We start from the raw sequence: 221268 nt of genomic DNA, 5'->3' as shown, positions 1-221268 counted from the left end.
GTTGAGCCGTGTGTCGATGCGCGCGGCGCCCAGGTCGCTGCGCTCGGCCTGCAGCGCGGCCGCGAGTTGCTGCGCGCGCAACAGGCCCGACACCCACACCGGCGTGCCCGGCGGCAGCAGGGGCGAGACCGCCATGGCCGCTTCGCGCGTGAGCGCGGCATGGGCCGGCACATCGCTCGACCCGTAGCACAGGCCCGGGCCCAGCATCACCGGGGCGTGCCGCAGCAGCCAGAGCTTCATGCGAGCACCGGCAGCGCCAAGGCCAGCCCCAGGTAGAACAGCAGCTCGCACACCTGCTGCGTGGCGCCCAGGCCGTCGCCGGTGAAACCCTGCAAACGGCGCTGCAGCAGACGCCACATCCAGGCCAGGCCGACCAAGGCCCCCAGCACGGCAGGCCCCCAGGGCGCGCCCGGCAGCAGCCACCCCGCCAGCGCCATCGCCAGCGCCCACCAGAGCAGGCCGGCGAACAGGCCGGCGTTGGACAGGCTCTCGGCCAGCGGCTTGCTCTTGGACTGCGGCGTGTCCCCCACGTGCGGCAGCGTGCGGATGACCAGCAGGGGCAAGGTGCGCGAGGTCACGTGCGCGGCGAACAGCGCCACCACCGCCAGCCAGCCACTGCCCTGCGCCAGCAGCGCGAGCAGCGCCACCTTGGTGAGCAGCACCAGCACCAGCGCGATGGCGCCATAGCTGCCGATGCGCGAGTCTTTCATGATCTCCAGCGCGCGTTCGCGCTGCGCGCTGCCGCCCAGGCCGTCGGCCAGGTCCGCCAGGCCGTCCTCGTGGAAGGCGCCGGTGAGCATCACGCTGAACACGGTGCTCAGCACCACCGCCACCCACAGCGCGGCGGGCACCGGCGGCAGCAGCGCGAGCAGGCCCCAGAGCACCCCCGCCGTGAGCCCGCCCACCACCCAGCCCACGCCGGGGAAATGCGCCGCGCTGGCGCGCAACATGGCCGGGCTGAAGCCCACCCAGGCGGCCAGCCGCCCCGTGACCGGGATGCGGGTGAAGAACTGCAAGGCGAGCAGGAAGTGGCGCGCGAAAGCGGTCATGTCAATGGCGCGCGGGCGTGGTTTCGTCCTGCCGCGAAACGCCGGCCGATTCGAAGCTGGCCATCTCGCGCAGCAGCGCGCAGGCGCTCACGAGCAGCGGCCAAGCCAGCGCGGCGCCCGAGCCTTCACCCAGGCGCAGGCCCAGGTCGAGCAGCGGCACGGCCTTGAGGTGCGCGAGCATCAGCGCGTGGCCGCGCTCGCCCGAGCAGTGCGCGAACACGCAGCGCTGCAGCACGTTCGGCTGCAGGTGCGCGGCCACCAGCACGGCGGCGGTGGCGATGAAACCGTCGACCAGGATCACGCGCCGTTCTTCGGCCGCCTGCAGCACCGCACCGGTGAGCGTGGCGATCTCGAAACCGCCGAAGGCGGCCAGCGCGTCCAGCGGCGCGGTGGCCTCGGCATGGCGCGCCAGCACCTCGCGCAGGATGCCGATCTTGCGCTGCACCGCTGCCGCGTCCAGGCCGGTGCCCGCGCCGGTGACGTCGGCCACGTCCAGCCCGGCCAGGCGCGCGAGCAGCATCGACGCCGCCGAGGTGTTGCCGATGCCCATTTCGCCCAGCAGCAGCGCGTTGCCCGGCAGGCCGCGCAGCACCTCGCGCCCGTTGTCGATGGCTTGCGCGCATTGGGCCGCGCTCATGGCCGGGCCTTCGAGTGCGTCGGCCGTGCCGGGCGCGACCTTGCGGATGAACAGGCCTTCGCGCGCCGCGAAGTCGTGCCGCACGCCGCAGTCCACCACGTTCAGGCCGATGCCATGCTGGCGCGCGAGCACGCTCACCGCCGCACCACCAGCCAAGAAGTTCTCCACCATCTGCCAGGTCACGTCGCTCGGAAAAGCCGAGACGCCGCGCGCGGCCAGACCGTGGTCGGCCGCGCACACCAGCATCTGCGGCGCGCGCAGCTCGGGCCGCTCGGTGCCCAGGATCAGGCCGATGCGCTGCGCCAGGGCTTCGAGGCGGCCCAGCGAGCCCATGGGCTTGGTCTTGTTGTCCAGCGCGCGCTGCAGCGCTTGAGCAAGGTCGGGTTGGGTGATGTCGGTGAGGGGGTTCATGTCAGTTCCCGATGAGTTGGTCGAGCACGCGAGGCTCGATGTGGGTGGCAAGGAAATCGGCCAGGCCGTCGAACACGGTCTCCAGCGTGGGCGCGGTGGCGCCAAACAGCGCATGCAGCACGCGCGGGTCTTCGAACAGGCCGTGCAGGTAGACGCCGAGCACATTGCCCTGCGCGTTCTGCCAGCCCAGGCCGTCGGGCAGCGCCTCGCGCGCCAGGTCGCCGGCGGCGGCCATGGCCGCGTGCGGCAGCGTCTGGCCGTGGTGGATCTCGTAACCCGCCGCGTCCACGCCCGAGAGCGCGGCCCACGCGCCGGTGAGGCGGCCGAAGCGGGTCCGGGTGTGGCGCACGGTCTTCTGCGGCTCGAACTGCGTCACCAGCGGCAGCTGGCCCAGGCCGGGTGCGTTGCCGTCGATGCCGTGCGTGTCGATCAGCGCCTCGCCCAGCATCTGCAAACCGCCGCACACGCCCAGCACCGCCCCGCCCTGCGCGGCATGCGCGGCAATGGCGCGGTCCAGCCCCTGCGACCGCAGCCACGCGAGATCGGATGCGGTGGCCTTGCTGCCCGGCAGCACGATCCAGTCGGCCCCGGCGCAATCGGCCGGCGCGCGCGCCCACACCAGGCGCACGCCGGGCACGTTCTTGAGCGGCTGGAATTCGTCGAGGTTGCTGATGCGCGGGTAGGCGATCACCGCCACGGTCCGGCTCACGGCGCCCGAGGCGCGCGTGCGGTCGTCGAACACACCGTCTTCCTCCGGCAGGCCGTGCTGCCACCACATGGGCAGCACCGCCACCGTGGGCACGCCGGTGAGCTCCTGCAGCTGTTGCGGCGCGGGAGCGAGCAGGCTGGCGTCGCCGCGGAACTTGTTGAGCACGAAGCCGTGGATGAGAGCGCGCTCCTCGGGCGGCAGCAAGGCCCAGGTGCCGTAGAGGTGGGCGAAGGCGCCGCCCCGGTCGATGTCGGTCACGAGCAGGCAGCGCGCCCGCGCGTGCAGGGCCACGCGCATGTTCACGATGTCGCTGGCGTGCAGGTTGATCTCGGCCGGCGAGCCCGCGCCTTCGATCACCACCACGTCGTTCTCCTCGCGCAGCTCATCGAGCGCGGCGGCGATCTGCGGCCACACGTGCAGGCTGCGCCCGCGCCAGGGCATGCCGGACAGGGCTTCGTTCACCTGCCCCATCAGCACCACCTGGCTGCGCGTGTCGGCCTCGGGCTTGAGCAGCAGCGGGTTCATGCGCACCTCGGGCTCGGCGCGCGCGGCGAGCGACTGGAAGTACTGCGCTGAACCGATCTCCCCGCCTTCAACCACCCGGGCGTTGTTGCTCATGTTCTGCGCCTTGAACGGAGCGACCTTGAGCCCCATACGCGCGTAGTGCCGGCACAGCGCCGTGGTGAGCCAGCTCTTGCCCGCGCCGCTGGTCGTGCCCAGCACCATCACGCAACGCGCCGTCATGCCACGCGCTCCTCTTGCGCCGCCAGGGCCGCGCGCAAGGCCGCCTGCGCCTCGGGTGGCTGGGCACTCAGGCGCCATTGGCCCGGCAGGCCGAACGAGCTGGCGTCGCGCAGCTTGATGCCTTGCGAGCGCAGGGCCGGTGCGTCCAGTGCCTGCGGTGGCGTGGCACAGAAATACGGTGCGTCGCTGGCTTGCACGGCCCACCCCAGGCCGGCCAGCAAGGCCCGCAGGTCGCCCGTCCAACGGGCCAGCGTGGGCCGGGTCTGCGCCACCCAGGCCTGCGCGTCGGGTGATGTCCAGGCCTCGAGCAGGGCCACGGCGTGCGCGCCGAGCGGCCACGAAGGCGCGAGCCGATCGAGCGCGCGCGCCCTGCTTTCCCCGCCCACCGGGGCGATGGCGTAGCTGCCGCGCACGCCCGTGAGGCCCAGCGCCTTGTTGGGGGTCCAGAGTTGCCAGACCCGGTCCAGGACCTCCGGGTCGAGGCTGCCCTGCCCGCTCAGGCGCAGGGGTTCGTAGGCGCGGTCCAGCACGACCGTGGCAGCGCCCGATGCGGCGACGGCGCGCGCCCGGGGCTCGGCCTGGCCCAGCGGGCTGGCCGGCTCGCACAGCCAGGCCAGGTCGGCCTGGGCCGGGTCCGGCGTGCGCTCCAGCCGCCAGGCACTGGCCGCGCGGGCGTAATCGCCGTAGGCCAGCGCGGGCAGCCAGACGCGCCGGCCGCCTTCGCGCGCCGCCCAGGCGGTGATGCGGCCGATGAATTCGCTGGCGCTGCCGGCGATCACGATGCGCTCGACCGCCACCGCGTGGAAGGCCGCGAGCGATGCGCGCAAGGCGGTGTAGGCCGGGTCGGGGTAGTGCCGCGCATCGGCCCGCAGCACCTTGGCCTGCGCGGGGGGACAGGGCCCGCAGGCGTTGGCGTTGGTGGAGAAGTCCCAGGTCGGCACGCCCAGCGCGTCGGGGCCTCCGTGGAAAGTCGACTGTGCGTGCGTCATGCGGTGTTCCCCCAGGCGAACGCGGCCCACAACACGGCCCCGCCCGCCAACGCTTGTACCACCCCGCCCGCCAGTTGCAGGGCCCGCGCGGTATCGGTGGCCTCAGGGCTGCGACCCTCGGCATTCAACGCATAGACACCCGGTTTGCCCAGGCGCACATTCAGCGCGAGTGCCATCGCGGCCATGGGCCAGCCGCTGTTGGGCGACGGTGTGCGGCGCGCCTGCGCCGGCAGCGCGCGCCAGCCCCGGAAAGCGCCCAGAAAGCCCAGCAGGACCCCGGTGAGGCGCGCGGGCAACCACGAGAGCACGTCGTCGGCGCGCGCCGCCCATTTGCCGGCCCAGGTCCAGTCGCGGCCCTGGCGCTCGCCCCGGTAGCCCCACATGGCGTCGGCGGTATTGGCGAAGCGGTAGAGCGCCGCGCCCGGCAGGCCGGCGATGGCGAACCAGAACAGCGGCGCCACCACCGAGTCGTTGAGGTTTTCGGCCAGCGATTCGATGGCGCTCTCGCGCACCTGCGCCTCGTCCAGCGCGGCCACGTCGCGGCTCACCAGCCAGCCCAGGCGCTCGCGCCCGGCCGCCAGGGACTCGCCCAGCGCCGCTTCGACCGCGACCACTTCCTGACGCAGCATGCGCCACGCCAGCAGGGGCTTGAGCAGCAGACCCGTGACGAGGACTTGCAACCACACCGGCCCACCGCTCACCAACCGCATCAGCGCGAAGGCGATGGCGACCACCAGCAGCGCACCGGCCATCCAGGCCAAGGCACCGAGCACGAATGGCCGCACCGTGCCGGCGGGCGCGCCCCAGGCCGGCGCGATGCGCGGGCCCAGCGCCCCGAGGTAGCGCCCCATCCCCACCACCGGGTGCCAGCGCGCGGGCGGCTCGCCCCAGCAACGGTCCACCAGCAGGGCCACCAGAATGGCCGCCGGCGCCAGACAAGGAGGGAGGTCCATCGGGAAGCTCATGCCGGCAGCGCCGCCGTGGTGGCGGCGGCGATCCGCAGGGCGCGCAGCAGCGCGTCGATGTCCGCCGGCTGGTGCGCGGCCGAGAGCGCGATGCGCAGCCGCGCGGTGCCCGCCGGCACGGTGGGCGGGCGGATCGCGGGCACCCACAGCCCTTGTTCGCGCAGCACGGCCATCACGGCCAGCGCGGCGGCGTTGTCGCCGATCACCAGCGGCTGGATCGCGGTGGCCGAGGGCATCAGGGCCCAGCCGGCCGCGTCGAGCGCGGCATCGGCCCCCGGTGCCAGGCCTTCGCGCAGTTGCGCGATGAGGGCCTGCAGATGCCGCCGGCGGCCGTCGCCATCGGGGCCGAGCACGCAGCGCAGGCCGGCGCGCACCGCCTCGGCCAGCAGCGCGGGCGCGGCGGTCGCGTAGGTGTAGCTGCGGGTTTTCTGCAGCAGCCACTCCACCAGGCGATCGGGGCCGGCCACGAAGGCGCCGGCCACGCCCAGGGCCTTGCCCAGCGTGGCCATGTAGAGCACGCGCGGCGAGGCCTGCGGGCCGGTCAGGCCGGCGGCGGCCAGGGCGCCGCGCCCTTGTGGCCCGAGCACGCCGAAGCCGTGCGCGTCGTCCAGCAGCAGCAAGGCGTCGTGCCGTTCGCACAGCGTGTGCAGCGCCGCGATGTCGGCAACGTCGCCGTCCATGCTGAACACCGCATCGCTGATCACCAGCTTGCGCCGCGCCGGACTGGCCGCCAGCAGCGCGTCGAGCCGCGCCAGGTCGGCATGGGGGTAGCGGTGCACCGTGGCGCGCGAGAGGCGCGCGCCGTCGATCAGGCAGGCGTGGTTCAGCGCGTCCGAGAACAGCGCATCGCCCTCGCCCACCAGGGCCGGCACGATGCTGGCATTGGTGGCGTAGCCCGCGTAGAAATAGAGCGCGCGCGGCAGGCCCACGGCCTGGGCGAGCTCGCGCTCCAGCGCCGCGTTGGCCGCGCTGTGGCCGCTGACCATGGGCGAGGCGCCGGACCCCACGCCGTAGCGGTCCACGGCGGCGTGCACCGCTTCGCGCAACAGCGGGTCCTGCGCCAGGCCGAGGTAGTCGTTGCTGCAGAAGGCCAGCAGCGACTCCCCGTCGACACACAACCGCGCGCCCTGCGCCGGCACCACCTCGCGGCGGCGGCGGCGCAGCGACTGCGCGTCCAGCGCGGCCAGGCGCTCATCGAATTCATCCAACCAGGTCATGGGGCAGCTCCAGCGCAATGTCATGGGCCTTCGGGGCGGCGGCCTGCCAGGGCACGCGGCCCAGCAGCGGTGCCGGCAGCCAGCGGCGCAGCGTGTCGATGTTCTCTTCGCGGCAAGGCATGTCGGGGTCGATGGCGTTGGCCACCCAGCCCGCCAGGGCAAGGCCGTCGGCGCGGATGGCCTCGGCCGTGAGCAGCGCGTGGTTCAGGCAACCCAGGCGCAGACCCACCACCAGCACCACCGGCGCACCGATGGCGCGCGCGAGGTCGGCCAGGGTTTCTTCGTCGTTGACCGGCACGCGCCAGCCGCCCGCGCCTTCGACCACCACCACGTCGGCGTGCGCACGCAGCGCGCGGTGCGCGGCCAGCAGTTCGGCCACGGTCACGGTGCGGCCCGCGCGCTCGGCCGCGAGGTGGGGCGCGATGGCATCGGGCAGGGCCACCGGGTTGTCGAGGTCGGCCGGCGCCACCACCGTGGACGCTGCGCGCAAGGCCAGCACGTCTTCACTGACCCATTGCCCCTGGTGCTCGATCAGGCCCGCCGCCACCGGCTTCATGCCGACCACGCGGCGGTGGTGCCGCGCGAGCGTGTGCAACAGGGCCGCGCTGACCAGGGTCTTGCCCACGCCGGTGTCGGTGCCGGTGACGAAGCAGCCGTCAAACGCCATCGCGCACCTCCGCGATGCCAGCGAGGCTTGCGCCGGTGGTCTCTTCCGCCAGCGTGGCTTCCAACGCGGCCAGCGCGCCCCGCGCCAGCCAGTCGCCTTCGGCTTCGTCGATCACGTAGGGCGGCATGGCGTACAGCGTGGAGCCGATGGGCCGCAGCACCAGCCCCCGGTCCAGCGCGTGGCGGGCGTAGCGGCGGCCGAAGTCGAGCAGGCTGCTGGCCACGTCCCACGCGAAGACCATGCCCTGGCGGCGCGCGTGGCGCACGCGCGGGTGCGCCGAGAGGGGCGCGAACTGCGCGGCGAGCCGCTCGGCGGTGGTCACGTTGCGCCGCAGCGCGTCGGTCTGTTCGAACAGGTCGAGCGTGGCCAGCGCGGCGCGGCAGGCCAGCGGGTTGCCGGTGTAGCTGTGCGAGTGCAGGAAACCGCGCGCGACCTGGTCGTCGTAGAAGGCGGCGTAGACCTCGTCGGTGGTGAGCACCACCGAGAGCGGCAGCGTGCCCCCGGTCAGTCCTTTGGAGAGGCACAGGAAGTCGGCCCGGATGCCGGCCTGCTGGTGCGCGAACAGCGTGCCGGTGCGGCCGAAGCCGACGGCGATCTCGTCCAGCACCAGGTGCACCTCGTAGCGGTCGCACAGCTCGCGCGCGCGCCGCAAATAGTGAGGGTCGTGCATCGCCATGCCGGCGGCGCACTGGATCAGCGGCTCGACGATCAGCGCCGCCGTGTCCTCATGGTGTTCGGCCAGCCAGTCGGCCAGCGCCTTGGCGGCGCGCTCGGCCACCTCGGCGGCGGACTCGCCGGGTGCCGCCGCGCGGGCATCGGGGCTGGGCACCGTGGCCGCCAGCCGCACCAGCGGCGCATAGGCCTCGCGAAAGAGCGCGATGTCGGTCACGGCCAGCGCGCCCACGGTCTCGCCGTGGTAACCGCCCGCCAGCCCGACGAAGCGGCTCTTGCCGGGCCGCCCCGCGTTGCGCCAGTGGTGCGCGCTCATCTTGAGCGCGATCTCGGTGGCGCTGGCGCCGTCGCTGCCGTAGAAGGCGTGGCCCAGGCCGGTGAGCGCGGCCAGGCGCTCGGACAGCTCCACCACGGGCGCGTGGGTGAAGCCGGCCAGCATCACATGGTCCAGCCGGTTCAACTGATCCACCAGCGCCGCGCGGATGGCCGGGTGGTTGTGCCCGAACAGGTTGACCCACCAGGAGCTGATCGCGTCCAGGTAGCGCCGGCCCTCGTGGTCGTGCAGCCATACCCCTTCGGCCCGCGCCACCGGCACCAGCGGCAAGGCCGCGCCCTCGGGCGCGTGCAGCTTCATCTGGGTGCAGGGGTGCCACACCGCCTCGAGGCTGCGCTGGCGCCAGGTCTCGTTGAGCGAGGACATGCGCGGTGGCTTCAGTCGGCCGACACGTGGCGCGGCCGCAGGCCCAGCTTGGCGAGCAGGCCCATGTCGGCCGCCACGTCGGGGTTGCCGGTGGTGAGCAGCTTCTCGCCGTAGAAGATGGAGTTGGCGCCGGCCAGGAAACACAGGGCCTGCACCGCCTCGCTCATCTGCTGGCGCCCGGCCGACAGGCGCACCCGCGCGCGCGGCATGGTGATGCGCGCCACCGCGATGGTGCGCACGAACTCCAGCGGGTCCAGGTCGGGCTGATCGGCCAGCGGCGTGCCCTGCACTTTCACGAGGTGGTTGATCGGCACCGACTCGGGGTAGTCGGGCGCGAGGTTGGCGAGCTGGGCCACCAGCGCGGCGCGCTGCAGGCGCGACTCGCCCATGCCCACGATGCCGCCGCAGCAGACCTTCACGCCCGCGCCGCGCACGCGCGCCAGCGTGTCCAGGCGGTCCTGGTAGTCGCGCGTGGTGATGATCTCGCCGTAGAAGTCGGGCGCGCTGTCGAGGTTGTGGTTGTAGTAGTCCAGGCCCGCATCGCGCAGGATCTCGGCATGGCCGTCGGACAGCATGCCCAGCGTGGCACAGGCCTCCAGGCCCTCGGCCTTGACGGTGCGCACGAGTTCGGCCACGGCATCGACGTCGCGGTCTTTCGGCGCGCGCCAGGCCGCGCCCATGCAGAAGCGCGTGGCGCCGGCCTGCTTCGCGCGCTGCGCGGCCTCGCGCACGGCGTCCACGCCCATGAGCTTGCCGGCGGTGAGGCCGGTGTCGAAATGCACCGACTGCGGGCAGTAGCCGCAGTCTTCCGGGCAGCCGCCGGTCTTCACCGACAGCAGCGTCGCGAGCTCGACCTCGGCGGGGTCGAAGTGTTCGCGGTGCACGGTCTGCGCGCGGTGCAGCAGATCGGAGAACGGCAGGTCGAACAGCGCCTGCACGTCTTCCACGCGCCAGGCGTCGGTGCCGGCGTCGGTGGCGGGCTGGGGCGCGGGTTTGGCGTGGAAATGCAGGGGCTGCGCGGCGCTGGCGGCCTGCGACGGGGCGATGTCGGTGATGGTCGTCATGTTCATAGTCCTTTCGACTTAGGGGAGCGGTATTCTGCCTGTCCTCGCGGACAGGCAGACCGCCGCCCCGTCAGGCCGCTTGCGGCAGCTTGCCGGCTTCGCCGAAGGTGGCGCGCAGGATCGGTTGCACCCAGCGCTGGAACGCCAGGCCGGTGGCCACGCCCATGCAGAGCCAGAACGTCAGCGAGACCCAGGTGGTCGCCCAGACGAACTGGGTGCCAAGGTCGCGCAGCACGGCCTGGGCTTCGCCCTGGAAACCGGCCAGCGGGTCGGCCGTGATGTGCGGCGCACCGACCAAGTAGGGCAAGGCCAGCAGCGCGGCCGCGAGCAGCCAGCGCAGAGGGCTCTTGAGGCCGGCGACGGAGGCACAGGCCAGCGCCGCGCTCACGGCGGCCAGGATCCACCAGCCCTGGCGCGAACCGAGGCGCGCGGCGTCCATGCCGGGGATCTCGGCGTGCAGGCCGATCGAGGGCCAGAAGTGGAACACCAGCCAGCCGGCGGCGGCGGTCGCCAGGGCCAGTGGCAGCGCGCGCAGCGTGGTGCCGCGCCACAGGGCGACGCCCATCACGGCGAACACCAGCAGCGCCATGCTGAAGGCGTGCAGCACGTTGGCGGCAAAGGTCCAGGCGGTGCGCTCGAAGCCGTCGGCCGGGGCCCACTCTTCGGCTTCCTCGGCCATGGCATGGCCTTCGTGAGCGGCATGGCCGCCGGCCGGCGCGGCTTCGGTGGTGGTGGCGGGCGCTTCGATCTTCTGGTCTTCATAGACCTCGGCGGCCAGGATGATGGGCACGGCCTGCAGCTGCTGCACACCGGTCTGCACGATGCCCACGGCCAAAGCCACGGCCAGGCTGGCCCAGATCAGTCGTTGAAAAATCATTTTCAATCTCCAAAAAAATCTCGAACAGGAATGGTCTATTCCAGAGGTGCCGCGGAACCGGCTCTGCCGGGCCGCAGGCGCCGCCCCCTTGAGGGGGTCGCGCGGAGCGCGGCGGGGGTGCCTCTCAATGGCAAGGCTTCACGGTGACGTGGCGCACGTCGTGCGCCGCGTTGTGCGCGACCGGGCTCTCGGCGAACGCCACGCCGTAGAGAACCACCAGCCCGAGGGCGGCGGCGGCGGCCAGTTGCAGCAGCAGGCTGCGCACGGCGGACGTGACGCCCGAGGGCGCCGTGGTGCTGGTTCCATTCATGTGGTGCTCCATTTCAAGAAGGGTTGAGGCGTGCGAACAAGGAAGCCGGGGCGCCGCGCCTTTCGGCGCTCCGGCAGGAAACGAGGGCTCATGCGTCGGACACCATGAGGTTGGGCGGCAGGCGCGCGAGGATGCCGCTGCGCAGGCGCGCCGGCCGCTCGTTGCGCAGCAGGTTGCCGTCGCTCGCGGCCGCGTGCATGCCGGCGCAGACGAGCACGTGCTCGGCCGTCTCGGCATCGGGCACCAGATCGCCGAACAGGTAGGTGTGTTTGCCCGGCGCCTGAAAGGCCACCGAGCAGGCGCGCGAGCAGCTGCTGAGGCAGGCCATGCCACGCACCCGCACCAGGGGCTCGGCGTCGCGCCCTTGCGCGGCCTGCACGGCTTCGAACAGCAGCGCGCCGGCCGCGGGCTCGTCGCGCGAGGCGCCTGGTGGGCGGCAGGTGGTGCAGACGATCACTTCGGTGAGGGGTGTCAGGGACATGATGTGGACAGCGTGGTCAGGCTGGCAGGCGGTGTTCGGCGTGCCAGCGCCCGGCCCAGGCCGCGCACCGGCCCAGGGGCCGCAGGGGGTCGTCGAAATCCACGACGACGATGTGGCCCGCCGAGCGCGGGGCCGTGGGTTGTTCGAGCGTGCGGCCGTCGGTGAGCAGCCACAGGCAATCACCGCCCGCCGCGCCGCGCTGCCGCTGGGCCTTGCGCAGCAGGCGATCGGCCTCCTGCAGACAGGCCGACAGCGGCGTGCCGCCGCCCCCGCCCACCGGCCGCACGCGCGCGCTGCCGGCCGCACGGGCCGGGCCGGGTGGCAGCAGCAGCTGCACGCCCTGGCCGCCGAAACACAGCAGCGCCACGTGATCGCCGGCGCGGGCGGCCTGCTCGATCAGGCGCGCGGCAAAACCCTTGGCCCAGGCCAGCCGCCCGCCCCGGCGCATCGAGCCCGAGGTGTCAAGCGCGATCAGGTGCAGCGGGGGCGTGCGCAGGCTCACCGCCCGGTGGCGCAGGTGCGCGGGCACCAGGCGCTGCGGCCCTTTGGCCACCAGCGTGCGCAACCAGTGAATGCCGGCGCCCACCGTTTCGGCAGGACGCGCCGCGTGCCGGGCCAGGCTCGGTTTCGGGGAGAGGTTCGGGGTGGGCCACCGCCGACCGTCGGGCGCCGTGGGCGCGCGTGGGCCGGGGTGGCTCATGCTTTTTTTGGGGGCCAGGCCCCCGTGTGTTTCACCGTCGCCATGGCTTCGGGTTGCGGCGGCAGGGCGCCCCAGTCGCCTTCGGGGGCGCTCCCGTTCGACGGAGCAGCACCCTGCCCACCCGCTGGCGGACTGGATGCGCGCGGGGTCGGCGGGGCGGCACTGTCGGGCGAGCGGCGGTGCGCCAGTGCGAGTTCGGCCACGGCGTCCACGTCGTCCACGCTGACCGCATCGCGCTGCTCCAGCGCGGCCAGGGCGCGCGCGGCGCGCAGCATGACGAGGTCGGCGCGGATGCCGTCCACGCCCGCAGCGAGCGCGAGGTTCGCGGCGTGCTGCACCACGGTGTCCGACCAGGGCAGTTGCGCCAAGGCCACGCGCGCGCTGGCCAGGCGCGCCACCAGTTGGGACTGCGCGTCGGCATGCCGCGCCAGCAGCGCCTGCGGGTCGGCATCGAAGGCCAGGCGCGCGCGCACGATGGCCTGGCGCTGCGAGGCATCGTCCGGGTTGGTGAGCGCCACCGACAGGCCGAAGCGGTCCAGCAGCTGTGGCCGCAGCTCGCCCTCTTCCGGGTTCATGGTGCCCACCAGCACGAATTGCGCGGCGTGCTGGCGCGAGACGCCGTCGCGCTCCACCGTGTTCACGCCGCTGGCGGCCACGTCGAGCAGCGCGTCCACCAGCGCATCGGGCAGCAGGTTGACTTCATCGACGTACAGCACGCCACCGTGCGCGCGCGCCACCAGGCCCGGCGCCAGGCGCACCTGGCCGTCGCGCAGCACGTCTTCGAGGTTGAGCGTGCCCACCAGCTGTTCCAGGCTGGCCGCCAGCGGCAGCGTGACGAAGGGCGCCTGCGGCAGCAGCGCGGCCAGCGCGCGCGCCGAGGTGGACTTGGCCGTGCCGCGCGGGCCGCTGATGAGCACCCCGCCCATGCCCGGATCGATGGCGGCGAGCAGCAGCGCGCGCTGCAGGTCGCCATGCCCCACCAGGGCGGTGAAGGGAAAGGCCGCCGGGGACGCGGCCTGCAGTTCGGGAACGGCGGTGTTCATCATGCTCAGGGTCCTTGGTCTTCCAGCGTCTGTTCCAGCGCCAGCAGGTGCTGTTCGATGCGTTCGCGGTGCTCGCCCGGCTCGGCCCACAGGCCGCGCTGCATGGCTTCGAGCAGGCGCTCGCCGATGCCGCGCAGGGCCAGCGGGTTGTGTTGCTGCAGGAAAGCGCGCGTGGCGTCGTCGTGCAGGTAGGCCTCGGCCACCAGCGCGTACTGGTGGTCGCCGACCACGCCGGTGGTGGCGTCGAAGGCGAACAGGTAGTCCACGGTGGCGGCGATCTCGAACGCGCCCTTGTAGCCGTGGCGCTTCACGCCGTCGATCCACTTGGGGTTGACGGCGCGCGCGCGCACCACGCGGGCCACTTCCTCGCCGAGCGTGCGCACGCGCGGCGCGCCAGGGGTGCTGAAGTCGCCGTGGTACAGCGCGGCGGGGGCGCCGGCCAGGTGCTGCACGGCCGAGGCCATGCCGCCCTGGAACTGGTAGTAGTCGTCCGAGTCGAGGATGTCGTGCTCGCGGTTGTCCTGGTTGTGCAGCACCGCGTCCACGCGCGCCAGGCGCTGCTCGAAGGCGTGGCGCGCGGCCGTGCCGTGCCCGTCCTGCCCGTAGGCGAAGGCACCCGCTCGCAGGTAGGCCTGCGCGAGGTCGGCGTTGTCGCTCCAGCGCCGGCTGTCGATCAGCTCCTGCAGCCCGGCGCCGTAGCCGCCGGGGCGCGGGCCGAACACGCGCCAGGTGGCCCGACGCTGCGCGTCCTCGTCCGCCGCGCCGGCCGCCACCGCCTCGGCGGCCTCGCGCCGCACCCGCGCGCGGATGGGGTTCACCGCGTCCGGCTCGTCGTCTTCCGGGATCGCGGCGACGGCGCGCACCGCCGTGTCGAACAGGTCGATCACGTTGGGAAAAGCGTCGCGGAAGAAGCCGGAGACGCGCAGCGTCACGTCGATGCGCGGCCGGTTCTTGATGGCCATGGGCAGCACCTCGATGTCCACCACCCGGTTGCTGCCGGGCGCCCACTTGGGCCGCACACCGAGCAGCGCGAAGGCCTGGCCGATGTCCTCGCCACCGGTGCGCATGGTGCTGGTGCCCCAGACCGAGAGGCCGACCGCCGTGGGAAAGCTGCCGTGGTCCTGCAGGTGGCGCTCGATCACGCGGTCGGCCGCGAGCGCGCCCATGGCGTAGGCCGTGGGCGTGGGCACGGCGCGCGTGTCCACCGAATAGAAGTTGCGCCCGGTGGGCAGCACGTCGGGCCGGCCGCGCGAGGGCGCGCCGCTCGGGCCGGCGGGCACGAAGCGGCCCGCGAGGCCGCGCATCAGCTGGCCGATCTCGTTCGGGCCGCAGGCGTCGAGCCGGGGGGCGAGCGTCTGCCGCAGGCGCCGGATCACCGGTGCGGTGTGCGGCCAGGCCTGCGCATCGAGTGGGGCTTCGTCCGCACCCAGGTGCTGCTCCACCAGCGCGGCGGCCAGCAGCTCCAGCCGCTCGCGCGTGTGGCCGGCGTGGCGCCAGGGTTCGTCGCTCAGGCGTTGCAGCGCCTCGGGACGCGGGCCGGCCCAGGCCTCGGCCCACTCGGGACTGAGCGGGTCGAAGCCGTCCAGGCCGAGGTCGTTCGCCAGCGCCACCAGCAGGCTGCCCTGCCCTGCCGCCTGGCCGCCGGGAAAGCGCGCGAGCGCCACCAGGGTGTCGGTGCGCTGGCGGCCTTGCGGCGACCGGCCGAGGATGTGCAGGCCATCGCGGATCTGCGATTCCTTGATCTCGCACAGGTAGGCGTCGAGTTTCGCGAGCAGCTGTTCGCGTTGGGCTTCGTCGGCCGGCGGCTGGAAACCCAGCTCGCGGTGCAGCTGGTGCTTCAGCACCTGCGCCAGGATGCCCTCGCGCAGCAGCCTGGCGCGGCGCGGGTCGAGCGAGAGCGCCTCGTAGAACTCGTCCATCTGGCGCTCGAGTTCCTGCAGCGGTCCGTAGGTCTCGGCGCGCGTGAGCGCGGGCATGAGGTGGTCGATGATGACCGCCTGCGTGCGGCGCTTGGCCTGGCTGCCCTCGCCCGGGTCGTTGACGATGAAGGGGTACAGGTGCGGCAGAGGCCCCAGCAGGGCATCGGGCCAGCAGGCCGCGCCCAGGGCCACGCTCTTGCCGGGCAGCCATTCGAGGTTGCCGTGTTTGCCCACGTGCACCACGGCGTCCACCGCGAAGGCGCGCCGCAGCCAGAAATAGAAGGCGAGGTAGCCGTGCGTGGGCACGAGGTCGGCGTCGTGGTAGCTGGCCACGAGATCGAGGTCGCGCCCGCGCGCGGGCTGGATGCCCACGAAGACCTGACCCAGGCGCAGGCCCGGCACCATGAAACGACCACCGCGTTGCATCGGGTCCTGCTCGGGCGCGCCCCAGAGCGCGTTCACCGCGGCCTGGCTCTCGGGCGGCAAGGCTTGGAAGTCGCGCAGGTAGTCGGCCATCGCCAGGCTCTGGCCGGCTGGCCGGTGGTGATTGGCGTCGGTGTCGTTGGTGACGCCCTGCACCAGCCGCGCCATGAGCGCGTCGCCGTCCTCGGGCAGTTCGCCGGTGGTGTAGCCCGCGTCGCGCAGGGCACGCAGGATGAGCGCGGTGGAAGCCGGCGTGTCCAGGCCCACGCCGTTGGCCAGCCGCGCGTCGTCGTTGGGGTAGTTGGCGAGGATGAGCGCGAGGCGCTTCTGCGCGTTGGGCTTGTCGCGCAGCGCGCACCAGCGGCGCGCGAGCTCGGCCACGAAGCGGATGCGCTCGGGCTCGGGCTGGTAGCGCACCACGTCCACCTCGGTGCGTTCGCAGCGCCAGGCCAGGCCCTTGAAGCTGACGGCGCGCGTGCCGATGCGGCCGTCCACCTCGGGCAGCACCACCTGCATGGCGAGGTCGCGCGGCGCGAGACCATGCGGGTCGGCTGCCCACTGCTCCTGCGAGCAGCCGGCGGTGATGAGCTGCAACACCGGCGCGTCGCCGGCCAGCGCCACCGCCTCGGTGCTCTCACCGTCGAGCGAGGCCACCGCGAAACTGGTGGCGTTGAGCACCACGCCCACGCCGCGCTCGGCGGCCAGGGCCTGCAGCGTGGCCAGGCTGTCCGGGTTCTTCAGCGAGTCCACCGCCACCGCGAGGGCGTTGAGCCCTTCCTCGGCCAGGGCGGCGAGCACGGCGTCGAACACGGCCGTGTTGCCAGCCTGCAGGTGCGCGCGGTAGAACACCAGCAGCGCCACGGGCGCACCCTCGCGCCAGGGCGTGGCGGCCTGTGGGGTGTAGGGCATCACCGGCGGCAGGGGCCGGGGCGGCGGCGGCCGGGGCCCCCGGCCGAAAGCGGCGTGGCCGATGAGCGAGAAGAAGGCCAGCGCGTTGTCGCGCCCGCCTTCGCGCAGGCAGCGCCAGAGCCGGTCGCAGTCCTCGGGCGCGGCGGTGCTGCGCATCAGCAGTTGCGGGTCCTGCGCGTTGTCGCCCGAGAACAGGGCCAGCCACTGGCCGTGTTTCGCCGCCAGCGAGACCGCCTGCTCCACCACGTAGGCCCAGTCGCTCGGTGCGCCCAGGTGGTCGATGACGACCACGCGCGCGTGGCGCAGCACGTCGTCCACGTACATGTCGGTGGACGCGGGCTGGCGCAGCCACATCAGGTTGCACAGCCGCACGCGGGGGAAGTCGTCGCCCAGGCCGGCGGCCGCGTCGGCCAGCAGCGAGAGCGTGGTGTCGGCCGCGCTGAGCACCACGATGTCGCCGGGGGTCTGTTCCACGCGCACGATGCCCTGCCCGCCGTCTTCGACGTGGCCGCCCGGGCGCGTGGACAACAGGTGCATGTCAGGCCAGGCTGGTGTCGGCGCTCAGGGCCGACTGGAGTTCGCTCTGCAGCGTGTCGCGGTCGAGGTGGTCGCCGATGAACACCAGCCGCGTCGCGCGCGCTTCGTCGGCGCGCCAGGGGCGGTCGAAGTGGCTGTCGAAGCGCTGGCCCACGCCTTGCACCACCAGGCGCATGGCGGCACCGGGCAAGGCCACGAAGCCCTTGACGCGGTAGATCTCGTGGCGCTGCACCAGGGCCACGAGCGCGTCCAGCAGGCGCTGGCGGTCGGGCACGTCCAGCGTGAGCGAGACCGAGTCGAACTCGTCGTGGTCGTGGTCCTCTTCCTCGTCGTGGTGGGTCTTGCGCTGGTCGATCACGTCTTCCACCGCGCGCTCCAGGCCGAGCAGCACACCCAGGTCCAGCTTGCCGTGCTGCGCGTGCACCAGCTTCACGCCGGCGGGCGTCTCGGCGCGGATGATGGCCTCCACCTCGGCCAGCGTGGCGGCGTCCAGGCCGTCGGTCTTGTGCACCACCACCAGGTCGGCGGTGGCGAGCTGGTCTTCGAACAGCTCGGCCAGCGGCGAGTCGTGGTCCAGGTTCTCGTCGGCGCGGCGTTGCGCGTCCACCGCCACCGGGTCTTCGGCGAAGCGGCCGGCGGCCACGGCCGGGGCGTCCACCACGGTCACCACGGCGTCCACCGTGAAGGCGTTGCGCAGCGCGGGCCACTGGAAGGCCTGCACCAGCGGCTTGGGCAGGGCCAGGCCGGAGGTTTCGATGACAAGGTGGTCGATCTGGTCGCGGCGCGCGGCGAGCTGCTCCATCACAGGCGCGAACTCTTCCTGCACGGTGCAGCACAGGCAGCCGTTGGCCAGCTCGAACAGTTGGCCGTTCTCTTCGCCGTTTTCGTCGCAGCCGATGCCGCAGCCGCGCAGCAACTCGCCGTCGATGCCGAGTTCGCCGAACTCGTTGACGATGACGGCAATGCGCCGGCCCTGCGCGTTGGTGAGCAGGTGGCGCAGCAACGTGGTCTTGCCGGCGCCGAGGAAGCCGGTGACGATGGTGGCGGGGATCTTGCGGGTTTGCATCAGGGGTCTCCTATTCAGGGGCGAGGGGGCAAGGCGAGCAGGCAATCGACCAGCATCTGCGCGGCCTCGCCCAGGCGGGGGCCGGGGCGCGAGAGCAGGTCCATGCGGTCGGCGTCGAGCTGGCAGACCTGCTGGCGGCGCAGCGCCTGCAGGCCGGCCCAGCCGGGGCGGTCGGCCATGCCCGAGAGCGTGGACTGGGGGCCGATGATCAGATCGGGCGAGCGGCGCACCACCATCTCGGGGTTCACGCGCGGGAACAGGCCGGCGTCGCCGCTCACGATGTTGACCAGGCCGAGCCGCGCCACGGTCTCGCCGATGAAGCTCTTGGCGCTGGCGGCGGTGGGGCCGATGCCGACCTCCACGTACACCGTGCGACCGCGCAGGGAAGCCGGCACGCGGCGCGCGGCGGCGTCGAGTTCCTGGTCGATGCGCCGCACGAGTTCGTGGGCGCGCGCCGTCTCGCCCAGCGACTGGCCGAGCGCGAGCAGCATGCGTTTGAGGTCGGCGTGGGTGCGCGCGTCGAAGGTCTGCACCGGCACGCCGAGTTCGGTCAGGCGCTCACCAGCGCGGCTGCGCGGCCCGAGCAGCACCATGTCGGGCCGCAGCGCCACGATGTGCTCGATCTGCGCGTCGGCCAGGCCGCCGACCTTGGGCAGTTTCGCCACCGTGCCCGGCCAGCTCGAATAGCGGTCGGTGCCGACCAGCTCGGCGCAGTGGCCAAGCGCGCACACGGCCTCGGTGAGCGAGGGCGAGAGGGTGACGATGCGGTGCTGCGCGAGCGCGGGCGCGGCCATGCCGCCAAGCAGCCCCAGCATCGCCAGCGTCGGCACGGGCAGCATCGCGCCCATCAGTCTTCAATGCCTCGCTGTGCGGGAACGCCGGCCTTGAAGTGGTGCTTGACCAGCGTCATCTCGGTCACCGTATCGGCCAGCTCGATGAGTTCGGCCGGCGCACCGCGCCCGGTGAGCACCACGTGCACCTGCGGCGGGCGCTCGCGCAGGCAGGTCAGCACCGCCTCCAGCGGCACCCAGCCGTAGCGCAGCGGGTACATGATTTCGTCCAGCACCACCATGAAGTGTTCACCGGCGCGGATGGTGGCCTCGGCCTTGGCCCAGCCCTCGCGCGCCAGCTCGGCGGAGTGGTCCAGGTCGCGGCTCTTCCAGCTGAAGCCGTCGCCCAGGCCTTCGATGGGAATGCCCAGCTGCTCGAACAGCCGGTGCTCGCCGAAGCGCGCCGAGGGCACTTTCATGAACTGGTAGACCTTGACCGACTTGCCCCGTCCATGGGCGCGCAGCGCCAGGCCGAACGCGGCCGTGCTCTTGCCTTTGCCGGTGCCGGTGTGCACCAGCACCAGGCCGCGCCGTTCGCCTTGGGGTTTGGGGGTGTCTCGCAGGACGGGAGGGGCTTCGATCTGCATGGTTCGGGCTCCGTGAAAAAGAGGGTCAGCGGGGCAAGGCGACCCACTGGTCGCCCAGCGGGTGGATCGCGATGCGGTGGTCAAAGACCTGTTCGAGGGCCTGGTGGGTGGTGGGGTCGTCGCAGGCGCCCTGGTGGTGCACGCGGCCCTGGGCCATCACCACCATCTGGTCGGCGTGCAGCGCCATGCCGATTTCGTGCAGCACGCTGACGACGGTCTTGCCCTGCGCCACCAACTCGCGCACCAGCAGCAGCCAGTCGGCCTGGTGCGGCGGGTCGAGGTTGGCCAGCGGTTCGTCCATCAGCATCACCTCGGCCTGCACCGCGAGCAGGCGCGCCAGCAGCACGCGCTGGCGTTCGCCGCCGGAGAGCGCACCCAGCGGGCGCTCGCGCCAGTCCCAGGCCTGGGTGGCGCGCAGGGCCTGCTCGACCGCGGCGCGGTCGGCCTCGGACGGTGGGGCCAGCCAGGGCTGGTGCGGCAGGCGGCCGAGCATGGCCACGTCCCACACGCTGAGGTCGTCAGCGCCCTGCTCGCCCTGCCCCAGCCAGGCCAGGCAGCGCGCGCGCTCGCGGCCGCGCCATTGCGCGAGCGGGCGGTCCAGCAGTTGCACCTCGCCGCTGTGCGGCAGCAGGCCCGCGAGGGTTTTCAGCAGCGTCGACTTGCCCGCGCCGTTGGGGCCGACCACGCTGGTCCAGCGGGCGGCGGGCAGGCTCACCTCGATGCCGTGCAGCACCGGCGTGCCACCCAGCGCCACGCCGATGCCATGGGCTTGCAGCGCCGCGCTCACAAACCACCTCCCGGCCGGCGGCGCCGGTGCATCAGCCACAAGAGATAGGAGCCGCCCAGCACGGCGGTGAGCACGCCCACCGGCAGTTCCTGCGGCGCGATGATCCAGCGCGCGAGCACGTCGGCGGCCATCAGCAGCAGGCCGCCCATCAGGGCGCTCAGCACGACCAGGCGGCCGTGCGTGGTCTTCACGATGGAGCGCACCAGGTGCGGCGAGGCCAGGCCCACGAAGGCGATCAGACCGGTCTGCGCCACGGCCGCGCCGGTGGCCAGCGCCAACACGGCCACCAGCACGGCGCGCACGGCCACCAGCGGCAGGCCCAGGCTGATCGCGGTGGCTTCGCCCAGCGCCAGGCCGTCGAGCACGCGGCCGAGCGAGGCGGCCACCAGCAGCGCGGCCAGCCCCATGGCGGCCATCACGCCGCAGGCGGCCCAACCCACGAAACCCGTGCTGCCCAGCATGAAGCCCTGCATGGCCTGCAAGGTGTCGGGCGAGGCGATGGTGACGAGGTCGCGCGCGGCGCCCAGCACCACGCCCACGATCACGCCGGCCAGCAGCAGGCGCAGGGTGTGCTGCACGCCCTTGGCCAGCGCCAGCGTGAGCACCACGCCGACGACCGCGCCGGTGAAGGCCGCGCCGGTCAGGCCCAGGCGCACGGCCCATTGCGTGGCGAACGGCGTGGTGCCGAACAGGGCCAGCGCCAGGGCCACGCCGAGCGCCGCGCCCGAGGCGCTGCCCAGCAGATAGGGGTCGGCCAATGGGTTGCGGAACAGGCCTTGCGCCACCGCGCCGGCCAGGCCGAGCAGTCCGCCGGCCACCCAGGCGCCGAGCGTGCGCGGCAGGCGGATGTCCCACAGGATCTGCCAGGCCACCGGGTCGTGCCGGGCGTTGAGCACGCTGTCGAAGCCGGTGCTGCCCACGCCCGCGCCCAGCAGCAGCACGGCCGCCGCCGCGATCAGCAGCGCGCTGCCGAGCCAGAGGCTGTGGCGGGCGCCGCTCACTTCAAGCCCTTCTCGGTGATGCAGCGCGCCATGAGGCGCGCGGCCTCGGCCATGCGCGGGCCCGGGCGCACCAGCACGTCGGACTCCTCGGCCGTGAAGACGCAGAGGCGGCGCTCGCGCAGGGCGCGGATGCCGCGCCAGCCCGGCCGGGTTTCCAGGCCCTGCACGTTGCGCGCGCCGATCATGATGAGGTCGGGGTTGGCGCGCACCACGTACTCGGGGTTGACGCGCGGGAAAGGCCCCAGCGAGGGCGCGACGATGTTCTGCACGCCCAGGCGCGCCATCAGCTCGCCGATGAAGGAGCCGGTGCCGGCGGCATAGCCCCCGGTGCTCACCTCGTAGTACACGCGCAGCTGGCGCGCGCCCGGCGGCAGCGACTGCGCCACCGCCGACACGCTGGCGTCGATCGCGCGCCAGATGCGCTGCGCATCGGGCACCTCCAGCAGCTGGCCGAGCTTGCCCATGACGCGCTGCGCGTCGGCCGAGCTCTTGGGCTCCATCGCCAGCACCTTCACGCCCAGCGACTCCAGCCGCTGCACGCCGCGCGACGAGGTGGCCATGAGCACCACGTCGGGTTTCAGGGCCACGATGGCCTCGATGTTGGGGTCGATGCCGCCGCCGGTCTGCGGCAGGGTGCGCACGAAGGCCGGGTGGTTGGAGTACCGGTCCACGCCGACCAGCCGTTCGCACCGGCCCAGCTCGCACACGGTTTCGGTCAACGAAGGCAGCAGGGAGACGATGCGCTGCGGCGATTGCGCCAGCGTCACGGTCACGCCGCGGTCGTCGGTCACTTCCACCCCGGCGGCGTGCGCCGCGCCGCCGATCAGCAGGCCGAGGGAGAGAAGGCGCCAGAAGCGGGTCATGGATCGGGCTTTCATTTCAGGGTCAGGGGCAGGCCCGCCGCCATCAGCGTGACGCGCTCGCAGGCAGCGGCCACGGCCTGGTTCAGGCCGCCGAGCGCGTCCACGAAGGCGCGCACCTCGCGGCCCATGGGGATCACGCCCAGGCCGATCTCGTTGCCCACCAGCACCACCGGACCGCGCGCGGCCCCGATCGCCTGGCACAGCTGGCGCGTGGGCCCGGCGGCATCGGCCGCCGCGCCCTCGGCGGGCATCAGCAGGTTGGTCAGCCACAGCGTGAGGCAGTCCACCACCACCAGGGTGTGCGGCGCGCTGTGTTCGCGCAGGGCCTCGGCCAGGGCCAGCGGTTCTTCCACGGTGACCATGCCGGGCACGCGCTCGGCACGGTCGCGCTGGTGGCGCGCGATGCGCTCGCGCATTTCCTCGTCCCAGGGCTGGCCGGTGGCGATCATCACCGCGCGGTGGGCGGTGTCCGTCGCCAGCCACTGGCGCGCGAGCAACTCCGCGCGGCGCGACTTGCCGCTGCGCTGGCCGCCGAGGATGAATTCGCTGCGCGCGATCTCAGCCATGCTGCGCCATCCATTGGGTGACGATGCGGTGCAGCTGCGCCACCCCATCGGTGAGTGCGGCCGGACCGGGCTGCAGGATGTCGGCCGACTTGATCTCGAACAGCTGACCGTGCTTCACCGCGTTCACGTCCTGCCAGCCGGCGCGCGCGGCCACCTTCTCGGGCCGGAATTTCTTGCCACACCAGGAGCCGACCACGATGTCGGGGTTGCGGCGCACGATCTCGGCACCGTCGGCAATGATGCGGTCCTTGCCCAGCGGCATGCGCGCCAGCTCGGGGAACACGTCGTCGCCCCCCGCGATGCCCATCAGTTCGGAGACCCAGCGGATGCCGCTGATATGGGGTTCGTCCCACTCCTCGAAGAACACGCGCGGGCGGCGCTTGCCGCCGGCCTGCAGGGCTTGCACGGCGGCGCGGATGCCGTCGAGCCGGGCCCGCGTGGCTTCGATCCAGGCCAGCCCTTCGTCGGCACAACCCACCATCGCCGCCACCTGGTACAGCATGGACAGAATCTCGTCCACGCTGCGCTGGTTGAACACCGTCACCTGCACGCCCGCGCGGATGAGCTCGGCCGCGATGTCGGCCTGAAGGTCGGAGAAGCCGAACACGCAGTCGGGTTGCAGCGCGAGGATCTTGTCGATCTTCGCGTTCAGGAAAGCGCTGACCTTGGGCTTCTCGTCGCGCGCGCGGCGCGGCCGCACGGTGTAGCCGGAGATGCCGACGATGCGGTGCTCCTGCCCGAGCAGGTACAGCCACTCGGTGGTTTCTTCGGTCAGGCAGACGATGCGCTGCGGGCCGAGGGACGCCGTGTTCATGCGACACCTCCTTCGATGAACAGCGAGGCGGCCGCCGCCGGGCTGGACGGGAACCAGGCATGGAAATAGCTGGCCTGCACCGCCCCCACACGGTACACGGCTTCGCCGGCACCGCCGCGCGCCGCTTCGGTGCGTTGGGCCGGCGCCAGCGCGGTCTCGCAGCGCGAGTAATGGAAGGTGTGGCCGCGCAAGGTGCCCGCCGGCAGCGCGAGTTGCTGCAGCCCCAGGGCCGCCAGCCGCTTCTGCATGAGCACCTGGCCCGGCAGCAGGCCCCACAGGGCGGCGGCTTCGCCGTCGCTGGAAACGATGTGATCGAACAGCGGCATCATGCCGCCGCATTCGGCCCACACCGGCCGACCGGCATGGGCGTGGGCGCGCAGGCCCTCGCGGGTGCGGGTGGCCGCCGCCAGCGCGCCGGCGTGCAGCTCGGGATAACCGCCGGGCAACCAGACCGCGTCGCACGCGGGCAGCGGTTCGTCGGCCAGCGGCGAGAAAAAGACCAGTTCGGCACCGAGCGCGCGCAGCACATCGAGGTTGGCCGGGTAGATGAAGCAGAAGGCCGCGTCGCGCGCGACGGCCATCGTCTTGCCGGCCAGCAAAGCGGCCTGGGCGGGCGCGGCGGCGGGCGCATCGAACGACACCGACCAGCGCACCAGCGCCGCGCCGTCCATCTGGCCCAGCGGTGTGCGGGCCAGCGCATCGGCGGCGGCATCGAGGCGGGCCAGCGCGTCGGGCAGTTCGGCGGCCACCGTCAGGCCCAGGTGGCGTTCGGGCAAGGAAAAAGCGGCGTCGCGCATGACAGCGCCCAGGAACTGGGCCTCGTCATCGGCCAGTGCCTCGCGCAGCATCTGCGCGTGGCGCCCGCTGCCCACGCGGTTGGCCAACACGCCGGCCCAGGGCAGGCCCGGGCGGAAATGGCGCAGGCCGAAAGCCAGCGCGCCGAAGGTGCCCGCCATGGCCGAGGCATCGATCACCGCGAGCACCGGCAGGCCGAAGCGCTGCGCCAGGTCGGCCGCGCTGGGTTCGCCGTCGAACAGGCCCATCACCCCTTCGACCACGATCAGGTCGGCCTGCGTGGCGGCTTCGTGCAGGCGGGCGCGGGCATCGTGCTCGCCCGTCATCCACAGGTCGAGGTTGTGCACCGGGTGCCCGGTGGCCAGCGCGAGCCAGTGCGGGTCCAGGAAATCGGGCCCGCATTTGAAGGCCCGCACACGCCGACCGGCGCGCGCGTGCAGGCGCGCCAGTGCCGCGGCCACGGTGGTCTTGCCCTGGCCCGAAGCCGGGGCAGCCACCAGAATGGCCGGGCAATGCCGCGTCACCGCTGCGGCGCCCAGTTGAGGGTGACGAAGGCCGCGCGGCCCGGCTGGTTGTAGCCGTACGCGGTCTCATAGAACTTGTCACCCACGTTGTTCAGGCGCAGGGCGACGGACCAGTCCTTGTTCACGGCGTAGCGGGCGTGCAGGTCCAGCGTGCCGAAGCCCGGCAGGCGGCGCGTGTTGGCGGCGTCGTCGAAACGCTCCGCCACGAGCTGCATCGACGCACCCCAGTTCCAGGCACCGATGCGGTGGTCCAGGCTGGCGGTCAGCACCTCGTCGGCGCGGCGCTGCAGCTTGCGTTGGTTGATCTCGTTGCGCGCGTCCAGCAGCTCCAGGTTGGTGAACCAGCTCCAGGCACCGGCCGAGCCGGTGTAGGCCAGCGACCAGCCCTCGAGGCGCGCGCGAGGCACGTTGGCCACCGCCGGCTGCAGCGTGATGAAGCCGCGCACCCGGTTGTCGAAGCGGATGAGCTTCACTTCGTGCAGGCCCTGGGTGTAGGTCAGCCCCGCTTCGCGGTTCTTGCCCCGCTCGGGTTGCGTGGTGGGGTTGCCGTTGAAGAACGCCGAGACGTAGTACAGCGTGTTGAACGACGGCATCTTGAACGAGGTGCCGTAGGCCACGTGCGGGCGCCAATTCGGCGTGAGCTGGAAGCCGTAGCTGGCGAAACCGGTGGTGGCGCCGCCGAACTGCGAGTTGTCGTCGCGCCGCAGGTTGGCCTGCCAGAGGTGCTGGCCGGCCTGGCCGGTCAGGCCCACGAAGGCCGCGTCCGTGGTGCGCGAGTTCACCGCGTAGGCCTGCGTGCCCGACACCTCTTCCTTGATCGACTCCAGGCCCACCAGCAGGTTGCCCAGCGCGGTGTTCCAGTCGTGCTGCAGCGTGGCCTGCGTCTGCGCGGTGTTGAACACCGAGGGTGTGGGCGAGGTCTCGAAACTGTCGGACCGGTCCTCGCTGCGCGAGAGGCGCAGCTGGGTGCGCGAATCGGCCGACCACTTGCGCTCCAGGCCCCAGCCCGTCACGCGGGTGGTGGTTTCCGAGCGCACGTTGAAGGTGCCCGGCCCCTGGTCGAACTGGCTGACGCCGTCGGCCTGGGTGAAGTTGACATCGGTCGTCCAGCCCGGCGCGATGGCCCAGCGCAGCGAGGCCGACAGGCTGTCCTGGTCGAAGCCGTCCTTGTCGGGGTTGTGGTTGCCGAAGGCCACGTTTCGGTTGGTCGACGAGAAGCCGTCCTCGCGCAAGGAACCCAGGCTGAGGTTGTAGGTAATCGTGTCGTTGCCACCGCTGATGCCGGCGGTGATTTCACGGTGCCCGAAGCTGCCGAGCGTGACGCTGGCCTGCGGATGGAAACCCTTCACGCCGCGCTTGGTGAAAACCTGCACCACGCCGCCCACCGCATCGCTGCCATAGAGGCCCGAGGCCGGGCCCTTGAGCACTTCGATGCGATCGATCGCGCTCAGCGGAATGTTGTCCAGCACGGCCGCGCCGGAGGTGCTGGAGCCGTAGCGCACGCCGTCGATCAGCAGCAGCACGTGGCGGGTTTCGGTGCCGCGGATGAACAGGCCCGACTGCTTGCCCAGGCCGCCGTTGGACGACATCTGCAGGCCCGCGTTGCGCGACAGCACTTCGGACAACGAGCGGCCAGCGGATTGCTGGATCACGTCGGCGTCGATCACGACGACGTCGCTGAGCACGGCATCGGTGCGGGTTTCGACCCGGGTGGCCGTGACCACCGTTTCCCTCAGGGTGGTGTCAGCGGAGGAAGAAGAGGAAGACTGAGCGTGGGCGACCGACGTGCCAAAGCCCGCCAGCAACGCCAGCGGTAGCGCGGCCAGGGGCGCGCGCAGGGTGCGATTTTTCATGATGAAGAAACAGACAGGAGACCCTCGCCATCTTCCCCGACGGCGCATGGGCATCACGGTGGAGCGCCTGTCGCCAGACGCACCACCACCTTGTTGGCCGGTATCCGGGCTGACAGACCGACCTCCATCGCCTTCCCAGATGACACGGCGTGTCGTCCAGTGGCTGTCGGATGGAGGCTGAGAGACCGTTCGCGCATGCGCTCATGGCCACTCGTCTGCTTACCGTTGCGGGGGCAGCGCAGGTTAGGTCCCATCCCTGGGGTGTGACCCTCCTGCTTCCCGTTGAACTGCGGCATGTGAACCACACCGCGAGCACCAACAACCGGCATTCTACGGCGCGCGCACCCGGGGCAACCCTACAATGTGAAAACTTCGAGTCCCACCATGGCCGATCCCAAGCACTTTGATCAAATCACCGAACGTGTCGAGCGCCTGTTGCTGCGACACGAGGAACTGCAGCGCACCAACAGCCTGCTGGTGGAACAGGTGCATGCGCTGCAGGCCGAGCGCGACTCGCTCAAGTCCCGGCTGATGGCCGCCCGCGCCCGCATTGATGCCTTGCTCGATCGCCTGCCCCCCGGCATGACCGATGCCACCCCCGACACCCGCAAGGAACGATCATGAGCGCCGCGTCGGGCCGCCCCAAGCCAGCTCGCACCGCAGTGCGAAGCACGGAGGTATTCCAATGAGCAAACCCGGCAGCAAACAGATTGAAGTGCAGATCATGGGCCAGAGTTACCTGCTCTCGTGCCCACCGGGTGGCGAGGCCTCGCTGCTCGACGCGGTGGAGCGTGTGGACACCGCCATGTGCCGCATCCGCGATGCGGGCAAGGTGAAGGCGCGCGACCGCATCGCGGTGCTGGCCTCGCTCAACCTCGCGTTCGAACTCTCGCAGAAGGAAGCCGAGAGCTTCCAGGCCTCGTCGTTCGGCCAGCCGGAGCAGAGCGCGTTCGCCGAAGCCGGTGGTGGCTTCGACAGCGAGCCGCTCGACCCCCAGACGCAGGCCCGCGTGGAAGAGCTGATGCGCCGCCTGGACCAGACGCTCGACAAGGACGGGCGCCTGCTCTGACGCGCCGCTGGTCACTGCGCGAGAATTTATCGACCGATGGTCCTCGTGGGCCGCATGCAGCGCCTACAATTTGAACCGTCTGCAGTGCGCGTCGGGCTTTATATTTCCTTGAACCAATGCTCATAGAGCCCGGGCTTGGTACATTGCGTGGCTGGTGCGAGCGTCTCGCGTCAGACGAACCCGAAGCCCCGCTGCCCTCGCCCACCTGAACCCCGGTTCAGGATGCCGGTCCGGCGGCACTTGCAGACACCTTTCATGCCTTTAGACCCCCTCCTGATTCTCGAGTTGGCCGCGCTCGGCCTGGGCACCGGTTTCCTGGCCGGCTTGTTGGGCATCGGTGGAGGCATGCTGATGGTGCCCTTCATCACCTTCATCCTCGCGGGGCGCGGTGTGGAAGCGGATCTCGCGGTCAAGATGGCCATCGCCACCTCCATGGCCACCATCATCTTCACGTCCATCTCCAGCGTGCGCGCGCACCACAAACGCGGCGCCGTGCGCTGGGACATCGTCAAGGGCCTCGCCCCCGGCATCGTGCTGGGCTCCGCCATTGCCAGCCTGGGCATCTTCGCCTTGCTCAAGGGCTCGTGGCTCGCGCTGTTCTTCGCGGCCTTCGTCGGCTTCTCAGCCACGCAGATGCTGCTCGACAAGAAACCCAAGCCCACGCGCACCCTGCCCGGCACCCCGGGCCTGGTGGGTGCCGGCGGCGTCATCGGCATGCTCTCGGGGCTGGTCGGCGCGGGCGGCGGTTTTGTCAGCGTGCCCTTCATGACCTGGTGCAACGTGAGCATCCACAACGCCGTGGCCACCAGCGCGGCGCTCGGGTTTCCCATCGCGCTGGCCAACGCCGTCGGCTACGTGATCGCGGGCCAGGGCCTGAAGGATCTGCCGGCCGGCTCGTTCGGCTACATCTACCTGCCCGCGCTGGTGGTGATCGCGCTCTTCAGCGTGTTGATGGCGCCGGTGGGCGTGAAGGCGGCGCATGCGCTGCCGGTGAAATCGCTCAAGCGCGTGTTCGCCGGCCTGCTGTACATGCTCGCCACCTACATGCTCTACAAAGGCATCACCGCCTGATCGAGACACGAAGCCAGCCGCCGTGGAGCCGTGCAAAAACGCCCTCCCGCCAAGGCACTGAGCGGCCTCCTCGCGAGGAAGTGTTGTTTTCCCCGCCAAAAACCCGCGTCTCCCCTGCGCAAAGCTTGAAAAAAGCGCGTTCTCCACCTTGGATTGCGGGTGCATCTCCATTAGCATCCGAGACACCAGTGAGAAAGCGCGTTTTCCGCTGGCGAATCGTCAACTTCTAGAAGGAAATTCAATCATGGCAACTGCGAAAAAAGCGCCCGCTAAAAAGGCGGCACCGGCCAAGAAGGCCGCTCCTGCGAAGAAGGCCGCTCCGGCCAAGAAGGCAGCCCCTGCGAAGAAGGCCGCTCCGGCCAAGAAGGCAGCCCCTGCGAAGAAGGCCGCTCCGGCCAAGAAGGCAGCTCCTGCGAAGAAGGCCGCTCCGGCCAAGAAGCGCACCCCCAACGCCGCGTTCATGAAAGCGCTGACCCCCAGCGCCGCTCTGGCCGCCATCGTGGGCAGCTCGCCCCTGCCGCGCACCGAAGTCACCAAGAAGATCTGGGACTACATCAAGAAGAACAAGCTGCAGGACTCGGTCAACCGCCGCATGATCAACGCCGACGCCAAGCTGAAGGAAATCTTCAAGAAGGCCCAGGCGTCCATGTTCGAAATGACCAAGCTGGTCAACGACCACCTGAAGTAAGCCTTCCTTCTTCACCTTCACGGGTGCAATGAAGATCAGCAAAGCCGGCGCAAGCCGGCTTTGCTGTTTTTGCGCCTTCGCGTCTCAGCATCGCGCGCGACATGTGAGAAACTGCAACAAAATTTTGACAATCCCTCAGGCATGACCGCCCGCCAGCCCGTGACCGCTTCGAAATTTCAAGAAGGCCAGGACCCACCATCGACGACCATGCCTCCGTTGCCACAGCAACGGCACAAGGTCGTGCTGGTGATCGACCTGGTGGAGTCGGTGCGGCTCATGGCGGCCAACGAAGCCGCGGTCGTGAACCAATGGCGCGGGTTCATGCACCACGCCACCTCCCAGGTGCTGCCCGCGTGCCGGGGTCGCCTGGTCAAGAGCCTGGGCGACGGCATGCTGGTCGAGTTCGACCAACCCACCGACGGCGTGCGGGCCGCCCTCGCCCTGCACCAGTACTTCGCGCCACTGAACCAGACGCTGCCGCCCGCCCAACAATTGCACCTGCGCGCCGGCCTCAACGCCACCAACCTGTACGTGGACGAGAACGACGTGTACGGCCACGGCGTGAACCTGGCCGCGCGCGTGGCCGACCTCGCCTCGCCCGGTGAAACCCTGGTGACCACCAGCGTGTTCGACGGCATCGTGGTCGGCGTGGACGCCGAGGTCGAAGACCGCGGCGAGAGTTACCTCAAGCACTGGCCCGAACCGGTGCGCACCTGGCAGCTGTACCCGGTCTCCAGCACGTCGGCGGCCGTGCGCCCGCGCGTGCCCGAAGGCGCCGCCACCGACTTCCGCCCCTCCATCGCCGTGGTGCCCTTCGAGACACGCAGCCACGCGGCCGAGCAGTTCGTGATCGGCGAGCTGATCGCCGATGGCGTGATCGCGCAACTCGCGCGCAGCCAGAACCTGCGCGTGATCTCCCGCATGTCCACCACCGCCTTCCGTGGCCGCCAGAGCAGCACGGACGAGATCGGCCAGCGCCTGGACGCGGCCTTCGTGCTCGGCGGCAGCTACGTGACCTACGGCGACAAGGTTGTCATCATGGCCGAGCTCTCCGACCGCAAGCGCGGCGAAGTGATCTGGGCCGACCGGCTCACCGGCGACACGCGCGACCTGCTCGAAGCCCAGAGCCAGTTGCTCGACGCCCTGTGCGCCGCCTGCGCCAAAGCCTTGCTCAACGACGTGGTGCAGCGCACGCTGGTGCTGCCGGTGCCGCAGCTCGACAGCAATGCCCTGATGCTCGGCGGCATCACGCTCATGCACCGCTCCACGCCGCGCGACCTGCAGCGCAGCCTGCAGCTGATCGAGGCCGTGGTGGAGCGCCACAAGCGCGTGGCCACACCCTGGGCCTGGCTGGCCAAGTGGCACATCATGCAGGTGGTGCAAGGCCTCTCGGGTGAGCCGGCGCGCGACTTTCAGCGCGCCATCGACACCGCCGACCGCGCGCTCGACCTCGAACCCAGCAGCTCGCTGGCCATGGCGATCAAGGGCCATGCGCTGTGCCACCTCGGCGAAGACGTGGACGCTTCGCACCGGCTGCTGCAGGAGGCCACGCAGAGCAACCCGAACGATCCCATGGCCTGGCTGTACAACAGCGTGTGGTCGACGATGTGGGGCACGCCCGAGGATTCGATGAACGAGGCGGAAAACGCGCTGCATCTCTCGCCACTGGACCCGCAGAAGTACTATTTCGAGATGATGCTGGCCACCAGCTGCGCTGCCCTGGAGCAGTGGGAGCGGGCCATCGAACTCTGCAAGGCCTCGCTCATGAAGAACCGCTACCACCTGCCCACGATCCGGTGCCTGATCGTGGCGCAGCTCGAGAGCGGAAGCACCGACGCGGCGCGGGAGTCGTTCCAGCTGATGCGGACGCTGCAACCCGACCTGACCATCACGAAGTACATGGCTTCCGGAGGGCAAAGCCCTCTGCGAAAGCGCGTGGCGAATGCACTGACCCAACTGGGTCTCCCTGTCCATTGACCAACAAGGAGCTGACATGAGTGGAGGAATGAGCGGAGGGATGAGCGGCGGCATGAGTGGGGGAATGAGCGGTGGCATGAGTGGGGGCATGAGCGGAGGAATGGGAACCACGGGCGGTGCCATGGTGTCGGCCGACGCCCTGATCCTCAGCCGTGCCGCCATCGTGGGCCCCTTCAACGGGGCGGTGCTGCACGTCAACGAGCCGGCGTTCGACAGCCCGCCGAACCTGGCGCTCTGGGCCGAAGGTCCGCGCCACGAGGCCGTCTTCTCCCAGCTCGTCGAGGGCCTGCTGTTCAAGACCCGGAGCGGCCCCAAGGACGCCACGCTCGAGTTCGCCAACCTCCAGGCGAGCACCATCCAGCGCAAACCGCTCGTGCGCATGCGCGCACCCACCAAGGCGCAGTTCAAGAAGCAGCTCGATCTGGTGGCCTCGTACGCGGACCTGCGGGCCGACCGCGCGATCGAGATCGTGGACCAGCGAACCCCGCCGATCCTGTTCTGGTCGTCCGTGGTCGGGCTCACGGCACACCGCCACAAGAAAACCCTGCAGCTGATCGACCTGGTGTTCTCCCTGGCCGTGCTGGTCGAGATGCGCTTCAAGCAGATCTTCGCCAGCATCCGGCCGGTGGCGTTTTCGCCGCAGATCCAGCCCATGATCGAGACCCCGGGGCATGGCAGCTGGCCCAGCGGCCATGCCACGGAGGCTTTTGCCGTGGCCGCGCTTCTTGAGGCCTTGTTGGATGCTGTACCGGGTACAGGTTCACCGCCCAACGGCACGCTGAACCGCGAGCAGATGCAGCGGCTGGCCGCGCGCATCGCGACCAACCGCGTGGTCGCCGGCGTGCACTACCCCGTGGACAGCGCGGGCGGGCGCCTGCTCGGCACGGCGCTGGCCGAGTTCCTCGTGGCGCGCGCCACCGGCACGCGTGTGCACGAACGCGGTTTTGACGGCCGCCTGTTCGAAGGCCCCAACGGCGAGCCGCTGGACTTCAGCCTGAACCAGTCGATGGACCACACCAGCGGCAACGCCTACACGCGCTCGGCCACGTCCACCGCCGTGGGCAACGCGCCACTGCTGGCCTGGCTTTGGGGGGAAGCGCTCAAGGAGTGGGCATGAGCGGCCCCATTTGGCAACCGCTGCCCACCGGTGAGTTCACCGGCATCGACTGGAACGCGCCGGGCGCCATCGACGGTGAAGACCCCTACCTGATCTGGGCGGAAGCCGACCAGTTCGCGGGCTACCACCTCGGCCGCGGCAAGAGGCCACCCAAGTGGCTGCCGATCGTGATCGAGCTCACCAGCGAGGCCGATGTGCCGGCGCTGGTGGCCGCCTCCTCCACCGCATGGCTGCAGATTCCGCGCGTGTACCTCAATGTGCCCGGGCTGCGCTTCTGCACCGCACGGGTGAAGAAGCGCTTCTTCGACCAGTTGCGCAGCAACCCGCACCTGCGCAGTCTCATCCTGCGCTTCGAACTCGGCCTGCCGGTGGGTCACCACACGCATCCCCTGATCGACCCCTGCACGCCCGAGAGCCAACCGGTCTCCGCACCCGGCCTGCTCGACGGCAAGGTGCTGGGCTTGATCGACGGCGGCCTGGCTTTCGCCAACGACCAGTTCCTCGACGCCCTCGGCCACACGCGCGTGAAGCACTTCTGGCGCCAGGACGACACGGTGAATGGCAACTGGCCCGGCAACCAGCCGCACCACTGCGTGCCGCTGGACCCGGCCCGCGCCGGCCCGACACCCGATGACATGGGCTACGGCCACGAACTCTCGGGCGCGGACATCGACGCGACCATGGCCACCTACACGCGCCACGGCCAGCTGGACGAGGACGCGCTCTACGCCCACCTGCAGCTCTGGGACCTGACCCGCCCGGTCAACCACGGCACGCACGTGATGAGCCTGGCCTGCGGCAAAGGCAACCTGCTGCATCCGATGGACGACGAGGCCAGCCGCTGCGACCTGGTCGCGGTGCAGCTCGACTGGTCGAACGTGCTCGACACCTCGGGCGGCGCGATGAACGTGAGCGTGCTCGACGGGCTCATGTACATCCTCGCGCGTTGCGCGCCCAGCGCCCAGCTGGTGGTCAACATCAGCTGGGGCACGCTGGCCGGCCCGCACGACGGCACCTCGGTGCTGGAAGCGGCGATGGACCAGCTGGTGGCGCTGCTCGGCGGCCGCCTGCAGATCGCCGTGCCCGCCGGCAACGCCTACCAGAGCCGCACCCATGCCAACGCCACACTGCCCCCAGGCGGTTCGGTGGCGCTGCACTGGCGCGTGCAACCCGACGACCGCACCGAGAGCTACCTGGAGATCTGGCTGCCCGCGGGCGCGCAGAACGTGCGCATCAGCGTGACGCCCCCCGGCCACACCCAGCCCCTGCCACCCATGGCCATGGGCCAGGGCGGCACCTGGGTGAACGCGCAAGGCGCGCCGCTGTGCGGTCTGATCTACCCCACCACCTCGGCCCTGGGCAGCCACGGCACCTGCGCCCTGCTCGCGCTGGCGCCCACCTTCAGCCGCCGCAGATCGGTGGTCACCGGGCCCTTCGGCACCTGGAAGGTGGTGCTGAGCAACACCGGCGCCACGAGCACCTTGTTCGACGCCTACATCGAACGCGACGACGTGGCCATCGGCCAGAACACCGGCGCGCGCCAGTCCTACCTGGAAGACGTGTTCTACGACACCAGCGGCAACCTGGGCGCCTTCGTGGACCATGCCGACAACCCGACGCCCGTGCGCCGCAGCGGCACCTTCAACAGCCTCTCCACCGGCCAGAACACCGTGAGCGTGGGGGGCCTGCGCGCACAGTCCTCTGCAGGCGGGCACTTCGCGCTGTACTCCCCGCGCAAGCCCGACCCGGATGCGGGCCGACCGCAGCGGCCGGGGGTGAAAAAGGTGCCCGAAACGCTGAGGCCTTGCGACGACAACCCGGCCCTTTGGGGCGTGCTCGGTGCGGGCAGCCGCAGCGGCAGCGTGGTGCGGCTGGCGGGCACCAGCTCGGCCGCGCCCCTGGAGGCGCGCGCCATGGTCAACGACCTCTGAGGCGCCGGTTCACCAGCGCGCGGGCAGGGGTTTGCGCAACACGATCCAGCGGTCGCGCACCGCGATGTAGCCGCCGGTTTCCAGGTCCTTGAGCAGGCGGCTCACCATCTCGCGCGAGCAGGCGAGGTGCTGCGACATCTGCTGGTGGGTCAGGCGCTCCTTCAGGGGGCGCTCGCCGTTCCCGTCGGCCTTGCTGCTGGCCAGCTCGTTGAGCAGGCGCACCAGGCGGCCGTAGACGTCGATCAGCGCCACGCTGCGCGCGCTGTCCGTCGCCAGGCGCGCGCGCCGGATCAGGCGGGCCATGAGTTCCAGCGCGAACTCGGGGTGGGCCGCGATGTACTCGAGCAAGGTGGCGCGCGACACCACCGCGCAGGTGCTGGCCTCGGCGGCCTCCACGTTCGCGGAGCGCGGCCCGCCGTCGAGCGACATCTCGCCCACGTACTCCAGCGGGCCGTACATGCCCAGCGTGAGCTCGCGGCCCTGGTTGTCGGCCACGAAAGCCCGCAACCGCCCCTGCAGGACGATGTACAGCGTGTCGCCGGTTTCGCCTTCCTGGATCAGCAGCGCGCCACGCCGATAGCGCCGCGCGACCCCGAGGGTCGCGAGCGCTTCAATGTGCGGGGAGTTGGGAGGGGTTACGAAGGAAACGGCAGGGGCAGGCATCCAGGCTCACGTCACGGGTGGGAAAACTCCGTGGCATTGTGAGGCATGGGCGTGATGATGCGCAAGGCAGGGACCACCGGCGGCAGGCTGTTGACCCGGTGCAGCAGGCGGCGGATGCTGGGCGCGCCGGCTTTCTCGCGCAACGTCTTGATCTGGCTGCGCACGGTGGACTCGGCCACGCCGTGCTGCGTGGCGATCTCGGTGATCTGCAGGCCCCGGCACAGGCCCATGAGCACCGACTCCTCGCTCGGGCTCAGGTTGAGCGAGCGGGCGAACATGCGCACCGCGAGGTTGTCGCAGGTGTTCTGGCGCGACAGCAGCACCAGCACCGAAGGCGCGTCGGCCTCCAGCGGGTGGCTCAGCGGCGTGAACGCCAGCGAAAGCTCTTTCTCGCCCGAGACCAACATGAGCAGCTTGCGCTGACCGCGGAACGAGGACTCCATGGCCAGCTGGATCTGCGAGGTGAATTCGGCGCTGCTGCCCAGCAGGCTGTTGCCGTACGACATGATGACCCGCCCATTGGCCAGTTCGTGCCGCGCCAGGTGGTTGGCGTGCAGGATGTGCCCTTGCGCATCGATGATCAACATGCCGTAGTCGATCTCGTCGAACACCCGCATGAGGTGCTGCGCGCCCAGGCCCGAACGCATGCCCATGCCGCCCGCCACATCCGCGCCGCCGTTCCAAACCGTGTCCGTTGCTTGCCACATGACCAACCCCCGTTGATGGATGGGCCAGTCTAGGCAGGGGCGCTACCGCCGGGGTGTGTGAAGCTGCCCCGAACTTTGTGACGTATTCACATGGCCGCGCGCTGGGCGGCCTGGCGGATCGCGCTGAGCGTGCCGCGCGTGGTGATCACGTCCACGTCCAGCAGCACCTCGATCACCGTGCCCACCGGCGCGGCCAGGGCGCGCTGCAGCGCGGGCTCGAACTCGGCGGTGTGGGTGATGCGCTCGGCCGCGTAGCCATAGGCCCGGGCGAGCGCGCAGAAATCGGGGTTGGCCAGGCCGGATCCGCTCACGTGCGCCGGGTACTCGCGCTCCTGGTGCATGCGGATGGTCCCGAAGCTGCCGTTGTTGAGCAGCAGCACGATGCTCTTGGCGCCGTGCTGCGTGGCGGTGGCCAGCTCCTGCCCGTTCATGAGGAAGTCGCCGTCGCCCGCGATGGTGAACGCGGTGCGCCCGCTGACGATGGCCGCGCCGATGCCGGCCGGCACGCCATAACCCATGGCGCCATTGGTGGGCGCCAGCTGCGTCTTGTGGCCCTTGGCCAGGCCGTGGTGGCGGAAGAAGCGGTGCAGCCAGCTCGCGAAGTTGCCCGCGCCGTTGGTGAGCACGGCATCGGCCGGCAGGTGCCGCTGCAGGGTGTGGATGATCGCCGGCATGTCGATGGTGCCGGGCAGCGTGATGCCGCCGTTGGCCACGTCGATGTTGGCGAGGTAGTCGGCATGGCAGGCCTGCGCCCAGGCGCTCCAGGGCACGGAGGGCGGCGCGGTGAGCACCTCCAGGCTGCGCGCGGCGGCGTTCATGGTGGCGTGGATGGCGAGCGTGGGCTGGTACACCCGGCCCAGCTCCTCGGCGCTGGCGTGGATGTGCACCAGCTTCTGCGCCGGCACCGGCGCTTCGACCAGCGTGTAGCCACCCGTGGTGGCCTCGCCCAGGCGCGGGCCCAGGGCGATCAGCAGGTCGCTCTCGCGCACGCGGCGCGCCAGCGCGGGGTTGATGCCCAGCCCCACGTCGCCCGCGTACAGCGCGTGGTGGTTGTCGAAGGTGTCCTGGAAGCGGAAGGCGTTGGCCACCGGCAGCTGCCAGTTCTCGGCGAAACGCTGCAGCGCGGCGGCGGACTGCGGCGTCCAGCCGCCGCCGCCGGCGACCACCAGCGGCCGTTCGCTCGCCAGCAGCAGCGTGCGCAGCTCGCGCAGCGCGCCCGGGTCGCTCCAGGCCTGCACCGGCTCCACGCGCGGCAGCGGTTCGGCGTCCACCGCTTGCGTGAGCATGTCCTCGGGCAGCACCAGCACCACCGGGCCGGGACGGCCGTTCATGGCGGTGGTGAAGGCGCGCGCCACGTACTCGGGGATGCGGCGCGCATCGTCGATGCGCTCCACCCGCTTGGCCATGCCCTTGGTGGACGGGCCGAAGAAGGCCGCGTAGTCCACCTCCTGAAAGGCCTCGCGGTCGCGCGCCTCGCTCGCCACGTCGCCCACGAACAACACCATGGGCGTGGAATCCTGGAACGCGGTGTGCAGGCCGATGGAGGCGTTGGTGGCGCCGGGCCCGCGCGTCACGAAACACACGCCGGGCCGGCCGCTGAGCTTCCCGTGGGCCTCGGCCATGAAAGCCGCGCCGCCCTCCTGCCGGTTGGTGATGAAGCGGATGCGATCGGCGTGGGCGTGAAAACCATCGAGCACCGCGAGATAACTTTCGCCCGGCACACCGAAGGCATGGGTCACACCCTGGACAATGAGGCATTCCACGAGCAGATGGCCAGCAATCCGGGTCATTTGACTTTATTAACCAATTAGAGAATTATCTGGGCATGAGCATCCCACCCACACCGGTCGCGGAAGAGCGTCTGAGAGACGCGGACCGATCGCAGAATACCATTCTGAACGCGGCGCGAGACGAGTTCTCCGAGCACGGGCTGGGCGGTGCGCGCATGGACCGCATCGCCGAGCGCGCCGGCCTCAACAAGCGCCTGATCTACTACTACTTCGAGGACAAGGAGCGCCTGTTCCAGGCCGTGCTGGAGCAGGCCTACCGCGACATCCGCGAAGAGGAACGCCAGCTCAACCTGCTGCACCTCAAGCCCGAGACCGCGCTGCGCCGGCTGGTGGAGTTCACCTGGAACTACTACCTGGAGCACCCCGAGTTCCTCACGCTGCTCAACAGCGCCAACCTGCACCGCGCGCGGCACCTCGCGCAGTCCGAGCGGGCGCGCCAGCTCAACTCGCCGCTGATCGCCACGCTCACCGAAGTCATCGAGCGCGGCCGCGCCGACGGCACCTTCCGCGGCGGTGTCGATCCGCTGCAGCTCTACGTATCGATCGCCGGCCTGTCCTACTTCTACCTCTCGAACAACCACACGCTCTCGGCGATCTTCGGGCGCGACCTCATGACGCCCAAGGCGCACAGCGAGCGGCTCTCCCACATGTGCGACGTGATCCTAGGGTATGTCCTGATGAGCTGAGGCGGCTGGCGGCTTGACGTCGCAGGGGGCGGTTTCTAGTATTAACTGCTCGGTGAATTAAACCCCTGGAGACAACGATGAAGACCGCCCTGCCCCTTCGCCACCTGTTGATCGCCTCCCTGCTGACCGTTGTGTCGGCCAGCGCCATGGCCCAGTGGAAACCCGACCGACCGATCACCCTGATCGTGCCCTGGGCGCCCGGCGGCTCCACCGATCAGGTCACGCGCGTCACCGCCGCCGAACTGGAAAAACACCTGGGCCAGAAGATCGTGGTCATGAACCAGCCCGGCGCCTCGGGTTCGGTGGGCACCAAGAACGCCATGGCCGCGCCGGCCGACGGCTACACCTGGACGGCCGGCGGCGCCAAGGACCTGGGCACCTACAAGGTGCTGGGCATGCTCGACACCTCCGCCACCGACTGGAACCTCTACCTGAACGTGGCGCACATCGCGGTGGTCGGCGTCAACGCCGATGCGCCCTACAAGACCATGACCGAGCTGCTGGCCGCCATGAAGGCCAAGCCCGGTGTGGTCTCGGTCGCCACGGCGGGCGTGAACTCCAGCGGCCACTCGGCCATCGAAGCCATCGCGCGCGCCGCCGGCGTCACCTACAAACACGTCACCTACGACGGGGGCGCACCGGCCGCCGTGGCCGCCGCCTCGGGCGAAACCGAAGTGACCACGCAGCTCGCGGCCGAGCAGACCGACATGATCCGCGCCAAGAAGATCCGCCCGCTGGCGGTGGTGGGCGACAAGTCGATCGAGATCGAGGGCTTCGGCACCATCCCGCCGCTGTCGCAATTCATCCCGGGCTTCAAGGACCCGATCAACTACTTCGGCATCTTCGTGCCCAAGGCCGCGCCGCCGGTGGTGGCGCAGACGCTGGACAAGATCTGGGCCACCGAGATGGTCAAGAGCGAAGCCCTGCGCAAGTACGCGCAAGCGCGCGGCGCCATGTTCGCGCCGATGGCGGGTGATGAGGCGCAGAAGGCCGTGTTCCCGGCCATCCAGTCCTACGCCTGGACGCAGCAGGCCGCCGGCAAGGCCAAGGTGTCGCCCGACACCGTCGGCATTCCCAAGCCCTGATCCCCCCACACGGAACACAACATGAGCGAGGGTGGAAAAACCGCCCGCTCCGACCTCTGGGGCGGTGCGGGCTGGGTGGTGTTCGGTTTGGTGATCGTGATCGGCTCCATTCGCATGGAGCGCTTCGAGTCCATGGGCGCACAGCTCTACACCATGCCCGGCTTCGTGCCCGGCATGATTGGCGGCGTGGTGGTCCTGCTCGGCCTCGTGCTGATGCTGCGCGGCTGGGCCCGCCGCGCCCAGGAGGTCCGGGCAGACGTCGAACCTGCCGAGCCGCTGCTCAACCGGCGCATCGGCATCACCATGGCGTTCACGCTGGTGTACGCCGGCCTGCTGATCGGGCGCGCCCCTTTCTGGCTGGTCACGGCGTTGTTCGTCGCGGCCTTCGTGGCCGTCTTCGCTCCCACCGACACGCCGCCCGCGCGCCGCGCCATCGTGGCGCTGCTGGCCGGTGTGCTCACTTCGGCCGTCATCACCCTGGTGTTCCAGAACATCTTCCTCGTCAGGCTTCCCTAGGACCACCATGTTTGACGGACTGATCATGTTCGGGCAATCGATCGCGCGCTTCAGCGGGCCCGAGACGATCGCCTATGCCCTGCTCGCCTCGCTGGTTGGCGTGGTCATGGGCGCCCTGCCTGGGCTCACGGCCACCATGTCACTGGCGTTGGTGACCACGCTCACAATCAAGCTGCCGCCCAGCCAGGCGCTGCTGATCCTGATCTGCACCTACGTGGGCTCGATCTACGGCGGCTCGCGCTCGGCCATCCTGCTCAACATCCCGGGCACACCGGCCTCGGCCGCGTCCTGCCTCGATGGCTACGCGCTCGCGCGCCAGGGCATGGCCGGCCGCGCCATGGGCATCGCCACCACCGGCTCGGTCATGGGCACGCTGATCGGCATGTTCTTCCTGGCCACGCTCACGCCCGTGCTCGGCGGCCTGGCGCTGAAGTTCGGCGCCTACGAGTTCTTCTGGCTGGCGTTCTTCGGCGTCATCATCGCCGGCACGCTCACCGGCGACGACCCGCTCAAGGGCTGGATCGCCGGCATCGCGGGCCTGTTCATCGCCACCATCGGCCAGGAGCCTCAGTACGGCTACGAGCGCTTCGCCTGGGGCGTGCGCGACCTGGCCGGCGGCATCCAGCTGGTGCCCGCGCTGGTGGGCGCCTTCGGTTTCGCCGAGCTGCTCACCGCCATGCGCGAGCGCCAGGCGCCGGTGAAGATCAGCGCTTTCGACACCGTCATCCCCAAGGTGCGCGACGTGCTGCAGTACTGGCGCACCATCCTGCGCTCGGGGCTGATCGGCACCGGCGTGGGCATCGTGCCGGGCGTGGGCGAAGACGTGGCGGCCTGGTCGTCGTACGCCGCCGCCAAGCGCGCGAGCAAAGAGAAAGAGAAGTTCGGCAAGGGCTCGATCGAGGGCCTGATGGCCGCTGAAACGGGCGACAACGCCTGCGTGCCCGGCGCGGTGATTCCGGTGCTCACCCTGGCCATTCCGGGCTCGGCGCCGGCCGCCGTGCTGATGGCCGCGATGATCATCCACGGCGTCAAGCCGGGGCCGCTGATCATGGTGGAGAACCCCGAGTTCGTGTACGACGTGGTGACCATGATGCTGTTCGCCACCATCGGCATCCTGATCTTCGGTCTGGTGCTCACCAAGGCCCTGGTGCAGGTGCTGCGCGTGCCCCAGCACCTGATCACGCCCATCGTCTTCGTGCTGTGCACCGTGGGCAGCTTCGCCATCGCCGGGCGCCTGTTCGACGTCTACGTGATGCTGGCCTTCGGGCTGATCGGTTTCTTCCTGCGCCACCACGGCTACCCGATGGCGCCGCTGGTGCTGGGCATCGTGCTGGGCGACCTGATGGAGAAAAACCTGCGCCGCGCGCTCATCCTGTCCGACGGCAACCTCTCACCCTTCTTCACCCGCCCCATCGCCGGCACCGTCGCCGCCCTGATCTTCGCCACCATCGCCTGGAAGCTCTGGACGCTGTACGGCCGCCGGCCCCGTGCCAGGGCGCCGGCATGAAACTGGCCCTGTGCAACGAAGTGCTGCAGCCCCTGCCGCTGGCCGCGCAGTGCGAGGCCGCCGAGCGCGTGGGCTATGACGCGCTGGAGATTGCCCCGTTCACGCTGACCGACGATCCCGAGGCGCTCGACACCATCGCCGCCCACCGCGTGCGCGCCACCGCCCACAGCCACGGCCTGGCCGTCTCCAGCCTGCACTGGCTGCTGGTCAAGCCCGCCGGCCTTTCGCTGGTGAGCGATGACAAGGCCTTGCACCGCCGCACACTGGACCTGCTGCGCCGCCTGATCGACTTCGCCGCCGCCTGCGGCGCGCGCGTGCTGGTGCACGGCTCGCCCAAACAGCGCTCGCCCGGCCCCGGGCAGAGCGTGGCGGACGCTGCCGCGCGCTTCGAGGCTGCCATGGCCGAGCTCGCGCCACACGCCGCGCAGGCGGGCGTGGTCTATTGCATCGAACCGCTGGGTCGCTTCGAGACCCCGGTGATCAACACCGTGGCCGAGGCTGCCGCGGTGGTGGACCGCATCGGCTCGCCCGCCATCCGCACCATGCTCGACGTGAGCGCCGCCTCGCACAACGAGAGCGAGCCCGTGCACGAGGTGCTGCGCCGCTTTCTCACCAGCGGCCACATCGCGCACGTGCAGCTGAACGACAAAAATCGCCGCGGCCCAGGCCAGGGCGAGACCGACCAGCGCCCCGTGCTGCAGGCGCTGAAAGACATGCGCTACGCCGGCTGGGTGGCGGTGGAACCCTTTGAATACGTGCCCGATGGCCTGGGTTGCGCCCAGGCCTCGGCACAGCATGTGCGTGAGATCTGGAGGACCCTGTCATGAGCGCTGTGACCCTGCGCGTGCACGAGGTGCAGCTGTACGAGCGCCACGTCACGCTGCGCCTGCCCTTCCGTTTCGGCGCCGCCACCGTCACGCAATGCCCGCAGGCCTTCGTGCGCGTGCTCGCCGAGGTGAATGGCCGGCGCGTGGAAGGCGCGAGCGCCGAACTGATGGTGCCCAAGTGGTTCGACAAATCGCCCACGCTCACCCACGAACAGAATTTCGAACAGCTGCGCGAATCGCTGCGCAACGCGCGCGAGGCCGTGCAGGCGACCCGTGAGGCGCTCAGCCCCCATGCGCTGTCGCACGAGGCGGGTGAGGCGGCCATCGCCACCTCGGTGGTGCGGCGGCTGCCGCGCCTGGCCGCGCAGTTCGGCCCCGCCCTGCTCGACAAGGCCGTGGCCGACGCGGCGCTGCGCGCGGCCGGCCGCTCGTGGGTCGATGGCGTGCACGCCGGCGTGCTCGGCGACCCCTGGGGCCCGCGGCTCGACCTGGTGCGCCCCACGCACGTGGTGCTGCGCCACACCGTGGGCCTGGCCGACCGGCTGGTGGAGAGCGACGAAGGCGCCGACCCGCAGGACGGCCTGCCCGCCACGCTGGAGGCGGCGATCCGGCGCCACGGCCTGCACCACTTCAAACTCAAGCTCTGCGGCCAGATCGGCGCCGACGTGGAACGCCTCACCCGCATCGCCGAGGTGCTGCAGCGCCTGGGCGGGGACTACCGCGTCACGCTCGACGGCAACGAAACCTTCACCGACGCCACCAGCCTGGGCAAGTTCTGGCAGGCGCTGCGCACCACGCCCGCGCTGGCCGATCTGCTGCGCCGCACCCTGCTGCTGGAGCAGCCCCTGGCGCGCGCGGTGGCGCTGCGCGAATCGATCGCCTCGCTGGGCATCGGCGTGCCGGTGATCCTGGACGAGTCCGACGACCACGCGGCCGCGCTCGACGAGGGCCTGGCGTTGGGTTACCACGGCATCTCCAGCAAGGCCTGCAAGGGCATCTACCGCTCGCTGCGCAACGCGCACCGCATCGCGCAGGACCCGCGCCTGCTGCTCTCGGGCGAAGACCTCACCTGCCAGGCCGGCCTGGCGGTGCAGCAGGACACCCTGCTCGCGGCCAGCCTGGGCGTGCGCCACATCGAGCGCAACGGCCACCACTACGTGGACGGCTTCGGCACCGCGCCCGCCGACGAAGCGTTGGCCTTCGCCCGCGCCCACCCCGGCTTCTACGAAACCACGGCGGGCCGCCCCCACCTGGCGGTGCGCCAGGGCCAGCTCGACCTGCACGCCCTGCACGCGCCGGGCTTCGCCACCGCGGCGACGCCGCAATGGCGCAGCCTGCAGGCCATTGCCTGAAATTTCACTGAATGGTTAATTGACGGCGGTCTGCGGCTCACCGCAGACCGCCGTGGCCGCGGGGGTCGAGCCGCGCTCGGGCGCGCCGACGCCCGTAGAACCAAGGGAAAACCCTGAACTCGATGCCCACAATCTTCGCTTGCGCATCTTTCGCGACCGCTTCTATAATTTCCTCTATTCACTGATTGGTGAATTAAACCAACAACCAGCCCTTTTTCACTGGAGACAAGCATGAAACTGATTCACGCCACCGCCCTGGCCGCGTTCGCTCTCGCCACCAGCCTGCCCGCCGCCGCGCAGCAGGCCTACCCGAACAAGGCCATCCGCGTGATCGTGCCGTTCGCCGCGGGCAGCACCACGGACATCATTGCGCGCGCGATCACGGACAAGATGAGCCAGAGCATGGGCCAGCCCATCGTGGTGGACAACCGCGGTGGCGCCAGCGGCACCATCGGCCAGGCGGCTGTGGCCACGGCCGCGCCCGATGGCTACACCATCATGATCCACTCGTCTTCGCACACGGTGAGCCCCTCCACCTTCGCCAAGCTGTCCTTCGACACGGTGAACGATTTCGCGGGCGTCACCCCGATCTCCTCCACCCCCAACGTGCTGGTGATCGCCCCGAGCAGGAACCTCAAGACGCTGCCGCAGCTGGTGGCCAACGCCAAGGCCAACCCCGGCAAGATGAACTTCGCCTCCGCCGGCCAGGGCAGCGCCACCCACCTCAACGCCGAGAAGTTCAAGATGGCCGCGCAGATCGACGCGGTGAACATCCCCTTCAAGGGCTCCGCCGAGGCCGTCACCGAAGTGCTCGCCGGCCGCGTGGACTACTACTTCTCGCCCATCGCCCCGGTGATCGGCCAGATCAAGGAAGGCCAGCTGCTGGCCCTGGCCGTGGGCTCGCCGCGCCGCGCCAGCGCCCTGCCCGACGTGCCCACCACCGCCGAAGCCGGCGTGCCCGGCTCCGAATTCAACTTCTGGATCGGGATGATGGCCCCGGCCAAGACGCCGCGCGACGTCGTCAACCGCCTGCACGACGAAGTCGTCAAGGCCCTGGCCACGCCCGAAGTGAAGGAACGTTTCCTCAAGCTGGGCGCCGACGCCTGGACGCTCAAGCCCGAGCAGTTCGATGCCTACATCAAGGAAGAAATCAAGAGCAACGCCGTGCTGGTGAAAGCCGCCGGCCTGCAAGTGACCAACTGACCCCGGCCCCGGGGTTTTCAAAGCGAAGAGAAGGAATTCGACAATGGCCGTTCAACAACTCGGGATCATCATGCACGGCGTGACCGGACGCATGGGCATGAACCAGCATCTGATCCGCTCCATCTGCGCGATCCGCGCGCAAGGCGGTGTGACGCTCTCCAACGGCGACCGGGTCATGCCCGACCCCATCCTGGTCGGCCGCAACGCCGAGAAGATGGAAGCGCTGGCCAAGGCCCACAACATCCCGCGCTGGGGCACCGACCTCGATGCCGCGCTGGCCAACAAGAGCGACACCATCTTCTTCGACGCCGGCACCACGCAGATGCGCCCCACCCTGCTGGCCAAGGCCATCCGCGCCGGCAAGCACGTGTACTGCGAGAAGCCGATCGCCACCAACCTCAACGAGGCGGTGGAGATCGCGCGCCTGGCGCAGAGCTCGGGCCTCAAGCACGGCGCCGTGCAGGACAAGCTGTTCCTGCCCGGGCTGCGCAAGCTCGACATGCTGCGCCGCGCCGGCTTCTTCGGCCGCATGCTCAGCGTGCGCCTGGAGTTCGGCTACTGGGTGTTCGAAGGCGACCTGCAGCCGATCCAGCGCCCGAGCTGGAACTACCGCAAGGAAGACGGCGGCGGCATGATCCTGGACATGATGTGCCACTGGCGCTACGTGCTGGACAACCTGTTCGGTGAAGTGAAGTCGGTCTCTTGCATCGGCACCACGCACATCCCGACCCGCTGGGACGAAGCCGGCAAGCCTTATGAGTGCACCGCCGACGACGCGGCCTACGCCACCGCCGAACTCACGGGCCACAACGGCGAAAACGTGATCGCGCAGCTCAACATGAGCTGGGCCACCCGCGTGAACCGCGACGACCTCGTGACCTTCCACGTCGACGGCACGCACGGCTCCGCCGTCGCCACGCTGACCGGCTGCAAGGCGCAAAGCCGCGTGAACACGCCGCGCCCGGTGTGGAACCCGGACGTCAAGCAGACCATGAACTTCTCCGATCAATGGCAGGACGTGCCGGACACGCAGGTGTACGACAACGGTTTCAAGATCCAGTGGGAACACTTCATCCGTCACGTGGTGGAGAACGAGCCCTACAAGTGGACGCTGCCCGAAGGCGCCAAGGGCGTGCAGCTGGTGGAAGCCGCGCTGGAAAGCTGGGAGCAGCGCCGCTGGGTCCACGTGCCCGAACTCAAGGTGTGACGCCATGGCACTCTCCCTGAAACTGCCCAGCGCCTCGGGCAAGGTCGAGGCCTACACCCTGCGCGGCACCACCCCGGTGAAGCCCGCGCCGGGCGTGAAGTTCAACCGCATCGCCTACTCCGCCGCCCACGTGGTGGCCGACCCGCTCGCCGCCGTCGATCCCTGGCTGCAGTGCGCGGTGGACTGGGACGCGACCATCGCCTACCGCCAGCGGCTCTGGTCCCTGGGCCTGGGCGTGGCCGAAGCCATGGACACCGCGCAGCGCGGCATGGGCCTGGACTGGCCCACCTCGCTGGAGCTGATCCGCCGCTCGCTCGACGCCGCCAAGGACGTGCCCGGCGCGCTGGTGGCTTCGGGCTGCGGCACCGACCACCTCGCGCTGGAGAACGTGAAGACGGTCGATGAAGTCATCGCCGGCTACGAAGAGCAGATGGCCGCCATCGAGAAGCTCGGCGGCAAGCTGATCGTGATGGCCAGCCGCGCCCTGGCCCGCGTGGCCAAAAGCCCGGCCGACTACGAGCGCGTGTACGACCGCATCCTGAGCCAGGCCAAGCAGCCCGTGGTGCTGCATTGGCTGGGCGACATGTTCGACCCCGCGCTCAAGGGCTACTGGGGCGACAACGACCCCGACAAGGCCATGGACACCGCGCTGGCCGTGATCGCCGCGCACCCGGACAAGGTGGACGGCATCAAGATCTCCCTGCTCGACAAGGACAAGGAGATCGCGATGCGCCGCCGCCTGCCCTCGGGCGTGCGCATGTACACCGGCGACGACTTCAACTACGCCGAGCTCATCGCCGGTGACGGCTTCGGCGCCGAGAAGACGCACGGCCAGAGCGACGCGCTGCTGGGCATCTTCGACGCCATCGCCCCCGCCGCCAGCGCCGCGCTGGGCGAACTCGCGCAAGGCAACCTGCAGAAGTTCCACGACATCCTCGGCCCCACGGTGCCGCTGTCGCGCCACATCTTCGCCGCGCCCACGCGCTTCTACAAGACCGGCGTGGTCTTCATGGCCTGGCTCAACGGCCACCAGTCGCACTTCACCATGGTCGGTGGCCAGCAGAGCACGCGCTCGCTGCCGCACTTCGCCGAGCTGTTCCGCCTGGCCGATGCGGCCAACCTGCTGGAGCAGCCCGAGCTGGCCGTGCGCCGCATGGGCACGCTGCTGGCCCTGCACGGCGTGGAGGCCTGATCGATGCGCGACTTCTCCCAAGACCACCGCTGGCTCTCGCTCAACACCGCCACGGTGCGCAAGAGCCGGGGGCAGGACCTGCCGCTCGATCAGATCCTGGACGCCTGCGCGCGCCACGGCATCCCGGCCATCTCACCGTGGCGGGACCAGGTCGCCGCCGTCGGGCTGAAGACCATCTCGGCCCAGGTGAAGTCGCTCGGCCTGAAGCTCTCGGGCTACTGCCGGGGCGGCATGTTCCCGGCGGTGGACGCCGCCGGGCTGCAGGCCGCGCGCGACGACAACCGCCGCGCGGTGGACGAGGCCTGTGAACTGAACGCACCTTGCCTGGTGCTCGTGGTCGGCGCCTTGCCCGGCGCGCTGGCTGGTCAAGCCGCGCACAAGGACATCGGCCGCTCGCGCCAACAGGTGAGCGAAGGCATCGCCGAACTGCTCGAGTACGCCAAGGCCAACGGCATGCCGCTGGCCATCGAACCCCTGCACCCCATGTACGCGGCCGACCGCGCCTGCATCAACACCATGGAGCAGGCGCTGGACGTGTGCGACACGCTCGACCCGGGCCAGAGCGGCGCGATCGGCGTGGCGGTGGACGTGTACCACGTGTGGTGGGACCCCAAGCTGCAGGCGCAGATCGAACGCGCGGGCAAGAACCGCCTGCTGGCTTTCCACGTGTGCGACTGGCTCACGCCCACCACCGATCTGCTCAACGACCGGGGCATGATGGGCGACGGCGTGATCGACATCCCGCGCATCCGGGGCTGGGTGGAAGCGCAGGGCTTCGCCGGCTTCAGCGAAGTGGAGATCTTTTCCACCGGCAACTGGTGGAAGCGCGATCACGACGAGGTCTTGAAAACCTGCATCGAGAGGCACCGCAGCGTGGTGTGACAAAACAAGGGCCCGCATGTCGGGCCCTTGTTTTTTTGGACGGCGAGGTTTCAGCGCAGGGTGGAGGTCTCGGTGCTTGCCGCCAGCACGGCCGCCACCGGACTGCCCCGACGCTCGGCCTCGTCGGCCAGGATCAGCGAGCCTGTGGTGCGCTGTTGCAGGCGGCGCTGTTCGCCACGCTGCGTGACGTCGTTCAACACCGAGACGAACCACATCAGCAACAAGCCGGCGGCCGCAAACAGCAGCCAGATCAGCGCGTTGGAGAAAAAACCGAACCAGGAGTCGTCCCGGTTGCCAGGCAGGTAGGCGGCGTTGCGGTTCATGGAAGTCTCCTCGATGCGTTGTTGGCTTGAACGCATGATCCCAGCGGCGGCCAGCCCGGCCTGTCGGCACAACCCGCCGCCCGCTGTAGGAGCCAGCCGACAAGGACAGGCTTGACCCTCCAGCGGCTCCAGGGTTTCAAATAAGCCCATGAGCGACAAAAGCCTGACACCGAGCCCCGCCGAATCCACCGTGCTGCACGTGCCCAGCATGTGTTGCGCGGCCGAGTTCAACCTGGTGGAAAAGGAACTGCGGCGCGTGGACGGCGTGCACGACGTGGCGCCCGACTTCATCCGCCGATCGGTGCGCATCCAGCACAGCGCGATTCCCGAGCCCGAGCTGTTGGCGGCGGCGGCCCGCTCGGGCTTCGAGGTGCGCCCGGGACGCGCGGCGCCCCAGGGCAAGGGCCTGGCGTCGATCGGCATCCGCACGGTGGATGCGGCGCCCCCCGCGCCCGCCAGCCATGCGGCGCATGACCACGACCATGAACACGACCACAAGGACGGCCATGACCACGAGGAAGGACATGGCCACACGCACGCCAACGACACCTCGCCCTGGAAGCTCGCCGTGGGTGGCGTGCTGGCGCTGGCGGCGGAGGTGGTGGCGCTGGCCTATGGCGATGCCTCGTTCGGGGCGGTGGCCTTCGCGCTGGGCGCCATTGCCCTGGCCGGTCTGGACACCTACCGCAAGGGCCTCGTCGCCCTGCGCCGCTTCAACCTGAACATCAACGCCCTGATGACGGTGGCGGTGACGGGCGCCGCCATCCTGGGCCAGTGGCCCGAAGCGGCGATGGTCATGGTGCTGTTCGCGATCGCGGAAATGATCGAAGAGAAATCGCTGGACCGCGCGCGCCGCGCCATCGAAGGCCTGATGGCGATGGCGCCCGAGATGGCCACGGTGCAGCACGGCTCGGCCTGGCAGGAGGTGCCGGCGGCCACGGTGGCGCTGGGGGCGACCGTTCGCGTGCGCCCGGGTGAACGCATCGCGCTCGACGGCACCATCACCTCCGGCTCGTCGGCGGTGGACCAGGCCGCCATCACGGGCGAGAGCGTGCCGGTGGACAAGCAGGCCGGCGACAAGCTGTTCGCCGGCACCATCAACCAGAACGGCGAGTTGCTCTACCAGGTGACGGCCAAGGCCGACGACTCGACGCTGGCCCGCATCATCCGCGCGGTGCAGGAGGCCCAGGCCAGCCGCGCGCCGACCCAGCGTTTCGTGGACACCTTCGCGCGCTACTACACGCCGGCCGTGTTCGCGGTGGCCATCGCCATCGCGGTGCTGCCGCCGCTGCTCACGGGCGCGGACTGGCTCACCTGGGTCTACCGGGCGCTGGTGCTGCTGGTCATCGCCTGCCCTTGCGCGCTGGTGCTGTCCACGCCGATCTCCGTCGTGTCCGGGCTGACCGCCGCCGCCCGGCGCGGCATCCTGGTCAAGGGCGGCCTGTACCTGGAGCAAGGCCACCGGCTGAAGGTGCTGGCCCTGGACAAGACAGGCACGCTGACACAAGGCCGGCCGGTGGTGACCGACGTGCAGGCGCTGCAGGGCAGCGAAGACGAGGTGCTGGCGCTGGCGGTGTCGCTGTCCGGGCGCAGCGACCACCCGGTGTCCAAGGCGATTGCCGCGCGCGGCACCGGCACCATGCGGGAGGTCACCGGTTTCCAGGCGCTGCAGGGACGCGGCATCGAAGGCCGCATCGCGAACGAGCGCTACCGCCTGGGCAACCACCGCCTGGTCGAAGAATCGGCGGCGTGTTCGCCCGAGCTGGAGGCGAAGCTGGACGCGCTGGAGGCGCAGGGCAAGACGGCGGTGGTGCTGGTGCGCGGCAAGGTGCCCATCGCCATCTTCGCGATCGCCGACCAGGTGCGCCCGGAAAGCGTGGAGGCCGTCGCGCAGCTGAAGCAACTGGGCGTTCGCCCGGTGATGCTGACCGGCGACAACCGGCACACGGCCGAGGCGATCGCGCGGCAGGTCGGCATCGAGGACGTGCGCAGCGAGCTGCTGCCGCAAGACAAGCTCAAGGCGATTCAGGAACTCTCGGCCGGCGACACGGTGGTGGGCATGGTGGGCGACGGCATCAACGACGCACCGGCGCTCGCCCAGGCCCACATCGGCTTTGCCATGGGCGCCGCGGGGACCGACACCGCGATCGAGACGGCCGACGTGGCCCTGATGGACGACGACCCGCGCAAGCTCGCCGAGTTCATCGACCTGTCCCGCGCCACCAAGGCCGTGCTGTGGCAGAACATCACCCTTGCCCTGGGCATCAAGGTGGTGTTCCTGAGCCTCGCGGTGGTGGGTGAGGCCACGCTGTGGATGGCGGTGTTCGCCGACATGGGCGGCAGCCTGCTTGTGGTGTTCAACGGCCTGCGGCTGCTGCGCCACCACCGGCGCTGATTCAGTAGGCGCGGTCGCGGTCCAGCAGGCCGCGCTGCACGAAGAGCGCGCGCAGCGCGTCGTGCTTGAAGACACCGCAGCGCTCCAGCACCTGGAGCGTGTTGCCGCAGCGGCTGCGCATGTGCGCGTGGCGCAGGCCCTCGCCACTCACCTTGGCCAGCACGCGTTCGGTGGCGGCGGCATCCAGGCCGGCATCGCCCAGCAGGCGGCGGTGGAAGCCGTCGTCCCAGGTGTGGAAGGCCGCGATGACCTCGGGCAGCAGGCGGCCGAAGAAGGCCTGGCTGTCGCCGTCCAGCCGGGGCCAGATCCGCTCGAACAGGTGGGCGAAGTACTTCGCATGCACCCACTCGTCTTCCAGGTGCGCGAGCAGCATGCCCTGCACCGCCGTGTGCGCCGTGCCGCGCATGACGTCGACGATGGCCTTGGTGATCATGGTCTCGCCGACGAAGCCGACCATGAACCAGGCCAGGTCGCGCCGCTGCGCCGGCACCTGGGCCGCCAGCGCCTCGATGGCCGAGATCTTCAGGCTGGGTTCGTCGCGCGCCTCCAGCGCGAACACCTCGCGGATGGCGCGGCTCGCGTGGGCCGTGAAGTAGGCGTGGTAGCCCTCGTCGGTGTACAGCTTCAACGCGTCGAGCGCGAGCGCTTCGGGCACGAAGGCGCGCAGGCGGTTTTCCGCGATGACCTGGGCCGCCACGTTGACGATGCGGTGCTCGGTGAGCGCCATGTCGTCCAGGAAATGCACCAGCCGCGCGGCGCACAGGCGGTTGCGCCGGGCCATGTCGAGGTGGCGCAGCGCCGGGTGCGACATGAGTTCGTCGGTCTGGCCGAAGACGAACCACTGCACGCTGCTGAACTCGCCCGCGCTGCCGGACAGATCGAAGTCGGTCAATGAGGGCTTGGCGCGCACCGAGGCGGTGGCGATCCAGTCCTTCAACGGCGAGTCATCGCGTTTTCGCATGCGGAGAACAACGCGGCGCGGGCGGGGCGCGGCCTGCTCAGGCCGGTTCCGACACGCGCCTGGACGGCTCGACCGCCATCGCAGCCAGCGCCTTCTGCACCACACCCTGCTGCGCATTGACCGGGCGCAACAGACGACTGGCGATCAAGCGTTCGCAGCTGCGCTTGGTCATCGAATGGGGCCGGCCTCCCCGGCTCACGAACATGAACAGCGTGCCCTTGCTGCTGGCCCAGATGAGCTGGGCGCGCAGCCACTCGCGGTGGGAATACAGGTCCACCCAGTCGCCTTCGTGCAGGCCCACCAGGGTGGCGGCGGCGTTGATGTCTTCCAGCTCGCCCTCTTCGGCCAGGGCCGCGGCCTGCGAATCGTCCTCGCTGGCGCGGGCCTGCACCTGGGTTTCGATGAGGTCGCCGTAATCGGTCGGCATGGTGTCCTCGAAGCCGGCGGCTTCCAGCTCGCGCTTGCCCAGCCAGGGCTGGGCGCGCGGCTTCGGCTTGCGCTGCTCGGGCGTGGCGGGCAAGGTTTCGTCGAGGTCCATGGACATGGAGGACGGCACCTCCTCCAGGGGCATCGCGCCCGAGTTCTCCATCGGCGGCAGGCCGGAGTGGCTCGCGTCGGCGCGGATGCGCGCGCGGCGCAGGCCCAGCACCGGCTGGTGCAGGCGCATCAGCGCATCGAAAAAGGGCTTGGTTTCCTCGCGCGTCTTGCCCAGCATGTCCAGCCCCGCGTGCAGCGTGGCGAGCATGCCCGGCACCATGGCGAACAACTCCTTGGGCCGCTTGAGCGTGACTTCCTTCTTCACGCTCCACAGCAGGTTGGACACCACCTTGCGGTAGCCGCCGGGGTCGGCCTCGTCCGGCTCGTTGAGCTTGGCCGAGGCGATCACCAGCGACCAGGGGCCGTAGAGGAAATCGAGGATCACCCCGGGCGCGTTGTCCACGTCGGGCCGCTGGCTCAGGTCCCAGGCGATCTGGTCCGCCATGGCCTGCCGCTCTTCGGCATAGCGGATGGACTGCAGGCTGTTGTCCTGCAGCGCGAGTTCCTTCTGGTCCTGCGCTTCCCAACCCTGCCGCAGCTCGGTGAGCACGTCGGCGAACGGCTGGGGGTCGCGGGTGGCGGTGGCGTTGAGCTCGTTGAACGCGCTCTGCACCGGCTGGAAGAAGCTGTCGAACTCGGGCGCGAACTCGTCGTTGAACTTGAAGCTGCGCTGCGCCACGCTCTCGATCAGGCGCCGCGCTGGGTGTTCGTCTTCGTTGAAGAAGCGCGGGTTGGCCATGGCCAGGCGCAACAGCGCCGGCTCCAGCGCCACCACCGATTCGCGCACCGGCCCCAGCAGCAGCGGGTCGCTCGCCACCTGGCTGACCAGCGTGCGCACCAGGTCCAGGCCCACGGCCTGGCTGACGCGCTGCGCCTTCTGCTTGAGGTGCATGAGCACGCGCGAGCGCTCGTGCGCGGCGGCGTAGGTGCCCCAGGCCTTGTGGCTGAGCTGGCTGGAGATGCCGATCTCGCGCGCCGGCCGGTCCACCACCGGCAGGTCGCGGTACTGCGTCTGCTGCTCCAGGATCATGGACTCGTCGAGCACCGGGATCGCGGCAAACGCCTCGATGGCGGCGAGCTCTTCGCTCACCTGCTCGTAGTAGTCCGGGGTCAGGTGGCGGTCGAAGTGTTTGCCGCCCTGCTTCAGGAAGTCATGGAAGACCTGGTGGTCTTCGCCCGGCTGCATGCGCGCCAGCGTCTGCATGGACGGCAGCGGATCGGCACTGGCCCAGCCCGGAGCGTGGTGGCCGCTGCCCCCGGTGTCGCCGGCGTCCTGCCACTGGCTGCTGGGCGGGACGCCCAGCCCGGCCGCGCGGGACGACGTGCCCAGGTTGCCCGAGCGCGTGGACAGGCCGCCGGATCGGGTGGACGCGCCCGACTCTTCCACCAGCCGCACGCGGTAGCCGGCTTCCTGCACGTTGGCGCGCTGCAGGATCAGCGCCACGCGCTCGTAGAGTTTCTGCAGCTCGCGGGCCAGCGCATCGCCCATGTGCCGCAACCACAGGGCGCGCACCTCGGGCTCGGATTCGGCCGAGGCCATGAGCTCGCGCAGCGCCCGCACGAAGACCGAGGGCCGCATGGGGTTGCGCTCGGCCTGCACCGTCTGCAGGCCGATCACCGAACTCATCAGGGCATCGAGCACACCGAGTTGCTGCTCCACCACCGGCATGAGGCTGTGCACCAGCCGGGCCGATTCGAGCGACTCGTTGACCGCGTCGTCCTCCACCAGCGACAGCAGGGAGGACTCGGACAGCAGGGCCGGGCGCGAGCTGTTCATCTCGGGCGAGGCCATCAGGGCATCGCGCAGGTGCTGCGAGAAGCTGCGCCCCCACTGGATCTTGTTCTGCAACAGACCCCACCAGGCCAGCGCGAGGCGGTCGCGCTGCGCGACTTCCTTGGAGGCTTTTTCCGCGGCCTGCAGGCTGGCGATGGCCGAGTCGGCGCAGCGCGCCAGCATGTCGGGCGCGCCAGAGAGTGCTTCCTGAAAGCACTGCTGCAGCAAACGGGAGGGCGCCGTCATGGGCGGTGTGCGGGAATCGGCCGGGTGGGTATATGTATCAAGATGCTTTTATACCCGCTGGCAAGGCCCACCGCGTGAAGGCCGGCAAATATTCGGCAGCCGGGCACAACACCGGCATCGGCGGCGCCCGGGTGGCCGGCCGGCTTCAGGCCGGCGCCAAAACGGTGCGCCGCACCCGGCGCACGTTGAAAGCACTCGCGATGAGCACGGCCTGCACCACCGCCAGGCCGATCAGCACGCCCTGGAACTGGCCGTGGTCCATGAGCACGCCGAAGATCAGCGGCGAGATGGCCTGGCCGATGTCCAGCCCGGAATACACCACGCCGTACACACGGCCGGTGGCGTTGTCGGGCGTGGACTTCTTCACCAGCAGGTCGCGCGAAGGGCCCGCGATGCCGGCCGAGAAGCCCATGGCGCCGAACAGCACCGGCACCACCGCCGCCGGCACATGGGCAAAGGCCAGCACCAGCGCGATGACCGCCGCCAGGCCAAAGCCCACGCCCACCACGCGCTCGCAGCGCGCCGGATCGGACGCGAGGAAGCCACCCAGCACCATGCCGCCGGCCGCGCAGACCATGTAGATCGTCAGGCACACCGCCACCAGCGCGAGCGGCACGCCGTGCAGCTGGCGCGCGGCTTCGGGCGCGAAAGCCTGCACCACGCTGAGCGCCATGGCATAGAAAAAGAAGAAACCGAAACACATCCACACCGCCGGGATGCGCAGGAAGGCCGTGGAGCTTTCCGTGGCCGCGTGGGCCGGGCCCTGAACCGGCTTGGGCGCGGCCGGCAGGCTGAGGCGCTCGCGGTTGAACCACAGCACGGCCAGCACCGCGAAGGCCAGCACACCCGCGCTGGCCAGCGCCGCGCGCCAGGAAAAGGCCAGCGCGATCGGCACCATCATGGCCGGCGCCAGCGCCCAGCCCAGGCTGCCGGTGATGCCGTGCACGCTGTAGGCGTGCCCCAGGCGGGGCGCGCTCACCTTGCGGTTAAGCAGGGTGTAGTCCACCGGGTGGAACACCCCGTTGCCGATGCCGGCCACGATGGCAAAGAAGGCCATCATCCAGTAGCCGGTGCTGGCCGCGAACCCGAAAGCCGCCACGCCCAGCAGCGCCAGGCCGGCGAACAGCACCGGGCGGGGACCGAGGCGGTCCACGACGAAACCCGAGGCGGTCTGCACCGCGCACGAGGTGACGAAGAAGATGGTCATCAGGAAACCCAGTTCCGCGTAACTGGCGTTGAACGCGTCCTTGAGCCAGGGGAACAGCGGCGCGAGCAGCAGCTGGCTGAAATGGCTGACCATGTGGGCCAGGCCTACCAGCCCGATGAGGCTGGCGTCCTGCCGCAGGGCCACGGGCGGCGACAGGGATGAGGTGGTGCTGGAGGAAGACATGGCGTGATCGTAGATCGGCCCGACTTCGCCGAATCGCGACGATCTGTCAGAATTCGTTGAAAATCCGCCAACGCACCAAAACGATGCCTCAGCGCCCTCGCCCCGGCCCCACGCTCCTCGGAGACACCGATCCCTTCACGCCCGACGCGGCCCGCCCGGTGCGCGTGCGCGCCCGCGACCTGAGCGCGGACACCCACTTCGAACCGCACCGCCACCCCTGGGGGCAGTTGGCCTACTGCGCCACGGGCATCGTGCAGGCGATGGCCTCTCCCGACGACCCGAGCCTGCAGGCGGTGACCTACATCGTGCCGCCCTCGCGCGCCGTGTGGATTCCGCCCGGCATGCGCCACGCCGTCACGGTGCGCGAGGCCGCCGAGCTGCGCACGCTCTACATCCACGCGGGCGCCGCGCCCGCCGGCTGGACGGCCTGCCGCATGATCGTCGTCTCCCCCCTGTTGCGCGAGCTGATCCAGGCCATGGACGCGGCCACGCGGCGCGCGGCCGAACCGGCGCGCGACCGCCTGCTGACCGATCTGGTGCTCGACGAGCTGGCGCACGCCGACACCCAGACCCTGGGCGTGCCGCTGCCGCGCGACAAGCGGCTGCGCGCCTTGTGCGAGGCGGTGCTGCGCGCACCCGGCGAACGCGCCACGCTGGCCGAGTGGGCGGCCGACACCGGGGCGAGCGAACGCACCGTGGCGCGGCTGTTCCGCGAAGAACTGGGCACCACCTACCAGCAGTGGCGGCAGCAGGCGGTGCTGGCACACGCCTTGCCTATGCTCGCCCGGGGCATGCCCATCGGTCAGGTGGCGGCGGCCACGGGTTACGCCAGCGACAGTGCGTTCAGCGCGATGTTCAAGGCGGCCATGGGCCATCCGCCAACGCGCTGGGGCTTGCGGGCCGACGGCCAGCAGCGCTGAAGGAGACTCGGCGCGGCCGTCTTTCCGCCCTTCAAGGAGCTGTCATATCTGACAGGCAGCATGGGACATGCTCGGGCCAGAATGGTGCCGAGATTCGGGGAGTAAAAAGATGGAATGCAGCAACCAACGCTACGTGAAGACATCCCGCGCCTGGGACGCCCTCACCTGGCCCGACCGACTGGGCCGCCAGACACACACCGTCCTGTTGCTGGCCAACGGCAGGCGCAGCGAGCAGGAACTGGTGGGCCTGCTGGGCAACGATGTGAAAGAACTTCTGCAGCGTTTGCAGCAAGAAGGTTTGCTGCAGTGCGCCACGACCGGGGCCACGGCGGAGACCGACGACGACGCGGTGGCGGGTGCCTGACTCAGAGCCAGCGCTTGAGCAGCCCCATCACACGCTGGAACCGCGCCCCATACGGCGGGTAGAACAACTGGCCCATGGCCCAGCGCGATTGCACCAGCACCGGCTTCTGCTGCGTGAAGCGCAGGAAGCCGGCCTCGCCGTGGTACGAGCCCCAGCCGCTTTCGCCCACGCCACCAAAAGGCAGGCCTTCGTGCGCGATGTGCATCAGCGTGTCGTTCACCGTCACGCCACCGCTGACCGTGCGGTTCAGCAAGCGGTCGCGCGCAGCGGTGTCGCTGCCGAACCAGTACAGCGCCAGCGGTCGGGGTCGCAAGTTGATGAAGGCGATGGCGTCGTCGATGCCGTCGTAGGCCACCACCGGCAGGATGGGGCCGAAGATTTCTTCGCCCATCAGGCGCAGGCCCGGCGCCGCATCGAACACCAGCACGGGGTTCATCTGGCGCGCACCGCCGCTGGTGCCACCGGGTGGCGCCACATTCACCACGCGCGCGCCGCCGGCCTGGGCTTCGTCCAGCAGCGCGACCAGGCGCGCCTGATGCCGCTCGCTCACGATGGCGGCGTAGTCGGGGTTGCCCGCGATCCTGGGGAACAGGCGCGCCACGGCGGCGGTGTAGGCGCGTTCGAACTCGGCCTCCCGGTCGCGCGGCAGGAGCACGTAGTCGGGCGCGATGCAGGTCTGGCCAGCGTTGAGCAGCTTGCCGTGCGCGATCTTGACGGCCGCATCGTTCAGGTCGCACGAGGCATCGATCACGCAGGGTGACTTGCCGCCCAGCTCCAGCGTGGTGGGCGTGAGGTTGGCCGCCGCGGCCGCCGCCACCTGGCGGCCGACCTGGGTGGAGCCGGTGAAGAACAGGTGGTCGAACGGCAGGCGGGAGAAGTCCTGCGCCACGTCCGGCCCGCCCAGCACCACGCTGAACTCGTCGGCCGCGAAAGCCTGCTGCACCAGCGTGGCCATGAGGGCCGAGGTGTGGGGCGTGAGTTCGCTGGGCTTGAGCATCACGCGGTTGCCGGCCGCCAGCGCCGTGGCGGCCGGGCCGAACGTAAGTTGCAGCGGGTAGTTCCAGGGACCGATGACGCCGACCACGCCCAGGGGCTGGCGCTGGATGTGGGCCCGCGCGGGCTGCAGGTAGAGCGGCGTGGCCACGCGCTGCGGCTTCATCCAGCCGGGCAGGTGCTTGTGCAGCTGGGCCATGCCCGCGCGCAGCACGAACAGGTCCGCCGCCTCGGTGAGCTGCGGCGAGCGCACGCCGAAGTCGGCCTCCACCGCCTCGGCCAGGGCCGGCGCGTGGCTGTCGATCAGGGCACGCAGTCGGGCCAGCCGGTCGCGCCGCAATGCCAGTGGCACGCCCACCTGGGCGCGGCTGGCGTTGTACTGCGCGTCGAACAGCGCCCGCAGAGGCAGGGAGGGAGGGATCTGGGTCATGGGTTTCATGATAGGCCGCCCCTCCCGTCAAGGGTAGAGCCCCTCCCCCATCCACGACGGACGGAGGAGCCCCCCTGCCTCAGGCCTGCACGACGCCGTCGCCGAACTCGAACACGCCGGGGTTCTGCACCGGGTCCACGTCCACCGGAATGGACGACTTCGGTGGGTAGCGCCCTTCGAGCAGGAACTTCGAGAGCGGGTTCTCGATGCGCTGCTGGATCGCGCGCTTGAGCGGGCGCGCGCCGAAGACCGGATCGAAGCCGACCTTGGCCAGCTCGGCCAGGGCCGCCGGCGAGACATCCAGGTGCAGGTCCATCCTGGCCAGACGCGCTTCGAGCACCTTGAGCTGGATCGCGGCGATCGATTCGATGTGCTTCGCGTCGAGCGCGTGGAACACCACCGTCTCGTCGATGCGGTTGAGGAACTCGGGCCGGAAGTGGTTCTTGAGTTCGTCCCAGACCGCTTCCTTCACCTCGTCGTACGGTGCACCGACCATGGCCTGGATCATGTGCGAGCCGATGTTGCTCGTCATGACGATCACGGTGTTCTTGAAGTCCACGGTGCGGCCCTGGCCGTCGGTCAGACGGCCGTCGTCGAGCACCTGCAGCAACACGTTGAACACGTCGGGGTGGGCCTTCTCGACCTCGTCGAGCAGCACCACGCTGTAGGGCTTGCGGCGCACGGCTTCGGTGAGGTAACCGCCCTCCTCGTAGCCCACATAGCCGGGTGGCGCGCCGATCAGGCGCGCGACCGAGTGCTTCTCCATGAACTCGCTCATGTCGATGCGGATGAGGTGGTCTTCGCTGTCGAACAGGAAACCGGCCAGCGCCTTGCACAACTCGGTCTTGCCCACGCCCGTGGGGCCGAGGAACAGGAAGGAGCCGGTCGGGCGGTTCGGGTCGGACAGGCCCGAGCGCGAACGGCGGATGGCGTTGGCGACGGCACCGATGGCCTCGTCCTGGCCGACCACGCGCTCGTGCAGCTTGCCTTCCATCAGCAACAGCTTGTCGCGCTCGCCCTGCATGAGCTTGGACACCGGGATGCCGGTGGCGCGCGCCACGACCTCGGCGATCTCTTCCGCGCCGACCTGGGTGCGCAGCAGCTGCGGGCGGCCCTTGCCGTCCTTGTTCAGCGCCTTGCCCGACTCGACGGCCTGCGCGTCCTTCAGGCGCTTTTCCAGCTCGGGCAGCTTGCCGTACTGCAGCTCGGCGACCTTGTTGAAATCGCCCTTGTCGGTGAAGGTCTTGATCTGCGAGCGGATGCGGTCCATCTCTTCCATCACGTCCTTGGAGCCGAGCGCGGCGGCCTTCTCGGCCTTCCAGATCTCGTCGTAATCGGAGATCTCTTTTTCCAGCCGCGCGATCTCTTCCTCGATCAGGCCAAAGCGCTTCTGCGAGGCCTCGTCCTTCTCGCGGCGCACGGCTTCGCGCTCGATCTGCAGCTGGATCAGGCGGCGGTCGAGCCGGTCCATCACCTCGGGCTTGGAATCGAGTTCGATCTTGATCTTGGACGCGGCCTCATCGATCAGGTCGATCGCCTTGTCGGGCAGGAAACGGTCGGTGATGTAGCGGTGGCTGAGTTCGGCCGCGGCCACGATGGCCGGGTCGGTGATCTGCACGCCGTGGTGCACCTCGTACTTCTCCTGCAGGCCGCGCAGGATGGCGATGGTCGCCTCCACGCTGGGCTCGCCCACGAGGATCTTCTGGAAGCGGCGCTCCAGCGCGGCGTCCTTCTCGATGTACTTGCGGTATTCATCAAGCGTGGTGGCGCCCACGCAATGCAGTTCGCCGCGCGCCAGGGCCGGCTTGAGCATGTTGCCCGCGTCCATCGCGCCTTCGGCCTTACCCGCGCCCACCATGGTGTGCAGCTCGTCGATGAAGACGATGGTCTGGCCCTCGTCCTTGGCCAGTTCGTTGAGCACGGTCTTGAGGCGTTCCTCGAACTCGCCACGGAACTTAGCGCCGGCCAGCAATGCGGCCATGTCCAGGCTCAGCACGCGCTTGCCCTTGAGCGAGTCGGGCACTTCACCGGCCACGATGCGCTGCGCCAGGCCTTCGACGATGGCGGTCTTGCCCACGCCGGGTTCGCCGATGAGCACGGGGTTGTTCTTGGTGCGGCGCTGCAGCACCTGGATGGCGCGGCGGATCTCGTCGTCGCGGCCGATCACCGGGTCGAGCTTGCCCAGGCGGGCGCGCTCGGTGAGGTCCAGCGTGTATTTCTTGAGCGCCTCGCGCTGGCCTTCGGCCTCGGGGCTGTCCATCTTCTGCCCGCCGCGCACGGCGGTGATGGCCGCTTCCAGACTCTTGCGGTTCAGGCCGTTTTCATTGGCGATGCGGGCGAGTTCGCCCTTGCTGTCGGCCACGGCGAGCAGGAAGAGCTCGCTGGCGATGAACTGGTCGCCGCGCTTGATCGCCTCTTTTTCGGTGGCCTGCAGCAGCTTGGCCAGCTCGGGGCCGACCTGCACCTGGTCCTGCCCCTGCACTTCGGGCAGGCGCTTGACCGCGGCTTCCGCGGCCTTGGCCAGGCCCGGCACGTTCACGCCCGCGCGCTGCAACAGCGACTGCGGGCCGTCGGCCTGGCGCAGCAAGGCCAGCAACAGGTGGGCGGGCTCGATGTAGGCGTTGTCGGCGCCCAGGGCCAGGGTTTGCGCTTCGCCGAGGGCTTCCTGGAACTTGGTGGTGAGTTTGTCGAGACGCATGAAAAGGCTCTCCGTGAATTCAGAACTGCATCACACATGGCGCTGATCCCCGGGTTTTCAAGGCGCGGCACCCGCTGCCGCCCCCCGGGTTGACGCCGATCAAACCGACGCAGGGTCGGGCCGTCGCCAGTAAGCGTAAGCCCAGGCCGTGGAAAAGCCCAGCCTCTGGTAGAGCGCGAGCGCCGGTGCGTTGCTGGCGTCGACCTGCAGGAAGGCTTGCGGAATGCCGTGTTGCGCCGCCTCCCGGGCCATCGCGCGCAGCAAGCGCCCAGCCAGGCCGCGGCCGCGCTGCGCGGCCGCGGTGCGCATGCCGTGCACCCCCAGCCAGCCGTGGCCGAACGAGGCCGCGCCACAGGCGAGCGTCTGACCGTTCTCGCGCAGGCTGGCATACCGCGTGCCCGTGGCGCGGCTCAGCGAGCGGGCACGGCTGGCCCCATCCACCGGGTCCAGGCCCTCGCCCAGGAACATGGCCATCCAGGCCGCGTCGGGCGCATCGGCCAGGACAGCGGCCGGATCGGACTCGACGTTCAGCAGCGCCTCGATCGGGGCGGTCTGCGTCAGCGTGGGTTGCTGGCGCACGAAACCCTGCTGCCGCAAGGCCTGCTGGAAGGGCACGAACGCGGGCAGGTCCGGCAGGCGGAGCGCGGGGGTGAAGCCACGGGCCTCGTACCGCGCCAGGATCGAGGCCAGCAAGCCGAGGTCGGGCGCTGCATGGTGCAGGGGCACGGCGCTGCGCGCGCGGCCCACGGTGCCGCTGTCCATGGGCAACAACCAGCCGGGCAGCGCTTCCACCACCGCCGGCGCCACCGCCTGCAGCGTGGCGCGTTCGATGGCTTCGACGTCGGCGGCGCGGGCCATGTCAACCGTTGCGCGCCTCGATGCCCCAGCGCGCGAGCGCCGCGTCGTCGCTCACGCGGGCGTCGACCCAGCGCGCGCCCTCGGGCGTCTGTTCCTTCTTCCAGAACGGCGCCTGGGTCTTGAGGTAGTCCATGAGGAACTCGCAGGCCTGGAAGCTTTCGCCCCGGTGCGCGGAGGTCACGGCCACCATCACGATCTGGTCCAGCGGCTGCAGCAGGCCCACGCGGTGGATCACGCGCGCGCCGTACAGATCGAAACGCTGGAAGGCCTCATCGATCATGGCCTCGATCGATTTTTCGGTCATGCCCGGGTAGTGCTCCAGCTCCATCGTGCTCACGCTCTGGCCGTCGTTGCGGTCCCGCACGGTGCCGATGAAGCTGCAGACGGCGCCCACGCGCGCGTCCTGCAGGCGCAGTTGAGCGACCTCGGTGCCGAGGTCGAAGTCTTCGGTCTGGATGCGGACGCGGGGCGCCATTTCAACCACCCGTGACGGGAGGAAAGAACCCGACCTCGGCGCCCTCGGTGAGTGGGGCGGACTCTTCGCTCATGGCCTGGTTCAGGGCCACGCGCACCGCCCGGCCCGGCGCCAGCACGTCCGCGTACGCGCCCCCGCGCGCCACGAGCTCGGCGCGCAAGGCCGAGAGCGTGGTGGCCTGGGTGTCCACCGCTTCGCTGCCCATGCCCAGGGCCTCGCGGATGGCGGCGAAGTAGCGCAACTGAACTTTCATGCGAGCAGGTCCGCAAAGGAGATGTAGGACACGGGGTCGCCGTGGGCGATGGTGGTACCGGCCGGGTTGTCGACCAGGCCATCGCCCCAGACGGCGGAGGTGAGCACACCCGAACTCTGGTTGGGGAACAGGTCCAGCCCGCCCGCGGCGTTGCGGCGAACGCGCAGGAATTCGCGGCGCTTGTCGGCCCGCGCCACGGTGAAATGAGCGGGCAGCGTGGTGGCCGGCGGCAGCGCCTGGAAGCGGTTCGCCGGCACGCCTTGCAGCTTGAGCAGGAAGGGCCGCACCAGCAGCAGGAAGGTGACGAAGCTGGACACCGGGTTGCCCGGCAGGCCGATGAAATGGCAGGCAACGCCCGCCGCCGCACCCGCGCCACCATCGCGCCGCACCGTGCCGTACGCGAAGGGCTTGCCCGGTTTCATGCCGATCTGCCACAGGTCCAGGCTGCCGAGCTGTTGCACCGAGGGTTTGATGTGGTCTTCCTCGCCCACCGACACACCGCCGCTGGTGAGGATCAGGTCGTGGTGGTCGGCCGCGGTCTTGAGCGCGGCCAGCGTGGCCTCGCGCCGGTCAGGCACGATGCCGAGGTCGCTCACCTCGCAGCCCATGCGCTGGAGCAGCGTGCGCAGGAAGAACCGGTTGGAGTTGTAGATCGCGCCAGGTTTCATGGCTTCGGGCGGCACCTCGCCGGGCATCACGAGTTCGTCGCCGGTGGAGAACAGCGCCACGCGCGGCCGCGCGTTCACCAGCAGGTGCGCCAGGCCGAGGCTCGCGGCCAGGCCCAGGCTCGAGGGCGACAAACGCTCGCCCCGGGCGAGCACCACGGCGCCGCGCGTCACGTCTTCGCCCGCGCGGCGCACCCATTGGCCCGCCTCGGGCACCGCCTGGATGTGCACGGCGTGGATGTCGCCCCCCACCTCGATGGTGTCTTCCTGCATCACCACGGCATCGGCCCCGGCGGGCATGGGTGCGCCGGTGAAGATGCGCGCGCAGGTGCCCGGCTCCAGGGGCTGGCCCGCGTGGCCGGCGGCGATGCGCTGGCTCACGCGCAGCACCTCGCCCGGCTCGGTCACATCGGCCACGCGCACCGCGTAGCCGTCCATGGACGAGTTGTCGTTCGGCGGCACCTGCAGGGCCGAGACCAGGTCTTGCGCGAGCACGCGGCGGTCGGCGTCGAACGTGGCGACGGTCTCGGTCGCGCTCAGCGCCTCGACACGGCCCAGCAGGTCGGTCATGGCGTCGGCCAGCGACATCAGCGGTGCGCGTGCGGGAGGTTGGGAGGCGTTCATGGCGTCGTGGAAGGCGGATGGGCCTGGTAGGCGAAGCGGTCTGCATTGTCGAGCAACCAGAGCGCCACGTCATCGGGGTGGTTCAAATCCAGCACCGTGCGTGGGGTGGGTGCGGGCAAGGCCTGCGGGCTGTCGGTCACGACGGCGACGATGCGATCGTCGGCGGGGTAACGCACCGGCTTGCCATGGGCCTCGCGCCAGACCTCGACCTTGGCGAGGTCGCTGTCCTTGAAACCCTCGACCAGCACCCAGTCCACTGCGGGGTGCAGCTCGGCGATGAGGCTGTGCACCGAGTGCTCCACGCGGTCCTGCAGCTCGCGCATGATCACCAGCCGCCGGGGCGAGGCGGCCAGCACCTCGAAGGCGCCGGCCTCGCGGTGGCGCCAGGTGTCCTTGCCCGGGTGGTCAATGTCGAAATCGTGGTGGGCGTGCTTGACCACCGAGACGCGTTGCCCGCGCAACTGCAGCGCGGGAATCAGTTGTTCGACCAGCGTGGTCTTGCCGGATCCGGAGTAGCCCGCGAATCCGACCACCTTCATGCGCGGGCGCAGTGCTCGGCGATGAAGGCCTGCACGTCGGCGGTGCGGGCCGGCATGACCTTTACCCGCTTGGGCAGGTCTTCGATGCCCTGGAACTGCGCCGGGCGATCGGGCTGGCGGCCCAGGGCTTCGACAATGGTTTCGGCGAACTTGATGGGCAGCGCGGTCTCCAGCACCACCATGGGGGTGCCGGCTTCACGGTGTTCGCGCGCCACCTTCACACCGTCGGCGGTGTGGGTGTCGATCATCAGGCGGTGGCGCTGGTACACGTCGCGGATGGTGTCGAGCCGGTTGGCATGCGTGCTCTTGCCGCTGCGAAAACCATAGTGGCTCGCGGCCTCGGCGAACACCGGGTCGGTGCTCAGGTCGAAACGGCCCTCGCGCGACAGGCCTTCACCGAAGAAGGCCTTGACGCGATCGCCGTCGCGCCCGAGCAGGTCGAACACGAAGCGCTCGAAGTTGCTGGCCTTGGAAATGTCCATCGACGGGCTGGAGGTCTCGTGCGTGTCGGCGCTGCCGCGCACGCGGTACACACCGGTGCGGAAGAACTCGTCGAGCACGTCGTTCTCGTTGGTGGCGACCACCAGCGTGCGGATCGGCAAGCCCATCTGACGCGCCACATGGCCCGCGCACACGTTGCCGAAGTTGCCGCTGGGCACGGTGAACGAGACCTGCTCGGTGTCCTTCGTGGTGGCCTGGAAATAGCCAGCGAAGTAGTAGACCACCTGGGCCAGCAGGCGGGCCCAGTTGATCGAGTTGACGGTGCCGATCTTGTGGGCGCGCTTGAACGCGAGGTCGTTGCTGACGTCCTTGACGATGTCCTGGCAATCGTCAAACACGCCTTCGATCGCGATGTTGTGAATGTTCTCGTCCATCAGGCTGAACATCTGCGCCTGCTGGAACGGGCTCATGCGCCCGTGCGGGCTGAGCATGAACACGCGCACGCCGTGCTTGCCGCGCATGGCGTACTCGGCCGCGCTGCCGGTGTCGCCGGAGGTCGCGCCCAGGATGTTGAGTTCTTCACCGCGGCGCGCCAGCTCGTACTCGAACAGGTTGCCGAGCAACTGCATCGCCATGTCCTTGAAGGCCAGCGTGGGGCCGTTGGACAAGGCTTCGAGGTAGAAGCCGTCTTCGAGCTTCTTCAGCGGCACGATCTGCGGCGTGCCGAAGACCGCTTCGGTGTAGGTCTTCTCGCACAGCGCGCGCAGGTCGGCGGCGGGAATGTCGTCGATGTAGAGCGACAGGATCTCGAACGCCAGCGCGGCGTAGCCCCCGGGCCGGCCGCCGTTGAACGACTCGCGCAGGCGCTGCAGCGCGATGGCATCGACCTGCGGGTAACGCTCGGGCAGGTAGAGGCCGCCGTCGGGCGCCAGGCCTTCCAGCAGGATTTCACAGAAGCGCTTGCGGTCGGCGTGGCCGCGGGTCGAGAGGTAATGCATCAGTTGAGCTCTTCCTTGCGGATGCGCACGATGGGCGCCAGCACGGTGGGCAGCGTCTGCAGTTGCGCCAGGGCGTCGTTCATGGTGCCCTCGCGCGTGTCGTGCGTGAGGATGATGAGGTCGGTGGAGGTGCCACCTTCGCCGCTCACCTCGTCGGCCTCGCGCTGCAGCACCGCGTCGATGCTGATGCCGGCGCCGGCCAGCAAACCGGTGACCTTGGCCAGCACGCCGGCCTGGTCGGCCACGCGCAGGCGCAGGTAGTAGCTCGTCACCACCTCGCTCATGGGCAGCACGGTGAGATCGCTCAAGGCGTCGGGCTGGAAGGCCAGGTGCGGCACGCGGTGGTGCGGGTCGGCCGTGTGCAGGCGGGTGATGTCCACCAGGTCGGCGATGACGGCGCTGGCGGTGGGCTCGCTGCCCGCACCCTTGCCGTAGTACAGCGTGGTGCCCACGGCGTCGCCGTTGACCACCACGGCATTCATCGCGCCTTCCACGTTGGCGATCAGGCGTTTGCTCGGCACCAGGCTCGGGTGCACACGCAGCTCGATGCCTTTTGCCGTGCGCTTGGTGATGCCCAGCAGCTTGATGCGGTAGCCGAGCTGTTCGGCGTACTTGATGTCGGTGGCGCCCAGCTGGGTGATGCCTTCCACATAGGCCTTGTCGAACTGCACGGGAATGCCGAAGGCGATCGCGCTCATGAGCGTGACCTTGTGCGCCGCGTCCACGCCTTCGATGTCGAAGGTCGGGTCGGCCTCGGCGTAACCCAGGCGCTGCGCTTCCTGGAGCACGACGGCGAAGTCCAGGCCCTTGTCGCGCATCTCGGAGAGGATGAAGTTGGTCGTGCCGTTGATGATGCCGGCGATCCACTGGATGCTGTTGGCGGTGAGGCCTTCGCGCAGCGCCTTGATGATGGGAATGCCACCGGCCACGGCGGCCTCGAAGGCCACCATCACGCCCTTGGCCGAGGCGGCCGCGAAGATCTCGGTGCCATGCACGGCCAGCAGGGCCTTGTTCGCGGTGACCACGTGCTTGCCAGCGGCAATGGCTTCCATCACCAGGGCCTTGGCGATGCCGTAGCCGCCGATGAGCTCGATCACGATGTCGATCTCGGGGTTGGCGATCACGGCGCGTGCGTCGTTCACGACCTTCACGTCCGGGCCCACGATGGACTGCGCGCGGGCCACGTCCAGGTCGGCCACCATGGTGATTTCAATGCCACGACCGGCGCGCCGGCGAATCTCCTCCTTGTTGCGCTGAAGCACGTTGAACGTGCCACTGCCTACGGTGCCTATGCCCAGGAGGCCTACTTGGATCGGTTTCATGTCGGTCATGGTTGGGAAGCGGAAAAATCAGGTGCCGTGGCGTTTTCGCCAGCCCTCGAAAAACTTGGCCACACGGTGGATGGCCTCGCGCAGGTCGTCCTCGTGCGGCAGGAACACGATGCGGAAATGCTGGTTGTCCGGGTAGTTGAACCCGGTGCCCTGCACCAGCATCACGCGCGTTTCCTGCAGCAGTTCCAGGAACATCTGCTGATCGTCCTCGACCGGGTACATCTTCGGGTCGAGCTTGGGGAACATGTAGAGCGCGGCCGAGGGCTTGACGCAGCTCACGCCCGGAATGGCGGTGATGAGTTCGTAGGCGAGGTCGCGCTGGCGGCGCAGGCGACCGCCTTCGCACACGAGGTCGTTGATGCTCTGGTACCCGCCCAGCGCGGTCTGGATCGCCCACTGGCCCGGCACGTTGGCGCACAGGCGCATGTTCGAGAGCATGTTCAGGCCCTCGATGTAGTCCTTGGCGGGTTTCTTGTTGCCCGAGACCACGAGCCAGCCCGCGCGGTAGCCGCACGACCGGTAGCTCTTGGACAGCGAATTGAAGGTCAGCGTGAGCACGTCGTCCGACAGGCTGGCGATGGCCGTGTGTTTGGCACCGTCGTACAGCACCTTGTCGTACACCTCGTCGGCGAAGATCACCAGCCCGTGCTCGCGCGCGAGTTCCACGATGGCCTTGAGCAGATCGTCGGAGTACAGCGCACCCGTGGGGTTGTTCGGGTTGATCACCACGATGCCCTTGGTCGCCGGCGTGATCTTGCGGCGGATGTCGTCGATGTCCGGCATCCAGCCGTTGGACTCTTCGCACATGTAGTGCACCGGCGTGCCGCCCGACAGGCTGGCCGCGGCCGTCCACAGCGGGTAGTCCGGTGCCGGCAGCAGCAGCTCGTCGCCGTTGTCCAGCAGCGCATTGGTCGCCATCACGATGAGCTCGCTCGCGCCGTTGCCGAGGTAGATGTCTTCCAGGGCCACGCCTTTGATGCCCTGCTTCTGCGTTTCGTGCATCACCGCCTTGCGCGCAGCGAAAATGCCCTTGCTGTCGGAGTAACCCGCCGAGTTCGGCAGGTTGCGGATCATGTCCTGCTGAATCTCCTCCGGCGCATCGAAGCCGAACACCGCCAGGTTGCCGATGTTGAGCTTGATGATCTTGTGGCCTTCCTCTTCCATCTGACGCGCCGCGTCCATGATGGGCCCGCGGATGTCGTAGCAGACGTTGGCAAGCTTGGCGGATTTCTGGATGCTTTTCAAAGGCCCTCCGGAGGGGGTTGTGGGGTCATGACCAACATGCCCCGCCGAGGTGCACCGGGCGTTATATTCGGTCTCTTCAGCAGGGAAAACCTGCAATTTGACCACAGATCCCCAGCCCTTCTGATCCACTGCCTTCCCATGAAACTTCACGCCGACAAGCTGGACACGCAGTCCATCACCTCCTACGGCGAGGGGTGGATCGCCGTGAACGGCCAGCGCCATGCCGGCAGCCTTGTGCTCGCCTCGGGAGGCCAGCTGATTCCCTGGGAATGCCAGCGCTTCGAAGACCTCACCGCCACGCACTTCGAGCAGTTGGCCAACGTCATGCCCGAAGCACCTGAACTGGTGGTGTTCGGCAGCGGCTCCCGGTTGCGCTTCGTGCGGCCCGCGCTGCTGCAGGGTTTGATGGAGCGCCGCATCGGCGTGGAAACCATGGACACCGCCGCGGCCTGCCGCACCTACAACATCCTGGCTGGCGAAGGCCGCCGCGTCGTGGCCGCGCTTTTGATCGAAACCTGAAACGCCCTCGTTCCCCTCTCCAGCCAAACCGTGACGGAATGGCGCAATCAGGGTAAAATAGCGGATTGTTTCCTGCCACGGCCCCCTTTTGCATGTCCAGTGCAGGGCATGCCGTGAAGCACCCGGGAAGCCAACGAATCACCACCAACTTACGTCAGGGGTCCACGCAGTATGGCAGTCGTTGTCAACAAACCCATTCCCGAATTTGAATCGCAGGCCACCGGTGGCGTGAAGGTCAGCAACCAGACCCACCTTGGCCAGACCATCGTTCTGTATTTTTACCCCAAGGACAACACCCCCGGTTGCACGACCGAGGCCATGCAGTTCCGCGACAAATACAAGGATTTCGTCAAGGCCGGCGCGCAGGTGTTCGGCGTGTCGCGCGACAACATGAAGTCGCACGACGACTTCAAGACCAAGCTCGAGCTGCCGTTCGAGCTGATCGCGGACACCGAAGAGAAGATGTGCCACATGTTCGGTGTGGTGAAGAACAAGATCATGTACGGCAAGAAGGTCAAGGGCATCGAGCGCAGCACCTTCCTGATCGGCCCGGATGGCGTGCTCAAGCAGGAATGGCGCGGCCTGAAAGTGCCTGGTCACGTGGAAGACGTGCTCAAGGCGGTCAAGGCGCTCAAGAAGGCGCCCTGAACCCCAGGATCGAGGGAGTGGGACCACGCTGATGCAGGGATTTCCGGGTCACACGACTCGTGCATAATGAATTCATGACAACGGGAAGCTTTTCAGCCCCACCCTCTTTCGACAAGCTCCGCAGCTCTCAAAGCCGCCCGGTTTTCCCGGCGGCTTTTTGTTTTCCGGCCCCGCGCTGACACCACAAGCCCTCCATGCCACTGCCTCCCGCACCCTCCAAACGCGCAGCCCTGCTAGCCCCCGACGCCTACTCCCTTCGAGCCGCCGAAGAGCCACTGGACTTGAACCCTGTTCTGGAACCGTCCGTACCGGTTGCACCCGCCACCCCGGCGGGCTCGGCGCCGAAGGGCAATGGGCGGGGTCGAAAACCCTCGACAACAGCGGCCAGTGCACGTGCCGAAGTGCCGAAGGCACCCGTGCGCCCGCCCGCTCCGGTGGTGGCCAAAGCCCCCGAGGTGCGCCAGCCCGTCCCCGAGGGGCCCGTCGAACCCCGGGCCCCCGTGGCACCGGTGGCCAGCAACCGCCGGCGCACCGCAAGCAAGGCCGGCAACGGGCCGGCGCGGCTGTTCGTGCTGGACACCAACGTCCTGCTGCACGATCCCATGAGCCTGTTCCGCTTCGAGGAACACGACATCTTCCTGCCCATGATCGTGCTCGAAGAACTCGATGGCCACAAAAAAGGCATGACCGAGGTGGCCCGCAACGGCCGCCAGACCAGCCGCACGCTCGACGCCCTGGTGGCCCAGCAAGGTGGCGACATGGCCAAGGGCCTCAAGCTCTCGGCCACCGGCCATCAGTCGGCCCGTGGCCTGCTGTTCTTCCAGACCGAGCCGCTGGACAACGCCCTGCCCTCCAGCCTGCCTCAGGGCAAGGCCGACAACCAGATCCTGGGCGTGGTGCATGCCCTGCGCGAGCGGCATCCGCAACGCGAAGTCATCCTGGTGTCGAAAGACATCAACATGCGGGTGAAAGCGCGCGCGCTGGGCCTGGCCGCCGAGGACTACCAGAACGACAAGACCCTGGACGACGGGGAACTGCTCTACGCCGGTGCCCTGGCCCTGCCCCAGGACTTCTGGACGCGCCAGAGCAAGACCATCGAGAGCTGGCAGAGCGGCAGCCACACGTTCTACCGCGTGAGCGGCCCTGCAGTGGGCCAGTTCTACATCAACCAGTTCGTGTATTTCGAGGCGCCCGGCGAGCCCTCGCTGTATGCCCGTGTGACCGAGATCCGCGACAAGACCGCGGTGCTCAAGACGCTGAAGGACTACACCCATTTGAAAAATGCGGTGTGGGGTGTGACCAGCCGCAACCGCGAGCAGAACTTCGCGCTCAACCTGTTGATGGACCCGGAGATTGACTTCGTCACGCTGGCCGGCACCGCGGGCACTGGCAAGACGCTGATGGCGCTGGCCAGCGGCCTGACCCAGGTGCTTGACGACCGCCGCTACACCGAGATCATCATGACGCGCGCCACCGTGAGCGTGGGTGAGGACATCGGCTTCCTGCCGGGCACCGAAGAGGAAAAGATGGGTCCCTGGATGGGTGCGCTCGACGACAACCTCGAGTTCCTGGCCAAGGGCGACGGCGGCAATGCCGGCGAGTGGGGGCGCGCTGCCACCAATGAGCTCATCCGCAGCCGCATCAAGGTCAAGAGCATGAACTTCATGCGCGGCCGCACCTTCATGAACCGCTACGTGATCATCGACGAGGCGCAGAACCTGACGCCCAAGCAGATGAAGACGTTGATCACCCGCGCCGGCCCGGGCACGAAGATCATCTGCATGGGCAACCTCGCACAGATCGACACGCCCTACCTGACCGAGGGTTCGTCGGGCCTGACCTACGCGGTCGATCGTTTCAAGGGCTGGCCGCATGGCGGACACATCACGCTGGCGCGCGGAGAGCGTTCGCGCCTGGCCGATTTCGCCAGCGAAGTGCTCTGACCTGAAGGCTTTTCGCCATGAAAAAACCCGGCCCAGGCCGGGTTTTTTCATGCGCACCGTCCGTCGTCAGTAATCGCTGCCACCGCCCATGCCACCGCCTGCCAGGCTTTCGAAACGGGTGAGCATGTTCAGGAAGGCCAGCTTCACCACGCCGGTGGGGCCGTTGCGCTGCTTGCCGATGATGATCTCGGCCACACCCGGCTCCTTGCAGTTCTCGCGGTTGTAGTACTCGTCGCGGTAGATGAACATGATGATGTCCGCATCCTGCTCGATGGCACCGGACTCACGCAAGTCCGACATCATGGGGCGCTTGTCGGTGCGCTGCTCGACCGACCGGTTGAGCTGGGAGAGCGCGATCACCGGGCATTGCAACTCCTTGGCCAACATCTTCAACCCCCGCGAGATTTCGCCCAGCTCGGTGGCGCGGTTGTCGCCCCCGGACGCGCCGGAGCCACTCATGAGCTGCAGGTAGTCGACCACGATCAGACCCAGCTTGCCGCACTGCCTGGCCAATCGGCGGGCATTGGCACGCAGCTCGCTGGGCGTGAGACCCGGCGTCTCGTCGATGTGCAGCGACACGGTACGCAGCTTTTCGATCGCCTCCGTCAGGCGGGGCCACTCGTCGTCGGTGAGCTTGCCGGTGCGCAGATGCCCCTGGTTGATCCGGCCGATGGACCCGACCACACGCACCGCCAGCTGCGATGCACCCATTTCCATGGAGAACACGGCCACAGGCAGCCCTTCGTTCAAGGCCACGTGCTCGGCGATATTGATCGCGAACGCGGTCTTGCCCATGGAGGGTCGGGCCGCCAGCACCACGAGGTCACCTGCCTGCAGGCCCGAGGTCATGCGGTCCAGATCGATGAACCCGGTGGGAACACCCGTCACGTCCGCCGGGTTGTCGGCCATCTCCTGCACACGGTCCAGGAGGTCCACCACGAGCTTGTCCATGCTCTGGAAGCCCTCCTTCATCCGGGAGCCTTCCTCGCCGATCTTGAAGACCTTCTGCTCGGCCTCGTCCAGGATCTTGGCGACCGGCCGTCCTTGCGGATTGAAGGCGGCGGTCGCGATCTCATCACTGGCGGTCACGAGTTTGCGCAGGATCGCGCGCTCGCGCACGATCTCGGCATAGCGGCGGATGTTCGCCGCACTCGGCACGTACTGCGCGAGCGAGTTGAGGTACGCCAACCCACCCGCCTCTTCGGCCTTGCCCAGGTTCTGCAAGTGCTCGAACACCGTCACCACGTCGGCAGGCTTGCTCCCGTTGACCAGGGTCGCGATCGCAGAATAGGTCAGCCGGTGCTCGTGCCGATAGAAATCGGAGTCGTTGATCAGGTCGGCCACACGGTCCCACGCGCCGTTGTCGAGCAGCAGGCCGCCCAGCACACTGGATTCGGCTTCGATGGAATGTGGAGGCACACGCAACTGGGCGACCTGACGATCCCCCACGGGGTCTTCAAAGCCCGCATCAAAGTCGGGGAAGGGACTGGAAAAGGCAGTGGACATGGAGGTATCGCAGCTAAAGAGCGATGGTACGCCCCAGGGGATGGATCAGGGGTGGACAACCCTGTGGAAATCCGGTGTGAATCGCGTGCAGAAGGCGGGATAACCCGCCCGCGCCGCGCAAAAAAAAAGCCGCTGCCCGAAGGCAGCGGCTTTTTGCAGAACGCTGCGTGGAACTCAGGCGGTTTCGCCGAGCACCGAGACGTTGACGTCCACCGTCACGTCGGTGTGCAGGTTGACGCTGACGGTGTAGTCACCCACGTTCTTGAGGGGGCCGTTGGGCATGCGCACTTGCGACTTGGCCACAGCGAAGCCTTGCTTGTTCAGCTCTTCGGACACGTCGTGGTTGGTCACGGAGCCGAACAGGCGGCCGTCCACGCCGGCCTTTTGCGACAGCTTGACCGTCACGGCAGCGAGCTTCTCGCCCAGGGCCTGGGCTTCGGCCAGCTTGGCCGCCGCCACCTTTTCGAGTTCCGCACGGCGGGCTTCGAATTCAGCGATGGCGCTCTGGGTGGCACGGCGGGCACGGCCGGTGGGGATCAGGAAGTTGCGGGCATAGCCCTCTTTGACCTTGACCACATCGCCGAGGGCGCCGAGGTTGATCACTTTGTCGAGCAGGATGATTTGCATGTCAGGCTCTCTTTCAGACGCGGTGCTGGTCGCTGTAGGGCAGCATGGCCAGGAAGCGCGCGCGCTTGATGGCGGTGTTGACCTGGCGTTGGTAGAACGCACGGGTGCCGGTCAGGCGCGCGGGAATGATCTTGCCGTTTTCGGCGATGAAGTCACGCAGGACGTCCACGTCCTTGTAGTCGACTTCTTCGACGTTGGCCACGGTGAAGCGGCAGAAGCGCTTGCGCTTGAAGAGCAGCGACTGGGTGTTGCGCTTCGGGCGCTTGTCTTTGTTGAAACGTTTGGGTGCAGCCATGATGGGCCTTCCTATGTTTTGCTGAAATCTTGGATGTGGAACACCACGCCTTTGCCATTGCGCGCATTCGTCATGAAACCGTGAAACTCACAAGCCGCATCCAGGCCCTGTCGGGAGAGGATTTCGGCCTGGGCACCGAAGGCCACGGCCCTCAGCTGCAATTTCACCTGTCTGGGGGTGTCCATCTCGACGACCTGGGACTCGTGTTCAAGCACGAGGTTGACGGCCGGGATGCCTGCCGGTGTGTAACGCAGGCTCTGCACCTGCACCACCACGGCGGACAATTGAAGACGGTTCACCCGATGACGATTGGCGCCACAGACTTAGGCGGCGGCCTGCTCCTGCGACTGGTGCGTGGCCGGCTGTTGAAGCTTGCGGGCTTCTTCGCGCTCGACCGACTTCATCATGGCCGACGGACCGGTGTCGGCCTTCTTGCGCAGCACGGTGAGGTGGCGCAGCACGGCGTCGTTGAACTTGAACGCGTGTTCCAGTTCGGACATCACGGCCTGATCGGCCTCGATGTTGACGCACAGGTAGTGGGCCTTGGACAGCTTGTTGATCTGGTAAGCCATCTGGCGGCGGCCCCAGTCTTCAACACGGTGGATCTTGCCACCACCGGTGGTGATCATGCCCTTGTAACGCTCCAGCATGGCCGGAACCTGTTCGCTTTGGTCCGGATGGATCAGCAAAACGATTTCATAGTGACGCATAGACACTCCTTGAGGATGAGCCGTGGGGAGCCACGGCGGGATTCAGCCACCCGCCGCGTCTGGAAGCGGTGTGGCAAGGCGAAAAGCTCACGATTATAGCAAATCGCGGCTTTTCGGTACCCCAGCTGCCTCAGCGGTTGTTCAGCGCCTTGTCCAGGGGCACGAACTTCTCGGGGCCCACGGCCTCGCGGATCCTGGGAGCCAGTTCGAGCAGTTGCTCGTAGTTGCCGGCGGCCTCCACCGCCAGATTCAGGCGAAACCCCCTCAAGCCCAGGCTGGCGGTGAGCCGGGTGGCGATGGGATAGGCATCCTGATAGCGCTGCACCGGACTGCGCGAGTTGTGTTCCTTGAGCACTTCGTCGTGGGCCGCGGCCACCGCCTGCTCCGCGGCCGAGGGCTTGGGTGCCGAATCGGTGATCAATCCGAGCGCGAACAGGTGCTCGACGTCTTCCTGGGACACCCCCATGGCAGCCGATGCCGCCAGCAACTCCGCCATGGAGCGCCGGCCATCCACGAGGATGAAGACCGACCGTTGTCGCGGCGTCAGCGGCACCGATCGGTCTTTCATGACCTGCAGGCCGGTTTCGGTTTTCACAATGCTCATGGGTTCTCTCGAGGAAGCTCCACCGGGGGTGGTTTGTACCGGTCACCGGGATGACTCAACGCGGAAGTTGGATGAAACGAGCTTTACATGCGACTGGCGGCATTTGAATTGGGGTTTATCCATACCGGAGCGCCCATGAAAAAGCCCGCACGGGGCGGGCTCTGTGAAGAAAGTCGCACCCGCCCGCGGGCGGGCGCGACCCTGCTCAACCTCAATCCTTGGCGTAGATGTCCACGTCCTTGGTCTCGCGGATGAAGATCATGCCGATGATGAACGTGCCGGCCGCCACGATCACCGGGTACCAGAGGCCGTAGAAGATGTCGCCGGTCGCGGCTACCATGGCGAAGGCCGTGGTGGGCAGCAAGCCGCCGAACCAGCCGTTGCCGATGTGGTACGGCAGGCTCATCGACGTGTAGCGGATGCGCGTGGGGAACATCTCGACCAGCATCGCGGCGATCGGGCCGTACACCATGGTCACCAGGATCACGAGGAACACCAGGATCAGCAGGACCATGCCCTTGTTCATCTTGGCGGGATCCGCAGGGGTGGTCAGGCCTTCGGCCTTGGCGGTGTCGGTCAGTGCCTTGCGGAAGTCGGCGATGTTCTTCGCGCTGTCGGCCGCAAAGGCATCGCGCTTCTCGTTGAGCACGCCCACCGGCGAGTTCAGCACCTTGTCGCCCAGCGTCACCGTCGCGGGTGCGCCGGCCGGACCCTGCACGCTGGTGTACGGGATGTACGCCTGCGTGAGTGCGCGCTTGGCGATGTCGCACGAGGTGCGGAAATCGATGTCGCGTGCAATCGGGCTACCCTGGAACGAGCACTCCTTCAGATCGGCCGTCACGGTGACCTTGTTCGCCTGTTGAGCCGCCACCAGCGCCGGGTTGGCGTAGTTCAGCAGCATCGGAAAGACGGTGAAGTAGGTCAGCGCAGCGATCAGGCAGCCGCCCATGATGATGGGCTTGCGGCCGATCTTGTCGGACAGCGTGCCGAAGAAGATGAAGAACGGCGTACCGATCAACAGCGAGGCGGCGATCATCAGGTTGGCGGTTGTGGCGTCCACCTTGGCGATCGTGGTCAGGAAGAACAGCGCGTAGAACTGCCCCGTGTACCAGACCACGGCCTGACCGGCGGTCAGGCCGAGCAGCGCCAGGATCACGACCTTCAGGTTCTTCCATTGGCCGAAGGACTCGGTCAGCGGCGCCTTGGAGGTCTTGCCTTCGGACTTCATCTTCTGGAACGCCGGCGACTCATTGAGGCTCAAGCGGATCCAGACCGAAATGCCCAGCAGCAGGATGGACACCAGGAACGGAATGCGCCAGCCCCATTCGCCGAACTCCTTGTCGCCCATCGCGGTGCGCACGCCCAGGATCACCAGCAGCGACAGGAACAGACCCAGCGTGGCCGTGGTCTGGATCCATGCCGTGTAGGCGCCCCGTTTGCCGTGCGGCGCGTGTTCGGCCACATAGGTCGCGGCACCGCCGTACTCACCACCCAGCGCCAGGCCTTGCAGCATGCGCAGGATGATCAGGATGACGGGAGCGGCCAGGCCGATGGACGCGTAGCTGGGCAGCAGGCCCACGATGAACGTGGACGCGCCCATGATCAGGATGGTCACCAGGAAGGTGTACTTGCGCCCGATCATGTCGCCCAGGCGGCCGAAGAAGATCGCACCGAACGGCCGCACCAGGAAGCCCGCCGCGAAGGCCAGCAAGGCGAAGATGTAGGCGGATGTTGGATCCAGGCCGGAGAAGAACTGGCGCGCGATGATGGCCGCGAGCGAGCCGTAGAGATAGAAGTCATACCACTCGAAAACCGTCCCTAGAGAAGAGGCGAAGATCACCTTTCTCTCCTCCTTGGTCATCGGTGCAGAAGCACTGGCCGTCGAAGTTGCCATGATGTTGAAGTCTCCTAAGTTAGATGGCTGGCACAAGATGCCATCGCAGTGTTTTAGGAGCGTCTGACAAGAAACTGACAGAGGGTGTCCTGGGCACGCCAGCACCCTCTGAACTGGTGTAAACCCCTAAGCGCTGGCGCCCTTGCGGCGCTGCAACAAGCTCAGAAAACCGATCACCACAAAGCCCACCGGCACACCGAAGACCCCCGCCGACAGGGGTTGGATGCCGAACCAGAGGTCTTGCCCCGCAGGCATGGCGAAGAAGGCGCGCACGGAGGGGGCGTTGATCATCATGTAGACCACCGTGGTGCCCAGGCCGATCAACATGCCGGCCACCGCGGCCGGGCCGGTGGTGCGCGACCAGAAGATGCCCATGATCATGGCGGGCACGAAGGCGGAGGCGGCCAGCGAGAACGAGGACGCCACCAGCGGAAGGATCTCGGCGGGCTTGAGCGCCGCGACGAAGGCGGCCACCGTGGCCACACTGAGCAAGGCGAACTTGGAGAGGATCACGCGCTGCTCGGGCGTGACGATGCGCTTGACCTCGTGGCAGTAGGTGTCGCGCACCAGCGAATTGCTGATCGTCAGCAGCAGGCCATCGGCGGTCGACAGCGCGGCCGCGAGACCCCCGGCGGCCACCAGGCCCGATACCACATAGGGCATGCCACCGAGCTCGGGGGTGGCCAGCATGATCACGTCGGCGCCCAGGCGGAGTTCGCTGAACTGCAGGATGCCGTCGCCATTGATGTCGCTCACCGAGACCAGCGAACCGTCCATGCGCGACCACTGCGCGATCCAGGGCGGCAAGGCATCGAAACTGCTGCCCACCACGTTCTGCATCACCTCGTACTTCACCAGCACCGCCAGCGCGGGCGCGCTCAGGTACAGCAGGGTGATGAAGAACAGCGACCACGCCACCGAGGAACGCGCGGTCGCCACCGATGGCGTGGTGTAGTAGCGCGTGAGCAGATGCGGCAGCCCCGCCGTGCCCACCATCAGGCAGAACATGAGGGCCAGGAAGTTCGCGCGCGAGGACTGGAAGGTCTCGCGCTCGGCGGGCGTGCCGTCCGGATCGCCCGCGAAGGCCTGGCTGTGCGGCATGAGCCCACCCAGCGGCCGGGACCGCTCCTCGCTTTCCTGCATGGCGCGCGTCCACCGTTCCCGCGCCGTCGCCACGTCAGGGGGCAAGGCCGCCAGTTCGCGCGTGGCCGCGACCACCAGCTCCATGTCGGCGTTCTGGGACTTGAGCGCGCGGACGCGCTCCTGCTTGGCGGCGCGCTCGCGCTTGAGCGTGCCCTCCACGTCCTGCAGCCACACGGCGTACTCTCGCGCGCGCCGCGCGAACTCGTCCTGCACCTGCTTCTCGGCCGGCGAGGCCATCAGGTCGTGCTCGAGCTGGGCGATCTTCTCGAGCTGCTCGCCGTACACCAGCGGCGCCAGCGGGTTGCCCAGCTGCTTGTAGGCCAGCCAGGACACCGGGATGAGGAAGGCGAGCAGCAGGATGATGTACTGCGCCACCTGGGTCCAGGTGATGGCCCGCATGCCGCCCAGGAACGAGCACAGCACCACCCCACCCAGGCCCAGCATGATCCCTATCTCGAACTGCACACCGGTCAGCCGCGAGGCCACCAGGCCAATACCGTAGATCTGCGCGACCACGTAGGTGAAGGAGCACAGCACGGCCGAAAACGCCGCGATGCGCCGGGGCCAGCGCCCGCCGAAACGCTCCTTGAAGTAGTCCGGCACCGTGTACAGGTTGAGCTTGCGCAGGTGGGGCGCGATGAGCAGGGCCACGAGGCAGAAGCCCCCGGTCCAGCCCAGCACATAGGCCAGCCCGCCGGCCTGCGTTTCAGTGCCACCGAAGCCCTGCAGGTAGAGCCCACCCGCGAGGCTGATGAAGGAGGCCGCGCTCATCCAGTCGGCGGCGGCGGCCATGCCGTTGTAGACCGGCGGAATGCGCCGCCCGGCCACGTAGTACTCCTCGGGGTCGGCGGTGCGGCCATAGATGCCGATGCCGCCGTACATCATCACCGTGGAGAACAGGAAGATGGGGCCCAGCCAGCGCCGGGACAGGCCGCTCTGCTCGGCCCAGGCCATCAGCAGCAGGAAGGCGATCAGGGCGAGGATGTAGAACGCCAGGATGCGGTGCAGCCGGCGCTTGTAGGCCGCGTAGGCCGGACTGTCAGGCATCACCGGCCTCGCTCGCCTCGCCGCGCGCCTCCTCGGCTTCCAGACGGCTCATGACGCTGGCATAGACCACCACGATGACGATGAACACCAGGACCGCGCCCTGGGCCGCCATCCAGAAGTGCAGCGGCCAGCCCATGACGACGACGCTCAGCTCCCGCGCGAAGAAGCAGACCCCGAACGAGGCCAGCACCATGACCGACAACAGCACCGCCTTCAGCGCCAGGGCGCGTCGGTCGTGTTCGTCGGTCGTGGGGCGCTCGGACATCACCGGATCATCGCACCCGGGCGGCTCGCGCCGCCTAGGTATTTGCTCGCAGCAGCGAGGCGATCACTCCTTGGCCAGCTGCTTCCAGGTGTCGATCACGCTGTCCGGGTTGAGCGAGATCGAGCTGATGCCCTCGTCGCGCAGCCACTCGGCGAAATCGGGGTGGTCGCTGGGGCCCTGGCCGCAGATGCCCACGTACTTGCCTTCGGCCTTGCAGGCGCCGATGGCCATGGTCAGCATGGCCTTGACGGCCGGGTCGCGCTCGTCGAAGTCGTGCGCCAGCAGCTCCAGGCCCGAATCCCGGTCCAGACCCAGCGTGAGCTGCGTCAGGTCGTTGGAGCCGATCGAGAAGCCGTCGAAGAACTGCAGGAACTGCTTGGCCAGCACCGCGTTGCTGGGGATCTCGCACATCATGATGACCTTGAGGTCGTTCACGCCGCGCGCCAGGCCCTTTTCGGCCAGCAGCCCGGTCACGCGCTCGGCCTGGGCCAGGGTGCGCACGAAGGGCACCATCACCTGCACGTTGCTCAGGCCCATGTCCTCGCGCACGCGCTTGAGCGCCTCGCACTCCATGGCGAAGGCTTCGCGGAACTCGTGGCTGACGTAGCGCGCCGCACCCCGGAAACCCAGCATGGGGTTCTCTTCCTCGGGTTCGTAGCGCGAGCCGCCCACCAGCTTGCGGTACTCGTTGCTCTTGAAGTCGGACAGGCGAACGATGACGGGCTTGGGCCAGAAGGCCGCCGCGATCGTGGCCACGCCTTCGGCCACCTTGTCGACGTAGAACGCGCGCGGCGAGGCATGTCCCCGCGCGACGGACTCCACCGCCTTCTTCAGGTCGGCGTCGACGTTCGGGTAGTCGAGGATGGCCTTGGGGTGCACGCCGATGTTGTTGTTGATGATGAACTCCAGCCGCGCCAGGCCCACCCCGCCGTTGGGGATCTGGGCGAAGTCGAAGGCCAGCTGGGGGTTGCCCACGTTCATCATGATCTTCACGTCCAGCGGCGGCATGTCACCGCGCTGCACCTCGGTGATTTCGGTCTCCAGCAAGCCGTCGTAGATGTTGCCGGTGTCGCCCTCGGCGCAGCTCACGGTGACCAAGGTGCCGTCCTTGAGCAGGTCGGTCGCATCGCCGCAGCCCACCACGGCCGGAATGCCCAGCTCGCGCGCGATGATGGCGGCGTGGCAGGTGCGCCCGCCCCGGTTGGTCACGATGGCGCTGGCGCGCTTCATCACCGGTTCCCAGTTCGGGTCGGTCATGTCGGTCACCAGCACGTCGCCGGGCTGCACCTTGTCCATCTCGCTGATGTTGTGCACCAGGCGCACGGGGCCGGTGCCCACCTTCTGGCCGATCGCGCGGCCGCTGGCCAGCACGGCGCCCTTGCCCTTGAGCTTGTAGCGCACCTCGGTCTTGCCGGCGCTCTGGCTCTTCACCGTCTCGGGCCGCGCCTGCAGGATGTAGATCTGGCCGTCGGTGCCGTCCTTGCCCCACTCGATGTCCATCGGGCGGCCATAGTGCTGCTCGATCACCAGCGCGTACTTCGCCAGTTGCTCGACGTCGGCATCGGACAGGCTGTAGCGGTTGCGCTGCTCCACCGGCACATCGATGGTCTTCACCAGCTTGCCGCTGCCGGCCTTTTCCTCGGGCGTGCTGAACACCATCTGGATCAGCTTGGAGCCCAGGTTGCGGCGGATCAGCGCGCGCTTGCCCGCCTTGAGCATGGGCTTGTGCACGTAGAACTCGTCCGGGTTCACCGCGCCCTGCACCACCGTTTCGCCCAGGCCGTAGCTGGAGGTGATGAAGACCACGTCCTCGAAGCCGCTCTCGGTGTCGATGGTGAACATGACGCCGGCCGCGCCGGTGTCGGAGCGCACCATGCGCTGCACGCCGGCGGAGAGCGCCACGTCGGCATGGGCGAAGCCCTTGTGCACGCGGTAGCTGATCGCTCGGTCGTTGTACAGCGAGGCGAACACCTCCTTCATCTTGTGCAGCACCTCTTCGATGCCCACCACGTTGAGGAAGGTTTCCTGCTGGCCGGCGAACGAGGCGTCGGGCAGGTCTTCGGCCGTGGCCGAGGAGCGCACCGCGAACGAGGCCTTGGCGTTGCCGGCGCTCAGGGTCACGAAGGCGTCGCGGATCGCTTTTTCCAGGTCGGCCGGGAACGGCTGGTTTTCGACCATGGCGCGGATCTCGGCACCGGCCTGGGCCAGAGCCCGCACGTCTTCGGTGTCCAGCTGGTCCAGCCGGGCGTTGATGCGCTCGGTCAGGCCGTCGTGCTTGAGGAATTCGCGGAAGGCGTGCGCCGTGGTGGCAAAGCCGGTTGGCACCTTCACGCCGGTGGGCAGTTGCGAAATCATCTCGCCGAGGCTGGCATTTTTGCCGCCGACGGACTCGACATCGCTCATTCGCAGTTTTTCGAACGGCACGACCAGATCGGTCGCTCCAAACAGCTGGGACATGGGAAAGCTCCTAAGGTTGAAAAACCGGGGTTCCAAGCGCCAGCGGGGCGACCTGTTGTTCTGTTGTGGGTCCGACGCCGGGCAGGGAAGCAGATACGGGGGCGCCTGCGGCAGGATAATGGCTGGCGCAGACACAACACCCAGCATTGTAAGGACGCGGCCCACATGCCCAATCGAACGGTCTTCTTCATCTCGGACGGCACCGGCATCACGGCCGAAACCTTCGGCAACGCCATCCTGAACCAGTTCGAGGCCACCATGCGCCGGGTCCGGCTGCCTTTCCTGGACAGCGTGGACAAGGCGCACCAGGCGGTGCGCCAGATCAACCACGTCGCCGACGTCGAAGGCAAGCGACCGCTGGTGTTCACGACGGTGGTCGACATGGACGTGCTGTCGGTGTTCCGCACCCAGTGCAAGGGCGTGCTGCTGGACATGTTCGGCACCTTCGTCGCCCCCCTGGAGCACGAACTCGGCATCAAGTCCAACCACCGCGTGGGCCGTTTCTCGGACGCCTCCAAGAGCCAGGCCTACCACGACCGCATCGAAGCCATCAATTTTTCGCTGGCCCACGACGACGGCCAGAGCCACAAGGACCTGGAGGGCTCGGACGTGATCCTGGTCGGTGTGAGCCGCAGCGGCAAGACGCCGACCTCGCTCTACCTGGCGATGCAGTATGGTCTGAAGGCGTCGAACTACCCGCTGATACCGGAAGACTTCGAGCGCCGCCAGCTGCCCCCTGCCCTGGTGCCGCACCGCAAGAAGATCTTCGGTCTGACGATCGCGCCCGAGCGGCTGAGCGAGATCCGCAACGAGCGCCGGCCCAACTCGCGCTACGCGCAACTCGACAACTGCCGCATGGAAGTGGCCGAGGCCGAGGCCATGATGCGCCGCGAAGGCATACGCTGGCTCTCGACCACCACGAAGTCGATCGAGGAAATCGCCACCACGATCCTGCAGGAGATCCGGCCCGAGCGCCTGGAGTACTGAGGGCTCGGCTCGGGCGCTGTCAGAAAGACGTCAGCCAGTGCCCGAAAAATGGGCTGGCGGGCCCTGCCCGTTCCCGCCCTCCCCTGCCTTCACGGCAGACGCCAACACCTATTCGAGACATGATCAAGATCTTCATCGCCTTCGTCATCTTCGCCGCCGTCGCCCTCTTTGCACTCATGAAGGGTGGCGACATCGACATGGGCGGTGAGAAGCACGGCATGGATGCACCGCACACCGAGCAGGCGGCGCCTGCCGCACCGGCAGCGGCACCTGCCGCGCCCGCGCCGGCCGAACAGCCGAAGTAAGCCAGGAACAAGGCGCGGGTCAGCCCCGCGTCAGCCAGAGGTCAGTGCACCGTAAGTGCCAGGTCCTACGCTCCATGTCACCCGAAATCAACCCGAGAGACATGCATGGACGAGAGTCTGGTTCAACGGATCGCGAGCAACCCCGCTTACCTTCAACTCAAGGCCAAACGATCGCGCTTCGGCTGGTGGCTGACGCTGGCGATGATGGTCGTCTACTACGGCTTCATCCTGCTGGTGGCCTTTGACAAGGCCTTGCTGTCGCGGCTCACAGGCGATGGCGTCATGACCGTCGGCATCCCGCTGGGCTTTGGCGTCATCGTCTTCACGATCGTCATCACGGCGGTCTACGTCAAGCGCGCCAACACCGAGTTCGACGAACTCTCCGCGGCCGTGGCCAAGGCGGTGCGGAAATGAGGCGCGTGCTCACCCTGCTGGCCCTGGCCAGCGTGTCCGTCGCGGCCTGGGCCGCCGGCGCCGACCTCGGCCAGGCCGACAAACAGGCCACCAACTGGACCGCCATCGGCATGTTCGGCCTCTTCGTGCTGGGCACGCTGTACATCACCAAATGGGCGGCCGCCAAGACCCGCTCCGCGTCCGACTTCTACACCGCCGGCGGCGGCATCACGGGCTTCCAGAACGGCCTGGCCATCGCGGGCGACTACATGTCGGCGGCTTCGTTCCTCGGCATCTCCGCGGCGGTGATGGCCTCGGGCTTCGACGGCCTGATCTACTCCATCGGCTTCCTCGTGGGCTGGCCCGTCATCACCTTCCTGATGGCCGAGCGCCTGCGCAACCTGGGCAAGTTCACCTTCGCCGACGTGGCCGCGTTCCGCTTCCAGCAGGCGCCCATCCGCATCTTCGCGGCCTCGGGCACACTGGTGGTGGTCGCGTTCTACCTGATCGCGCAGATGGTGGGTGCGGGGCAGCTGATCAAGCTGCTGTTCGGCCTGGAGTACTGGATCGCCGTGGTGATCGTGGGCGCGCTGATGATGGTCTACGTGCTCTTCGGCGGCATGACCGCCACCACCTGGGTGCAGATCATCAAGGCCTGCCTGCTGCTCGGCGGCGCGTCCTTCATGGCCTTCATGGTGCTGCTGCACTTCGGCTTCAGCCCCGAGGCCATGTTCGCTGGCGCGGTGAAGATCAAGACCGAACTCGCGCTCAAGGACGGCAAGGTGGCCGAGGCCGCGGCCTCCATCGGGCAGTCCATCATGGGCCCGGGCAACTTCGTCAAGGACCCGATCTCGGCCATCAGCTTCGGCATGGCGCTGATGTTCGGCACCGCCGGCCTGCCCCACATCCTGATGCGTTTCTTCACCGTGCCCAGCGCCAAGGAAGCGCGCAAGTCCGTGATGTGGGCCACCGGCTGGATCGGCTACTTCTACCTGCTGACCTTCATCATCGGCTTCGGCGCCATCACCTTCGTGCTGACCAACCCGCAGTTCCTCGATGCCAAGGGCGGCCTGCTCGGCGGCAACAACATGGCGGCCGTGCACCTGGCCAGCGCCGTGGGCGGCAACGTGTTCCTGGGCTTCATCTCGGCCGTGGCCTTCGCCACCATCCTGGCCGTGGTGGCCGGCCTCACGCTCTCGGGCGCCTCGGCCGTGTCGCACGACCTCTATGCCACCGTGCTGAAGAAAGGCAAGGCCGACTCGGCCGCCGAGCTGCGGGTGTCCAAGATCACCACGCTCTGCCTGGGCGTTGTCGCGGTGGTGCTGGGCATCGCCTTTGAAAAGCAGAACATCGCCTTCATGGTCTCGCTGGCCTTCGCCATCGCGGCCTCGGCCAACTTCCCCGTGCTCTTCATGAGCGTGCTGTGGAAGGACTGCACCACCAAGGGCGCGGTGATCGGCGGTTTCCTGGGTCTGGTGTCCTCGGTGGCCCTCACCGTGGTCTCGCCCTCGGTCTGGGAAGCCACGCTGGGCAACCCCAAGGGGTCGGCGCTGTTCCCGTACACCTCGCCGGCGCTGTTCTCGATGGCGATCGGTTTCGTCGGCATCTGGCTGTTCTCGGTGCTGGACAAGAGCCAGCGCGCGCGGGTGGACCGCGCCGGTTTCCTGGCCCAACAGGTGCGCTCGGAAACGGGCATCGGCGCTGCGGCGGCCGCCGCGCATTGAGGGGCAGAAGCCAGGCCGAGGCGCCGCCTCGGCTCTGGCTTCGTCGCATCAGGCCGCGACGGCCTCGGCCGGTGCCACTACCGGCTGGCGGATCAGGTGGTCGAAGGCGCTGAGCGCGGCCTTCGAACCCTCACCGGCGGCAATCACGATCTGCTTGTACGGCACCGTCGTGCAGTCACCCGCCGCGAACACGCCGGGCACGTTGGTGTGGCCCTTGGCGTCCACCACGATCTCGCCGAAGCGGCTCAGCTCCACCGTGCCCTTGAGGAACTCGGTGTTGGGCACCAGGCCGATCTGCACGAACACGCCTTCGAGTTCGACGTGCTTCACGTCGCCGCTCGCGCGGTCCTTGTAGCTCAGGCCATTCACCTTGCCGTCGGCGCCGGTGATCTCGGTCGTCTGCGCATTCACGTGGATGTCCACGTTGCGCAGGCTCTTGAGCTTGCTCACCAGCACGGCGTCGGCCTTGAGCGCATCGGCGAACTCGATCAGCGTCACGTGCTGCACGATGCCAGCCAGGTCGATCGCGGCCTCGACACCCGAGTTGCCACCACCGATCACCGCCACGCGCTTGCCCTTGAACAGCGGACCGTCGCAGTGCGGGCAGTAAGCCACACCCTTGTTGCGGTACTCGGCCTCGCCGGGCACGTTGACATTGCGCCAGCGCGCGCCGGTGGACAGGATCACGCTGCGCGCGCTCAGCACCGCGCCATTGGCCATCTGCACCTGCACCAGGCCGTTGGGCTCGCTCGCCGGGATCAGCTTGTCGGCGCGCTGCAGGTTCATGATGTCCACGTCGTAGTGGCGCACCTGCGCTTCGAGCGCGGCGGCGAACTTCGGGCCGTCGGTTTCGAGCACACTGATGTAGTTCTCGATCGCCATCGTGTCGTTGACCTGGCCGCCGAAACGCTCGGCCGCCACGCCCACGCGGATGCCCTTGCGGGCGGCGTACACCGCCGCCGCGGCACCAGCCGGGCCGCCACCGACGATCAGCACGTCGAACGGGTCCTTGGCGTCGAGCTTCGCGGCTTCGCGCGCATCGGCGTTCACGTCCAGCTTGCCGACGATCTCTTCCACCGTCATGCGGCCCGAACCGAACACCTGGCCGTTGAGGAACACGATGGGCACGGCCATGATCTCGCGCGCCGTCACCTCGTCCTGGAAGGCACCACCTTCGATGACCGTGGTCTTGATCTTAGGGTTCCGGATCGCCATCAGGCTGAGCGCCTGCACCACGTCCGGGCAGTTGTGGCAGGTCAGGGACATGTAGACCTCGAAATTGAAGTCACCGTCCAGCGCCTGGATCTGTTCGAGCACGTCCTGCTCGACCTTGGGTGGGTGGCCGCCGGTCCACAGCAGGGCCAGCACCAGCGAGGTGAACTCGTGGCCCAGAGGCAGGCCGGCGAAGCGCAGCGAAGTGTCGCTGCCCGCGCGCTGCAGGGTGAACGAAGGCCGGCGCGCATCCTGGCCGTCGGTCTTCAGGGTGATCTTGTCGCTGCGCAGCGCCTGGATGGTCTGCAGCAGATCAAGCATTTCGCGGGAGCTCTCAGAGTCGCTCAAGGAAGCGACGATCTCGAAAGGTTGTGTCACGCGCTCGAGGTAAGCGCCGAGTTGAGCCTTGAGGGTGTCGTCCAACATGTTGTGTTTCCTTTATCTAAGCGACTTTGAGAACCGGCCTCCTCAGGGATTGAAAGGCGGCCAGGGGTCCACCCGGCGGGCCTTCTGGGCCCGCGGGTTCTTCGACGTGCAACCGGAGAGGCTGGGCCTCATCGCGGATGGAACGCAGGATCAGATCTTGCCGACCAGGTCCAGCGAAGGAGCGATGGTCTTGGCGCCTTCGTTCCACTTGGCCGGGCACACTTCGCCGGGGTGGGCGGCGGTGTACTGGGCGGCCTTGAGCTTGCGCAGCGTTTCCTTCACGTCACGGGCGATCTCGTTGGAGTGGATCTCGGCGGTCTTGATCGTGCCTTCGGGGTTGATGATGAAGGTGCCGCGCAGCGCCAGGCCTTCTTCAGGAATGTGCACGCCGAAAGCGTTGGTCAGCACGTGGGTCGGGTCGCCCACCAGCGGGAACTTGGCCTTGCCCACGGCGGGCGAGGTTTCGTGCCACACCTTGTGCGAGAAGTGCGTGTCGGTCGTGACGATGTAGACCTCGGCACCGGCCTTCTGGAATTCGGCGTAGTTCTCGGCCGCGTCTTCCACTTCGGTGGGGCAGTTGAAGGTGAAGGCAGCGGGCATGAAGATCAGCACCGACCACTTGCCCTTCAGCGTCTCGTCGCTGACGTCGATGAACTTGCCGTTCAGAAAGGCCGTGGTCTTGAAAGGCTGGACGGTGGTATTGATCAGGGACATGGTTTTCCTTGGGTTGGGGTTGAGAAAGAGGCGGCGATCAGAAAGGGTTTTCCGTATCGCCATGGGGTGAATGATAGCAAATACCTACCAATCCTCGGGATTGATAGTGTTTATCCACCCGATAGCTTTTCTTGTTGCTGTGCAACAACTCGCCCGATGAGGGCCGTTCGTGTTTACCACATTCCGGCGACAGCACCGTTTCGGCGAGATTTCAGAGGGCAAACCGCGTTCCCGCCGGAAGCTTTACGGCAAGCACCGAACGAGCTATCACAAAAAAATTATCAAAAACTTAACAAGAATGGTTTTCATTTGTAATAATAAGAAAAGTAGCCAGCCAGCCCCTCCCCAGCCCCGTCCCTTGTGTGATGCGCGCGATACCGAGTGGATGCATGCCAGCCAACTCCATCAACGCATGCATACGTAAGGATTTTCGATGTCGAGAGCATCCACCCCGTCGGCTGGCCAGCGCGGCGTTTCGTCGGGCTACCGCTTCCCCTTGCAAGCCACCGCCGTGGCCTGCAGCCTGTACGCGCTGAGCCTGGGCGCGGCCCACGCCCAGCAAGCCGAGGGCTCGCTGTCCGAAGTCGTGGTGTCGGCCTCCGGTTTCGAACAAGACATCAAGAAGGCGCCCGCCAGCATCACGGTGGTGTCCCGCGAAGCCCTGGAAACCAAACGCGCCAGCAGCCTGGCTGAAGCGCTCGCCGATGTGGAAGGCGTGGACGTCGGCAACGACGTTGGCAAAACCGGCGGCATGAACATCAGCATCCGCGGCATGCCTTCGGACTACACCCTGGTGCTGGTGGATGGCCGCCGTCAGAACGCCGCCGGCAACGTGACCCCCAACGGATTCGGCGAGACCTCCACCAGTTTCCTGCCGCCCATCAGCGCCATCGAGCGGATCGAAGTCATTCGCGGCCCGATGGCCACGCTCTATGGTTCCGATGCCATGGGCGGCGTGATCAACATCATCACGCGCAAGGTCGGCAAGACCTGGGCCGGTGCGGTCAACCTGAACGGCACCGTGCAGGAAAACCGCGATCGCGGCGACAGCCTGGGCACCAATGTCTATCTGAGCGGCCCCATCAAGCAAGACATGCTGGGTTTGACGCTTCGCGCCAGCTCCTTCAAGCGCTCGGCGTCCGAACTGGAGCCCACTGGCAACGCAGGCAACACCACCATCAGCACCCGGGGTCCCAGCCCGGTGAAGGCGGACATCGACACCCTCGGCGCTCGCCTGACGCTGACGCCGAACAGAGATCACGAAATCTACCTGGACCTGGACACCGCGCGGCAGGTGTACGACAACTCATCGGCGCAGCTCGGCACCCTCGGTGTGCAAGGCTACACGGCGAAGCAGAAGTTCAATCGCGAGCAGACGGTGCTGGCCTACAACGCCAACCTCGGCTTCGGCAAGCTGGAAACCAGCCTGACCCGAAACGAAACCGAAACCATCGGCCGCACGATCCCTTCAGGCACCCCCGGCAAGGCGCCGGGCAGCGCGCGCACGCTGACGGCGGAAAACACCATCCTCGACGCCAAGCTGATCACTGCCGTGGGTGAATCGCACCTGCTGACGGTGGGCGCCCAGTACTGGGACGCGGAGATGATCGACGGCGTGGCGCCCGCACCGTACACCCACACGCAGTGGGCCTTGTTTGGCGAGGACGAGTGGCGCCTCACGCCTGCCCTCGCGCTCACCCTGGGTGCGCGCTACGACGACCACAGCCAGTTCGGCGCGCAGTTCAGTCCGCGCATCTACACGGTCTGGGATGCCACCGACAACTGGATCGTCAAAGGCGGTGTGAGCCGTGGCTTCAAGACCCCGCGCCTCGATCAACTGGCCGATGGCATCACCGGCTTTACGGGTCAAGGCACGCGCCCCACCATCGGCACGCCTTCCCTCAAGCCAGAAACCAGCACGTCGTACGAACTCGGCACGATGTTCGATGACAAGAAGGGCTTCACGATCGGCGGCACCATCTTCTTCAACCAGTTCAAGGACAAGATCGCCACAGGCAGCGGCTTGCTGAACTGCAGCTTCGCGGGAGCCCCCAACCGCCCCGGGTGCGTGAACTATGGCAATTGGCCCGCCGTGGACACCTATGGCCAGTCGGTGAACGTGGACGAAGCGGAAACACGCGGCTTTGAGCTGTCCACCCGCGTGCCGCTGGCCAAAGGCCTCAACGCCACCGGCAACTACACCTTCACCCGCAGCGAGCAAAAGAGCGGCGCCAGCGCAGGCCAACCCCTGTACAACACCCCGAAGCACATGCTCAACGCCAAGCTCGACTGGAAGATCGACGAGAAGTTCTCGACCTGGGTCAGTGCCGAGTACCGCAGCTCGCGCTGGCGCGACGACACCTCTGCCACCGGCAGAGCGGCCCGTGCAGTCCTGGGTGACTACAAGGCGACGACCCAGTTCCACCTGGGCGGCAGCTACCGCCTGAACAAGTCGGTGACCTTGGGCGCCACGATCTACAACCTGTTCGACAAGGACTTTCTGGAGTACGCCCAGTACGCGCCCAACGCGTATGCCGCGCGCTACAACAACATGCTCGAAGGCCGTCGCCTCTGGCTGACAGCCAACGTCACCTTCTAACCCCCGTTTCTGCCATCGGGCGTGCAAGCGCCAAGACCGTTCGGTCTTGGCGCCTTTCGTCGTTCCTGACGCCAATTCACAACAAAATGGAAAAATTGTGAATAGGAATGATTTTTATTTGTGATAATCCCGGCCGAAGCCAGCCAAAGCCCCCGACGACCTGCCGTGCCCTTGCACCGAGCCGGTGCGATGTGGACGCCTGCCAGCCAACACACCATCGCACCGCAAGGACTCATCAATGGCCCATATCCGCAGCCGCAAGCACAGCAAACCCGTCCACCTCCTGGCCCTCCTGGCCGCATCCGTTCCTGCCGCCGGCATGGCGCAGCAGACCACCACCCTGCCCACGGTGACCGTCAAGGAAGCCCCCGAGGTGCCGTACAAAGCCGACAAATCGGCCAACGAAAAGATGACGGCCCCGCTGGTGGACACGCCCAAGACCATCCAGATCATCAAGAAGGAAGTGCTGGAAGAGCAAGGCGCGGTCACGCTGATGGAAGCCCTTCGCAACACCCCCGGCATCACCATGCAGATGGGGGAGAACGGCAACACCTCGGCCGGCGACACCTTCCAGCTGCGCGGCTTCTCGCTGCAGCAGAACACCTTCGTCGACGGCATCCGCGACCTCGGCGCCGTCACGCGCGACACCTTCAACCTGGAACAGGTGGAGATCGTCAAGGGCGCGGCCGGTGCAGAAACCGGCCGTGGCGCTGCGTCGGGCTTCATCAACCTGATCTCCAAGCAGGCCCACCTGGGTGATGAAAGCAGCGCCTCCGGCACGGTCGGCACCGCCAGCCGCAAGCGCGCCACCGTCGATCTGAACAAGCAACTGAGCGAAACCTCCGCCTTCCGCCTGAACGCCATGGTGCAGGACAGTGGCGTGGATGGCCGCGACTATGTGGAAAACAAGGGTTACGGCGTGGGCCTGTCCTACGTCACCGGCCTGGGCACGCCCACCCGTGTCCACCTCTTCAGCCAACACCTGCGCCAGGACAACGTGCCCGATGGTGGCATTCCCGCCATCGGCTACGCCGGCTACACCACGGCCATTGGCCCAAAGGTTCGCCGCGAGAACTTCTACGGCAGCGTGAACGACCGCGAAAAGGTTGACGCCGACATGTTCACTGTCAAGGTGGAGCACGATCTCGGCGAGCGCACGACCATCCGCAACACCACACGGTACGGCCGGACAACCATGGACCGCACGCTGACCGGCGTGAACACCGGCAACACGGGCATCTCGACCGCAGGGCCGCAGTCTGCCTGGACCGTGAACCGCTCGCGCCAGCGCGTCGACCAGGAAAACAGCATCCTGGCCAACCAGACCAGCGTGAATACGGCGTTCAACACGGGTGGCGTGCAGCACTCGTTGGCGGCTGGTGTCGAGCTGTTGCACGAAAAACAGAGCAGCTTTGACCATGGCACGGCGACGGCGCCGGCAGCAAACCTCTACAACCCGAATCCGTTCGAAACCATGGGCAACTTCGGCGGGCGCACCGGTGGTATCACGGGCGGCACGACCAACACCATCAGCGTGTACGCGTTCGACGACGCCAAGCTCAACGACCGCTGGTCGATCAACGGCGGGGCCCGCATTGACGTCTACAAACTGAACACCGACAACGTCACCGCAGCGGGCGTTCGCACCCTGCTCGAAGACTCGCGCAGCCTGGTGAGCTGGAGCGTCGGCAGCGTCTACAAGCCGGCGGAAAACGGCAGCGTTTACGTGTCGTACGCCACCTCGGCCACCCCGCCCGGCACCAGCAACTTCCAACTGAACACGTCGACCACCAATCAAGCCAACTCGACGCTGGATCCGCAAAAAACGGATACCGTCGAACTGGGCACGAAATGGGAACTGCTGAACAAGCGCCTGAACGTGGCCGCGGCCGTCTTCCGCACCGAGAACGATGGCCAGACCTCGCAAGACGCTGTGACCGGGCAGACGTTCCAGTACGGCAAAACGCGTGTGCAAGGTCTTGAGCTGTCGGCAGTGGGCCAGATCACCAACTTCTGGCAGATCACGGCCGGCCTGGCCAAGACCAGCACGAAGGCGCTCAGTCAGCGCTCGCGCAACGCCACCACCGGCGTGGTCACGGTCACCGACGGCGTGCGCTGGTCGCCCGACCTGACCGCCACCGTGTGGAGCTCGTACCAACTGGACAAGCTGACGCTGGGCCTGGGTGCTCGCTACACCTCCGAGCAAAAGCGCGTCGTCACCGTGGGCGGCACGGGCAATGTGCCCAACATCCCCTCGTCCTGGGTCGCCGACGCGATGGTCGCCTACCAACTCACCGACAAGGTCAGCCTGCGCCTGAACGTCTACAACCTGTTCGACAAGGAATACCTGATGGCCCTGAACAACGGTGGTGGCCGACTGGCGCTGGGCCTGCCCCGCTCCGCTGCGCTGACCGCCAACGTCAAGTTCTGATCCCGACCACCCGTCAGAACGCTACCATCGAAAAGGCCCGCCCCATGGCGGGCCTTTTCCCGTTTCAGGAACCCTGTCCATGCTGCTGCACATTCCCCAGGTCCTCACACCGGCCGAAGTGGCCGAGATCCGCCAGGTGCTCGACACCCAGGGCTGGGTGGACGGTCTGCGCTCCACCGGTCCGCAGGCGGCCAACGTCAAGCGCAACCTGCAGCTCGACACCGCGTCCCCCGTGTTCGCGCCGCTCTCGCAGCGCATCGCGCAGGCGCTGCAGCGCCATCCGCTGTTCGTCTCGGCCGTGCTGCCAGCCACCATGCTGCCGCCGATGTTCAACCGCTACGAAGGTGGTGGGCACTATGGCAACCACATCGACAACACGATCCAGACCGACCGCTTCAGCGGCCAGAAGGTGCGCACCGACGTGTCCACCACCGTGTTCCTCAGTTCACCCGACGAGTACGAAGGCGGCGAGCTGATCGCCGAGGACAGCTTCGGCACGCACGAGATCAAGCTCGATGCGGGCGACGCGATCGTCTACCCGTCCACCAGCCTGCACCGCGTGGAGCCGGTGACCAGCGGCGTGCGCGTGGCCTCGTTCCTCTGGACGCAAAGCCTGGTGCGCGACGCGTGGCGGCGCTCGATGTTGTTCGACCTGGACATGACCATCCTCAAGCTGCGCAACCAGCTGGGCGACACCGCCGAGGTGGTCGCCCTGACCGGCCACTACCACAAGCTGTTGCAGCAATGGGCAGAGACTTGATCCCCCCGCGCCGGATACGCCACCCGGTTCAATACACGTCGCGGCGGTAGCGACCGTCGGCGGTGAGCTGCTGCAGCGCCTCTTCGCCCAGGATGGTCCGCAGCGTGCCGTTGACTTCGCCGGCCATGCCTTCAAGGCTGCCGCACACGTACACCGCAGCACCCTGCCCGACCCATTCCTTCACGTCCGCTGCGGCCTCGGCCAAGGCGTGTTGCACATAGCGCCGCTCGGTCTGGTCGCGCGAGAACACCCAGTCCACACGGCGAAGCCAGCCATCGCGCTGCCAGGCGTCGATCTCGTCGCGGTAGTGCGCGTCGCACGCCGCGTTGCGTTCGCCGAACAACAACCACATGGGCACCTGCCCCTTCCCCGCCGCAATGCGCGCCCGCATGTGCGCGCGCAAACCCGCCAGGCCCGTGCCGTTGCCAATCAGGATCAACGGACGCTGAGCGTTGTCACCAATGCGAAAACCGCCATGCGAGCGCACGCGCAGCGTGACGGTGTCGCCGGTCTGCGCAGCTTGCGTCAGCCAGCCCGAGGCCAGGCCGGGGCTGCCGTCGGCGCGGCGCGTGCGGCGCACCAGCAGGTGCACGGCGCCGTCCTGCGGCACGGAAGCGATGGAGTAGTCGCGCGGTTCGCCCGGCGCGGTGGGCACCTCCACCTGCACCAGGTCGCCCGCCTGCCACTCGGGCAACGCCGCGCCGGCCTCAGCAGGCACCAGTTCCAGGTGATGCACCTCCTCGCCCGCGCTGCCGGGGTTGAGGTGCTGGCGCGCGCGCAGCCGCCAAGGCTGCAAGGCCGGTGCCTCCCAATCCGGCAGGTCGCTGGTGCCGGCCAGGTGCGCGAGGTGCTGGCGCCAGCGCTGCAGCGCGTCGGGATCGCTCTTGTCCACGTCGATGCGCTCGAACAGGGCCTGCGCGCCGCGGTCCATCAGCCACTGGTCCAGCTGGCGGCCGAAGCCGCAGAAGTGGGCGTAGGTCTTGTCGCCCAGCGCGAGCAGGCCCACGTGCAGGTGCGACAGCGTCACACCCGCGTTGGCCATCACCTGCCGGGCGAACAGCACGGCGCTGTCGGGCGGATCGCCCTCGCCGTAGGTGCTCGCGATGCAGAGCAGGCGATCGGCCTGCTGCAGGTCGGCCAGGCTGATCTGGCTCAGCGGCGCCAGGCGCACCGGCACGCCCGCCGTGTGCAAGGCCTGCGCGGTCTGCAAGGCCAGCTCTTCGGCCTGGCCGGTCTGGCTCGCGTACGCCACCCACCACGCGGGCACACCGGGCGTGGCCGGCAGCAGCGCATCCACCCGGCGCTGCGCGGCGCGCTGCCGGTTGCGGTGCTGCCAGGCGATGGCGCCGCACAGCAGGGCGTAGCACAGCAGCGTGGCCAGGGCGTAGAGCCATTTTTCGCTGGTCATCCGGCGAGTTCCTTCATCGCGGGTGTGAGGGTTTCGGTCAATCGGCCATCGGGCTCGCGCTGCACGAACAAGGCCGCGATGCCGTGCGCGGTGGCCAGGGCCAGGCCCTGCTCTCTTCCGAGCACGGTCAGCGCGGTGGACCAGGCATCGGCCCACAGGCATTCGGTGTGCAGCACGCTCACGGACGCCAGACCATTCGCCAGCGGCCGGCCGTTGCGCGGATCGATGGTGTGCGGCCAGCGCGCGCCATCGTGTGTGTACACGCGCCGGTAATCGCCCGAGGTGGCGACGCACAGCCCATGCAGGGCCACACGTGTGGTGGGCAGCGGTGCTTGTCCAGGCGCGGTGGGCGGCGATTCGAGGTCCACCCACCAGGGTTGGCCACCCAGCCGCAGGCCCTGGCCCCGCAGCTCGCCCCCCACCTCCACCAGGCTGTGGGGCAAGCCCATGCCGCTCAACCGCCGCGACACCCGGTCCACCGCATAGCCCTTGGCAATCGCCGAGAAGTCCAGCCGCACGCCACCGGGCTGGTGAAGCTGGCGGCTGGCCGCCTGCCATTGCAGGGCGCGCCAGTCGTTGAGCGCCAGGGCGTGCTGCACCGCGCCCTCCGTGGGAGGGGCGAAGCCAGGGTCGGTGTAGCGCGGGCTGGGGCCGAAGCCCCAGAGGTTCACCAACGCGCCCGCAGCGGGGTTGAACGCGCCGCCGGAAATCTCGGCCAGCCACAGGGCCGCCGCCAGCACCTCGGCCATGGCCTCGGGCACGGTGTGCCACGTGCCGGCCGGGGCGCGGTTGAAGCGCTCCAGGTCGGCGCTCTCCAGCCAGGTGCTCATCTGGGCCACGACCAGATCCAGCTCGTCCTGCACGGCGACGCGCACCATCTCGCTGGGCGAGGCACCGGCCGCCACCCACCGCACCTGCCAGGTCGTGCCCATGGTCTGGCCGTCCAGGCAGTGTGCCTGGGCACCCAGCATGGGCATCGAAGCATCCAGCTCCAGGGGCACCAGCACACGGTTCATGTTGCGTGGGTCAGAAAACCAAAAAACAACCCCAGCCATCTGCATGGTCTGGGGCATGCCGGCTTGCGCCGGGGCATCAACGGGGCAGGACTTCCAGCGTCAGGCTGTAGCCCGAGCGGCGGACCGGCTCGGCCAGCGTGCCTGCCGGGCCCGTGGGCGCGGGACGCGGTGCGTCGGCGGCAGGGGCTGCGCCCGCGGCGGCAGGCGCAGCGGGGCCACCGGCGCCAGGACCACCAGCGCCGCCGGGACCGCCCATGCCAGGCGCGCGCGGCGGCGCGATGTTCACCCAGTACATGCCGGCCGCCGGCCACTTCACCTTGATCTCGCCCTTGTCGTCGGTGGTGGTGCGGATTTCACCCAGCTCGCTGCGGTAGCGCAGGCCGGCCAGGATGACGGTGGCCGCGTAACCGGCCGCGGGCTTGCCGTTGTCGATGAAACGGAAGGTGGCGGTGTCGCCTTCCACCAGATCGTTCGGGTGCGTCACCGGCACCAGCTCGATGCCCCGGCCCGTGGGCTTGAGGGCTTCGGTGGTGGGCTTGCCGGAGGTCACGAAGGTCTCCACGCGGTTCTGCGACTGGCTCACGCGCAGGTCTTCCGCATTGGCAGGGATTTCCTTGGCCAGCGACTCGGCGGTGCCGCGCAGGCGCTTGCTCTCGGTGCCCACCTTGAAGCTGGCGATGAGGGCGTCGTTCACCAGCGCGAGGCGGTAGGTCCCGGGTTTGTCGAGCTTCACGTCGAACATGCTGCGGTAGCGGCCTTTGGCTTGGTTCTCGGCCTGCACCGGCTGGCCATCGGGACCGATCACCACCAGGTTGTCCAGGCCGGCGGCGTTGTGCTCGTAATAGAAGATGTCGTTGGAGACAGCGGCATCGACCGACACCCAGGGCAGCTGGCCCGAGTAGATGGTGCCCGAGGGCAGCAGCCAGGAGCGGTGCGCATGCACGGCCGCCGGCAGGGCCAGCACGGCCGCGGCGGCCAGGGTGAGAACGCGGGCGCGAACGGTGGTGGTTTTCATGAGGGTCTCCAGTCGGGTCAGGGTTTGACGGTGACGCTGATCGCGCCGAGTTCGTGTTCGCCACGGGCTTGGGTGGTGGTGGCGGCCTTGGGCGGCCACACAAACGGCACCTTCACCACTTCACGGCCACCCACTTCGCGCGCGGCTTCGAGCACGAGGCTGTATTCACCCGGGGCCAGCTTGCCCAGCGCGGTGCTGTCGGCGAACTGCACCGACTGCTCGCCGGGCGCGCGCGTGGCGCCACTGATGCCGTCCACCGGCATCGTGAGCTCGCGGCCGCTCTTGCGCCACCAGGCGCGCATGTCCTTGAGCCACTTGGTGCCCTCGTTGTTGCGCATCTTGATGTCGTACCAGACCGCGAGGTTGCCCGCGAAGGACTGGTCGTTCTTCTCGATCCAGATCGCCACATAGGGGCGGTGGTACTCCGCCACGGTCAAGCGCGGAATCTCGACTTTGAGCGCCATGTCGGCGGCCAGGGCGGGGAAGGCAAACCCAGCCGCGGAAATGGCGGTGGCGTATCGGATCAACATGGGAACGCAGCTCCTTCGGCAGTCAATGGATGAACAGGATCACGAGCAACAAGGGAATCACCAGGCCCGCGCCCACCATGGGCCAGGTCGTGGGGCGGCTTGTCGCGTGGAACTTGAGGATGAACAGGCCGGTGATGCAGAACACCAGGCAGGCCACCGAGAAGATGTCGAGAAACCACTTCCAGGCCAGGCCGGTGTGGCGGCCCTTGTGCAGGTCGTTCAGGTAGGAGATCCAGCCCCGGTCGGTGCGCTCGTACTCCACGCTGCCCGACTCGCGCTCGATGCGCAGCCAGGCATCGCCACCGGGGCGCGGCAGCGAGAGGTAGATCTCTTCGGGCGACCATTCGGCGGTCGTGCCCGGCAGGGGCACGTCCAGCGCCTCGGCCAGCCAGCGGTGCACCTCCGGCGGCAGCACCGCGTTGTCCGGCTCGTCGTCCTTGGGCGCGAGCGCCGTCTGCAGTTCGGCGGGCAATTGCACCAGCTTCTGCTGCACCTTGGGAGCGGCCGCGATGTCGGCCGCGTGGTTGAGGGTGATGCCCGTGAAGGCGAACAGCAGCATGCCGATCAGGCACAGGGCCGAACTGATCCAGTGCCACTGGTGCAGGGTCTTGAGCCAGTAGGCACGGTTGGACGCCGCTTGGGCGGCTGGGGGGTTCTTCACGGGAGTAGAGACAACGCAGAAACGGATCGGAAGCCAACGGAAGGCAGGACATCGCGAGGGCGGAAACCGCCTGCGCTCATCAGTCTGAGAATTATAACTATTCTCATTTAGAAAGACACTCGCACCCCCATAAAAATGGCGGGCTCGTGCTCTTCTTTTTCAGGAAAGCGGGGGTGGCGGGCCGGCCCAGTCGCCGCCCAGGGCCTTGTACAGGTCCAGCGCGGCGGTCAGGCGCGAGAGGCTTTGCGTGGCCAGGGCGTCCAGGGCGGCGAACAGGGTGCGCTGCGCGTCCAGCACCGAGAGCAGATCGCCACTGCCCTCGCGGTACCGCAGTTCGGCCAGCTGCAGCGAGCGGCGCGCCTGCGCCACCACCTCGCGCTGCAGCGCTTCCTGGCGCTCGCTGCGCGCCGCGTTGCCCAGGCCGTCATCGACCTCCTTGAGCGCGGTGCGGATGGCCTTGCCGTAGTTCTCGATCAGCACCACGCGCTGGGACTCGGTGCTGCGGATCTGCAGGCGTTGGCGCCCGCCATCGAAGATCGACTGCGCCAGCGAAATGCCCAGCGACACGCTGCGCGTGGGGTCGGCCAGGCTGATCAGGGCCGAGGTGCCCAGGCTGCCCGACGCCGACAGCGACAGGCTCGGCAGCAGCGCCTTGCGCGCGACTTCCACGTTGGCATCGGACGCGGCCAGTTGCGCTTCCGCGGACGCCAGATCGGGGCGGCGCGTGAGCAGCGAGGACGGCAGGCCCGGCGACAGCGCGGGCACACGCAGCTGCGTGAACTCGCCCGCTTCAGGCGCGTAGCCTTGCGGCACGCGCCCCAGCAACAGCGCGAGCGCGGTGGCGGTCTGGCGCTGCTGCAATTCGATGGGCAACAAGGCCGTGCGCTGCGACAGCACCGTCGTGCGCTGTTGCGACACTTCCAGCGCCGTGGCCACGCCGTTGCGCTGGCGCGCTTCCACGATCGCCAGCACGCGCTCGGCGATGGCCAGGTTCTCGCGCGCGATGCGCAGGCGCTCGGCGGTGTTGAGCCACAGGAAATAGTTGTTGGCCACGGCCGTGAGCAGCGTCAGGCGCGCGGTCTTCCAGTCGTACTGGCTGGCCTGGAACGAGGCCTCGCCCGCGCGCACGCCGGCCGCGATGCGGCCCCAGAGATCAACCTCGTAGCTGACGGACAGGCCCGCGCTGCTCGACTCGCGGGAGGTGGACGCGGTGCCCGGCGCGTCGGTCCGGCCCGCGGTGCTGCCCAGGCTGCCGTTGACCGACGGCAGGCGCGAGACGCCCGCCTGCTGCAGGGCGATGTCGGCCTGGCGCATGCGTTCGATCGCGATGCGCAGGTCCGGGCTGCCGGCCTGCGCCTCTTCGATCAGGCGCTCCAGCGGCTGCGAGCCGAAGGACTGCCACCAGGCGGTGGTCAGCTGCGGCGCGTCGGTCGCGGGCAGCGCGGGCACGAAGGCGGCGGGCATCTCGACCACCGGCCCACGCGCCGGCTCGGTGCTGGCACAGGCCTGCAAGGCCAGAACGGCGGCCAGGACCAGCGGTTTGGCCAAGGGGAACGTTGACGGTTTCATCACGGTGTTCATTCGGAAGACAGGGCCACGACGGGGTCGAGCCGCGCGGCCTTGCGCGCGGGCAGGTAGCCGAAGATCAGGCCGGTGGCGAAGGCGCAGCCGAACGCCAGCACGACCGGGGTGACGGAGAACTGCACCGCCGTGCCGGTGGCGCCGATCATGAAGGCCACGCCCAGGCCGATGACGACGCCGATCAGGCCGCCCAGCGCGGAGACCACCAGCGCTTCGATCAGGAACTGCTGGAGGATGTTGCGCATGCGCGCGCCCGTGGCCATGCGGATGCCGATCTCGCGGGTGCGCTCGGTCACGCTCACCAACATGATGTTCATGACCCCGATGCCACCGACCAGCAGCGAGATCGCCGCGATCGAGCCCAGCAGGATGGTCATGGTGTTCTGCGTCTCGGTCGCGGTGTCGATGATCGACGCCATGTTGCGGATCTGGAAGTCGATCACGCCATGGCGCTCGGCCAGCAGGGACTCCACCGCCGACTGCGTTTCGTCGATGCGGCTCACGTCTGACACCGCCACCGTCACGTTGCGCAGGAAGCGCTGACCCGACAGGCGCAACTGGCTGGTGGCGTAGGGCACCAGCACCACGTCGTCCTGGTCCTGCCCGTTGGGCGATGCACCGCGCGTGCTCATCACGCCCACCACCTGGAAGATCAGGTTGTTCACCAGCACGAACTTGCCCAGCGGCTCCTCGCCACCCGGGAACAGGGCCTTGGCCACGGTCTGGCCCAGCACCGCCACGGTGGCGTATTCCTGCTCGTCCTCGTCGGTGAAGAAGGTGCCGCGCTGCACCTTCCACTGGCGCGCGAGCGGGAACTTGGACGAGGTGCCCAGGATGCTGCTCGAATAGTCGGACTCGCCATAGCGCAAGGTCGCGTTGCTGCTCTGCTCGGGCACGGCCGCCAGCACGTTGGGCACTTCCTTGTCGATCGCGTTCACATCGGCCAGCACCAGCGTCGCGGTGTTGGAAAAGCCCCGCTGGTTGGGCGCGCCCGGACGCACCAGCAACAGGTTGGAGCCCATGGCGCTGATGCGGTCGATCACCACCTGCTTGGCGCCGTCGCCGATGGCCAGCATGGCGATCACCGAGGCCACGCCGATCACGATGCCCAGCAGCGTGAGAATGGCGCGGAACACGTTGGCGCGCAGGGCGCGCAGCGCGGTCTTGGCGGCCTCGACCACATCGCTCAGGTGCGAGATGCGGCCGGCGCGCGCCGTCCAGTTCTGCGCCGCCAGCGCGGCCTGGCCTTCGGGCGGGCGTGGGCCCGGGTCGGCCAGGATGTGGCCGTCCTTGATCTCGATCACGCGCTGCGCGTGCTGGGCGACCTCGGCGGCGTGGGTGATGAGGATCACCGTGTGCCCCTGCGCCGCCAGATCCTTGAGCAGGACCATCACGTCGGCACCGCTCTTGCTGTCCAGCGCGCCGGTGGGTTCGTCGGCCAGGATCACGCGGCCGCCGTTCATCAGGGCGCGAGCGATCGACACGCGCTGCTGCTGGCCGCCCGAGAGCTGGTTCGGCCGGTGGTGCATGCGCTCGCCCAGGCCCAGCGAGCCGAGCAATTCGCTGGCACGCTGATGGCGCTCGGCCGGGGGGATGCCCGCGTAGACGGCGGGCACCTCGACGTTGTCGGCCGCGGTGCCGGTGGCGATGAGGTTGTAGCTCTGGAACACGAAGCCGAAGGCATCGCGGCGCAGCTCGGCGAGTTCGTCGCGCTCCAACTCGGAGACATCGCGGCCCATGAAGAGGTAGCGGCCGGTGGTGGGCTTGTCCAGGCAGCCCAGGATGTTCATCAGGGTGGACTTGCCCGAACCGGACGCGCCCATGATGGCCACCAGCTCACCGGGGTAGATCTTCAGGTCGATGCCGTGCAGCACCTCGACCGACAGGTCACCGTTATGGTAGGTCTTGGTGATGCCGCTCAGGTCGATCAGCGGCACGCCCGCGCTCTGCGGCGCGGCGCGCAGCGCCTCGGCCTCATGCGACTGCGGCAGCTGGCTCATCGGCGCGCCCCACCAGCGGCGCCACCCGGCATGCCGCCAGGACCACCCATGCCCTGCGGCTGCCCCAGGCCCGTGCCCTGTGTCGGGCTGGCTGGACGGCGCTCGGGTTCGCGCACGCCGGCGATCACGCGGTCGCCTTCCTTCAGGCCCGACAGCACCTCGGCATGCACCCGGTTGCTGATGCCGATGGTGACATCACGCTCTTCGATCGTGCCGTCCTCGGCCATGACCTTGACCTTGGCCTGGCGGGGGCCGCGCGCCGGGCGGGTGGGCCCGTCGTTGCGGGGCATGCCGCTCACGTTCGGCGCCGTGGGCTTGGCGGCCGCGGCGTCCTTGCCGCCGGCATCGGCGCCCGAGGCGGCCCGCTTCTGCGTGGGAGCAGCACCATGGGCGCCGCCGGGTGCCGCGGCCGCGCTGCCACCGTTGGCCTGCGCCTGCTCGCGCTCCTTGCGGCGCTGCTCGCGGAAGCGGGCACGCTCCTCTTCGCTCATGTTCTGGAATGCTTCGGGGCTCATGCGCGGGCGATCGCCGCCCGCACCCGGCGCGTTGCCCGCGCCCGCACCGCCCGGCGCGGCACCACCGGCGGCTTCGCGTTCCTTGCGGCGCTGCTCGCGAAAGCGCGCGCGCTCCTCGTCGGTCATTTTCTCGAAGGCCTCACGGTCCATGCGAGGACGCTCGCCGCCCGCCTGCGCGACCACGGTGTCGGCCACCGTCTTGAAGGACGCCGACGGAATGGCGGACGTGCTCGTGCCGCGCTGCGTCGGCGCCGCCGGGGCGGCACCCGGCGCGCCGGGTGCGGGCGTGGCACCCGACGGCGCGGCCGGCGTGGGCGCAGCGCCGGCGCCCGGGTTGTTGCGCGCCCCGCCCGGCCCGCCTTGCTGCCCGCCGCGATTGCCTTGGGCGCCGCGCTGGATCGTCAGCGCCGACATCGGCACCACCAGCACGTCCTTGGCCTCGGCCACGACGAAGAACACCTGTGCGGTCATCTGCGTCATCAGGCTGCGGTTGTTGTTGGGCACCTCGAACAGCGCGTTGTAGAGCACCACGTTGTTGGTCACCGTGGGCGTGGGTTCGATCTTCTTGAGTTCGCCGTACCAGCGGCGGCCCTGGCCACCCAGGGTGGTGAAGTACACCGGCATGCCGCCGCGCAGCTTGCTCACGTCGGCCTCGGACACCTGGGTCTGTACCGTCATCACCGAGAGGTCGGCGATGCGCATCAGCGTGGGGGCCTGCTGGTTGGTGTTCAGCGTCTGGCCCTGGCGCGCGGTGATGCTCACCACCGTGCCGGCCATGGGCGCGTAGATCTTGGTGTACTTGAGGTTGGCCTCTTCCACCCGCATGCTGGCCTGGAGCTGCTCCATCGAGGCCTTGAGCGACTGGATCTGCGCGCGCGCCGTCTTCACCGCGGTATCCGCGTTCTGCAGCGTCTCGGCGGTGGTGGCCTCTTCGGCCATCAGGTTCTTCTGGCGCTGCAGGTCGCGCTCGGCCTTGGCCAGTGTGAGTTCGCGCTCGCCCATCTGGGCCTGTTGCGAGCGCAGCTGAGCGCGGCTGGCGTCCACGCGCGCCATCGAGGTCTCGGCGTCGATCTCGGCCAGCAGGTCGCCCTCCTTGACCTCGCTGCCCACCTCCACGTGGATCTTGCGCAACTGGCCCGACACCTGGGCGCCCACGTCCACATAGTCGCGTGGCTGCAGCGAACCGGTGGCGCTGACCTGGTCCTCGATGTCGCCGCGCTGCACCGTGGCGGTGATGTAGGCGCTCTCGGTCTTGGCGCCCGGCCCCCAGCGGTAGTACGCAAAACCGCCTCCCCCGAGCACGGCCAGGCCCACGAGCGCGATCAGCGCCAGCTTCCAGGTCTTGCGGCGGCGGGCGGCGGGGGCCTTGCCCCCTTCACGTTGGACTTCGTTCATGACAATGCGTTGAGGTTCTGGATGGAGGGCACCCGCAGGGCTTGCCGGGATGATGCGGGATATTGCCCGCGAAATATGGAAAGAATGAGCAAGCGGAACGCCCTGGCTTGCACAAAGTTTGAAAGATTTGGGTTTAGTCTCGACCACACCATGCAGACCGACCGTGCCACCCCCTCGTCCAGCCGCCGGGCCTGGCTTTCGCGCTTCGACACCCTGCGCGTCAAGCTCTTCCTGGCCATCGCGGGCGCCAACGTGGTGCTGGTCATGTCCGCCTACCTCATCTACAGCTGGAGTTTCGACAAGGGCCTGGTCGAGTACCTGAACAAGGCCGACGAAAACCGGCTGCAGCCCATGATCGTGCGGCTCGCCGAGGGGTACCGCCAGCAGGGCAGCTGGGCCTGGATCACCGAAGACCGCCAGCGCTGGCAGGACCTTTCGCGCGAAGTGCTGGGCACCGGCCGCATGCAGCGCCGCCCCGCCGAGCCGCAGGCAAGCTCACCCGGCCTCCCCCCGGCGCAGACGCCGGCCGACGTGCAGCCCCATGCGCATCCACCACCGCCGCCGCCGCCGCCATCCGCGCAGCCGGCACCCGGCACGCCGAGCGTGCCACCGCCCCTCACCATCGACCCCCGGCTGCTGCTGCTCGACCCCGAGCGCAACCTGCTCGCCGGCCCGGAAGGCCGCACCGAACAGGCCGTGCTCAAACCCATCCAGGTCAACGGGCAGCTGGTGGGCTACCTGGGCTACGTGCCGCGCCTGCAGATGGTGGCCTCGCTCGAACGCGTGTTCCTGGCCCAGCAGACCCGCACCTTCGCCGCCATCGCGCTGGGCATGCTCGCGGCCGTGTTGCTCAACGCCGCGCTGATCGCGCGCTGGCTCTCCCGGCGCCTGCACGTGCTCGGCGAGGGCACGGCGGCCGTGGCCCGGGGCGACTACAGCGTGCGCCTGCCCGCGCGCGGCCACGACGAACTCGCGCAATTGGCCGAAGCCTTCAACCACATGGCCACCTCGCTGCAGGCCGCGCAACAGGCGCGGCAGCAATGGATCGCCGACATCGCCCACGAGCTGCGCACGCCGCTGGCGACCTTGCGCGCCGAGATCGAGGCCCTGCAGGACGGCATTCGCCAGCCCGACACGGCCAACCTCGATTCGCTGGCGCAGGAAGTCAGCCGCCTGACCCGGCTGGTGGAAGACCTGCGCCTGCTCTCCCTGTCCGATCTGGGCGCGCTGGACTACCGCTTCGCCCCGCTCGACCTCGGCCGCTTTGTCGGCCACCACCTCAGCGACACCAATGGCCTGGCCGGCCAGCGCCTGCAGGTGCGCACCGAGCTCGCCGAGGGTGTGGAAATCCGCGCCGACGGCGACCGGCTCGACCAGGTGCTGAACAACCTGATGCAGAACACCCAGCGCTACAGCGCGGCACCGGCCACGCTCAGCGTGCAGGTGCGGCGCGATGGCGACAAGGCGCAACTCACCTGGGAAGACACCTCGCCCGGTGTGCCGCCCGAGGCCTTGCCCCGTCTGACCGAGCGGCTCTACCGCGTGGACGAGTCGCGTGCCAGCGCCAGCGGTGGTTCGGGCCTGGGCCTGGCGATCGCGCACGCCATCATCGTCGGCCACGGCGGGCGCATGCAGGCCTCGGCCAGCGCGCTCGGCGGCCTGCGCTGGGACATCTGGCTGCCGCTGAACACGGAAGCCGCGCATGGCTGAGCGCAGCATGATGGCCAGCCGCATCCTCATCGTCGAGGACGAAAACAAGATCGCCGGCGTGCTGCTGGACTACCTGAAGCAGTCCGGCTTCGACACGCACCACCTCACGCGCGGCGACGAGGTGGAAGACTGGCTGGAACACCACCCGGTGGACCTGGTGCTGCTGGACCTGATGCTGCCCGGCAAGAGCGGGCTGGACGTCTGCAAGGCGCTGCGCGCCAGCACGCCGGGCAAACAGGCGCCGGCCATCATCATGGTCACGGCGCGCGTGGAGGAGATCGACCGCCTGCTCGGGCTCGAACTCGGGGCCGACGACTACATCTGCAAGCCCTTCAGCCCGCGCGAAGTGGTGGCGCGCGTGAAGGCGGTGCTGCGGCGCGGCACGCACGCGGTGGAGGCCACGGCCGACGAACTGCCCCATGGCCTGCAGCTGGACGACGCCGCCTGGCGCGCCACCATCGCCGGGCACGACCTGGGCCTGACCGCCGTGGAGTACCAGCTGCTCAAGGTGCTGAGCGCGCGGCCCGGGCGCATCTTCTCGCGCGAACAGCTGATGGACTCGATGTACCAGGACGAGCGCATCGTCTCGGACCGCACGGTCGACAGCCACATCAAGAAGCTGCGCCGCAAGATCCAGGAGCACCTGCCGGAGCAGGAGCTCATTCATTCGGTCTACGGCCTGGGCTACAAGTACGAGGCTTGACCCACCCCCGTTGCTTGCTCACTGCGTGTAGCCGCCCCCCCTCAAGGGGGCAATACCAGCGGCCCGGCAAAGCCGGTTCCGCGGCATTTCTGAAATCAGACACGTCGCGCCGGCGGGCTTTTCATCGCGCGGCGGCGATGGCGCCCAGGCGCTGGGCGTTCTCGCGCAATTCGGCCACCGGGTCGCGGCCCTCGGTCAGCAGCACGATGGCGCGCACACCGGCCTGTTGCACGGCCTGCGCCACGGGCGGCGGCAGCTCGCGATGGTGCAGCACGGCGGCCACCGAGGCGCTGCGCAGCCGTTGCGTCAACTGCGTGAGCGCGTCGGGTGTCCAGGCTTCGTCGGCGCGCGCGTCGCTGCCCGCGAGGTCGAGGTTGAAACCGTTGACGAGGTAATCGAGCCGGTCCGAGAGGCTGAACACCGCGAGGTTGCTCGCGTTGGCCAGGCGGGCTTCGCTCTGCGCCGTGATGCCCAGCAGCTGCTGGCGCAGCGCGCCCACATTGGCCTGCAGGCGCGGCTTGGCGGCGGGCACCAGCCGGCCGACATCGCTGGCGATCACGTCGGCCATGCGGCCCAGGTTCACCGGGTCCAGCCAGGGCAGCGCGTTCGCCGCGGCGTCCTGCTCCTGCAGCGCCATGCCGGGCAGGGAGGCATCGAGCGGGCGCGCCGCGTCGATCTCGATCAGGCGGATGTTCTGGCGGCGAGCCAGGGGGAACAGCGGGTCGTCGGGCCAGATCGAGCGCAGGGCGATCACGGCGTCGGCCTGGCGCGCGGCTTCACCGAGCCCGGCCGCACCCCGGCCCGAGAAGAAGGCGAGTTGGCGGTTCGGCGGCAGCGTTTCGGGCACCGGCCGCAGCACCACGATGCCGGTGTCGCGCGCCAGGGTGGTCGTGAGCGCGGCCACCACAGGATGGGCCACCAGCAGGCGGGCGGGCGCGGCGGCGACAGCCGCCGTGGGTGCGGCGGGGGCCTGCGCGGTGGCGACACCGGCCGACAGGGCCAGCAGACCGGCCAGGCACCAGGCCGGGGAAGACAGAAGACGCGAGGTCATCCGGCATGTCCTTTCAGTGACGGGGTGAAGCCCCGGATGACCGCCGCGAGCGCAAACAGCCCGCCGGCGGTGAGGATGATGGCCGCGCCCGAAGGCACCGGCAGTTCGAGTTCGATCGGCACCAGGATGCCGATCTGCGTGCTGACGGTGGCGATCGCCACGCTCAGCCAGAAGAAGCCCCGCAGCGACAGGCTCAGCAGGCGCGCAGCGGCGGCGGGGATGATGAGCAAGGCACCGACGAGGATGGCCCCGATCACCTTGACCGAGGCCACCGTCACGATGGTCACCAGCACCACGAACAGGTAGTCCAGCAGCTTCACGCGCACGCCGCGCACGCTGGCCAGCTGCGGGTTGAAGCTGGCGAGCATGAAGCGGTTGTACAGCGGCACCGTGAGCGCCACCACCAGCGAGCCGACCACCGCGAGCACCAGCAGGTCCCCGGCATCCACGGTGAGCACCGAGCCGAACAGCACGTTCTCCAGGATGTGGATGTTGACGCGGCCGGACAGCATCAGCAGCAGGCTGGCCCCCATGGCCAGCGAGACCGCGAGGAACACGCCGATCAGGGTGTCGGGCGAGAGGCCGGTGCGGTTGCGCAGGTAGTTCAGCAGCATGCCGAACAGCAGGCAGTACGCGAACAGGCTGCCGTAGGGCCCGGTGTACGGTTCGCCCAGCAGGATGCCGATGGCCACCCCGGTGAGCGCGGCGTGGCCCACGGCCTCGGAGAAGAAGGCCAGCCGCTTGACCACGACCAGCGTGCCCAGGCCACCGAGCACGGGGCCGATGAACAGCCCGGCCAGCACGGCGTTGACCACGAAACCATAGGCCAGCGACGCGGGCAGCGTGCCCTGCTCGGCCAGGTGCTGGATGCCCTGGCGGAAGGTATCGAATGCGCTCATCAGGCCACCGCCTTGTCTTTTTCTTCTTCGCGCCGCTGCCGGCTGGAGAACAGCGCGAGCACGCGCTGCGGGGTCAGCGTCTCGGCGGCCGGGCCGTCGAACAGCACTTGCCGGCTCAGGCCGGAGACGTGGTCGGCCAGGCGCGTGACGGCATCGAGGTCGTGCTCGATCCACAGCACGGTGACGCGGGTCTCGCGCCAATGCGCGAGCAGCTTCTCGAAGATCGCTTCGCCGGCTTCGTCCAGCGCGGACATGGGTTCGTCGAGCAGGATCAGATCGGGCGAGGGAATCAGCGCCTGCGCCAGCAGCACGCGCTGGCGCTCACCGCCGGAGAGCGCGCCCATGCGGCGGCCCGCCTTCTCCAGCATGCCCACCTGCTGCAAGGCCTGCTCCACCGGCTCGCGCCAGCGCGGCGACAAGCCGAGAAACACCGGCCGGCGCTGGCACATGGCGCCCATGAAGTCCATCACCGTCATCGGCAGGCCGGCGTCGAAGGCCAGGGCCTGCGGCACATAGCCCACCACGCCCGGCAGCTCGCCGGGCCAGGTCAGGCTGATCTGCCCACGGTGCGGCACCTGGCCGAGCAAGGCCTTGAAGAGTGAGCTCTTGCCGCCACCATTGGGGCCCACGAGCGCGTGCACGGTGCCCGCCGCCACGCGCAGGTTCACCTGCCGCAGGATGTCGGTGTGGCCCAGGGTGAGGTCGACGGATTCGAATGCGATGCCGGGTCCACCCGCGATCGCGCTCACGCGGACTCCTTGATCGCGCGCACCACGGTGGCCAGGTTGCGGGCGATCTCGTTCTCGAACTTGTCGGCCGTGTACGGGCCGTGCGAGATGTGCGTCAGCGCGTACAGGCGCACGCCGGTTTCGCGGCGGATGGTGTCGACGTAGGCGGACGGGAAGTCCATCTCCGAGAAGATCACCTTCACGTCGAGCGAACGGATCTGGTCGATGGTGCCCTTGAGCTGCGAGGGGCTGGGCTCGATGCCGTGCGCCGGCTCCACCACCGCCGCCACTTCCAGGCCGAACTCGCGCAGCAGGTAGTCGTAAGCGCCGTGGATGGTGGCAATGCGCAGGCCGCTGGCAGGCGCCTGCGCCAGCTGGCCCAGCGCGTCGGCGCGCAGCTTGCGCAGCTTCTGCGCATAGGCGCGCGCGTTCGCGGTGTAGGCGTTGGCGTTCGCGGGATCGAGCTTGCCCAGTTCGCGGGCGATGGTGTTCACCTGCGAGATCGATGCCGTGACCGACAGGAAGGTGTGCGGGTTCACCACCTTGCCCGAGGTGCCCCGGCCGGTGCCCACCGCGGCGAGCAGCGGCACCTGGGCGTTGGCTTCGATCACCTTCAGGTCGGGCTTCTCGCTCGCCGCGATCATGCGGCCGGCGAAGTCGTCGTGGCCCACGCCGTTGAGCACGATCACGTCGAGCGAACCGATGCGCTTGATGTCTTCGGTGCGCGGCTCGTAGGCGTGCGGGTTGAAGCCGGCGGGAATGACGGGCACCACCTCGGCCAGATCGCCCACCACGTTGGCGACGTAGCTGTAGTAGGGGTGCAGCGTGACGCCGACGCGCAGCTTGCGCGCCTGCTGCGCCCAGGCCGGCACGCTGGTGGCGGCCAGGGCCATGGGGGCCCAAGCCAGCGCGGACAGCAGGTGTCGGCGGCGCGCGGAAGGCGGGTGGTGGTCTGACATGAGAGGGATCCCGAAAGAAAAGAAAACGGAAGCGCGAAAGACAGAGAGGTCAGTGCGCGGTGGCCTTGCGCGTCACGCCGGCGTCGTAGCGCACCACGACCTGGCGCCAGCCCTGGCGCGTGAGCGAGGCATCGTCCAGCTGCTCGGGCCAGGCGTTGGGGCCCTCGCGGTGCACCCAGACCTCGACCTCGTCGTCGTGCGCGTGCGCCTTGGGCGAGGCTTCACCCTCGCCTTTGGCCGGCAGGCGCAACAGGAAAGACGCCGCGACATCCGGTGCCGCGCTGCGGCCCACGTAGGCCACGTCGTGGCCTTGCACCTGGGTGCGCCATTCGTGGCCACCGCGCGCGGCGGCACCGACACCGGTGACGAAGGGCGGCAGGTCCATGCCACGCAGCTGCTCGATGGCCGGCAGAGCCTTGTCGGTCTCGATCAGCGCGGTGATTTCCTCGGCCGCCACCAGCAGGTCGGCGTGCACACCCTGCTCCGCCGCGTTGAGCTGCGTGCGGGCGTCGATCTGGTGCGACGACAAGGCCGCCGCCGCCAGCGGCTGCGCGCGCGCGCCGATCAGGATCGCGGCCACCGCCAGCACGCAGGCCGCGGCCAGCACCACCCACAAGGTTTCGTGTCCCGCGCCGGCAGGGCGCACCACTTGCGTGGTCATGGCTTGACGTCGGTGTGATCGACCTCGGCCGAATGCTCGCCGCCGTCCTCCAGGCGCACGAAGAATTCGCCCGCGGGCCGCTTGAACTGCAAAGCCGAATCGCCGCCCAGCGTGCCCTTGAACAGCACGCGCTCGTCGTAGGCCTTCACCTGCACCGACATGCCGACCGCGTCGCTGCCATCGGAGAACTCCCCCACACATCGCACCATGTTCTCGGCCGCGGGCTTGCAGGTCAGCAGCAGGCTGTGGGCCGACGCCAGGCCGGGCAGCGCCGCGGCCCCCACGAACAGGGCGGACAGGAACAGGGGGTGAAAGCGTTTTTGCATGGACCAGGGTTCGTCGAGGCATGCCCGCAGCGGCCGAACCGGCCCGGCATGGACAATAATGAACGATAAATGAGAATTGTTCCCATTATAAACAGCAGCTTGAATCCCCCAGGGCCCCTGCTCCTGTTTTTGCTGCACCGCTCCCAGGCCCGCTGCCCACCCACGAACCCATGACGCCCCAACACACGCACCCAGCCCTGCCCCCGGGCGTGACCACCCTGGCCGATCACGAGCGCCACGCCCGCGGCGTGCTGGACGAGGCCAGCTGGGCCTACCTGTTCGGCGCGGCGGCCGACGAATTGACCTTCGCCCGCAACATCGAGGCCTGGCGCGCGCTGGAGCTGCTGCCCCGCGTGCTCAAGCCCCTGGCCGGGGGCCACACCCGCGTCGAGCTGCTCGGCCGAACCTTCGCCCACCCCATCCTGGTCGCGCCCATGGCGCACCAGCGCCTGGCGCACCCCGATGGCGAACACGCCACCGCCCTGGCCGCCGCCGCACTGGGCGCGGGTCTGGTGTTCAGCACCCAGGCATCGGCACCGCTGGACGAGATCGCGGCCCGCTTCCTGCCGGAGCCTGGGCGCGGTCCCTTGTGGTTCCAGCTCTACCTGCAGCCCGACCGGGGCTTCACAGCCGAACTCGTGCAGCGCGCCGAAGCCGCCGGCTTCGAAGCGCTGGTGCTCACGGTGGACGCGCCGGTGCAAGGCGCTCGCGACAGCGAACGGCGCAGCGGCTTTCGGCTGCCGGCCGGCATCGGTGCGGTCAACCTCACGGGCCTGCGCCACCCGCCACCCCGCACACTGGCCGCGGGCCAGAGCGCCCTGTTCGACGACCTGCTCACCCACGCGCCCGGCTGGGACGACGTGGCCTGGCTGCGCTCGATCACGCGCCTGCCCGTGTTGCTCAAGGGCGTGCTGCATCCCGACGATGCCCGCCAGGCGGTGGCCTGCGGCGCCTCGGGCCTGATCGTGTCCAACCACGGCGGGCGCACGCTCGACACCGCCATCACCACAGCCAACGCCCTGCCCCGCATCGCGCAAGCCGTGCAAGGCGATCTGCCCCTGCTGGTGGACGGCGGCATCCGGCGGGGCACCGACGTGCTCAAGGCCATCGGCCTGGGCGCGAGCGCGGTGCTGGTGGGCCGCCCCGTGCTGCACGGCCTGGCCACGGCGGGCGCGACCGGCGTGGCCCATGTGCTGCGCCTGCTGCGCGACGAGCTGGAAATCGCGATGGCGCTCACCGGCTGCCGCACGCTGGCCGAGGCCACCACGGTGCTGGCGCCCACCGGCCGCTAAAAAAACCGCTCTTTTTTGGCACAATCATGAGAATGCGAAACATTCTCGTTTAGAATCGATAGCAGTTTCCTGTCACACGTCGCACTGTCGACCCACGCGAAAGGGATTTCCATGACCACCGGCCTCGCTGTCCTCGGCGCCAGCCTCATGCTCATGCTGATCGCCGCGTGGTGGATTTTTCGACACAGATAGTTCATAACGAGGCCTTCACCACGGCCCCACGCCACCGTCCTGCCGAGCCTCTTCCGACTTCACCATGCCGACCGCCAGCGCCACCATGGCGTCTCCCCTCTCTCCCTCGCCTGACGCCCCACCGCGCCGCCTGAACCGCCGCATCCTGGTGGTGGGCGCGGTGGTGGGCTTCCATGTGCTGGCCGTCTGGGCCCTGCAGAGCGGTCTGCTGCGCCGCGCCGTGGAAATGGTGATCCCGGTCGAAGTGCTGGCCGAGATCATCGAGCCGGCGAAGCCGCAGATCATTCCCGAGCCGCCACCGCCTGCGCCTGTGGTGCAAAAGCCCCAGCCCAAGCCAAAGCCCATCGCGCGCCCCGAGCCCACGCCGCAACCGGTGCTGCAGCAGGAGCCCTCGCCCATGGCGCCCGTGGTGGCGCCCCCGGAGCCCGCGCCGCCCGTCGTGGCCGCCGAGCCCGCGCCGCCGGCCCCGCCCGCACCGCCAGCGCCACCCGCACCGCCGCGCGTGGAGCTGCCCTCCAGCAGCGCCGATTACCTGAACAACCCGCGCCCGCCCTACCCCGCCCTGTCCAAACGCATGGGCGAACAGGGCAAGGTCGTGGTGCGCGTGTTCATCGAGACCAACGGCACGGCCAGCAAGGCCGAGGTCCGCACCTCCAGCGGCTTCGACCGGCTGGACCAGACCGCCGTACAGACCGTGCTGCGCTGGCGCTACGTGCCGGGCAAGCGCAACGGGGTGGCTGAAGCCATGTGGTTCAACATCCCGATCAATTTCGTTTTGGAATAAACCTCTTCCCCTGGAGTCAGAGAATCATGGATCCGCAAATCGCTTCGACGGGCTTGGCCCACGTCTGGACACAAGGTGACTGGGTCACCCGCTCGGTGGCCATCGTGCTGCTGGCGATGTCCCTGACCACCTGGGTCATCATCCTGTGGAAGGCCCTGGACCAGCGCGCCCAGCGCGCCCAGGCCAAGGGCATCGAAGGCTTCTGGCACAGCGCCGATTTCGCCGAAGGCCTGGACAAGCTGGGCTCGTCCGAAGGCAACCCCTTCCGCAGCGTGGCCCTGGAAGGCCGCGAAGCCACCCGCCACATCCTGCACAAGGACGGCCACAACGGCACGCCGCCGCAGCGCCAGTTGCACGACAGCCTGGACGTGAGCGACTGGGTCGAGCGTTCGCTGCGCAAGAGCGTGGACGACCACACCGCGCGCGCGCAGAGCGGCCTGTCGGTGCTCGCCTCGGTGGCCTCCACCGCGCCTTTCGTGGGCCTGTTCGGCACCGTCTGGGGCATCTACCACGCCCTGCTGAGCATCGGCGCGGCCGGCCAGGTCAGCATCGACCGCGTGGCCGGCCCGATCGGCGAGGCGCTGATCATGACCGCGCTCGGCCTGCTGGTCGCCATTCCCGCCGTGCTGGGCTACAACGCCCTGGTGCGCGGCAACAAGGGCATCAGCCACCAGCTCAACCGCTTCGCGCACGACCTGCATGCCTACTTCGTCACCGGCGCCCGCGTCACCGCCGGCGCGGCCGACGGCAAGGTGCTGCCGATGAAGAAGGCCTCGTAAGGATCCGCCATGGCCATCGGAACCCAATCGGACAGCGACGAGGTGATGAGCGAGATCAACATGATCCCGTTCATCGACGTCATGCTGGTCCTGCTGATCATCTTCATCATCACCGTGCCCGTGATCAAGCACTCGGTCAACATCGAGCTGCCCCAGGCGAGCATGGAGAAGGTGCTGGACAAGCCCGAGAACATCCGCCTGTCGGTGGATGCGGACGGTGTCTATTACTGGAACGACCAGCGCGTGGAAGACGCCGACTTCGCCAACCGCCTCGCGGCGGCGGCCGCGCAAGATCCCCAGCCCGAGCTGCACATCCGTGGCGACAAGGCGGTGCGCTATGAGCGCGTGGCGCAAGCCATGGCCAGCGCGCAGCGCAGCGGCGTGCGCAAGATCGGCTTCATCACGGAACCAGGCACGCCATGAACCCGAACCCGGACACCACCCCCGCGCCCGCCAACGCAACCGCACCCGATGCGCCGACGACGCTGCAGCTCCTGCACGAAGGCCATCCCGTGCCGGTGCTGCCCAGCGCCGAACTGCTTCGCGGCCAGAAGGTGGTGGCCATTCATCACAACGGATCGCTCTACCGGCTGCACGCGACGCGGCAGGGCAAGCTGATCCTCACCAAGTAACCAGGCGGCACCACAAGCTGCCTCGCACCGCTTTTTCATCGTGGGGCGACCCGGGGACATCACCATCCCCGTGCGTCGTTTTTAGCCAGCCAAGAGGATCTCCACCTCCGTAGCCAGGCATTTTTTGATTTCAGGCGCTGCGCTCTCTGCGGAGCGCAGCAGGGCAGGCACCGGCCCTTGTATCGTTTTTCTATCGTGGGGCGACCCGGGAAGATCACCTTCCCGCGCGTCGTTTTTAGCCAGCCAAGGGACCGAAGGTCCCGTTAGCCAGGCACTTTTTTCGGGTGTGCCACCCGGCAAAGCTCACAAGTTTATCGCAGCAATGCCCGCGCGCGCGATCTGCGCGTCTTCGGTCGACTTCACACCGCTCACCCCCACCGCGCCCAGGCACTGGCCATCCTTGAGGATGGGCACACCGCCTTCGAGCATGCCCGAGAGCGTGGGCGCGCTCAGGAAGGACATGCGGCCCTGGTTGATCACGTCTTCGTAGATCTTGCTCTCGCGACGGCCCATGGCGGCCGTGTGGGCCTTGGCCGGCGCGATGTGGGCCGAGATCGCGGCCGCGCCGTCCAGCCGCTGCAGCCAGAGCAGGTGCCCGCCGTCGTCCACGATGGCGATGGTCACGGCCCAGTTGTTCTTCACGGCCTCGGCTTCGGCCGCGGCGGCGATGAGTTTGACGTCGGCGATTTCGAGCATTGCCTTGTTTTTCATGAACTTGGTCCTAAATGGGGGATCAGAGAAGAAATTGCAGAGCGGGAGCTTACCGCCCGGGCGCAAAGTGCGAACGATAACGCGTGCATTGGCACACCAGAGGTCACAAGTGACCATACCAAAAATGCGTTGTCCCGCGCCGGGTGCTCACGGCGGACCAGCCTCCTACAATGCAATTTCGCCGGTTGCGCGTCATTCCGACGCGCAGCGACCGGCCTAGGGCGTCAGATGATGAAGGAGATCACCACCATGACCGACCAAGCACAGACCAGCGGCCGCTTCGGCACCGCCGTCTCTTCCGATGCGCTGCGCAACAAAGTCATGCGCAACACCTACTGGCTGCTGGCCCTGTCCATGCTGCCCACCGTGCTGGGCGCCTGGATCGGCGTGCAGACCGGCATCACCGCCGCGCTCACGGGCGGCCTGGGGCTGATCGTCTTCCTGGGCGGCGCCTTCGCCTTCATGTTCGCGATCGAGAAGACCAAGAACTCAGCCGCCGGCGTGCCCGTGCTGCTGGCCTTCACTTTCTTCATGGGCCTGATGCTCTCGCGCCTTTTGGCGGCGGTGCTGGGCTTCTCCAACGGCTCCAGCCTGATCATGACCGCCTTTGGCGGCACGGCCGGCGTGTTCTTCATCATGGCCAACCTCTCGGCCGTGATCAAGCGCGACCTCTCCGGTCTGGGCAAGTGGCTCTTCGTGGGCGCCCTGGCCATCATGATCGGCGCGATCATCAACGTGTTCGTGGGCAGCCCGGCCGGCATGGCCGTGATCGCCACCCTGGCGATCGTGGTGTTCAGCCTGTACCTGCTGTACGACCTCAAACGCATCGTGGACGGCGGCGAAACCAACTACATCACCGCCACCCTGGGCCTGTACCTGAGCCTCTTCAACATCTTCCAGAGCCTGCTGATGCTGCTGGGCATGTTCGGCGGCGACCGCGAGTAAACGGGCCCTCGCCCATCGAAAAAGGACCTTCGGGTCCTTTTTCTTGGCCTGTCGCACGGGCAACGTGACATTTTTGCCGCCTGGGGCGTCAAGTTCGGGCCCCAGGCGCCGAAACAAGGCTGAAACCCACTGCACAGCCATGCGACACACCGCCCTCACCCTCTGCCTCCTGGCCACCGTCAGCCTGCTGACCGGCTGCGAAGCGCTGGGCATCGAGACCGCCACGCAGGTCGCGGCCAAGAAGGAAGCCGAGGGCAAGGCCATCGGCAGCGCCTGCCGGCATGCGGTGCGCAGCATCGAAAGCTGCTTCAGCAACTACCCACGCGCCGGCAAGGCCGCCGTGTTCGCCGGCTGGCGCGAGATGGACCAGTACATGCGCGAGAACTCGGTGGTGGGCATGCCCTCCGAACCCGAGTCCGGCGCCGCGCCCGCGGCGGCCGACGGCGCCAAGCCCGGCGCCGAATCGCAGAAGTCCTGATTCAGCCCTCGTCGGCCACCGCCGGCGCCGCATCGGCGCCCGGTACCTTCGACGGGTCCAGCTCGAACACCGCCATGCTCTCGACGTGCGCCGTGTGGGCAAACATGTTGACCACCCCCGCCGCTACGCAGCGGTAGCCCGCCTGGTGCACCAGCAGCCCCGCGTCGCGCGCGAGCGTGGCCGGGTTGCAGCTCACGTAGACGATGCGCTGCGGCGGCGTCCAGTCACCGCGCAGGGCCGGGTTCTGGTGCAGGTCGGCCATGGCCTTGGCCAGGGCGAACGCGCCCTCGCGCGGCGGGTCCACCAGCCACTTCTGCGCCACGCCATCGGCCACCAGTTGCTCGGGCGTCATCTCGAACAGGTTGCGCGCCGCGAAGGTGGTGGGCGCGAGCGCGCGGTCCCGGCCGGCCTGGTTGCCCGCCAGGTTCTCGCGGGAGCGCGCCACCAGGGCCTCGCTGCCCTCGATGCCCAGCACCTCGCCCGCCGTCGTGGCGATCGGCAGGGTGAAGTTGCCCAGGCCGCAGAACCAGTCGATCACGCGCTCATCGGCCCGGGCGTCGAGCAGGCGCAGGGCGCGCACCACCAGCACGCGGTTGATGAAGGGGTTGACCTGGGTGAAGTCGGTCGGCTTGAACGGCATGGTGATGCCGAACTCGGGCAGGGAATACGACAGCACCGCCCCACCCTCGTCGAGCAGCTTGACCGTGTCCGGCCCCTTGGCCTGCAGCCACCATTGCACGCCATGCTGGAGGCCGAAGGCCCGCAGGCGCGCGCGGTCGTCCTCGCTCAGCGGCTCCAGGTGGCGCAGCACCAGCGCCGTCACGTCGTCGCCGCTGGCCAGTTCGATCTGCGGGCAGGTGTCGCGCGCGTCCATGCCGAAGATGAGTTCGCGCAAGGGCATGAGCATGTCGCTCACGTGCGCGGGCAGCACCGGGCAGACCTTCATGTCGGCCACATAGCGGCTCTTGCGCTCGTGGAAGCCGATCAGCACCTCGCCCTTCTTGTGCACATGGCGCACCGAGAGGCGCGCGCGGTGGCGGTAGCCCCAGGCCGGGCCTTCGATGGGGCGCATCATGGTCTCGGCCCTGACCTTGCCCAGGTGCCAGAGGTTGTCTTCCAGCACGCGCTGCTTGACGGCCACCTGGGCGGCCTCGTGCAGGTGCTGCATCTTGCAGCCGCCGCAGGCGCCGGCGTGCAGGCCGAAGTGCGGGCAGCCGGGCCGCACGCGTTGCGAGGATTCGCGGTGGATCGCCGTCACCGTGCCGGCTTCCCAGTTGTTCTTCTTGCGGTGCACATTCACGCTGACCTGCTCGAAGGGCAGCGCACCTTCGATGAACACCACCTTGCCATCGGGCCGGCGGGCGATGCCCTGGGCATCGATGTCGAGGGATTCGATCGCGAGCCAGCCCTCGGGCAGGGTGCTGGCCGCTGTTTCGTGGGCCGCCTCGGTGCTGGCGGTGGTGAGAAGGCTGTTTTCGTGGAGGGAGGACGCTGTCATCCCCCGATTGTCTCAGGCCCAGGCCCGCAGGTACTCGTCCCAGTGCGGCTCGGCCGGGGCCAGGTCGCCCAGCTTCTCCTTGACCATGGCAATTTCCTGCTCGTATTCGGCCTCGGTCAACCCGCCGCGCATCTTCTGGAAACGGCAGTACACCAGGTAGGTGTTCATCACGTCGGTCTCGCAATAGCGGCAGATCTCTTCGGTCTGCCCCGCCAGGTACTGCGCGTACACCTGCGAGCCGTCCATGCCCAGCTTGCCCGGAAAGCCGCAGAGCTTGGCCATGGCGTCCAGTGGCGCGTTGTTCTTGGGCGAGTACATGGCGAGCAGGTCCATCAGGTCCAGGTGCCGCATGTGGTACCGGCTGATGTAGTTGTTCCACTTGAACTCGCGGTCGTCCTCGCCCAGGTCCCAGTACTTGCTGGCCTCCACGCCATGGCGCAGGCCGCGGTAATGCAGCACCGGCAGGTCGAAGCCGCCCCCGTTCCAGCTCACCAGCTGGGGCGTGTGCTTCTCGATGGAGTGGAAGAAGGCCTGCACCACCTTGCCTTCGCTCTGCCCGTCGCGGTCCACGAAGGAGTGGATGCGCAGGCCTTCGGCGTTGCGGAAGACGCAGCTGATGACCAGCACGCGCTGCAGGTGCAGCGGCATGAAGTCGCTCTGGCCCTTTTCCTTGCGCTCGGCCAGCCAGACCGCGTGAACCTGCTCGTCGGTCAACTCGGGCGCCGCGCCACGCAGGGCGCGCAGCCCGGCCACGTCGGGAATGGACTCGATGTCGAAGACGAGAACCGGCCAGGCCATGCCGCGCCGGGGTTCAGCGCTTGGGCAGGTGGCCCATCGGGTCGACCGGCTTGCCCAGGCGGCGCACCTCGAAATGCAGCTTCACGCGATCGGTGTCGCTGCTGCCCATCTCGGCGATCTTCTGGCCCTGGCGCACGGCCTGGTCTTCACGCACCAGCAGCGCCTGGTTGTGGGCGTAGGCGGTGAGGTAGGTGTTGTTGTGCTTGAGGATGATCAGGTTGCCATAGCCGCGCAGGCCGGCACCGGCATAGACCACCCGGCCGTCGGCCGCCGCGACCACGGGGTCGCCGATCTTGCCGGCGATCGACACGCCCTTGTTGTTGGCCTCGTCGAACGGCGTGATGACGGTGCCCTGGGCCGGCCAGATGAAGCTGATCTCGTCGGCGCCGCCCGCGGCCGGAGCGGGTGCCGGGGCCGGCGGGGTGGTGGGCGAGGTGGAGGCCGCGGGGGGCGCGGTTTCCGACAGGGGCCGCGAGGCCACGCCCGAGCTGGTCACCGGGCTCGTGGTGGGGCCTGTCGGTGCCGTGGCCGTGGTGGTGGCGCCCGGCGGCTGCACGCGCAGCACCTGGCCCACTTCCAGCGCGTTCGGGTTGGTGAGGTTGTTCCAGGCCTGGATGTCGCGCCAGTTCTGACCGTTGTCCAGCGCGATGCGGAACAGGGTATCGCCCGCCTTGACGGTGTAGTAGCCCGGCTTGCCGGCGTTCTCGGCGCCCGGCATGGGCACCACCTCGGCCGGGCGGGGGGCGGCGGAACCGCCTCGGTCTTCCACGGGCGCCGGGCGGTCCAGGCGGGTGGAGGAACAACCGGCGGCGACCATCAGCGCCGCCAGCATGGACATGACCGCGACGCCTCGCCATGCAGGACGGCCCGACTCCTGGGGACGCCCCGAGCATTGGAAAACACGCTTGTTCATGAAAACTCCCACGAATTGCAAGGAACCCTGGCCGCCTGCGCGGTCAGGGCCCTGAAAAAGACACGTTGCACCGCCGGGAGGCGGTGCAACATCATGCGACACCCGATTTTAGAGGCACAAAGAGCACGGCCTCCAGCTCGGTGCGGACGATGCCGGTGGCGGTTTTGTCCACCACCACCAGGTTCTGCCGACCGGCCGCCGTGACCGCGGGCGCCACCAGCCGGCCACCCACGGCCAACTGGTCGATCCACGCCTGCGGAATGTCGTTGCCACCCGCCGCCGCGATGATGGCCGCATAGGGTGCCCCTTTGGGGTAGCCCAGCATGCCATCGCCAAACAGCAGGTGCAGGTTGGAGAGGCGGAACCAGCGAAGGTTCTCGCGCGATTTTTCGTGCAGCCCCTTGAGCCGCTCGATGCTGTAGACCTCGCGCGCCAGGTGGCTGAGCAAGGCGGCCTGGTAACCACAACCGGTGCCGATCTCCAACACCCTGCCCATCTTCTCGCCGCGGCCCTGGCAGAGCAGCTCCAGCATGCGCGCCACCACGCCGGGCTTGGAAATCGTCTGCCCCAGGCCGATGGGCAGGCTGGTGTCTTCATAGGCCTGGTTGACCAGCGCCGAATCGACGAAGCGGTGGCGTTCCACCGCCTGCAAAGCCGCCAGCACGCCCGGGTGCGTGACGCCCTGTCCCTGGATCTTGCGCACCATGGCGGCGCGCACCGCCTGCGATTCCATGCCCACGCCGGTGGGCGCCACCGGATGCGCCGACACCCGGGGCGCGGCCTTGGGCTGCGGCAGGGCCGGCGGTGCCACGGCGCGCGCCGCCGGCCGGGGCTGCAGCTGGTTGCGCGGCACCGGAGCGGGCGCGGCGGCGGGCAGGCGCGCCGGAAAACCCGGCCTGGGCTTCGCGCCCCCCGCAGGGGCGGAAGACGGCGGTGGAGGAACCGGCAGACCGCGCTTCACGAGCCGGCACCACCCGTGGACAGGCTCGCGGCCGTGGGCGCCCAGTAGGCGAGGCGGTCGTGGTCGGTCAGGTCCACCTGCAGGGGCGTGATGGTGGCGTAGCCCTGCAGCGAGGCGTGGAAATCCGTGCCTTCGGCGTCGTCCTTGGCCTTGCCCGCGCTGCCGATCCAGTACATGGTGTCGCCGCGCGGGTTGGTCTGCGAAATCACCTGCTCGGCCGCGTGCCGGCGGCCCAGGCGCGCCACCTTGAAGCCGCGCAGCTCGGCCAGCGGCCGGTTGGGGATGTTGACGTTGAGCAGCCAGGGCTCGGCGGGCGGGCCGTTTTCCAGCGAGGGCAGCAGCTGCGACACCAGGCGCGCGGCCATCTGGCCCGCGTCTTCCAGGTGGCCCCAGCCCTTTTCAGTCTGTGAAAAGGCGATGGCGGGCACGCCGAACAGGTAGCCCTCCATGGCCGCGCCCACGGTGCCGGAGTAGATCGTGTCGTCGCCCATGTTGGCGCCGTTGTTGATGCCGGAGACCACCAGATCGGGCCGGTAGCCCAGCAGGCCGGTGAGCGCGATGTGCACGCAGTCGGCCGGCGTGCCATTCACATAGCGAAAACCGTTGTAGGCCGTGTGCACGTAAAGCGGCGAATGCAGCGAGAGCGCATTGGACTTGGCGCTGTTGTTGTGCTCCGGGGCCACCACCTCCACCTCGGCCAGCCCCTTGAGGGCCTCGTAGAGCGCCACGATGCCGGGCGCCTGGTAACCGTCGTCGTTGGAGATGAGTATTTTCATTGCCGCGATTTTAGGTGGATCGCCCCGGTCACGCCCGGGACACGCAAGGGGCTTACCCGCTGCGGAAGACGGCCCCCGCTGCCTATCATGGAACGGTTTCATGACCATTTGAACGAGGACACACCATGCATGCCTGGCTCTGCGAAAACCCCGTGGGCGTCGACGCCCTGACCTGGAAGGAACTGCCCACGCCAGCGCCCAAGGCGGGCGAGGTGCTGATCGAGATCCAGGCCGCGAGCCTGAACTTCCCCGACCTGCTCATCGTGCAGAACAAGTACCAGATGAAGCCCGCCCTGCCCTTCGTGCCGGGCTCGGAGTACGCCGGCGTGGTGCGCGCCGTGGGCGAGGGTGTGAAGCACCTGCAGGTGGGCCAGAGCGTGGCCTGCCTGAGCGGCACGGGTGGCTTCGGCACCCACACCATCGCACCGGCCGCGCTGTGCATGCCGCTGCCGCCCGGCTTTCCGGCGGTGGACGCGGCCGCCTTCATCATGATCTACGCCACCTCGTGGCACGCGCTGATGGACCGGGGCGCCCTCAAGGCCGGCGAGACCGTGCTGGTGCTGGGCGCGGCCGGCGGCGTGGGCACGGCGGCGATCCAGATCGCCAAGGCCGCCGGGGCGCGCGTGATCGCGGCCGCCTCGAGCGACGAGAAGTGCGAGCTGTGCCAGCAGCTGGGGGCGGACGCCACCATCAACTACAGCGTGCACACCCCCAAGGAGGGCCTGCGCGATGCGATCAAGCAGCTCACCGACGGCAAGGGCCCGGACGTGATCTACGACCCGGTGGGCGGTGACTTCGCCGAGCCCGCGTTCCGCTCGATCGCCTGGCGCGGCCGTTATCTGGTGGTGGGTTTTGCCAGCGGCCCGATTCCCGCCCTGCCGTTGAACCTCACCTTGCTCAAGGGCGCCAGCCTGGTGGGCGTGTTCTGGGGGGATTTCGCGCGCCGCGAACCCAAGGCCAACGCCGAGATGATGCAGGCGCTGGCGGGGATGTACGCCAAGGGCCAGGTCAAGCCGGTGATCGACCAGACCCTGCCCATGAGCGAGCTGCACAAGGCCTACGCGATCATGGGATCGCGTTCGGTCAAGGGCAAGCTGGTGATGGTGAACTGAAGAAGGCCGCGAGGCCTTCTTCGTTCAGAACGATTCCCAGTCGTCCGCGCCACCCGCCGTCGCGGGCACGGGAGCGGCCACCGGCGCGGGCTTGGGGCTCTTCGCCACCGCGACAGGGGCCGCGGCGGGCTTTGCCGCCGGTGCCTTGGCCACGGCCTTCGCGGGAGCAGGCGCCGCTTTCGGCGCGGCGGCCGCAGCGGCCACGGCGTTGCCGCGCTTGTGCAGGTCGTTGACGTTCAGTTGAGCGATCGAGCTGGTCGCATCGGCCGCGTCCACGCGGAAGATGCGCACCACCTCGGACAGGCGCAGCGCCTGGTCGTTCATGCTCGATGCGGCGGCCGCGCTTTCCTCGACCAGCGCCGCGTTCTGCTGCGTCATCTGATCCAGGTTGGACACCGAGGCGTTGATCTGGTTGACGCCTTCGGCCTGCTCGCTCGACGACGAGGCGATCTCGCCGATGATGTCGCGCACGCGCACCACGTTCTCCACGATCTCGCCCATGGTCTGGCCGGCCTGGCCCACCAGCTCGGTGCCGGCGGTCACCTTGTCGACGCTGGCGCCGATCAGCACCTTGATTTCCTTGGCCGCCTGCGCGCTGCGCTGCGCCAGGTTGCGCACCTCACCAGCCACCACGGCGAAGCCCCGGCCCTGTTCGCCCGCCCGCGCGGCTTCCACCGCCGCGTTCAGCGCCAGGATGTTGGTCTGGAACGCGATGCCATCGATCACGCCGATGATGTCGCTGATCTTGCGCGAGGCCTGGTTGATCTCCTCCATGGTGGACACCACTTCGTTGACCACCTGGCCGCCCTTCTGGGCGCTCTGGCCGGCCACGTCGGCCAGCTGGTTGGCCACGCGCGCCGAGTCGGCCGACTGGCGGATCGCGCCCGACATCTGTTCGATGCTGGCGGCGGTCTGCTGCAGGTTGGCGGCGGTCTGTTCGGTGCGGGCCGAGAGGTCGTTGTTGCCCGAAGCGATCTCGCGCGCCGCCACGGTGATGTTCTCGGTGCCACGCTTCACGTCGGCCACCACGTGCACCAGGCGATCGCGCATGTCGGAGAGGGATTTGGTCATCGCGCCGAACTCGTCGCGGCGGTCGTTGCGGATGCGCGCGGTCAGGTCGCCGCCGGCCACGCGTTCGGCAAACGCCACCACTTCGCGCAGCGGCGTGCGGATGTTGCGGATGAGGAAGAAGGCGCCCGCGATGATGCCCAGGATCAGCAGGCCGATCTGCGCGCTTGCCATGGTCAGGTTGCTGGCGCGATCGGCGGCGAACTTCACCTGGGCCTCGGCCTGCATGCTCACCTGCATCTGCGCGAACTCCCGCAGCGCCGCCACGTAGGGGGGCACTGCCGCGTTGAAGCGGGACGTGATTTCGGCCACGGCCCCGGCGGTGTCACCGTTCTTCTTCATCTCGTTGGCCTTGGCCAGCGAGCCCAGCACGGCCTGGCGCAGCCCGGCGATCTTCTCGAGCTGGGCCTTCTCGGCGTCGTTCATGGGCATCGCATCCAGCCGCTTCTGCAGCGCGGAGATCGAGGCCACGCCCACGGGAATGACGTCCTTGTAGAGCTGGTCGATGGACGGGTCGGTGCTCAGGATCGAGGCCTGCACGCGCGTCACGTTGGTTTCGGTCAGGCCGGCCCATTCCGTGGCGATCACGGTCTTGTCGGACATCCGGCCGAGCACTTCGTCGGCTTCCTTGGTCAAGGCACTGGAGCGGGTGCCGGTGAAGGACAACATCGCGCCCAGGGCGAGCACGATGGCAAGAACGCCGGTCCAGAGTTTGGCGTTCACGGTCATGTGGCGAAAGAGGTTCATGTTGGGAGGTTCGGGCAAAAGGATCGGGTCACCTCCGGCCTATCGACATGAACCGCCGGCACTGAAATCCAGCCGACGAACGCGCTGTCCCCCTCGGGACGGGTCCTCTCGAAGCCTCGTTCAGCCGCCCGCGATGCGCTGCGCCAGCCGCCAGACGGCCAGGCGGTGGCCGGCCGCCAGGGCGTCGGGCGAGCCGTCGGCCAGCGGGACCTCGATGTCGGCCTGACCCAGCGTGGGCGGCGTGGCGCCGCCGCGCAGGTCGGTGAGCCACCAGCGGGCCTGCAGGCGCAGGGTGCGCCGGCCGCTGTCGGCCATCAGCGAATCGATCTCGACGCGCAGCTGCCGCGTCACGTTCGCCCCCGAGGGCGCGGGCGCGCGCCAGACCAGGCCCTCCCCCCGCAGCAGGGCCAGGTCGGCCACCAGGCGGCGCGGCACGCTCTCGCGCAGCGGCTCGGCCCAGCGGTGCCCGGGCAGCGGCAGCAGGGACGACGCGCCGCTGGAGACCATCAGCACGTCCCGGTCCAGGGAGCCGGGCAGGCGCACCAGGCCGGAGACCTCCCACACCGCGCCATCGCCCGGCCGGGGCGCCGGCCGGGGCTCCGGGGGCTCCGCGCGCAGCTCGTACCAGCGCGTGGGCGGCGCATCGGTGCCGGCGCAGCCGGCGGCGAACACCACGGGCGCCAGGCCCAGGGCGGCGAGCAGGCCGCGTCGGTTCATGGCTGGGCGGTTCATTCGTTGACCTTTCTGCCCCGCAGGAGCGCATCGGGTTGTTGTTCCAGGGCTTCGGCCAGGTCGCGCAGCGCGCGGGCGGCGCGCGAGAGGTCGTCCAGCGCGCGGTCGGCCCCCACCATCAGCTGCGAATCGCCCGCGGTGGCCTCGCGCAGCGCGCCCGCGGTGCGGCTCACCTCGTTGGCCGCGCGCTGCAGGTTCTGCACCAGGGGCGCGTCGGGCGCCAGCAGGTCGGACACGCGCTCGGACGTGCGGCCAAAACCGACGGCGCTCTCGTTCACCGATTTGGCCGCCTTCTCCATGCCGTCCATCGCGGTGCGGGTGGACACGAGCGAGCGCTGCAACTCGTTGGCCAGCGGGTCCAGGCGCTTGTCGAGCCGCTCGGACACGCGCTTGAAGGTCGCGGTGATCTCGGCCAGGTCGCTCAGGGCCTGGTTGAGCTGAGGCCCCGAGATCACGGCGCGGGCCGAAGCCGCGATCGCCGCCAGGTCGTCGGTGATCTTGCGCAGGTCGATGCCTTCGAGCTGGTCGCGGAAGGTCTGGATCGCCGTGGGCGCGGTCGGGATTTCGGTCAGGCCGCGCCGCGTGCCATGCGTGCTGGCCACGCGCTTGGGGCGCAGATCCAGGTCCACATAGAGCAGGCCGGTGAGCAGGCTTTGCATCGAGAGCTGCGCGCTCATGCCCCGCTCCACCAGCGCGGGCAGCGCCAGTTCGGAATCGGAGGCCGCATCGCCGTGCTTGCCATCGAGCCCGCGCAGGGCATCGCTGTCGAGCGAGGCCACCACCGGGATGGAGAAGGCGTCGGTCTCGCGGTTGTAGGACACCTCGATGGACTCCACGCTGCCCACGCGCACGCCACGGAACACCACCGGCGCGCCGACCTGCAGGCCGTAGACGGAGCCGCTGAAGTACATCACGGTGCGCTCCTTGCGTGTGAAGTAGCTGCTGCCGGCCAGCGTGATGATGGCCACCGCGATGAGTGCGAGGCCGGCCACCACGAAGGTGCCGATGAGGGTGGGATTGGCCTTGCGCTTCATGATGGGGTTTCCTCTTTGACGGGGGCGGCGGCACCGCGGCGCAGGAAGCGCTGGACCTCCTCCGGGCCGTCCTGCCGCAATGCCTTGGGCGGGCCGAGCGCCGTCATGGTCTTGCTTTGCGCGTCCAGGAACAGCAGGCGGTCGGCCAGCGCGAAGATGCTCTCGAGTTCGTGGCTGACCATCACCACCGTGGTGCCCAGGTCGTCCCGCAGGTGCATGATCAGTTCGTCCAGGTGGGCGGAGGTCAGCGGGTCCAGGCCGGCGGAGGGCTCGTCCAGGAACAGCAGCTGCGGATTCAGCGCCAGGGCGCGCGCGATGGCGGCGCGCTTGCGCATGCCGCCGCTCAGCGTGGCGGGCTCGGCCTCGAAACTGCCCGCCAGCCCCACGAGCGCGAGCTTGAAGCGCGCCTCCTGCTCGCGGCGTTCGGGCTCCATGTCGGTCAGCACCTGCATGGGCAGCATCACGTTCTCGCCCACGGTCATGCTGCTCCACAGCGCGCCGGCCTGGAACATCACGCCGAAGGAGCGCAGCAGCGCGGCCTTCTCCTTGTCGTCGACCGCGTACAGGTCCCGCGCACCGTAGAGCACCCGGCCCTTGGCGGGCACCTGCAGGCCGATGAGGTGGCGCAGCAGCGTGCTCTTGCCGCAGCCGCTGCCGCCGGCCAGGGCCAGCACCTCGCCAGGCGCGATCTCGAAATTCAGGTCGCGCTGGATCACGTTGCTGCCGAAGGCCATGGTCAGGTTCTCCACGCGCACCAGCGGTTCCGCACCGGGCTGGGGCGGGGCGGGTTGGGCGTGCAGGTGTTCGTTCATCTAGAAGTCCAGGCGTTGAAACACCACGGTGAGCGCGGAGGCCACCACCACGATCCACACGATGGCCTGCACCACCGACGCCGTCGTCGCGTCGCCCACGGCCTGCGCGCTGCGCCCCGCCGCCATGCCCTGCAGGCAACCCGCGAGCGCCACCAGCACCGAGTACGTGGTGCCCTTGATCAGCCCCACCACCACGTGCGGCAGCGTGATGGCCTGGGCGCTGGCGTACACGTACTCCAGCGGTGTGACGCCATAGATGCCCACCGCCACCAGCCAGCCCACGGTCATGCCCACCAGCGCGCCGAAGGCGGTCAGCATGGGCCCGACGATGAGCAGCGCCAGCACGCGAGGCAGCACCAGGAAGTCCACCGGGTTCACGCCCATGGTGGCCAGCGCGTCCACCTCTTCGTTGGCGCGCATGCTGCCGATCTGCGCCGCGAAGGCCGCGCCCACGCGACCGGCCAGCACGATGCCCACCAGCAGGGCCGCGACCTCGCGCACCACGCCCACCGTCACGAGGTCGGCGATGTAGTTCTGCGCACCGAAGCGCTGCAGCTGGGCCGCGCCCATGTAAGCCACGATGAGACCGACCAGGAAACACACCAGCGCCACGATGGGCAGGCTGCGCGGCCCCGTCTGTTCGATCTGCCACGCGAGGTCGGAGGCGCGCATGTCGCTGCGCCCGCGCAGCCAGCGGCCCAGGGACAGCAGCACCTCGCCGAAGAAGGTCAGCGTCTTGCGGCGCAGGGCCCACCAGGCCGTGACGCGCGCACCCAGGCGGGCCACGCGGCCGCGTGCGGCGGCCGGGGCCGCCGCGGCGGGGGGCGGGGTGTCCAGCGCGAGCGCCAGAATCTGCTGGAGGCCTTCGGGCAGGGCCTGCAGGTCGACATCCGCGCCGCGACGCGCGAAGGGTTCGATCTGATGCCACAGCGCGGAAGCCAGGGGCGCGTCCCACGAGCGCAGGCCGCCCGCGTGGACGCGCACGGCGCCCACGACCTCGGTGGCCGGAAGCTCGGGGAGAGGGGCGCTGTGTTCGCGCCAGGCGCCGCTGAGTTCCAACACCCAGTCGTCACCTTGTGAGAGCCAGCGTGCATCCGGGGCATGCGTCTCGTCATTCACCTCCATCGTGTCCGACACGGCATCTCCGCTCGGGGCATCGCGCATGGAAGAACCCATTCAGATTCGGAATCTGGATTCTATCGACCGACCTGCGGGCTGGCCGCCGCCGCCCTGTAGGACAAGGCCGCGTCATCGGGCCGAAACCGAACGATGCGGCCCATGCTGCGTTCCAATGAAGCGTGGACGCTCAGACCAACCCTCCCCCATCGAAGAGGCGACGCCCTCGAACCCTCTGGATCGCCGGTGGCGTGCTCGCCGTGCTCGGTCTGGGCGTGGCATGGGGCGAATACAGCGGCTGGCCCGTGCTGCGCCAACCCATCGAGAACGCCGCCACGCGCGGCGTCGGCGTGCCGGTGCAGATGCAGGGCCAGGTGCGCACGCACCTGCTGTGGCGGCCCCGGCTGGAGGTGGAGCACCTGCGCATCGCCTCGGACGCGCGCTTCGGCGCCCCCCATCTGCTCGATGCGCGCCACATCACCCTGGTCTGGCACTGGGGCGACATCTGGCGCTGGCAGCGCGGGGACCGCCTGCTGCAGCGGCTGCAGGCGGATCAACTCGACGCGCACCTGATGCGCATCGCCGGTGGCGACGCCAACTGGCAGCTGGGCAACAAGGACGACAAGCCTCGCGCCGAAGAGAACAGCGATCCGCTGGGTGGCCTGCCGCGCTTCGGTTCGCTCGTGATCGGCCAGGGCCAGGTCGCCTGGAAGGATGCGGTGCAGGACGTCGATCTGGCCATCGGCGTGAAAGGCAGCGAAGGCGAGGCCGTGACCGGCCCCGCCTCGGGTTATGAAGCCACCTTCAAGGGCCGCTACCGCACCATGCCCATGGACCTGCAGGTGCGCGCGGGCAGCACCCTGCCCTTGCTGCAGGACCCCGAGGTCGCGCCCGATGCGCAGTGGGTGCCGGTGCGCGTGGCGGGCACGGTGGCCTCGGCCAGGCTGCTGTTCGACGGCCAGGCCGCCGCCTTGCTGGGCACACCCCGGCTCGATGGCGCGCTGTCGTTCCAGGGCCGCTCGCTGGCCGAGGTGGGCCGCCCGCTGGGCATCACCCTGCCGCAGACCCCGCCCTTCGACCTGCGCGGCCGGCTCTCGCAAGCCGACGGCGTGTGGCGCCTGCAGGCCTCGCGCGCCACCATCGGCAGCAGCCGCCTCGCGGGCGACCTGCGTTTTCACCAGCTCACCAGCCCGCGCCGCCTCACGGGCGAACTCACCGGCCCCAAGCTCGCGTTCGCCGACCTGGGGCCGGCCATCGGTGGCGAAGGCGGCACCGCCAAGGCGCCACCGCAGCAGCAAGCCCAGGGCCGCGTGCTGCCGCAGCGCCGCTTCGACCTGCCCTCGCTGAAAGTGATGGACGCCGACGTGAACGTGGCCATCGATGAAGTGGACTTCGGCACCGACGCCATGGCGCCCCTGAAGGGACTCAAGACCCGCATCCACCTCGACGCGGGCGTGCTGCGCCTGGACGACTTGCAGGCCTCGGTGTCGGGCGGCCAGTTCAAGGGCATGACCCAGCTCGACGCCAACGCGCAACCCGCGAAATGGCAGGCGCGGCTGGACGTCGCCGGCGTGGACATCGCGGGCTGGATGCGCGGGATGCGCAAGGACGCCGCGCCCCCGCCCCCTCGGCCAACGCCACCAAGGCCCTGAAGAAGGAACGTGAACAGGCGCGCCAGGGCGGCGAACAGGCGGTGCGTTCCTACGTCACCGGCGTGCTGTCCGCCAAGCTGGACGTGCGCGGCGCGGGCAACTCCACGGCCGACATCCTGGGCTCGCTGAACGGCCCGGTCGATCTGACGCTGCGCGACGGCACCATCTCCCACCTGGCCACCGAGGCCATGGGCCTGGACCTGGCGCAGGCCCTGGGCGTGCTGATCCGGGGCGACCACCCGCTGCCCCTGAACTGCGCGCGCTTCGACATGGTGGCGCGCAACGGCGTGCTCGAACCCCGGCTGGCGGTGATCGACAACCGCGACAGCACCGTGCGCATCGACGGCCACGTCAACCTGCGCGACGAGTCGATGGCCCTGCGCCTGGTCGCCAAGCCCAAGGACTGGTCGCCGCTCTCGCTGCGCACGCCCATCACCGTCACCGGCACGCTGGGCAACCCCGATGTGGGCATCGAGGGCCGGCGCCTGGCGGGCCGGGTGCTCGGTGCCCTCGCGCTGGGCGTGGCGGCGGGCCCGGCGGCCGCGGTGATCCCCTTGATCGAGCAGGGCGACAAGACCGGGGGCGACCCCTGCGTGCTGGTGGCCACCGCGCCCGCACCGGCCAAAAAACCCTGACACATGCCGGGGGCACAATGGCCGGATGTCGACGCAGCCCAACCCCATTCCCGCGCGCCTGCTGAACAGCGCCTCCAATTTCCGCGACCTCGGCGGCCACGCCGGCCTGGACGGGCGGCGCGTGCGCCAGCGCCGCGTCTACCGCTCCGACCACCTCGCGGGCCTCACGCCCGAAGACCGGGCCACGCTGCAAGGCCTGGGCGTCACGCACCGCATCGACTTCCGTGGCGTGGCCGAAAGCGCCACCCTGCCCTCCGAGGTCGACGGCCTGACCACGCTGGCGCTGTCCATCGAACCCACCGTGGTGCACCGCGTGCAGGAACTGCTCGCGGCCCGGCAGGTGCCCACCGAGGCCGAGACCGTGGCGCTGATGTGCCAGACCTACCGGGGCTTCGCGCGCGAAGGCGCGCCGGTGTACGCGCGCTTCTTCCGCCACCTGCTCGACCAGCCCACGCCGCTGGTGTTCCACTGCACCGCCGGCAAGGACCGCACCGGCTTCGCGGCCGCGCTGCTGCTCAGCGCGCTGGGCGTTTCGCGCGACGACATCGTGCAGGACTACCTGCTCACCAACCACCTCTACGTGCGCAGCCCGCTGGTGGAAGCGCGTGGCCCGGCGCATGTGATGGACGTGCTCTGGAGCGTGCAGCCCGCTTTTCTCGACGCGGCCTTCACCACCATCGAGCAGGAGTTCGGCGGCCTGCCCCGTTACCTCGAAGGCCCCATGGGATTGGACGCGAAGGCGCTCGAACGCCTGCGCGCCTCGCTGCTGGAGGCCTGAGCCCTCGCAGCTCAGCGCCGCAAGCGAAAGCCGCGCAGCGCCGCCCAAGCCAGCCCTGCGAACACCAGCAGCACCACGGCCTGCGTGATCGCAAACGGCGGCTCGGATTGGGTGGGCGCCAGCTGCGCCAGGGGCGGCGTCTTCACGAACAGCTGCACCACCAGCACGAACACGTTGAGGTAGACCGCCACCACGGCCGTCAGCACATAGGTGCCGCGCCACCTGCCGGCCATCTGCTTGGCGTAGCGCGCCACCAGGCACACCGCCAGCACCACGAGCGAGATGACCCCCACCGCGTGGGCGGGCGTGATCTGCGTGGCCGGGAAAAAGAAGCCGGTCACGCTGGTGAGCACGGTGGTCAGGAGAAACAGGGCGGTCCAGCCATCGAGCCGGGCGCCGCCCATGAGGCCCCCGATGACCACGAGCCCGGCGACGATGCCGAGCACGCTGATGAGGACATGGATGAGGGTGAACATCGACAGGTCAAACATCTCGGTGGTCCTTTCAGGTTGCTGGACTTAGACGCCGTGCGACTCTAGCGCGGTTTGCAAAAAATGGCAGCCAAATTCATGAGCCTGGACGCCACCCCTTCAAAAATGTGAAAACACCTTCTTTGATGGTCACCCATTTGTTCCCAGAGGCACGTCAAATCAATTGCTGCCATCCCGTTTTCGCTTAGCATCGTTCCGCGCTCGCTATTGATACCCCGGAAAGCCAAAGACAAGAGGCACATCAATGAAACCCATCTCACTGAAACAATGTCTCACGGCAACCGTGATCGCAATGGTCATTTGGCCCACTGCTTCTTCGGCCTTTCAAATTCTCCCTCGCATCAGCGATGTGGACCGCAAGCTAGCCAATCTTGGTGGAAATCAATTCGTTGATGGTTTAGGCCAATGGCTGGTGGGCAACGCGCTCCCCATGATCAAGAGCCCGGTTCACGAAGCAATCACCTTGAATGCCCTGGACTGCGCGGCGGCGGCGGGGGCCGAGTCGTCCTGTCTGACCACGGAGGGGGTTCGCGTCAATCAGGTGCTGCTCTATGGCGTTCGATGGCCGGACGACCCGCCTTTCGCTCTGAATCGCGCCTCACCACCGCGGATCGCCGACTGCGACCCCAAAGTGACCCTGCGCTCAACAGCTCAGCCCAAATGCTGGAAAGGCCTCTTTTCGGATGCGGATAAAACCGCCAAACAACGAATGGCCAAAAAACCCGGAGAACCCGCATTTGGCCCTGGCGACTATCTGCTCTACCGGTCGCACTTTGGCGACTTGCAATTTTTTCACTCAATGGCTGCCCACGATGGTGAGCGCGCCGCAGATACCTTGATTCGCATGAAGATGTGGGCCGAATTCCTGTGGGGACTCGGATCAAAGAGCATCCCGGCAGGCCGCTTCATCCGGACCCTCGATGTGGCACAACTGGATGTCTATTTCCCTGGCGACATCACCGCCACGAACTTGTTCGCGACCGGCATCGTTGAAGTGCGAAAAGAACTGGACAAGGTCGCCATGGGCGCGCTTTTGCACATGGTTCAGGACAGCTTCTCGCAAGCTCACACGGGCAGAAACCCGGAGACCGGTGCGGCTTGTGAAGCATTCGGCAGATTTCCGCAACCGGGCACGATCGCCCAGTTCTACAGCTACGCCGGTCAAATCGGCAGCTTGCACGATCACGAAGACACGTTTGACTCATTGGCGATCCACACCTTGCAAATCAGTCCGAGTGTCGTGGAGGTCAGTCGCGCCTTCTTGACGCTGTGGAAAGAAGGGGCGCCATGGAGCGAGGCGGAAAAGTACTTCAACTGTGCATTCACCCTCCAGGACCCAGAGGCCAGGGCCGGCGCCGGCCCATTCGTCAACTGATCAAGCAAACACGGGGCCAGTTCCACAAGCACGATCTTGGTGAGGGTCTGAGTGAGGCATCTACAATTCGCGCCCCCAAGCCTCTCCCTCTGCCTGACCCATGCACCTCACCGTCAACCCGGAACTCAAAGCCTACATCGACCCCCTCACGCCCGACGAGCACGATGCGCTGGAGCGCAGCATCCTCGCCGAAGGCTGCCGCGATGCGCTGGTGCTGTGGGGCGACGTGCTGGTGGACGGCCACAACCGCTACGGCATCTGCCAGAAACACGGCCTGCCCTTCCAGACCGTACAGAACCCGCGCTTCCAGACCCTGGAGGACGTGCACCTGTGGATGATCGACCAGCACCTGGGCCGGCGCAGCGTGTCGGACTTCCAGCGCGGCGTGCTGGCCCTGCGCAAGCGCGAGATCCTGGCCGAGCGGCGCACGCGCATCCTGGCGACCTCGCCCTCGCCGGAGGACCTGCCGCCCGATGAGGAAGCCCCCGCGCCCGTGGCCGCGCAAAACCCGGCCGTCGCCGCGCTCGAACCCCGGCCGCTGCACAGCCGCGAAGACATCGCCAAGGCCGCGCGCCTGAGCAGCAGCCAGGTGGTGATGATCGAGAAGATCCAGAAACAGGCCGCGCCCGAGCTCGTGGACGCGCTCAAGGCCGGGGCCGTGTCGCTCAACGCCGCCGCGGCCGTGGCCAGCCTGCCGCCGGAAGAACAGAAGGCCGCCGCCCTGGCCGGCAAGGACGAGCTCAAGCTCGCGGCCAAGCGCGTGCGCGAGGCCCGCCGCAAGCCGCCCGAGGCCGATGCGGACGCGGCCGGCGAAGCGGCCGAGCCAGGCACCGATGAACTCACGGCCCTGCGCCAGAAGGTCGCGGCGCTGCAGGCGGAGAACACCGCGCTGCGCGAGCAGGTGGCCACGTTGCGGGCGCAACTGGAAGAGGCGCCGTCGGCCTGACGGCCCCGCCTCCCGGACCTTCATGGGCACCTCGTCCGGCGATCTGATCAGCCTGGTCCTGGGCACCCTGCGCACGGACCGCGCCGTGACGGCGCGCTTCTCGCTCACGGCGCCGTGGGCGCTGCGCTCCGAAGGCGTGGAAGGCCTGCTGATGCGCGTGTGCACCGGCGAGCCCTACTGGATCCAGATGGACGGGCTGGACGCGGTGCACGTGCAGCCCGGCGACATCGTGATGCTGCCGCAGGGCGGCCCCCACGTCGCCGCCTCCGAGATCGGCCAGGACACCGTGCCGTTCCGCTCGCTGCTGCAGCGGCACATGCGCGGCGCGCACGGCGATCACCCCATCACCTTCGCCCACGGCGGTGGCGGCGCGGCCACCGAGCTCTTTTCGCTGCACCTGTGGATGCCGCAGCACCAGGGCGTCTCATTGCTGTCCTGGCTGCCGCCGCTGATCGTGCTGCGCGCGGCCGAGATCGCCACCACGCGCACCCTGGCGCTGGCCACCCAGGCCATGGTGGACGAGACCATCGAGCAGCGCCCCGGTTGGCAGCTGTCCACCGCGCGCATGGCCGACCTGCTGCTGGTGCACGTGCTGCGCGAGCACCTGCACCATGGCCCCGCTGGCGCCCAGGGCTGGCTCAACGGCGTGCGCGACAAGGCCATTGGCAAGGCCCTGGCGCAGATGCATGCCCACCCGGAGCTGCCGTGGTCGGTGGAGAGCCTGGCCCGCGTGAGCCACCAGTCGCGCTCGGTGTTCAGCGAGCGCTTCGTGGAACTCATGGGCACCACCCCGCTGCGCTACCTCACCTCGGTGCGCATGGGCATCGCGCGCCAGCAGTTCCTCAAAGGTGCGGACGACGTCTGGCGCGTGGCGCAGGGCGTGGGCTATGGCTCGGAGAAGGCGTTTTCCCGCGCGTTCGAGCGCTGGGCCGGGCAGACGCCCAGCCAGTGCATCAAGTCGCGGACGATCGGTGCCCAGATCCGGCGCCCCGAAGGTTGAACACGGGCGGGGCCTGACCAAGAATCGACCGCGTCCGCGTTGGTCTTCTGGTTCCCCCATGAAAAAAGTTCTGATCGTTGGTGCCGGCATTGCCGGCTGTTCCGCCGCCCTGGCGCTCGCGCAGCGCGGCTGGCAGGTCGAGGTGATTGAAAAACAGCCGCAATGGCGCTTCCAGAGTTCGGGCATCTTCGTCTACAGCAACGGCCTGGACCACTTCCGCCAGATCGGCGCGATGCAGGACCTGGTCGAGGCGGGTTTTCCCATCGCCTCCGGCCGCAACGTCTACCTGGACCAGGACGGGCGGCACCTGGTGGACGTGGTCTACCCCAGCCTGGGCACACCGCCCGCGCCCGCCATCCTGGGCATCAAGCGGGCCGAGATGCACCGCGTGCTGTCCGGCCGGCTCGACACGCTGGGGGTGCCGGTGCGCCTGGGCACCACGGTGTTGTCCCTGCGACAGGACGAGGGCGGCGCGCACGTGCGCTTCTCCGATGGCGGTGAGGCGTCCTTCGACCTCGTGGTGGGCGCCGACGGCATCCGCTCGGGCCTGCGCGCGCTGCTCTGGCCCGAGGTGCAGCCCACCTACTCGGGCTTCGGTGTCTGGCGCAGCGTGCACCGGCGCCCGCCCGCGCTGGTGGACAAGATCATGATGATGGGCCTGGGCAAGCGGCTGGGCATCATGCCGATTTCGCCGGAGCGCCTCTACATCTTCGGCACCGTGGCGCAGCCGAAGGACACCTGGTTCGAGCCCGCCCACTGGCCCGAGACCATGCGCGCGAGCTTCACCGAATTCGGCGGGCCGGTGCGCCCCTTCCTCGACGAGATCTCGCCCGACACCGAGGTGCTCTACACCGCGGTGGAAGAGGTGGTGATGCCCCTGCCCTGGCACCAGGGCCGCGTGGTGCTGATCGGCGACGCCGCCCACGCATCGACCCCGTTCATGGGACAAGGCGGCGCCCTCGCGTTGCAGGACGCCGTGGTGCTCGCCCGCCTGCTCGAAGACGGCGCGCCGGTGCCGGCGGCCCTGGCCCGCTTCGGCGAGCGCCGCGCGCCCGTGTGCCGCTTCGTGCAGGAGGCCTCGCACCGCGTGGGCCGCGCCGGTGCCGAGCAGGACCCGGCGCGCCATGCCCAGGCCCTGCAGGCCCTGCCCGCCAGCGCCCAGGCCCACGTGGACGACTTCTACCGCCAGCTTCACACCCTCAGCCATTGAAAGGACTTCCCATGCCCCGACTGTTCCGCCCCCTGGCCCGCACGAGCCGCCGCAGCGTGCTGGCACTGCTCATGGCCAGCGGCACCGCGTTCCCGCTGCTGACCCACGCGCAAGCGCAGGAAGTCACCTACCTGCTGCCCGCGCCGGCCACGCTGCCGGCCTTCGGCCCCTGGATGCTGGCCCAGGCCAAGGGCTACTACGAGCAGGAAGGCCTCAAGGTCAACTTCGTCACCGCGCGCGGCGGCGTGGACGTGGCCAAGCAGATCGGTGCCGGCAACGCCGTCATCGGCGGCGCCATCGGCGACACCCCCATCATCGCCCGCGCCCAGGGCATCCCCGTCAAGGCCGTGGCCGTGCTCGGCGCCGGCTCGCTCACCCAGCTCGTGAGCCACAAGGACGAGAAGATCGAGAGCCCACGCGAACTCAAGGGCAAGACCGTCACCGTCCTGGCCTACACCGACACCACCTACTACGCCCTGCTGGGCATGCTCAGCAAGGTCGGCCTGACCAAGAACGACGTCAACATCCAGGCCGCCGGCCCGGGCGGTGTGTGGCAGCAGTTCGCGGCGAAACGCGCGTCCGCCATGGCCACGGTGCCCGACTGGACGGTGAGCGCGATGGAGGCCGGCGCGCAGGTCGACATCCTGCCGGCCGACATCTACTTCAAGAGCATGGCCCAGGCCATCCTCGCCTCCGACGAGACCATCGCCAAGAACCCGCAGCTGATCCAGAAGCTGGTGCGCGCCACGCTCAAGGGCATGAAGGACATCATGGCCGACCCCAAGGCCGCCACCGCCGCCTACGTGGCGCACGTGCCGGTGCACAAGGGCAAGGAAGCCAACATCCAGAAGGCTTTCGAGATGTTCAACCAGTACGTGTACGCCGCGCAGAAGGTGCCCGGCACGATGGACGAGGCCCGCCTGGCCGAGCTGCAGAAGTTCTACGTCACCAACGGCGTGGTGCCGCGCGAGACCCCGGTGAAAGAGCTCTACACCAACCAGTTCGTGCCCGGTGGCCGCTAGGGCTCAGTCGATCTTCACGGCGCCCGAGCGGATCAGCCCCCGGTAGTGCTCCAGCCGGTCCTTGATCAGGCTGCGGAATTCCTCGCGGGAGTTGCCCACGGGCTCGTAGCCCATCGCGGCGATCTGCTCGCGCACCTTGGGCAGCTTGATGGCCGCGCGGAAGGCCTCGCTCACGCGATCGAGGATCTCCTTGGGCACACCGGCGGGCGCCACATAGCCCACCCACCCGTCCGTCCGGAAATCGACGCCGAGTTCGGCGAAGGTCGGCACGTTGGGCAGGATGCCCACGCGCTGGCGGGACGTCACCGCGATGGGCTTGATCTTGCCGTCCTGGATGTAGGGCCGCGCCGACTGCCCGGCCAGCATGAACTCGATGGAGCCGCCGGCCAGATCGATCAGCGCCGGCGCCTCCCCACGGTAGGACACGTGCGTGGCCTGGATGCCCAGCTTGTCCGTCAGCACCACGGTGTTGAAGTGGAAGCTGCTGCCGCTGCCGGGTGTGCCGTAGTTCATCTGCCCGGGGTGGGCCTTGGCCTTGGCCACGAGTTCGCGCAGGTCCCCCGTGGCCGAGACGCGCGGGTGCGTGACCAGCACGTTGTACGTGTCCACCGCGATCGTGATGGGCTCGAAGTCCTTCAGGGGGTCGAACTTGTAGGTCTTCTCCGTCAGGGGCTGGAAGATCATCATGCCCGGCACCGTCGCGGCGAGGGTGTAGCCGTCCTTGGGAGCGCGCGACAGCTGCTCCAGGCCGATGCGGCCGTTGGCGCCGGGCCGGTTCTCCAGGATCAGCGGTTGGCCCAGGATGCGGCTGACCTCCTCGGAGAGCGAGCGGCTGACCGCATCGGCCAGGCCCCCTGCGGGGAAGGGAACGATCAGGGTGATGGGCCGCTCGGGCCAGGCGGCCGTGGCCGAACCCGACACCACCAGTGCCACCACCGCCAGCCAGTTTTTCCAGAATTTCACGTCTTGTCTCCTTGGTGCATATCAAAACATCACAACGCGGTCTCGGCCGCCCGCTGACCGAACCGGCGCCATTGCCGGGTCGCTTCCCCGTACTCGCGCTCCAGCTCGTCCACCACCGCCGCCACCGGGCTGATGCGCTTGATGGCGCCCACGCCCTGGCCGGCGGTCCAGGTATCGACCCACTTGCGCTGGGTGAACGAACGGTTGCTGTCGTAATTCCGGGGCGGTGTGGGCGGCAGGTCGTCCGGGTCCAGGCCCGCTGCGCGCAGCGAAGGCTTGAGCCAGCTCGCCGGGGTGCCGGTGATGCCGCTGCTGATGACGAGGTCCTCCGCCGTCGAATCGATCAGCATCTGTTTGTAGGCGGGTGAGGCCATGCTCTCCTGCGTCGGAATGAAGCGCGTGCCCATGTAGACCAGGTCGGCGCCGGCCATGGTGGCGCCCGCCACGCTGTAGCCGTCGGCGATGCCGCCACCGATGACGACGATGCCGTCGAAGAATTCGCGCAGCGCGCGGACGAAGGCGAACGGCGACATCCAGCCTGTGTGCCCGCCCGCGCCCGCGCTGACACAGGCCAGGCCGTCCACGCCCGCGTCGGCCGCCTTCTTGGCCAGGCGCAGGTTGACGACATCGGCCAGCACGATGCCACCGTAGCCGTGCACCACCTCCAGCGCGGGCTTGGGGCTGCCCAGCGCCGTGATGACGATCGGGGGCTGGTGCTTCTCGATCAAGGCCAGGTCCTGCGACAGGCGCGCGTTGGACGAGTGCGTGACGACGTTGGCGGCCCACGGCCCCACGATGGCATCGGGGTGGGCCTGCCGGTGCGCCCTCAGCCCTTCGGTGATGGTGAGCAGCCACGACTCCAGCGTTTCGATGGGGCGCGCGTTCGGCGTGGGGAACGCCCCCACGATGCCGGCCTTGCAGGCTTCGAGCACCAGCTCAGGGCCTGACACGAGGAACATCGGCGCGGCCACCACGGGCAGGCGCAGCGGCGTGCGGTTGAAGAAGGACGTGACGGTGTCTGTTTTCATCATGCAATGCGTTGATCGATGGCGGTGGACGGCGGAGGGTCGATCGCGTCCAGCCCGTCCAGGATGTGTTGAAGGTCCTCGCCCACCCGAGGGAAGCGCGGCGGCGTGCGGCGCCCATGCCAGGGCGCCGCGCCGGGCACCCTGACCAGGGGGCACGGCCCGGCGTCGGGCAGCGCCAGGGTTTCGATCAGATCGAGCCCGTCGCTGTGCTGCGATGCGAGGAAGTGGGGAATGTCGCGGGCCTCGCAGGCCATCACGCCCTGGGGCGCGAGCAGTTGCTCCCACTGCGCCGCGGTCCGGGCTTGCAAGACCACCGCGAGTTCGCGCCGCAGGGCTTCGGCGTTCTGCAGGCGGGAGGCCGGCGTCGAGAAACGCGCGTCCTGCAGCAGCTCCACCCGGCCCAGCAGCGCGAACAGCTTCTCCACGTCGGCCGGTTTCTGCACCGCCACGACCAGGGTGCCTTGCCGGGTCGGGTAGTCCCCGGTGGGCGCGGTGAATTCCGCGTTGCCCACCTTGCCGTCGCTGAGCGCGCTCGAGATGATGCGCGGCGCCAGGAACGCGGCCATGGCGCCCGCGAGCGTCACCTCCAGTTGCTGCCCCATGCCAAAACGGAAGCGGCGAAGCACAGCACTGGCGATGGCCTGGTAGGCGTACAGCCCCGTGATCTGGTCCGCCAGCACCACGTTGCGCGTGCGTTGCGGCATGCCGCTCTCGTCCGCGTTGACGTGCATCCAGCCCGAGTAGGCCTGCGCGACGTGGTCGATGACCGGCCGGTCCCGGAGCTCGCTGTCGCGACCAAAACCGGTGACCGAGCAATAGACCAGCGTGGGCCGGTCCTGGCACAGCTGTTCGGCACCGAGTCCCAGGCGCTCGACCACGCCGGGCCGGTAGCTCTCGACCACCACATCGCAGGTCTGCGCGATGCGCTGCGCGAGGGCGAGTTCGTCCGGGTTCTTGAGATCGAGCTGAATGCTGTGTTTGCCCACGTTGACGGCGATCGCGGCCGGCGCGTGCCCCCGGATCTGGTTGCGGGCGTTTCGGATCCAGTCCCCGCCCGGCGGCTCGACCTTGATCACCTCGGCCCCGTGCGCCGCCATCAGCATGGTGGCGTAGGGGCCCGCGATGCCCTGGGTCAGGTCCAGCACGCGGATGCCGTCCATGGCCAGTGGCGTGGTGTTGTGGCTCATGGGGTGCGCACGATCCAGCGGGACAGGGCATCGGCCACCGCCTGCGGTTGCTCCAATGGCAGAAGGTGCCCCGCGCCCGGGATCTCCACGTACCGGCAGTGCCGGGCCTGGGCGGCCTCTTCGGCCTGCTGCTGGACGGGCACGACCGCATCGTGCGAACCCGCGAGCCACAGCATGGGCACGGACCCATCCAGCAGGTGCGAGCGGTCCTGGCGCTGCAGGGTGGCGCGCACATGGGCCAGGTAGCGCTGGGCGCCGTAGGCCGATGCCAGCTCACGGCGGCGGGCCACGAGGTCGGGCCGCTGGCGGTTGTCCGGGTGGAACGGGGCCACCGACGACGACGCGGTGTCCACGTAGGTCGCGGCGTCGAGCGACTGGATCGCCTGCTGCCGTTTGAGCTTCTGCGCGTCGGAGTCGGCGCGGGCGCTCGACCCCATGAGGCACAGGCCCCGCACCCGCTCGCGCGCTTTTTCGAGCACGCCCAGGGCCACATAGCCGCCGAAGGAATACCCGGCCAGATAGAAGCGCGCCGGTGCCGCGGCCAGCACCGCATCGGCCAGGGCCTCGATGTGCTCCAGCGGTGGCAGGTCCGGGCAATGGCTGCGCAGGTGGGCCGGCAGCGCGGCGCTCACGTCGCGAAAGACGTCGCCGGTGTTGTTCAGACCGGGGATGAAGACGATGTCCATGGTTTTTTTTCCTCAGGGCAGCATGCGGCTGTCGCGGTGCTCGCCGTGGATGCGATCGCCCTCGACCCAGCAGGCATGCACACCCACCGAAATCCGCTCGGGCAGGATCACCGTGGCCAGGGGCCCTCGGGCGATGTCGGTGGCGTCGAACACCAGGGCTTCAGAGCGGTCCTGCACCATGTCGGTGACGTAGACCAGCAGGTAGCCGTCGTCTTCGCCCGTCGCGCCCAGGCGGCGCGCCATCTGGGGCTCGCTGCCATAACGGCCGGGCCCGTACTCGAAACGCTGCGTGGCGCCGGTCTGCAGGTCGAACTTCTTCAAGCCGCAGAACAGCCACTCGCCCGGCTGGTAGAGGATGTTGTAGCTGTAGCGGTACGGACGGCCCACGTAGTCGTTGCTCACCACCGGGAACTCGGTGATCTCGTCGTCCAGGTACTGCTCCGTCGTCTGCCCCGTGCGCAGGTTGAAGCGCCAGCGGTGCATCATGGTCGGGTTGTTGTGCTTGTCCAGGCGCGCCTTCATGCGCGCATACACATCACCGCCTTCGGTCTTGCCCACAGGGTGCATCACGGGCCTGGGCATGATGCAGCCGTCCATGACGATCTCGTCGCCGTCCTCGTAGCAGTTGGACAGGTGCAGGATGTGGCAGGACGTGGCCTCGAACCACTTCACGTCGGCCCCACTGCCCCGGCGCGGGATCACCCCGAAGCGCGCCGGCACCTCCGGGTGGAACGCCAGCTTTCTCACCCCCTTCTTCAACAGCGCCGGATCGAAGAACTGCGGCGTGTCGTGCAGGATGGTGTAGTTCTTCGTGATGCCCAGGTCGTGCGGCCAGCGCGCGCCGGGCAGTTCCACCGGCACGTAGTGCACCAGCTGGTTGTGGCGGTCCACCACGCCGTAGTGCATGTAGGGCCAGACCTCCGGGTAGTTGAAGAACATCATTTCGCCGGTCTCCGGGTCCACCTTGTAGTGCGATCCGATGCCGTGCGGCATGACGTGCCGGGCCCAGCTGGCGTCAGGCCCCTGCGTGTCCAGCGAGATCGGGTCCAGGCGCCAGGGCTCGCTGCCCTGCGACATCGTGGCCAGCAGCCTGCCCGCGTGGCAGATGATGTCGGTGCCCGCGTTGTCCTTCATCGACCCCATCGCGCCCCAGCCGCGCCGCGCGCCCTTGTCCGGTTCGAGGATGCCGGTCCACAGCGACGCCTGGGCCGCCTGCTCCGCCAGGAAACCCGTGGTGCGCACGAAGCGGCTGCGGTAGGACGCCTGGCCGTTCTGGAAATGCACGGCGTGCAGCATGCCGTCGCCATCGAAGGGGTGGTAGATCCCCATGGGCTCGTGCACCTGGTTGTGCGTGTTGCGGATGTAGAGGCCGTCCAGGTCCCTGGGAATCTCCCCGATGACCTTCAGGCTGCCCACGTGCGCCACATGCTCGTTGAAATTGGGCCGGAAGGCGCCGTTCAGAAACGGGTTGTCGGTGGGCTTGAGGGTGCTGTGAACGGTGTTGACGACGGTGCTGCTCATGTCGATGCTCCTCTTTCTGTGGGTCTCAGGCGCGCGGGGCCGGCAGTTCGGACAGGAAGCCCAGCAGCGCGGCGTTGAACGCCGGCGCCTGCTCCGCGAAGGCGTAGTGCGCGGCGCCGTCGATGCAGACAAAGCGCGAATCGGGAATCAGCGCGGTGAGCGACTGCATGCCCTCTGGCCGCCCCACCTTGTCCTGCGCGCCCGCGATCAGCAGCGTCGGCACGTTCACCGCCTTCAGGTTGTCCTCGCCGTCGTAGCCGACGATGGCTTCGATGGCGGCGCAGAACGTCTCGGCGCGCATGCCGGAGGCCACGTCCACCACCAGGTCCACCAGGGGCCCCGACGAGGTCGGCGCCAACATGCCGCGAATGACCGGCAAGGCCGCTTCCTTGAACGGCAGGCCGCGCCGGATGGGGCCGATGCGCTCTTCGGCGAAGGTCGCCTTGTCCTGCGCCGACTTGCGCGAGAAGGTGGCGACGGTGGCCGAGATCACCACGCCGTGCACCCGGCCCTGGGAGAGCAGCGAGGCCAGTGGCGCCACGATGCCGCCCATGCTGTGGCCCACCACCACATTGCGCCGGCTGCCTTCGCGTTCGATCAGGCGCGCGGCGGCTTCGGCCAGGCCTTCGATCGACAAGCCGCCTTGCGGCAAGGGGCTCAGGCCGTAACCCGGCGCGTCCCAGGCCACCACCCGGTAGCCGGCCCGGGCCAGGGTGTCGATGAGCGGGCGGAAGTAGGCTCGGCTGCCGTACGCACCGTGGAGCAGGAAAACCGTGGTGTCGGCATCGCCGGCCACTTCGTAGTCAGGAAATCGGTAGGTGTTCATGCGGTGCAACTCTAAGAAGCGGCCCGCATTCGGGCGACCGATATGCGCAGCAGTTCCGCATGCCGGAACTGAAGAGGGTTCCGTGGCCGATGGCGAGTGTTTCGATACCATGGCTGGCGACCTCCGCTTTGGCTCCCCCACGCACACCCACCGCGCATGTCCTCCATTCCCCACCCGAACGACCGGGGGTTCGTCGCCTCGCTGGCCAAGGGCTTGTCCATCCTGTCCGCCTTCGAGCAGTCGGACGTGCTGGGCAACCAGGAGCTGGTGGAGATCACCGGCATGCCCAAAGCGACCGTGTCGCGCTTCACCGGCACCCTGGAGAAACTGGGCTACCTGCGGTTCGACGACCAGGTCCGCAAATACCGGGTGGGCGGCCGCACGCTGAACTTCGGCTCCATCACCATGCAAAAGCATGGCATCCAACGCATCGCCGCCCCGCTCATGCGGCAGCTGGCCCAGACGCTGGACGTCACCGTGCTGCTGGCCACGCGCGAACACGCCCACATGCTGCTGCTGGAGGTGGTCCGCCCGCCCGTCAGCACCATCACCATCAACAAGGCCGTGGGCGACCTGCTGGCGATGGAGACCACCTCCCTCGGGCTGGCCTACCTGGTGGCCGCCGCGGCCAACGAACGCACCGCCATCCTGAAAAACCTCCAGCGCATGGCCTCGGTGGACTGGACCCGCTACCGCGCGGACGTGGAGCGCGTCCATGCGGAGTACAAGCGGCTGGGTTTCGTCGTGTCCCGCCGCGTGCGCGGCGGCGTGTTGAGCGCGGCGGCGGTGCCCATCGTGACGGGCTCGGAAATCTTCGTGCTCTCCTGCGCGGGCCCTTCGCAGCAATTGAGCAAGACCCTGCTGGAAAAACGCGTCGGGCCCTTGGTGGCCCAGGCGGCCCGCAGCATCAAGGACGCCATGCGCGACCCGTGATTGGTCGCGCGCCCGGCCCCCGAGCCCTAGGGCTTGCGAATCACATAGGCCAGGGTGGCCCAGCTGTCGCCGGCAATGCGCCAACCGCCCGCCGTGAAGGCCTCGCTGTCGGTGGCCTCCAGGTTGCGCGCCGCGAGCGTGCCGGATACCGCGCCGCGATCCACGCTGTTCAACGTGGACCAGGCGCTGGCGTTCGCGATCACCGGGTCATCGTCCACGGCGCCCCAGCACACCAAGCGCCCGCCCCCATCGGTCGAGCCCGCGCTGAAGGCGGGCGACAGCACCGTGGTTTCAGCGCCCCCCGCGCTCGCGCGCGTGGCGGTGGCGCCGACCGGTGTCGATGCGTCGAACTCGCCCGCGCGCACCTTGAGGACGGCGGCGGTCCACTGCTCGCTGGCACTCGGCGTGAACGTGCGCGTGCCGGCACTCCAGGCGCCCGTGGCGATGTACCGCCAGGCCTGCGCCCGCACCTCCGTGCCACTCGATGCGACCGGGCCCGCGATGGACGTGGCCACTTCACCGTTCGGGCCGGTGGGCGCGCTCACCGACGTGGTGTCCGTGCTGTCGTCCCAGGCCAGATGGAAGGTCAGCAGGTCGCCAGCCGCGGCAGCCGGATGGCTGACCGCCCAGCTGCTGCTCGCGGTGTTGTTGCCGCTGGCGGTCACGTCCGCAGCCACCGGGAAGGCGACCGTTGGCGCGACCGTGGCGAGGCTCGCCGGGGCCCAGGTCGCCAGGGTGATCGGCCCGGCGTACGTGTTCTGCGTCGTGGCGGTCTCGGTGCCGGTGGCCGTGATGGGCTTGGACCGAAGGCGGGAGCTCGCCCAGTAGCCGAAGGTCCCGGAGGACTCTCCGGTGAGCACCGAATCCCAGCCCGACTGGTTGCCGGGAAAGGCACCGGACGACGCGTTCAGCCGGGTGTCCAGCGCGAGGGCCAGGCCGCCCGACACGCCGGACGCGCTGGCCACGCCCGGCGTGGTGCCATCGCCCGTCGCCTGGCCATAGCCACGCGCAGTGACACCCGTGGTGTCCTGGATGAAGCAGACGAAGGCGTGTGCGCCAGCCAGCGAATTCGCCTGCGTGAACGCGATGGTGACGCTGCGGCCGGCGGCCCAGTTCGCCACCGGTGCCGTGCACACCCAGCCACCCGCCGCCGTGGCGATGGCGCCGTTGCCCGTTTGGCTGAAAGCTGCCGCGAAGTCCGAAGCGATGGAGGCCAGATCGGTATAAGGCACAGCCGTGTCATCGCTGCCCACGATGTGCACGGCCACGAATTCCGCCCACTGCGGCACGTTGACGGTGCGCGCGCCGGGCGTGGCCGAGGTGCCCAGGTCCACGACCTGAGGCACACCGAAAATGCTGGGCAGGTAGGTGAAATCGCTGCCATCGCCGCACGGCTCGGCAGGGTTGTCGGCCAGCGGGGGCTCGCCGGGCATCGTGTCGTCGAACCGCCCGCTGCCGGCATCCATCGGCCAGTTGTGGATCAGGTTGCGCGTGCGAAACGGCACCGTCGAGCGGTACTCGCGGCGGTGCTCCGCCTCGGTCAGCACGGCCGTCCACATGCGCCAGCGCGCGATCGTGCAGTCCGTGTAGCCCGCCAGCTCGCCATAGCCGCCCCATTGCAGCGAGCGCTCGCCGGCCGTGCCCGCATTGGGCACGAACGCCATGGAGAGCACCACCGCGCCATCGAGCAACATGCGCACGGTGCCCGCGCCGTTGTAGTCGATGGCCAGGCGGTATTCCCGGCCCACCTCCAGCGTGTAGCTGGAGCTGACCGTGGGCGACCCGCCGTTGTAGCCCTCGAGCTGGCAGGTGATGCCGTCGGAATTCATGTAAAGCCCGACCCACGAAGCCGCGTTCGTGGTGCCGTACAGCGCGACGATCAGGGTATTGAGGTTGACGTCGGCTTCGAACCGGAACAGACCGGCCACCGACCATGGTGTGTTGAGCGCCGGGACCTCATGCCCCAGCGGCTCATGGATGTAGACCGCCTGATAAGGCGCGTTGACGCGGATGGCCACGGTGTTCTCCCTCGGCGACCATGGGGCTCAACGCCGGTGGTTGAGGTTCAGGCTTTGCCGTTCGCCGGCCATTTTGGCTTAACGGCGTGCGCCGGCGCTTACAGCGTGCGGATGTAGGCCAGCAGTTCGTCGCGAAGCGCCAGCGTGGCCGGCGACAGCGTGCCCTCGCGGCGCCGATAGAGCGCGAATCGGCGCACGGAGCGAACGTCCTGCAGAGGCAGGATGCGGATCGCACCCTCTCCCGGCCCGGACAACGAGGTCACGAGCTGGCGTGGCATCCAGCCCAGGAACGAGCCCCCGGCCACCAACTGGCGCACGCCGCCATGGACCGGGACTCCACGGTGGCCTGCGGCGGCGGCAGGTGGTGGTCCAGGTACATCTGCTTCAACTCGTCACGCGGCTGCGTTCCCCGTGGGGCCAGGGCCCAGGCCTCGCCCAGCAAATCCTGCAAGCGCAGGTCCTGGCGCCCGCACAAACGGTGGGTGGCCCCGGTGACCACGTGGCAACCCTCCTGCCATTCGCTCTGGGAAACGGTGGTGATGTCATCGGAGGTGGACACGGCAAACGCCAAGGCCAGGTCGATCTCGCCACGGGCGAGCTGCTGCAGCAGGTCTTCCGAGAGCCCTTCGACCAAGACCACCTGCAGACCCGGCATCCGGGCCAGCAAGCGTTCCACCACGCCCGGCACGAAGCTCGCGAGCGCGCTGACCACCGCGCCAAAACGCACGACGCCCCCGGGCTGATCGCGCAGGGCATCGACTTCCTGCACGGCCCGGGAAGACTCGGACAGCATCAGCCTCGCATGAGGCTCCAGCCGCCGGCCGAAGTCCGTCAGCGCCACGCCGTACTGGTGCCGCTCGAACAAGGCCACGCCCAGTTGTTCCTCCAGCCGCCGAATGATCCGGCTGAGCGCCGGCTGCGTGATGTGCAGGCTCTCCGCCGCCTTGCTCAGGGAGCCCGCATCGATCACCGCCTGAAACGCATGAAGCTCGCGCAGATTCAACAGCATGGAGGGCATGGCCGCGGCCTTGGAGGAAGGGGATCGGATCTTAGTCTGCTCCGGTTCTTGAGCATTCCGATTCGGTATGCCTCAGGGCCCACATGGCATGTCCGGCGCGAAGGGGCGTCCCTAGACTGCGCCACACCACAACGTTGCCCCACCAGGAGACACACATGCCCCTCTTCAGACAGCTCGGCGCGGCCCTCGTCGCGTCGCTGGCGATCACCGCCCTGGCCGCGGACCCCTACCCCACCAAGCCCATCAAATGGGTGGTGGGCTATGCGGCGGGCGGCGGAACCGATGCCTTGGCCCGCACGGTCGGCGCGCAACTGGCGATCCAGATGGAGCAGCCGGTGCTGATCGAAAACCGCCCGGGTGGCGCCACGGTCATTGCCGCCGATGCCACCGCGAAGGCCGCAGGCGATGGCTACACCATGATGAGCGTCGATGGTGGCACCCTGGTCTACAACACGGCCTTGTTCAAAAAGCTCAGCTACCAACCGTCCAAGGACTTTGCTCCCGTGGCCCTGTTGGGGCGCTTCCCGTTGTTGCTGGCCGTCAACGCCACCTCCAACCTCACCGATGCGCGCCAGCTCATCGAAGAGATCAAGCGCAACCCCGGCAAGCTCAGCTACGGATCGCCCGGCGTGGGCGGGCCTCACCACCTCGCCATGGAAATGCTCAAGGACCGCAACACGCTCGACGTGGTCCACACCCCCTACCGTGGCGCCGCCCCCGCCCTTCAGGACCTGCTGGGCGGCCAGATCCCGCTGATCGTGGTGGACACCGTCGCGGCCATGCCCATGATCAAGGCCGGCAAGATCAAGCCCCTCGCCACCTTCGGCAAGGCCCGCCTCGCCTCGCTGCCCAATGTGCCGTCCCTCATCGAACTGGGCTATGCCGACATTGAAATGCTGCCCTGGCAAGGCATCGTCGTTCCCGCCGCCACGCCCAAGGACGTGATCGCCAAACTCAGCGCGGAACTGCAGAAGGCGGTGGCCCACCCGTCGGTCAACAGCCGCCTGTTGGAGCTCGGCTTGATTCCGACGCCCACCGACACCGCCGCGATGGCGCTGCAATGGAAACAGGATGCGGACTACTGGCCCAAGCTGATTCAGCAAAAGGGCATCTCCGCCGAGTGACACCAGGACCCGCGAAGTGCGGCGCTCCTGCGCAGCGCTCGCTCCCACGATGAAAGATTGAAATGCTGAACAACGACGAACTCGCCGTCTTGCTGAAGGAACGGAAACAACTGCGCGAACAGGTCTCGCCCGAGGAATGGGCGGCCCGGGTGGAGCTGGCCGCCTGCTACCGGCTCATTGCCCATTTCCGCATGACCGACTGGATCTACAACCACATCTCCGCGCGGGTTCCAGGGTCGCACGAGCACTACCTCATCAACCCCTTCGGCCTGCTCTACGAAGAGGTGTCCGCCTCCAACCTGGTCAAGGTGGATGTGCACGGCAACCTGGCCGAGGACGTGCAGCTGGACGTGAACCCGGCGGCCTTCGTCATTCACGGCGCCATCCACAGCGCGCGCCCGGATGTGGGTTGTGTCCTGCACACGCACACCGCAGCCGGCGTGGCGGTGGCGGCACAGCAGGAGGGCCTGCTGCCCATCTCGCAACACGCCATGCGCGTGTACGGGCAGCTCTGTTATCACGACTTCGAAGGCATCGCGCTGAACAACGACGAGCAGCAGCGATTGATTGCCGACGTGGGCGACAGAAACGTCCTGATCCTGCGCAACCACGGGCTGCTCACCATGGGGCGCACCGTGCCGGAAGCCTTCGAGCTGATGTTCTACCTGGAACGCGCCTGCCAAATTCAGATCGCCGCCACCTCGGGCACCCAGAAACTCATCTACCCCGCTGAAGACGTGTGCCGACACGCCATCGCGCAATTCGATGGCTCACCGTCCTACATCCAGGGACGTGATTGGCAAGCCTTGCTGCGCCTGCTCGACCGCACCGACCCTTCCTACAAGGAGTGAGGTGGGCGGCGGCCGCCTCGTGCGCTACTTGCCCTTGCGCGCCTTCGCCACGCCCACGCCGCGGGCGGGCTTTTTCGCGGCGGCCTTGGTCAGCGCAGACGAAGGGGATGCCCTGCCCGCGGGTGGCTGGGGCGACATGCCCGCGGCCAGCAGCGCCATGTGCTGGACCGCTTCCATCTGCCGCTGCGGGGAGCACTGTGCCAGGCTGCCCAGCACGGCGCTCTGGATGGGGTCGAGGGTCAGCTTCGCGGAGAGTCGTTCACCAGTGACGACGTAAAGAACGTCCACGCCGTGTTGGGCCACGACGTTCAGGAAGTCGGACTTCACAGCCGACACGCCGCGTTCCCAGTCTTGTTCTGTGCGAAGCGAAATGTCTCCCAACGCACCGAACACGAGCTGCGAGAGCCCGAGGCGCTCGCGCTCTTCACGCAATCGAGCGCCCAGAAGTAAGCGAATATTCTCATTCATCTGTTAAAATAAGCGAATTTCAGCTCTTCTGTTAAGTCATTTGTGTATTTTCCCGTTACTCAATGCTAACTGAGTGACGCGGTCACGCTCTGGTGAAACATGGTCAAACCCACCTTGCCCGCACGACGCAAACGAGCACCCAACGGCGCGATCAGCGAGCGCCCCATCGCGCTGCGATTGCTCCCCGACGAACTCGAACGCGTGAAAGAAAAGGCCGACAGGGAGCAGCGCTCCATGGCCAGCGTATGCCGCCTCGCGGTGCTGCGCGATCTGGGCCTGATGAAGAAGGACAAGCCGTGAGATTCCCCTGCCCCATTGCAATGCCCTGATCGGGCCAGCGCAGTCGCGCGGCGCTACAACTCTCTGTCGCCATCCATCTTTTGAAGCGCGGCGGGCGGCACGCCCGTGTTGAATGTGAGGAACTGGAGGTGCTGGCGCAGTTCATGCCACCCGGTCTTGACCTGTCCTCCGAACCGCTCCTCCGCGACCACGTGGCAGCGCCCCTTGTGGGCGTGCAGCACCTCGGAGGTGTCATCGTCACCGGTCATCTTGCGAAAGACCACAGCACCCGCGTCGGCGTCGTCGATCCAGCTCCCGCAAACGTCGCAGCAGATAACGGGCACGCTCCGGTGACCCTTGCTCATGACCTTGATCATCGCCCCTCCTGTGACAGGTGAGTGAATGTCTCCGCCATCCATCTTTGCATGCCTGCCCATCTCTGGGGATGGGTACAAATCCCGACCTCAGACCTGCGACTCGGGTAAGCGCTTGGTCAGATTGCAATGGCGCAGCGTGGAGGGCGCGATCCAACCCACCAACAAAAAAGCCCGGCAGGAGCCGGGCTTTTTGGGGAAATCATCTGGGGTGGCTGATGGGACTCGAACCCACGACAACAGGAATCACAATCCTGGACTCTACCAACTGAGCTACAGCCACCGCAAGCTAAGCATTATAGCCCGAACCCAAGCCCTCTCATCGGGCCGGTGCCGGCGTGGTGGCCGGCTCAGGCACCAGGATGCGGGCCTTGAAGCGTTCCTTGAGGCCTTCGACGTAGGCTTCGTTTTCGGCCGAGGCCCACCACTGGTTGTATTGCTGCACTTCCTGGGCCAGGGCTTGCGCCTCGCGCACATCGCGTGGCAGCACCTTCTCCACCTTCACGATGGCGTAGCCCTGGTCGGCCAGGTTCACGCCCGTCCAGGCGGGCAGGCTCTTCGGGTCCACGCTCAGGGCGGCGGTCAGCACTTGCTGCGCGAGGCCTTGCGGGTTCTCGCGAGAGACCACCACGGCATTGCCCAGGCCCTTGGCGTCGCCGCCCGCCTTCCAGGCCTGCAGCTGCTTCTCGCCTTCGGCGCGCGCCAGTTCGGCCGTGCGCTGAGCGACCAGGCGCGCACGCACCTGCTCGCGCACCTCCGCCAGGGGCTGGGTGTGGGCAGGCGAGTGCTTCACGACGCGCGCCGAGACCAGTTGGCCCGAACCCGTGTCGATCGCTTCGGTGTTGCGCTTCTTGTCGATCGACTCGGTGTCGAACAGCGCGCCGAGCAGGCGTTCGCTGGCCAGCGCGCCGGTGGCACCGGGTTGCGGCTGGCGTTGCACCGTGGCCTTGCGGACCTGCAGCTTCAGGCGATCGGCCGCGGGTTGCAGGGAATCGGCCTGTTCGTAGACGAGGTTGCTGAAGGTGTCGGCGGCTTCGGCGTACTGCTTCTGGGCCTGTTGCTTCTTCAACTCGGCCTCGATCTCGGGGCGCATGGATTCGAAGCTGCGCACCGGCGGCGCCTTGATGTCGGTGAGCTGGATGATGTGGAAACCGAAGTCGGTTTCGACCACATCGGAGATCGCGCCCTTGGCCAGCGAGAACACCGCGTCCTCGAAAGGCTTGACCATGGCACCCCGGCCGAAGTAGTCGAGGTCACCGCCCTTGGCGGCCGAGCCCGGGTCTTGCGACTGGGCCTTGGCCACATCGGCGAAGCTCGCGGGCTTGGCGCGCACCTGCGCGAGCAGCTCTTCGGCGCGCTTGCGCACGGCGTCCTTGTCGGCGGCGGGCGCGCCGGCCGGCACGGTCAGCAGGATGTGGCGCGCGCGGCGCTCCTCGGCGCCGGACAGGCGCGAGGCGTTCTGTTCGTAATAGGTCTTCACGTCGGCTTCGTTGAAGGTCACGCTGTTCTGCAGCGCCGCCGCGTCGAGCACGAGGTATTCGATCTCGGCCTGCTCGGGCGCCTGGAACGAGGCCTGGTTCGCGCTGTAGAAGGCTTCGATGTCGGCATCGGTCGGCTTGACCTGCGAAGCGAAGTCGCTGGCGGCGAAGCGCGCCACGCGCACTTCACGGCGTTCGAAGAAGGCGTTGAGCGAGACGTTGGCCAGCGCGGTGGGCGCGAAGCTCGAACCGAGGATGCCTTGCGACACCTGGCGCTGCGAGAGGTCGGCGCGCACGCGCGCTTCGAACATCTCGGGCGTCAAGCCCTGGCGGGCAACGAGCTGGCGGTAGGCCTCCACGTCGAGCGCGCCATCGGGCTTGCGCAGCGCGGCGATGGCTTCGTTCTGCTGCAGGTCGCGCGCCAGGCGCGCGTCGCTGGTGTACAGGTTGAGCTTGGTCGCGGCGGCGGCCAGCAGGCGCTGGCGCACCAGGCGCTCCAGCGTCGCGTAGCGCGCGCCATCGCTGTCGAGCAGGCGCGAGTCGAGCGAGGGCATCGCTTCGCGCAGGCGCTGAGACTCCTGCTGGTGCGCCTGGTCCCACTCGGCCTTGGTGATGTCTTTTCCATCGACGACAGCCACTGGTGCGCCGCTCTCGTTGAAGCGTGTGTAGCCTTCGATGCCGAACAGCACGAACGAGGGAATGATCAGGATCATCAGGAAGCCCATGAGGTACTTCTTGTGATTGCGGATGGAATCGAACATGCCTTGAATCCTGCTACGTGGTGCTGCCGTTTCCGACAACAAAAAAGGCGAACCCTGGTTCGCCTTTTCGATGGTGGTGGGTGCTGACGGGGTCGAACCGCCGACCTACGCCTTGTAAGGGCGCCGCTCTACCGACTGAGCTAAGCACCCCACCGGAAATCCGGTGAGCGCTTCAGTTCAGCGCATCCTTGAGTGCCTTGCCCGGGCGGAACTTCGGCACTTTGGCGGCCTTGATTTTAATCTCAGCGCCGGTGCGGGGGTTGCGGCCCTTGCGAGCGGGGCGTTTGGTCACGGCGAAAGAGCCAAAACCGACGAGCGACACAGTGCCACCCTTCTTGAGCGTGGTGCGGATCGCGGTGATGGTGGAGTCCAGTGCACGCGTTGCAGCCGCCTTGGAGATGTCGGCGTGCTTGGCAATGTGTTCGACGAGTTCTGTTTTGTTCACAAATAGCCCCTCTTGAAGGTGAAATGAATGTTCCGTAAGGACAGGTTTTTTCCGAAGACGGCGCGGGCCGCGGGCAAAAAACCCCAATCGCTCTAGACCGCAGGACGATGCCAACACCGTGGCAAACGCTGGGTGATTAGACCCACTGGGCACAACCCCTGTCAATACTGAGGAGCCTGGGCCCGGTGCCTGTCGGCGCAAGAGGCGAGATTCTAGACGCTTTCATCCAACGGATGTCGCGCGCAACAATCTGTCGCAACTCCATCCTTCCTTCACGAGGCCGCGAGCACCCCGGCAATGGCCTGGCCCACGTCGCGCGTGCCGGCCTGGCCCCCCAGGTCGGCGGTGCGCGGGGCACCGCTGCCGGGCTGCAGCACGGCCTCGATGGCCTGCATGATCGCGTCGTGTGCACCACGATGGCCCAGGAAGTCGAGCATCATTGCACCGCACCAAATCTGACCAATCGGGTTCGCGATCCCCTTGCCCGCGATGTCCGGCGCCGAGCCGTGCACCGGCTCGAACAGCGAGGGATGCTGGCGCGTGGGGTTGAGGTTGGCGCTGGGCGCGATGCCGATGGTGCCGGTGCAGGCCGGCCCGAGGTCGCTGAGGATGTCACCGAACAGGTTGCTGCCGACCACCACGTCGAAAAAGTCCGGGCGTTGCACGAAGTGCGCGGTGAGGATGTCGATGTGGAACTTATCGACCTTCACGTCCGGGTATTCCTTGGCCATCTCGACCACGCGCTCGTCCCAGTAGGGCATGGTGATGGCGATGCCGTTGGACTTGGTGGCGCTGGTCAGGTGCTTCTTGGGGCGCGAGCGCGCGACCTCGAAGGCGTGGCGCAGCACGCGGTCCACGCCGATGCGCGACATCACGGTTTCCTGTACCACGATCTCGCGCTCGGTGCCAGGGAACATGCGCCCGCCGATGCTGGAATATTCACCTTCGGTGTTCTCGCGCACGATCACCATGTCGATCTCGCCGGGCGCGCGCGGGCTGCCGTCGCGGCGCACCACGGGCGCGGTGACGCCGGGCATGAGTCTCGCCGGACGGATGTTGACGTACTGGTCGAACTCGCGGCGGAACATCAGCAGCGAGCCCCAGAGCGACACGTGGTCGGGCACCTTGTCGGGCCAGCCCACCGCACCAAAGTAGATCGCGTCGTGCCCGCCGATCTGGTCCTTCCAGTTGTCGGGCAGCATCTTGCCGTGGCGCTCGTAATAGTCGCAGCTGGAAAAATCGAAGTGGTCGAACTGCAGGTCGATGCCGAACTTCGAGGCCGCGGCCTCCAGCACGCGAATGCCTTCGGGCATGACTTCGGTGCCGATGCCGTCCCCGGCGATGACGGCGATGCGGTGTTTGCTCATGGTTGCTCCTCGGAAGGGGATTGAAAAAAGGACAGGGCTTCGGCGATGAGGCGCTCGGGCGCCTCTTCCGCGATGTAGTGGCCACACGGCAGGGCGTGGCCCGAGACCTTGGCCGCGCGCTCGCGCCACAGCGCGAGCACATCGAAACAGCGTGCCACCGTGCCGTGCTCGCCCCACAGCACGCGCAGCGGCTGCGGGAGCCGGCGGCGGGCCGCCACATCGGCGCGGTCGTGATCGAGGTCGATGGTGGCGCTGGCGCGGTAGTCCTCGCAGACCGCCTCGGCGGTGCCGGGCAGCGCGGCGCAGCGCTCGTACTCGGCCAGCGCGGCCGGGTCGAACGGCGCCAGGCCCGCGTGGCGGCTGCCCATGACGCTGCGCACATAGCGCGCCGGGTCGGCGCTGATGAGGGCCTCGGGCAGCGGCGGTGGCTGGATCAGGAAGAACCAGTGCCAGTAGGCGCGCGCGAAGGCTTCACCGGTCTGCTCGTACATGGCCAGGGTGGGCGCGATGTCCAGCAGCAGCAGGCGTTTCACCGCCTCGGGGTGGTCGGCGGCCAGGCGGTGCGCCACGCGCGCGCCCCGATCGTGCGCCAGCACATCGAAACGCTCGAAGCCGTGGTGCGCCATGGCGGCGATGGCGTCGAGCGCCATCTCGCGCTTGCTGTGGGCGAGGTGCCCCGCGTCGGCGGCGGGCCGCGCGGAATCGCCGTAGCCACGCAGGTCCATCAGCACCAAGGTGAAGTGCCGGGCCAGGTTGGGCGCCACGCGGTGCCACATGGCCATGCTCTGCGGGTGGCCGTGCAACAGCAGCAAAGGCGGCCCTTCCCCGCCGATGCGGGTGTGCAGGGCGACGCCATCGCGGTGCACGGTGTGGGGGAGGAATCCGTTCAACATGGGCGCCAGCATAGCCCGCATTGCGGCAATAATCCGGCAATTGATTCGTTCCTAAAAGGAAACAATTGGACCGCCCCGATCTGGAACTCGTGCTCGCCGTCCGCCAGCATGGCAGCCTGGTGATGGCCGCACGCGCGCTGCGCGTGGCGCCTTCGGTGGTCACCAAGCGCCTGGCCGCGCTCGAAGCCCGCCTGGGCCTGCGGCTGTTCCAGCGCACCACGCGGCGCGTGAGCCCCACGGCCGAAGGCGACACGCTGTGCGAGCGCGCGGTGCAGCTGCTGCGCGCCTTCGACGAGGTGGAGGCCGAGTTGCGCGAGCGCCAGGCCGAGCCCGCCGGCCCGATCCGGCTCGCGGCCACCTTCGGCTTCGGCCGGCTCTGGCTCGGGCCCGCGCTGGCCGAGTTCCAGGCGCGCCACGCCGGCATTCAGGTGCAGTTGCAGCTGACCGAGCAGTTGCCCGATCTCGCGGTGGAAGGCTTCGACGGCGCCATCTGGCTGTGGAATGCCCCCACCGAGCGCGCGGCCGAGTGGGTGTCGCGCCGCCTGGCGGCCAACCAGCGCGTGCTGGTGGCCTCGCCCGCCTACCTCGAGCGCCACGGTGCGCCTCGCAGCCTGCAAGAGCTGGAACAGCATGCCTGCCTGGTGGTGCGCGAGAACGGCGGCGGACCGGGCCAGCGCTTCGACCACTGGCGCCTGCAGCGCGCGTCGGACGCGCAGGTGCAGCACGTGCCGGTGAGCGGCCCGCTGTCGAGCAACTCGGGCGAGCTGGTGCGCGACTGGTGCCTGGCGGGCCACGGCCTCATACTGCGCAGCCTGTGGGACATCGCGCCGCAGATCGCCAGCGGCGAGCTGGTGCGCGTGCTGCCCAGCTACGCCATGCCCGACGCCGACATCCACTGGCTGGCGCCGTACCGACCGCAGACGCCGCGCCGCATCCGCCTGCTGGTGGACTTTCTGGTGGAGAGCTTCCGCAAGGAGCCCTGGAAAAAACGCGTCAGCGCGACGAAGAGCGCACCACCAGCGCCACGCCAAAAGCGGTGAGCGCGGTGCCGGCCAGTGTGACGGCCGTGATGGGTTCGGCGAACAGCAGCCAGGCGATGAGCGCGGTGCACGGTGGCACCAGGTACATCAGGCTGGTGACCGAGGCGGCCGCGCCGCGCTGGATCAGCAGGTAGAGCAGCGAGCTGCCACCCAGCGTGAGGCCCAGCACCGACCAGGCCATGGCGCCGATGAGCTCGCCGTTCCAGTCCATCAGCTCGGCTTCGAGCAGCGTGAGCGGCAGGGTCACCAGCAGCGCCGCGAGCAGCTGCACCGCGTTGGCGGTGCGCACATCGCAGGCGGCCACGAAGCGCTTCTGGTACAGCGTGCCCACGGTGATGGCGATCAAGGCCATCACCGCGAACGAGAGGTTGAGCCAATTGGCCTGATCGCCCGGCCCGCCCGCGCCGAACTTGCGCGAGACCACGAGCACCAGGCCGGCGAAACCCAGCACCAGGCCCAGCCACTGGCGTTTGGACACCTTGGAGCCCGTGCCCGAGAGCCAGATCGCGGTGAGCACCGGCTGCAGGCCGACGATGAGCGAGGACAGGCCCGAGCCCATGCCGGCCTTGACCGCCGCCCACACGCCGCCGAGGTAGCCCGCGTGCATGAGCACACCGGTGACCGCGAGGTGGAACCACTGGCTGCGGTTGCTCGGCCACTTCACGCCGGCCAGGAAGATCCAGGGCAGGAAACACGCGATGGACAGCGCGTAGCGCACGGCGAGGAACTTCATCGGCGGCGCGTGCGGCATGCCGTAGCGCGCCACGATGAAACCCGTGCTCCAGATCAGCACGAACACCCAGGGCATGGCGCGCAGCCATGCGTTGTCTTGCGCCGGAGAATTCATGGCAGCGCCTCAGCGCGACTTGGCGCGGATCTCGGGGATGGCCTTCTGCAGGTAATACACCATGGACCAGATGGTCAGCACGGCGGATATCCAGATCAGCCACGTGCCCCACAGCTGCGTGTCGATCATGCCGAACAGCGTGCCGTGGAACAGCAGGAAGGGAATCGCCACCATCTGCACGGTGGTCTTGATCTTGCCGATCATGTGCACGGCCACGCTCTTGGTCGCGCCGATGATGGCCATCCACTCGCGCAGCGACGAAATGGCGATCTCGCGGCCGATGATGATGAGGGCCACGAACACGTCGGCGCGGTCCAGGTGCACCAGCACCAGCAGGCTGGCGCACACCAGGAACTTGTCGGCCACCGGGTCGAGGAAGGCGCCGAAGGCCGAGGTCTGGTTGAGTTTGCGGGCCAGGTAACCGTCGGCCCAGTCGGTCAGCGCGAACACGATGAACAGCACCGTGGCGATCAGGTTCTGCTGGGCCGGGCTGAGGTTCTCCAGATAGAACACCCCCACGATCAGCGGGATGGCGACGATGCGGGCCCAGGTGAGCAGGGTGGGGAGGTTGAAGAACATGGGCCGATTATGCGTTGGCAACCCGGAAACCGCAGCAAGCGGGCTCTTCAGTGCAAGGCGCGGTAGATCGCGTCCGCCAGCTCGGGGGAGATGCCTTCCACCGTGCTGAGGTCTTCCACGCTGGCCGAGGCCACGCCGCGCACGCCGCCGAAGCGCTGCAGCAGGCGCGCGCGCTTCTTCGGGCCGACGCCGGGAATGTCCTCCAGCCTGCTGCCGCCGGTGCGCACCTTGGCACGCTGCGCGCGCATGCCGGTGATGGCGAAGCGGTGGGCCTCGTCGCGGATCTGCGCCACCAGCATGAGCGCGGCGGAGTCGTGGCCGAGGTAGACCTTCTCGCGGCCGTCGGCGAACACCAGTTCCTCCAGGCCGACCTTGCGGCCCTCGCCCTTTTCCACGCCGACGATGAGCGACAGGTCCAGGCCGAGCTGCTCGAAGACCTCGCGCGCCATGCTGACCTGGCCTTTGCCGCCGTCGACCAGCACCAGGTCGGGCATGCGCGGGCCGGCCACGGACTCGACCGTGGGCTCGTTGGCCAGCGCCTCGTCCGGTGCGTCGGCGGCCACTGCGGCCTCGGTGGGCAGGAGGGCGGGCGCGCCCTCTTCCGCCCGCAGGGCCTCGGCGATGCGGCCGTAGCGGCGCAGCAGCACCTGGCGCATGGCGGCGTAGTCGTCGCCCGGGGTGATGCCCTCGATCTTGTAGCGGCGGTACTGGCTGTTCTGCATCTTGTGGCCTTCGAACACCACGCAGGACGCCTGGGTGGATTCACCCGCGGTGTGCGAGATGTCGAAGCATTCGATGCGAAGCGTGTCGAGCTGGTCGTCGGGCAGGTTCAGCGCGTCGGCCAGCGCGCGCGTGCGGGCCTGCTGGCTGCCTTCTTCGGCCAGCAGGCGCGCGAGCGCGATGTCGGCGTTCTTCTGCGCCATCTCCAGCCAGATGCGGCGGTGCTCGCGCGGGTGGTGCACGGCGTTCACCTTGGCGCCGATCTGCTCGGTCAGCGCGTCCAGCAGCGGCTTGCCCACCGCGTGGCTGGTCACCAGCGTGTGCGGCATGGCCACGCCCAGGTAGTGCTGCGCGATGAAGGCCTCCAGCACCTGCACGGCCACGCGTTCGGCGGGGTCCGCCGGCTTGGGGGCTTCACCGCCCTCCTCGGCCAGCGCGTTGTCGATGGCGGTGGCGTCGTCCACGTGGGCGGGGAAGTACGGCCGGTCGCCCAGGTGGCGGCCGCCGCGGATCATCGCGAGGTTCACGCAGGCCCGCCCGCCGTGCACCTTCACCGCGAGCACGTCCACGTCCTTGTCCGACACGGTGTCCATGGCCTGCTGGTGCAGCACGCGCGAGAGCGCGCTCATCTGGTTGCGGATCTCGGCGGCCTGTTCGAACTCCAGCTTCTCGGCGTGCGCGAGCATGCGCTGCTCCAGCGTGTCGAGCACGGCCTGGGTCTCGCCGCGCAGGAAACGCTCGGCGTCGCGCACGTCCTGCGCATAGGCCTCGTGGTCGATCAGGTCCACGCAGGGGCCGCTGCAGCGCTTGATCTGGTACAGCAGGCAGGGCCGCGTGCGATTGGCGAACACGGTGTCCTCGCAGGTGCGCAGGCGGAACACCTTCTGCAGCAGGGTGATGGATTCCTTCACCGCCCAGGCGCTGGGGTACGGGCCGTAGTAGCTGTGGCGGCGGTCGACCACGCCCCGGTAGTACGCCATGCGCGGAAACGCGAGCGAGGGCGAGGGCAGGCGGGCCGAGGGCTTGAACACCTCGCGCGTGCCGGTGATCTTGAGGTAGGGGTAGCTCTTGTCGTCGCGGAACAGGATGTTGAACTTGGGGTTCAACGTCTTGATGAGGTTGTTTTCCAGCAGCAGCGCCTCGGCCTCGGAGCGCACCACGGTGGTCTCCATGCGCACGATCTTGCCCACCATGTGGCCGATGCGCGTGCCGTCGTGGTTCTTCTGGAAATAGCTCGACACGCGCTTCTTGAGGTTGCGCGCCTTGCCCACGTAGAGCAGCTGCCCCTGGGCGTCGAAGTAGCGGTACACGCCGGGCAGGCCCGGCAGGGCGGCCACCTCGCTGAGCAGTTGTTCGGAATGCGTGTCGGACATGGGCGCGTATTGTGGCCCGTCCCCGCCAGCCCCGCCGGCGTGCGGGCCTCAGCGCGAGCCGAGCGTCTTGCGGAAGAAGGCCAGGATGGCCTGCGCGGCCTTGTCGCGCGCGGCGCGGTCGCCCTGCACGTGGGCGCCGATGGCGCTGCACGACTGCCGCGTGAGCGCCTGCAAGGCCTCGCCGCTCACGCGCTGGCCGGTGTTGCGGTCGTAGGTGGCCAGCGTGTCGATGTCGAGCTCCAGCGGGCAGGTTTCCAGCGTGCGCTGCGCGCCGCGCACGTTGAGGCGGCGCGTGTCGTCCTGGTCGAACTTGTGCATCGCCCCCTCGAGGGCGACGAACTCCACCGGCGTGCCGGCCTTGCCGATGCGATCGGCGTAGTCGCGGCAGGCGCCGATGGTCGTGTAGTCGTCCGCATCGCCGTGCACCCACAGCATGGGCGCCTTGGTGGTGAACACGCCGGGCTTGACCATCAGGCGGAACGCGCCCACGCAGCCGCCCGAATACATCGGCACGTGGGCGGCGAAACGCAGGTTGTCGGGCAGCTTCTGCGCCGCCGCGATGCGCTCGACCGCCGTGCGCCAGGTGGTGATGCCCCCGCGCGAGAACCCCAGGATGGCGATGCGCGCCGGGTCCACGCGCGGGTGGCTGGCCACGAGTTTGAGCGCGGCGAAGGCGTCGGCGGTGTCGGCGGCGAAGGGCACTTGCGATTGGTCCTCCGCCGTGCTCTTGACGCCCCGGGGCCCGAAGGAATCCACCGCCAGCACGGCGATGCCCGCGGCGTTGAACTGCCTGGGCCAGAAGTCGAGCATGGCGTCGTAGAGGCCGCCCGAGCCGTGGATCAGGATCACGGCGGGCCCACGTTCCGTGCCGGCGGGCAGGAACCAGTGCCCCACCGGCTGCGCCGGCTCGCCCTGCCCCGGGCCCTTGAGCAGGTCCGGCAGGCTGCGCGGGGTGCTGCTGGCGAAGGCATAGCGGCCGGTGGGTGGGCCGGCGCTCATGTCGGCGATGAGGTCCTGCGCGGCCAGCAGGGGAGACAGGAGCACCAGGGGCAGTGCGGCCAGCAAGGGGGTGAAGCGTCGCGAGGCCATGGTGCGGGTCTCCGCGCCTTCAGCGACCCAGCGGGCCCGGCCTGCAGCGCCCGCAAACTGTAGCCCGGCCAGCGGGCGCCGCCAAGCCCCGACAATGGCGCCCATGCGCTGGGACATTTTCTGCAGGGTGATCGACAACTTCGGCGACGTGGGCGTCTGCTGGCGGCTCTCGGCCGAGCTGGCCCGCCGGGGCGAACAGGTGCGCCTGTGGCTGGACGACCCGCAGGCCCTGGCCTGGATGGCGCCCGGCGCGCTGCAAGGCAGCGTGCCGAACATCGAGCTGCGGACCTGGACCGCGCCCCTGCCCGCCGGCCAGGCCGATCCGCAACCACCGGCCGACGTGTGGATCGAGGCCTTCGGCTGCGAACCGCCGGCCGAGTGCATCGAGGCCCTGGCCGCCCGCGTGGCCGGTGGCGCGCACGCGCCGGTGTGGATCAACCTGGAATACCTGAGCGCCGAGTCCTATGTGGAGCGCTCGCACCGCCTGCCCTCGCCGGTCATGAGCGGGCCGGCGCGCGGGCTCGGCAAATGGTTCTTCTACCCCGGCTTCACCGCGCGCACGGGCGGTCTGCTGCGCGAGCCCGATCTGCTGGCGCGCCAGGCCGCGTTCGACACCGAGGCCTGGCTGGCCGAACTGCGGCTGCCGGTGCGCCCCGCCGCCCGCCGGGTCAGCCTGTTCTGTTACGAACCCGCCGCCCTGCCCGCCGTGCTGCGGCAGGCCGGGCAGAGCGCGGTGCCCAGCGACTGGCTGGTCACCCCGGGGCGGGCCTGGCAGGCCGTGCAGCAGACGGCCCCGCCCGGCCCGGGCTGCCGGCTGCACGCCCTGCCCCTGCTGAGCCAGCGCGATTTCGACCACCTGCTCTGGGCTTGCGACCTCAACTTCGTGCGTGGCGAGGATTCGCTGGCCCGCGCCCTCTGGGCCGGCCGCCCCTTTGTCTGGCACATCTACCCCCAGCACGACGGCGCGCACCACGCCAAGCTGGAGGCGTTTCTGGACTGGCTGCAGGCACCGCCCTCGCTGCGCGCCTTCCACCTGACGTGGAACGGCATCGGCCCGCAGGCGGCCGTCTGGCCGGATGCCGGCACCCTGGCCGACTGGCACGGCTGCGCCCGGGCGGCGCGCGAACGCCTGCTGGCCCAGGCCGACCTGTGCAGCCAGCTGGTCGGGTTTGCACTGGAAAAGCGATAAAATTCGAGGCTTTGCGGAAAACCGGGCCGGATTCGATCCCAGTCACCATTCCGCGCCCAACCGTTGGAAGCCCTATGAAAATCGCTCAAGAACTCCGCGCCGGCAACGTCATCATGCACGGCAAGGACCCGATGATCGTCCTGAAGACCGAATACAGCCGTGGCGGCCGCGGCGCGGCCACCGTGCGTCTGAAGCTCAAGGCCCTGTTGAACAACATGGCCACCGAAGTCGTCTGCAAGGCCGACGACAAGATGGATCAGATCATCCTGGACAAGAAGGAGTGCACCTACTCCTACTTCGCCGACCCGATGTACGTCTGCATGGACGCCGAGTACAACCAGTACGAAGTGGAAGCCGAGAACATGGGCGACGCCCTGAACTACCTCGAAGACGGCATGACCGTCGAAGTGGTGTTCTACGACGGCAAGGCCATCTCGGTCGAACTGCCCACCAGCGTCGAGCGCGAAATCACCTGGACCGAGCCGGCCGTCAAGGGCGACACCTCGGGCAAGGTGCTCAAGCCGGCCAAGATCGCCACCGGTTTCGAAATCTCCGTGCCGCTGTTCGTGGCCCAGGGCGACCGCATCGAAATCGACACGCGCACCGGCGAATACCGCAAGCGCGTCTGAGCGTTTGACGCCCACGACCCACCCTTGAAGAGGCTCCTGCGGGAGCCTTTTCACTTTCCGGCCTCCGCACGCTGCCCCCTCCCTCCGCATGGACCTGATCGCCCGCATCGCCGACGTCATCATTCCGGTGTTCCTGATCGTGGCGATCGGCTTCGCTTACGCGCGCCGGCAGGCGCCCGACATGGGCACCTTCAACCGCATCGCGCTCGACGTGCTCGCGCCCATGCTGGTGTACTCGGCGCTCGCGTCGCGCGACTTCGTCATCGCCGAGCACCTGGTCCTGCTGGTGGGGGGCGCGGTGATCATCCTGGGCGGTGGTCTGCTGGCCTGGGCCCTGTCTCGGGCCTCGGGCGCGCAGCCGCGCACCCTGGTGCCGGTGGTGATGTTCAACAACTGCGGCAACATGGGCCTGCCCCTGGCGCTGCTGGCCTTCGGCCCAGCCCACTTCGGTGCGGCCGTGGCGCTGTTCTCGGTCAGCAACCTGCTGCACTTCTCGCTCGGCGCGCGCATCACCAGCCGCATGGCGCGCACGCGCGACCTGCTCACCAGCCCGCTGATGATCGGCACGGCGCTCGGCTTCGCGAGCGCCCTGACCGATGTGCGCCCGCCCGACGTGGTGCTCTCCGGCCTGAAGCTGCTGGGCGACGCGCTGCTGCCCATGATGCTGTTCTCCCTGGGCGTGCGCCTGACCGCGCTGACCCGCGAGGGCCTGGCGATCGGCCTGCTCGGCGCGCTGGCCCGCCCGCTCATCGGCCTGGCCATCGCCCTGCCGCTGGCCTGGGCGCTCGACCTGGAAGGTGCGGCGCGTGGCCAGCTGCTGCTGTTCGCCGCCTTGCCTCCCGCCGTGATGCAGTTCATGCTGGCCGACCGTTACCACCAGGAGCCCGACAAGGTCGGTGCCATGATCATGCTGGGCAACGCGCTGGCCGTGGTCTTCGTGCCGCTGGCCCTGGCGCTCGCCCTGTGAGCGGCATCATCCGAATCACACGACAAACGAAGGAATCCCACCATGGCAGCCCCCCAAGACCTCAATGAACGCCGCCTGGCCGATGCCTGGGCCGAACTCCAGACCCACGCCAACGAAGGACTGCCCCTGCAGGCCGACGCCTACCGCCTGGCGTTCGCCGACCCCGAATTCCTGCTGCGGCGCGAGACGCGCGGCATCCGCCTGCAACTCGAGATGCTCAAGCCCGACCTCGCCCAGCGCGAAGCGGGCATCGAGAACACCATCGTCGTGTACGGCAGCGCGCGCTTTCGCGAAGCCAGCGAGGCGCAGGAGCAGCTGGTGCGCGCCGAACGCAGCGGCGACGCGCGCGAGATCGCGCGCGCCCAGGCCATGGTGCGCAACGCGCACTACTACGACAAGGCGCGTGAGTTCGCGCGCATCGTGGCCCGCTACAGCTCGAGATGCGCGAAGGCCGAGCAGCTCTTCATCTGCACCGGTGGTGGCCCCGGCATCATGGAAGCGGCCAACCGCGGCGCGCACGATGAAGGCGCGCCCACCGTGGGCCTGAACATCGCGCTGCCGCACGAACAGGCCGCCAACCCCTACGTCTCACCCGAGCTGAGCTTCAAGTTCCATTACTTCGCGCTGCGCAAGATGCACTTCATGATGCGCGCCAAGGCCCTGCTGGCCTTCCCCGGCGGCTTCGGCACGCTCGACGAGCTGTTCGAGGTGATCACGCTGGTGCAATGCAAGAAGTCCAAGCCGGTGCCGATCCTGCTGTTCGGATCGGACTACTGGAAGCGGCTGATCAACCTCGACGTGCTGGTCGAGGAAGGCACGATCTCGCCCGAGGACCTGAACCTGTTCAAGTACGTGGACGATCCGCAGACGGCCTGGGAACACATCCTGCGGTTTTACGACTTGAAGGGATGACCCCCGGCGCGCGGGTCCCCTTTCCAGAAACGCCGAGGAACCGGCTTCGCCGGGCCTCAGGCGTTGTCCCCCTTCCAGGGGGAAGCCGCGTCAGCGGCGCAGGGGGTCACTCTTACTCCGTCCAGCCGCCGCCCAGGGCCTTGTACAGGTTCACCTGGTTCTGCTGTTGTGCCAGGCGCGTCTGCGCCAGCGCCTGCTGGGTGGCGAACAGCGAGCGCTGTGCGTCCAGCACGTCCAGGAAGCTCGCCACGCCATTGCGGTAGCGCAGCTCGGCCAGGCGGAAACGTTCGGCTTCGGCCGTGGCCTGCACCTGCTGCGCGCTGAGCTGGTCGCCCAGCGTCGCGCTGCCGGCCAGCGCATCGGCCACTTCGCGGAACGCGGTCTGGATCGCCTTTTCGTACTGGGCCACCGCGATGTCGCGACCGGCGTTGGACGAGTCCAGGTTGGCGCGGTTGCGCCCCGCATCGAAGATCGGCAGCAGGGCCTGCGGCGCCATCGTGAAGCCCCAGGAGCCGTCCTTGAACAGGCCCGAGAGGCTGCTGCTGGCCGTGCCCGCCGTCGCGGTGAGCGAGATGCGCGGGAAGAACGCGGCGCGCGCGGCGCCGATGTTGGCGTTGGCGGCGATCAGCTGCTGCTCGGCCTGGCGGATGTCCGGGCGGCGCGTGAGCAGGTCCGACGGCAGGCCGGCCGGCACGTCGCGCAGCATGGACGCGGCAGGCACGGGCGCGGTCGGCACGGCCACCTCGTTGGCATTGGCGCTCTGCGCGGGCACGGTCGGCGGCACGGGCAGCAGCTCGGCCGGCGGCGCCTGGCCCACCAGCAGCGTGAGGGCGTTGATGTCCAGCGCGCGCAGGCGGCGCTGCTGAGCCAGCGCGGACTGGGCCGCGGCGGTCAGCGACTCGGCCTGGCGCAGGTCCAGCGCGGAGGTGGCGCCGTTGTCGAAGCGCAGCTTGCTCAGGCGCAGCGAGTCCTCGCGCGTGGCCACGGTGCGCTCGGTCAGCACCAGCAGCTCGTCGTTGGCCTGCAGGCTCAACCAGGTGCTGGCGACAGCCGCCACCAGGCTGGTCTGCGCGGCGTGGCGCGCTTCCTGGCTCGCGAGGTACTGGGCCAGGGCCGCTTCCTTCAACGCACCAAGGCGGCCGAAGAAATCGATCTCCCAGCTGCTCAGGGCCAGGCCCACGCTGTAGACGCTGGTGATGCCACCATTGCCGTCGGGCTGGCGGTTGCCGGTGGCGGCCAGGCCGATGGTCGGGAACTGGTCGGCGCGGCGGATCTGGTACTGCGCGCGCACCTGCTCGATGTTGAGCGTGGCCACGCGCAGGTCGCGGTTGTTCTTCAGCGCCAGCGCGATCAGCTCGCGCAGCTTGGCGTCACCGATGAACTCGCGCCAGGCAACGTCAGCGCCCGACTTGGCATCGGTCGCCGCCGCGGGCTGCGGGCCAGGAAACTGCGAAGCCACCGGCGCCTCAGGGCGCTCGTACTTCGGAATGAACGAACAAGCGGACATCGCGGCAACGGCCAACAACGTCAAGCCGAGGCGCGACAAGCGCCGAGGCGAAACATCCAGGGCATCGGCGGAACTGGCTTCGCCAGGCCGCACGGTGCGCCCCCTGGAGGGGGTGCCGCCGAAGGCGGCGCGGGGGTGGGCATTCTTAAACATCGATTTGCACTCCTGGGCCATGGTGGGCGGCCGCTTGTTCGGCATCCCGCTGGTGCTGGCGTTCGCTGCCCTTGAACAGGGTGCGAACCACCACAAAGAAGATCGGCACGAAGATCACCGCCAGCACGGTGCCGGTGATCATGCCGCCGATCACGCCGGTGCCGATGGCGCGCTGGCTGGCCGAGCCGGCGCCCGAGGCGATCGCCAGCGGCAGCACGCCGAGCGTGAAGGCCATCGAGGTCATGATGATGGGGCGGAACCGGATGTGGGCCGCTTCCAGCGCCGCCGCGATCACGCTCTTGCCCTGCGCCTGCAGGTCCTTGGCGAACTCGATGATCAGGATCGCGTTCTTCGCCGAGAGGCCGATGATGGTGATCAGCCCCACCTGGAAGTACACGTCGTTCGAGTAGTCGCGCATCAACGTCGCCAGCAGCACCCCGAGCACGCCCAGCGGCACCACCAGAATCACCGACAGCGGAATGGTCCAGCTCTCGTACAGCGCGGCCAGGCAGAGGAACACGGCCAGGATGGCGAAGGCGTACAGGATGACGGCCTGCGAGCCGGCGAGCTTTTCCTCGCGCGTCTGGCCGGTCCACTCGTAGCCGATGCCTTGCGGCAACTGGGCCGCGAGCTTCTCCATCTCGGCGATGGCCGCACCCGTGCTCATGCCGGGGGCGGCGCTGCCGCTGATGCGCACGGATGGGTAGCCGTTGTAGCGCACAGTCTGCATCGGGCCGGTGATCCATTTCGTGGTGGCGAAGGCCGACAGCGGCACCGCCTGGCCCTTGTTGTTCACCACGTTCAGGCGCAGCAGGTCTTCAGGTTGCATGCGGGCGGGCGCGTCGGCCTGCACCACCACGCGCTGCAGGCGGCCGGCGTTGGGGAAGTCGTTGACGTAGCTCGAACCGAGCGAGGTGCCGATGGCGGCATTGATCACGTCGAAGCCCACGCCCAGGGCGTTGGCCTTGTCGCGGTCGATGTCGATCTGCAGCTGCGGCGCGTCTTCCAGGCCGTCCGGGCGCACCTGGGTGATCACCTTGCTCTGCGAGGCCATGCCCAGCAGCTGGTTGCGCGCGCTCATCAGCGCGTCGCGGCCCAGACCGCCCCGGTCCTGCAGACGGAAGCTGAAGCCGGACGAGGCCCCCAGTTCGGGAATGGGTGGCGGGCTCAGCGGGTAGATGAACGCATCGCGGATGCTCGAGAGCGCGCCGAAGGCCCGCCCAGCCACCGCCTCGGCCGAACTGCCGGGCGCGGTGCGCTCGGCCCAGTCCTTGAGCGTCACGAAGGCCAGCGCCGCGTTCTGCCCCTGACCGGAGAAGCTGAAGCCCAGCACGCCGACCATGCTTTCCACCTCGGGCTGCTGCAGGATGAAACCTTCCACCTGCTTCATCACGTCCAGCGTGCGCTCCTGCGTGGCGCCCGGCGGCAGCTGCACGTTCACCAGCAGCGTGCCCTGGTCTTCATTGGGCAGGAACGACGTCGGCAGGCGCATGTAGACCACGGCGGCGGCGGCGATGATGGCCACGTAGATGATCAGCGTGCGACCGGCGCGCGGCAGCAGCGCGGCCACGCCACGCTCGTAGCGTTTGGCGGTGCGGGAGAAGCCGCGGTTGAACCAGCCGAAGAAGCCCGTCTTCTCGTGGTGGTGCCCGGCCTCGACCGGCTTGAGCAGGGTCGCGCACAGCGCGGGCGTGAGCGACAGGGCCAGGAAGGCCGAGAACGCGATCGACACGCCCATCACCGCCGAGAACTGGCGGTAGATGTTGCCCACCGAGCCGGCGAAGAACGCCAGCGGCACGAACACCGAGATCAGCACCACGGTCACGCCGACGATGGCGCCGGAGATCTGCGACATCGCCTTGCGGGTTGCCTGCAGGGGCGGCAGCCCCTCCTCGCTCATGATGCGCTCGACGTTCTCCACCACCACGATGGCGTCGTCCACCACGATGCCGATCACCAGCACCATGCCGAACATGGTCAGCACGTTGATGGAGAAGCCCATGGCCAGCAAGGCGCCGAACGTGCCCAGCAGGGCCACCGGCACGACGATGGTCGGGATGATGGTGTAGCGGATGTTCTGCAGGAACAGGAACATCACCAGGAACACCAGCAACATGGCTTCGCCCAGGGTCTGGGCCACCTGCGTGATGGAGATCTTCACGAAGCGCGAGCTGTCGTAGGGGATCGACCATTTCATGCCGGTGGGGAAGAAGCGCTCGAGCTCGTGCATCTTGGTGCGCACCGCCTCGGCCGTGGCCAGGGCGTTGCCGCTGGGCGAGAGCTGCACACCCACACCGACCGCGGGCTTGCCGCTCAGGCGCGCCGACGTGGCGTAGGCCTGGCCGCCGAGTTCGATGCGGGCCACGTCCTTGAGGCGCACCGTGGCGCCGTCGGCGCTGGCGCGCAGCACGATGTTGCCGAACTGCTCGACGCTGCCGAGCTGGCCGTTGACCACCACGGTGGCCGCGATGCTCTGGCCGGCCACGTTGGGCAGCGCACCGATCTCACCAGCCGAGACCTGCGCGTTCTGCGCACGGATGGCGTTGTTGACGTCGGACGCGCTCAGGTTGAAGCCGAGCAGCTTGGCGGGGTCGATCCAGATGCGCATGGCGCGCTCGGAGCCGAACAGCTGGGCCTGGCCCACACCGGGCAGGCGCTGCAGCTCGGGCACCACGCTGCGCGCGGCATAGTCGCCCAGCGCCACGGGGTCCAGCGCCGGATCGTCGCTCGAGAGCATGGCGAACAGCAGGAAGTTGCTGTTGGACTTGTCCACCCGCACACCCTGCTGCGTCACCGCCGCCGGCAGGCGCGGCGTGGCCCGGGACAAGCGGTTCTGCACGTCCACCTGCGCCAGTTCCGGGTCGGTGCCGGTCTCGAAGCTCAGCGTGATGCTGCCGCTGCCATCGGCCTGTGCGACCGATTCCATGTAGATCAGGCCGGGCGCGCCGTTCATCTCGCGCTCGATCACCGACAGCACGCTGTCTTCCAGCGTGGCGGCCGAGGCACCGGGGTAGGCGGTGTTGATGACGATGGCCGGCGGGGCCACCGGTGGGTACTGCGCGATCGGCAGCTGGGTGATGGCCACCCCGCCGATCACCATGATGAAGAGCGCGATCACCCACGCGAAGATGGGTCGGTCAATGAAGAATTTCGCCATGTCGGGCGCTCCTTACTTCGCGGCCTCGGGCGCCGGGGCCGCGGCCGCCGGTGCGGCCGGTGCACTGCCGGGCGCCTGCCAGGGCACGGCCTTCACGGGCGTGCCAGGCGGCATCATCTGGAGCTTCTGGAAGCCGTCGACCATGATCTGCTCGCCGGCCTTCACGCCGTCGAGGATGACCCACTGGCCGTTCTGCTGACCGCCCACCTTGACCTGGCGCGGAGCGATCTTGCCGTCGGCGCCAACCACCGAGACGGTGTCGCCTTGAGCCGAGCGCGTCACTGCCTGTTGCGGCAGCGTGATCGCATTGCCGGCCTTGGCCTGCTCCAGGCGCACGCGCACGTACAGGCCCGGCAGCAGCGTGCCCTTGGGGTTGGGCACTTCGGCGCGCAGCGTCACCTGGCCGGTGGCGCTGTCCACCGTCAGGTCGGCGAACAGCAGGCGGCCGGGTTGTTCGTACACGGTGCCATCTTCCAGCACCACCTGCACGGCAGCGGCTTGCGAGCCCGCGCCCTTGAGCTGGCCGTTGTCCATGGCCTTGCGCAGTTTGTAGACCTCGGCGGCGGACTGCGTGAAGTTCACGTACATGGGGTTGATCTGCTGGATCACCGCCAGCTGCGTGGCCTCGCCCTGCCCGACCAGCGCGCCTTCGGTCACCAGCGCGCGGCCGATGCGGCCCGAAATGGGCGCCGTCACACGGGCATAGCCCAGGTTGATGTTGGCGGTCTGCACGGCCGCCTTGCCGGCCGCGACGTCGGCCTCGGCCTGTTTCTGGGACGCGACGGCCGAGGCGTATTCCTGCTGGCTGATGGCGTTTTCCTTCACCAGCGGCGCGTAGCGCTCGGCCAGCGCCGTGGCCTGCGTGAGGTTGGCCTGCGAGCGCGCCAGGCTGGCCTGGGCACTTTGCAGGGCGGCCGAGTACGGCGCGGGATCGATGCGGAACAGGGGCTGGCCTGCCTTCACGTCGCTGCCCTCGCGGAACAGGCGCTCCTGCAGGATGCCGGCCGCGCGGGCCCGCACCTGCGCCACGCGCGACGCTTCCAGGCGGCCTGGCAGTTCGGTCGTCAGGCCCACGTCGCCGGGGGCGACCGTGACCACGCCCACTTCGGGGGCCGGCATGCCACCACCCGGGGCGGCGGCCTGCGGGGGAGCGGACTCGCCGCAGGCGGCCAGCACCGCGGCCAACGCGAGGACGGACAGGCCACGCCACAACGGGGCCGGGGGCAAGGGGGCGAACCGGGTGCGCGAAACGGGCACTGACTTGATGAGGCTCAAGGCGGGCATGGGAGTCCTTGGGGTATGAAAGAGGGATGGCGCGCAACGGCAGGGAATACCCTGACGGGTTGTGCTGTCGCAAAACGGCGAAGTATACATACATACAAGAATGTATGTATAGTCCTACCCATCCCCACGGGCTTCCATTCTGGAGACACACACACCATGGTTCGACGCACCAAAGCCGATGCGCTGGCCACCCGCCACAGCCTGCTGGATGCTGCCGAGCATTTGTTTCAGGAGCGAGGCGTTTCCCGCACCTCGCTCAACGACATTGCCACCGCCGCCGGCACCACGCGCGGCGCGATCTACTGGCACTTCAAGGACAAGGCCGACCTGTTCAACGCCATGATGGAGCGCGTGACCATGCCCCTGGAGGGCACGCTGGCCTGCACCGCACGCACGGCGGACACCACCGCCAACCCCCTGCTCTCCCTGCGCGACTCGATCATGAACGCGCTCCAGCAGACCGCCAACGACGAACAGACCCGCCGGGTGTTCGAGGTCGCCACGCACAAGGTGGAGTACGTGGCCGAGATGCAGGCGGTGCGCGACCGCCATCTGCAGGTGCGCAACGAGTGCATGGCCATGACCGAAGAGATCCTGCAGCAGGCGGTGCAGCGCGAAGGCATCCAGCTGCACATCCCGCTGGGCACCGCCGCGCTCGGCCTGCACGTGATCATCGACGGGTTGATCCAGAACTGGCTGCTCGACCCCGAGGCTTTTGATCTCGTGAAGAGCGGGCGCGACACGATGGACGTGTACCTCGCCGGGCTGGGCTTCACCCAACCCGCCGCGCGGGCCCCGCAACGCGCGGCCGCTCCGCGCAAGCTCGCACCCGCCTAAGGCATGCGCTGAGGCGCCTCGGCCGAAGGCGCCGGCAGGCGCCAGGCCAGCGGCGAACCCAGGCCGACCACCGCGCCCACGAGCCAGAACACCGCGCCCACCCCGATCAGGGCGCCGGCCGAGCCGAACATCAGCGGCATCACCACGCTGGACCCATTGATGGCCATGGCGCGCAGGCCCAGCGCCTCGCCGTGGCGGTGGTGCGGCGTCATCTGGTGCAGCGAACTCATGATCATGGGTTGCACCGACCCGAGCGCGAAACCCAGCAGCACCGAGAGCGTGCCCATGGCCCAGGCCGCGTGCACCATGGGATAGGCCGCGAACAGCAGCGCGGTGGCCAGCATGGCCGTGCCGATCACCACCGACTCGCGCAGGTGCGAGGCCAGCCAGGGCAGGAGCAGGCGGATCGCGGTGGCGGCCAGGGCGAAGGCGCCGAGGATGGTGCCGATCACGGTCGCGCTCAGGCCGCGCTCGTGGCCCAGCACCGGCACCAGGAAGGTGTGCACGTCCCAGCAGGACGACAGCATCCAGTTGATCATCATCAGCTGGCGAAAGCCCTTGTCCTTCAACAGGTTCCACGACGAGCCGCTGGCCTGGCGCAGCTCGGGCGCCACCGGCTCGTGCTCGACGGTGTGCCGCACGCCATACCAGGCCAGCGAGGGCAGCAACGCGAGCAGCAGGAAGGCGGCGCGAAAACCGAAGCTGTCGATCATCACGCCCGCGGCGAAGGGCCCGAGGAAGTTGGAGATCGAGGGGCCGATGGCCATCCAGCTGAACACCTGCTTGAGCTCGATCGGCCCGTGCGCGAGGCGGCCCACGTGGCGCTGCAGCGCGATCATGGCCATGCCCGTGGCCGCGCCGCAGGTCAGCGCGGTCAGGCACAGCACCGGGAACACCGGAAAGGCCACCGCCAGCGCCGCGCCGGCCGAGGCCACGCCCACCGAGAGCATCACCGGTTTGCGCAGGCCACGCCGGTCGGCGTAGCGGCCGGCGGGCAAGGCCATGAAGACGGGCGCCAGCGCGAACAGGGCCAGCAGCATGCCCACCGCGGCCGGGCTGTAGCCCTCGCGCAGCGCCATGAGCGGCGCGGCCATGCGAAACCCCGTCATGCAGGCATGCAGGCAGATCTGCGCCGCGATGAGGCGCCAGAGGACAGATCGGAGCTGGGGGTTCAAGCGTCTCCGTTGTCGGTGGGGTCCAGCGGCAACAGCGCACTGGCCTGGTCCTGCGGCAGGGCTTCCACCGCCTTGAGCGCGCGGCCCATGGCGCGGCTGCGCGTCTCGGCGCTGTCCAGCGTGTTGAGCACGGTCTGCGTCTGGCTCTTCACGCGCGCGAGCACGTCGCCGAACTTGCCGAACTCGGTCTTGACCGCGCCCAGCACCTGCCAGACTTCGCTGGAGCGCTTTTCCAGCGCCAGCGTGCGAAAGCCCATCTGCAGCGAGTTGAGCATGGCCATGAGCGTGGTGGGCCCGGCCAGGGTCACGCGGTGCTCGCGCTGCAGCACTTCCATCAGCCCCGGTCGGCGCAACACCTCGGCGTACAGGCCTTCGGTGGGCAGGAACAGGATGGCGAAGTCGGTCGTGTGCGGCGGCTGAAGGTACTTGTCGGCCATGGACTTCGCTTCGAGCCGGATGCGCTGCTCCAGCCCCCGCGCGGCCAGGTCGGCGCCTTCGACGTCGGCGCGCTGCTGCGCATCGAGCAGGCGCTCGTAGTCCTCGTTGGGGAATTTGGCGTCGATGGGCAGCCAGCAAGGCGCGCCATCTTCGCTGCGGCCGGGCATCTTGATCGCGAAGTCCACCGTGAAGCGGCTGCCCGGCTTGGTCATCACCTGCACGGCGTACTGGTCGGGCGCGAACACCTGTTCGAGCAACGCGGCCAGCTGGGCTTCGCCGAACATGCCGCGCGTCTTCACGTTGGTCAGCAGGTGCTTGAGGTCGCCCACGCCCTGCGCCAGCGTCTGCATTTCGCCCAGGCCCTTGTGCACCTGCTCCAGGCGGTCGGCCACCTGCTTGAAGCTCTCGCCCAGGCGCGCCTGCAGCGTGCTCTGCAGTTTCTCATCGACCGTGGCGCGCATCTCATCGAGCTTGGCGGCGTTGTTCTGCTGCAGTTGCGCGAGCTGCGCGTCCAGCGTGGTGCGGATCTCGGCCAGGCGCCGCGCGTTGCCTTCGCTCATGTCCTGCAGCTGGCGCGTGAGCGTGTCGCCCAGCGTGCCGCGCAACTGCACGAGTTGCAGGGCGAAGGCGTCGAGCTGGGCGTTCTGCGTGCGCGTGGCCTCGGCCTCCTGGCGCGAAAGGGTTTCCTGGAAGGTGGCCAGGGTCTGCTGCATTTCCTGGCGCCCGCCGCGCGACTGCTCGCTGATCTCGCGCCGCAGCTCGCTTTCCACGCGCTCCACGCGCTGGCCCACCTGCTGCCCTTGCTGCTGCACCTGGTCGAGCAGGCGCTCGCGGTGCGCGAGCTCCTGGGCATCCACCGGCGCACGGCGCAGCAGCAGCCACAGGCCGAGCGCGAGGTTGAGCGCCACCCCGATCAGCAGCAGCCAGAGAAGCAGGTCGTTGCTCATCGTGTCGTTCAACGCTGGCCCGCCACTTCCGGGTTGAGCGGCGTGAGGGTCTTGCCCTGCGTGAGGTAGGCGATGACGTTGTCGGCCGCCAGGTGGGCCATCGCCTTGCGGGTGGTGATGGTGGCGCTGGCGATGTGCGGCGTGAGCACGATGTTGGGCACGGTGAGCAGGTCGGGGTGGACCTTGGGCTCGCCCTCGTACACATCCAGCCCGGCGGCGGCGATGCGCTTCTCGCGCAGCGCCACGGCCAGCGCCGCGTCGTCCACGATGCCGCCGCGCGCGATGTTGACCAGCGTCGCCGTGGGCTTCATCTGCGCGATCTCGGCCGCGCCGATGGCGTGGTGCGACGAGGCGCTGTAGGGCAGCACGAGGATAAGGTGGTCGGCCGTCTTGAGCAGCTCTTCCTTGCTCACGTAGCTGGCCTTGCATTCGGCTTCCGTCGCCGCGTCGAGCCGCGAACGGTTGTGGTAGATCACCTTCATGCCGAAGCCGTGCGCGCCGCGCCGCGCGATGGCCTGGCCGATGCGGCCCATGCCGAGGATGCCCAGCGTGCTGCCATGCACTTCGGCGCCCGCGAACATGTCCAGCGCCCAGCGGTTCCACTGGCCGGCGCGCAGGAAATGCTCGCTCTCGGTGAGGCGGCGGGCCGTGGCCAGCAGCAGCGCGAAGCCGAAGTCGGCGGTGGTTTCGGTCAGCACGTCGGGCGTGTTGCTCGCCAGCACGCCCGCGGCGGTGATGGCCGGCAGGTCGAAGTTGTTGTAGCCCACGGCGATGTTGGCCACGATCCTGAGTTGCGGGCAGGCCGCGATCAGGGCCGCGTCCACGCGCTCGCTGCCGGTGGTGATCACGCCCACCTTGCCCTGCAGGCGCTCGATCAGCTGGGCCGGCGCCAGCGGTGCGTCGTCCTCATTGGTGTCCACATCGAAGTGCTGCCGCAGCTTGTCCACCACCTCGGGGAAGACTTGGCGGGCAACGAAGATGGCGGGGCGGGAGGTCATGGCGGGAGGCTCCTTCAAGGGGTCAGACAAACCAGATCCAGGTCATCAGCGCGAACAGCGGCACCAGGATGCCGACCGACCAGAGCATGTAACCGAAAAAGCTGGGCATGCGGATGCCGCGGTCTTCGGCGATCGCCTTGACCATCAGGTTGGGCGCGTTGCCGATGTAGGTGTTGGCGCCCATGAACACGGCACCGGCGGAGATGGCCACCAGCGTGGGCGCCATGGCGGTCATCAGCGCCTGCGGATCGCCGCCGGCCGTGTTGAAGAACACCAGGTAGGTGGGTGCGTTGTCGAGGAAGGAACTCAGGGCGCCGGTGGCCCAGAAGTACATGGCCGGGTTGGGCGAGCCGTCCGCATTCGTCACGGCCCTGACCACCGCGCCGAACGGGCCGTCGACACCGGCCTTGAGCATGGCGATCACCGGAATGATGGTGAGGAAGATCGCGGCGAACAGCTTGGCCACCTCCTGCATCGGCCCCCAGGCGAACTGGTTGCTCTCGTGCACGCTGGACGGTGTCAGCTTGAGCGAGATGAGCGTGACCACGATCAGCCCGATGTCGCGCAACAGGCCCGGCAGGCCGACGTCGGTGCCCGCGATGTGGAACACCACGGGCGACTTCCACAGGCCACTCATGAGCACGAGCGCCACGACCACACCCAGCAGCGCGAAGTTGAAGCCGCCGTCGAAACCCAGGCGCGCGGTGTCGGGCGTGGGGTCCTGCGGCTGGATCTCTTCGCGGCGGTGGTAGTACCACCAGTCGATGGCGTAGAAGATCACCAGCAGCGCGCCGATGAGCGCCACGGTTTCCATCCACAGGTGAGCCATGGTCCAGAAGAAATCGACGCCCTTGAGAAAGCCCAGGAACAGGGGCGGGTCGCCCAGCGGCGTGAGCGAGCCGCCCGCATTGGAGACGATGAAGATGAAGAACACCACCACGTGCACCTGGTGCTTGCGGTTGTCGTTGGCGCGGATCAGCGGGCGGATCAGCAGCATCGACGCGCCGGTGGTGCCCATGAAGCTGGCGAGCACCGCGCCGATGGCCAGCAGGCCGGTGTTCAGGCCCGGGCTGCCATGCAGGTTGCCCCGCACGAAAATGCCGCCGGCCACCGTGAACAGCGCGGTCAGCAGCACGATGAACGGGATGTACTCGGCCAGCAGCGCGTGCACCACGCTGGCCCCCGCCAGGCCCGGGCCCGCCACGATCGCGAACGGCACGAGAAAGGCCAGCGCCCAGGCGGCCGATACCTTGCCGAAGTGGTGGTGCCAGAAAGCCGGTGCCAGCAGGGGCACCAGGGCAATGGAGAGCAGGACGCCCGCGAACGGCACGCCCCACCACACGGACAGCTGGCTGCCGTCGAGATCCGCGGCCCGGGCCAGGCCGGGCAGCAGGGTGGCCGCCAGGCACAGCCGGCGCAGGGTGGGTGATGTCATGTTGTCTCCGAAGCGCCTTCGCTGGGCGCGGTAGGACGCCCATCAGGGCGCCGGCATGCCGTCAGACGGCCAGCAGGTCCACTTCGAACAGCAGCGTGGCGTTGGGCGGGATCACGCCGCCGGCGCCGCGCGCACCGTAGCCGAGCGCGGCCGGGATGACCAGGCGGCGCGTGCCGCCCACGGCCATGCCCTGCACGCCCTCGTCCCAGCCCTTGATGACGTGGCCGGCGCCGAGCGGGAATTCGAACGGCTGGCCGCGGTCCTTGCTGGAGTCGAACTTGGAGCCCTGCACGCCATCGTTGTAGAGCCAGCCGGTGTAGTGCACCTGCACGGGACGGCCGGCCTGGGCCACTTCGCCGTTGCCGACCACGGTGTCTTCGTACTGCAGGCCGCTGGGGGTGGTGATCATGTTGTGTCCTTTGGAATGAAAAGTGGAACCGGCGATTATTCCAGCCAGTGGGTGAAGCTCTCGACCGGCTCGCGCGGTGTGTGGAAGCCGTTGACCAGGTGGCTGGGGTCGGCGTAGCCCAAGGCCATGCCACACACCAGCATTTCGTTGTCGCCGGCACCGATGTGCGGCAGGATGATCTTCGCGAAGCCGTTCCAGGCGGCCTGCGGGCAGGTGTGCAGGCCGTGGCCGCGCGCGGCGATCATGAGCGTCTGCAGGAACATGCCGTAGTCCACCAGCGAGCCCCGGCCCATGATGCGGTCCACCGTGAACATGAGGCCCACCGGGGCGTCGAACAGGCGGAAGTTGCGCTGGTGCTGCGCGTGCATCTTGTCCTTGTCGCCTCTGGTGATGCCGAGCAGGCCGTACAGACCCCAGCCGTTCTCGCGGCGGCGGTCGATGTAGGGGCTGACCCATTTCTCGGGGTAGTAGTCGTACTCCTCGCGGTACTCGGCGGCCAGCGCCGGGTCGGCGCGCAACGCGTCGTGTGCGGCGCAGACCTTCTCCACCAGGCTGTCGCGGCTGGCGCCCTGCAGCACGTACACCTTCCAGGGCTGGGTGTTGGTGCCCGAGGGCGAGCGGCTGGCCAGCCGCAGCAGGTGCTCGATGGTCTCGCGCGGCACCGGGTCGGGCAGGAAAGCCCGGGTGGACATGCGGCTGTTGATCGCGGCATCGACGCTGGCGGCATCGATCAGGGGCGACGCGGGGTTCTGGCTCATCGCAGGGTCTCCAAAGTCTTCTTGAGGATGTCGGGCAGCGGCACGGGCCGGCGGGTTTCGCGGCTCACGTACACGTGGACGAAGTGCCCGCAGGCCGCAGCGGTCTCTTCACCGTCGGCGAACAGGCCCACTTCATAGCGCACGCTGGAACTGCCCAGGTGCGCCACGCGCAGGCCGGCCCACACGGTCTGGGGAAACGCCAGCGGCGCGAAGTAGTTGCACTGGGTCTCGATCACCAGGCCGATCACCTCGCCGCCATGGATATCGAGCGCGCCCTGCTCGATCAGGTGCGCATTGACCGCCGTGTCGAACCAGCTGTAGTACACCACGTTGTTCACATGGCCGTAGATGTCGTTGTCGCTCCAGCGTGTGCCGATGGGCCGGAACACCCGGTAGGCGCTGCGGGGCAAGGCTTGCGGACGCGGAGGTGGGCTGCTGGCGGTGCTCATGCCGGGGCATTGTGCCAGTGGGTTGATCCGGCAACCGCCGCCGGGACCGCCGCCGCCCAGCCGCGCCAGCGCTGCCGGTACTGCAGCGCGGTGCGGTAGGTGTTGACCTGCACCTGCACCGTGGCCTCCAGGTCGTGGCCGTAGCCACCGCCCATGGCGATGGCCAGCGGCAGGCGCTTCTGCCAGGCCCAGTCCATCACCCGGCGGTCGCGCGCCTCCAGGCCATCGAAGCTGAGCTTGAGGCGCCCGAGCCGGTCGCCCTCGTGCGGGTCCGCGCCGGCCAGGTACAGCACCAGGCCCGGGTCGAAGCGGCGCTCCAGCTCGCCCAGCGCCCGCTCCAGCGCGTCCCTGTAGGTGTCGTCGTCGCAGCCATCAGGCAGCTCGACGTCAAGGTCGCTGGGCTCCTTGCGGAAGGGGAAGTTCCTCGCGCCGTGCAGCGACAGTGTGAACACCGACGCGTCGTTGGCGAAGATGGATGCCGTGCCGTTGCCCTGATGCACGTCGAGGTCGATGATCGCGACCCGCAGCGGTCCCCGCGCGCGGTTCAGCCGCGCGTGCTCGGCCTGCATCAGGCGGGCCGCCACGGCGAAGTCGTTGAACACGCAGAAGCCACTGCCCTTGTCGGCATAGGCGTGGTGAGTGCCGCCGGCCAGGTTCGCGGCCAGCCCGGCACCGCCCAGGGCGCTGCGGCAGGCCTGCAGGGTGGCGCCCACCGAGCGGCGCGCCCGTTCGGCCATGGCCGGGCTCCAGGGAAAGCCGATCTCGCGCTGCGCCGCCGGACTCAGCGTGCCGCTGGCCACGGCCTCGATGTACGCCGGGGTGTGCACCAGGGCCAGCTCGCCGCGGCTCGCGGGCAAGGCCTCGAGCATCTGCACCTCGGGCAGCTCGGCCACCAGCCGCTCGCGCAGGCGCGCGTACTTCCCCATGGGAAAGCGGTGCCCGCTGGGCAGCGGCAGGACAAAGTGGTCGGCGTAGTAGGCGTGCACGGAAGGGAGATCGGGGCGAGGGATTCGGTCGGGCCGGGCCATTGTGGGCGCAGGACGATGCCGCAGTGCCACCACCGACTTTTAGAACACCGCATCTAGAATGCTGCAGCGCAACAAAAAGGGCTTGCACGTCTGCGGCATCTCCCTATAATTCGAGTCATGTTGCAGTGCAGCAAAGCGAACAAAGACAACAGCGTCCCGACAGCGCGGTGTTCTCAGCAGCCTTCAACTAAGCCCTTGTTTTACAAAGTTTAGGAGTATGAATATGTTGACCGCTGAACAAATCGTTGCCGCCCAGAAAGCCAACATCGAAACCCTTTTCGGCCTGACCCAGAAAGCCTTCGAAGGCGTGGAAAAGCTGGTCGATCTGAACGTGCAAGCCACCAAGGCCGCCCTGTCCGAATCCGCCAACAGCGCCCAGGCCCTGCTGAGCGTGAAGGACGCACAGGAACTGCTGTCCCTGCAAGCCAACCTGATGCAGCCCCTGGCCGAGAAGACCGTGGCCTACAGCCGCCACCTGTACGACATCGCCGCCGGCACCGGCGCCGAGTTCGGCAAGGCCGCTGAAGCCCAAGCCAGCGACACCCAGAAGAAGTTCCTGGCTGTCGTGGACAACGCCGCCAAGAACGCTCCCGCCGGTTCCGAAACCGCCGTGGCCGTGATGAAGAGCGCCGTTTCCGCCGCCAACAACGCCATGGAATCGGTCCAGAAGGCCGTCAAGCAAGCCACCGAAATGGCCGAAGCCAACTTCAACACCGTGACCGCCTCGGCCGTGAACGCGACCAAGACGGCCGCCAAGAAGCGCTAAGCAGCACAGCACCGCGATCGTGCCGTTGATCGGCCCGCTTGACACACGTCAAAAAGGCCCCTCTAGTATCAAGTCACGGCGCGCTACCCCTCAAAGGCAGCGCTTGAATCTCAAGTCTGTTTTTCTGGTTGTCTCCTCGGGTCCTTTTCGAAATTCGATTTCATCGGACCCCTTAAGCCCTCACTGCAAGGTGAGGGCTTTTTTTATGGCCGGTTGGCCGGCAGGCGCCGGGCCAGCTGGGTGCGCAGCTGCGGCAAGGCCGCCTGCATGGCGGCACGGCCCGCTTCGATGGCGCGCAGCCGCGCCGTGAAGTCCGCGCTGCCCACGCCCACCAGCGCGGGGCGCAGCACCACGTCGGCCCCCGCCAGTTCATGGCGGTTGATGCTCTGTCCCATGATGGCGAAGGTCTGCAGCAGCACCTGCACGCTGCCGACCGCCGAATTGCCCTCGGGCGCGCTCGAAATGTCCACTGCCAGCACCACCTCGGCGCCCATGTCGCGGGCGTAGCGCACCGGCACCGGCGCCACCAGGCCGCCGTCCACATAGTCGCGCCCGGTGATGTTCACCGGTGCGAACACCCCCGGCACGGCGCTGGAGGCGCGCACGGCCTGAGCCGCGTCGCCCCGGCGGAACAGCACGCCCTGCCCGGTCGCCAGGTCGGTGGCCAGCACACCCAAGGGAATGGACATGTTCTCCAGCAGCTTGCCGCCCACGGCCTGGCGCACGTAGCGCGTGAGCGCCTCGCCGCGCAGCATGCCCCGGCCCATGATGGGCAGGGACCAGTCGGTCAAGGTGGCCTCTTCCATGCTGAGGGCCGTGGCCTCCAGCTCGGCGGCGGTCTTGCCGCTGGCGTACATCGCGGCCACCATGCTGCCGGCGGAGGTGCCCACCACCAGATCGGGGCGGATGCCGTTCTGCTCCAGCACCTGGATGACGCCCACATGGGCGAACCCGCGCGCGGCGCCACCACCGAGCGCCAGCCCCAGGCGGGGCGCGCGCGTGGGTACCTCAGGGGTTGGGGGAACGGTGGCAACCGGGGGTGTCTCCGGCAGCCGGGGCGGACCGCTGGAGCAGCCCGCAATCAGCAGGACGGCGGCCAGAATCCAGGCGGTTCGCGGCAGGTTGGGGCGTAAGTTTTTGATAAGAACCATTCTCGTTCGTGCTAGCATGCTCGCCGGAATTATCCCCTCGCCCCCCGATCCGATCGACGGGGGCGTCCCCCTCCTCTGCTCCGTTTCAAACCACCTCCAAGGACCGCGTCATGACCCGACTTCCCAAACTCGCCATGATGGCCATCGCCATGGCCGCCGCGCTGGGCGCCCACACCCAGATCCAGGCCCAGGACAAGGTGCTCAACCTGTACTCCGCCCGTCACTACCAGACCGACGAGGCGATGTACGAGACCTTCACCAAGACCACCGGCATCAAGATCAATCGCGTGGACGCGGACGACGCCGGCATCATCGCCCGCCTGCGCGCCGAGGGCGCGGCCTCCCCCGCCGATGTGATCATGCTGGTGGACGCCGCCCGCCTGGCCGTGGCCGACACCCAGGGCCTGTTCCAGCCGATCAAGTCGGCCAAGCTCGACGCCGCCATTCCCGCCAACCTGCGCGCCAGCGCCACCGCCGACGGCGTGACCTGGACCGGCTTTTCCACCCGAGCCCGCGTGATCGTGTACGACCCGGCCCGCGTGAAGGCCGAAGACGTGGCCACCTACGAACAGCTCGCCGACCCCAAGCTCAAGGGCCTGGTCTGCACGCGCTCGGGCTCGCACCCCTACAACCTCTCGCTGTTCTCCACCATCGTCGAACACCTGGGCGACCAGAAGGGCGAAGCCTGGCTCAAGGGCGTGGTGGACAACATGGCGCGTGCGCCCAAGGGCGGTGACACCGACCAGATCAAGGGCGTGGCCTCGGGCGAATGCGGCGTGGCCTTGACCAACACCTACTACGTGGCGCGCCTGATCAAGTCCGACAAGGCGGAAGACAAGGCCGTGATGAGCAAGGTAAAGGTCATGTTCCCCAACCAGGCCACCAGCGGCACCCACGTGAACATCGCCGGTGCGGGCGTGGCCAAGCACGCCAAGAACCGCGACAACGCGATCACCTTCATGGAGTTCCTGTCCAGCCCCTACGCCCAGGACTACTTCGCCAACGGCAACAACGAGTTCCCCACCGTCAAGGGCCTGAAGGTCGACAACCCGGCCATCAAGGCCATGGGCGGCGACAGCTTCAAGGCCGAGACCGTGCCGCTGGGCGTGGTGGCGAAGAACATGACCAAGGTGCAGCAAATGCTGGACCGCGTGGGCTATAAGTAAGAGCACCCCCGCCGCGCTTCGCGCGCCCCCTCAAGGGGGCAACATCTGCGGACCGGCGAAGCCGGATCCGCGATGTTCCGGACTTGAGGCGCTTCGGCTAAAGAAAAAAGCCCCCGTGCAAATGCATGGGGGCTTTTTCTTTTTTTGTGGCGGTCAATACACCTGAGGAACGTAAATCTCGCCGGGCACCTGGTGGCGCCGGTAGCCTTCGTGGCGCACCCGGTCGGGCAGCGTGATGGTGGCGCGCTCCACTTCGCCGTAGGGCATCTGCCGCAGCAGGTGGTGGATGCAGTTGAGGCGGGCCTTTTTCTTGTCGTCGGCCTGCACCACCCACCAGGGCGACTCGGGGATGTGGGTGCGTTCCAGCATCACTTCCTTGGCCTGGGTGTAGAGCTCCCAGCGGCGGCGGCTCTCCAGGTCCATGGGGCTGAGCTTCCACTGCTTGAGCGGGTCGTGGATGCGACCCAGGAAGCGCAGGTGCTGCTCTTCGTCCGAGATCGAGAACCAGTATTTGATGAGCTGGATGCCCGAGCGCACCAGCATCTTCTCGAACTCGGGCACCGAGCGGAAGAACTCTTCGTATTGCTCGTCGCTGCAGAAGCCCATGACGCGCTCCACGCCGGCGCGGTTGTACCAGCTGCGGTCGAACAGCACCATCTCGCCCGCGGCGGGCAGGTGCGCGGCGTAGCGCTGGAAGTACCACTGCGTGCGCTCGCGGTCGTTGGGCGCGGGCAGCGCGGCCACGCGGCACACGCGCGGGTTCAGGCGCTGGGTGATGCGCTTGATCGCCCCGCCCTTGCCCGCCGCGTCGCGGCCCTCGAACACGATCACCACCTTGTGTCCGGTGGCCACCACCCAGTCCTGCAGCTTCACGAGCTCGGCCTGCAGCCGGAACAGCTCGCGGAAGTAGGTGCGGCGCGCTTCCTTGTGTTTGGCCTCTTCATCGGCGTCCAGGGCCTGGTCCAGCACGCGGTCCTCGAGCTCCATCTCCAGCTCTTCGTCGTAACCGTCCATGAGGTCGGTGTGGATGCGGCGCATCAGCTCGTCCTGGCTGTCAAACATGTGGGCTCCATGATGGGAACAAAGCGGCCAGACTAGGGCACCCGCGTGACAAGGGCGTGACACGGGCATGTCGCATAATCCGGGTCGAATTGACGTTTACGTCAACGTCACATCCCCTCTCATCACACAGGAGCACACCCATGGACATTCAAGGCAAGGTATTCATCGTCACCGGCGGCGCATCGGGGCTGGGCGAAGGCACGGCGCGCATGCTGGCGGCCAACGGCGGCAAGGTCGTGATCGCCGACATGCAGGCCGACAAGGGCGAGGCCGTGGCCAAGGAGATTGGCGGCGCGTTCGTGAAGTGCGACGTGAGCAACGAGGCCGACGGCCAGGCGGTGGTGGCCAAGGCCCTGTCCCTGGGCAAGCTCATGGGTCTGGTGAACTGTGCCGGCATCGCCCCGGCCGAGAAGACCGTGGGCAAGAACGGCGCGCACAACCTGGGCGTGTACACCAAGACCATCATGGTCAACCTGGTGGGCAGCTTCAACATGATCCGCCTGGCCGCCGAGGCCATGTGCAAGAACGAGCCCGAGGCCACCGGCGAGCGCGGCGTGATGATCTCCACCGCCAGCGTGGCGGCCTACGACGGCCAGATCGGCCAGGCGGCCTACGCGGCGTCCAAGGGCGGCATCGTCGGCATGACGCTGCCGATCGCGCGCGACCTGGCGCGCAACGGCGTGCGCAACATGACCATCGCCCCCGGCATCTTCGGCACGCCCATGCTCTTCGGCATGCCCAAGGAAGTGCAGGACGCGCTGGCCGCCGGCGTGCCCTTCCCGAGCCGCCTGGGCACCCCGGAGGACTACGCCAAGCTGGCCAAGCACATCTTCGAGAACGACATGCTCAACGGCGAGGTGATCCGCCTGGATGGCGCGATCCGCCTGGCACCGAAGTAATCCCGAAACGGTTTCTTACGCCTCCATGGACCGCCAAGGCGGTCCATCCGCGTTTCTGGGATACGGTGGCCGTCTCGACAACGATCTTCAAGGAGCCATTGCCATGACACGCCTTGCCTGCCTGATCGCCTCGCTGAGTCTGCTCAGCGCCTGCGGCACACCCACCACCCCTTCCTCCTCTTCCATCCAGCAGCCCGAGGGCGCCTCGGGCCTCACGGTCAAACCGGGCTGGGCCTTCCCGCGCCAGGCCGTGGCCGCGGCCAACCCGCTGGCCACCGAGGCCGGCGCGCGCATCCTGCGCGCCGGCGGCAGCGCGGTGGACGCGGCCATCGCCGTGCAGATGGTGCTCACGCTGGTGGAGCCGCAGTCCAGCGGCATCGGCGGCGGCGCCTTCCTGCTGCACCACGACGGGCGCCGCGTCCAGGCCTTCGATGGCCGCGAGACCGCGCCCGCCGGGGCCAACGAGCAACTCTTCCTCGACGAACAGGGCAAGCCCCTGCCCTTCATGGTGGCCGTGGCCAGCGGCCGCTCGGTGGGCACCCCCGGCGCGGTGGCGATGCTCGCGCAGGCCCACCGCCAACACGGCAAGCTGCCCTGGGCGCGCCTGTTCGAACCCGCCATCGCGCTGGCCGACCAGGGCTTCGCCGTCAGCCCCCGGCTGCACACCCTGCTGCTGGCCGAGACCGCGCTGAAGAACGACCCGGTCGCGGCCGCCTACTTCTACCGGCCCGACGGCCAGCCGCACCCGGTGGGCCACGTGCTGCGCAACCCCGAACTCGCGCAGGTGCTCAGGAACATCGCGGCCCAGGGCCCGATCGCCATGCACGAAGGCCCGGTGGCCCAGGCCATCGTCAACAAGGTGCGGCAGCACCCGGTGCGACCCGGCAGCCTCAGCCTCGAAGACCTCCAGCGCTACCAGCCGCGCGAGCGCGAAGCCCTGTGCCACGACCACACGGCCGCGCAGCGCTCCTTGCGCGTCTGCGGCTTCCCGCCACCCAGCTCGGGCGCCATCGCGGTCGGCCAGATCCTCGGTCTGCTCGCGCGCACGCCGCAGGCCCGGGAGCCGCTGGTGAAGCCCGCGATGGGCACCGCCCTGCCCTCGGCCGACTGGCTGCACAGCTACACCGAGGCCTCGCGCCTGGCGTTCGCCGACCGCGCGCAGTACGTGGCCGACCCGGACTTCGTCGCCGCCCCTGGTGGCCGCTGGAGCAGCCTGCTCGATGCGCGCTACCTGGACGAGCGCGCCCGCCTGATCAGCCCGACCGCGCGCATGCCGCAGGCGCCCGCCGGCGTGCCGGGCGGCGTGCAGGTGGGCTGGGCGCCCATGCCCGAGCAGCCCGAGTACGGCACCAGCCACATCAGCATCGTGGACGCCTACGGCAATGCGCTGGCCATGACCACCACCATCGAAGCCGTCTTCGGCTCGCGCCTCATGGTCACCACCGACCCGAGCCGCCCGGGTGGTTTCCTGCTCAACAACGAGCTCACCGACTTCAGCTTCGCGCCCCGCAACGCCCAGGGCCAAGCCATCGCCAACCGCGTCGAACCGGGCAAGCGGCCGCGCTCCTCGATGTCGCCCACCCTGGTGTTCGACAAGGCCAGCGGCGAGCTGCTGATGAGCGCGGGCAGCCCGGGCGGCGCGCTCATCATCCACTTCACCGCCAAGACCCTGCACGGCACGCTGCAATGGGGCCTGTCGCCGCAGGACGCGATCAACCTGCCCAACTTCGGCACCACCGGCGGGCCCCTGCTGCTGGAGCAGAAACGTTTTGCGCCCGCCACCGTGGAGGCCCTGCGCCAGCGCGGCCACACGGTGGAGGAAGCGGACATGACCAGCGGCCTGCAGGCCCTGATGCGGGGCACGCAGCGCGGCCAGCGGGTGTGGCTGGGCGGTGCCGACCCGCGCCGCGAGGGCATCGTCGCCGGGGACTGAACCACCGGGGTGCATCGGTCAGAATACCCCGGTGGCCATCCCCCAGACCTTCATCCAGGAACTGCTCAACCGCGTGGACGTGGTTGACGTGGTGGGCCGCTACGTGCAGCTCAAGAAGGGCGGCGCCAACCTGATGGGCCTGTGCCCGTTCCACGGCGAAAAATCGCCCTCGTTCAGCGTCAGCCCGAGCAAACAGTTCTACCACTGCTTCGGCTGCGGGGCCAACGGCAACGCCATCGGTTTCCTGATGGAACACGCCGGCATGAGCTTCATCGAGGCGGTGAAAGACCTCGCCCAGCAGGCCGGCATGCAGGTGCCGGAAGACGAGGCCTCGCCGCAGGACCGCGAGCGCGCCGCCCAGCAGCGCCAGAAGCAGGCCACGCTCACCGACGTGCTCGAGAAGGCCGCGCAGGCCTATGCCAAGCAGCTCAAGGTCTCGCCGCGCGCCATCGACTACCTCAAGGGCCGCGGCCTCTCGGGCCAGATCGCCAAGACCTTCGGCCTGGGCTACGCGCCCGAGGGCTGGCGCGCCCTGGCCAGCGTGTTCCCCGACTACCAGGCGCCCCTGCTGGTCGAGTCGGGCATGGTGATCGAGCACGAGGACGAAAAAGGCGCCGACGGCCAGGCCAAGCGCTACGACCGCTTCCGCGACCGGATCATGTTCCCGATCCGCAACGTCAAGGGCGAGTGCATCGGCTTTGGCGGGCGCGTGCTCGACAAGGGCGAGCCCAAGTACCTCAACTCGCCCGAAACGCCGGTGTTCAGCAAGGGCCGCGAGCTCTACGGCCTGTTCGAGGGCCGCACCGCCATCCGCGTGGCCGGCTACGCCCTCGTCACCGAAGGCTACATGGACGTGGTCGCGCTGGCCCAGCTCGGCTTCGCCAACGCCGTGGCCACGCTGGGCACGGCCTGCACGCCCGACCACGTGCAAAAGCTGTTCCGCTTCACCGACGCCGTGGTCTTCAGCTTCGACGGCGACGGCGCCGGCCGGCGCGCCGCGCGCAAGGCGCTCGATGCCGCCCTGCCCCTGGCCACCGACACGCGCAGCGTCAAGTTCCTGTTCCTGCCGGCCGAACACGACCCGGACAGCTTCATCCGCGCCAACGGCGAGGCGGCTTTCGCGCAGTGCGTGAAGGAAGCCGTGCCGCTGTCGCGCTTCCTGGTCGAATCCGCCGGTGCCGACTGCGACCTCAGCACCGCCGAAGGGCGCGCGCGCATGGCCAGCCAGGCGCGCCCGCTCTGGAGCGCCCTGCCCGATGGCGCGCTCAAGCGCCAGCTCATTGGCGAACTGGCCGCCGGCATCGGCATCGGCAGCCCGGACCTGCTGCAGCTCTGGCAGCAGACCGGCGGTGGCCCCCGCAAGCCCCGCGCCGCCAGCCCGGCGCCCGCGCAGCCGGGGCACGACGCCGGTTACGACGGCGGCGGGGCCAGCGCCGCCTACACCTCGGACCCGGGCTACGACAGCGGCGCCGGCGGCGGTTACAGCAGCGGCGGTGGCGGCTACGGTGGTGGTGGCAAAACCTACGGCGGCGGCGGCAAGGGCTTCGGCAAGTGGCGCAAAGGCCCGCCGCCCCCGCCCCGCATGCTCGGCACGCGCCGCGCGGGGGGCAGCCGGGCCGACCGCGCGGTGGGCCTGCTGCTGGCCAGCCCACAGGCCTGGGACACGCTCTCGGCCGACGACCACGCCCTGCTGGCCCACCTGCCCGCGCCCCACGGCCCGGTGTTCGTCTGGCTGGAAGCCCAGCTGCACGAGCACGGGCACCAGCCCTGGGCCGCGGTGCGCGAGGCCCTGCGCGGCCACGAACACGAGACCTTTGCCTGCGTTCAGGTCGAGCAGGCGACCCTGGGCGGCGACCCGAGCGCCGAGCTGTCCGAGCTGAACGACGTGATGCACCGCCTGCGCCGCGACGGGCTGGTGGAGCAGGCTCGCCAGCTGGCCGAGCGCGTGGCCGCGGGAGATGCCAGCGCCATGGAGGACTACAAACGGGTCAACGCCCAGCTGCAGGCCCTCCAAAGCGACACGCCCGCCTGACAAAAAAACTTTGTCAGCGGTATAATCCAAGGTTTTGCACCGCAAGCGCGACAGCAGCACCTCCGGCACCGGCCCGGCCCCAGCAAGGGGCTAGATGGAACACCTTCCTGGCCACCTCGGCGACCTCCCCGGCCCGACGGAACCCCGCAAGGACTGCACACCAAATGTTCGCCCCACAGCTTGCAGGCCTGCCCTTTCCGGCGAAAGGCAGGCGTTGTGCCCAACAAAATCACCGGAACGGACCGCGTCGCGCGGCCTTTCAGGCGTTTTTTGTGTGTTCTGCCGGCTCCAGTTCGACATTTTTTTGAGGTCCCCATGCCCGCGAAGAAATCCAGTACGTCCGTTGCGTCCAGCACCAAAACCGCCAAGAAGGCCAGCCCGCGCGCGGCCGCCCCGGTTTCTCCCCCGAAGAAAGCCCCCGCTGTGACCCAGAAGCCCCCCGTCAAAGCCGCCGCCAAGGCCGCGCCCGCCAAGAAGACCGCCGTGAAGGCCAAGTCCGAGGCCGAACTGCTCGAAGAACCCGCGAAGAAGAAGGCCGGTCGCCCGGCCAAGGCCGATGCGGGCGACAAGCCCGCGGCCAAGCGCGGCCGCAAGCCCAAGGCGGACGCCAAGGGCAAGGGAGGCGATGCCGACCTGGACGATGCCGACCTCAGCGACATCGAGGACGACCTGACGGGTGACGAGACCGAAGTCGAGGCGGTGGACACCACCGCCGCGCAGACGACCGAGAAGGTCAAGCCCCTGCGCATGAAGATCAGCAAGGCGAAGGAACGCGCGCTGATGAAGGAATTCGGCCTGGACGAAACCGTCCTGTCCGAAGAGGAAGCCCGCAACCGCCGCGAACGCCTCAAGACCCTGATCAAGCTGGGCAAGACGCGCGGCTACCTCACGCACGGCGAAATCAACGACCACCTGCCCGACAAGCTGGTGGAAGCCGAGACCCTGGAAGTGGTGGTCTCGCTGCTCAACGACATGGGCGTGGCCGTCTACGAACAGACGCCCGACGCCGAGACCCTGCTGCTGAACAACACCGGCCCGACCGCCGCCACCGAAGAGGAAGCCGAGGAAGAAGCCGAAGCCGCCCTGTCCACGGTGGACAGCGAATTCGGCCGCACCACCGACCCCGTGCGCATGTACATGCGCGAAATGGGCACGGTGGAGCTGCTCACGCGCGAAGGCGAAATCGAGATCGCCAAGCGCATCGAGGGTGGCCTCAACGACATGATGGCCGCCATCAGCGAGAGCCCCGCCACCATCGCCGAGATCCTGGTGATGGCCGAGGACATCCGCGAAGGCAAGGTCGTCATCTCCACCGTGGTGGACGGCTTCGCCGACGCCGACGAGGCCGATGACTACGTGGCCGAAGAAGACTTCGACGATTACGACGAAGCCGACGACGACGACGGCAAGGGCGGCTCCAAGGCCCTGACCCGCAAGCTCGAAGAACTCAAGCGCGAAGCCCTCACCCGCTTCGACAACATGCGCGCGCTGTTCGAGAAGCTGCACAAGACCTACGACAAGGAAGGCTACGGCACGCCGAGCTACCTCAAGACGCAGACGGCCATCACCGAAACGCTGATGTCCATCCGCTTCACCGCCAAGGCGATCGAGAAGCTCTGCGGCACCATGCGCAGCCAGGTCGACGACGTGCGCAAGAAAGAGCGCGAGCTGCGCCGCATCATCGTGGACAAGTGCGGCATGCCGCAGGAAACCTTCATCAAGGAATTCCCGCCCAACCTGCTCAACCTCAAGTGGGTCGAGAAGCAGGCCGCCGCCGGCAAGCCCTGGAGCGTGATCATCGAGCGCAACATCCCGCCGGTGCAGGAGCTGCAGCAGGGCCTGATCAACATCCAGAGCAGCGTGGTCGTGCCGCTGGCGCACCTGAAAGACATCCACAAGCGGATGAACCAGGGCGAGTCCACCTCGCGCGACGCGAAGAAGGAAATGATCGAGGCCAACCTGCGCCTGGTGATCTCGATCGCGAAGAAGTACACCAACCGGGGCCTGCAGTTCCTGGACCTGATCCAGGAAGGCAACATCGGCCTGATGAAGGCGGTGGACAAGTTCGAATACCGCCGCGGCTACAAGTTCTCGACCTACGCCACGTGGTGGATCCGCCAGGCCATCACCCGCTCGATCGCCGACCAGGCGCGCACCATCCGCATCCCGGTGCACATGATCGAGACCATCAACAAGATGAACCGCATCAGCCGCCAGCACTTGCAGGAGTTCGGCTTCGAGCCCGATGCCTCCATCCTGGCCGAGAAGATGGAGATGCCCGAGGACAAGATCCGCAAGATCATGAAGATCGCGAAAGAGCCGATCTCGATGGAAACCCCCATCGGCGACGACGACGATTCGCACCTGGGCGACTTCATCGAAGACCAGGCCAACACCGCGCCCATCGAGGCCGCGATGCAGGCCGGCCTGCGCGAAGTGGTCAAGGAGATCCTCGACAGCCTCACGCCGCGCGAAGCCAAGGTGCTGCGCATGCGCTTCGGCATCGAGATGTCCACCGACCACACGCTGGAAGAAGTGGGCAAGCAGTTCGACGTGACGCGCGAGCGCATCCGCCAGATCGAAAGCAAGGCGGTGCGCAAGCTCAAGCACCCGAGCCGCTCGGACAAGCTGCGCAGCTTCATCGACACGCTGTAAGCGGCGGTCGGTCACAAAAAAAGGGAGCCACTGGCTCCCTTTTTTTCTGGGTGGCGCACGCCTCAGGCTTCGCGCGGCCGCACCACCAGTTCCGGAAAGCCGGTGGCCGGGTCGGCCTCGCGCGAGAAACGCCATTCGGGCAGCAGGCCCAGCAGCACCTCGGCCGTGGTGCGCACGCGGCAGCCCGGCACCACGTGGCCGCCGAACACGGCACCGCTGGTGGTGGACACGGCCATGTGCAGGTGCGAGTGGCTGCGGCCCTCGCCGTCCACCCCCACCGTGCCCGACAGGCTCAGGATCTCGCTGTCACCGGCCAGCGTCTGCGCCTGGTCCACGCCCGCGAAGCGCAGGCGCGCATCGCTCAGGCTGCCGATGCCGGCGATCACGAACGCGGCCTGGCCACCCTGCTCGCGCACCACCGCCTCCAGCGCCGCGCGCAGGTCCTGGCCGGGGCCGAGGCGGACGGGAAACGTCGTCACGGCGTGGCCTCCACGCGCGGCAGGCTCACCACCACCGACAGGCCGGGCTGCGCGTTGCGCACCACCAGCGCCCCACCATGCGCTTGCGCCACCAGCCTGCACAGGTAGAGGCCCAGGCCCACGCCGCCCGCGCTGCGCGTGCGCGCGGTGTCGGGGCGGAAGAAGGGCTGGCCCAGGTGCGCCAACTGGTCCTCGGGCACGCCGGGGCCGTGGTCGCGCACCTCCAGCTCGATGCCCGGCCCCGTGGCCAGCGGGCGCACATACAGCGTCACGGGCACCGGCGCGCCGGCGCTGTGGCGCAGCGCGTTGTCCAGCAGGTTGCGCAGCAGCAGGCGCACGCGGATGCGGTCCAGCGGCAACTCGGCTGGCTCGCCTGTGACGTGCAGCGCGATGCCGCGCGCGGCGGGCTGGGTGCGGGCAAGTTCGGCGATCACCTCGCGCGCCAGCGCAACCGGGTCGGTGGGCTCGCGGCTCAGCGCCTGGTGGCGCCCGGCCAGGCGCTCGCTTTCCAGCAGGTCGCTGATGAGGCGGGCCATCTCGCTGAGGTCGCGCAGCAGGGCCTCGCGCTGCGGGGCGACGTCGGCGCCCTCGGGCAGCAGCTCGGTGTTGAGCCGCGCGCGGGTCAGCGGGCTGCGCAGCTCGTGGCTGATGGCCAGCAGCAGGGAGCGCTGGGCGTCGAGCATCTGCTGGATGTCCTGGCCCATGGTGTTGATGGTCGCGGCCAGTTCGCCCAGTTCGTCGGGCCCCCGGGGGTGGCGCACAGGAATGGGCTGGTCGAACCGGCCCGCGCCGAAGCGCAGCGCGCCCTGCCGGATGTCGTCGAGCGGGCGCAGCAGGCGGCGCACGTACAGGAAGGCCAGCAGCGTGAGGATGAGCAAGGCCACCAGCGTGTAGCCCACGATCTTGGGCCGGCGGTCGAACACCGCTTCGTTCAGGCCGAATTCCAGGCGGTGGCCATCGGCCGTGGTGCGTTGCAGCAGCTGTTGCCAGTCCTTGTCGTCGCCCCAGCCGGCGTCGTCGTCCGCGCCCCGGTCCCGGGCCCGCTCGCGCAGCCAGTGCGGGCGCTGCTGGTCGGGGTGCGAACGCCAGTTGACCCGCGGGCCGACGATGTCGATGGTGAGCGGCAGGCGCTGCGTGAGGGCGTGCGCGCGCTCGATGCTGGGGCTGCCCCCGGCGGCCACATCGGCCGTCAGGCGGTCCACGTAGTCCATGAGCACCGGGCGCGCGGCCTCGCGCCAGCCGACCGAAAAAGCCTTCTGCGCCCCGCTGATGAAGGTGAACGACATGGCCATGGCCAGCAGCAGGAACACCATCACCATGCGCAGCTTGAGCGAGCAGCGCAAGGCCAGGAAAGCCCGGCGGTACCAGGGCAGCGCCTGGGTCATGGCGCGATGCGGCGCAGCGCCAGCGAGTAGCCCGCGTTGCGCAGGGTCTTGATGCAGTCCAGCGGCTCGAGCTTCTTGCGCAGGCGGCTCACCACGATGTCGACCGCCCGCGTGTAGAGGTCGGCTTCGTGGCCGCGCAGCTGGTTGAGGATGTCGTCGCGGCTGAGCACGCGCCCGGCCTCGCGCGCGAGCAGGTGCAGCAGGTCGAACTCGGTGCTGGTGAGCTCCACCGCCTGGCCCTCGCGCAGCACGCTGCGGCGCGTCGGGTCGATGGTGAGGCCGTCGAACACCAGGGTGCCCGGCTCCACCGCGCTGGCGGGCGCGGCCGGCGGGCCGTTGCCGCCATGGCGGCGCCGCAGCACGGTCTGGATGTGCGCCACCAGCTCGCGCGGCTCGAAGGGCTTGGGCAGGTAGGCATCGGCGCCGAGTTCGAGGCCGACCACGCGGTCCATCACGTCGCCACGCGCGGTGAGCATCACGATGGGAATGTCGCTTTCCTTGCGGATGGTGCGGCAGAGTTCGAAGCCGTCCATCTCGGGCAGCATCACGTCGAGGATGGCGGCGTCGAAGGCCTCGGCGCGCAGGCGCGCCAAGCCCTCGCTGGGCCGCAGCGCGTGCGCCAGCGCCAGCTCGAAGCGCTGGAAGTAGGTCGCCAGCGGCGGGCCGAGTTGTTCGTCGTCGTCAATGAGCAGAACGCGGTGCATGCGGCATTGTCACATTGCGCCCGTCAGGCTGCGGTGGCGCACGATGAGGCGGCGCAGCCGTTGCTGCGCGCCACGGTCGAGCCCGTCGAAGCGGTCGGCCACCGAGAGGATGGCCGGCAGCGCGGGCACGGCGTCGTTCGGCTGGCGGCGCGAGAGCCGCGCCCACAGCCCCAGCGCGTGCTCGCGGTCGAAGCGCGGGCCCCACACCAGGGCCAGCAGCTCGTCGTGCGGGTCGTCCACCCCGGCCAGCAGCGCCGGACCGTGGTCGCGCAGGCGCTGGGCGATCGGTTGCAGCACGGGCGACATGGGGTTCACCCCGCTCAGCCGCGCGAGAACCAGCCGCGGCGCTTGCCCGTGCGCTCGCGCACCTCGGCCTGTTGCGTCGGGCTCAGGCTGTCGTAGAAGTCGGCCAGGGCATTGATCACCTCGGGGCTGCTGACCTGCACCACGCGGGTCTTCTCGTCGAGCAGGTTCAGCGCGCGGGCGCGGTCGAACTTCTCGCCGGCGATCAGCGCCTGCATCTCGCCGCGCGGGTTCGTGGTCTGGCCGATCAGGGCCGTGCGCTGGGCCTGCACCTTGTCGGCCAGCACGTTGAGCTTCTGCTGCTGTTCGGCGTTGAGGTCGAGCTTGCTCGTGATGCGGTTGACCACCTTGCCGCGCACTTCGGCGATCTTCTCGGCGCTCATGGGCGCGCGCTCGTGGTGACCGCGCGTGCCGCAGGCGGCCAGGCCGCCGATGGCGATGGAGATGCCGGTGAAGGCCATGAGCGAGCGCTTGATCCAGGGTTTCATGACGGTGTCCTTTCAAAGGGACTGTTGAACATGACCGCCATGGTGCCGGCAGCGGTGCGCCTCGGGGTCTCAGCGCAGTTTCGGTTTTTTTCGTTTTGTATCGACGCCGGCCGCACGCACCTGGGCCAGGTAGTCGTTCACATGCGCGCCCAGGCGCTCGGCGACCATGCGCGCGATGCGCGGCAGCGAGCGGCTCGCGCTGATCGCCACGCCCACGGTCTGCGGCTGGGCACTCTTGTCCTTGAGGGGCACGAAGCACAGACTGCCCGCGAGGATCTCGGGACCGGCATCGAGCTCGGAGGTGAGCGCCACGTGGCTGCCGCTGCGCACCAGGCTCTTGACGAGCTGCAGCGAGTTCGTCACCAGCGGTGGCCGGGCTTCCTCCAGCAGCCAGTTGTGGCGCCGCTCCAGGTAGCGGCGGATCGCCAGCACCCGGCTTTGCGCGGCCATCGGCCAGGCCGCCACGTCCTTGAACGTCACCTGGGCCTGCGCGGCCAGGGGGTGGCCCGGCGCCACCACGCAGCCCAGCGGCAGCTCGGCGCTGGCCACGATGTGCAGGTCGCGCCCGGGCTTGAGGTTGAAGGCCACCGCCAGATCGACCTCGCCCGCGCGCAGGCGCTGCACGGCGTCGTCGGTGCTGACGATGTCCACCTCCAGCACGATGCCCGGGTGTTCCCGCGCCACCACCGCCACGAACTCGGGCAGGAAGCCGTTGACGTGGCTGTCCATCGCGGCCAGGCGCAGCTGGCCCTGGCTCACGCCCTGCAGGTGCTTGATGTCGGACAGCGTGCGGTTGAGATCGGTCTTCCATCGCTGCGAGAGCGCCAGCAGCAGTTCGCCCGCGGCCGTCAACCGCATGCCGCGCGGCTGGCGCTCGAACAGCGGCAGCCCGAGGTCTTCTTCCATCAGCAGGATGTGGCGGTCGATCGCGGAGGCGGAAATGGACACCTCGCGCGCGGCCGCCTGCACCGAACCGAGCTGCGCGACAGCCGCCAGGTAGCGCAGGGCCTTCGGATGCAGAAGCTGGTTCAGTGAACTCATGCGTACTGAAAATTCGAATGCAACATGCCCAATTATGCGATGGACAGCAATGCAATGGCGCCGCAAACTGCGATCGCATGAACACCCCGACAACCTCACCCCTGGCCTGGCATGCCCTGGCCTCCCTGGACGAAGCCACTTTCTGCGCGCGCCTCGGGCCGGTGGTCGAGCATTCGCCCTGGGTCGCCCGAGAGGCCTGGGCCGCCCGGCCGTTTGCCGACTGGGCGTCGCTGTACGACAGCTTGTCGCGGGTGATCCATGGCGCCGACGAGGCCCGCCAGCTGGCCCTGCTGCGCAGCCATCCGGAACTCGCCGGCCAGGAGGCGCGGGCCGGCACCATGACGGCGGATTCGCAGAGCGAACAAGGCCGCCTGCGCCTGCTGGCGCTGGACGCCGCCACCGTGCAGCGCATCGAATCGCTCAACCGGCGCTACCGCGAGCGCTTCGGCTTTCCCTTCATCGTCGCGCTGCGGCTGCACGGCTCGCTGGCCACGGTGCTGCAGGCCGGTGAAGCGCGCCTGGCGAACGACGCGCGCACCGAGCGCCGAAACGCCCTGCAACAGGTCTGCGAAGTCATGCGCGGACGGCTGGCGCAGACCGTGTCACCCGAGCCCTCCCCTCCGTCCTCCCCGTCCGTCAACACCCTCGCAGGAACCCCGTCATGAACACCCCACGCCGCCTTCTTCTGGCCGTCAGTGCCTTGTCGATGCTGGCCTCGCCGCTGGTCCACGCGCAGGCCTGGCCGCAACAGAAGCCGATCCGGATCATCGTGACCTTCTCGCCCGGCGGCTCGTCGGACATCGTGGCGCGCCTGCTGCAGCCCGGCCTGCAGGAGAAGCTGGGCCAGACCGTGATCGTGGAGAACAAGCCCGGCGCGGGCAGCACCATCGGCGCCAACGAGGTGGCGCGCGCCGCGCCCGACGGCTACACGCTGCTGCTGTCCAACACCGCGCCCATGAGCATCTCGCCCTTCATGATGGACAAGGCACCCTACGACCCGGTGAAGGGTTTCACGCACATCGCCTACATCGGCTCGGTGCCCAATGTGTTCGTGGTGCATCCTTCGGTGCCCGCCAAGACCATGCCCGAGCTGGTGAAGTGGATCAACGCGCAGGCCAGGCCCGTCAACTACGGCTCGGGTGGCGTCGGCTCCATCGGCCACATCGTGGGCGAGATGTTCAAGCAGCAGTACCAACTGAAGATGGAACACGTGCCGTACAAGGGTTCTTCTCCCATGCACAACGACCTGCTCGGCGGCTCCCTGCAATTCGCGGTGGACACGCTGACGCAGAACGTGCCTTTCATGAAGGAGGGCAAGCTGGTCGGCATCGCGGTCACGTCGCGTGCCCGCGCGCCCATGTCGCCCACCGTGCCCACGGTGGGCGAAGCGGGTTACCCCAAGCTGGTGGCCGAGAACTTCCTCGGCATCTCCGGGCCCGCCGGCACGCCGGCGGACGTGGTGGACAAGGTCAACAAGGCGGTGACCGACGTGGTGGCGCGACCCGACGTGGCCAGGCGACTGAGCGACCTGGGGGTGGAGTCGGAGCCCATGAGCGCCGCGCAGTTCACCCGATTCGTCACCGACCAGGTGAACGAATGGGCGCCCGCGGTCAAAGCGTCCGGCGCACGGTTGAATTGAACGCCATGAACGGTGGACTCTCCATTCATTGCGTGGACGTGGCCAGTGGCCGCGTCGCCGTCGGCCTGCAGGTGACCGTGGTGCGGCTGGGGCCGGACGGCCTGCCGCACGGCCCGGTGCTCGCCGAAGGCCGCGTGGGCGCCAACGGTCTGCTGCAGCACCCGGTGCTGATGAGCGAAGCCATCACCGCCGGCGGCTACGAGGTGCGCTTCGCGGTGGGCGACTTCTACCGCGACCAGGGCACCCCCGTGCCCGAGCCGGCGTTCCTGGAAACGGTGCCCTACCGCTTCCACATCGCCGACACCTCGCAGCACTACCACCTGCCGTTCAAGTTCACGGCCTGGGGCTTCTCGCTCTTTCGCGGCGGCGCCTGAAACGCCGAACTCAGTACGCTTCGGTGTCGACTTCGCGGTTCGACTGCTCGTTGTAGCGGCTGCCGCTCACCGTGCGCTGGTTGATGAGTTCGTCCAGCCGGGCCAGCGTGGCCGCGTCCAGCGCCACGTCCACCGCGCCCAGGTTGTCGCGCAGGTGGTCTTCACGCGAGGTGCCGGGGATGGGCAGCACGTCCGGCCCCTGGTGCAGCAGCCAGGCCAGCGCGAGCTGGGCCGGCGTGCAGCCCACGTCGTTCGCGATCGCGCGGTAGGCGGGCAGCAGCTTGAGGTTGGCGGCGAAGTGCTCGGGCGCGAAGCGCGGCATGGCGCGGCGGATGTCCTTGGCGTCGAAGGCGCTCACGTCCAGGTCGGGGCCGCACAGGAAGCCGCGCGCCACCGGGCTGAAGGCCACGAAGGCGATGCCGAACTCTCGGCAGGTGTCGAGCACCGCGATCTCGGGGTTGCGCGTCCACAGCGAGTACTCGGTCTGCACCGCGGTGATGGGGTGCACCGCCTGCGCCTTGCGGAGGGTGGCGGCGGACACCTCGGACAGGCCCAGCGCGCGCACCTTGCCCGCGCGCACCAGGTCGCTCATCGCGCCCACGCTGTCTTCCACCGGCACCTGCTTGTCCCAGCGGTGCAGGTAGTAGAGGTCGATCACGTCGGTCTTGAGGCGGCGCAGGCTGTCTTCGCAGTTCCTGCGGATGGCCTCGGGCCGGCCGTCGATCACGCGCTTCACGCCGTCGTCGAACTGCACACCGGCCATGCCGCCCTTGCTGGCCAGCGTGAACTTCTGGCGGTGCTTCGCGAGCACATGGCCCACGTGCGTTTCGCTGGCGCCGAAGCCATAGAGCGCCGCGGTGTCGAAGTGCGTCACGCCTTCGTCGAAGGCGGTGAGCAGCACGCGCTCGGCCTGTTCTTTCGACACCGGCGCGCCGTAGGCGTGGCAGATGTTCATGCAGCCCAGGCCGATGGCGCTGACGCTGAAGGGGCCCAGTTGGCGTTGGTTCATGGCGGGTTTCTTTCTCAAAACGGGTTTCAGGGACTGGCCTCGGCGATGGACGAGGTCAGGTCATCGAGGGGCGCGGCCAGGTCTCGCCGCCACAGCCGCCCATCGGCGGACCAAGGCGCGAAGCCCAGCTTCGCATACAGGTCGGCCACCACGGCGTTTCGCGCGCTGGCCAGGTATTCGCCCACCAGGGCCGACGCGCCCTGCTCGCGGGCCCACAGGACCAGCGTGCGCAGGATGAAGGCCTCGGCCCCGCGCGAGAAGACGCGGCAGCTCAGCAGCCAGCTGTCGATGCGCAGCGCCTGCGCTTCGCGCACCGCGAGCAGCGAGCCGACCAGGCCGTGATCGCCAAAGCGGTCCTTCAGGTGGAAGGCCAGCACAAGGCGGTCGGGCTGCTGCATCTGCGCCGCGAGTTGCGCCTGGGTGTAGCGCCGCGTGGTGAGATTGAACTGGTTGGTCTTGAGTTCCATCTGCGCCAGCCGGGGCAGGTCCTGCGCGCGCGCGGGCCCGGCGTGGCCCTGCATCGCCAGGCCCGCGAGGTAGCTGCCGATGTCGGCCGACGAGGTCTGCTCCGCGCGCGCCTGGCGCAGCGCGGCGTAGGCGGCGCTGCGCCCCTGGTCCACCTCGGTGTAGGCCTGCTGGTCGAACCAGTGCCCGGCCTCCAGGCGCTCGATGAACTGCGCCGGGTCGGCGCCGATGTCCACCACCGCCACCTCGGGCAGCAGCTGCTGCACCAGCGCGCGCTCGGCCGGGTTGTCGTCGACGAACACGGCGGCATCCAGCCCGAGGTTGAGTTCCTGCGCGATGCGCCGCAGGCCCGTGGCTTTGTCGCCCCAGCTGCAGACGAAGGCGGCGAAGTCCTCGCGGCGCAGGGCGCTGTCGGCGTGCTCGAAGCCGGTGGCCGCGATCTCGGGAGCGTTCTTGCTGCAGACCGCGAGCACCACGCCGCGCCGCGACAGGCCCGCCAGGTGCTGCTGCCAGGCGGCGAAGGCCTCGCCCTTGCCGCCATGGGCGGGCCCCAGGGCAATGCCGCCGAGACCATCGTCGCCGATGGTGCCGCCCCACAGGGTGTCGTCCAGGTCCAGCACCAGCAGCTTGCGGGTGCGGCCCGTGGTGGCCCGCCAGGCGCCACGGAACCAGGGCAGGTAGTCCGGCAGGAAGCGCGGATCGAAGCCGAGCTTGCCGGCGTGGAAGAAGCGCGGCGCCGACCACGCGGCCAAGCCCACGCCGGCCGCGAGCCGGTCGGCTTCCAGCCAGGTCACGCGGCCCGCGCCGGCGTCGATCAGCGCCTCGTTGAGGGCCTGCACGCGGCGCGTGTCCGACGCGGGAGAACGGCGGTCGGCCACCCCGCGCCACAGCGGCGCGGGCGGCACGAACAGGTGCTGCACGATGCGGCAGCCGCGCGCTTCCAGCGCGGCCCAGACCGCTTCGAAGCCTTGCACCTGCCGCGCGGTGTCGGCCGCGACCGCGTCGGCATCGGCGTCCAGCGGCAGGGGTTCGAGGGCCTGGCGCCAGTCGGGCACCAGCACCACCACCTCGGGCTCGAAGGCGTGCAGAGCCGAACCCCCATCGAGGCATGCCTGGCGCATCGCGCCATAGGGGGCGGCATGCACCAGCGCCAGTTCGCCCTCCTGGGCGATGGCACAGGCGATGGCCTGGCGCAGCAGGTCGGGCGTGAGGTCGGCGGCCAGCGCGACGCGCCGCACGGCACCGCCCGAGGCGGCGGCCCCGGCCGCGAGCGCGGCGATGTCCGCCGCGCAGGCCATCAGCTCGGGCAGCGGCGGCCGGGCCACGGCCAGGCGCTCGCGAATGCCCACCCAGCTAGACATGGCGGGCGATGACCTCGCGCACCGCGCTCACGCTGGTCAGCCGCTCGATGTCGCTGTTGTCGAGCGTGATGTCGTAGGTGATCTCGATCATGCTCGCCAGCATGACGGTCTTGAGGCTGTCCCAGGACTCGACCGTCTCGGCGCCGTCGTCGTCGTGGAGGGCATCGGCGGGGATCTGCAGCACCGAGGCGATCAGGGCGCGGACTTCAGGCATGGGCGGTTTTCTCGAAAGGCGTTGAAAGGCAGCGCGCCAGTATAGGGAGGCATGGGGCTCTCACGAGGGCATCTCCAGCGCCACCGCCAGGGCCTCGCCGCCGCCCATGCAGAGCGTGGCGATGCCGCGCCGCGCGCCCCGCCGCTCCATCGCGTGCAGCAGCGTGACGAGCATGCGCGCGCCGGTGGCGCCCACGGGGTGGCCGAGCGCGCAGGCGCCGCCGTGCACGTTCACGCGCGCCAGCGGCACGCCCAGCGCCCGGCACACCGCCAGCAGGCCGACGGTGAAGCCCTCGCCCACTTCCCACAGCTCGACCGTGTCGATCGGCCAGCCGGTTTTGTCCAGCAGCTTGCGCACCGCGCCCACGGGCGCGGTGCTGAACTGTGCCGGCGGCTGTGCGTGCGAAGCGTGCCCGCGCACCAGCGCGCGCACCGGCCAGCCGCGCTCGCGCGCCCGCGATTGCACGGTCATCACCAGGGCTGCGGCACCGTCCGACAGGGGCGAGGCGGTGGCGGCCGTGGCCGTGCCGCCCGGGCCGCTCAAGGGCTTGAGTTCGGCGAACTTCGCCGGCAGGACGTTTTGCACCGGTTCATCGCGCGCGACCACACGGCCGTCGGCCAGCGTCACCGGCACGGTCTCGCGCTCGAACGCGCCGCTGTCCTGCGCCGCCCGCGCGCGCTCGAACGAGCTCAGCGCCTGGGCCTCCTGCAGGGCGCGCGTCAGGCACAGTTCCGCGGCGGTGGCATCGACGAAATGGCTCAGGCCGATCGGTGTCGCGCCGGTGCAGGCGTCCTGCATCACGTCGAACATCAGGTGGTCGAGCAGGCCGGCGAGGTGCGCGCCGCGCTCGCGCCCGAGCAGCATCGGCGCGCGGCTCATGTTCTCCATGCCGCCGACCAGCGCGGTCGACACCGTGCCCGCCCGCAGCAGGTCATGCACCAGCATCACCGCCTGCAGGCTGGAGCCGCAGACCTTGGAGATGGCCGTGCATGGCACCTCGGGCGCCAGCCCCGCGCGCAGCGCGGCCTGGCGCACCGGCACCTGGCCCAGGCCGGCCACCACCACGTGGCCGAAGAACACCTCGTCGATGTCCGCCGCCGCCCCACCGCCCTGGGTGAGCACGGCCTGCATCGCGCTCACGCCGAGGGCGGTCGCGGGCACGTCCTTGAACACGCCCTGGAAAGCGCCGATCGGCGTGCGCGCCGCGGCTGTGATCACCACCGGGTCAAGGTTCATGCGACGGTCCTCACCAACTGGTGTCGTATTCGATGTAGCGCTGGATGTACTCATAGTAGGTCCATTGCTGCGTGTGCCAGCGGTAAGCGAAGTCCGTGCGCCAGAAGCGCAGTTCCAGGGCCTCGGCGACCAGGGGGTGGATGGGGTTTTGATGGACCCCCATGCCGCCGTCGTGCGATGCGGCGGCCAGGCAGGCCTCGGCCCGCGCGGCGCTGCCGCCGAGCACCGGCCGCGCGCGCTCGGCCACGCGGCGCGTCAGCTCGGCCATGGCGGGCGCGGACATGTGCCCGCTGGTCCAGAACAGGTGCTCGTCGCGGAAACGGTCCAGCACGTAGTCGGTCAGCCGCACGTCGCTGTGGGCGTCGTAGTGGCGCATGCGGTCGATGTCGCGCTGCAGGCGCACCCGCAGGTCGGGCATCTTGCGCTCGGACAGGTCCATGTACGCCGCCACCGCCATCGGCCCGGTGAGCCCCGACTGCGCGATCCGCAAGCCCAGCATGTCGCCCAGCGGGTAACGCTTCCACAGCGTGTAGGCCGGGTCGTGATGCACACGCGGCTCCGGGCATTCGAAGGGCCAGGCGCTGAGCAGGGCGAAGCTGGGGTAGCGGATCACCGGGCAGTGGGCCGGCAGGCGCGAGGTCAGCGCGGTCAGGGCCGGGTTGTCCTGCTGGTCCTCGAACTGGCGCAGCAGCAGCACCACGTCCTTCAGGTCCTCGTCGGGAATGGCCGGCGCGAGCGCATCGCCCGGCAGCGCGTGGTTCAGCGCGACCACGAAACGGTGGTCGCCGTTCAGGTCGTCGAGCGACGCGAGCATCTGCGCCAGGTACGGGGCCTGACAGTTGCCGTAGACCAGCACCGTGCGCGCCCGCGCGCTGTGGCTCCCGAAGACCATGGCGTGGGGCGAACGTTGCGCGGCATCAGGGGCGTTGTCGTCGGCGGGCACTATTAATAAGAAAGCAGCAAGTCGAGGCAAATTGTGATGAGCAAGCGTGTCAATCGCGCATCAAAGCGGCCAATTCAACACGTTACAAGACATCACAGTGTGTATTATCAAACGCGCTTTCACCGCCCATCCCCATCCCAGGAGCCTGATCCCATGCGTGTGCCGGACACCCGACCACTGCGTTCCTCTGCCGTGGCGCTTGCCACCTGGAGCCTTTTCTGCACCGCCGCCTGGGCTCAGGCACCCAGCAACCCACCGCTGGAACGGCAGGTCGACGAGGCCTTCCGCCAATCGATGCGCTCGCCCGGCGATGCCGCGGCCACCACCCGCTACGCCCAGTTGCTGGCGCAGTCAGGCAACTACGAAGGCGCGATCGCCGCGATCGAGCGCCAACTGCTGGACCCGAACGCACCCGCCTCGGTGCGACTGGATCTGGGCGTGCTGTATTACCGGCTCGGCTCTTACGACATGGCCGCCGGCCTGCTGCGCCGCGCCATCGAAGACCCACGCCTGGACCCCACTCAGCGCAGCCAGGCCGAGGCCTTGCTCAAGGACATCGGCAAGCGCACCCAGGTCTCGCGCCTGGACGGGCAGGTGGTGTTGGGCCTGCGGGCCCAGAGCAACCCCACCGCGCGCAGCGACAGCGCCAACCTGCTGGCGGGCGGCGCGCTGGTGAACAACCCCAACCGCCCCGAGAGCGACACCGACCTGCAGGCCACCCTGCGCCTGGATCACCAGTACGACCTGGGCCTGCAGAACGAAGCGGCCATCGTCAGCTCGCTGACGGCGCAGATGATCAAGTTCAGCTCGTCGTCGGGCAGCACGCTGCAGGCCAACCAGACCGACCCGTACAACCTGGGGCTGATCGAAGTCACCTCGGGCGTGCGCTTCAAGCCCTCGCCCGCCGGCGCGCCGGCATTGACGATCCGGCCCTACCTGGTCGCCGCCGGGCTGGTGGCGCAGGGCCACCGCTACCTGAGCAACCACGGCGCGGGCCTGGACGCGGCCTACAGCCTCAACGACCGCACCTTCATCGACGGCGGCTTCGAGTACCGCTACAACGACTACGCCACCCGCATCGACGTGCCCGCCGCCGACGAACTCAGCGGCCCCAGCAACCTGCTGCGCGTGCGCCTGACGCGCGAACTCGCGCCCGGCCACGTGCTCAGCGGCGAGCTGCGCACCCGCTGGCAACGCACGAAGCGGAGCTATCTCGACCACGATGCCCAGGAAGTCCGCGTGACCTACGTGCGCAGCTACGCCAGCCCACTCAAGAGCGGCGGCTTGTGGAGCACCTCGGTCTGGGGCGGGGTGCAGCGCCGCAGCTACGACGCGGCCGATCCGGCGGTCGATGCGAACACCGCGCGCCGCGACACCGAATGGCGCATCGGCGTCGGCCAGACCGTTCCGCTGTCGGACGCCTGGTCGCTGCTGGTGCAGCTGGAGCACATGAAGACCAACGCCAACCTGCCCAACAACGAGAGCAAGAACACCTCGCTGTACCTGGCGGCCGGCTACCGCTTCTGATGCCGATGCACGGCCCCGCACACACCCCTTCGACCGCATTCCCGAGGACCCCGAAATGACCCCGCCGATTTCCAAGGACTGGTGGCTTGCCGCCGCACTGTCGACCGCCACCGTGCCCGCGACCATGGCCCAGAGCCCCACGGCCGCGGGCGGCGACGGCCGCACCGGCGTGGTGACGGCCGTCGCCCCCGGCGGCAAGGTCACCGGCAACAACGAGCTGATGGTGGTGGGCAGCAGCGTCGTGCCGGGCCAGCGCCTGCGCACCGATGCCGGCGGCTCGATGCATGTGCTGTTCATGGACCAGTCGGCCCTGACCCTGGGCCCGAATGCGGAACTCACCATCGACGAATTCACCTTCGACCCGGGCACCAAACAAGGCCGGATCCGCCTGGGCCTGGTCAAGGGCCTGGTGCGCGTGGTGGGCGGCCAGATCAGCAAGAACACCGCGACCACGATCGCGACGGCGCACGGCAAGATCGAGATCCTGGGCGGCATCACCATCGCCGAGACCGATGGCGCCAGAACGTCGGGCACCTTCCTGTTCGGCCAGGGAATGACCCTGACCGACAACAAGGGCAACACCCAGACCGTGACCCGGGCCGGCTTCGGCAGCGCGCTCACCATCAACGACCCGCCGACATCCCCGCAACGCCTCCCCGTTGCCGAACTCAACAACATGTTGCAGCGGCTGGAGAGCCGCCCTCCTGCGGGCAATACGGCCTCGAACCCGGCGCCGGCCCCTCCAGGCCAGCTGATCAGCACCGGCAACACGCCGGGCGGCGCGAACGGCCCTGGCTCGACCCTCGCCAACGACCGCCTGAAAAACGTGGTCGACAGCGTCACCGGCGCCAATCCGTCCAACATGCTGCGAAATCTGTTGGGCACCGGTCAGGTTCAAAACCAGTCCTGACCGAGGAACGGCCGCGCCCCTTCCACAGACCGGCGGCTCGCCTTGGCGCAGCCGCCGTTCTTTTTTGCATTGATCCGCCACCATGCGCGTCCTGTTCGTCTCCACCTACCCGCACCTGCCCGACATCGTCGGCGGCCTGCAGACCACCACCCACGACCTGTGCCTGGCGATCCGCGCCATGGGGGCCGAGGCCGCCGTGCTCTGTGGCCAGGCGACGGCCGCCACCGGTGACACGGAGGCGTCCCTCACACAGGACGAGCACCTGGGCTACCCGGTGCTGCGTTCGCCCCGGCCGGTGCAGGCACTGCCCGCCGCCGCGGCCCGCTTCGACGCCGACGTGATCGTCGTGCAGAGCGGCACCACCCTGGCGCCCCTGGTGCTGGCCAGCCTGGACACCGGGCGGCCCACCGCCGTGTACATGCACAACGTCGAGACCAGCCAGCTCGGCGGCCACCTCGTGGCCGACCCTTCGCTGCTCTACCTGGCCAACTCGGACTTCACGGCGCAGCGCTGGCACGCCCTCTACGGCCTCGATTGCGCGGTGATCCCCCCGTCGTCTCGCCGCAGGACTACCTTGCAGCGCGCACCGGCGACAAGGTGCTGTTCGTCAACCCCACGCCCATCAAGGGCGTGGAGCGGATGTTCGAGCTGGCGATGGCCTGCCCCGAGCTGCCCTTCCTCGTGATGGAGAGCTGGCACCTCGACCCGCACTGGCGCGCGCACTGCCAGGCCCGCGCGGCCCAGCTGGGCAACATTCAATGGCGCGGCCCGAGCGCGGCCATGCACGAGGTGTTCGGCCAGGCGCGCGTGCTGCTGATGCCCTCGGTGTGGGAAGAGTCGTTCGGCCGCACCGTGGTCGAGGCCCAGCTCAACGGCCTGCCGGTGCTGGCCAGCCGCCGCGGCGCCCTGCCGCAACTGGTGGGCGGCGGCGGCATGGTGCTGGAACCGCACGCACCGCTGGAAGACTGGGCCGCCGCGCTGCGCCGCCTGTACGACCCCTTCGCCACCGCCGAGCGCGACGCCGCGCGGCGCCTGGGCGCGGCGCATGTCGCCGGCACCACCACCACCGTGGCCCGGCTGCTGGGCCTGCTGCAAGTGCACGCCGCGCAGACGGCCGGGCGCGAGCCCATGCCGGCCCAGGACACCGTGCCAGCGACCCCGGCCGGCGCAGCCGCCTGGCGCGAGGTTCCGCCGCGCCAGCCGCGCCGCGAAGACTGCCTGTTCTATCACTCGTACAACCTGGCCGATGGCGAGGAAGTCAGCGGTGACTGGGACCTGCGCCCGGCCACCGCCCAGTACCTGGGCGAGGTGGACTTCGCGGGCCGCTCGGTGATCGAGATCGGGCCGGCCAGCGGCTTCCTGTCCTTCCACATGGAGGCCGCCGGGGCCGAGGTCACCTGCCTGGAGCCGCCCATGTCGCACCTGTGGGACGTGGTGCCGTTCGAGGGCTTCGACACCCCGAAGTGGCGCAAGACCTTCACCCGCAACATCGAAGGCGTGCGCAATTCGTTCTGGTACGTGCACCAGCAGCGCCATTCCCGCGTGCGCATGGTCGAGGGCGACCCCTACGCCCTGCCCGAGGACTGCGGCCCGTTCGACATCGGTCTGCTCGCCGCCGTGCTGCTGCACTGCCGCCGCCCCTTCGACATGCTGCAGAGCGTGGCCCGGCGCACGCGCCGCACCCTGATCGTGACGGACCTGTACGACGCCACGCTCGGCCCGCGGGCGCTGGCCGAACTGCAACCGCACCGCGGTGTGGATCAGGTGGACACCTGGTGGCAGTTCACGCCGCAGTTCATCGTCTCCGCACTGGGCCTGCTGGGCTTCACCGAGGTGCGGGTCAGCGTGCACCACCAGCGGCAGCCCTCGATGGACCGCATGGTGCCGCTGTTCACCGTGGTCGGCGAACGGCCCGAGGTGTGACCCCTTGAACACGGACCCCCACGCCGGCACCGACGACCTGCTCGGCGAGGCCTGGCAGGCCTTCCGTGCCGGCCTCCTTGACCGAGCCTTGCACCTGGCGCTGCAGGCCCATGGCGACGCACCCTCGCCGCAGGCCGCCGCCGCGCTCGGCCACTTCCTGACGCACGCCGGCCATCTGGTGGCGGCCGAAGACGTGCTGCTCGCCGCGTGCGAGCGCACGCCCGATCACGCCCCCCTGCACGCCTGCCTGGGCTTGCTGCGCCAGCGGCAGGGCGAACCCGCGCAGGCTGCCGCGTCCCTGCGCATGGCCTGCCTGCTCGACGAATCGCTGCACGAGACCGCCTTCGCCTTGGCCTGGCTGCTGCACGACCTGGACGAACTGCCCGAGGCACGCGCCTGGGCCGAGCGCGCGCTGCAGGGCGCGCGCCTGCCGGGCCGGCTGCTGCAAGCGGGTTGGCTGCACCAGAAGGCGGGCGAATTCGAAGACGCGCTGGCCCTGTACGAAGAAGCCGTCGCGGCCTACCCCTGGAACGCGGTCGAACAGGTGCGCCTGCACCTGCACCGCGCGCAATGCCTGTTGGCGCTGGGACAGGCCGCGCGCGCGGCCGACTGCCTGGCCGACGGGCTCGCGCGCCACCCCGACGAACCCGAACTCCTGACCGCCCTGGTGGACTGGGAGTGCGAGCACGGCCACCTGGACCGCGCCGTCGACGTGGCGCGCCGCCAGGTCGACGCCTTTCCCGATCAGGCCGCCGCCTGGCACCTGCTCGGCGCCCTGCAGCAGCGCGCGGGCGACCTGAAGGCGGCCGACCTCAGCTTCAACGAAGTCCAGCAGCGCGACATGAGCCGCTGGGACGCGCTGCTGCGGCGTGCGCAGATCCAGGTCGCCTGGCAGCACCCGGTGGACGCCGAATGGCTGTTGATGCAGGTCCTGGCCAGCCGGCCGGACTGCCTGCCCGCGCAGGCGCTGATGGCCCGCGTGCAGCTCGATCTCGGGCGCGTCGAGGCCGCGCGGCGCCAGTTGCTGCAGGGCTTGCGCGCCCACCCGCGCCACGCCGACGCCTGGCTGGTGCTGGCGCAGGTGCACGCGCGGCGACACCGCTGGGTGCTGGCGCGGCGCGCGCTCGCGCGGGCCGCGCGCGCCGGCGGCGACGAGGTCGAGGTGCTGCGCCTGCTGGGCTGGATCGCCAAGGACCAGGGCGACCTGGCCACCGCCAGCAGCGCCGTGCGCGAGTTGCTGCGGCACCGGCCCGACGAGCACCTCGCCCGCGTGCAGGCGGCGTTCGTGTTCGCCGCCGCCGGCGACCTGGCCCCCGCCGCCCTGCAAGCGCAGGCCGCCGTGGCCCAGGACCCGGCCAGCGTGCAGGCCTGGCGCGCGCTGGCCCAGGTGCGCTACCGGCAACAGCGGCTGGACGAAGCCCAGAGCGCCATCGAGACCGCCCTGCAGCTGCAACCCGAGCGGGTCGACAGCCTGCGCCAGCTCGGCTGGATCCTGCTGGACGGACAACGCTTCGGTGCGGCCCGCCTGGCTTTTCTGCACGCCAGCGAACGCGCCGCCGACCCCGCCGTGCCGCTGCGCGAGCTGGCCGAAGCCTGCTTGCGGGGCGGCGCGTTCGCGCAGGGTCTGCAGGCGATCGACCGGCTGCAGAGCCTGCACCCGGACGATGCCGAGGCGCGGCTGCTGCGGGCGCGGCTGCTGAGCGAAGACCCCACATCGACCGCCGACGACCTGGCGCGCGCGGTGGCCCTGTGCCGCGAGCTGATCGTCGAGCGCGAGCGCGGTGCCGAGGCCGTTCGCGCCCTGCTGCGCCTGCACAGCCTGGGCGCCGGCGGTGCGCCCGCCGCGCTGGCCCTGGTGCCGCACGCCGACCGCCGCGCCGCCTACCGGGCAGCGATCGCGGAGGGCACGGCCCGCCACGGCCACGACGCGTTGCTGCGGCTGGCGCAGGCCGCCGCGCACGGCTTCCCGCAAGACCCCTGGCTCGCCAGCGCCGCGCTCTACACCCAGTCGCTCTGCGCCGACGCCACGCGCGACAACCTGGCCGAGGCCGCGCGGCACGTGTTCCGCGATCTCAAGCTGCGCTCGGGCCTGCACACCTGGCAACGCCCCGACCTGCCGCGCCGACCCGGCGCGCGCCCCCGCATCGCCTACATCGCGGGCCAGCTGCACGAGCGCCTGCTGCGCCGCGTGCTCGCCGGCCACGATCCCCTGGCCGCCGAGGTCTTCCTCTTCGCGCACCGGCCCATGGCCGGCCTGCCCGCCCACATCCACCAGGAACCGCTGGCCCCGCCCGAGCTGGCGCGCGCCTGCGCCGCCAACCGCATCGACGTCGTCATCGACGCCGGCGGGCTGCACCCGTTCGAGGGCCAGTTCGAGGTGCTGCAAGCCCTGGCACGGCGGCTGGCGCCGCTGCAGGTCGGCTGGCTGGGCTGCTGGGGCCCGGCCGGCGGCCTGTTCGACGCCCTGCTCTGCGACGCCGCGACCGTGCCCGCCGCCCACGAGGCGGCGCACGAAGAAGCGCTGTGGCGGCTGGACGGCGGCCAATGGTGCTGGGACCCGCCCACGCACGCCCCGCCGCCGCTGCCGCCGCCCGTGCAGCGCACCGGCGCCGTGACCTTCGGCGTGGTCGCGCGCGGCTTGCGGCTCAACGGCGCCAGCCTGCGGACCTGGGCGCGCTGCCTGGTGGCCTGCCCCGGCTCGCGCCTGCGCTTCGTCGGCCAGGTCGCCACCGACTGGCCGCAGCGCACGCGCATCCTCGCCACCCTGCACGCCCACGGCGTGGCCGCCGAGCGCGTGAGCTTCGACCCGCCGCGCTCCTACGAAGACCTGCTGCTGTGGTTCCAGCAGATCGACCTGGTGCTCGACAGCTTTCCCGGCAACGGCGGCCTCAGCCTGCTGGACCCGCTCTGGATGGGCGTGCCCGTCGTCACGCTCAGCGGCGACCGCGCCGGCGCGCGCCAGGGCCATGCCATCCTGGACGCCCTCGGCCTGCAGGCCTGGGTGGCCGACACGCCCGAGCACTTCGTTCACATCGCCGCGGCGCTGGCCGGGGACGCAGCGGCCCTGGCGCAACACCGCGCCACGCTGCGCGCGCGCCTGCTCGACGCGCCGCTGACCGACGGCCGGCGCGTGGCCCGCCAGATCGAAGCCCTGTGCGCGCAGGCCGTGGCCGGCGCCGACCCGGGCCTGTTCGCCGCCGACCCCAAGACCCGCCTGCGCGCCCAGGCCCGCCACGCGCTGCAGGTCTGGCTCGACAAGCCCGGCAGCCGCATCGCCCTGCCCGAACCCGCCCCGGACAGCGTGCCCGACCTCTCCGTCGTCGTGGTGCTCTACAACCAGGCCGGGCTGACGCGGCGCACGCTGCAGGCCCTGGCCGACCAGCGCGGCCTGTCCTTCGAGACCATCGTCATCGACAACGCCTCCAGCGACGAAACGGCCCAGCTGCTCGCGCGCGTGTCGGGCGCGCGAACCGTGATCAATGCCGACAACACCGGCTTCCTGCTGGCCGCCAACCAGGGCGCGGCCCTGGCGCGCGGGCGCCACCTGGTGTTCCTCAACAACGACGCCATCGTGCAGCAAGGCGCCCTGCGGGCCGCGCGCGACCGGCTCGACACCGACCCCGCCGTCGGCGCGCTGGGCGGGCGCATCGTGCTCAGCGCGGGCGGGCTGCAGGAGGTGGGCAACCTCATCTTCCGCGACGGCAACGCGCACGGCATCGGGCGCGACGAAGACCCCTTCTGCCCCGCCGCCATGACCAGCCGCGCCACCGACTACGTCTCCGGCGTGTTCCTGGCCGTGCCGGCGCCGCTGTGGCGCATGCTCGGCGGCTTCGACGAAGCCTTCGTCCCGGCCTACTACGAGGACGCCGACTTCTGCCTGCGCGTGTGGCGCGCCGGCTTTCGCGTGGTGGTCGAGCCCGGCGTGCTGGTCGAACACGTGGAATGGGGCAGCGCCCCCGGCGACGAAGCCGGCCACCGCATGCGAGAGAACCGCGCGCGCTTCCAGGCGCGCTACGCCGACTGGCTGCAGGACCGCCCCTACCCCATGGCCCCCCGGCTCGACGGCGACCGCTGGCGCTCGCCCGAAGACCAGCCGCGCCGCCCGCGCGTGCTCATCATCGACAACGAGGTGCCGCACATGGTCAAGGGCGGCGGGCTGCCGCGCGCGCGCCTCATGCTGCAGGCCCTGCGCGACTGGCCGGTGAGCTTCTTCCCGCTGTGGCAGACCGACGACGACTGGCGCGAGGTGCACGCCTCGGTGCCGTCCAGCGTCGAAGTGGTGCTGCACCACGGCCTGGCGCGGCTCGAGGACTTCCTCGAACGCCGGCGCGGCGTGTACGACGTGCTGCTGGTCAGCCGCCCGCCCAACCTGCGGGCCCTGCAGCCCTTGCGCGCGCGCCGGCCGGAACTCTTCGCCGGCATGCGCCTGGTCTACGACGCCGAAGCGCTGTTCGCGCTGCGCGAGATCGCCGAGGCCGGCGTGCGCGGCAAGCCGATGTCGCGCGCGGCGGCGCAGGCGCATCTGGCGCGCGAGATCGCCCTGGCGCGCGGCGCCAGCGACGTGCTGGTGGTGTCGCGGCGCGACGCCGAGTGTTTTCGCGCGGCCGGCCACCGCGTCACGCTGTTGAGCCACGGCATGGCCGTGCGCCGCGACGCGCCCGGGCCGGCCGGGCGCAGCGGCCTGTTGTTCGTGGGCGCGCTGCACCCCGACACACCCAACGAAGACGGGCTGGTGTGGTTCATCGAACAGGTCATGCCGCTGCTGCGCGCGCAGTTGCCCCGGCCACCGGTGCTCTCCGTCGTGGGCATCAACCGCTCGGCCCGGATCATGGCGCTGGCCCGTGACGATGTGCAGGTGCTGGGCCCGCGCGAGGCGCTGGAGCCGCTGTACGACGGCGCGCGGGTCTTCATCGCGCCGGTGCGCTTCGCCGGCGGTGTGCCGGCCAAGGTGATCGAGGCCGCCGCGCAGGGCATCCCGGTCGCCGCCTCGGCGCTGCTGGTGCGCCAGCTCGGCTGGCGCGAAGGCCTGGACATCCAGGCCGGCCGCGACGCGCGCAGCTTCGCCGACGGCATCGCGCGCCTGCTGCGCGACGACGGCCTGTGGACACGGCAACAGCAGGCCGCGTGGCAGCAGTGCGCCGAACGTTACGCCCCGCAGCGCTTCGGGCAGCTGTTGCGGCAGGTGCTGGAAGGCGCCGCGTGAGCGCCCCCGTGCATCCGCTGGAGACCTCGGCCCTGCGCCGCTGGCGCCGCCTGAGCGCCGAGGGCGCGACCGATGCCGCCGAAGCCGTGCTGTGGGACGCCCTCGCGATGGAGCCCAACCTGCCTGGCGTGCACGTGACCCTGGCCCGCCTGCGCTGGCCCGGGCCGGACTACCGCCACTGGCTCGCCTGGTTTCACCAACAGCTGAAGCCGCGGATCTACCTCGAGCTGGGCGTGGAGCATGGCCACACGCTGGCCCTGGCGGGGCCGGACACGCGGGTGATCGGCGTCGACCCCGCGCCCAAGGGCGATCCGCTGAGCCGCTGCGCGGGGCCGGCGCAGCTGGTCCGCCGCACCAGCGCCGACTTCTTCGCCGCCGTGCCGGTGGACAGCGGCCTCGCCGACACCGGCTTCGACCTCGCCTTCATCGACGGCGATCACCGCTTCGACACCGTGCTCGACGACGTCATCGGTGCCGAGCGCCTGGCCGCGCCGGGCGCGGTGCTGCTGCTGCACGACACCGTGCCGCTGACCGCCGAGACCGCCGGCCGCGAACACCTCACCGGTTTCCACACGGGCGACGGCTGGAAGATCGTGCCCTGCCTGCGCGCCCTGCGGCCCGATCTGCGCATCGTCACCCTGCCCACCGCGCCCTCGGGACTCACCGTGGTGGCCGGGCTCGACCCGTCGAACACCCGGCTGAGCGAGCGGCGGGCCGCGATCCGCGAGAGTTATGCCCGGCTGCCGCCCGACGCCGCGCTGCATGCGCCCTCGCGCGTGCTGGCCCTGGGTCTCAACAATCCGGCGGCGGTGCGGCGCTGGCTGCGGCAGGCCGCGGACGCGCGATGACGCAGGCGAAGTCGTGCCCGATCTGCCCCGCGCGGATCAGCTCGTCCTCGGCCTCCATCAAGGCAGTCAGATAAGGCGCCTCGGCCGCCGGCGCGAAGTTCTGCGCGATGCTCCCCAGCACCAGGTGCAGCATCGAGCCGCCATAGGGGCGCACGGCCTGCACCTCGAAATGGCTCGGCAGCAGCGGCAGCAGCTCGGACGAGCGCACCGCTTCGCTGGCGTCCACCGCGATCACCTCCTGCACGCTCGGGCGGCGCGCGTTGCCCTTGAGCCGGCCGTCGGTCGTCATGCGCAGGCGCGGCGGCAACAGGTCCAGCAAGGTGTTGAGGTGGCGCTCTTGCGCCTGCGGCCACTGGAAGCGGTCCGGGCCCACGTACTCGTCGAGAAAGAACCAGCCGCCGGGCACCAGCAGCGCGGCCACGTCCGCGTACAGGCGCTCGAGGTCGCTGCCGTGGTGCACGCCGGCCACGCCCAGCACGGCGTCGAAGGTCCCGGGCAGGAAAGGCGCCTGCCCCAGGGGCAGGCGGTTCATGTCGGCATGGTGGTACTCGATGGCCAGCCCCTCGGCCTGGGCCTGCGCGCGCGCGCGCGCCAGCACCTGGGACGAGAAGTCGATCGCCACCGCCGAGGCGGCCCAGCCCCGGGACACCGCCTCGCGCTCCACATACCCCGCGCCGCAGGCCAGCACCAGGATCCGCCGCAGCGGCAGGGGCCGCTCGGCGGCCACCTGGCGGAAGAACCACTCCAGCGGGTGGATGCCCGCGTCGCCCGAGACCATCTCGGCGATGCGGGCCTTCACCGCCGGCAGGTGGGTCCAGTGCAGGCCGTGTTCGGTCCAGGTGGCCGGGTCGCCCCAGACGGCGTCGAGCTGGGCGGCAGCGCCGGGGTCGGCGGGGTTGGAAGGGGTCGCAGGGGACATCGCTGGGGCGTGAAAAGAGGATGCGGACCCGCCTAGTGTGCTCGATAGAATTTGTCCGCCCGACCGCCACCGCACCCGAGACCGCCCCCACCATGTTTCCGCCCGGCCACTACTACTCGCCCTTGCCCGATCTGGACGAGGTTCGCCGCCACGAGGCCCGGTTGTTCGGCGCCCCGCCCGCCACCCTGCCCGGCATCGACCTGCGCGAGCCCGAACAGCTGGCGCTGCTGCACGGCTTCGCGGCGCTCTACCCCGACATCCCCTTCGGCGACGAGCCCCGGCCCGGGCTGCGCTACCACTACCTGAACCCGGCCTACAGCTACTCCGACGCGATCATGCTGCACTGCATGCTGCGCACCCTGCGGCCCGCGCGCCTGGTGGAGGTGGGGTCGGGCCACTCGTCGTGCGTCACGCTGGACACCCGGCAGTACTTCCTGGACCCGTCGATGCACACCACCTTCATCGACCCCTACCCGCAGCTGCTGCAGTCGCTGCTGCGGCCCGAAGATCTGGCCGCCACGACCGTGCTCGCCCAGGCGCTGCAGGAGGTGGACCTGGCGGTGTTCACCCAGTTGCGCGAGAACGACGTGCTGTTCATCGACTCCACGCACGTCGGCAAGATCGGCAGCGACGTCAACCGCCTGCTGTTCGAGATCCTCCCGGCGCTGGCCCCGGGCGTGGTGATCCACCTGCACGACGTCTTCTACCCCTTCGAGTACCCGAAGGAATGGATCTACGAAGGCCGGGTCTGGAACGAGGCCTACATGGTCCGGGCCTTCCTTCAGTACAACAGCGCCTTCGAGGTGCTGCTGATGAACACCTACATGGCCCACTTCCACCGCGATTTCTTCGCCGCGCACATGCCGGCCTGCCTGCGCAACACCGGCGGCAGCCTGTGGCTGCGCAAGACCGCCTGAGCCGCCGCGCCAGGGTTCAGCCCAGGCCCTGGGGGTGGCCGGTCAGGCGGCGCAGGCGCGCGCCCTCTTCCGTGTGGTCCTGCGGGCACAGGATGCCCTGCACGCCGTGGCGGCGGCCGTTCATGTAGCGCCCCACCCGATCGAGCATGCGCGCGGGGTGACGCTCAACGCAGGCCTCGTCCTTCACGAACACCGCCACGAAGTCGCTCCACACGTCGAGCTGCTGGTAGGCGGTGAACGACTCCAGCAGGGCCGGGCGGTAGCCCGAGCGCACGCCCCAGCGCACGAGCGCGCCGCCGGCGTCGGGGTAGAAGCGCCAGCAGTCCACCGGGTAGCGGTGGAAGTCGCCGTTGGACGGCGCGTTGAGGTAGAACAGGCCCTCGGGCTTGAGCACCCGCAGCACCTCGTTGAAGCTCAGCCAGAACAGCTCGATGTGCTCGAAGCAGGAGCTGCTGACCACGGCGTCGATGCTCCCGTCGGCGAACGGCAGGTGGTACGGGTCGTCGAGCACCACGTCCACCCCGCGCCCGGGCGCGAAGTCCACGCCGATGTAGCGGCTGGCCGCCGGTGCCAGCGAGCGCAGCGAACCGTTCACGTCCTGCGCCCCGATGTCGAGCACGGTGGGTGCGGCCTGCGGATCGAGGTAGGTGTCGAAGAACAGGCGACCGTGGTCGAAGGCGCTGGGGTGCATCTGGGCCGATCGGCGCGCCGGCTCAGCCGGCCGCGTTGAGCTGCTGCTCGAGCTGGTGCAGCACCTGGTAGCAGGCGAACACCCGGCCCACGCTCGAATTGGGCTCGCGGCCTTCCTTGATCGCGGCGAAGAACTCGCGGTCCTGCAGCTCGATGCCGTTCATGCTCACGGCCACCTTGGACACGTCGATCTGCTCTTCCTTGCCGTTGAACAGGTCGTCGTAGCGCGCGAGGTAGGTCGCGGTGTCGCCGATGTAGCGGAAGTAGGTGCCCAGCGGGCCGTCGTTGTTGAACGAAAGCGACAGGGTACAGATCGCGCCGTTGGCGGCCTTGAGCTGGATGCTCATGTCCATGGCGATGCCCAGCGTCGGGTGGATCGGGCCCTGCACGGCGTTGGCCTGCACGATGGGGCTGTTGGCCTGGTAGGCGAACAGGTCCACCGTGTGCGCGGCGTGGTGCCACAGCAGGTGGTCGGTCCAGCTGCGCGCCTGGCCCAGCGCGTTGGTGTTGGTGCGGCGGAAGAAATAGGTCTGCACATCCATCTGCTGGATGTTGAACTTGCCGGCCTGGATCTGGTTGTGCACGTACTGGTGGCTGGGGTTGAAGCGGCGCGTGTGGCCGCACATGGCGACCAGGCCGGTCTTCTTCTGCAGCTCCACCACGGCCTGCGCGCCCGCGAGGCTGTCGGCCAGCGGAATCTCCACCTGCACGTGCTTGCCGGCGTTCAGGCAGGCCAGGGTCTGCTCGGCGTGCATCTGCGTGGGTGTGCACAGGATGACGGCATCCAGTTCCTTGAGCGCGAGCGACTCGGACAGCTCGGTGGTGACGTGGCCGATGCCGTACTTGGCGGCCACTTCCTTCGTCTTGTCCAGCTCGCGGCCGACCAGCGAGATGACCTCGACGCCGTCGATGTTCTTGATGCCGTCCAGGTGCTTGACGCCGAAGGCGCCAGCGCCCGCCAGGGCGACTTTGATGGTTTTGCTCATGTCAGGTGTTCTCCAGGATCAGGTGGCCCACCGCCGTGTTCGACGCGGGCACGTGGTAGAAGCGTTGTACGGCCTTCGGGCGGGGACCGCCGGCCGCATCGGCCATCGCGCCGCGCGCGATCAGCCACATCACGAGTTCGATGCCCTCGCTGCCCGCATCGCGCACGTAGTCGATGTGCGGGATGTCGGCGGCGGCCTCGGGGTCGTTGATCAGCTTGTCGAGGAAGGCGTTGTCGAAGTCCTTGTTGATCAGGCCCGCGCGCGGTCCCTGCAGCTGGTGGCTCATGCCGCCCGTGCCCCAGATCTGCACGTTGATGTCCTCGTCGTAGCTGGCCACCGCCTTGGCGATGGCCTTGCCGAGGTTGTAGCAGCGCCGGCCGCTGGGCACGGGGTACTGCACGACGTTGACCGCGAACGGGATCACCGGGCAGGGCCAGGCGCCCTTGACCGGGTCCTGCGGGCCGCACATCAGCGAGAGCGGCACGGTCAGGCCGTGGTCCACGTCCATCTTGTTGACGATGGTGAGGTCGAAGTCCTGCTGGATCACCGACTGCGCGATGTGCGAGGCCAGGTCCGGGTGGCCGATCACCTTGGGCACGGGGCGCGGGCCCCAGCCCTCGTCGGCCGGCTGGTACTCGGCGGCGGTGCCGATCGCGAAGGTGGGGATCATGTCCAGGCTGAAGGCCGTGGCGTGGTCGTTGAAAACCAGGAAGATGACGTCGGGCTTGTTGTCCTTCATCCACTGCTTGCCGAACTCGTAGCCCTGGAAGACCGGTTGCCAGTAGGGCTCGTGGGTCTTGCCGAGGTCGAGCGCGGCGCCGATGGCCGGGACGTGCGAGGTGTAGACGGATGCGGTGATGCGGGCCATGTCAGTTCTTTCCTTTTCCCTGTGGCTGGCGGTGCGCCTGGGCATCGCCGTCTTCGCCGAGCACGCGGTTGCCTTCGGCCGAACGGCCGCCGGCCACCATCATGTTGCGGTACTCCTCTTCGGTCATGCCGGTCATGGAGCCCGCCATCTGCTGGAAGCTCTTGCCGTCGGTGGCACCGATCTTGGCCAGGAAGTAGATGTTGCCGCCCAGGCGGATGCACCAGTTCAGGTCGCGCGCGAGCACGGCCTGCTTCTGCTCTTCCGTCATGGCCCACTCGTCGAGGTAGGCGCGCTCGTCCTTCTTGAAGCGCTCGCGGTTCTCGGCCTTCATCAGGCTCATGCAGAACTGGTTGAGCCAGTAGCCCTTGCGGCTCTGCTCGGCGTCGAAGATGGTCGTGCCGGGCACGTCCAGGTAGGGTTTGTCCAGGGCCATGGTTATGCCTCCCTCCGAGCCGCCTCAAGGGCGGCATGCGCCCCCTCAGGGGGCAGCGAATACACGAAGTGATGAGCGTGGGGGTTCATACTTGTTCCTCGGGCCAGTAAAGGCGCATGGGGTTGGTGACGAGCAGCTTCTTCTGCAGCTCGGCCGTGGGCGCGATCTGCGGAATGAAGTCGACCAGCAGGCCGTCGTCGGGCATGTGGTCCTTGAGGTTGGGGTGCGGCCAGTCGGTGCCCCACAACACGCGGTCGGGGAACTCCTCGACCACCTTGCGCGCGAACGGCACCACGTCCTGGTAGGCCGCCTGTTCACCGTTCAGCGCCTTGGGGCCGGTGACGCTCAGGCGCTCGGGGCAGCTCACCTTGCTCCACACATTGGGGTGCTGGCGCATGAACTTGAGGAACAGCTCGAACTCGGGGCCGTCCACGGGCTTGCTCACGTCGGGGCGGCCCATGTGGTCCACCACCACGGTGGTGGGCAGCGCGGTGAAGAAGTCCCACAGCTCGGGCAGGTCCACCGCCTCGAAGTAGATGACCACATGCCAGCCCAGCTTCTGGATGCGCGCGGCGATCTCCATCAGCTCGTCCTTGGGCGTGAAGTCCACCAGGCGCTTGACGAAGTTGAAGCGCACGCCGCGCACGCCGGCGGCGTGCAGCTGCTGCAGTTCCTCGTCGGTCACGCTGCGCTTGACGGTGGCCACGCCGCGCGCCTTGCCGCCGCTGGAGAGGCAGGCATCGACCATGGCGCGGTTGTCGGCGCCGTGGCAGGTGGCCTGCACCACCACGTTGCGCGAAAAGCCGAGGTGGTCGCGCAGCGCGTACAACTGGGCCTTGCTGGCGTCGCAGGGCGTGTACTTGCGCTCGGGCGCGTAGGGGAATTCGGCGCCCGGGCCGAACACGTGGCAGTGCGCGTCCACGGCGCCGGCCGGCAGCTGGAAGCGCGGCTTGCTCGGGCCGTCGTACCAGTCGAGCCAGCCCGCGGTCTTGGTGAAATCACCGGAAGTCGGTTTTGTCATTCTCGAATCCTTCTGCATGAAGTGACGCTGTCCAGAAACACCGCGGAACCGGCTTTGCCGGGCCGCTGGTGTTGCCCCCTTTCAAGGGGTCGCGCAAAGCGCGGTGGGGGTTAGTCGATATAGCGCAGGCCGGCGGCGGCCAGGGGCTCGCGCATCTTGTACATGTCCAGCCCCAGCACGCCGCTGGCCAGCTTGGCGCGCTTCTCGCCCTCGAAGCTCTCGCGCTTGCGCGCGGCCTCCAGCGTGGCGGCGGCGCGCGCGGCGGGCACGCAGACCACGCCGTCGTCGTCGGCCACGATCACGTCGCCCGGCGTCACCAGCATGCCGGCGCAGACGATGGGGATGTTCACCGAGCCCAGCGTGGCCTTGATGGTGCCCTTGCTGCTGATGGCCTTGCTCCACACCGGGAAGTTCATCTCCTGCAGCGTCTTCACGTCGCGCACCCCGGCGTCGATGATGAGCGCGCGGGCGCCGCGCGCCTGGAACGAGGTGGCGAGCAGGTCGCCGAAGTAGCCGTCGGTGCACTCGGCCGTGACGGCGGCCACCACGATGTCGCCGGGCTGGATCTGCTCCGCGGCCACGTGCATCATCCAGTTGTCACCGGGCTGCAGCAGCACGGTGACGGCGGTGCCGCTGACCTGCTGGCCCGCATAGATCGGGCGCATGTAGGGCTTGAGCAGGCCCACGCGGCCCATGGCCTCGTGGACGGTGGCCGAGCCCAGTGCGGCCAGGCCGTCGGCGGCCGCGCGGTCGGCGCGGGTGATGTTGCGGTAGACAACGCCCAGTTCGTACATGTGAAACTCCTTACAGGCCCTTGGCCTTGAGACGCGCATCCAGGCGCGGGAACACGCGGCGCACGTTGCCCTCGTAGATCTGGTGCTTGTCGTCCGCACTCAGGATCTTCGACGCCTCGATGTAGCGCTTGGTGTCGTCGTAGTAGTTGCCGGTCGTCGGGTCGATGCCGCGCACGGCGCCGATCATCTCGCTGGCGAACAGCACGTTCTTCACCGGGATCACGGTGTTGAGCAGGTCGATGCCGGGCTGGTGGTACACGCAGGTGTCGAAGAACACGTTGTTCATCAGGTGCGTGTCCAGCAGCGGCTTCTTCATCTCCTGCGCCAGGCCACGGAAACGGCCCCAGTGGTAGGGCACCGCGCCGCCGCCGTGCGGGATCAGGAACTTCAGCGTCGGGAAGTCCTTGAACAGGTCGCCCTGGATGAGCTGCATGAAGGCGGTGGTGTCGGCGTTGAGGTAGTGCGCGCCGGTGGTGTGGAAGCAGGCGTTGCAGCTGGTGCTCACGTGGATCATGGCCGGCAGGTCGTATTCGGCCATCTTTTCGTAGATGGGGTACCAGTGCTTGTCGGTCAGCGGAGGGCTGGTCCAGTGGCCGCCCGAAGGATCGGGGTTGAGGTTGATGCCGACCGCGCCGTATTCCTTGACGCACTTCTCCAGTTCGGGGATGCAGGTCTTGGGATCGACACCGGGCGACTGCGGCAGCATGGCCACCGGCACGAAGTGGTCGGGGAACAGCGTGGAGACGCGGTGGCAGAGTTCGTTGCAGATGGCGGCCCAGGTGCTGGAGACGTTGAAGTCACCGATGTGGTGCGCCATGAAGCTCGCGCGCGGCGAGAACAGCGTGATGTCGCTGCCGCGTTCCTTCATCAGCTTGAGCTGGTTGGTCTCGATGGACTCGCGCAGTTCGTCGTCGCTGATCTTCAGGTCGGCGACCTTCGGCATGAGCGCCGGGTCCTGGATGCCCGCGATCTGCTGGTTGCGCCAGGCCTCCAGCGCCTTGGGGGCGGTGGTGTAGTGGCCGTGGCAGTCGATGATGAGACTCATGTCGGGGCTCCTCTTGGGGGTCGGTGGATTCAGGCGGGTTCCATGCCCTGGCGGCGCTTGGCCGCTTCGGCATCGGGGGATGTCATGAATTCGAGCAGGGCGCGCACGCGGGCGGCCTGCGGTCCGTCGGCGGGCAGGCCGGCGGAAAAGACGGTGGTGATCTCGACCTCGGGCGGCATGCCGCCGACGAGGGTGATGCCGTCGACGTGGATCAGCTCGCTGAGCTGCTGGAAGCCCAGCTCGA

Annotated in this window: 205 protein-coding genes, 2 tRNA genes, 1 other RNA gene, 1 pseudogene and 1 riboswitch (2 of these 210 running past the window's edge); of the genes and pseudogenes, 75 read left to right on the top strand and 134 right to left on the bottom strand. The window is 68.9% G+C overall.

What is annotated here, in order from left to right; translation table 11 throughout:
• The 26 genes from ABSY19_RS25605 to ABSY19_RS25480 all read right to left on the bottom strand — a co-directional run.
• Nucleotides 1–240 carry the 5' end (the start) of a histidine phosphatase family protein gene (locus ABSY19_RS25605; protein WP_382157078.1) on the bottom strand. Its footprint begins 315 nt before the window's first position, so the window shows 240 of its 555 coding nt (coding positions 1–240); the start codon lies at nucleotides 238–240; its stop codon lies off the left edge, out of view.
• On the bottom strand, nucleotides 237–1049 hold the full coding sequence (locus ABSY19_RS25600) for an adenosylcobinamide-GDP ribazoletransferase (RefSeq protein ID WP_382157076.1): 813 nt from the start codon (nucleotides 1047–1049) through the stop codon (nucleotides 237–239). The genes ABSY19_RS25605 and ABSY19_RS25600 overlap by 4 nt, the downstream gene beginning before the upstream one ends.
• A gap of 1 nt (nucleotide 1050) precedes the next feature.
• Nucleotides 1051–2097, bottom strand: coding sequence for a nicotinate-nucleotide--dimethylbenzimidazole phosphoribosyltransferase (gene cobT, locus ABSY19_RS25595; RefSeq protein ID WP_382157074.1), 1047 nt, complete (start codon nucleotides 2095–2097; stop codon nucleotides 1051–1053).
• Between the two features lies 1 nt (nucleotide 2098).
• Entirely contained in the window at nucleotides 2099–3550 is a 1452-nt protein-coding gene (locus ABSY19_RS25590; protein WP_382157072.1) for a cobyric acid synthase, read from the bottom strand.
• Nucleotides 3547–4539, bottom strand: coding sequence for an aminotransferase class I/II-fold pyridoxal phosphate-dependent enzyme (locus tag ABSY19_RS25585; RefSeq protein ID WP_382157070.1), 993 nt, complete (start codon nucleotides 4537–4539; stop codon nucleotides 3547–3549). Before ABSY19_RS25585 ends, ABSY19_RS25590 begins: the two co-directional genes overlap by 4 nt.
• On the bottom strand, nucleotides 4536–5492 hold the full coding sequence (cbiB, locus tag ABSY19_RS25580; RefSeq protein ID WP_382157068.1) for an adenosylcobinamide-phosphate synthase CbiB: 957 nt from the start codon (nucleotides 5490–5492) through the stop codon (nucleotides 4536–4538). The genes ABSY19_RS25585 and cbiB overlap by 4 nt, the downstream gene beginning before the upstream one ends.
• 8 nt (nucleotides 5493–5500) lie before the next feature.
• On the bottom strand, nucleotides 5501–6721 hold the full coding sequence (locus tag ABSY19_RS25575) for an aminotransferase class I/II-fold pyridoxal phosphate-dependent enzyme (protein WP_382157066.1): 1221 nt from the start codon (nucleotides 6719–6721) through the stop codon (nucleotides 5501–5503).
• Complete coding sequence (bioD, locus tag ABSY19_RS25570; RefSeq protein WP_382157064.1) at nucleotides 6705–7388, bottom strand: dethiobiotin synthase; 684 nt, start codon at nucleotides 7386–7388, stop codon at nucleotides 6705–6707. Before bioD ends, ABSY19_RS25575 begins: the two co-directional genes overlap by 17 nt.
• Nucleotides 7378–8760 carry an adenosylmethionine--8-amino-7-oxononanoate transaminase gene (locus tag ABSY19_RS25565; RefSeq protein WP_382157062.1) on the bottom strand — a complete coding sequence of 461 codons (1383 nt, stop codon included), beginning with the start codon at nucleotides 8758–8760 and terminating at the stop codon, nucleotides 7378–7380. Before ABSY19_RS25565 ends, bioD begins: the two co-directional genes overlap by 11 nt.
• A gap of 11 nt (nucleotides 8761–8771) precedes the next feature.
• Nucleotides 8772–9824 carry a biotin synthase BioB gene (gene bioB / locus ABSY19_RS25560; RefSeq protein ID WP_382157060.1) on the bottom strand — a complete coding sequence of 351 codons (1053 nt, stop codon included), beginning with the start codon at nucleotides 9822–9824 and terminating at the stop codon, nucleotides 8772–8774.
• Nucleotides 9825–9894: 70 nt separating this feature from the next.
• Nucleotides 9895–10701 (bottom strand): CbtA family protein, encoded by an 807-nt coding sequence (locus ABSY19_RS25555; RefSeq protein WP_382157058.1) that lies wholly within the window; start codon nucleotides 10699–10701, stop codon nucleotides 9895–9897.
• A gap of 124 nt (nucleotides 10702–10825) precedes the next feature.
• On the bottom strand, nucleotides 10826–11011 hold the full coding sequence (locus ABSY19_RS25550; RefSeq protein ID WP_382157056.1) for a CbtB domain-containing protein: 186 nt from the start codon (nucleotides 11009–11011) through the stop codon (nucleotides 10826–10828).
• Between the two features lie 88 nt (nucleotides 11012–11099).
• Nucleotides 11100–11492: a DUF1636 domain-containing protein gene (locus ABSY19_RS25545; protein ID WP_382157054.1), complete on the bottom strand. Its 393-nt coding sequence runs from the start codon at nucleotides 11490–11492 to the stop codon at nucleotides 11100–11102.
• Nucleotides 11493–11508: 16 nt separating this feature from the next.
• On the bottom strand, nucleotides 11509–12192 hold the full coding sequence (locus tag ABSY19_RS25540; RefSeq protein WP_382157053.1) for a VWA domain-containing protein: 684 nt from the start codon (nucleotides 12190–12192) through the stop codon (nucleotides 11509–11511).
• Entirely contained in the window at nucleotides 12189–13235 is a 1047-nt protein-coding gene (locus tag ABSY19_RS25535) for an ATP-binding protein (RefSeq protein ID WP_382163940.1), read from the bottom strand. The genes ABSY19_RS25540 and ABSY19_RS25535 overlap by 4 nt, the downstream gene beginning before the upstream one ends.
• 5 nt (nucleotides 13236–13240) lie before the next feature.
• The gene (gene cobN, locus ABSY19_RS25530; protein ID WP_382157052.1) at nucleotides 13241–17023 is read right to left on the bottom strand and encodes a cobaltochelatase subunit CobN; all 3783 of its coding nucleotides are present in this window, start codon (nucleotides 17021–17023) and stop codon (nucleotides 13241–13243) included.
• Nucleotide 17024: 1 nt separating this feature from the next.
• A complete protein-coding gene (gene cobW / locus ABSY19_RS25525) occupies nucleotides 17025–18089 on the bottom strand; it encodes a cobalamin biosynthesis protein CobW (protein WP_382157050.1) in 1065 nt (354 codons plus the stop codon).
• A 14-nt stretch (nucleotides 18090–18103) separates the two neighbouring features.
• Nucleotides 18104–18937 (bottom strand): ABC transporter substrate-binding protein, encoded by an 834-nt coding sequence (locus tag ABSY19_RS25520; RefSeq protein WP_382157048.1) that lies wholly within the window; start codon nucleotides 18935–18937, stop codon nucleotides 18104–18106.
• The gene (cobO, locus tag ABSY19_RS25515) at nucleotides 18937–19506 is read right to left on the bottom strand and encodes a cob(I)yrinic acid a,c-diamide adenosyltransferase (RefSeq protein ID WP_382157046.1); all 570 of its coding nucleotides are present in this window, start codon (nucleotides 19504–19506) and stop codon (nucleotides 18937–18939) included. The genes ABSY19_RS25520 and cobO overlap by 1 nt, the downstream gene beginning before the upstream one ends.
• 25 nt (nucleotides 19507–19531) lie before the next feature.
• Entirely contained in the window at nucleotides 19532–20293 is a 762-nt protein-coding gene (locus ABSY19_RS25510; RefSeq protein WP_382157044.1) for an ABC transporter ATP-binding protein, read from the bottom strand.
• Entirely contained in the window at nucleotides 20290–21294 is a 1005-nt protein-coding gene (locus ABSY19_RS25505; RefSeq protein WP_382157042.1) for a FecCD family ABC transporter permease, read from the bottom strand. The genes ABSY19_RS25510 and ABSY19_RS25505 overlap by 4 nt, the downstream gene beginning before the upstream one ends.
• Complete coding sequence (locus ABSY19_RS25500) at nucleotides 21291–22157, bottom strand: ABC transporter substrate-binding protein (protein WP_382157040.1); 867 nt, start codon at nucleotides 22155–22157, stop codon at nucleotides 21291–21293. The genes ABSY19_RS25505 and ABSY19_RS25500 overlap by 4 nt, the downstream gene beginning before the upstream one ends.
• Nucleotides 22158–22168: 11 nt before the next feature.
• Nucleotides 22169–22723 (bottom strand): bifunctional adenosylcobinamide kinase/adenosylcobinamide-phosphate guanylyltransferase, encoded by a 555-nt coding sequence (locus ABSY19_RS25495; RefSeq protein ID WP_382157038.1) that lies wholly within the window; start codon nucleotides 22721–22723, stop codon nucleotides 22169–22171.
• Nucleotides 22716–23537, bottom strand: coding sequence for a cobalamin-binding protein (locus ABSY19_RS25490; protein ID WP_382157036.1), 822 nt, complete (start codon nucleotides 23535–23537; stop codon nucleotides 22716–22718). Before ABSY19_RS25490 ends, ABSY19_RS25495 begins: the two co-directional genes overlap by 8 nt.
• Nucleotides 23534–24835 carry a cobyrinate a,c-diamide synthase gene (locus tag ABSY19_RS25485; RefSeq protein WP_382163938.1) on the bottom strand — a complete coding sequence of 434 codons (1302 nt, stop codon included), beginning with the start codon at nucleotides 24833–24835 and terminating at the stop codon, nucleotides 23534–23536. The genes ABSY19_RS25490 and ABSY19_RS25485 overlap by 4 nt, the downstream gene beginning before the upstream one ends.
• A gap of 17 nt (nucleotides 24836–24852) precedes the next feature.
• A complete protein-coding gene (locus ABSY19_RS25480) occupies nucleotides 24853–26709 on the bottom strand; it encodes a TonB-dependent receptor domain-containing protein (protein ID WP_382157034.1) in 1857 nt (618 codons plus the stop codon).
• 77 nt (nucleotides 26710–26786) lie between these two features.
• Nucleotides 26787–27044: riboswitch (cobalamin riboswitch) on the bottom strand.
• A 49-nt stretch (nucleotides 27045–27093) separates the two neighbouring features.
• Here ABSY19_RS25480 and ABSY19_RS25475 point away from each other — a divergent pair.
• From ABSY19_RS25475 to ABSY19_RS25440, 8 genes are all read left to right on the top strand, one after another.
• Nucleotides 27094–27333 carry a DUF904 domain-containing protein gene (locus ABSY19_RS25475; RefSeq protein ID WP_291111308.1) on the top strand — a complete coding sequence of 80 codons (240 nt, stop codon included), beginning with the start codon at nucleotides 27094–27096 and terminating at the stop codon, nucleotides 27331–27333.
• Between the two features lie 61 nt (nucleotides 27334–27394).
• On the top strand, nucleotides 27395–27778 hold the full coding sequence (locus tag ABSY19_RS25470; RefSeq protein WP_297401080.1) for a cell division protein ZapA: 384 nt from the start codon (nucleotides 27395–27397) through the stop codon (nucleotides 27776–27778).
• Between the two features lie 73 nt (nucleotides 27779–27851).
• A non-coding RNA gene (gene ssrS, locus ABSY19_RS25465) (6S RNA) lies at nucleotides 27852–28031 on the top strand.
• Between the two features lie 2 nt (nucleotides 28032–28033).
• Entirely contained in the window at nucleotides 28034–28849 is an 816-nt protein-coding gene (locus tag ABSY19_RS25460) for a sulfite exporter TauE/SafE family protein (protein ID WP_291111312.1), read from the top strand.
• A 244-nt stretch (nucleotides 28850–29093) separates the two neighbouring features.
• Nucleotides 29094–29537, top strand: coding sequence for an SWIB/MDM2 domain-containing protein (locus tag ABSY19_RS25455; protein WP_291111314.1), 444 nt, complete (start codon nucleotides 29094–29096; stop codon nucleotides 29535–29537).
• Nucleotides 29538–29744: 207 nt separating this feature from the next.
• Nucleotides 29745–31514, top strand: coding sequence for an adenylate/guanylate cyclase domain-containing protein (locus tag ABSY19_RS25450; protein ID WP_382157032.1), 1770 nt, complete (start codon nucleotides 29745–29747; stop codon nucleotides 31512–31514).
• A 100-nt stretch (nucleotides 31515–31614) separates the two neighbouring features.
• On the top strand, nucleotides 31615–32631 hold the full coding sequence (locus ABSY19_RS25445) for a phosphatase PAP2 family protein (RefSeq protein WP_382157030.1): 1017 nt from the start codon (nucleotides 31615–31617) through the stop codon (nucleotides 32629–32631).
• On the top strand, nucleotides 32628–34562 hold the full coding sequence (locus ABSY19_RS25440; RefSeq protein WP_382157028.1) for a hypothetical protein: 1935 nt from the start codon (nucleotides 32628–32630) through the stop codon (nucleotides 34560–34562). Before ABSY19_RS25445 ends, ABSY19_RS25440 begins: the two co-directional genes overlap by 4 nt.
• Nucleotides 34563–34571: 9 nt before the next feature.
• Here ABSY19_RS25440 and ABSY19_RS25435 read toward each other — a convergent pair whose 3' ends face one another.
• The 3 genes from ABSY19_RS25435 to ABSY19_RS25425 all read right to left on the bottom strand — a co-directional run bounded on the left by ABSY19_RS25435 (nucleotide 34572) and on the right by ABSY19_RS25425 (nucleotide 37722).
• A complete protein-coding gene (locus tag ABSY19_RS25435) occupies nucleotides 34572–35225 on the bottom strand; it encodes a Crp/Fnr family transcriptional regulator (protein ID WP_382157026.1) in 654 nt (217 codons plus the stop codon).
• A gap of 11 nt (nucleotides 35226–35236) precedes the next feature.
• Complete coding sequence (locus tag ABSY19_RS25430; RefSeq protein ID WP_382157024.1) at nucleotides 35237–35932, bottom strand: helix-turn-helix transcriptional regulator; 696 nt, start codon at nucleotides 35930–35932, stop codon at nucleotides 35237–35239.
• A gap of 86 nt (nucleotides 35933–36018) precedes the next feature.
• Nucleotides 36019–37722, bottom strand: coding sequence for a thiamine pyrophosphate-binding protein (locus tag ABSY19_RS25425; protein WP_382157022.1), 1704 nt, complete (start codon nucleotides 37720–37722; stop codon nucleotides 36019–36021).
• A 35-nt stretch (nucleotides 37723–37757) separates the two neighbouring features.
• On the opposite strand from ABSY19_RS25425, the gene ABSY19_RS25420 reads away from it, so the two are divergent.
• The 10 genes from ABSY19_RS25420 to ABSY19_RS25375 all read left to right on the top strand — a co-directional run bounded on the left by ABSY19_RS25420 (nucleotide 37758) and on the right by ABSY19_RS25375 (nucleotide 48179).
• On the top strand, nucleotides 37758–38408 hold the full coding sequence (locus ABSY19_RS25420; protein WP_382157020.1) for a TetR/AcrR family transcriptional regulator: 651 nt from the start codon (nucleotides 37758–37760) through the stop codon (nucleotides 38406–38408).
• Between the two features lie 77 nt (nucleotides 38409–38485).
• Nucleotides 38486–39493: a Bug family tripartite tricarboxylate transporter substrate binding protein gene (locus ABSY19_RS25415; RefSeq protein WP_382157018.1), complete on the top strand. Its 1008-nt coding sequence runs from the start codon at nucleotides 38486–38488 to the stop codon at nucleotides 39491–39493.
• Between the two features lie 21 nt (nucleotides 39494–39514).
• Entirely contained in the window at nucleotides 39515–40009 is a 495-nt protein-coding gene (locus tag ABSY19_RS25410) for a tripartite tricarboxylate transporter TctB family protein (RefSeq protein WP_382157016.1), read from the top strand.
• A 7-nt stretch (nucleotides 40010–40016) separates the two neighbouring features.
• Nucleotides 40017–41516 (top strand): tripartite tricarboxylate transporter permease, encoded by a 1500-nt coding sequence (locus tag ABSY19_RS25405; RefSeq protein ID WP_382157014.1) that lies wholly within the window; start codon nucleotides 40017–40019, stop codon nucleotides 41514–41516.
• Nucleotides 41513–42343, top strand: a complete 831-nt coding sequence (locus ABSY19_RS25400; protein WP_382157012.1) for a sugar phosphate isomerase/epimerase family protein — start codon at nucleotides 41513–41515, stop codon at nucleotides 42341–42343. The genes ABSY19_RS25405 and ABSY19_RS25400 overlap by 4 nt, the downstream gene beginning before the upstream one ends.
• Nucleotides 42340–43695 carry an enolase C-terminal domain-like protein gene (locus ABSY19_RS25395; RefSeq protein ID WP_382157010.1) on the top strand — a complete coding sequence of 452 codons (1356 nt, stop codon included), beginning with the start codon at nucleotides 42340–42342 and terminating at the stop codon, nucleotides 43693–43695. Before ABSY19_RS25400 ends, ABSY19_RS25395 begins: the two co-directional genes overlap by 4 nt.
• Before the next feature lie 231 nt (nucleotides 43696–43926).
• Nucleotides 43927–44898, top strand: coding sequence for a tripartite tricarboxylate transporter substrate binding protein (locus tag ABSY19_RS25390; RefSeq protein ID WP_382157008.1), 972 nt, complete (start codon nucleotides 43927–43929; stop codon nucleotides 44896–44898).
• Between the two features lie 43 nt (nucleotides 44899–44941).
• Nucleotides 44942–46105, top strand: coding sequence for a Gfo/Idh/MocA family protein (locus ABSY19_RS25385; protein WP_382157005.1), 1164 nt, complete (start codon nucleotides 44942–44944; stop codon nucleotides 46103–46105).
• A 4-nt stretch (nucleotides 46106–46109) separates the two neighbouring features.
• Nucleotides 46110–47297 carry a dihydrodipicolinate synthase family protein gene (locus ABSY19_RS25380; RefSeq protein ID WP_382157003.1) on the top strand — a complete coding sequence of 396 codons (1188 nt, stop codon included), beginning with the start codon at nucleotides 46110–46112 and terminating at the stop codon, nucleotides 47295–47297.
• A 3-nt stretch (nucleotides 47298–47300) separates the two neighbouring features.
• The gene (locus tag ABSY19_RS25375; RefSeq protein ID WP_382157001.1) at nucleotides 47301–48179 is read left to right on the top strand and encodes a sugar phosphate isomerase/epimerase family protein; all 879 of its coding nucleotides are present in this window, start codon (nucleotides 47301–47303) and stop codon (nucleotides 48177–48179) included.
• A gap of 50 nt (nucleotides 48180–48229) precedes the next feature.
• Here ABSY19_RS25375 and ABSY19_RS25370 read toward each other — a convergent pair whose 3' ends face one another.
• Nucleotides 48230–48502, bottom strand: a complete 273-nt coding sequence (locus ABSY19_RS25370; protein WP_382156999.1) for a hypothetical protein — start codon at nucleotides 48500–48502, stop codon at nucleotides 48230–48232.
• 148 nt (nucleotides 48503–48650) lie between these two features.
• Between ABSY19_RS25370 and ABSY19_RS25365 the strand changes: the two genes are divergently transcribed.
• Nucleotides 48651–50897: a heavy metal translocating P-type ATPase gene (locus ABSY19_RS25365; protein WP_382156998.1), complete on the top strand. Its 2247-nt coding sequence runs from the start codon at nucleotides 48651–48653 to the stop codon at nucleotides 50895–50897.
• Between the two features lies 1 nt (nucleotide 50898).
• Here ABSY19_RS25365 and ABSY19_RS25360 read toward each other — a convergent pair whose 3' ends face one another.
• From ABSY19_RS25360 to ABSY19_RS25350, 3 genes are all read right to left on the bottom strand, one after another.
• A complete protein-coding gene (locus tag ABSY19_RS25360) occupies nucleotides 50899–51858 on the bottom strand; it encodes a diiron oxygenase (protein ID WP_382156996.1) in 960 nt (319 codons plus the stop codon).
• 37 nt (nucleotides 51859–51895) lie between these two features.
• Nucleotides 51896–54415 carry a DUF1631 family protein gene (locus ABSY19_RS25355; RefSeq protein WP_382156994.1) on the bottom strand — a complete coding sequence of 840 codons (2520 nt, stop codon included), beginning with the start codon at nucleotides 54413–54415 and terminating at the stop codon, nucleotides 51896–51898.
• 145 nt (nucleotides 54416–54560) lie between these two features.
• Nucleotides 54561–55805: an MFS transporter gene (locus ABSY19_RS25350; protein ID WP_382156992.1), complete on the bottom strand. Its 1245-nt coding sequence runs from the start codon at nucleotides 55803–55805 to the stop codon at nucleotides 54561–54563.
• Between the two features lie 83 nt (nucleotides 55806–55888).
• Here ABSY19_RS25350 and ABSY19_RS25345 point away from each other — a divergent pair, with 83 nt between their 5' ends.
• The gene (locus ABSY19_RS25345) at nucleotides 55889–56725 is read left to right on the top strand and encodes an AraC family transcriptional regulator (protein WP_382156990.1); all 837 of its coding nucleotides are present in this window, start codon (nucleotides 55889–55891) and stop codon (nucleotides 56723–56725) included.
• Between the two features lie 109 nt (nucleotides 56726–56834).
• Nucleotides 56835–57089, top strand: a complete 255-nt coding sequence (locus ABSY19_RS25340; RefSeq protein WP_382156988.1) for a hypothetical protein — start codon at nucleotides 56835–56837, stop codon at nucleotides 57087–57089.
• A gap of 1 nt (nucleotide 57090) precedes the next feature.
• Here the strand turns inward: ABSY19_RS25340 and ABSY19_RS25335 are convergent, their stop codons facing one another.
• The 10 genes from ABSY19_RS25335 to ABSY19_RS25290 all read right to left on the bottom strand — a co-directional run bounded on the left by ABSY19_RS25335 (nucleotide 57091) and on the right by ABSY19_RS25290 (nucleotide 68639).
• Nucleotides 57091–58512 carry a coniferyl aldehyde dehydrogenase gene (locus ABSY19_RS25335; RefSeq protein WP_382156986.1) on the bottom strand — a complete coding sequence of 474 codons (1422 nt, stop codon included), beginning with the start codon at nucleotides 58510–58512 and terminating at the stop codon, nucleotides 57091–57093.
• Nucleotides 58513–58591: 79 nt separating this feature from the next.
• On the bottom strand, nucleotides 58592–61210 hold the full coding sequence (gene clpB, locus ABSY19_RS25330) for an ATP-dependent chaperone ClpB (protein ID WP_382156984.1): 2619 nt from the start codon (nucleotides 61208–61210) through the stop codon (nucleotides 58592–58594).
• Between the two features lie 99 nt (nucleotides 61211–61309).
• The gene (locus ABSY19_RS25325) at nucleotides 61310–62068 is read right to left on the bottom strand and encodes a GNAT family N-acetyltransferase (RefSeq protein WP_382156982.1); all 759 of its coding nucleotides are present in this window, start codon (nucleotides 62066–62068) and stop codon (nucleotides 61310–61312) included.
• Nucleotide 62069: 1 nt separating this feature from the next.
• Complete coding sequence (moaE, locus tag ABSY19_RS25320) at nucleotides 62070–62543, bottom strand: molybdopterin synthase catalytic subunit MoaE (protein ID WP_382156980.1); 474 nt, start codon at nucleotides 62541–62543, stop codon at nucleotides 62070–62072.
• 1 nt (nucleotide 62544) lies between these two features.
• Nucleotides 62545–62796 carry a MoaD/ThiS family protein gene (locus ABSY19_RS25315; protein WP_382156978.1) on the bottom strand — a complete coding sequence of 84 codons (252 nt, stop codon included), beginning with the start codon at nucleotides 62794–62796 and terminating at the stop codon, nucleotides 62545–62547.
• Nucleotides 62793–64085, bottom strand: coding sequence for a gephyrin-like molybdotransferase Glp (glp, locus tag ABSY19_RS25310; protein ID WP_382156976.1), 1293 nt, complete (start codon nucleotides 64083–64085; stop codon nucleotides 62793–62795). The genes ABSY19_RS25315 and glp overlap by 4 nt, the downstream gene beginning before the upstream one ends.
• Nucleotides 64082–64624, bottom strand: a complete 543-nt coding sequence (mobB, locus tag ABSY19_RS25305; RefSeq protein ID WP_382156974.1) for a molybdopterin-guanine dinucleotide biosynthesis protein B — start codon at nucleotides 64622–64624, stop codon at nucleotides 64082–64084. Before mobB ends, glp begins: the two co-directional genes overlap by 4 nt.
• Nucleotides 64621–66063, bottom strand: a complete 1443-nt coding sequence (gene thrC, locus ABSY19_RS25300) for a threonine synthase (protein WP_382156972.1) — start codon at nucleotides 66061–66063, stop codon at nucleotides 64621–64623. Before thrC ends, mobB begins: the two co-directional genes overlap by 4 nt.
• Nucleotides 66063–67385, bottom strand: a complete 1323-nt coding sequence (locus ABSY19_RS25295; protein WP_382156970.1) for a homoserine dehydrogenase — start codon at nucleotides 67383–67385, stop codon at nucleotides 66063–66065. The genes thrC and ABSY19_RS25295 overlap by 1 nt, the downstream gene beginning before the upstream one ends.
• Nucleotides 67386–67412: 27 nt before the next feature.
• Entirely contained in the window at nucleotides 67413–68639 is a 1227-nt protein-coding gene (locus tag ABSY19_RS25290; RefSeq protein WP_382156968.1) for a pyridoxal phosphate-dependent aminotransferase, read from the bottom strand.
• A gap of 138 nt (nucleotides 68640–68777) precedes the next feature.
• On the opposite strand from ABSY19_RS25290, the gene ABSY19_RS25285 reads away from it, so the two are divergent.
• The 3 genes from ABSY19_RS25285 to ABSY19_RS25275 all read left to right on the top strand — a co-directional run bounded on the left by ABSY19_RS25285 (nucleotide 68778) and on the right by ABSY19_RS25275 (nucleotide 71749).
• On the top strand, nucleotides 68778–69158 hold the full coding sequence (locus tag ABSY19_RS25285; protein WP_382156966.1) for an Mth938-like domain-containing protein: 381 nt from the start codon (nucleotides 68778–68780) through the stop codon (nucleotides 69156–69158).
• A gap of 171 nt (nucleotides 69159–69329) precedes the next feature.
• Entirely contained in the window at nucleotides 69330–69806 is a 477-nt protein-coding gene (locus ABSY19_RS25280; protein ID WP_291111385.1) for a peroxiredoxin, read from the top strand.
• A 194-nt stretch (nucleotides 69807–70000) separates the two neighbouring features.
• Nucleotides 70001–71749: a PhoH family protein gene (locus ABSY19_RS25275; protein ID WP_382156964.1), complete on the top strand. Its 1749-nt coding sequence runs from the start codon at nucleotides 70001–70003 to the stop codon at nucleotides 71747–71749.
• Nucleotides 71750–71815: 66 nt separating this feature from the next.
• On the opposite strand, the gene dnaB is transcribed toward ABSY19_RS25275, so the two are convergent.
• The 10 genes from dnaB to ppsA all read right to left on the bottom strand — a co-directional run bounded on the left by dnaB (nucleotide 71816) and on the right by ppsA (nucleotide 82297).
• Nucleotides 71816–73255 carry a replicative DNA helicase gene (dnaB, locus tag ABSY19_RS25270; protein WP_291111389.1) on the bottom strand — a complete coding sequence of 480 codons (1440 nt, stop codon included), beginning with the start codon at nucleotides 73253–73255 and terminating at the stop codon, nucleotides 71816–71818.
• A 174-nt stretch (nucleotides 73256–73429) separates the two neighbouring features.
• The gene (gene rplI / locus ABSY19_RS25265) at nucleotides 73430–73882 is read right to left on the bottom strand and encodes a 50S ribosomal protein L9 (protein WP_382156962.1); all 453 of its coding nucleotides are present in this window, start codon (nucleotides 73880–73882) and stop codon (nucleotides 73430–73432) included.
• Nucleotides 73883–73895: 13 nt separating this feature from the next.
• Nucleotides 73896–74177, bottom strand: a complete 282-nt coding sequence (gene rpsR / locus ABSY19_RS25260; RefSeq protein ID WP_068166407.1) for a 30S ribosomal protein S18 — start codon at nucleotides 74175–74177, stop codon at nucleotides 73896–73898.
• Between the two features lie 11 nt (nucleotides 74178–74188).
• Nucleotides 74189–74452 carry a primosomal replication protein N gene (priB, locus tag ABSY19_RS25255; protein ID WP_382163936.1) on the bottom strand — a complete coding sequence of 88 codons (264 nt, stop codon included), beginning with the start codon at nucleotides 74450–74452 and terminating at the stop codon, nucleotides 74189–74191.
• Between the two features lie 48 nt (nucleotides 74453–74500).
• On the bottom strand, nucleotides 74501–74887 hold the full coding sequence (gene rpsF / locus ABSY19_RS25250; protein WP_291111398.1) for a 30S ribosomal protein S6: 387 nt from the start codon (nucleotides 74885–74887) through the stop codon (nucleotides 74501–74503).
• A 130-nt stretch (nucleotides 74888–75017) separates the two neighbouring features.
• A complete protein-coding gene (locus tag ABSY19_RS25245) occupies nucleotides 75018–75491 on the bottom strand; it encodes a hypothetical protein (RefSeq protein ID WP_382156960.1) in 474 nt (157 codons plus the stop codon).
• A 211-nt stretch (nucleotides 75492–75702) separates the two neighbouring features.
• Entirely contained in the window at nucleotides 75703–77385 is a 1683-nt protein-coding gene (locus ABSY19_RS25240) for an MFS transporter (protein ID WP_382156958.1), read from the bottom strand.
• A gap of 126 nt (nucleotides 77386–77511) precedes the next feature.
• Nucleotides 77512–79575, bottom strand: coding sequence for a VC_2705 family sodium/solute symporter (locus ABSY19_RS25235; RefSeq protein ID WP_382156956.1), 2064 nt, complete (start codon nucleotides 79573–79575; stop codon nucleotides 77512–77514).
• Nucleotides 79568–79840 (bottom strand): DUF4212 domain-containing protein, encoded by a 273-nt coding sequence (locus ABSY19_RS25230; RefSeq protein ID WP_382156954.1) that lies wholly within the window; start codon nucleotides 79838–79840, stop codon nucleotides 79568–79570. The genes ABSY19_RS25235 and ABSY19_RS25230 overlap by 8 nt, the downstream gene beginning before the upstream one ends.
• A gap of 63 nt (nucleotides 79841–79903) precedes the next feature.
• A complete protein-coding gene (gene ppsA / locus ABSY19_RS25225) occupies nucleotides 79904–82297 on the bottom strand; it encodes a phosphoenolpyruvate synthase (protein WP_382156952.1) in 2394 nt (797 codons plus the stop codon).
• 165 nt (nucleotides 82298–82462) lie between these two features.
• On the opposite strand from ppsA, the gene ABSY19_RS25220 reads away from it, so the two are divergent.
• The 4 genes from ABSY19_RS25220 to ABSY19_RS25205 all read left to right on the top strand — a co-directional run bounded on the left by ABSY19_RS25220 (nucleotide 82463) and on the right by ABSY19_RS25205 (nucleotide 85706).
• Nucleotides 82463–83284, top strand: coding sequence for a pyruvate, water dikinase regulatory protein (locus ABSY19_RS25220; protein WP_291111404.1), 822 nt, complete (start codon nucleotides 82463–82465; stop codon nucleotides 83282–83284).
• 119 nt (nucleotides 83285–83403) lie between these two features.
• The gene (locus ABSY19_RS25215; protein WP_382156951.1) at nucleotides 83404–83589 is read left to right on the top strand and encodes a hypothetical protein; all 186 of its coding nucleotides are present in this window, start codon (nucleotides 83404–83406) and stop codon (nucleotides 83587–83589) included.
• A gap of 105 nt (nucleotides 83590–83694) precedes the next feature.
• Entirely contained in the window at nucleotides 83695–84003 is a 309-nt protein-coding gene (locus ABSY19_RS25210; RefSeq protein ID WP_382156949.1) for a DUF485 domain-containing protein, read from the top strand.
• Complete coding sequence (locus tag ABSY19_RS25205) at nucleotides 84000–85706, top strand: cation acetate symporter (protein ID WP_382156947.1); 1707 nt, start codon at nucleotides 84000–84002, stop codon at nucleotides 85704–85706. Before ABSY19_RS25210 ends, ABSY19_RS25205 begins: the two co-directional genes overlap by 4 nt.
• Nucleotides 85707–85754: 48 nt before the next feature.
• Here ABSY19_RS25205 and ahpF read toward each other — a convergent pair whose 3' ends face one another.
• On the bottom strand, nucleotides 85755–87344 hold the full coding sequence (gene ahpF / locus ABSY19_RS25200; RefSeq protein WP_382156945.1) for an alkyl hydroperoxide reductase subunit F: 1590 nt from the start codon (nucleotides 87342–87344) through the stop codon (nucleotides 85755–85757).
• 150 nt (nucleotides 87345–87494) lie between these two features.
• Entirely contained in the window at nucleotides 87495–88058 is a 564-nt protein-coding gene (ahpC, locus tag ABSY19_RS25195; protein ID WP_291111412.1) for an alkyl hydroperoxide reductase subunit C, read from the bottom strand.
• 433 nt (nucleotides 88059–88491) lie between these two features.
• Here ahpC and ABSY19_RS25190 point away from each other — a divergent pair, with 433 nt between their 5' ends.
• From ABSY19_RS25190 to ABSY19_RS25180, 3 genes are all read left to right on the top strand, one after another.
• The gene (locus ABSY19_RS25190; RefSeq protein WP_382156943.1) at nucleotides 88492–90657 is read left to right on the top strand and encodes a TonB-dependent receptor domain-containing protein; all 2166 of its coding nucleotides are present in this window, start codon (nucleotides 88492–88494) and stop codon (nucleotides 90655–90657) included.
• Nucleotides 90658–90895: 238 nt separating this feature from the next.
• Complete coding sequence (locus tag ABSY19_RS25185; protein ID WP_382156941.1) at nucleotides 90896–93088, top strand: catecholate siderophore receptor Fiu; 2193 nt, start codon at nucleotides 90896–90898, stop codon at nucleotides 93086–93088.
• 79 nt (nucleotides 93089–93167) lie between these two features.
• Nucleotides 93168–93848 (top strand): Fe2+-dependent dioxygenase, encoded by a 681-nt coding sequence (locus ABSY19_RS25180; RefSeq protein WP_382156939.1) that lies wholly within the window; start codon nucleotides 93168–93170, stop codon nucleotides 93846–93848.
• Nucleotides 93849–93876: 28 nt separating this feature from the next.
• On the opposite strand, the gene ABSY19_RS25175 is transcribed toward ABSY19_RS25180, so the two are convergent.
• The 8 genes from ABSY19_RS25175 to ABSY19_RS25140 all read right to left on the bottom strand — a co-directional run bounded on the left by ABSY19_RS25175 (nucleotide 93877) and on the right by ABSY19_RS25140 (nucleotide 103969).
• The gene (locus ABSY19_RS25175; RefSeq protein WP_382156937.1) at nucleotides 93877–95256 is read right to left on the bottom strand and encodes a sulfite reductase subunit alpha; all 1380 of its coding nucleotides are present in this window, start codon (nucleotides 95254–95256) and stop codon (nucleotides 93877–93879) included.
• The gene (locus tag ABSY19_RS25170) at nucleotides 95253–96272 is read right to left on the bottom strand and encodes an FAD:protein FMN transferase (protein ID WP_382156936.1); all 1020 of its coding nucleotides are present in this window, start codon (nucleotides 96270–96272) and stop codon (nucleotides 95253–95255) included. The genes ABSY19_RS25175 and ABSY19_RS25170 overlap by 4 nt, the downstream gene beginning before the upstream one ends.
• Before the next feature lie 76 nt (nucleotides 96273–96348).
• Nucleotides 96349–97287, bottom strand: a complete 939-nt coding sequence (locus ABSY19_RS25165; protein WP_382156934.1) for a DUF4198 domain-containing protein — start codon at nucleotides 97285–97287, stop codon at nucleotides 96349–96351.
• Nucleotides 97288–97304: 17 nt separating this feature from the next.
• On the bottom strand, nucleotides 97305–97817 hold the full coding sequence (locus tag ABSY19_RS25160) for a DUF2271 domain-containing protein (protein WP_291118744.1): 513 nt from the start codon (nucleotides 97815–97817) through the stop codon (nucleotides 97305–97307).
• Between the two features lie 22 nt (nucleotides 97818–97839).
• A complete protein-coding gene (locus ABSY19_RS25155; protein WP_291118746.1) occupies nucleotides 97840–98478 on the bottom strand; it encodes a PepSY-associated TM helix domain-containing protein in 639 nt (212 codons plus the stop codon).
• A 159-nt stretch (nucleotides 98479–98637) separates the two neighbouring features.
• Nucleotides 98638–100047, bottom strand: a complete 1410-nt coding sequence (locus ABSY19_RS25150) for an efflux transporter outer membrane subunit (RefSeq protein ID WP_382156932.1) — start codon at nucleotides 100045–100047, stop codon at nucleotides 98638–98640.
• 8 nt (nucleotides 100048–100055) lie between these two features.
• Nucleotides 100056–102059 (bottom strand): MacB family efflux pump subunit, encoded by a 2004-nt coding sequence (locus ABSY19_RS25145; RefSeq protein WP_382156930.1) that lies wholly within the window; start codon nucleotides 102057–102059, stop codon nucleotides 100056–100058.
• Entirely contained in the window at nucleotides 102056–103969 is a 1914-nt protein-coding gene (locus tag ABSY19_RS25140) for an efflux RND transporter periplasmic adaptor subunit (protein WP_382156928.1), read from the bottom strand. Before ABSY19_RS25140 ends, ABSY19_RS25145 begins: the two co-directional genes overlap by 4 nt.
• Before the next feature lie 150 nt (nucleotides 103970–104119).
• On the opposite strand from ABSY19_RS25140, the gene ABSY19_RS25135 reads away from it, so the two are divergent.
• Both ABSY19_RS25135 and ABSY19_RS25130 read left to right on the top strand, forming a co-directional pair.
• Nucleotides 104120–105679 carry an ATP-binding protein gene (locus tag ABSY19_RS25135; RefSeq protein ID WP_382156926.1) on the top strand — a complete coding sequence of 520 codons (1560 nt, stop codon included), beginning with the start codon at nucleotides 104120–104122 and terminating at the stop codon, nucleotides 105677–105679.
• Nucleotides 105672–106382 carry a response regulator gene (locus ABSY19_RS25130; protein ID WP_382156924.1) on the top strand — a complete coding sequence of 237 codons (711 nt, stop codon included), beginning with the start codon at nucleotides 105672–105674 and terminating at the stop codon, nucleotides 106380–106382. Before ABSY19_RS25135 ends, ABSY19_RS25130 begins: the two co-directional genes overlap by 8 nt.
• A 121-nt stretch (nucleotides 106383–106503) precedes the next feature.
• Here ABSY19_RS25130 and ABSY19_RS25125 read toward each other — a convergent pair whose 3' ends face one another.
• From ABSY19_RS25125 to ABSY19_RS25100, 6 genes are read right to left on the bottom strand one after another with little or no spacing between them, the layout of a single operon-like run.
• A complete protein-coding gene (locus ABSY19_RS25125; protein WP_382156922.1) occupies nucleotides 106504–107433 on the bottom strand; it encodes a metal ABC transporter solute-binding protein, Zn/Mn family in 930 nt (309 codons plus the stop codon).
• Nucleotides 107430–108332 carry a metal ABC transporter permease gene (locus ABSY19_RS25120; RefSeq protein WP_382156920.1) on the bottom strand — a complete coding sequence of 301 codons (903 nt, stop codon included), beginning with the start codon at nucleotides 108330–108332 and terminating at the stop codon, nucleotides 107430–107432. The genes ABSY19_RS25125 and ABSY19_RS25120 overlap by 4 nt, the downstream gene beginning before the upstream one ends.
• Nucleotides 108332–109081, bottom strand: coding sequence for a metal ABC transporter ATP-binding protein (locus ABSY19_RS25115; protein ID WP_382156918.1), 750 nt, complete (start codon nucleotides 109079–109081; stop codon nucleotides 108332–108334). Before ABSY19_RS25115 ends, ABSY19_RS25120 begins: the two co-directional genes overlap by 1 nt.
• The gene (locus ABSY19_RS25110; RefSeq protein WP_382156916.1) at nucleotides 109078–110019 is read right to left on the bottom strand and encodes a metal ABC transporter solute-binding protein, Zn/Mn family; all 942 of its coding nucleotides are present in this window, start codon (nucleotides 110017–110019) and stop codon (nucleotides 109078–109080) included. The genes ABSY19_RS25115 and ABSY19_RS25110 overlap by 4 nt, the downstream gene beginning before the upstream one ends.
• A 49-nt stretch (nucleotides 110020–110068) precedes the next feature.
• Complete coding sequence (locus tag ABSY19_RS25105) at nucleotides 110069–110680, bottom strand: DUF6162 family protein (protein ID WP_382156914.1); 612 nt, start codon at nucleotides 110678–110680, stop codon at nucleotides 110069–110071.
• Nucleotides 110677–111006, bottom strand: coding sequence for a hypothetical protein (locus ABSY19_RS25100; protein WP_382156912.1), 330 nt, complete (start codon nucleotides 111004–111006; stop codon nucleotides 110677–110679). The genes ABSY19_RS25105 and ABSY19_RS25100 overlap by 4 nt, the downstream gene beginning before the upstream one ends.
• 170 nt (nucleotides 111007–111176) lie before the next feature.
• Here ABSY19_RS25100 and ABSY19_RS25095 point away from each other — a divergent pair, with 170 nt between their 5' ends.
• From ABSY19_RS25095 to hemP, 5 genes are all read left to right on the top strand, one after another.
• On the top strand, nucleotides 111177–112298 hold the full coding sequence (locus tag ABSY19_RS25095; RefSeq protein WP_382156910.1) for an alpha-hydroxy acid oxidase: 1122 nt from the start codon (nucleotides 111177–111179) through the stop codon (nucleotides 112296–112298).
• A gap of 256 nt (nucleotides 112299–112554) precedes the next feature.
• Nucleotides 112555–113274 carry an energy transducer TonB gene (locus tag ABSY19_RS25090; RefSeq protein ID WP_382156908.1) on the top strand — a complete coding sequence of 240 codons (720 nt, stop codon included), beginning with the start codon at nucleotides 112555–112557 and terminating at the stop codon, nucleotides 113272–113274.
• A 26-nt stretch (nucleotides 113275–113300) separates the two neighbouring features.
• A complete protein-coding gene (locus ABSY19_RS25085) occupies nucleotides 113301–114053 on the top strand; it encodes a MotA/TolQ/ExbB proton channel family protein (RefSeq protein WP_382156906.1) in 753 nt (250 codons plus the stop codon).
• 9 nt (nucleotides 114054–114062) lie between these two features.
• Nucleotides 114063–114476: an ExbD/TolR family protein gene (locus ABSY19_RS25080; protein ID WP_382156904.1), complete on the top strand. Its 414-nt coding sequence runs from the start codon at nucleotides 114063–114065 to the stop codon at nucleotides 114474–114476.
• The gene (gene hemP, locus ABSY19_RS25075) at nucleotides 114473–114685 is read left to right on the top strand and encodes a hemin uptake protein HemP (protein WP_382156902.1); all 213 of its coding nucleotides are present in this window, start codon (nucleotides 114473–114475) and stop codon (nucleotides 114683–114685) included. Before ABSY19_RS25080 ends, hemP begins: the two co-directional genes overlap by 4 nt.
• Nucleotides 114686–114988: 303 nt before the next feature.
• Here hemP and ABSY19_RS25070 read toward each other — a convergent pair whose 3' ends face one another.
• Nucleotides 114989–115396, bottom strand: coding sequence for a heme-binding protein (locus ABSY19_RS25070; RefSeq protein WP_382156900.1), 408 nt, complete (start codon nucleotides 115394–115396; stop codon nucleotides 114989–114991).
• A 249-nt stretch (nucleotides 115397–115645) separates the two neighbouring features.
• Here ABSY19_RS25070 and ABSY19_RS25065 point away from each other — a divergent pair, with 249 nt between their 5' ends.
• Nucleotides 115646–116341: a Bax inhibitor-1 family protein gene (locus ABSY19_RS25065; RefSeq protein WP_382156898.1), complete on the top strand. Its 696-nt coding sequence runs from the start codon at nucleotides 115646–115648 to the stop codon at nucleotides 116339–116341.
• A 139-nt stretch (nucleotides 116342–116480) separates the two neighbouring features.
• Nucleotides 116481–116819, top strand: a complete 339-nt coding sequence (locus tag ABSY19_RS25060) for a hypothetical protein (protein WP_382156896.1) — start codon at nucleotides 116481–116483, stop codon at nucleotides 116817–116819.
• A 1-nt stretch (nucleotide 116820) separates the two neighbouring features.
• Here ABSY19_RS25060 and rlmD read toward each other — a convergent pair whose 3' ends face one another.
• From rlmD to surE, 5 genes are all read right to left on the bottom strand, one after another.
• Entirely contained in the window at nucleotides 116821–118317 is a 1497-nt protein-coding gene (gene rlmD / locus ABSY19_RS25055) for a 23S rRNA (uracil(1939)-C(5))-methyltransferase RlmD (RefSeq protein ID WP_382156894.1), read from the bottom strand.
• 12 nt (nucleotides 118318–118329) lie between these two features.
• Entirely contained in the window at nucleotides 118330–119115 is a 786-nt protein-coding gene (locus ABSY19_RS25050; protein WP_382156892.1) for a 3'-5' exonuclease, read from the bottom strand.
• Between the two features lie 13 nt (nucleotides 119116–119128).
• Complete coding sequence (locus tag ABSY19_RS25045) at nucleotides 119129–119953, bottom strand: peptidoglycan DD-metalloendopeptidase family protein (RefSeq protein WP_382156890.1); 825 nt, start codon at nucleotides 119951–119953, stop codon at nucleotides 119129–119131.
• 166 nt (nucleotides 119954–120119) lie between these two features.
• On the bottom strand, nucleotides 120120–120989 hold the full coding sequence (locus tag ABSY19_RS25040; RefSeq protein ID WP_382156888.1) for a protein-L-isoaspartate(D-aspartate) O-methyltransferase: 870 nt from the start codon (nucleotides 120987–120989) through the stop codon (nucleotides 120120–120122).
• The gene (surE, locus tag ABSY19_RS25035) at nucleotides 120986–121765 is read right to left on the bottom strand and encodes a 5'/3'-nucleotidase SurE (RefSeq protein ID WP_291116305.1); all 780 of its coding nucleotides are present in this window, start codon (nucleotides 121763–121765) and stop codon (nucleotides 120986–120988) included. Before surE ends, ABSY19_RS25040 begins: the two co-directional genes overlap by 4 nt.
• Before the next feature lie 125 nt (nucleotides 121766–121890).
• On the opposite strand from surE, the gene ABSY19_RS25030 reads away from it, so the two are divergent.
• Nucleotides 121891–122877: an NADPH:quinone oxidoreductase family protein gene (locus ABSY19_RS25030; RefSeq protein ID WP_382156886.1), complete on the top strand. Its 987-nt coding sequence runs from the start codon at nucleotides 121891–121893 to the stop codon at nucleotides 122875–122877.
• Between the two features lie 24 nt (nucleotides 122878–122901).
• Here ABSY19_RS25030 and ABSY19_RS25025 read toward each other — a convergent pair whose 3' ends face one another.
• The 5 genes from ABSY19_RS25025 to ABSY19_RS25005 form a co-directional block, all read right to left on the bottom strand.
• Nucleotides 122902–124692, bottom strand: a complete 1791-nt coding sequence (locus ABSY19_RS25025; protein WP_382156884.1) for a methyl-accepting chemotaxis protein — start codon at nucleotides 124690–124692, stop codon at nucleotides 122902–122904.
• 120 nt (nucleotides 124693–124812) lie between these two features.
• A complete protein-coding gene (locus ABSY19_RS25020; protein WP_382156882.1) occupies nucleotides 124813–125409 on the bottom strand; it encodes a membrane integrity-associated transporter subunit PqiC in 597 nt (198 codons plus the stop codon).
• 11 nt (nucleotides 125410–125420) lie between these two features.
• Entirely contained in the window at nucleotides 125421–126458 is a 1038-nt protein-coding gene (locus ABSY19_RS25015; protein ID WP_382156880.1) for an MlaD family protein, read from the bottom strand.
• A complete protein-coding gene (locus ABSY19_RS25010; RefSeq protein WP_382156878.1) occupies nucleotides 126455–127270 on the bottom strand; it encodes an ABC transporter ATP-binding protein in 816 nt (271 codons plus the stop codon). The genes ABSY19_RS25015 and ABSY19_RS25010 overlap by 4 nt, the downstream gene beginning before the upstream one ends.
• Nucleotides 127271–128407: an MlaE family ABC transporter permease gene (locus ABSY19_RS25005; protein ID WP_382156876.1), complete on the bottom strand. Its 1137-nt coding sequence runs from the start codon at nucleotides 128405–128407 to the stop codon at nucleotides 127271–127273.
• Nucleotides 128408–128637: 230 nt separating this feature from the next.
• On the opposite strand from ABSY19_RS25005, the gene ABSY19_RS25000 reads away from it, so the two are divergent.
• From ABSY19_RS25000 to ABSY19_RS24990, 3 genes are read left to right on the top strand one after another with little or no spacing between them, the layout of a single operon-like run.
• Nucleotides 128638–130038, top strand: a complete 1401-nt coding sequence (locus ABSY19_RS25000; RefSeq protein ID WP_382156874.1) for an AsmA family protein — start codon at nucleotides 128638–128640, stop codon at nucleotides 130036–130038.
• Between the two features lie 41 nt (nucleotides 130039–130079).
• A complete protein-coding gene (locus tag ABSY19_RS24995) occupies nucleotides 130080–130673 on the top strand; it encodes an AsmA-like C-terminal region-containing protein (RefSeq protein WP_382156872.1) in 594 nt (197 codons plus the stop codon).
• A gap of 25 nt (nucleotides 130674–130698) precedes the next feature.
• Nucleotides 130699–131451: a tyrosine-protein phosphatase gene (locus tag ABSY19_RS24990; RefSeq protein ID WP_382156870.1), complete on the top strand. Its 753-nt coding sequence runs from the start codon at nucleotides 130699–130701 to the stop codon at nucleotides 131449–131451.
• A gap of 11 nt (nucleotides 131452–131462) precedes the next feature.
• Here the strand turns inward: ABSY19_RS24990 and ABSY19_RS24985 are convergent, their stop codons facing one another.
• Entirely contained in the window at nucleotides 131463–131942 is a 480-nt protein-coding gene (locus tag ABSY19_RS24985; protein ID WP_382156868.1) for a hypothetical protein, read from the bottom strand.
• Between the two features lie 244 nt (nucleotides 131943–132186).
• Between ABSY19_RS24985 and ABSY19_RS24980 the strand changes: the two genes are divergently transcribed.
• From ABSY19_RS24980 to ABSY19_RS24960, 5 genes are all read left to right on the top strand, one after another.
• A complete protein-coding gene (locus ABSY19_RS24980) occupies nucleotides 132187–133317 on the top strand; it encodes a hypothetical protein (RefSeq protein ID WP_382156866.1) in 1131 nt (376 codons plus the stop codon).
• A 100-nt stretch (nucleotides 133318–133417) separates the two neighbouring features.
• Entirely contained in the window at nucleotides 133418–134263 is an 846-nt protein-coding gene (locus tag ABSY19_RS24975; protein ID WP_382156864.1) for a plasmid replication/partition related protein, read from the top strand.
• 22 nt (nucleotides 134264–134285) lie between these two features.
• Nucleotides 134286–135263 carry a cupin domain-containing protein gene (locus tag ABSY19_RS24970; protein ID WP_382156862.1) on the top strand — a complete coding sequence of 326 codons (978 nt, stop codon included), beginning with the start codon at nucleotides 134286–134288 and terminating at the stop codon, nucleotides 135261–135263.
• Between the two features lie 58 nt (nucleotides 135264–135321).
• Nucleotides 135322–136473, top strand: coding sequence for an FAD-dependent oxidoreductase (locus ABSY19_RS24965; RefSeq protein ID WP_382156860.1), 1152 nt, complete (start codon nucleotides 135322–135324; stop codon nucleotides 136471–136473).
• Nucleotides 136474–136484: 11 nt separating this feature from the next.
• Nucleotides 136485–137495: an ABC transporter substrate-binding protein gene (locus ABSY19_RS24960; RefSeq protein ID WP_382156858.1), complete on the top strand. Its 1011-nt coding sequence runs from the start codon at nucleotides 136485–136487 to the stop codon at nucleotides 137493–137495.
• Nucleotides 137496–137498: 3 nt separating this feature from the next.
• Here the strand turns inward: ABSY19_RS24960 and ABSY19_RS24955 are convergent, their stop codons facing one another.
• Genes ABSY19_RS24955 through ABSY19_RS24930 form a run of 6 tightly spaced genes read right to left on the bottom strand, consistent with a single transcriptional unit; the run spans nucleotide 137499 to nucleotide 143706 of the window.
• Nucleotides 137499–138458, bottom strand: coding sequence for a Bug family tripartite tricarboxylate transporter substrate binding protein (locus ABSY19_RS24955; protein ID WP_382156856.1), 960 nt, complete (start codon nucleotides 138456–138458; stop codon nucleotides 137499–137501).
• A 29-nt stretch (nucleotides 138459–138487) separates the two neighbouring features.
• On the bottom strand, nucleotides 138488–139489 hold the full coding sequence (locus ABSY19_RS24950; protein ID WP_382156854.1) for an NAD(P)H-dependent flavin oxidoreductase: 1002 nt from the start codon (nucleotides 139487–139489) through the stop codon (nucleotides 138488–138490).
• On the bottom strand, nucleotides 139486–140673 hold the full coding sequence (locus ABSY19_RS24945; protein WP_382156853.1) for a CaiB/BaiF CoA transferase family protein: 1188 nt from the start codon (nucleotides 140671–140673) through the stop codon (nucleotides 139486–139488). Before ABSY19_RS24945 ends, ABSY19_RS24950 begins: the two co-directional genes overlap by 4 nt.
• Complete coding sequence (locus ABSY19_RS24940) at nucleotides 140670–141359, bottom strand: alpha/beta fold hydrolase (protein ID WP_382156851.1); 690 nt, start codon at nucleotides 141357–141359, stop codon at nucleotides 140670–140672. Before ABSY19_RS24940 ends, ABSY19_RS24945 begins: the two co-directional genes overlap by 4 nt.
• A 12-nt stretch (nucleotides 141360–141371) precedes the next feature.
• A complete protein-coding gene (locus ABSY19_RS24935) occupies nucleotides 141372–142880 on the bottom strand; it encodes a carotenoid oxygenase family protein (RefSeq protein WP_382156849.1) in 1509 nt (502 codons plus the stop codon).
• A 25-nt stretch (nucleotides 142881–142905) separates the two neighbouring features.
• Entirely contained in the window at nucleotides 142906–143706 is an 801-nt protein-coding gene (locus ABSY19_RS24930; RefSeq protein WP_382156847.1) for an alpha/beta fold hydrolase, read from the bottom strand.
• Between the two features lie 156 nt (nucleotides 143707–143862).
• Here ABSY19_RS24930 and ABSY19_RS24925 point away from each other — a divergent pair, with 156 nt between their 5' ends.
• Entirely contained in the window at nucleotides 143863–144639 is a 777-nt protein-coding gene (locus ABSY19_RS24925) for an IclR family transcriptional regulator (protein ID WP_382156845.1), read from the top strand.
• Nucleotides 144640–144665: 26 nt separating this feature from the next.
• Here ABSY19_RS24925 and ABSY19_RS24920 read toward each other — a convergent pair whose 3' ends face one another.
• Entirely contained in the window at nucleotides 144666–146657 is a 1992-nt protein-coding gene (locus ABSY19_RS24920) for a LamG-like jellyroll fold domain-containing protein (protein WP_382156843.1), read from the bottom strand.
• A gap of 98 nt (nucleotides 146658–146755) precedes the next feature.
• A pseudogene (locus ABSY19_RS24915) lies at nucleotides 146756–147666 on the bottom strand (LysR family transcriptional regulator).
• Between the two features lie 164 nt (nucleotides 147667–147830).
• On the opposite strand from ABSY19_RS24915, the gene ABSY19_RS24910 reads away from it, so the two are divergent.
• Together ABSY19_RS24910 and ABSY19_RS24905 are read left to right on the top strand one after the other, a co-directional pair.
• On the top strand, nucleotides 147831–148799 hold the full coding sequence (locus tag ABSY19_RS24910; RefSeq protein ID WP_382156841.1) for a Bug family tripartite tricarboxylate transporter substrate binding protein: 969 nt from the start codon (nucleotides 147831–147833) through the stop codon (nucleotides 148797–148799).
• Nucleotides 148800–148861: 62 nt separating this feature from the next.
• Nucleotides 148862–149650, top strand: coding sequence for a class II aldolase/adducin family protein (locus ABSY19_RS24905; RefSeq protein WP_382156839.1), 789 nt, complete (start codon nucleotides 148862–148864; stop codon nucleotides 149648–149650).
• A 24-nt stretch (nucleotides 149651–149674) separates the two neighbouring features.
• Here ABSY19_RS24905 and ABSY19_RS24900 read toward each other — a convergent pair whose 3' ends face one another.
• A complete protein-coding gene (locus tag ABSY19_RS24900) occupies nucleotides 149675–149986 on the bottom strand; it encodes a hypothetical protein (RefSeq protein ID WP_382156837.1) in 312 nt (103 codons plus the stop codon).
• Between the two features lie 231 nt (nucleotides 149987–150217).
• Between ABSY19_RS24900 and ABSY19_RS24895 the strand changes: the two genes are divergently transcribed.
• The gene (locus ABSY19_RS24895) at nucleotides 150218–150418 is read left to right on the top strand and encodes a hypothetical protein (protein WP_382156835.1); all 201 of its coding nucleotides are present in this window, start codon (nucleotides 150218–150220) and stop codon (nucleotides 150416–150418) included.
• A gap of 53 nt (nucleotides 150419–150471) precedes the next feature.
• On the opposite strand, the gene ABSY19_RS24890 is transcribed toward ABSY19_RS24895, so the two are convergent.
• The 7 genes from ABSY19_RS24890 to ABSY19_RS24860 form a co-directional block, all read right to left on the bottom strand.
• Nucleotides 150472–150774, bottom strand: a complete 303-nt coding sequence (locus tag ABSY19_RS24890) for a hypothetical protein (RefSeq protein ID WP_382156833.1) — start codon at nucleotides 150772–150774, stop codon at nucleotides 150472–150474.
• Between the two features lie 204 nt (nucleotides 150775–150978).
• Nucleotides 150979–151054, bottom strand: a tRNA-His gene (locus ABSY19_RS24885).
• A 36-nt stretch (nucleotides 151055–151090) separates the two neighbouring features.
• Nucleotides 151091–153010, bottom strand: a complete 1920-nt coding sequence (locus ABSY19_RS24880; RefSeq protein ID WP_382156831.1) for a SurA N-terminal domain-containing protein — start codon at nucleotides 153008–153010, stop codon at nucleotides 151091–151093.
• Between the two features lie 74 nt (nucleotides 153011–153084).
• A tRNA-Val gene (locus ABSY19_RS24875) sits at nucleotides 153085–153160 on the bottom strand.
• Nucleotides 153161–153182: 22 nt separating this feature from the next.
• Nucleotides 153183–153455 carry an HU family DNA-binding protein gene (locus ABSY19_RS24870; RefSeq protein WP_066158910.1) on the bottom strand — a complete coding sequence of 91 codons (273 nt, stop codon included), beginning with the start codon at nucleotides 153453–153455 and terminating at the stop codon, nucleotides 153183–153185.
• Between the two features lie 272 nt (nucleotides 153456–153727).
• A complete protein-coding gene (locus ABSY19_RS24865) occupies nucleotides 153728–154822 on the bottom strand; it encodes a tartrate dehydrogenase (protein ID WP_382156829.1) in 1095 nt (364 codons plus the stop codon).
• A complete protein-coding gene (locus ABSY19_RS24860) occupies nucleotides 154819–155715 on the bottom strand; it encodes an alpha/beta fold hydrolase (protein ID WP_382156827.1) in 897 nt (298 codons plus the stop codon). The genes ABSY19_RS24865 and ABSY19_RS24860 overlap by 4 nt, the downstream gene beginning before the upstream one ends.
• A gap of 65 nt (nucleotides 155716–155780) precedes the next feature.
• Here ABSY19_RS24860 and ABSY19_RS24855 point away from each other — a divergent pair, with 65 nt between their 5' ends.
• The gene (locus tag ABSY19_RS24855) at nucleotides 155781–156755 is read left to right on the top strand and encodes a LysR family transcriptional regulator (protein ID WP_382156825.1); all 975 of its coding nucleotides are present in this window, start codon (nucleotides 155781–155783) and stop codon (nucleotides 156753–156755) included.
• Here the strand turns inward: ABSY19_RS24855 and ABSY19_RS24850 are convergent.
• The 4 genes from ABSY19_RS24850 to ABSY19_RS24835 are packed head-to-tail and all read right to left on the bottom strand — an operon-like array spanning nucleotide 156709 to nucleotide 161363.
• On the bottom strand, nucleotides 156709–157602 hold the full coding sequence (locus tag ABSY19_RS24850; protein WP_382156823.1) for a DMT family transporter: 894 nt from the start codon (nucleotides 157600–157602) through the stop codon (nucleotides 156709–156711). The genes ABSY19_RS24855 and ABSY19_RS24850 overlap by 47 nt on opposite strands.
• 9 nt (nucleotides 157603–157611) lie before the next feature.
• Nucleotides 157612–158181: a CDP-diacylglycerol--glycerol-3-phosphate 3-phosphatidyltransferase gene (gene pgsA / locus ABSY19_RS24845; protein WP_382156821.1), complete on the bottom strand. Its 570-nt coding sequence runs from the start codon at nucleotides 158179–158181 to the stop codon at nucleotides 157612–157614.
• Nucleotides 158182–158228: 47 nt separating this feature from the next.
• The gene (gene uvrC / locus ABSY19_RS24840) at nucleotides 158229–160274 is read right to left on the bottom strand and encodes an excinuclease ABC subunit UvrC (RefSeq protein WP_382156819.1); all 2046 of its coding nucleotides are present in this window, start codon (nucleotides 160272–160274) and stop codon (nucleotides 158229–158231) included.
• Between the two features lie 48 nt (nucleotides 160275–160322).
• On the bottom strand, nucleotides 160323–161363 hold the full coding sequence (locus ABSY19_RS24835) for a dienelactone hydrolase family protein (RefSeq protein WP_382156817.1): 1041 nt from the start codon (nucleotides 161361–161363) through the stop codon (nucleotides 160323–160325).
• A 103-nt stretch (nucleotides 161364–161466) separates the two neighbouring features.
• Here ABSY19_RS24835 and earP point away from each other — a divergent pair, with 103 nt between their 5' ends.
• From earP to ABSY19_RS24815, 4 genes are all read left to right on the top strand, one after another.
• Entirely contained in the window at nucleotides 161467–162552 is a 1086-nt protein-coding gene (gene earP, locus ABSY19_RS24830) for an elongation factor P maturation arginine rhamnosyltransferase EarP (protein WP_382156815.1), read from the top strand.
• 74 nt (nucleotides 162553–162626) lie between these two features.
• Nucleotides 162627–163181, top strand: coding sequence for an elongation factor P (gene efp, locus ABSY19_RS24825; RefSeq protein WP_291116210.1), 555 nt, complete (start codon nucleotides 162627–162629; stop codon nucleotides 163179–163181).
• An 88-nt stretch (nucleotides 163182–163269) separates the two neighbouring features.
• Nucleotides 163270–164148, top strand: coding sequence for an AEC family transporter (locus ABSY19_RS24820; RefSeq protein WP_382156813.1), 879 nt, complete (start codon nucleotides 163270–163272; stop codon nucleotides 164146–164148).
• A gap of 42 nt (nucleotides 164149–164190) precedes the next feature.
• Nucleotides 164191–165060, top strand: a complete 870-nt coding sequence (locus ABSY19_RS24815; RefSeq protein WP_382156811.1) for a TIGR00730 family Rossman fold protein — start codon at nucleotides 164191–164193, stop codon at nucleotides 165058–165060.
• A gap of 112 nt (nucleotides 165061–165172) precedes the next feature.
• Here ABSY19_RS24815 and ABSY19_RS24810 read toward each other — a convergent pair whose 3' ends face one another.
• From ABSY19_RS24810 to ABSY19_RS24800, 3 genes are all read right to left on the bottom strand, one after another.
• Nucleotides 165173–166567, bottom strand: coding sequence for an efflux transporter outer membrane subunit (locus ABSY19_RS24810; RefSeq protein WP_382163934.1), 1395 nt, complete (start codon nucleotides 166565–166567; stop codon nucleotides 165173–165175).
• 145 nt (nucleotides 166568–166712) lie between these two features.
• Entirely contained in the window at nucleotides 166713–169877 is a 3165-nt protein-coding gene (locus ABSY19_RS24805; protein WP_382156810.1) for an efflux RND transporter permease subunit, read from the bottom strand.
• Nucleotides 169878–169889: 12 nt separating this feature from the next.
• Nucleotides 169890–171161: an efflux RND transporter periplasmic adaptor subunit gene (locus ABSY19_RS24800; protein WP_382156808.1), complete on the bottom strand. Its 1272-nt coding sequence runs from the start codon at nucleotides 171159–171161 to the stop codon at nucleotides 169890–169892.
• A 156-nt stretch (nucleotides 171162–171317) separates the two neighbouring features.
• On the opposite strand from ABSY19_RS24800, the gene ABSY19_RS24795 reads away from it, so the two are divergent.
• Entirely contained in the window at nucleotides 171318–171998 is a 681-nt protein-coding gene (locus tag ABSY19_RS24795) for a TetR family transcriptional regulator (protein ID WP_382156806.1), read from the top strand.
• On the opposite strand, the gene ABSY19_RS24790 is transcribed toward ABSY19_RS24795, so the two are convergent.
• The 8 genes from ABSY19_RS24790 to ABSY19_RS24755 all read right to left on the bottom strand — a co-directional run bounded on the left by ABSY19_RS24790 (nucleotide 171995) and on the right by ABSY19_RS24755 (nucleotide 179593).
• Nucleotides 171995–173107: an MFS transporter gene (locus tag ABSY19_RS24790; RefSeq protein ID WP_382163932.1), complete on the bottom strand. Its 1113-nt coding sequence runs from the start codon at nucleotides 173105–173107 to the stop codon at nucleotides 171995–171997. The genes ABSY19_RS24795 and ABSY19_RS24790 overlap by 4 nt on opposite strands.
• Before the next feature lie 62 nt (nucleotides 173108–173169).
• Nucleotides 173170–174558 (bottom strand): DNA recombination protein RmuC, encoded by a 1389-nt coding sequence (locus ABSY19_RS24785; RefSeq protein ID WP_382156804.1) that lies wholly within the window; start codon nucleotides 174556–174558, stop codon nucleotides 173170–173172.
• 8 nt (nucleotides 174559–174566) lie between these two features.
• Nucleotides 174567–175556: a 2-hydroxyacid dehydrogenase gene (locus ABSY19_RS24780; RefSeq protein ID WP_382156802.1), complete on the bottom strand. Its 990-nt coding sequence runs from the start codon at nucleotides 175554–175556 to the stop codon at nucleotides 174567–174569.
• A gap of 22 nt (nucleotides 175557–175578) precedes the next feature.
• Nucleotides 175579–176991, bottom strand: coding sequence for a sodium:proton antiporter (locus ABSY19_RS24775; RefSeq protein WP_382156800.1), 1413 nt, complete (start codon nucleotides 176989–176991; stop codon nucleotides 175579–175581).
• 61 nt (nucleotides 176992–177052) lie between these two features.
• Nucleotides 177053–177400: an FKBP-type peptidyl-prolyl cis-trans isomerase gene (locus ABSY19_RS24770; protein WP_066271574.1), complete on the bottom strand. Its 348-nt coding sequence runs from the start codon at nucleotides 177398–177400 to the stop codon at nucleotides 177053–177055.
• 35 nt (nucleotides 177401–177435) lie between these two features.
• A complete protein-coding gene (locus ABSY19_RS24765; RefSeq protein WP_382156798.1) occupies nucleotides 177436–178158 on the bottom strand; it encodes a nitroreductase in 723 nt (240 codons plus the stop codon).
• Complete coding sequence (locus tag ABSY19_RS24760; protein WP_382156796.1) at nucleotides 178155–178607, bottom strand: acyl-CoA thioesterase; 453 nt, start codon at nucleotides 178605–178607, stop codon at nucleotides 178155–178157. Before ABSY19_RS24760 ends, ABSY19_RS24765 begins: the two co-directional genes overlap by 4 nt.
• Entirely contained in the window at nucleotides 178604–179593 is a 990-nt protein-coding gene (locus tag ABSY19_RS24755) for a histone deacetylase (protein WP_382156794.1), read from the bottom strand. Before ABSY19_RS24755 ends, ABSY19_RS24760 begins: the two co-directional genes overlap by 4 nt.
• Before the next feature lie 265 nt (nucleotides 179594–179858).
• On the opposite strand from ABSY19_RS24755, the gene ABSY19_RS24750 reads away from it, so the two are divergent.
• A complete protein-coding gene (locus ABSY19_RS24750; protein ID WP_204733310.1) occupies nucleotides 179859–180401 on the top strand; it encodes a phasin family protein in 543 nt (180 codons plus the stop codon).
• Between the two features lie 203 nt (nucleotides 180402–180604).
• Here ABSY19_RS24750 and ABSY19_RS24745 read toward each other — a convergent pair whose 3' ends face one another.
• A complete protein-coding gene (locus ABSY19_RS24745) occupies nucleotides 180605–181552 on the bottom strand; it encodes a patatin-like phospholipase family protein (RefSeq protein WP_382156791.1) in 948 nt (315 codons plus the stop codon).
• A gap of 110 nt (nucleotides 181553–181662) precedes the next feature.
• Between ABSY19_RS24745 and ABSY19_RS24740 the strand changes: the two genes are divergently transcribed.
• Entirely contained in the window at nucleotides 181663–182718 is a 1056-nt protein-coding gene (locus ABSY19_RS24740) for an extracellular solute-binding protein (protein ID WP_382156789.1), read from the top strand.
• A gap of 153 nt (nucleotides 182719–182871) precedes the next feature.
• Here the strand turns inward: ABSY19_RS24740 and ppk2 are convergent, their stop codons facing one another.
• Nucleotides 182872–183780 (bottom strand): polyphosphate kinase 2, encoded by a 909-nt coding sequence (ppk2, locus tag ABSY19_RS24735; RefSeq protein ID WP_382156787.1) that lies wholly within the window; start codon nucleotides 183778–183780, stop codon nucleotides 182872–182874.
• A 140-nt stretch (nucleotides 183781–183920) separates the two neighbouring features.
• Between ppk2 and ABSY19_RS24730 the strand changes: the two genes are divergently transcribed.
• The 4 genes from ABSY19_RS24730 to rpoD all read left to right on the top strand — a co-directional run bounded on the left by ABSY19_RS24730 (nucleotide 183921) and on the right by rpoD (nucleotide 191299).
• On the top strand, nucleotides 183921–184679 hold the full coding sequence (locus tag ABSY19_RS24730) for a 3-hydroxyacyl-CoA dehydrogenase (RefSeq protein WP_382156785.1): 759 nt from the start codon (nucleotides 183921–183923) through the stop codon (nucleotides 184677–184679).
• 103 nt (nucleotides 184680–184782) lie between these two features.
• A complete protein-coding gene (locus tag ABSY19_RS24725) occupies nucleotides 184783–186612 on the top strand; it encodes a gamma-glutamyltransferase family protein (RefSeq protein ID WP_382156783.1) in 1830 nt (609 codons plus the stop codon).
• A gap of 31 nt (nucleotides 186613–186643) precedes the next feature.
• The gene (gene dnaG / locus ABSY19_RS24720; RefSeq protein ID WP_382156781.1) at nucleotides 186644–188644 is read left to right on the top strand and encodes a DNA primase; all 2001 of its coding nucleotides are present in this window, start codon (nucleotides 186644–186646) and stop codon (nucleotides 188642–188644) included.
• Nucleotides 188645–188959: 315 nt separating this feature from the next.
• Nucleotides 188960–191299 carry an RNA polymerase sigma factor RpoD gene (gene rpoD, locus ABSY19_RS24715; protein WP_382156779.1) on the top strand — a complete coding sequence of 780 codons (2340 nt, stop codon included), beginning with the start codon at nucleotides 188960–188962 and terminating at the stop codon, nucleotides 191297–191299.
• Nucleotides 191300–191361: 62 nt separating this feature from the next.
• Here the strand turns inward: rpoD and ABSY19_RS24710 are convergent, their stop codons facing one another.
• From ABSY19_RS24710 to ABSY19_RS24685, 6 genes are all read right to left on the bottom strand, one after another.
• The gene (locus ABSY19_RS24710) at nucleotides 191362–191778 is read right to left on the bottom strand and encodes a PPC domain-containing DNA-binding protein (protein ID WP_382156777.1); all 417 of its coding nucleotides are present in this window, start codon (nucleotides 191776–191778) and stop codon (nucleotides 191362–191364) included.
• Entirely contained in the window at nucleotides 191775–193163 is a 1389-nt protein-coding gene (locus ABSY19_RS24705) for a sensor histidine kinase (RefSeq protein WP_382156775.1), read from the bottom strand. The genes ABSY19_RS24710 and ABSY19_RS24705 overlap by 4 nt, the downstream gene beginning before the upstream one ends.
• On the bottom strand, nucleotides 193160–193867 hold the full coding sequence (locus ABSY19_RS24700; protein ID WP_382156773.1) for a response regulator transcription factor: 708 nt from the start codon (nucleotides 193865–193867) through the stop codon (nucleotides 193160–193162). The genes ABSY19_RS24705 and ABSY19_RS24700 overlap by 4 nt, the downstream gene beginning before the upstream one ends.
• A 9-nt stretch (nucleotides 193868–193876) precedes the next feature.
• A complete protein-coding gene (locus ABSY19_RS24695; protein ID WP_291118856.1) occupies nucleotides 193877–194173 on the bottom strand; it encodes a hypothetical protein in 297 nt (98 codons plus the stop codon).
• A gap of 14 nt (nucleotides 194174–194187) precedes the next feature.
• Nucleotides 194188–194658: a Spy/CpxP family protein refolding chaperone gene (locus ABSY19_RS24690; protein ID WP_382156771.1), complete on the bottom strand. Its 471-nt coding sequence runs from the start codon at nucleotides 194656–194658 to the stop codon at nucleotides 194188–194190.
• Between the two features lie 69 nt (nucleotides 194659–194727).
• Nucleotides 194728–195699 carry a LysR family transcriptional regulator gene (locus ABSY19_RS24685; RefSeq protein WP_382156769.1) on the bottom strand — a complete coding sequence of 324 codons (972 nt, stop codon included), beginning with the start codon at nucleotides 195697–195699 and terminating at the stop codon, nucleotides 194728–194730.
• Nucleotides 195700–195776: 77 nt separating this feature from the next.
• Here ABSY19_RS24685 and uraD point away from each other — a divergent pair, with 77 nt between their 5' ends.
• The 3 genes from uraD to ABSY19_RS24670 are packed head-to-tail and all read left to right on the top strand — an operon-like array spanning nucleotide 195777 to nucleotide 197712.
• A complete protein-coding gene (gene uraD, locus ABSY19_RS24680) occupies nucleotides 195777–196364 on the top strand; it encodes a 2-oxo-4-hydroxy-4-carboxy-5-ureidoimidazoline decarboxylase (RefSeq protein ID WP_382156767.1) in 588 nt (195 codons plus the stop codon).
• Nucleotides 196361–197338 carry a Bug family tripartite tricarboxylate transporter substrate binding protein gene (locus ABSY19_RS24675; protein WP_382156765.1) on the top strand — a complete coding sequence of 326 codons (978 nt, stop codon included), beginning with the start codon at nucleotides 196361–196363 and terminating at the stop codon, nucleotides 197336–197338. Before uraD ends, ABSY19_RS24675 begins: the two co-directional genes overlap by 4 nt.
• A gap of 5 nt (nucleotides 197339–197343) precedes the next feature.
• Nucleotides 197344–197712 (top strand): hydroxyisourate hydrolase, encoded by a 369-nt coding sequence (locus ABSY19_RS24670; RefSeq protein ID WP_382156763.1) that lies wholly within the window; start codon nucleotides 197344–197346, stop codon nucleotides 197710–197712.
• A gap of 10 nt (nucleotides 197713–197722) precedes the next feature.
• On the opposite strand, the gene ABSY19_RS24665 is transcribed toward ABSY19_RS24670, so the two are convergent.
• Genes ABSY19_RS24665 through ABSY19_RS24645 form a run of 5 tightly spaced genes read right to left on the bottom strand, consistent with a single transcriptional unit; the run spans nucleotide 197723 to nucleotide 202940 of the window.
• On the bottom strand, nucleotides 197723–198721 hold the full coding sequence (locus ABSY19_RS24665; protein WP_382156761.1) for an aldo/keto reductase: 999 nt from the start codon (nucleotides 198719–198721) through the stop codon (nucleotides 197723–197725).
• 26 nt (nucleotides 198722–198747) lie between these two features.
• The gene (locus tag ABSY19_RS24660; protein WP_382156759.1) at nucleotides 198748–200547 is read right to left on the bottom strand and encodes an HAD-IIIC family phosphatase; all 1800 of its coding nucleotides are present in this window, start codon (nucleotides 200545–200547) and stop codon (nucleotides 198748–198750) included.
• The gene (locus ABSY19_RS24655) at nucleotides 200540–200761 is read right to left on the bottom strand and encodes an acyl carrier protein (protein ID WP_382156757.1); all 222 of its coding nucleotides are present in this window, start codon (nucleotides 200759–200761) and stop codon (nucleotides 200540–200542) included. Before ABSY19_RS24655 ends, ABSY19_RS24660 begins: the two co-directional genes overlap by 8 nt.
• Before the next feature lie 60 nt (nucleotides 200762–200821).
• Nucleotides 200822–201997: a thiolase family protein gene (locus ABSY19_RS24650; RefSeq protein ID WP_382156755.1), complete on the bottom strand. Its 1176-nt coding sequence runs from the start codon at nucleotides 201995–201997 to the stop codon at nucleotides 200822–200824.
• Nucleotides 201998–202007: 10 nt separating this feature from the next.
• A complete protein-coding gene (locus ABSY19_RS24645) occupies nucleotides 202008–202940 on the bottom strand; it encodes a WcbI family polysaccharide biosynthesis putative acetyltransferase (RefSeq protein WP_382156753.1) in 933 nt (310 codons plus the stop codon).
• 153 nt (nucleotides 202941–203093) lie between these two features.
• On the opposite strand from ABSY19_RS24645, the gene ABSY19_RS24640 reads away from it, so the two are divergent.
• The 6 genes from ABSY19_RS24640 to ABSY19_RS24615 all read left to right on the top strand — a co-directional run bounded on the left by ABSY19_RS24640 (nucleotide 203094) and on the right by ABSY19_RS24615 (nucleotide 213351).
• Nucleotides 203094–204467 (top strand): surface lipoprotein assembly modifier, encoded by a 1374-nt coding sequence (locus ABSY19_RS24640; RefSeq protein ID WP_382156751.1) that lies wholly within the window; start codon nucleotides 203094–203096, stop codon nucleotides 204465–204467.
• 55 nt (nucleotides 204468–204522) lie between these two features.
• Nucleotides 204523–205377 (top strand): FecR domain-containing protein, encoded by an 855-nt coding sequence (locus ABSY19_RS24635; protein WP_382156749.1) that lies wholly within the window; start codon nucleotides 204523–204525, stop codon nucleotides 205375–205377.
• Nucleotides 205378–205459: 82 nt separating this feature from the next.
• Nucleotides 205460–206062 carry a glycosyltransferase gene (locus ABSY19_RS24630; RefSeq protein WP_382156747.1) on the top strand — a complete coding sequence of 201 codons (603 nt, stop codon included), beginning with the start codon at nucleotides 205460–205462 and terminating at the stop codon, nucleotides 206060–206062.
• Nucleotides 205975–207300: a glycosyltransferase gene (locus ABSY19_RS24625; protein ID WP_382156745.1), complete on the top strand. Its 1326-nt coding sequence runs from the start codon at nucleotides 205975–205977 to the stop codon at nucleotides 207298–207300. The genes ABSY19_RS24630 and ABSY19_RS24625 overlap by 88 nt, the downstream gene beginning before the upstream one ends.
• 4 nt (nucleotides 207301–207304) lie before the next feature.
• Nucleotides 207305–212503 carry a glycosyltransferase gene (locus ABSY19_RS24620; RefSeq protein ID WP_382156743.1) on the top strand — a complete coding sequence of 1733 codons (5199 nt, stop codon included), beginning with the start codon at nucleotides 207305–207307 and terminating at the stop codon, nucleotides 212501–212503.
• Nucleotides 212500–213351 (top strand): class I SAM-dependent methyltransferase, encoded by an 852-nt coding sequence (locus tag ABSY19_RS24615; RefSeq protein WP_382156741.1) that lies wholly within the window; start codon nucleotides 212500–212502, stop codon nucleotides 213349–213351. The genes ABSY19_RS24620 and ABSY19_RS24615 overlap by 4 nt, the downstream gene beginning before the upstream one ends.
• Here ABSY19_RS24615 and ABSY19_RS24610 read toward each other — a convergent pair.
• Entirely contained in the window at nucleotides 213296–214270 is a 975-nt protein-coding gene (locus tag ABSY19_RS24610) for a class I SAM-dependent methyltransferase (protein WP_382156739.1), read from the bottom strand. The two genes, ABSY19_RS24615 and ABSY19_RS24610, sit on opposite strands and share 56 nt — an antisense overlap.
• Before the next feature lie 92 nt (nucleotides 214271–214362).
• Here ABSY19_RS24610 and ABSY19_RS24605 point away from each other — a divergent pair, with 92 nt between their 5' ends.
• The gene (locus ABSY19_RS24605) at nucleotides 214363–215187 is read left to right on the top strand and encodes a class I SAM-dependent methyltransferase (RefSeq protein WP_382156737.1); all 825 of its coding nucleotides are present in this window, start codon (nucleotides 214363–214365) and stop codon (nucleotides 215185–215187) included.
• 16 nt (nucleotides 215188–215203) lie between these two features.
• On the opposite strand, the gene ABSY19_RS24600 is transcribed toward ABSY19_RS24605, so the two are convergent.
• From ABSY19_RS24600 to ABSY19_RS24565, 8 genes are all read right to left on the bottom strand, one after another.
• The gene (locus tag ABSY19_RS24600; protein ID WP_382156735.1) at nucleotides 215204–215878 is read right to left on the bottom strand and encodes a class I SAM-dependent methyltransferase; all 675 of its coding nucleotides are present in this window, start codon (nucleotides 215876–215878) and stop codon (nucleotides 215204–215206) included.
• Between the two features lie 22 nt (nucleotides 215879–215900).
• Complete coding sequence (locus ABSY19_RS24595) at nucleotides 215901–216863, bottom strand: Gfo/Idh/MocA family oxidoreductase (RefSeq protein ID WP_382156733.1); 963 nt, start codon at nucleotides 216861–216863, stop codon at nucleotides 215901–215903.
• Between the two features lies 1 nt (nucleotide 216864).
• Nucleotides 216865–217731 carry a class III extradiol dioxygenase subunit beta gene (locus ABSY19_RS24590; RefSeq protein WP_382156731.1) on the bottom strand — a complete coding sequence of 289 codons (867 nt, stop codon included), beginning with the start codon at nucleotides 217729–217731 and terminating at the stop codon, nucleotides 216865–216867.
• A gap of 1 nt (nucleotide 217732) precedes the next feature.
• Nucleotides 217733–218164: a protocatechuate 4,5-dioxygenase subunit alpha gene (gene ligA, locus ABSY19_RS24585; protein WP_382156729.1), complete on the bottom strand. Its 432-nt coding sequence runs from the start codon at nucleotides 218162–218164 to the stop codon at nucleotides 217733–217735.
• 85 nt (nucleotides 218165–218249) lie between these two features.
• Nucleotides 218250–219185, bottom strand: coding sequence for an amidohydrolase family protein (locus ABSY19_RS24580; RefSeq protein ID WP_382156727.1), 936 nt, complete (start codon nucleotides 219183–219185; stop codon nucleotides 218250–218252).
• A 110-nt stretch (nucleotides 219186–219295) separates the two neighbouring features.
• Nucleotides 219296–219979, bottom strand: coding sequence for a 4-carboxy-4-hydroxy-2-oxoadipate aldolase/oxaloacetate decarboxylase (gene ligK / locus ABSY19_RS24575; RefSeq protein WP_382156725.1), 684 nt, complete (start codon nucleotides 219977–219979; stop codon nucleotides 219296–219298).
• Nucleotides 219980–219989: 10 nt separating this feature from the next.
• The gene (locus ABSY19_RS24570; protein ID WP_382156723.1) at nucleotides 219990–221024 is read right to left on the bottom strand and encodes an amidohydrolase family protein; all 1035 of its coding nucleotides are present in this window, start codon (nucleotides 221022–221024) and stop codon (nucleotides 219990–219992) included.
• Nucleotides 221025–221053: 29 nt separating this feature from the next.
• A protein-coding gene (locus tag ABSY19_RS24565) for a substrate-binding domain-containing protein (RefSeq protein WP_382156721.1) crosses the window boundary here: on the bottom strand, nucleotides 221054–221268 show its 3' end. It continues 487 nt past the right edge of the window; only the last 215 of its 702 coding nucleotides appear in the window; the start codon falls outside the window, past its right edge; it ends in the stop codon at nucleotides 221054–221056.

The organism is Hydrogenophaga sp. ANAO-22, from assembly GCF_042466645.1.
Classification (GTDB): Bacteria; Pseudomonadota; Gammaproteobacteria; order Burkholderiales; family Burkholderiaceae_C; genus Hydrogenophaga.
The sequence above is the reverse complement of the archived record's forward strand: the minus strand, read 5'-3'. Positions and strand labels throughout refer to the sequence as shown.

What these genes read in the sequence shown, in the direction of transcription:
- ABSY19_RS24785 (WP_382156804.1), bottom strand. Translation starts at nt 174,558, where the DNA reads ATGAGCAACGACCTGCTTCTCTGGCTGCTGCTGATCGGGGTGGCGCTC.
- ABSY19_RS24815 (WP_382156811.1), top strand. Translation starts at nt 164,191, where the DNA reads ATGGCAGCCCCCCAAGACCTCAATGAACGCCGCCTGGCCGATGCCTGG.
- ABSY19_RS24895 (WP_382156835.1), top strand. Translation starts at nt 150,218, where the DNA reads ATGGTCAAACCCACCTTGCCCGCACGACGCAAACGAGCACCCAACGGC.
- ABSY19_RS24685 (WP_382156769.1), bottom strand. Translation starts at nt 195,699, where the DNA reads ATGAGTTCACTGAACCAGCTTCTGCATCCGAAGGCCCTGCGCTACCTG.
- ABSY19_RS25170 (WP_382156936.1), bottom strand. Translation starts at nt 96,272, where the DNA reads ATGAACCGTGTGCTGGTGCCCCTGGAGCTGGATGCTTCGATGCCCATG.
- surE (WP_291116305.1), bottom strand. Translation starts at nt 121,765, where the DNA reads ATGAAAATACTCATCTCCAACGACGACGGTTACCAGGCGCCCGGCATC.
- ABSY19_RS25030 (WP_382156886.1), top strand. Translation starts at nt 121,891, where the DNA reads ATGCATGCCTGGCTCTGCGAAAACCCCGTGGGCGTCGACGCCCTGACC.
- ppsA (WP_382156952.1), bottom strand. Translation starts at nt 82,297, where the DNA reads ATGTCCCAGCTGTTTGGAGCGACCGATCTGGTCGTGCCGTTCGAAAAA.
- ABSY19_RS25420 (WP_382157020.1), top strand. Translation starts at nt 37,758, where the DNA reads ATGAGCATCCCACCCACACCGGTCGCGGAAGAGCGTCTGAGAGACGCG.
- ABSY19_RS25550 (WP_382157056.1), bottom strand. Translation starts at nt 11,011, where the DNA reads ATGAATGGAACCAGCACCACGGCGCCCTCGGGCGTCACGTCCGCCGTG.
- mobB (WP_382156974.1), bottom strand. Translation starts at nt 64,624, where the DNA reads ATGAAGGTGGTCGGATTCGCGGGCTACTCCGGATCCGGCAAGACCACG.
- ABSY19_RS25100 (WP_382156912.1), bottom strand. Translation starts at nt 111,006, where the DNA reads ATGCAAAAACGCTTTCACCCCCTGTTCCTGTCCGCCCTGTTCGTGGGG.
- ABSY19_RS25410 (WP_382157016.1), top strand. Translation starts at nt 39,515, where the DNA reads ATGAGCGAGGGTGGAAAAACCGCCCGCTCCGACCTCTGGGGCGGTGCG.
- ABSY19_RS24595 (WP_382156733.1), bottom strand. Translation starts at nt 216,863, where the DNA reads ATGAGCAAAACCATCAAAGTCGCCCTGGCGGGCGCTGGCGCCTTCGGC.
- dnaB (WP_291111389.1), bottom strand. Translation starts at nt 73,255, where the DNA reads ATGTCCACTGCCTTTTCCAGTCCCTTCCCCGACTTTGATGCGGGCTTT.
- ABSY19_RS24795 (WP_382156806.1), top strand. Translation starts at nt 171,318, where the DNA reads ATGGTTCGACGCACCAAAGCCGATGCGCTGGCCACCCGCCACAGCCTG.
- ABSY19_RS25555 (WP_382157058.1), bottom strand. Translation starts at nt 10,701, where the DNA reads ATGATTTTTCAACGACTGATCTGGGCCAGCCTGGCCGTGGCTTTGGCC.
- ABSY19_RS25600 (WP_382157076.1), bottom strand. Translation starts at nt 1,049, where the DNA reads ATGACCGCTTTCGCGCGCCACTTCCTGCTCGCCTTGCAGTTCTTCACC.
- uvrC (WP_382156819.1), bottom strand. Translation starts at nt 160,274, where the DNA reads ATGTCCGACACGCATTCCGAACAACTGCTCAGCGAGGTGGCCGCCCTG.
- ABSY19_RS25045 (WP_382156890.1), bottom strand. Translation starts at nt 119,953, where the DNA reads ATGTCCATGCTGGCGGCGCTGATGGTCGCCGCCGGTTGTTCCTCCACC.
- ABSY19_RS24730 (WP_382156785.1), top strand. Translation starts at nt 183,921, where the DNA reads ATGGACATTCAAGGCAAGGTATTCATCGTCACCGGCGGCGCATCGGGG.
- clpB (WP_382156984.1), bottom strand. Translation starts at nt 61,210, where the DNA reads ATGCGTCTCGACAAACTCACCACCAAGTTCCAGGAAGCCCTCGGCGAA.
- ABSY19_RS25175 (WP_382156937.1), bottom strand. Translation starts at nt 95,256, where the DNA reads ATGACCAGCGAAAAATGGCTCTACGCCCTGGCCACGCTGCTGTGCTAC.
- ABSY19_RS25325 (WP_382156982.1), bottom strand. Translation starts at nt 62,068, where the DNA reads ATGGCCCGCGCCGCCGACGTCGAAGCCATCGAACGCGCCACGCTGCAG.
- bioD (WP_382157064.1), bottom strand. Translation starts at nt 7,388, where the DNA reads ATGGCGTTTGACGGCTGCTTCGTCACCGGCACCGACACCGGCGTGGGC.
- ABSY19_RS24670 (WP_382156763.1), top strand. Translation starts at nt 197,344, where the DNA reads ATGAACGGTGGACTCTCCATTCATTGCGTGGACGTGGCCAGTGGCCGC.
- ABSY19_RS25275 (WP_382156964.1), top strand. Translation starts at nt 70,001, where the DNA reads ATGCCACTGCCTCCCGCACCCTCCAAACGCGCAGCCCTGCTAGCCCCC.
- ABSY19_RS25210 (WP_382156949.1), top strand. Translation starts at nt 83,695, where the DNA reads ATGGACGAGAGTCTGGTTCAACGGATCGCGAGCAACCCCGCTTACCTT.
- ABSY19_RS25025 (WP_382156884.1), bottom strand. Translation starts at nt 124,692, where the DNA reads ATGAACCTCTTTCGCCACATGACCGTGAACGCCAAACTCTGGACCGGC.
- ABSY19_RS25370 (WP_382156999.1), bottom strand. Translation starts at nt 48,502, where the DNA reads ATGAACCGCAACGCCGCCTACCTGCCTGGCAACCGGGACGACTCCTGG.
- moaE (WP_382156980.1), bottom strand. Translation starts at nt 62,543, where the DNA reads ATGGCGCCCCGCGTCCGCATCCAGACCGAAGACTTCGACCTCGGCACC.
- ABSY19_RS25080 (WP_382156904.1), top strand. Translation starts at nt 114,063, where the DNA reads ATGGCCATCGGAACCCAATCGGACAGCGACGAGGTGATGAGCGAGATC.
- ABSY19_RS25340 (WP_382156988.1), top strand. Translation starts at nt 56,835, where the DNA reads ATGGAATGCAGCAACCAACGCTACGTGAAGACATCCCGCGCCTGGGAC.
- ABSY19_RS25110 (WP_382156916.1), bottom strand. Translation starts at nt 110,019, where the DNA reads ATGTCAGACCACCACCCGCCTTCCGCGCGCCGCCGACACCTGCTGTCC.
- ABSY19_RS24930 (WP_382156847.1), bottom strand. Translation starts at nt 143,706, where the DNA reads ATGAACACCTACCGATTTCCTGACTACGAAGTGGCCGGCGATGCCGAC.
- ABSY19_RS25205 (WP_382156947.1), top strand. Translation starts at nt 84,000, where the DNA reads ATGAGGCGCGTGCTCACCCTGCTGGCCCTGGCCAGCGTGTCCGTCGCG.
- ABSY19_RS25345 (WP_382156990.1), top strand. Translation starts at nt 55,889, where the DNA reads ATGCCTCAGCGCCCTCGCCCCGGCCCCACGCTCCTCGGAGACACCGAT.
- ABSY19_RS24635 (WP_382156749.1), top strand. Translation starts at nt 204,523, where the DNA reads ATGACCCCGCCGATTTCCAAGGACTGGTGGCTTGCCGCCGCACTGTCG.
- efp (WP_291116210.1), top strand. Translation starts at nt 162,627, where the DNA reads ATGAAAATCGCTCAAGAACTCCGCGCCGGCAACGTCATCATGCACGGC.
- ABSY19_RS24860 (WP_382156827.1), bottom strand. Translation starts at nt 155,715, where the DNA reads ATGTTGAACGGATTCCTCCCCCACACCGTGCACCGCGATGGCGTCGCC.
- ABSY19_RS25295 (WP_382156970.1), bottom strand. Translation starts at nt 67,385, where the DNA reads ATGAAACCGATCCAAGTAGGCCTCCTGGGCATAGGCACCGTAGGCAGT.
- ABSY19_RS25095 (WP_382156910.1), top strand. Translation starts at nt 111,177, where the DNA reads ATGACGCCCCAACACACGCACCCAGCCCTGCCCCCGGGCGTGACCACC.
- ABSY19_RS25535 (WP_382163940.1), bottom strand. Translation starts at nt 13,235, where the DNA reads ATGAACACCGCCGTTCCCGAACTGCAGGCCGCGTCCCCGGCGGCCTTT.
- ABSY19_RS25020 (WP_382156882.1), bottom strand. Translation starts at nt 125,409, where the DNA reads ATGAACCGACGCGGCCTGCTCGCCGCCCTGGGCCTGGCGCCCGTGGTG.
- ABSY19_RS25575 (WP_382157066.1), bottom strand. Translation starts at nt 6,721, where the DNA reads ATGACCTGGTTGGATGAATTCGATGAGCGCCTGGCCGCGCTGGACGCG.
- glp (WP_382156976.1), bottom strand. Translation starts at nt 64,085, where the DNA reads ATGAACGCCTCCCAACCTCCCGCACGCGCACCGCTGATGTCGCTGGCC.
- ABSY19_RS25475 (WP_291111308.1), top strand. Translation starts at nt 27,094, where the DNA reads ATGGCCGATCCCAAGCACTTTGATCAAATCACCGAACGTGTCGAGCGC.
- ABSY19_RS25130 (WP_382156924.1), top strand. Translation starts at nt 105,672, where the DNA reads ATGGCTGAGCGCAGCATGATGGCCAGCCGCATCCTCATCGTCGAGGAC.
- ABSY19_RS25540 (WP_382157053.1), bottom strand. Translation starts at nt 12,192, where the DNA reads ATGAGCCACCCCGGCCCACGCGCGCCCACGGCGCCCGACGGTCGGCGG.
- ABSY19_RS25315 (WP_382156978.1), bottom strand. Translation starts at nt 62,796, where the DNA reads ATGAAAGTTCAGTTGCGCTACTTCGCCGCCATCCGCGAGGCCCTGGGC.
- ABSY19_RS25360 (WP_382156996.1), bottom strand. Translation starts at nt 51,858, where the DNA reads ATGCGAAAACGCGATGACTCGCCGTTGAAGGACTGGATCGCCACCGCC.
- ABSY19_RS25085 (WP_382156906.1), top strand. Translation starts at nt 113,301, where the DNA reads ATGGATCCGCAAATCGCTTCGACGGGCTTGGCCCACGTCTGGACACAA.
- ABSY19_RS24765 (WP_382156798.1), bottom strand. Translation starts at nt 178,158, where the DNA reads ATGAGCCAGAACCCCGCGTCGCCCCTGATCGATGCCGCCAGCGTCGAT.
- rpsF (WP_291111398.1), bottom strand. Translation starts at nt 74,887, where the DNA reads ATGCGTCACTATGAAATCGTTTTGCTGATCCATCCGGACCAAAGCGAA.
- ABSY19_RS24745 (WP_382156791.1), bottom strand. Translation starts at nt 181,552, where the DNA reads ATGGTTCTTATCAAAAACTTACGCCCCAACCTGCCGCGAACCGCCTGG.
- ABSY19_RS25380 (WP_382157003.1), top strand. Translation starts at nt 46,110, where the DNA reads ATGGCACTCTCCCTGAAACTGCCCAGCGCCTCGGGCAAGGTCGAGGCC.
- ABSY19_RS25125 (WP_382156922.1), bottom strand. Translation starts at nt 107,433, where the DNA reads ATGACCTCGCGTCTTCTGTCTTCCCCGGCCTGGTGCCTGGCCGGTCTG.
- ABSY19_RS25585 (WP_382157070.1), bottom strand. Translation starts at nt 4,539, where the DNA reads ATGACGCACGCACAGTCGACTTTCCACGGAGGCCCCGACGCGCTGGGC.
- ABSY19_RS25190 (WP_382156943.1), top strand. Translation starts at nt 88,492, where the DNA reads ATGTCGAGAGCATCCACCCCGTCGGCTGGCCAGCGCGGCGTTTCGTCG.
- ABSY19_RS24805 (WP_382156810.1), bottom strand. Translation starts at nt 169,877, where the DNA reads ATGGCGAAATTCTTCATTGACCGACCCATCTTCGCGTGGGTGATCGCG.
- ABSY19_RS24865 (WP_382156829.1), bottom strand. Translation starts at nt 154,822, where the DNA reads ATGAGCAAACACCGCATCGCCGTCATCGCCGGGGACGGCATCGGCACC.
- rplI (WP_382156962.1), bottom strand. Translation starts at nt 73,882, where the DNA reads ATGCAAATCATCCTGCTCGACAAAGTGATCAACCTCGGCGCCCTCGGC.
- ABSY19_RS24760 (WP_382156796.1), bottom strand. Translation starts at nt 178,607, where the DNA reads ATGAGCACCGCCAGCAGCCCACCTCCGCGTCCGCAAGCCTTGCCCCGC.
- ABSY19_RS25490 (WP_382157036.1), bottom strand. Translation starts at nt 23,537, where the DNA reads ATGAACACGGCGTCCCTCGGCCCGCAGCGCATCGTCTGCCTGACCGAA.
- ABSY19_RS24605 (WP_382156737.1), top strand. Translation starts at nt 214,363, where the DNA reads ATGTTTCCGCCCGGCCACTACTACTCGCCCTTGCCCGATCTGGACGAG.
- ABSY19_RS25590 (WP_382157072.1), bottom strand. Translation starts at nt 3,550, where the DNA reads ATGACGGCGCGTTGCGTGATGGTGCTGGGCACGACCAGCGGCGCGGGC.
- ahpC (WP_291111412.1), bottom strand. Translation starts at nt 88,058, where the DNA reads ATGTCCCTGATCAATACCACCGTCCAGCCTTTCAAGACCACGGCCTTT.
- pgsA (WP_382156821.1), bottom strand. Translation starts at nt 158,181, where the DNA reads ATGTTCTTCAACCTCCCCACCCTGCTCACCTGGGCCCGCATCGTCGCC.
- ABSY19_RS25460 (WP_291111312.1), top strand. Translation starts at nt 28,034, where the DNA reads ATGCCTTTAGACCCCCTCCTGATTCTCGAGTTGGCCGCGCTCGGCCTG.
- ABSY19_RS25395 (WP_382157010.1), top strand. Translation starts at nt 42,340, where the DNA reads ATGAGCGCTGTGACCCTGCGCGTGCACGAGGTGCAGCTGTACGAGCGC.
- ABSY19_RS25450 (WP_382157032.1), top strand. Translation starts at nt 29,745, where the DNA reads ATGCCTCCGTTGCCACAGCAACGGCACAAGGTCGTGCTGGTGATCGAC.
- cobN (WP_382157052.1), bottom strand. Translation starts at nt 17,023, where the DNA reads ATGCACCTGTTGTCCACGCGCCCGGGCGGCCACGTCGAAGACGGCGGG.
- ABSY19_RS25220 (WP_291111404.1), top strand. Translation starts at nt 82,463, where the DNA reads ATGCCCAATCGAACGGTCTTCTTCATCTCGGACGGCACCGGCATCACG.
- uraD (WP_382156767.1), top strand. Translation starts at nt 195,777, where the DNA reads ATGAACACCCCGACAACCTCACCCCTGGCCTGGCATGCCCTGGCCTCC.
- rlmD (WP_382156894.1), bottom strand. Translation starts at nt 118,317, where the DNA reads ATGACAGCGTCCTCCCTCCACGAAAACAGCCTTCTCACCACCGCCAGC.
- ABSY19_RS25165 (WP_382156934.1), bottom strand. Translation starts at nt 97,287, where the DNA reads ATGAAAACCACCACCGTTCGCGCCCGCGTTCTCACCCTGGCCGCCGCG.
- ABSY19_RS25500 (WP_382157040.1), bottom strand. Translation starts at nt 22,157, where the DNA reads ATGACCCGCTTCTGGCGCCTTCTCTCCCTCGGCCTGCTGATCGGCGGC.
- ABSY19_RS25065 (WP_382156898.1), top strand. Translation starts at nt 115,646, where the DNA reads ATGACCGACCAAGCACAGACCAGCGGCCGCTTCGGCACCGCCGTCTCT.
- ABSY19_RS25160 (WP_291118744.1), bottom strand. Translation starts at nt 97,817, where the DNA reads ATGTTGATCCGATACGCCACCGCCATTTCCGCGGCTGGGTTTGCCTTC.
- thrC (WP_382156972.1), bottom strand. Translation starts at nt 66,063, where the DNA reads ATGCATTACCTCTCGACCCGCGGCCACGCCGACCGCAAGCGCTTCTGT.
- ABSY19_RS24965 (WP_382156860.1), top strand. Translation starts at nt 135,322, where the DNA reads ATGAAAAAAGTTCTGATCGTTGGTGCCGGCATTGCCGGCTGTTCCGCC.
- ABSY19_RS25545 (WP_382157054.1), bottom strand. Translation starts at nt 11,492, where the DNA reads ATGTCCCTGACACCCCTCACCGAAGTGATCGTCTGCACCACCTGCCGC.
- ABSY19_RS24905 (WP_382156839.1), top strand. Translation starts at nt 148,862, where the DNA reads ATGCTGAACAACGACGAACTCGCCGTCTTGCTGAAGGAACGGAAACAA.
- hemP (WP_382156902.1), top strand. Translation starts at nt 114,473, where the DNA reads ATGAACCCGAACCCGGACACCACCCCCGCGCCCGCCAACGCAACCGCA.
- ABSY19_RS24700 (WP_382156773.1), bottom strand. Translation starts at nt 193,867, where the DNA reads ATGCACCGCGTTCTGCTCATTGACGACGACGAACAACTCGGCCCGCCG.
- ABSY19_RS24975 (WP_382156864.1), top strand. Translation starts at nt 133,418, where the DNA reads ATGCACCTCACCGTCAACCCGGAACTCAAAGCCTACATCGACCCCCTC.
- ABSY19_RS25105 (WP_382156914.1), bottom strand. Translation starts at nt 110,680, where the DNA reads ATGACCACGCAAGTGGTGCGCCCTGCCGGCGCGGGACACGAAACCTTG.
- ABSY19_RS24980 (WP_382156866.1), top strand. Translation starts at nt 132,187, where the DNA reads ATGAAACCCATCTCACTGAAACAATGTCTCACGGCAACCGTGATCGCA.
- ABSY19_RS25350 (WP_382156992.1), bottom strand. Translation starts at nt 55,805, where the DNA reads ATGTCTTCCTCCAGCACCACCTCATCCCTGTCGCCGCCCGTGGCCCTG.
- ABSY19_RS24925 (WP_382156845.1), top strand. Translation starts at nt 143,863, where the DNA reads ATGTCCTCCATTCCCCACCCGAACGACCGGGGGTTCGTCGCCTCGCTG.
- ABSY19_RS25145 (WP_382156930.1), bottom strand. Translation starts at nt 102,059, where the DNA reads ATGAGCCAGCTGCCGCAGTCGCATGAGGCCGAGGCGCTGCGCGCCGCG.
- ABSY19_RS24890 (WP_382156833.1), bottom strand. Translation starts at nt 150,774, where the DNA reads ATGATCAAGGTCATGAGCAAGGGTCACCGGAGCGTGCCCGTTATCTGC.
- ABSY19_RS25245 (WP_382156960.1), bottom strand. Translation starts at nt 75,491, where the DNA reads ATGAGCATTGTGAAAACCGAAACCGGCCTGCAGGTCATGAAAGACCGA.
- ABSY19_RS24780 (WP_382156802.1), bottom strand. Translation starts at nt 175,556, where the DNA reads ATGACCTCCCGCCCCGCCATCTTCGTTGCCCGCCAAGTCTTCCCCGAG.
- ABSY19_RS24690 (WP_382156771.1), bottom strand. Translation starts at nt 194,658, where the DNA reads ATGAAACCCTGGATCAAGCGCTCGCTCATGGCCTTCACCGGCATCTCC.
- rpsR (WP_068166407.1), bottom strand. Translation starts at nt 74,177, where the DNA reads ATGGCTGCACCCAAACGTTTCAACAAAGACAAGCGCCCGAAGCGCAAC.
- ABSY19_RS24650 (WP_382156755.1), bottom strand. Translation starts at nt 201,997, where the DNA reads ATGAACCTTGACCCGGTGGTGATCACAGCCGCGGCGCGCACGCCGATC.
- cobT (WP_382157074.1), bottom strand. Translation starts at nt 2,097, where the DNA reads ATGAACCCCCTCACCGACATCACCCAACCCGACCTTGCTCAAGCGCTG.
- ABSY19_RS25405 (WP_382157014.1), top strand. Translation starts at nt 40,017, where the DNA reads ATGTTTGACGGACTGATCATGTTCGGGCAATCGATCGCGCGCTTCAGC.
- ABSY19_RS24665 (WP_382156761.1), bottom strand. Translation starts at nt 198,721, where the DNA reads ATGAACCAACGCCAACTGGGCCCCTTCAGCGTCAGCGCCATCGGCCTG.
- ABSY19_RS25335 (WP_382156986.1), bottom strand. Translation starts at nt 58,512, where the DNA reads ATGACCCAGATCCCTCCCTCCCTGCCTCTGCGGGCGCTGTTCGACGCG.
- ABSY19_RS25070 (WP_382156900.1), bottom strand. Translation starts at nt 115,396, where the DNA reads ATGAAAAACAAGGCAATGCTCGAAATCGCCGACGTCAAACTCATCGCC.
- ABSY19_RS24630 (WP_382156747.1), top strand. Translation starts at nt 205,460, where the DNA reads ATGCGCGTCCTGTTCGTCTCCACCTACCCGCACCTGCCCGACATCGTC.
- ABSY19_RS24740 (WP_382156789.1), top strand. Translation starts at nt 181,663, where the DNA reads ATGACCCGACTTCCCAAACTCGCCATGATGGCCATCGCCATGGCCGCC.
- ABSY19_RS25440 (WP_382157028.1), top strand. Translation starts at nt 32,628, where the DNA reads ATGAGCGGCCCCATTTGGCAACCGCTGCCCACCGGTGAGTTCACCGGC.
- ABSY19_RS24800 (WP_382156808.1), bottom strand. Translation starts at nt 171,161, where the DNA reads ATGCCCGCCTTGAGCCTCATCAAGTCAGTGCCCGTTTCGCGCACCCGG.
- ABSY19_RS24910 (WP_382156841.1), top strand. Translation starts at nt 147,831, where the DNA reads ATGCCCCTCTTCAGACAGCTCGGCGCGGCCCTCGTCGCGTCGCTGGCG.
- earP (WP_382156815.1), top strand. Translation starts at nt 161,467, where the DNA reads ATGCGCTGGGACATTTTCTGCAGGGTGATCGACAACTTCGGCGACGTG.
- ABSY19_RS24675 (WP_382156765.1), top strand. Translation starts at nt 196,361, where the DNA reads ATGAACACCCCACGCCGCCTTCTTCTGGCCGTCAGTGCCTTGTCGATG.
- ABSY19_RS24945 (WP_382156853.1), bottom strand. Translation starts at nt 140,673, where the DNA reads ATGAGCCACAACACCACGCCACTGGCCATGGACGGCATCCGCGTGCTG.
- ABSY19_RS24940 (WP_382156851.1), bottom strand. Translation starts at nt 141,359, where the DNA reads ATGGACATCGTCTTCATCCCCGGTCTGAACAACACCGGCGACGTCTTT.
- ABSY19_RS25495 (WP_382157038.1), bottom strand. Translation starts at nt 22,723, where the DNA reads ATGGCTGAGATCGCGCGCAGCGAATTCATCCTCGGCGGCCAGCGCAGC.
- ABSY19_RS25400 (WP_382157012.1), top strand. Translation starts at nt 41,513, where the DNA reads ATGAAACTGGCCCTGTGCAACGAAGTGCTGCAGCCCCTGCCGCTGGCC.
- ABSY19_RS25015 (WP_382156880.1), bottom strand. Translation starts at nt 126,458, where the DNA reads ATGAAGCGCAAGGCCAATCCCACCCTCATCGGCACCTTCGTGGTGGCC.
- ABSY19_RS25235 (WP_382156956.1), bottom strand. Translation starts at nt 79,575, where the DNA reads ATGCCTGACAGTCCGGCCTACGCGGCCTACAAGCGCCGGCTGCACCGC.
- ABSY19_RS24970 (WP_382156862.1), top strand. Translation starts at nt 134,286, where the DNA reads ATGGGCACCTCGTCCGGCGATCTGATCAGCCTGGTCCTGGGCACCCTG.
- ABSY19_RS25140 (WP_382156928.1), bottom strand. Translation starts at nt 103,969, where the DNA reads ATGAACGAAGTCCAACGTGAAGGGGGCAAGGCCCCCGCCGCCCGCCGC.
- ABSY19_RS25180 (WP_382156939.1), top strand. Translation starts at nt 93,168, where the DNA reads ATGCTGCTGCACATTCCCCAGGTCCTCACACCGGCCGAAGTGGCCGAG.
- ABSY19_RS24725 (WP_382156783.1), top strand. Translation starts at nt 184,783, where the DNA reads ATGACACGCCTTGCCTGCCTGATCGCCTCGCTGAGTCTGCTCAGCGCC.
- ABSY19_RS25215 (WP_382156951.1), top strand. Translation starts at nt 83,404, where the DNA reads ATGATCAAGATCTTCATCGCCTTCGTCATCTTCGCCGCCGTCGCCCTC.
- ABSY19_RS25240 (WP_382156958.1), bottom strand. Translation starts at nt 77,385, where the DNA reads ATGGCAACTTCGACGGCCAGTGCTTCTGCACCGATGACCAAGGAGGAG.
- cobW (WP_382157050.1), bottom strand. Translation starts at nt 18,089, where the DNA reads ATGCAAACCCGCAAGATCCCCGCCACCATCGTCACCGGCTTCCTCGGC.
- ABSY19_RS25060 (WP_382156896.1), top strand. Translation starts at nt 116,481, where the DNA reads ATGCGACACACCGCCCTCACCCTCTGCCTCCTGGCCACCGTCAGCCTG.
- ABSY19_RS24580 (WP_382156727.1), bottom strand. Translation starts at nt 219,185, where the DNA reads ATGACAAAACCGACTTCCGGTGATTTCACCAAGACCGCGGGCTGGCTC.
- ABSY19_RS25120 (WP_382156920.1), bottom strand. Translation starts at nt 108,332, where the DNA reads ATGAGCGCATTCGATACCTTCCGCCAGGGCATCCAGCACCTGGCCGAG.
- ABSY19_RS25280 (WP_291111385.1), top strand. Translation starts at nt 69,330, where the DNA reads ATGGCAGTCGTTGTCAACAAACCCATTCCCGAATTTGAATCGCAGGCC.
- ABSY19_RS25415 (WP_382157018.1), top strand. Translation starts at nt 38,486, where the DNA reads ATGAAGACCGCCCTGCCCCTTCGCCACCTGTTGATCGCCTCCCTGCTG.
- rpoD (WP_382156779.1), top strand. Translation starts at nt 188,960, where the DNA reads ATGCCCGCGAAGAAATCCAGTACGTCCGTTGCGTCCAGCACCAAAACC.
- ABSY19_RS25230 (WP_382156954.1), bottom strand. Translation starts at nt 79,840, where the DNA reads ATGTCCGAGCGCCCCACGACCGACGAACACGACCGACGCGCCCTGGCG.
- ABSY19_RS25430 (WP_382157024.1), bottom strand. Translation starts at nt 35,932, where the DNA reads ATGTGGCAAGCAACGGACACGGTTTGGAACGGCGGCGCGGATGTGGCG.
- ABSY19_RS25390 (WP_382157008.1), top strand. Translation starts at nt 43,927, where the DNA reads ATGAAACTGATTCACGCCACCGCCCTGGCCGCGTTCGCTCTCGCCACC.
- ABSY19_RS24950 (WP_382156854.1), bottom strand. Translation starts at nt 139,489, where the DNA reads ATGATGAAAACAGACACCGTCACGTCCTTCTTCAACCGCACGCCGCTG.
- ABSY19_RS24600 (WP_382156735.1), bottom strand. Translation starts at nt 215,878, where the DNA reads ATGCACCCCAGCGCCTTCGACCACGGTCGCCTGTTCTTCGACACCTAC.
- cbiB (WP_382157068.1), bottom strand. Translation starts at nt 5,492, where the DNA reads ATGGACCTCCCTCCTTGTCTGGCGCCGGCGGCCATTCTGGTGGCCCTG.
- ABSY19_RS25150 (WP_382156932.1), bottom strand. Translation starts at nt 100,047, where the DNA reads ATGAAACCGTCAACGTTCCCCTTGGCCAAACCGCTGGTCCTGGCCGCC.
- ABSY19_RS25050 (WP_382156892.1), bottom strand. Translation starts at nt 119,115, where the DNA reads ATGGCCTGGCCGGTTCTCGTCTTCGACATCGAGTCCATTCCCGACGTG.
- ABSY19_RS24850 (WP_382156823.1), bottom strand. Translation starts at nt 157,602, where the DNA reads ATGAATTCTCCGGCGCAAGACAACGCATGGCTGCGCGCCATGCCCTGG.
- ABSY19_RS25455 (WP_291111314.1), top strand. Translation starts at nt 29,094, where the DNA reads ATGGCAACTGCGAAAAAAGCGCCCGCTAAAAAGGCGGCACCGGCCAAG.
- ppk2 (WP_382156787.1), bottom strand. Translation starts at nt 183,780, where the DNA reads ATGTTTGACAGCCAGGACGAGCTGATGCGCCGCATCCACACCGACCTC.
- ABSY19_RS25385 (WP_382157005.1), top strand. Translation starts at nt 44,942, where the DNA reads ATGGCCGTTCAACAACTCGGGATCATCATGCACGGCGTGACCGGACGC.
- ABSY19_RS25090 (WP_382156908.1), top strand. Translation starts at nt 112,555, where the DNA reads ATGCCGACCGCCAGCGCCACCATGGCGTCTCCCCTCTCTCCCTCGCCT.
- ABSY19_RS24775 (WP_382156800.1), bottom strand. Translation starts at nt 176,991, where the DNA reads ATGACATCACCCACCCTGCGCCGGCTGTGCCTGGCGGCCACCCTGCTG.
- ABSY19_RS25565 (WP_382157062.1), bottom strand. Translation starts at nt 8,760, where the DNA reads ATGTCCTCGCTCAACGAGACCTGGCGCCAGCGCAGCCTCGAGGCGGTG.
- ABSY19_RS25010 (WP_382156878.1), bottom strand. Translation starts at nt 127,270, where the DNA reads ATGAACGAACACCTGCACGCCCAACCCGCCCCGCCCCAGCCCGGTGCG.
- ABSY19_RS24990 (WP_382156870.1), top strand. Translation starts at nt 130,699, where the DNA reads ATGTCGACGCAGCCCAACCCCATTCCCGCGCGCCTGCTGAACAGCGCC.
- ABSY19_RS24640 (WP_382156751.1), top strand. Translation starts at nt 203,094, where the DNA reads ATGCGTGTGCCGGACACCCGACCACTGCGTTCCTCTGCCGTGGCGCTT.
- ABSY19_RS24985 (WP_382156868.1), bottom strand. Translation starts at nt 131,942, where the DNA reads ATGTTTGACCTGTCGATGTTCACCCTCATCCATGTCCTCATCAGCGTG.
- ABSY19_RS25355 (WP_382156994.1), bottom strand. Translation starts at nt 54,415, where the DNA reads ATGACGGCGCCCTCCCGTTTGCTGCAGCAGTGCTTTCAGGAAGCACTC.
- ABSY19_RS24790 (WP_382163932.1), bottom strand. Translation starts at nt 173,107, where the DNA reads ATGACGGGGTTTCGCATGGCCGCGCCGCTCATGGCGCTGCGCGAGGGC.
- ABSY19_RS24960 (WP_382156858.1), top strand. Translation starts at nt 136,485, where the DNA reads ATGCCCCGACTGTTCCGCCCCCTGGCCCGCACGAGCCGCCGCAGCGTG.
- bioB (WP_382157060.1), bottom strand. Translation starts at nt 9,824, where the DNA reads ATGACGACCATCACCGACATCGCCCCGTCGCAGGCCGCCAGCGCCGCG.
- ABSY19_RS25435 (WP_382157026.1), bottom strand. Translation starts at nt 35,225, where the DNA reads ATGCCTGCCCCTGCCGTTTCCTTCGTAACCCCTCCCAACTCCCCGCAC.
- ABSY19_RS25375 (WP_382157001.1), top strand. Translation starts at nt 47,301, where the DNA reads ATGCGCGACTTCTCCCAAGACCACCGCTGGCTCTCGCTCAACACCGCC.
- ABSY19_RS24570 (WP_382156723.1), bottom strand. Translation starts at nt 221,024, where the DNA reads ATGAGTCTCATCATCGACTGCCACGGCCACTACACCACCGCCCCCAAG.
- ABSY19_RS24610 (WP_382156739.1), bottom strand. Translation starts at nt 214,270, where the DNA reads ATGTCCCCTGCGACCCCTTCCAACCCCGCCGACCCCGGCGCTGCCGCC.
- ABSY19_RS25185 (WP_382156941.1), top strand. Translation starts at nt 90,896, where the DNA reads ATGGCCCATATCCGCAGCCGCAAGCACAGCAAACCCGTCCACCTCCTG.
- ahpF (WP_382156945.1), bottom strand. Translation starts at nt 87,344, where the DNA reads ATGTTGGACGACACCCTCAAGGCTCAACTCGGCGCTTACCTCGAGCGC.
- ABSY19_RS24935 (WP_382156849.1), bottom strand. Translation starts at nt 142,880, where the DNA reads ATGAGCAGCACCGTCGTCAACACCGTTCACAGCACCCTCAAGCCCACC.
- ABSY19_RS25480 (WP_382157034.1), bottom strand. Translation starts at nt 26,709, where the DNA reads ATGAAAAATCGCACCCTGCGCGCGCCCCTGGCCGCGCTACCGCTGGCG.
- ABSY19_RS24880 (WP_382156831.1), bottom strand. Translation starts at nt 153,010, where the DNA reads ATGTTCGATTCCATCCGCAATCACAAGAAGTACCTCATGGGCTTCCTG.
- ABSY19_RS24820 (WP_382156813.1), top strand. Translation starts at nt 163,270, where the DNA reads ATGGACCTGATCGCCCGCATCGCCGACGTCATCATTCCGGTGTTCCTG.
- ABSY19_RS25135 (WP_382156926.1), top strand. Translation starts at nt 104,120, where the DNA reads ATGCAGACCGACCGTGCCACCCCCTCGTCCAGCCGCCGGGCCTGGCTT.
- ABSY19_RS25445 (WP_382157030.1), top strand. Translation starts at nt 31,615, where the DNA reads ATGGGAACCACGGGCGGTGCCATGGTGTCGGCCGACGCCCTGATCCTC.
- ABSY19_RS24750 (WP_204733310.1), top strand. Translation starts at nt 179,859, where the DNA reads ATGTTGACCGCTGAACAAATCGTTGCCGCCCAGAAAGCCAACATCGAA.
- ABSY19_RS24835 (WP_382156817.1), bottom strand. Translation starts at nt 161,363, where the DNA reads ATGGCCTCGCGACGCTTCACCCCCTTGCTGGCCGCACTGCCCCTGGTG.
- ABSY19_RS24810 (WP_382163934.1), bottom strand. Translation starts at nt 166,567, where the DNA reads ATGTCCGCTTGTTCGTTCATTCCGAAGTACGAGCGCCCTGAGGCGCCG.
- ligA (WP_382156729.1), bottom strand. Translation starts at nt 218,164, where the DNA reads ATGGCCCTGGACAAACCCTACCTGGACGTGCCCGGCACGACCATCTTC.
- ABSY19_RS24705 (WP_382156775.1), bottom strand. Translation starts at nt 193,163, where the DNA reads ATGACCCAGGCGCTGCCCTGGTACCGCCGGGCTTTCCTGGCCTTGCGC.
- ABSY19_RS24660 (WP_382156759.1), bottom strand. Translation starts at nt 200,547, where the DNA reads ATGTCTAGCTGGGTGGGCATTCGCGAGCGCCTGGCCGTGGCCCGGCCG.
- ABSY19_RS24590 (WP_382156731.1), bottom strand. Translation starts at nt 217,731, where the DNA reads ATGGCCCGCATCACCGCATCCGTCTACACCTCGCACGTCCCGGCCATC.
- ABSY19_RS25365 (WP_382156998.1), top strand. Translation starts at nt 48,651, where the DNA reads ATGAGCGACAAAAGCCTGACACCGAGCCCCGCCGAATCCACCGTGCTG.
- ABSY19_RS24655 (WP_382156757.1), bottom strand. Translation starts at nt 200,761, where the DNA reads ATGCCTGAAGTCCGCGCCCTGATCGCCTCGGTGCTGCAGATCCCCGCC.
- ABSY19_RS24770 (WP_066271574.1), bottom strand. Translation starts at nt 177,400, where the DNA reads ATGATCACCACCCCCAGCGGCCTGCAGTACGAAGACACCGTGGTCGGC.
- ABSY19_RS25470 (WP_297401080.1), top strand. Translation starts at nt 27,395, where the DNA reads ATGAGCAAACCCGGCAGCAAACAGATTGAAGTGCAGATCATGGGCCAG.
- ABSY19_RS25520 (WP_382157048.1), bottom strand. Translation starts at nt 18,937, where the DNA reads ATGGGCGCGATGCTGCCCGTGCCGACGCTGGCGATGCTGGGGCTGCTT.
- ABSY19_RS25285 (WP_382156966.1), top strand. Translation starts at nt 68,778, where the DNA reads ATGAAACTTCACGCCGACAAGCTGGACACGCAGTCCATCACCTCCTAC.
- cobO (WP_382157046.1), bottom strand. Translation starts at nt 19,506, where the DNA reads ATGCAGATCGAAGCCCCTCCCGTCCTGCGAGACACCCCCAAACCCCAA.
- ABSY19_RS25425 (WP_382157022.1), bottom strand. Translation starts at nt 37,722, where the DNA reads ATGACCCGGATTGCTGGCCATCTGCTCGTGGAATGCCTCATTGTCCAG.
- ABSY19_RS24695 (WP_291118856.1), bottom strand. Translation starts at nt 194,173, where the DNA reads ATGTCGCCCGTGCTGCAACCGATCGCCCAGCGCCTGCGCGACCACGGT.
- ligK (WP_382156725.1), bottom strand. Translation starts at nt 219,979, where the DNA reads ATGTACGAACTGGGCGTTGTCTACCGCAACATCACCCGCGCCGACCGC.